General features: G+C 39.8%; 162 protein-coding genes, 1 tRNA gene and 2 riboswitches. Of the genes, 75 read left to right on the forward strand and 88 right to left on the reverse strand.

Translation table 11 applies throughout. The features are described from left to right. Positions 1-221 precede the first annotated feature (221 nt). The 3 genes from IV512_RS17215 to IV512_RS17225 form a co-directional block, all read right to left on the reverse strand. Positions 222-851: a hypothetical protein gene (locus IV512_RS17215; protein WP_209405620.1), complete on the reverse strand. Its 630-nt coding sequence runs from the start codon at positions 849-851 to the stop codon at positions 222-224. 339 nt (positions 852-1190) lie between these two features. Continuing rightward, complete coding sequence (locus IV512_RS17220) at positions 1191-1361, reverse strand: hypothetical protein (protein ID WP_209405622.1); 171 nt, start codon at positions 1359-1361, stop codon at positions 1191-1193. Between the two features lie 113 nt (positions 1362-1474). Next, positions 1475-2188 (reverse strand): energy transducer TonB, encoded by a 714-nt coding sequence (locus IV512_RS17225; protein ID WP_209405624.1) that lies wholly within the window; start codon positions 2186-2188, stop codon positions 1475-1477. 294 nt (positions 2189-2482) lie between these two features. On the opposite strand from IV512_RS17225, the gene IV512_RS17230 reads away from it, so the two are divergent. After that, a complete protein-coding gene (locus IV512_RS17230; protein ID WP_209405626.1) occupies positions 2483-3487 on the forward strand; it encodes an App1 family protein in 1005 nt (334 codons plus the stop codon). A gap of 35 nt (positions 3488-3522) precedes the next feature. On the opposite strand, the gene IV512_RS17235 is transcribed toward IV512_RS17230, so the two are convergent. Beyond that, a complete protein-coding gene (locus tag IV512_RS17235; protein WP_209405628.1) occupies positions 3523-4137 on the reverse strand; it encodes a deoxynucleoside kinase in 615 nt (204 codons plus the stop codon). A gap of 331 nt (positions 4138-4468) precedes the next feature. Here IV512_RS17235 and metK point away from each other — a divergent pair, with 331 nt between their 5' ends. From metK to IV512_RS17335, 20 genes are all read left to right on the forward strand, one after another. After that, positions 4469-5725, forward strand: coding sequence for a methionine adenosyltransferase (metK, locus tag IV512_RS17240; RefSeq protein ID WP_209405630.1), 1257 nt, complete (start codon positions 4469-4471; stop codon positions 5723-5725). 76 nt (positions 5726-5801) lie between these two features. After that, positions 5802-5925, forward strand: a riboswitch (SAM riboswitch). Positions 5926-6047: 122 nt separating this feature from the next. Further along, positions 6048-7322, forward strand: coding sequence for an O-acetylhomoserine aminocarboxypropyltransferase/cysteine synthase family protein (locus IV512_RS17245; protein ID WP_209405632.1), 1275 nt, complete (start codon positions 6048-6050; stop codon positions 7320-7322). Between the two features lie 70 nt (positions 7323-7392). Then, positions 7393-10779, forward strand: coding sequence for a bifunctional aspartate kinase/homoserine dehydrogenase I (thrA, locus tag IV512_RS17250; protein WP_209405634.1), 3387 nt, complete (start codon positions 7393-7395; stop codon positions 10777-10779). A 92-nt stretch (positions 10780-10871) separates the two neighbouring features. After that, positions 10872-12035 (forward strand): PLP-dependent aspartate aminotransferase family protein, encoded by a 1164-nt coding sequence (locus IV512_RS17255; protein WP_209405636.1) that lies wholly within the window; start codon positions 10872-10874, stop codon positions 12033-12035. A 102-nt stretch (positions 12036-12137) separates the two neighbouring features. Then, positions 12138-12548: an Rrf2 family transcriptional regulator gene (locus tag IV512_RS17260; protein ID WP_209405638.1), complete on the forward strand. Its 411-nt coding sequence runs from the start codon at positions 12138-12140 to the stop codon at positions 12546-12548. Between the two features lie 201 nt (positions 12549-12749). Beyond that, complete coding sequence (locus IV512_RS17265) at positions 12750-13013, forward strand: DUF2061 domain-containing protein (protein ID WP_209405640.1); 264 nt, start codon at positions 12750-12752, stop codon at positions 13011-13013. Between the two features lie 12 nt (positions 13014-13025). Continuing rightward, a complete protein-coding gene (locus tag IV512_RS17270; protein WP_209405642.1) occupies positions 13026-13649 on the forward strand; it encodes a phosphoadenosine phosphosulfate reductase family protein in 624 nt (207 codons plus the stop codon). Between the two features lie 55 nt (positions 13650-13704). Continuing rightward, positions 13705-14604 carry a sulfate adenylyltransferase subunit CysD gene (gene cysD, locus IV512_RS17275; protein WP_209405644.1) on the forward strand — a complete coding sequence of 300 codons (900 nt, stop codon included), beginning with the start codon at positions 13705-13707 and terminating at the stop codon, positions 14602-14604. Between the two features lie 39 nt (positions 14605-14643). Then, on the forward strand, positions 14644-15891 hold the full coding sequence (locus tag IV512_RS17280) for a sulfate adenylyltransferase subunit 1 (RefSeq protein ID WP_209405646.1): 1248 nt from the start codon (positions 14644-14646) through the stop codon (positions 15889-15891). A 138-nt stretch (positions 15892-16029) separates the two neighbouring features. Continuing rightward, positions 16030-18120 (forward strand): HEPN domain-containing protein, encoded by a 2091-nt coding sequence (locus IV512_RS17285; protein WP_209405648.1) that lies wholly within the window; start codon positions 16030-16032, stop codon positions 18118-18120. 3 nt (positions 18121-18123) lie between these two features. Further along, a complete protein-coding gene (cobA, locus tag IV512_RS17290; protein ID WP_209405649.1) occupies positions 18124-18936 on the forward strand; it encodes a uroporphyrinogen-III C-methyltransferase in 813 nt (270 codons plus the stop codon). A 5-nt stretch (positions 18937-18941) separates the two neighbouring features. Next, positions 18942-20003, forward strand: a complete 1062-nt coding sequence (locus IV512_RS17295; RefSeq protein WP_209405651.1) for an NAD(P)/FAD-dependent oxidoreductase — start codon at positions 18942-18944, stop codon at positions 20001-20003. Between the two features lie 157 nt (positions 20004-20160). After that, positions 20161-20271: riboswitch (SAM riboswitch) on the forward strand. Positions 20272-20407: 136 nt separating this feature from the next. Continuing rightward, positions 20408-21409: a homocysteine S-methyltransferase family protein gene (locus IV512_RS17300; RefSeq protein ID WP_209405653.1), complete on the forward strand. Its 1002-nt coding sequence runs from the start codon at positions 20408-20410 to the stop codon at positions 21407-21409. A 105-nt stretch (positions 21410-21514) separates the two neighbouring features. Then, on the forward strand, positions 21515-24205 hold the full coding sequence (gene metH / locus IV512_RS17305; protein ID WP_209405655.1) for a methionine synthase: 2691 nt from the start codon (positions 21515-21517) through the stop codon (positions 24203-24205). A gap of 10 nt (positions 24206-24215) precedes the next feature. Next, the gene (locus tag IV512_RS17310; RefSeq protein WP_209405657.1) at positions 24216-24458 is read left to right on the forward strand and encodes a hypothetical protein; all 243 of its coding nucleotides are present in this window, start codon (positions 24216-24218) and stop codon (positions 24456-24458) included. 133 nt (positions 24459-24591) lie between these two features. Further along, positions 24592-25545 (forward strand): methylenetetrahydrofolate reductase [NAD(P)H], encoded by a 954-nt coding sequence (gene metF, locus IV512_RS17315; RefSeq protein WP_209405659.1) that lies wholly within the window; start codon positions 24592-24594, stop codon positions 25543-25545. Between the two features lie 95 nt (positions 25546-25640). Further along, a complete protein-coding gene (locus IV512_RS17320; RefSeq protein WP_209405661.1) occupies positions 25641-26735 on the forward strand; it encodes an acyloxyacyl hydrolase in 1095 nt (364 codons plus the stop codon). Between the two features lie 17 nt (positions 26736-26752). Continuing rightward, positions 26753-27562, forward strand: a complete 810-nt coding sequence (locus IV512_RS17325) for a head GIN domain-containing protein (protein ID WP_245224920.1) — start codon at positions 26753-26755, stop codon at positions 27560-27562. Positions 27563-27601: 39 nt separating this feature from the next. Further along, positions 27602-28711, forward strand: a complete 1110-nt coding sequence (locus IV512_RS17330; RefSeq protein ID WP_209405663.1) for a serine hydrolase — start codon at positions 27602-27604, stop codon at positions 28709-28711. Between the two features lie 107 nt (positions 28712-28818). After that, positions 28819-29283 (forward strand): hypothetical protein, encoded by a 465-nt coding sequence (locus IV512_RS17335; RefSeq protein ID WP_209405665.1) that lies wholly within the window; start codon positions 28819-28821, stop codon positions 29281-29283. A 4-nt stretch (positions 29284-29287) separates the two neighbouring features. Here the strand turns inward: IV512_RS17335 and gldA are convergent, their stop codons facing one another. Further along, positions 29288-30199 carry a gliding motility-associated ABC transporter ATP-binding subunit GldA gene (gene gldA / locus IV512_RS17340; RefSeq protein ID WP_209405667.1) on the reverse strand — a complete coding sequence of 304 codons (912 nt, stop codon included), beginning with the start codon at positions 30197-30199 and terminating at the stop codon, positions 29288-29290. 348 nt (positions 30200-30547) lie between these two features. On the opposite strand from gldA, the gene IV512_RS17345 reads away from it, so the two are divergent. The 16 genes from IV512_RS17345 (at position 30548) to IV512_RS17420 (ending at position 47956) form a co-directional block, all read left to right on the forward strand. Then, positions 30548-31375: a prephenate dehydratase gene (locus IV512_RS17345; protein WP_209405669.1), complete on the forward strand. Its 828-nt coding sequence runs from the start codon at positions 30548-30550 to the stop codon at positions 31373-31375. Further along, on the forward strand, positions 31372-32520 hold the full coding sequence (locus IV512_RS17350) for a pyridoxal phosphate-dependent aminotransferase (RefSeq protein WP_209405671.1): 1149 nt from the start codon (positions 31372-31374) through the stop codon (positions 32518-32520). The genes IV512_RS17345 and IV512_RS17350 overlap by 4 nt, the downstream gene beginning before the upstream one ends. An 18-nt stretch (positions 32521-32538) precedes the next feature. Continuing rightward, complete coding sequence (locus IV512_RS17355; protein ID WP_209405672.1) at positions 32539-33399, forward strand: prephenate dehydrogenase; 861 nt, start codon at positions 32539-32541, stop codon at positions 33397-33399. Positions 33400-33493: 94 nt separating this feature from the next. Next, complete coding sequence (locus IV512_RS17360; RefSeq protein WP_209405674.1) at positions 33494-34576, forward strand: bifunctional 3-deoxy-7-phosphoheptulonate synthase/chorismate mutase type II; 1083 nt, start codon at positions 33494-33496, stop codon at positions 34574-34576. A 262-nt stretch (positions 34577-34838) separates the two neighbouring features. Continuing rightward, positions 34839-35792, forward strand: a complete 954-nt coding sequence (gene rsgA / locus IV512_RS17365; RefSeq protein ID WP_209405676.1) for a ribosome small subunit-dependent GTPase A — start codon at positions 34839-34841, stop codon at positions 35790-35792. A gap of 13 nt (positions 35793-35805) precedes the next feature. After that, positions 35806-36258 carry a D-aminoacyl-tRNA deacylase gene (gene dtd, locus IV512_RS17370; RefSeq protein ID WP_209405679.1) on the forward strand — a complete coding sequence of 151 codons (453 nt, stop codon included), beginning with the start codon at positions 35806-35808 and terminating at the stop codon, positions 36256-36258. A gap of 81 nt (positions 36259-36339) precedes the next feature. Continuing rightward, positions 36340-38250 (forward strand): DUF3857 domain-containing protein, encoded by a 1911-nt coding sequence (locus IV512_RS17375; protein ID WP_209405681.1) that lies wholly within the window; start codon positions 36340-36342, stop codon positions 38248-38250. Next, positions 38247-40232, forward strand: a complete 1986-nt coding sequence (locus IV512_RS17380; protein WP_209405683.1) for a DUF3857 domain-containing protein — start codon at positions 38247-38249, stop codon at positions 40230-40232. Before IV512_RS17375 ends, IV512_RS17380 begins: the two co-directional genes overlap by 4 nt. Further along, positions 40198-40524: a nucleotide pyrophosphohydrolase gene (locus IV512_RS17385; RefSeq protein WP_209405685.1), complete on the forward strand. Its 327-nt coding sequence runs from the start codon at positions 40198-40200 to the stop codon at positions 40522-40524. The genes IV512_RS17380 and IV512_RS17385 overlap by 35 nt, the downstream gene beginning before the upstream one ends. Before the next feature lie 116 nt (positions 40525-40640). Next, complete coding sequence (gene aroA, locus IV512_RS17390) at positions 40641-41873, forward strand: 3-phosphoshikimate 1-carboxyvinyltransferase (protein WP_209405687.1); 1233 nt, start codon at positions 40641-40643, stop codon at positions 41871-41873. 226 nt (positions 41874-42099) lie between these two features. Next, positions 42100-43149, forward strand: a complete 1050-nt coding sequence (gene queA, locus IV512_RS17395; protein WP_209405689.1) for a tRNA preQ1(34) S-adenosylmethionine ribosyltransferase-isomerase QueA — start codon at positions 42100-42102, stop codon at positions 43147-43149. Between the two features lie 110 nt (positions 43150-43259). Continuing rightward, positions 43260-44300 carry a 23S rRNA (adenine(2503)-C(2))-methyltransferase RlmN gene (gene rlmN, locus IV512_RS17400; protein WP_209405691.1) on the forward strand — a complete coding sequence of 347 codons (1041 nt, stop codon included), beginning with the start codon at positions 43260-43262 and terminating at the stop codon, positions 44298-44300. 137 nt (positions 44301-44437) lie between these two features. Next, the gene (locus tag IV512_RS17405; RefSeq protein ID WP_209405693.1) at positions 44438-45415 is read left to right on the forward strand and encodes a polyprenyl synthetase family protein; all 978 of its coding nucleotides are present in this window, start codon (positions 44438-44440) and stop codon (positions 45413-45415) included. Positions 45416-45503: 88 nt separating this feature from the next. Further along, the gene (locus IV512_RS17410; protein WP_209405695.1) at positions 45504-46064 is read left to right on the forward strand and encodes an RNA polymerase sigma factor; all 561 of its coding nucleotides are present in this window, start codon (positions 45504-45506) and stop codon (positions 46062-46064) included. Further along, complete coding sequence (locus tag IV512_RS17415) at positions 46051-46800, forward strand: hypothetical protein (RefSeq protein ID WP_209405697.1); 750 nt, start codon at positions 46051-46053, stop codon at positions 46798-46800. The genes IV512_RS17410 and IV512_RS17415 overlap by 14 nt, the downstream gene beginning before the upstream one ends. 82 nt (positions 46801-46882) lie before the next feature. Further along, on the forward strand, positions 46883-47956 hold the full coding sequence (locus tag IV512_RS17420) for a hypothetical protein (protein WP_209405699.1): 1074 nt from the start codon (positions 46883-46885) through the stop codon (positions 47954-47956). Here IV512_RS17420 and IV512_RS17425 read toward each other — a convergent pair. Both IV512_RS17425 and IV512_RS17430 read right to left on the reverse strand, forming a co-directional pair. Beyond that, a complete protein-coding gene (locus IV512_RS17425; protein ID WP_209405701.1) occupies positions 47936-48187 on the reverse strand; it encodes a zinc-ribbon domain-containing protein in 252 nt (83 codons plus the stop codon). The genes IV512_RS17420 and IV512_RS17425 overlap by 21 nt on opposite strands. 112 nt (positions 48188-48299) lie before the next feature. Continuing rightward, positions 48300-48683, reverse strand: coding sequence for a DUF983 domain-containing protein (locus IV512_RS17430; RefSeq protein WP_209405703.1), 384 nt, complete (start codon positions 48681-48683; stop codon positions 48300-48302). 134 nt (positions 48684-48817) lie between these two features. Here IV512_RS17430 and IV512_RS17435 point away from each other — a divergent pair, with 134 nt between their 5' ends. Beyond that, positions 48818-49699, forward strand: coding sequence for an AraC family transcriptional regulator (locus IV512_RS17435; protein WP_209405705.1), 882 nt, complete (start codon positions 48818-48820; stop codon positions 49697-49699). 67 nt (positions 49700-49766) lie between these two features. Here IV512_RS17435 and IV512_RS17440 read toward each other — a convergent pair whose 3' ends face one another. Both IV512_RS17440 and IV512_RS17445 read right to left on the reverse strand, forming a co-directional pair. Next, positions 49767-50375: an SIMPL domain-containing protein gene (locus tag IV512_RS17440; RefSeq protein WP_209405707.1), complete on the reverse strand. Its 609-nt coding sequence runs from the start codon at positions 50373-50375 to the stop codon at positions 49767-49769. 77 nt (positions 50376-50452) lie between these two features. Continuing rightward, positions 50453-50872, reverse strand: coding sequence for a hypothetical protein (locus IV512_RS17445; RefSeq protein WP_209405709.1), 420 nt, complete (start codon positions 50870-50872; stop codon positions 50453-50455). Positions 50873-51100: 228 nt separating this feature from the next. Here IV512_RS17445 and IV512_RS17450 point away from each other — a divergent pair, with 228 nt between their 5' ends. Both IV512_RS17450 and dnaG read left to right on the forward strand, forming a co-directional pair. After that, positions 51101-52372 carry a sorbosone dehydrogenase family protein gene (locus tag IV512_RS17450; protein WP_209405710.1) on the forward strand — a complete coding sequence of 424 codons (1272 nt, stop codon included), beginning with the start codon at positions 51101-51103 and terminating at the stop codon, positions 52370-52372. Between the two features lie 68 nt (positions 52373-52440). Continuing rightward, positions 52441-54420, forward strand: a complete 1980-nt coding sequence (gene dnaG, locus IV512_RS17455) for a DNA primase (protein ID WP_209405712.1) — start codon at positions 52441-52443, stop codon at positions 54418-54420. 51 nt (positions 54421-54471) lie between these two features. Here the strand turns inward: dnaG and IV512_RS17460 are convergent, their stop codons facing one another. Together IV512_RS17460 and nadE are read right to left on the reverse strand one after the other, a co-directional pair. After that, positions 54472-55101 (reverse strand): response regulator transcription factor, encoded by a 630-nt coding sequence (locus tag IV512_RS17460; RefSeq protein WP_100872343.1) that lies wholly within the window; start codon positions 55099-55101, stop codon positions 54472-54474. Between the two features lie 172 nt (positions 55102-55273). After that, on the reverse strand, positions 55274-56062 hold the full coding sequence (nadE, locus tag IV512_RS17465; protein WP_209405714.1) for an NAD(+) synthase: 789 nt from the start codon (positions 56060-56062) through the stop codon (positions 55274-55276). A 69-nt stretch (positions 56063-56131) separates the two neighbouring features. Here nadE and gldB point away from each other — a divergent pair, with 69 nt between their 5' ends. Next, entirely contained in the window at positions 56132-57115 is a 984-nt protein-coding gene (gene gldB, locus IV512_RS17470) for a gliding motility lipoprotein GldB (RefSeq protein ID WP_209405716.1), read from the forward strand. 1 nt (position 57116) lies between these two features. Beyond that, positions 57117-57452 carry a gliding motility protein GldC gene (gldC, locus tag IV512_RS17475; RefSeq protein WP_209405718.1) on the forward strand — a complete coding sequence of 112 codons (336 nt, stop codon included), beginning with the start codon at positions 57117-57119 and terminating at the stop codon, positions 57450-57452. A 4-nt stretch (positions 57453-57456) separates the two neighbouring features. Here the strand turns inward: gldC and IV512_RS17480 are convergent, their stop codons facing one another. The 31 genes from IV512_RS17480 to IV512_RS17630 form a co-directional block, all read right to left on the reverse strand. Beyond that, entirely contained in the window at positions 57457-57687 is a 231-nt protein-coding gene (locus IV512_RS17480; protein WP_209405720.1) for a dihydrofolate reductase family protein, read from the reverse strand. Positions 57688-57735: 48 nt separating this feature from the next. Beyond that, positions 57736-57990, reverse strand: coding sequence for a dihydrofolate reductase family protein (locus IV512_RS17485; RefSeq protein ID WP_209405722.1), 255 nt, complete (start codon positions 57988-57990; stop codon positions 57736-57738). An 8-nt stretch (positions 57991-57998) separates the two neighbouring features. Continuing rightward, a complete protein-coding gene (locus tag IV512_RS17490) occupies positions 57999-58502 on the reverse strand; it encodes a GNAT family N-acetyltransferase (protein ID WP_371743315.1) in 504 nt (167 codons plus the stop codon). 55 nt (positions 58503-58557) lie between these two features. Further along, complete coding sequence (locus IV512_RS17495) at positions 58558-59607, reverse strand: alpha/beta hydrolase family protein (protein WP_209405726.1); 1050 nt, start codon at positions 59605-59607, stop codon at positions 58558-58560. A gap of 89 nt (positions 59608-59696) precedes the next feature. Beyond that, positions 59697-60494 carry a hypothetical protein gene (locus IV512_RS17500; RefSeq protein ID WP_209405728.1) on the reverse strand — a complete coding sequence of 266 codons (798 nt, stop codon included), beginning with the start codon at positions 60492-60494 and terminating at the stop codon, positions 59697-59699. 51 nt (positions 60495-60545) lie between these two features. Next, positions 60546-62963, reverse strand: a complete 2418-nt coding sequence (locus IV512_RS17505) for an outer membrane beta-barrel family protein (RefSeq protein ID WP_209405730.1) — start codon at positions 62961-62963, stop codon at positions 60546-60548. 337 nt (positions 62964-63300) lie between these two features. Continuing rightward, complete coding sequence (locus IV512_RS17510) at positions 63301-63732, reverse strand: GNAT family N-acetyltransferase (protein ID WP_209405732.1); 432 nt, start codon at positions 63730-63732, stop codon at positions 63301-63303. Positions 63733-63741: 9 nt separating this feature from the next. Then, entirely contained in the window at positions 63742-64938 is a 1197-nt protein-coding gene (locus IV512_RS17515; protein ID WP_209405734.1) for an acyl-CoA dehydrogenase family protein, read from the reverse strand. Between the two features lie 9 nt (positions 64939-64947). Then, on the reverse strand, positions 64948-65916 hold the full coding sequence (locus IV512_RS17520; protein WP_209405736.1) for an alpha/beta fold hydrolase: 969 nt from the start codon (positions 65914-65916) through the stop codon (positions 64948-64950). A gap of 447 nt (positions 65917-66363) precedes the next feature. After that, complete coding sequence (locus tag IV512_RS17525; RefSeq protein ID WP_209405738.1) at positions 66364-66876, reverse strand: hypothetical protein; 513 nt, start codon at positions 66874-66876, stop codon at positions 66364-66366. 264 nt (positions 66877-67140) lie between these two features. Then, positions 67141-68226, reverse strand: a complete 1086-nt coding sequence (locus IV512_RS17530; RefSeq protein ID WP_209405740.1) for a nickel-binding protein — start codon at positions 68224-68226, stop codon at positions 67141-67143. Positions 68227-68251: 25 nt separating this feature from the next. Beyond that, the gene (locus tag IV512_RS17535) at positions 68252-68584 is read right to left on the reverse strand and encodes a hypothetical protein (protein WP_209405742.1); all 333 of its coding nucleotides are present in this window, start codon (positions 68582-68584) and stop codon (positions 68252-68254) included. Between the two features lie 255 nt (positions 68585-68839). After that, positions 68840-69553 (reverse strand): pirin family protein, encoded by a 714-nt coding sequence (locus IV512_RS17540; protein ID WP_209405744.1) that lies wholly within the window; start codon positions 69551-69553, stop codon positions 68840-68842. Between the two features lie 28 nt (positions 69554-69581). Then, a complete protein-coding gene (locus IV512_RS17545; protein ID WP_209405746.1) occupies positions 69582-69860 on the reverse strand; it encodes a GNAT family N-acetyltransferase in 279 nt (92 codons plus the stop codon). A 33-nt stretch (positions 69861-69893) separates the two neighbouring features. Beyond that, positions 69894-70769, reverse strand: a complete 876-nt coding sequence (locus IV512_RS17550; protein WP_209405748.1) for a pirin family protein — start codon at positions 70767-70769, stop codon at positions 69894-69896. Between the two features lie 76 nt (positions 70770-70845). After that, positions 70846-71439 carry a Crp/Fnr family transcriptional regulator gene (locus IV512_RS17555; protein WP_209405750.1) on the reverse strand — a complete coding sequence of 198 codons (594 nt, stop codon included), beginning with the start codon at positions 71437-71439 and terminating at the stop codon, positions 70846-70848. Positions 71440-71448: 9 nt separating this feature from the next. Next, entirely contained in the window at positions 71449-72417 is a 969-nt protein-coding gene (locus IV512_RS17560; protein WP_209405752.1) for a sugar phosphate isomerase/epimerase, read from the reverse strand. 121 nt (positions 72418-72538) lie between these two features. Beyond that, entirely contained in the window at positions 72539-72865 is a 327-nt protein-coding gene (locus IV512_RS17565) for a multidrug efflux SMR transporter (protein ID WP_209405754.1), read from the reverse strand. A 154-nt stretch (positions 72866-73019) separates the two neighbouring features. Further along, positions 73020-74780 carry an arylsulfatase gene (locus IV512_RS17570; RefSeq protein ID WP_209405756.1) on the reverse strand — a complete coding sequence of 587 codons (1761 nt, stop codon included), beginning with the start codon at positions 74778-74780 and terminating at the stop codon, positions 73020-73022. A 123-nt stretch (positions 74781-74903) separates the two neighbouring features. Continuing rightward, positions 74904-75335, reverse strand: coding sequence for a hypothetical protein (locus tag IV512_RS17575; protein ID WP_209405758.1), 432 nt, complete (start codon positions 75333-75335; stop codon positions 74904-74906). Positions 75336-75543: 208 nt separating this feature from the next. Further along, positions 75544-76185, reverse strand: coding sequence for a DsbA family oxidoreductase (locus IV512_RS17580; protein WP_209405760.1), 642 nt, complete (start codon positions 76183-76185; stop codon positions 75544-75546). Between the two features lie 138 nt (positions 76186-76323). Further along, the gene (locus IV512_RS17585; protein WP_209405762.1) at positions 76324-76824 is read right to left on the reverse strand and encodes a hypothetical protein; all 501 of its coding nucleotides are present in this window, start codon (positions 76822-76824) and stop codon (positions 76324-76326) included. A gap of 342 nt (positions 76825-77166) precedes the next feature. Further along, a complete protein-coding gene (locus IV512_RS17590; RefSeq protein WP_209405764.1) occupies positions 77167-77667 on the reverse strand; it encodes a hypothetical protein in 501 nt (166 codons plus the stop codon). 442 nt (positions 77668-78109) lie between these two features. Further along, positions 78110-79336: a putative Ig domain-containing protein gene (locus tag IV512_RS17595; protein WP_209405766.1), complete on the reverse strand. Its 1227-nt coding sequence runs from the start codon at positions 79334-79336 to the stop codon at positions 78110-78112. Positions 79337-79506: 170 nt separating this feature from the next. After that, positions 79507-80106 (reverse strand): hypothetical protein, encoded by a 600-nt coding sequence (locus tag IV512_RS17600; protein ID WP_209405768.1) that lies wholly within the window; start codon positions 80104-80106, stop codon positions 79507-79509. Between the two features lie 247 nt (positions 80107-80353). After that, positions 80354-81040: a GNAT family N-acetyltransferase gene (locus IV512_RS17605; RefSeq protein ID WP_209405770.1), complete on the reverse strand. Its 687-nt coding sequence runs from the start codon at positions 81038-81040 to the stop codon at positions 80354-80356. Positions 81041-81332: 292 nt separating this feature from the next. Beyond that, positions 81333-82331 carry an alpha/beta fold hydrolase gene (locus tag IV512_RS17610; protein ID WP_209405772.1) on the reverse strand — a complete coding sequence of 333 codons (999 nt, stop codon included), beginning with the start codon at positions 82329-82331 and terminating at the stop codon, positions 81333-81335. 185 nt (positions 82332-82516) lie between these two features. Then, a complete protein-coding gene (locus IV512_RS17615) occupies positions 82517-83095 on the reverse strand; it encodes an NAD(P)H-dependent oxidoreductase (RefSeq protein WP_209405774.1) in 579 nt (192 codons plus the stop codon). 102 nt (positions 83096-83197) lie between these two features. Further along, a complete protein-coding gene (locus IV512_RS17620) occupies positions 83198-83779 on the reverse strand; it encodes a Crp/Fnr family transcriptional regulator (RefSeq protein ID WP_209405776.1) in 582 nt (193 codons plus the stop codon). Positions 83780-83841: 62 nt separating this feature from the next. Further along, positions 83842-84408: a DUF305 domain-containing protein gene (locus tag IV512_RS17625; protein ID WP_209405778.1), complete on the reverse strand. Its 567-nt coding sequence runs from the start codon at positions 84406-84408 to the stop codon at positions 83842-83844. A 298-nt stretch (positions 84409-84706) separates the two neighbouring features. Continuing rightward, positions 84707-84868, reverse strand: a complete 162-nt coding sequence (locus IV512_RS17630; protein WP_209405780.1) for a hypothetical protein — start codon at positions 84866-84868, stop codon at positions 84707-84709. Positions 84869-85114: 246 nt separating this feature from the next. Between IV512_RS17630 and IV512_RS17635 the strand changes: the two genes are divergently transcribed. Continuing rightward, positions 85115-85312 carry a hypothetical protein gene (locus tag IV512_RS17635; protein ID WP_209405782.1) on the forward strand — a complete coding sequence of 66 codons (198 nt, stop codon included), beginning with the start codon at positions 85115-85117 and terminating at the stop codon, positions 85310-85312. A 211-nt stretch (positions 85313-85523) separates the two neighbouring features. On the opposite strand, the gene IV512_RS20100 is transcribed toward IV512_RS17635, so the two are convergent. From IV512_RS20100 to bla, 13 genes are all read right to left on the reverse strand, one after another. Next, on the reverse strand, positions 85524-85910 hold the full coding sequence (locus tag IV512_RS20100) for a mobile mystery protein B (protein ID WP_371743316.1): 387 nt from the start codon (positions 85908-85910) through the stop codon (positions 85524-85526). Continuing rightward, a complete protein-coding gene (locus tag IV512_RS20105; protein ID WP_371743317.1) occupies positions 85820-86119 on the reverse strand; it encodes a hypothetical protein in 300 nt (99 codons plus the stop codon). The genes IV512_RS20100 and IV512_RS20105 overlap by 91 nt, the downstream gene beginning before the upstream one ends. Beyond that, entirely contained in the window at positions 86110-86571 is a 462-nt protein-coding gene (locus IV512_RS17645; protein ID WP_209405785.1) for a mobile mystery protein A, read from the reverse strand. Before IV512_RS17645 ends, IV512_RS20105 begins: the two co-directional genes overlap by 10 nt. A 425-nt stretch (positions 86572-86996) precedes the next feature. After that, a complete protein-coding gene (locus tag IV512_RS17650; RefSeq protein ID WP_209405787.1) occupies positions 86997-87503 on the reverse strand; it encodes a hypothetical protein in 507 nt (168 codons plus the stop codon). A gap of 307 nt (positions 87504-87810) precedes the next feature. After that, complete coding sequence (locus IV512_RS17655; RefSeq protein WP_209405789.1) at positions 87811-88362, reverse strand: hypothetical protein; 552 nt, start codon at positions 88360-88362, stop codon at positions 87811-87813. A gap of 17 nt (positions 88363-88379) precedes the next feature. Then, positions 88380-88550 carry a hypothetical protein gene (locus IV512_RS17660; RefSeq protein WP_209405791.1) on the reverse strand — a complete coding sequence of 57 codons (171 nt, stop codon included), beginning with the start codon at positions 88548-88550 and terminating at the stop codon, positions 88380-88382. Between the two features lie 317 nt (positions 88551-88867). Further along, on the reverse strand, positions 88868-89659 hold the full coding sequence (locus IV512_RS17665) for a hypothetical protein (RefSeq protein ID WP_209405793.1): 792 nt from the start codon (positions 89657-89659) through the stop codon (positions 88868-88870). Positions 89660-90058: 399 nt separating this feature from the next. After that, the gene (locus IV512_RS17670; RefSeq protein WP_209405795.1) at positions 90059-90886 is read right to left on the reverse strand and encodes a hypothetical protein; all 828 of its coding nucleotides are present in this window, start codon (positions 90884-90886) and stop codon (positions 90059-90061) included. A gap of 157 nt (positions 90887-91043) precedes the next feature. Continuing rightward, a complete protein-coding gene (locus tag IV512_RS17675; protein ID WP_209405796.1) occupies positions 91044-92021 on the reverse strand; it encodes a hypothetical protein in 978 nt (325 codons plus the stop codon). A gap of 97 nt (positions 92022-92118) precedes the next feature. Then, the gene (locus IV512_RS17680) at positions 92119-94035 is read right to left on the reverse strand and encodes an ATP-dependent endonuclease (RefSeq protein WP_209405798.1); all 1917 of its coding nucleotides are present in this window, start codon (positions 94033-94035) and stop codon (positions 92119-92121) included. A 157-nt stretch (positions 94036-94192) separates the two neighbouring features. After that, entirely contained in the window at positions 94193-94582 is a 390-nt protein-coding gene (locus tag IV512_RS17685) for a hypothetical protein (protein WP_209405800.1), read from the reverse strand. A 248-nt stretch (positions 94583-94830) separates the two neighbouring features. Beyond that, entirely contained in the window at positions 94831-96450 is a 1620-nt protein-coding gene (locus IV512_RS17690) for an alkaline phosphatase D family protein (RefSeq protein ID WP_245224922.1), read from the reverse strand. Positions 96451-96611: 161 nt separating this feature from the next. Beyond that, complete coding sequence (bla, locus tag IV512_RS17695; RefSeq protein ID WP_209405804.1) at positions 96612-97349, reverse strand: subclass B1 metallo-beta-lactamase; 738 nt, start codon at positions 97347-97349, stop codon at positions 96612-96614. Positions 97350-97397: 48 nt separating this feature from the next. On the opposite strand from bla, the gene IV512_RS17700 reads away from it, so the two are divergent. Next, a complete protein-coding gene (locus IV512_RS17700) occupies positions 97398-97778 on the forward strand; it encodes a GTPase (RefSeq protein ID WP_209405806.1) in 381 nt (126 codons plus the stop codon). Here IV512_RS17700 and yihA read toward each other — a convergent pair. Together yihA and IV512_RS17710 are read right to left on the reverse strand one after the other, a co-directional pair. Continuing rightward, positions 97775-98392: a ribosome biogenesis GTP-binding protein YihA/YsxC gene (gene yihA / locus IV512_RS17705; RefSeq protein WP_209405808.1), complete on the reverse strand. Its 618-nt coding sequence runs from the start codon at positions 98390-98392 to the stop codon at positions 97775-97777. The two genes, IV512_RS17700 and yihA, sit on opposite strands and share 4 nt — an antisense overlap. Before the next feature lie 81 nt (positions 98393-98473). Next, the gene (locus IV512_RS17710) at positions 98474-99238 is read right to left on the reverse strand and encodes an alpha/beta fold hydrolase (protein WP_209405810.1); all 765 of its coding nucleotides are present in this window, start codon (positions 99236-99238) and stop codon (positions 98474-98476) included. A gap of 243 nt (positions 99239-99481) precedes the next feature. Here IV512_RS17710 and mraZ point away from each other — a divergent pair, with 243 nt between their 5' ends. The 15 genes from mraZ to IV512_RS17785 all read left to right on the forward strand — a co-directional run bounded on the left by mraZ (position 99482) and on the right by IV512_RS17785 (position 115596). After that, entirely contained in the window at positions 99482-99955 is a 474-nt protein-coding gene (gene mraZ, locus IV512_RS17715) for a division/cell wall cluster transcriptional repressor MraZ (protein WP_209405812.1), read from the forward strand. After that, on the forward strand, positions 99924-100844 hold the full coding sequence (rsmH, locus tag IV512_RS17720; protein ID WP_371743318.1) for a 16S rRNA (cytosine(1402)-N(4))-methyltransferase RsmH: 921 nt from the start codon (positions 99924-99926) through the stop codon (positions 100842-100844). The genes mraZ and rsmH overlap by 32 nt, the downstream gene beginning before the upstream one ends. A 12-nt stretch (positions 100845-100856) precedes the next feature. Further along, entirely contained in the window at positions 100857-101183 is a 327-nt protein-coding gene (locus tag IV512_RS17725; RefSeq protein WP_100871184.1) for an FtsL-like putative cell division protein, read from the forward strand. Next, complete coding sequence (locus IV512_RS17730) at positions 101183-103189, forward strand: penicillin-binding protein (RefSeq protein WP_209405814.1); 2007 nt, start codon at positions 101183-101185, stop codon at positions 103187-103189. The genes IV512_RS17725 and IV512_RS17730 overlap by 1 nt, the downstream gene beginning before the upstream one ends. Then, positions 103186-104649 carry a UDP-N-acetylmuramoyl-L-alanyl-D-glutamate--2,6-diaminopimelate ligase gene (locus IV512_RS17735; protein ID WP_209405816.1) on the forward strand — a complete coding sequence of 488 codons (1464 nt, stop codon included), beginning with the start codon at positions 103186-103188 and terminating at the stop codon, positions 104647-104649. Before IV512_RS17730 ends, IV512_RS17735 begins: the two co-directional genes overlap by 4 nt. A gap of 63 nt (positions 104650-104712) precedes the next feature. Further along, the gene (gene mraY / locus IV512_RS17740) at positions 104713-105933 is read left to right on the forward strand and encodes a phospho-N-acetylmuramoyl-pentapeptide-transferase (protein WP_209405818.1); all 1221 of its coding nucleotides are present in this window, start codon (positions 104713-104715) and stop codon (positions 105931-105933) included. Between the two features lies 1 nt (position 105934). Next, entirely contained in the window at positions 105935-107269 is a 1335-nt protein-coding gene (murD, locus tag IV512_RS17745) for a UDP-N-acetylmuramoyl-L-alanine--D-glutamate ligase (RefSeq protein WP_209405820.1), read from the forward strand. A gap of 29 nt (positions 107270-107298) precedes the next feature. Then, positions 107299-108495, forward strand: coding sequence for an FtsW/RodA/SpoVE family cell cycle protein (locus IV512_RS17750; RefSeq protein WP_209405822.1), 1197 nt, complete (start codon positions 107299-107301; stop codon positions 108493-108495). Next, on the forward strand, positions 108482-109579 hold the full coding sequence (murG, locus tag IV512_RS17755; protein ID WP_209405824.1) for an undecaprenyldiphospho-muramoylpentapeptide beta-N-acetylglucosaminyltransferase: 1098 nt from the start codon (positions 108482-108484) through the stop codon (positions 109577-109579). Before IV512_RS17750 ends, murG begins: the two co-directional genes overlap by 14 nt. After that, positions 109576-110928 carry a UDP-N-acetylmuramate--L-alanine ligase gene (murC, locus tag IV512_RS17760; RefSeq protein WP_209405826.1) on the forward strand — a complete coding sequence of 451 codons (1353 nt, stop codon included), beginning with the start codon at positions 109576-109578 and terminating at the stop codon, positions 110926-110928. The genes murG and murC overlap by 4 nt, the downstream gene beginning before the upstream one ends. Continuing rightward, the gene (locus IV512_RS17765; protein WP_209405828.1) at positions 110918-111637 is read left to right on the forward strand and encodes a cell division protein FtsQ/DivIB; all 720 of its coding nucleotides are present in this window, start codon (positions 110918-110920) and stop codon (positions 111635-111637) included. The genes murC and IV512_RS17765 overlap by 11 nt, the downstream gene beginning before the upstream one ends. A 3-nt stretch (positions 111638-111640) precedes the next feature. Continuing rightward, on the forward strand, positions 111641-112981 hold the full coding sequence (ftsA, locus tag IV512_RS17770; protein ID WP_209405830.1) for a cell division protein FtsA: 1341 nt from the start codon (positions 111641-111643) through the stop codon (positions 112979-112981). 41 nt (positions 112982-113022) lie between these two features. Continuing rightward, positions 113023-114972, forward strand: coding sequence for a cell division protein FtsZ (ftsZ, locus tag IV512_RS17775; protein WP_209405833.1), 1950 nt, complete (start codon positions 113023-113025; stop codon positions 114970-114972). A gap of 95 nt (positions 114973-115067) precedes the next feature. Next, a complete protein-coding gene (locus IV512_RS17780; protein ID WP_209405835.1) occupies positions 115068-115514 on the forward strand; it encodes a GatB/YqeY domain-containing protein in 447 nt (148 codons plus the stop codon). 8 nt (positions 115515-115522) lie between these two features. Further along, a tRNA-Arg gene (locus IV512_RS17785) sits at positions 115523-115596 on the forward strand. A gap of 523 nt (positions 115597-116119) precedes the next feature. Here the strand turns inward: IV512_RS17785 and IV512_RS17790 are convergent. The 3 genes from IV512_RS17790 to IV512_RS17800 are packed head-to-tail and all read right to left on the reverse strand — an operon-like array spanning position 116120 to position 118732. Continuing rightward, on the reverse strand, positions 116120-117007 hold the full coding sequence (locus tag IV512_RS17790; protein ID WP_209405837.1) for a dienelactone hydrolase family protein: 888 nt from the start codon (positions 117005-117007) through the stop codon (positions 116120-116122). A 12-nt stretch (positions 117008-117019) separates the two neighbouring features. Continuing rightward, positions 117020-117721, reverse strand: coding sequence for a LytTR family DNA-binding domain-containing protein (locus tag IV512_RS17795; RefSeq protein WP_209405839.1), 702 nt, complete (start codon positions 117719-117721; stop codon positions 117020-117022). 3 nt (positions 117722-117724) lie between these two features. After that, positions 117725-118732, reverse strand: coding sequence for a sensor histidine kinase (locus IV512_RS17800; RefSeq protein ID WP_209405840.1), 1008 nt, complete (start codon positions 118730-118732; stop codon positions 117725-117727). 199 nt (positions 118733-118931) lie between these two features. Between IV512_RS17800 and IV512_RS17805 the strand changes: the two genes are divergently transcribed. Then, positions 118932-121337, forward strand: coding sequence for an outer membrane beta-barrel family protein (locus IV512_RS17805; RefSeq protein WP_209405842.1), 2406 nt, complete (start codon positions 118932-118934; stop codon positions 121335-121337). Between the two features lie 71 nt (positions 121338-121408). Here the strand turns inward: IV512_RS17805 and IV512_RS17810 are convergent, their stop codons facing one another. The 13 genes from IV512_RS17810 to IV512_RS17870 form a co-directional block, all read right to left on the reverse strand. Beyond that, a complete protein-coding gene (locus tag IV512_RS17810) occupies positions 121409-122050 on the reverse strand; it encodes a response regulator transcription factor (RefSeq protein ID WP_209405844.1) in 642 nt (213 codons plus the stop codon). Between the two features lie 286 nt (positions 122051-122336). Continuing rightward, positions 122337-124223, reverse strand: a complete 1887-nt coding sequence (locus IV512_RS17815; protein WP_209405846.1) for a sensor histidine kinase — start codon at positions 124221-124223, stop codon at positions 122337-122339. A 101-nt stretch (positions 124224-124324) separates the two neighbouring features. Next, the gene (locus tag IV512_RS17820) at positions 124325-124816 is read right to left on the reverse strand and encodes a hypothetical protein (RefSeq protein ID WP_209405848.1); all 492 of its coding nucleotides are present in this window, start codon (positions 124814-124816) and stop codon (positions 124325-124327) included. A 97-nt stretch (positions 124817-124913) separates the two neighbouring features. Then, positions 124914-125900 (reverse strand): YpdA family putative bacillithiol disulfide reductase, encoded by a 987-nt coding sequence (locus tag IV512_RS17825; protein WP_209405850.1) that lies wholly within the window; start codon positions 125898-125900, stop codon positions 124914-124916. Then, positions 125879-126559: a ribulose-phosphate 3-epimerase gene (gene rpe, locus IV512_RS17830; RefSeq protein ID WP_209405852.1), complete on the reverse strand. Its 681-nt coding sequence runs from the start codon at positions 126557-126559 to the stop codon at positions 125879-125881. The genes IV512_RS17825 and rpe overlap by 22 nt, the downstream gene beginning before the upstream one ends. A 95-nt stretch (positions 126560-126654) precedes the next feature. After that, complete coding sequence (locus tag IV512_RS17835; protein ID WP_100871210.1) at positions 126655-127107, reverse strand: tRNA (cytidine(34)-2'-O)-methyltransferase; 453 nt, start codon at positions 127105-127107, stop codon at positions 126655-126657. A 6-nt stretch (positions 127108-127113) separates the two neighbouring features. Next, the gene (locus IV512_RS17840) at positions 127114-127347 is read right to left on the reverse strand and encodes a VF530 family DNA-binding protein (RefSeq protein WP_209405854.1); all 234 of its coding nucleotides are present in this window, start codon (positions 127345-127347) and stop codon (positions 127114-127116) included. 232 nt (positions 127348-127579) lie between these two features. Next, positions 127580-128443 (reverse strand): RNA polymerase sigma factor RpoD/SigA, encoded by an 864-nt coding sequence (locus IV512_RS17845; RefSeq protein ID WP_100871212.1) that lies wholly within the window; start codon positions 128441-128443, stop codon positions 127580-127582. A 167-nt stretch (positions 128444-128610) separates the two neighbouring features. Continuing rightward, on the reverse strand, positions 128611-130839 hold the full coding sequence (locus IV512_RS17850) for a polyribonucleotide nucleotidyltransferase (protein WP_209405856.1): 2229 nt from the start codon (positions 130837-130839) through the stop codon (positions 128611-128613). Between the two features lie 187 nt (positions 130840-131026). Beyond that, positions 131027-131296: a 30S ribosomal protein S15 gene (gene rpsO / locus IV512_RS17855; RefSeq protein WP_100871214.1), complete on the reverse strand. Its 270-nt coding sequence runs from the start codon at positions 131294-131296 to the stop codon at positions 131027-131029. Between the two features lie 269 nt (positions 131297-131565). Beyond that, entirely contained in the window at positions 131566-132426 is an 861-nt protein-coding gene (accD, locus tag IV512_RS17860) for an acetyl-CoA carboxylase, carboxyltransferase subunit beta (RefSeq protein ID WP_100872350.1), read from the reverse strand. Between the two features lie 36 nt (positions 132427-132462). After that, complete coding sequence (gene fbaA / locus IV512_RS17865) at positions 132463-133530, reverse strand: class II fructose-bisphosphate aldolase (protein WP_100871216.1); 1068 nt, start codon at positions 133528-133530, stop codon at positions 132463-132465. 139 nt (positions 133531-133669) lie between these two features. After that, a complete protein-coding gene (locus tag IV512_RS17870; RefSeq protein WP_209405858.1) occupies positions 133670-136273 on the reverse strand; it encodes a BamA/TamA family outer membrane protein in 2604 nt (867 codons plus the stop codon). Between the two features lie 23 nt (positions 136274-136296). Between IV512_RS17870 and IV512_RS17875 the strand changes: the two genes are divergently transcribed. Further along, entirely contained in the window at positions 136297-137019 is a 723-nt protein-coding gene (locus IV512_RS17875; protein WP_209405859.1) for an RNA methyltransferase, read from the forward strand. Positions 137020-137035: 16 nt separating this feature from the next. On the opposite strand, the gene IV512_RS17880 is transcribed toward IV512_RS17875, so the two are convergent. Both IV512_RS17880 and ubiE read right to left on the reverse strand, forming a co-directional pair. After that, complete coding sequence (locus IV512_RS17880; RefSeq protein WP_209405861.1) at positions 137036-137755, reverse strand: porin family protein; 720 nt, start codon at positions 137753-137755, stop codon at positions 137036-137038. Positions 137756-137838: 83 nt separating this feature from the next. Next, a complete protein-coding gene (ubiE, locus tag IV512_RS17885) occupies positions 137839-138567 on the reverse strand; it encodes a bifunctional demethylmenaquinone methyltransferase/2-methoxy-6-polyprenyl-1,4-benzoquinol methylase UbiE (RefSeq protein WP_209405863.1) in 729 nt (242 codons plus the stop codon). Between the two features lie 216 nt (positions 138568-138783). Between ubiE and trkA the strand changes: the two genes are divergently transcribed. Both trkA and IV512_RS17895 read left to right on the forward strand, forming a co-directional pair. Next, positions 138784-140133 carry a Trk system potassium transporter TrkA gene (gene trkA, locus IV512_RS17890; protein WP_209405865.1) on the forward strand — a complete coding sequence of 450 codons (1350 nt, stop codon included), beginning with the start codon at positions 138784-138786 and terminating at the stop codon, positions 140131-140133. Then, a complete protein-coding gene (locus tag IV512_RS17895) occupies positions 140133-141623 on the forward strand; it encodes a TrkH family potassium uptake protein (RefSeq protein ID WP_209405867.1) in 1491 nt (496 codons plus the stop codon). The genes trkA and IV512_RS17895 overlap by 1 nt, the downstream gene beginning before the upstream one ends. A gap of 81 nt (positions 141624-141704) precedes the next feature. Here IV512_RS17895 and IV512_RS17900 read toward each other — a convergent pair whose 3' ends face one another. Beyond that, positions 141705-142913 (reverse strand): pyridoxal phosphate-dependent aminotransferase, encoded by a 1209-nt coding sequence (locus tag IV512_RS17900; RefSeq protein ID WP_209405869.1) that lies wholly within the window; start codon positions 142911-142913, stop codon positions 141705-141707. Between the two features lie 79 nt (positions 142914-142992). Further along, positions 142993-144093 (reverse strand): acyl-CoA desaturase, encoded by a 1101-nt coding sequence (locus tag IV512_RS17905; protein WP_209405871.1) that lies wholly within the window; start codon positions 144091-144093, stop codon positions 142993-142995. A gap of 107 nt (positions 144094-144200) precedes the next feature. Between IV512_RS17905 and rsmG the strand changes: the two genes are divergently transcribed. Beyond that, entirely contained in the window at positions 144201-144836 is a 636-nt protein-coding gene (gene rsmG, locus IV512_RS17910; protein WP_209405873.1) for a 16S rRNA (guanine(527)-N(7))-methyltransferase RsmG, read from the forward strand. A gap of 355 nt (positions 144837-145191) precedes the next feature. Here rsmG and IV512_RS17915 read toward each other — a convergent pair whose 3' ends face one another. The 5 genes from IV512_RS17915 to IV512_RS17935 form a co-directional block, all read right to left on the reverse strand. Next, positions 145192-145704 (reverse strand): DinB family protein, encoded by a 513-nt coding sequence (locus IV512_RS17915; protein ID WP_209405875.1) that lies wholly within the window; start codon positions 145702-145704, stop codon positions 145192-145194. Positions 145705-145895: 191 nt separating this feature from the next. Next, positions 145896-147524: an L-glutamate gamma-semialdehyde dehydrogenase gene (gene pruA / locus IV512_RS17920; protein WP_209405877.1), complete on the reverse strand. Its 1629-nt coding sequence runs from the start codon at positions 147522-147524 to the stop codon at positions 145896-145898. Positions 147525-147718: 194 nt separating this feature from the next. Then, entirely contained in the window at positions 147719-148105 is a 387-nt protein-coding gene (gene apaG / locus IV512_RS17925; RefSeq protein ID WP_100871228.1) for a Co2+/Mg2+ efflux protein ApaG, read from the reverse strand. Positions 148106-148115: 10 nt separating this feature from the next. Beyond that, a complete protein-coding gene (locus IV512_RS17930) occupies positions 148116-149240 on the reverse strand; it encodes a DUF3667 domain-containing protein (RefSeq protein WP_209405879.1) in 1125 nt (374 codons plus the stop codon). 29 nt (positions 149241-149269) lie between these two features. Further along, positions 149270-150514 (reverse strand): DUF5103 domain-containing protein, encoded by a 1245-nt coding sequence (locus IV512_RS17935; protein WP_209405880.1) that lies wholly within the window; start codon positions 150512-150514, stop codon positions 149270-149272. 154 nt (positions 150515-150668) lie between these two features. Between IV512_RS17935 and IV512_RS17940 the strand changes: the two genes are divergently transcribed. The 8 genes from IV512_RS17940 (at position 150669) to IV512_RS17975 (ending at position 158237) form a co-directional block, all read left to right on the forward strand. Then, positions 150669-152021, forward strand: a complete 1353-nt coding sequence (locus IV512_RS17940) for a Na(+)-translocating NADH-quinone reductase subunit A (protein ID WP_209405882.1) — start codon at positions 150669-150671, stop codon at positions 152019-152021. Between the two features lie 3 nt (positions 152022-152024). Next, positions 152025-153299: an NADH:ubiquinone reductase (Na(+)-transporting) subunit B gene (locus tag IV512_RS17945; protein ID WP_209405884.1), complete on the forward strand. Its 1275-nt coding sequence runs from the start codon at positions 152025-152027 to the stop codon at positions 153297-153299. A 2-nt stretch (positions 153300-153301) separates the two neighbouring features. Then, the gene (locus IV512_RS17950; RefSeq protein WP_209405886.1) at positions 153302-154051 is read left to right on the forward strand and encodes a Na(+)-translocating NADH-quinone reductase subunit C; all 750 of its coding nucleotides are present in this window, start codon (positions 153302-153304) and stop codon (positions 154049-154051) included. A 1-nt stretch (position 154052) separates the two neighbouring features. After that, positions 154053-154700, forward strand: a complete 648-nt coding sequence (locus IV512_RS17955; protein WP_100871234.1) for an NADH:ubiquinone reductase (Na(+)-transporting) subunit D — start codon at positions 154053-154055, stop codon at positions 154698-154700. 23 nt (positions 154701-154723) lie between these two features. Then, positions 154724-155476: an NADH:ubiquinone reductase (Na(+)-transporting) subunit E gene (gene nqrE / locus IV512_RS17960; RefSeq protein ID WP_209405887.1), complete on the forward strand. Its 753-nt coding sequence runs from the start codon at positions 154724-154726 to the stop codon at positions 155474-155476. A gap of 2 nt (positions 155477-155478) precedes the next feature. Continuing rightward, positions 155479-156786, forward strand: coding sequence for an NADH:ubiquinone reductase (Na(+)-transporting) subunit F (gene nqrF, locus IV512_RS17965; protein ID WP_209405889.1), 1308 nt, complete (start codon positions 155479-155481; stop codon positions 156784-156786). 76 nt (positions 156787-156862) lie between these two features. Beyond that, positions 156863-157231 carry a Na(+)-translocating NADH-quinone reductase subunit F gene (locus IV512_RS17970; protein WP_209405891.1) on the forward strand — a complete coding sequence of 123 codons (369 nt, stop codon included), beginning with the start codon at positions 156863-156865 and terminating at the stop codon, positions 157229-157231. After that, complete coding sequence (locus IV512_RS17975; protein WP_371743321.1) at positions 157221-158237, forward strand: FAD:protein FMN transferase; 1017 nt, start codon at positions 157221-157223, stop codon at positions 158235-158237. The genes IV512_RS17970 and IV512_RS17975 overlap by 11 nt, the downstream gene beginning before the upstream one ends. Here IV512_RS17975 and IV512_RS17980 read toward each other — a convergent pair. Genes IV512_RS17980 through gpmI form a run of 3 tightly spaced genes read right to left on the reverse strand, consistent with a single transcriptional unit; the run spans position 158234 to position 161412 of the window. Next, entirely contained in the window at positions 158234-159004 is a 771-nt protein-coding gene (locus IV512_RS17980; RefSeq protein WP_209405893.1) for a class I SAM-dependent methyltransferase, read from the reverse strand. The two genes, IV512_RS17975 and IV512_RS17980, sit on opposite strands and share 4 nt — an antisense overlap. A 39-nt stretch (positions 159005-159043) precedes the next feature. Beyond that, positions 159044-159862, reverse strand: a complete 819-nt coding sequence (map, locus tag IV512_RS17985) for a type I methionyl aminopeptidase (protein WP_209405895.1) — start codon at positions 159860-159862, stop codon at positions 159044-159046. Positions 159863-159894: 32 nt separating this feature from the next. Continuing rightward, positions 159895-161412 (reverse strand): 2,3-bisphosphoglycerate-independent phosphoglycerate mutase, encoded by a 1518-nt coding sequence (gene gpmI, locus IV512_RS17990; RefSeq protein ID WP_209405897.1) that lies wholly within the window; start codon positions 161410-161412, stop codon positions 159895-159897. A 285-nt stretch (positions 161413-161697) separates the two neighbouring features. Here gpmI and IV512_RS17995 point away from each other — a divergent pair, with 285 nt between their 5' ends. After that, a complete protein-coding gene (locus IV512_RS17995; RefSeq protein ID WP_209405899.1) occupies positions 161698-162090 on the forward strand; it encodes an ankyrin repeat domain-containing protein in 393 nt (130 codons plus the stop codon). Positions 162091-162195: 105 nt separating this feature from the next. Here IV512_RS17995 and IV512_RS20110 read toward each other — a convergent pair whose 3' ends face one another. The 3 genes from IV512_RS20110 to IV512_RS18005 all read right to left on the reverse strand — a co-directional run bounded on the left by IV512_RS20110 (position 162196) and on the right by IV512_RS18005 (position 164132). Beyond that, complete coding sequence (locus tag IV512_RS20110) at positions 162196-162363, reverse strand: DUF6747 family protein (protein ID WP_371743323.1); 168 nt, start codon at positions 162361-162363, stop codon at positions 162196-162198. Between the two features lie 228 nt (positions 162364-162591). Further along, positions 162592-163359, reverse strand: coding sequence for a M48 family metalloprotease (locus IV512_RS18000; RefSeq protein WP_209405900.1), 768 nt, complete (start codon positions 163357-163359; stop codon positions 162592-162594). A 38-nt stretch (positions 163360-163397) separates the two neighbouring features. Continuing rightward, positions 163398-164132 (reverse strand): M15 family metallopeptidase, encoded by a 735-nt coding sequence (locus tag IV512_RS18005; protein ID WP_209405902.1) that lies wholly within the window; start codon positions 164130-164132, stop codon positions 163398-163400. A gap of 567 nt (positions 164133-164699) precedes the next feature. Here IV512_RS18005 and IV512_RS18010 point away from each other — a divergent pair. Both IV512_RS18010 and IV512_RS18015 read left to right on the forward strand, forming a co-directional pair. Next, positions 164700-165422 (forward strand): hypothetical protein, encoded by a 723-nt coding sequence (locus IV512_RS18010; protein ID WP_209405904.1) that lies wholly within the window; start codon positions 164700-164702, stop codon positions 165420-165422. A gap of 61 nt (positions 165423-165483) precedes the next feature. Continuing rightward, on the forward strand, positions 165484-170351 hold a 4868-nt coding region (locus IV512_RS18015; RefSeq protein ID WP_209405906.1), incomplete at its 3' end, for an Ig-like domain-containing protein.

The raw sequence follows: 170351 nt of genomic DNA on the forward strand, positions 1-170351 counted from the left end.
AAGCATAAAGCCCTTGCTGCGCGGGATAACAAATTGATCGCTCAACCTGTTTCCTGAAATTTCAAGGAAAAAACTTGTTTTTTGACACAGTACCTATGATTTCGTTGTGGACTTTTCCAACGGGAAATGTCCGTCTGAAATCTAGCTAATTAAAAGTGAAAATTAATGTTTAACGGTAGAAATACCACAATGAATTATAGCCCGTGTTGTGGTGTCGTTTTTTATAATATTTCATTCAATTTATCATTCACTTTGTTCCAATCATTGTCGTCGATTTTATGATAAGAGGCTCTTGACGGGTGATTAATACCTAAAACTGTTATATCATTATGTATTCCTTGAACTAATAGTGATTTACCTGATTCTTTTTTTAGTAAAACCGTTTCTTTACTTGATAATTTTCTGAAAGTCCCTAGTGATTCCGCAAAAATTAACTTTGGTTGAAGTTTGAATATAATCTCATCTAAAATATTAAAACAATAAGCTTCCATATTCTTCGAGTCAACCAATTTGTTAAATTCATCCAAGTTTTTCGTTTTAAAGAATATTCTATTCGTTTTTACGGAATTCTTTAAAAGTGCATTTAACCTTTCTCCTTTAAATATTTTGTTTCGCATAATCCTAGCTAAGTGATAGTCATATTTAAAATATTCGTGTTCAGCAGGCAGTTCCTTTTGTCTAATTGATTCAGTTCCGCCAGGATTATCTCCTATTATCAGAATAGTGGGTTTGAATTTTATTGGAGAATAAAAAATCGTGTAACCAGACAGAATTGGCTCAGGTACAGAACTCCAATCTTGATTTAGCTTTCTTAAGATATTAATGCTCCAATCGTAAAGTGTATTATCCATAAAATTGAACGATGTATCATTTATTCAGGGGTTCAAAATGCACCACAACACGTAAATATATACAACTCTGTATTATTTAAGTGTCTATTATTTAGTCTATTATGTTTTCTATACTTGGGTAATTTATATATCATTCTAACTTTTGATATACAAATTGCCTAAGTTATTTTTTACTCCATGCTACTTTTTGAACACAACGTGTCGTAAAAGAGCTGTTGGTCATTTAAATATACCAAAAAATCTAAGCCACAACTTCAGCGATAAATACCTCTAGTATCGATAGCAACAAAAATAGCTGCCGATGGGCAGCTATTTAAAAAATATAATATCAAGAAGTAACTACCGTACTAATACCAATGACATCTGCCCAATAGATAGTTTTTTGCCCCAGATTTTTCTTCTTTTCTCACCAAACTCTCTTTTATAACGACCATGAGAAAGTTTCCATACAAAAATGTAATAGCTCCAAAAAAAGGCTATAGCCAGTAGTACCATTGAAGTTTTCTCCATGCTTAGCTGTTTTGTTCGTCTATTCTTATCGAATTAGAGTACGGCAATACGGTTTTTCGACATCGTACATCCTCTAGTAAATATGAGAAATCTAGTCTCCTCTAACCTCTTGCTTATTGCAACCTAAAATTGATATGTATACTAAAGGGCACCCGAACGGCAGTGTTACGCTGTTTGCCGGGTGTCATTCGAGGCAGCTTTTCGATAATACGGCGTGCCTCTGCTTCGAGCGATTGGTCTGGGCCACGTAATTGAACACTACCGATACTTCCGTCTTTCTGTATCACGAACATTACACTGACCCTACCTTCGATTCCCATTTCTTGGGCGACCTCGGGGTACCTGAAATTTTTGTTGATGTGCTTGTTCATCATTTTTTGAAAACATGCCCGCTTGCCTTCTTCGGTCTCTTCACCTTCACAACCGGGAAATACTGGAACATTTTCAATTAAGATGAAAGGTATTTCTTCGGGCTCGTCCAATTCTTCGGTTTCTATATCATTAACTTCCAATATTTCTTCTTCTTGGTCTGTTTCAGTAGAGATGATTTCACTTTCGATACGCTCATCTTCATCTTCCATAATTTCGATTACCGGTGGGGCTTGTACAGGTGGCGGTGGAGGGGGTGTTTTTACTTGCATGGTTATCGGTACATCTTCAATGAGCTCATCTTCCACATTCATAGAAATTATATAGCCATGATCGTCGTCATAGGTTTTCCACTCAAAGGCCATAAGGGTGAGTGCCAGTACGAAAAGCAATCCTAATAAAAAATAAATTCCTCGATTTCTATTGAGGTCTAGTCTTGGGTTTTTCTTGGGTTTCATATCTAAAAATTTAAGGGTTATCGACTGTGCCAAATCTAGGGTTACGAACGCGCATTAAAAATGAAGAATGAGTAAACACGCCTTTTCGATGAGGGAAACGGTCTTCAATGCTTGCGCGTAGAGATAGAGATACCTTCTTTAGAGGAAAAAGCTTAAAAAGGAAAATGAAGGGGTATGCCTTTAGCGGTCTTGAACGGCGTAAGCATTGCTTGTAATACAGCACCTGCGTATGGCTAAAATTGCGATATTTGCGAGGTTATATATTTTGAGTATAAAGACACGATTTTTAAATCTATGGGTTGGTTCGGCAAGAAAGATAAATTACAGATTATAGCATTTCAAGGTTATGGTACCGATGTTCATTTCTATGCCAGGGGGCGCGCCCTTGAAGACGAAGAGATCGACCTGGCGCAAAAAGGGGTTTTCAATTTAATATGGAATACCTATAAAAGATTCGAGACCGATGAAGTGCGAAATACTCCGGTCTCGATTACCTTTTCAGACGGTAGAACGATCCAGGGTGAAACCGATAGCTCGGGCTACTATAAAATAAAGGCCGATCTCGAAGATCTATGTCGACTGACCAACAGTGAAGGGTGGCTGAAATTTGAAATATCTTTTAACGATACCAATCTCAAGCGGGGTATTCTGCATGATAACAGGTTTCCTGGAGAAATGCTCATACCTTCTTCTAAAGCAAAATTCGGGGTCATCAGTGATATCGATGATACCATTTTACATACGGGGGTCGTTTCTTCGTTAAAATGGAAAGTGATTTTCAATACCGTTTTCAAAACGGTAGATAAGCGAACCCCCTTGGCAGGGGCGGCCGAATTTTATAAGCTGCTTCACCAAGGCAAATCGCAAGATGAAGCAAACCCCATATTTTACGTGAGCCATAGCCCCTGGAACATGTACCGGTATCTTGAAATGTTCTTACAGAAGAACAACTTTCCAAAAGGGCCTATTCTGCTGAGGAGCTTTCCCTTCTTCGGCAAGAAAAAGGCACCTGACGAAAAACCGCAAAAGCAGAAAGAGATATTCAATATCTTAAAAACCTACCCCAAGCTGAAATTTATATTGATCGGTGATAGTGGTGAGCACGATGCCGATATCTATAAAGAAATCGCAGAACTTTACCCTGACAATATTTTGGCGATTTACCTCAGAAGCGTAGCGCACAAAAAAAGAATGGAACGGGTAAAGGGGGTGTATAAAGATTACAGTACAACCCCCGTGCTTTTTGTCGAAAGCAGCGAACAGGCTATAGAGCACGCCAGAGAAAATGACTTTATCTAATTTGCTTTCTTATAAAATAATATGAAAAAAAAGTGTTAGAACAGCCCGTTGATCTGCGCGTCTATTCGATTGATGATCGAGCCTAAATCTTCGGGTTTATCTACGAAATCAAGGTCATCGACATTAATTACGAGCAAGTTGCCTTTTTGGTAACCATGGATCCAAGCTTCGTAGCGTTCATTGAGCCTGCTTAAATAATCTATTGAAATACTGTTCTCATAATCACGGCCGCGTTTATGTATTTGATTGACCAGATTAGGTATCGAACTGCGTAAATAAATCAAGAGGTCGGGCGGTTGTACCAAACTCTCCATCAGCTCAAAAAGACTTTCATAATTGCTGAAATCTCTATTGGTCATAAGCCCCATGGCATGAAGGTTAGGGGCGAAAATATAGGCATCTTCGTAGATGGTTCTATCTTGGATCGTATTCTTGCCGCTCTCTCTAATTTGAAGTATTTGACGGTAACGATGGTTTAAAAAGTAGATTTGAAGGTTAAAGCTCCAACGCTCCATCTGATTGTAAAAATCATCTAGATAAGGGTTGTCTACTACATCTTCAAAATTGGCTTCCCACTTGTAATGTTTTGCCAATAACCTAGTTAACGTAGTTTTTCCGGCACCGATGTTCCCGGCAACTGCAATGTGCATAGGGTGTATAAAATTTAATGGTTGTGATTTCTGTGTACTAGATACGAAAGTACAAGATACAAAGGATTCCGTTCGTGTAAAAAATATTATACATAAATACTTATGATAATTTTAATACTTCCTTTTGTTCGAAAATTTTTATTTCTACCTTAAATCTTTACTTTTGTGCCTTAATAATTAAGAGGAAGGATTTGACTGATTGCAACCTCTAGTGCTGTCAACATATAGGTGACATTAACACTAAAAAAATGCTAAAGCAGTTGATGTTGGATTTCTTCCACGTTATACTTCTTTAGGGCTATTTGTCAAATCCTCATAAATAAAGAAGTACATGTCATACCTTTTTACATCAGAATCAGTTAGCGAGGGGCACCCCGATAAAGTAGCGGACCAAATTAGCGATGCCCTGCTGGATCATTTTCTGGCTTTCGACCCAGAAAGTAAAGTAGCTTGTGAAACATTAGTGACCACGGGTCAGGTAGTACTTGCCGGTGAGGTAAAGAGCGATACCTATCTCGATGTTCAGCATATTGCCAGAGAAGTAATCAACAAAATAGGGTATACCAAAGGCGAATACCAGTTTAGTGGAGATTCTTGTGGGGTCATTTCTCTGATTCATGAACAATCGCAAGAAATCAACCAAGGTGTCGACCGGGGCAAGAAAGAAGAGCAAGGTGCGGGGGATCAAGGCATGATGTTCGGTTATGCCACAAACGAGACTGAAAACTACATGCCCCTGGCATTGGATATTTCACATAAAATGCTACAGACTTTGGCCGATATACGTAGACAAGCTTCGGAGATAACCTATCTAAGACCAGATGCCAAAGCTCAGGTAACTATTGAATATTCTGATGATAATGTACCCGTTCGTATAGATACCATAGTAGTTTCTACACAGCATGATGCCTTTGATGCCGATGATGCCCGAATGTTGGCCAAGATCAAAAAAGATATAATCGAAATCTTGATACCTCAAGTGAAGGCGCAATTGCCCGAGAAGATCCAGGCATTGTTCGATGATGATATAAAGTACCACATTAACCCGACCGGAAAATTCGTAATAGGCGGTCCTCACGGCGATACCGGCTTGACCGGAAGAAAAATTATTGTAGATACTTACGGAGGAAAAGGAGCCCACGGTGGTGGTGCCTTCAGTGGTAAAGACCCGAGTAAGGTTGATCGTAGTGCGGCCTACGCTGCCCGTCACATAGCCAAGAATTTGGTGGCAGCAGGGGTTGCCGATGAGGTTTTGGTGCAGGTTAGTTATGCGATAGGGGTGGTCGAACCCACATCGATATTTATTGAAACTTACGGCACCGCCAAAGTAGATTTGACCGATGGCGAAATAGCGGCACAGGTGCGCCAGTTGTTCGATATGCGACCTTTTGCAATTGAAGATCGCCTAAAACTTCGTAACCCGATTTATTTAGAATCAGCGGCTTACGGGCATATGGGTAAAACCCCGCAAGTGGTAAAAAAAGTTTTCGAATCGCCCTACAACGGAAGAATCGAAAAAGAAGTGGAACTCTTTACTTGGGAGAAATTAGATCGAGTAGATGAGGTGAAAAAAGCGTTCAAATTATAAATTTTTATGAAATTTAGGGGAATTTAATTTTTCCGTATATATATTTGTTTTTCCAAAAGTTCAAACACATATTGAATTGTTATCAAGAAAGGTGGAGGGAATAGACCCTTTGAAGCCTTGGCAACCCTTTACCCGTTCCATTTTAGTAGGGTAGAGAAGGTGCTACGTTCTATCCCAATGATTATTGGGGCAGATAACGCAACAGATTACTTCCCGTAATTTTCGCTTTCTTATAACTTTTTGATAGAACCATACTGCTTAGTCGACAGTCTGGCGTTTGTATTTTTTAATGTATTTATAAACACTTAAAAAATCAGTTACCATGAGTGATCACAAATTTTCAACCAATGCATTGCATGCTGGCCATGAACCTTCTGAAACAGCAGGCACAAGGGCCGTGCCTATTTATCAAACTTCGTCGTACGTATTTAACGATACCGACCACGCTGCCAATCTTTTTTCTTTGGCCGAGCTTGGCTTTATCTATACACGATTGAACAACCCTACCAACGAAATTCTTCAAAAGAGATTAGCGGCGTTAGAGGGCGGTATTGGTGCTGTGGTTTTCTCTTCGGGTGCTGCTGCCATTTCAACAGGTTTAATGACCTTGTTGAAAGCGGGGGATCATATTGTGGCTTCTAGCAGTCTTTATGGCGGTACTTTCAACTTATTGAATGTGACCCTGCCTCGTTTGGGCATTACGACTACGTTTGTAGATGCTACCGATCCGGAAAATTTCGGGAAGGCGGTTCAAGACAATACCAGGGCATTTTTTGTTGAATCTTTGGGCAATCCGAAATTAGATGTTCTTGACCTTAAAGCGATAGGGGAGCAAGCGAAAACGGCCGAAGTACCTTTTATCGTTGATAATACCGTGGCAACTCCGGCTTTGTTGAACCCTATCGAATATGGGGCTAATATTGTCATTCATTCCCTGACTAAATATATCGGGGGGCAAGGTACCTCTCTTGGCGGGGCGATTATCGATGCCGGAACTTTTAACTGGGCCAATGGCAAGTTTCCTGAATTTACCGAACCTTCTGCGGGTTACCACGGTTTGGTCTACCACGAAGCATTGGGTGCAGCTTCTTATACTTTTAAATTGATTTTAGAAGGATTGCGTGACTTCGGTGGGGCTTTGAGTCCGTTCAACGCTTTTCAAATCATTCAAGGTTTGGAGACACTGAATGTTCGTATTCAGCAACACAGTGCCAACGCCTTGGAGCTGGCTACCTGGTTAGAAGGTAGAGACGAGGTGGCTTGGGTAAATTACCCAGGGTTAAAGAGTAGCAAGTATAATGATTTGGCGAAACAATATCTACCTAAGGGGCAAAGTGGTCTCGTAACTTTTGGAGTGAAAGGTGGGTTCGAAGCCGCGAAAAAGCTAACCGATGCGACCAAGGTATTCTCATTGTTGGCCAATATCGGTGATACCAAGTCATTGATCATTCACCCGGCGAGTACTACTCACCAACAGTTGAACGAAGAACAGCAAGCAGGTGCGGGCGTAACCCAAGATTTAATTCGCCTTTCGGTAGGTTTGGAAGATATCGCAGACCTGAAAGCCGATTTAGAGAACGCCTTTGCTTCATTATAATTTAGTAGAACAAAAGTAAATGCAAATAAGGTCCGGTCGATATCTAAGGCCGGACCTAATTATAAAACCTATGCTTCATCACCTTAAGTTAAAGAATTATACTACCCTGAGCAACGTATCTCAAGATATTGAGCTTTCTTATCAATTGTTCGGGCAAGAACTGCATAGTGCGCCTATTGTCTTGGTCAACCATGCCCTTACGGGCAATTCGAATGTGACGGGTGACGGCGGTTGGTGGTCTGCGATTATTGGCGAGGGAAAATGTATCGATACGAAGAAGTATACCATTTTGTCTTTCAATATTCCCGGTAACGGTCATGACAAATTTGTTATCGAAAACTATAAAGATTTTGTGGCGGGTGATATGGCCCGAATTTTTCTCTGGGGATTGGAACAGCTGCAAGTTCAAAAGCTGTTCGCCATAATCGGAGGTTCTTTAGGTGGCGGGATCGCTTGGGAAATGACAGCCCTGGATCCTAATATTACCGAGCATCTTATTCCCGTGGCTTCGGATTGGAAGTCGACCGACTGGTTAATTGCCAACTGTCAGATTCAAGAGCAGTTCTTGGTCAATTCGAAACAACCGGTTCATGATGCGCGTATGCATGCGATGTTGTGCTACCGAACCCCTGAATCGTTCAAGGAACGTTTTAAGCGAAGCACCAATGAAGAGCTGCAAGTTTTTAATGTAGAAAGTTGGTTGATGCACCATGGGGAAAAATTACAGGAACGGTTTCAGTTATCGGCCTACAAACTGATGAACCAGCTCTTGAAGACGATTGATATTATGCGCGACGGGGATCAGAATTTCATTGATCTTCAGAACAGCAATACCAATATTCACATAGTTGGGGTCGATTCTGATTTGTTCTTTACGGCCAAAGAAAATAAAGATACGTTCAAGCAATTGGCACAGGCACAGAGTAATGTTACCTATGGCGAAGTACATTCGTTACATGGTCACGATGCCTTTTTGATCGAGTTCGATCAAATGGAGCAATTGCTGCGCCCTATTTTTAGTGAAAATGGAAAATCTAAACGTCTGAAGGTTCTCAAGTTTGGCGGTAAATCTCTGGCCAATGGTGAAGGTCTGGGTAGGGTGTTAGATATTGTAACCGATAAGGTCAATGCCGGTGAAAACATAGCCGTTATTCTTTCGGCACGGGGCAAGGCTACCGATCAATTGGAAGAATTACTTGACAAGGCCGCTTCGGGAAAAAATTATTACAAAGATTTTGAAGCTTTTGAGAAGTCTCAGAGACATACCTTTAAGAATGTTAACCTTTCCGCAGAGTTTAAAGAACTGGCCAAATTGTTGGAGGGGGTTTCCTTATTGGGTGATTATAGTCCGAAAATAAAAGATCAGGCACTGTCTTTTGGCGAACTTATTTCGGCCAAATTGGTAAGCAAGCTTCTTATTGGTAGAGGTGTTTCCGCCGAGTTCTTAGATTCTAGAACCTTGCTCAAGACCGATTCGAACTTTGGCGATGCCTCGGTTGATGAAGCACAATCCAAAGAAAATGTAATTAAGCGTTTCGCAAACTTAGATATGAGTATAGTGCCCGTTATTACTGGGTTTATAGCTTCTGATGAGAATGGTGAAACCACGACACTAGGTAGAAATGGCAGCAATTACTCGGCTGCGTTGTTCGCGAATTTCCTGAATGCCGATGAGCTTCAAAACTATACGCATGTAGACGGTATTTATACGGCCAATCCTGATTTGGTTCCCGATGCAAAACGTATTGAAAGTCTGTCTTACGGCGAAGCGAACGAGTTGGCGAATTTTGGTGCAACCATTCTCCATGCAAAGACCATAATTCCGTTAATCGAAAAGAATATTCCCCTGCGTATTTTGAATACGTTCAATCACGATAACGAGGGCACCTTGATCAGTGCCAAGACGGCCAAAGGAGGTATCAAGTCGCTGTCGGTAATAGAAAATGTTTCCCTAATAAATTTAGAGGGTAGGGGCTTATTGGGTAAAGTAGGTATAGACGCCAGAATTTTTAGAACCTTAGAACAAAATAATATTAGTGTAAGCATCATTTCTCAAGGTTCTTCTGAACGTGGTATTGGTTTGGTGGTAGATTCTGAAAAAGCTTTCAAAGCGAAAAAGGCCTTAGATGCTGAATTTGCAGGTGATTATGAGTCTAGGGATATCAACATGATCACTGTTCAAGATGAGGTTTCGGTTATATCTGTTGTGGGCCAAGATCTGAGTACCTTTCACCGACCTTTTAATGCGCTTATAAAGAATCAGATAGTTCCTTTGCTGTTCAATAACACGGTGTCTGGTAAGAATGTGAGTTTGGTCGTGAGAAAAACGGACTTGCACAAGGCGTTGAATGTAATGCACGGGCAAATTTTCGGCATCAGTAAAAAAGTCAATTTGGCGATTTTCGGACATGGAAATGTGGGTGGTACTTTAATCGGACAAATACTACGTTCTAAAAAGACCATAGAAAAACGTAAGGGTATTGATTTGAATGTATTCGCTGTGGCCAATTCAAAAAAGCTTCTTTTAGAAAAGAAAGGAGTGCCCAAGAATTGGAAAACGGCTATTGAAGATCGTGGAGTGGCCTATACCTATAATGATGTTGTGACCTACGCCAAAGAGCATCACTTAGAAAATCTTATTGCCATCGATAATACGGCGAACGAAGATTTTGTGGCCAAATATTTTGATTTTGTGGAGAATGGCTTCGATCTGGTCTCGTCAAACAAAATAGCCAATACCTTGGGCTTCGATTTCTATCAATTACTTCGTGAAGAATTGGCCAAACATCAAAAGCAATATTTATACGAAACCAATGTAGGTGCCGGTCTGCCCTTAATCGATACTATTAAATTGTTGCATTTGTCTGGGGAAAACATAACCCAAATAAAGGGCGTTTTTTCTGGGTCGTTGAGTTATATTTTTAACACTTTTTCAGAGGTAGATAAACCATTTTCTGCCATTTTGAAAGATGCGATGAAGAAAGGTTTTACAGAACCTGACGCCCGTGAAGATCTTTCGGGCAATGATGTGGGGAGAAAACTATTGATTCTGGCGAGAGAGCTCGATTTGAGTAATGAGTTTTCAGACATTAGTATAGACAACTTAATACCTGAGGAATTAAGAACAGGTACGGTCGATGATTTCTTGGGTAGTCTCGATATTTTAGATGCCAAGTTCAGCGAAGTCAAAAAGAATCAGAAACCTAACCATGTGTTGCGTTATGTGGGTGATCTGCATGGCGATTTGCAAAAAGAGAAAGGTATTCTTGAAGTAAAGTTAGTATCGGTGCCCAAAGAAAGTGCTTTGGGTCAAGTAAAAGGTTCTGACTCGATAATTGAAATTTATACGGAATCTTACGGTAAAAATCCGTTAGTGATTCAGGGTGCCGGGGCCGGTGCCGCGGTTACCGCGCGAGGGGTATTCGGTGATATTTTAAGGATTGCCGAAAAAGGATAATTTAGAATAGAGAGAAGAGATATCGGTCTACATACAGTAGATTATTTTGAAAAAGAAATGACCATTACGGTCATTAATAAGGAAAGAAAACAATGAGCAAGAAATTTGAAACGAACGCTATTAGAACACAATTAAATCGGTCTGAAAATCTAGAGCATTCCGTACCCATGTACGTAACCTCTAGTTTTGTTTTTGAAGATGCCGAAGACATGCGTGCGTCGTTCGCCGAAGAGAAAGAGCGAAATGTATATTCCCGCTATTCCAATCCCAATTCATCTGAATTCATAGAGAAGGTTTGTCAGATGGAGGGTGCCGAGAACGGTTTTGCCTTTGCATCGGGTATGGCAGCCGTATTTTCGACTTTGGCCGCTTTGTTAGATAGTGGTGACCATATCATCTCGTCGAGAAGTATTTTCGGTTCTACGCACTCGTTGTTCAATAATTTTTTTCCGAAATGGAATATCGACCACTCTTATTTTAAGAGTAACGAGCTTGAATCTATAGAAGAATTGATTACTCCTAAAACTAAAATTTTATATGCGGAAACCCCGACCAACCCTGGTGTAGATGTATTGGATTTGGAAGTTTTGGGAAAGATTGCCAAGAAACATAATTTAATTCTAGTAATTGATAATTGTTTTGCTTCGCCCTATTTACAACAACCGATAAAATTCGGAGCCGACCTGGTCATTCACTCGGGCACCAAGTTGATGGACGGTCAAGGTCGGGTATTGGCAGGTATTACCGTGGGTAATAAAGAACTTATAGATAAGGTGTATCGTTTTTCCCGTATTACGGGCCCTGCACTATCACCTTTCAATGCTTGGGTGCTTTCAAAAAGTTTAGAAACTTTAGCTGTTCGTGTCGACCGGCACTGTGATAACGCGCTCAAACTGGCAGAGTTTCTAGAAGCACACGACAAAGTAAATTGGGTCAGGTATCCCTTTCTTAAATCACATCCGAAATATGAAGTTGCCAAGAAACAAATGAAAGCCGGTGGCTGTGTTGTTGCATTTGAAGTCAAGGGCGGATTGGAAGCTGGCCAGAAATTCTTTAACTCCATCAAATTACTGTCTTTATCGGCTAATTTAGGTGATTCGAGAAGTATTGTAACTCATCCGGCATCTACTACCCACAGTAAGTTGTCGACCGAAGAACGTGCCGATACCGGTATTACCGATGGTACCGTTAGAGTTTCCGTAGGCTTGGAACATATCGACGATATTATTGAGGATATTAAACAAGCGTTAGGTTAGAAGTGTTTAGGGAATGATTTTAGGGATTGGGGGTATTGCGAATCACAATTTTCGGTGTCGTAATCAAAATCTCTCTTTTTTAAAATTATGTATCTTCGCTTTATGCTGTCTAAAAAGACCAAATATGGCCTAAAGGCCTTAACATATTTAGCTTCACAAAAGGAGAAGTTACCGGTTCAAATTTCTGAAATTGCAAAATGCGAGAACATTTCCCAGAAGTTTTTAGAGAGCATATTATTGTCGCTTCGAAAGAGTGGTTTTTTAGGTTCTAAAAAAGGAAAGGGTGGGGGCTACTACTTAATAAAAGAGCCTCAAGAAATTCTGATGACCGACGTCATGCGTATTTTAGAGGGGCCTATTGCCATGGTACCTTGTGTGAGTTTGAATTTCTACGAAAAGTGTGCTGATTGTCCTGATGAAGCCACTTGCTCTGTAAACAAATTGATGCTCAAAGTAAGGGATGCCAACTTAGAGGTGTATCGTAACAATACCCTTGCCGACCTGATTATTTGATAGCTTCATTTTTTTAAATAGGTCTTTTAATATCTTCACCAGTGTTGAAATATCACCAATAAAACCTGTTATTTGTTAATAATCTACTAAATCTATAGGGTAATCGTAATTTTTTTTGATTTCTGCCGTCCAACACAATAAAAATAGCCTACATTTGTTTACTCTATTAAATCAATAGGGTAATAGATTTTAGAAAAAACCATGATAGTTGATCAATTGATATTAGATAAGAACGCTTCCAAAAAGAAATTTTCGGAAGACAAAAAATCGGAAAAACCTATTCGTAGCGTCGCAAAAGCGGTGAGCTGGAGGGTAATCGGCACACTAGATACATTGTTGATTTCTTATTTGTTAACCGGTGAAGTGGCTATAGCGGCATCTATCGCTTCGATAGATTTTGTAACCAAAATGTTTCTATACTTCGTTCACGAACGGGTATGGAACAAAATAACTTGGGGTAGGTAAAAGAATTTGAATATGGATTTTTCAGAAGAATCAGTACAAGAGTTAAACAAAAAATTTGAAGGGGCTCAGCCTTCGGAAATCATTTCATGGGCCATTGATAACGCCAAAAATGCGGTGGTTACTACCAATTTTAGACCTTACGAAGTGGCTATACTACATGCCGTGACCGAAGTGAAAAATGATATTCCCGTGGTTTGGTGCGATACCGGTTATAATACACCGAATACGTATAAACATGCCGAAGAGCTCATCGAAAGATTGAGTTTGAATGTAGATTTGTATGTACCGCTTCAGACCAGTTCGCATAGAGATGCGGTTATGGGTATTCCTCAAATTGATGATCCCAAGCATGCCGAATTTACCGAACAGGTGAAATTAGAACCGTTTAGAAGAGCTATGTCTACGCACAAACCAGATGTGTGGTTTACCAACCTTAGAAAAGGGCAGACCGCGTTGCGCGATTCGCTTGATGTGTTGAGTTTGAGTAAAGACGGAGTCTTAAAGGTGAGTCCGTTCTATAATTACAGCGATGCAGAATTAGATGCTTATTTAAACGAGCACAATTTACCCAACGAACATAAATATTTTGATCCGACCAAGGTGCTTGACAACCGTGAATGCGGATTGCACACCTAAATAAAGAAAACAAAAATTAGGCAGATGCCAAAGCATGCTGCAGAACTTGAATGTTATGAGAGATACATCGCATATTAACGCCTTAGAGAACGAAGCCATCTATATTTTCAGAGAGGTGGCGGCCCAATTCGAGCGTCCGGTATTACTGTTTTCCGGAGGAAAAGATTCTATAACCTTGGTGCGTTTGGCACAAAAAGCGTTTTGGCCCGCAAAAATTCCCTTTCCGTTGATGCATATCGACACTGGGCATAACTTCCCCGAAACTATTGAGTTTAGAGATAGATTGGTAGAAGAGTTAGGGCTTGAGCTTATCGTGAGAAACGTTCAAGACTCTATAGACCAAGGTAAGGTTAAAGAAGAGACGGGTAGGTACAGCAGTAGAAACTCTTTGCAGACAACTACATTGTTAGATGCTATCGAAGAGTTTAAGTTCGATGCTTGTATCGGTGGTGCAAGACGTGATGAAGAAAAAGCCCGTGCAAAGGAGCGTATTTTTTCGGTACGTGACGATTTTGGCCAATGGGACGAGCGTAACCAGCGCCCTGAGCTTTTCGACATGTTGAACGGTCAGATCGAGTTGGGGCAGAACGTACGTGTTTTTCCAATCTCAAACTGGACCGAACTCGATGTTTGGTCTTATATCAAAGAAGAACAAATAGAGATACCTTCTATTTATTTTGCACATAAGCGTAAAGTATTCTTGCGCGACGGCCTTATCTGGTCGCATTCTGAATATGTGTACCAAGAGGATGATGAAGAAGTATTGGAGCGTATGGTAAGATTTAGAACCGTGGGCGATATGAGTTGTACGGCCGCAGTGTTTTCCAATGCTACCGATATTGAATCGGTAGTGGAAGAAATTAGGGATTCAAGCATTTCGGAAAGAGGTGCCCGAATCGATGATAAACGATCGGAAGCCGCTATGGAGAAGAGAAAACAACAAGGATACTTTTAAGAACGGTCTACGTAAGACGAACAACGAATTTACAGCAAAATGGAAGTACTAAAAATAGCAACCGCAGGTAGTGTAGACGACGGAAAAAGTACCTTGATCGGTAGAATTCTTTATGATACAAAATCTTTGACCAGCGATAAGTTAGAAGCGATTGAAAAGACCAGTAAGAGCAAAGGGTACGATTATCTGGATTTCTCATTGGCAACCGATGGTTTGGTGGCCGAGCGAGAGCAGGGCATTACTATCGATGTGGCACATATTTATTTTTCGACCAATAAAAAGAGTTATATCATAGCCGATACTCCCGGTCACGTAGAATATACCCGTAACATGGTTACAGGGGCCTCTACTTCACAAGCGGCGATTATATTGATCGATGCTAGAAAAGGAGTAATCGAGCAAACCAATAGGCACTTTTTTATCAATAACCTATTGCGGATCAAAGATGTGGTCGTAGCGATCAATAAAATGGATTTGGTCGATTATTCAGAAGAGACCTATAATAGTATCAAGGCTGACTTTGAAGAGTTGATGGCCAAGCGAGATTATCAAGACCAAAAGATTACGTTCATTCCCGTGAGTGCCCTAAAAGGCGATAATGTGGTGAACAAGTCTGATAAGATGTCTTGGTATACGGGCCCTGCTTTATTGGAGCATTTTGAAGCTTTGGATCGTAAGGATATCTACAATGTGGGTACTCCAAGGTTTCCTGTTCAATATGTAATTCGCCCTAAGACCGATGAGCATCACGATTTTCGTGGTTTCGCCGGAAAAGTTTATGGTGGCGAGTTGAGTGTAGGTGATGAGGTAATTGCACTTCCTTCACAAACACGCTCGAAAATCAAGGACATCTATTTTCACGATAAGAAATATCAAACTGCGGCAAGACGTTCGTCGGTGACGATTACCTTAGAAGATGAGATTAATTTGAGTAGAGGTGACATGTTGGTCAAGGCCGGTGATTTGCCGACTATTGAAAAACAGTTTACGGCTACCGTTTCCTGGATGGATTCAGATCAGTTGACCGCCGGTAAAAAATATGTGGTTCAACATGGTGTGAACAAGGTATTGGCGAAGGTGGATAATATTCATCATAAAATCAATCCTGATTATTCTGGTATAGATACCGAGGTCAATGGTCTGGGTATGAATGATATTGCCCAGGTTACCTTTAAGTTGAACAAGCCTATTTTTTACGATAAGTTTAAAGACCATCGTACGAACGGTTCGTTCATCTTGGTCGATACCCAAACGAACAATACGGTGGGCGCAGGGTTTATTAGTTAAAATGGCTTCCCGTTTGGCAGGGGTGCCTATAGGTAAGTAAAGACGTATTTAAAACAGTTTTTTGCTGCCGAAAAAACCTAAAAAAAATATAATAATTTTTGGACGGATTTCGTCCGGAGTTTATAAATAAGAAATAGCATGCAAAGTTTTAGAACCGAAATAGAGAATCCTGTTGTTGAGAAGGATATCCTTGAGTTGGAAAAGAAGATCAGACTTTTTCACGAAGGGAAGGTAGATGAGGAGAAATTCCGTAGCCTACGTTTGGCTAGGGGGGTTTACGGTCAGCGTCAGCAAGGCGTGCAGATGATTCGTATAAAACTACCCTATGGGAAGGTGACTTCACAACAGTTGAAGCGAATTTGCGATGTTTCCGATGAGTACTCTACCGGTCGATTGCATATAACCACCCGTCAAGATATACAAATTCACTACGTTGATTTGAATAGAACGCCAGAGCTTTGGGCGCAACTTGAAAAAGACGATGTGACCTTGCGTGAAGCTTGTGGTAATACGGTAAGAAATGTAACTGCGAGTGAAACTGCTGGTATCGATGTAGATGAACCGTTTGATGTGTCGCCTTATGCTCATGGGTTGTTTCAATATTTTTTAAGAAACCCGATCAGTCAAGAAATGGGACGAAAATTTAAGGTCTCTTTCTCAGCGAGTGATGCCGATACCGGTTTATCGTACATGCATGACCTTGGTTTTATCGCAAAAATTGAAAACGGAGTTAAAGGTTTTAAAGTGATGCTTGGTGGTGGCTTGGGTTCTCAACCCCGTCACGCCGATGTTCTTTTTGAATTTTTGGAAAGCGATAAGATTATTCCTCTTATGGATGGGGTAATTCGTGTTTTCGATAGATACGGAGAACGTAAAAGTAGAGCCAAGGCCCGTATGAAGTTCTTGATAAAGGATATTGGACTTGATGGATTTAAAGATTTATTGGCCGAGGAACAAAAGGCGGTTCCATATCAAACTTATGCTATAGACGCAGAAGCTTACCCGAAAACAAACGTAGCTTCAGTAGAAGTTCCCAATGTGGAAATTGAAGATAAAACTGCTTTTGAAGCTTGGAAATCAACTAACATTATTCCACAGAAACAAGAGGGTTTTGTGGCCATAGGCATTAAGGTGCTTTTAGGAGATTGGTATACCGATAAGGCTAGATTATTGGCTGATTTGGTGAGCGGTTACGCCGCTGGTGAAATCCGATTGTCATTACGTCAGAATATTTTGATTCCGCATGTGAAGGAAGAATTGGTTCCTTTCTTTTACCAAGAACTTTCCAAGTTAGGTTTTGCCGAAGCGGGTTATAATAGAGCCTTAGATATCACCGCATGCCCGGGTACTGATACTTGTAATTTAGGTATCGCTAGTAGTACCGGAATTGCGGAAGAATTAGAGCGGGTCATTAAAGCAGAATATCCGCAGTACATCTCCAATGAAGATGTAGTCATAAAGATCAGTGGGTGTATGAACGCATGTGGTCAGCATAATATGGCACACATTGGTTTTCAAGGGATGAGCGTGAGAACAAAAGACAAATTGGTGGCACCGGCCCTTCAGGTATTGTTAGGTGGTGGAAATGATGGCAACGGCAACGGTCGCTTTGCCGATAAGGTGGTTAAAATACCAAGTAAGCGAGGACCTCAGGCCCTACGCTTGATATTAGATGATTATGATGCCAACGGTAAGGGTCAGTCATATGCCGATTACTATCAAGAAAAAGGGCAGATGTACTTTTACGACTTTCTAAAGCCACTTTCCGATGTGAGTGATTTAACTGCGGAAGACTTTATCGATTGGGGTAATACAGAGCGTTATGAAAAGGCTATTGGTGTCGGTGAATGTGCAGGGGTAGTTATAGATTTGATCGCCACTTTGCTTTTTGAAAGTGAAGAGAAGATTCAGAATGCCCAAGAGGCCCTAGAAGCTCAAAAATGGTCGGCCAGTATTTATTACTCCTATACCTCAATGGTAAATTCGGCAAAGGCCTTATTGACTGCCGAAAAGGCTAAGGTAAATACCCATGCCGGAATCATTAAAGATTTTGACGAAAAATTCGTGGCCTCTGGGCGTATCGAATTAGGGGGTGGTTTTCAAGATTTGGCCCTTCAATTGAATAAAAACGAGCCTACCGAAGCTTTTGCAAATAGTTATTTGAAAGATTCGCAACGGTTTTTAAAAGCTGTCGAAGCTTACAGAAAGCAAGAATTGGCAGAAGCCTAATTGATGGATAAGAGCAACAAGACATATAACAATTTTAGGTTCGAGTCGGCAAAATGCTCCCATTCTGGCCAGCTTACAGTTGTAGGCGCAGGTCCGGGTGATGTTGAATTGATTACCCTAAAGGCGATCAAGGCGCTTGAGTCTGCCGATGTAGTTTTGTACGATGCCTTGGTAGCTTCTGAACTATTGGAGTATGCCCCTACTGCCGAACAAATTTTCGTAGGTAAACGTAAAGGTTGTTATTCGTACCAGCAAGAGCAGATCAATGAGCTCATTGTAAATCGAGCGTTGTCTGGCAAGCATGTGATAAGATTAAAAGGAGGTGATCCTTTTGTGTTTGGCCGCGGTGCCGAAGAAATGGAGTATGCTGCCGAACATGGGTTGAAGACAGCTATGGTGCCCGGTATTTCATCATGTCTATCGGTTCCGGCATCGCAGAATATTCCGGTGACCAAAAGAGGTGCCGCAGAGAGTTTTTGGGTCATTACGGGCACGACCAAAGAACATAAGCTATCGGGCGATGTGGCATTGGCCGCTAAAAGTAACGCTACGGTCGTTATTTTGATGGGCATGTCAAAATTAGGTCAGATAGTAGAGTTGTTCAAGAAAGAAGGTAAGTCTGAAACTCCAATAGCCATTGTTCAAAATGGTACTAGAAAAGATGAAAAAGTAGGAGTGGCCACCATGGCCACCATCGAGGCCGAAGTAGCCGAAAAAGAATTGACAAACCCTGCTATTATTATAATCGGGGAAGTAGTACGACATCGAGCCCGGTTAAATGAAATTGTCAGAAATCAAGAATTAGAGTTAAGTTAAGCGATATGATAAAAACAGATGTATTAATAATTGGTGCAGGCCCAACAGGTCTTTTTACGGTATTTGAAGCGGGATTACTGAAACTAAAATGCCACTTAATAGATGCGTTGGCCCAGCCAGGCGGACAATGTTCTGAAATATATCCGAAGAAACCGATTTATGATATTCCGGCATTTCCGGAAATTCTTGCTGGTACCTTGGTTGATAACCTAATGGAGCAAATCAAGCCTTTCGAGCCCGGTTTTACGATGGGTGAACGTGCCGAAACGTTAGATAAGCAAGAAGACGGTTCATTTATCGTAACGACCAATAAGGGTACTGAGCATCATGCGGCGGTTGTTGTCATTGCTGGAGGTTTAGGCTCTTTCGAACCTAGAAAACCACCTATTTCAAATATTGTTGATTTTGAAGACAAGGGTGTGGCTTATATGATCAAGGACCCGGAAGTTTATAGAGATAAAAAAGTTTTGATAGCCGGTGGTGGTGATTCCGCTTTGGACTGGGCTATTTTCTTGGCCGATGTGGCTTCTGAAGTTTCTTTGGTTCACCGTAGAAAAGAATTTCGTGGGGCTTTAGATTCTGTTGAAAAAGCCAGAGAGCTGGCAAAATTGGGCAAAATCAAGCTTTTTACCGAAGCGGAGGTGAAAACCTTATACGGTGATGACCACCTAGAGGCTGTTGTGGTTAAACATAACGATGCCGAGAAAGGCGAAACTTATGTTGAAGTCGATCAGTTTATACCTCTTTTCGGCCTTTCGCCAAAATTAGGCCCGATCGGTGATTGGGGGCTTGAAATAGAGCGTAATGCCATTAAGGTTAATAATGCCAAAGACTATCAAACGAATATACCTGGTGTATTTGCCATTGGTGATGTGAATACCTACGAAGGTAAATTGAAATTGATTTTATCCGGTTTCCACGAAGCTGCGGTAATGTGCCAATATGCCTACCAGATTATAAACCCTGACAAACGTTTTGTGATGAAGTATACTACTGTTGGTGGGGTGACCGGTTTTGATGGTTCTAAAAAAGAAGCGAAGAAAGAAGTGGTACAGAGTATTTCGTAAGAAATAATCTTTACTTGATTAAGTTTTAATATTAGTGTAACGACCTTCCGATAGCTATTGCTTCGGAAGGTTTTGTACATTTTAAAAAAAGTCGGGGTTTGCTTGTTTTTGGCTAAGCCTTGACGTTACTTTGCAGCCGTTCATTTATACACTGAAATCGTTATCAAGAAAGGTGGAGGGACTAGACCCTTTGAAGCCTTGGCAACCCTTTTCTTATAAAGAAGGTGCTACATTCTATCCTTGTAAATAATGCATGGACAGATAACAAAATGCGACAGCTCTTGTCCGTTGGTTTTTTTCTTGCTTGATATTGATTTAACTATGAATTCATCCGTTTGCAACAGTAGTTCTTATAGATGTAATTGAGGTAGTGTTTTTGAGTGAACCTGAGAATTTGAACATTGATGACAAGAATACAAGATATATTAGAGGAACGAATATTGGTTTTGGATGGTGCCATGGGTACTATGCTACAGCGCTATAAGTTTACTGAAGAAGATTTTAGGGGAGAGCGTTTCAAAGATTGGCAACATCCACTTCAAGGCAATAACGACTTGCTGTCGCTTACTCAACCAGAAGCTATAGCAGAGGTACACCGTAAATATTTTGCCGCGGGGGCCGATATTGTTGAGACAAATACGTTCTCGGGCACTACAATAGCCATGGCCGATTACCATATGGAAGACTTGGTGTACGAACTCAATTATGAGTCGGCCAGAATCGCCAAAATGGTGGCAGATGAATTTACCGAGAAAGAACCGAACAAACCGAGATTCGTTGCCGGTAGTATTGGGCCTACGAATAAAACGGCAAGTATGTCTCCTGATGTTAATGACCCAGGTTTTCGGGCCGTTTCTTTTGATGAGTTGAGAATAGCTTATAAACAACAGGTAGAAGCCCTACTTGATGGGGGTTCCGATATTTTATTGGTGGAAACAATTTTTGATACTTTAAATGCCAAGGCCGCACTTTTTGCCATAGAAGAAGTTAAGGAAGAGCGTAAAATAGACCCACCGATTATGGTGAGCGGTACGATTACCGATGCTTCCGGTAGAACATTATCCGGTCAAACGGCAGAAGCTTTTCTGATATCCATATCGCATATTCCGATTTTATCGGTTGGTTTTAATTGTGCTTTAGGGGCCAATCAATTGGTACCTCACTTAGAGGTCTTGTCTTCAAAAACGAATCATGCGGTATCGGCGCACCCCAATGCAGGTTTGCCCAATGCCTTTGGTGAATATGATGAGACTCCAGAACAAATGGCGGAACAGATAAAGGAATATGTAGAAAAGGGCTTGGTGAATATTGTTGGTGGCTGTTGTGGCACTACTCCAGAACACATTACGGCCATTGCCAATCTGATCAGTAAATATGACCCCCGATCTATGATGGTCGAAAATTGAGGGTTGTTTGTTGGGTAAGATGTTCGAGAAGTATACTATGGATGATAAGGCAAATAGAAAAATTAAAAATGTGTTGAATGATTTCGTCAACATTTATAAAAAATTATGAGTAACGAAAAACGTTTTCTGCGTTTAAGTGGCTTAGAGCCTTTAGTGGTCACCCCTGATACGAACTTTATCAACGTGGGGGAACGTACCAATGTGGCGGGTTCAAGAAAGTTTTTGCGCCTAATAAAAGAAGAAAAGTTCGAAGAAGCTTTAGATGTAGCGAGAGAGCAGGTAGAAGGGGGTGCCCAGATTATTGATATTAATATGGATGATGGCCTCATCGATGGTAAAGAGGCTATGGTTAAGTTTTTGAACCTTGTTATTGCCGAACCTGATATCGCCCGTGTTCCGATAATGATCGACAGTTCAAAGTGGGAGATTATCGAAGCAGGTCTGCAAGTAGTTCAGGGCAAATCGGTGGTGAACTCTATCAGCTTGAAAGAGGGTAAGGAAGAATTTCTGCACCATGCCAAATTAATCAAACGTTACGGGGCTGCCGTTATCGTAATGGCCTTCGATGAGGTGGGTCAGGCAGATACATATGACCGACGTATTGAAATTTGTAAGCGTTCGTACGATATTTTGGTCAACGAGGTGAATTTTGCGCCCGAAGACATTATTTTCGACCTTAATATTTTCCCCGTGGCCACAGGTATGGATGAGCACAAGCTCAATGCCATAGATTTTATCGAAGCCACACGTTGGGTACGTGAAAACCTGCCCCATGCCAATGTGAGTGGTGGGGTTAGTAACGTGTCGTTCTCATTTCGGGGCAATAACCCTGTGCGGGAAGCCATGCACTCTGTTTTTCTTTATCACGCCATAAAGGCGGGTATGAATATGGGTATTGTAAACCCGAGCATGCTCGAGGTCTATGACGATATTCCGAAAGATTTATTGGAAATGGTCGAAGATGTCATCTTGAACAGAAGAGATGACGCAACCGAACGCCTTCTTGATTTTGCTGACTCCGTGGTGGGTAAGGCAAAAGAGAGTAAGGTCGATTTATCATGGAGGGAAGAACCGTTACAAGACAGAATTACACGAGCACTGGTGAAAGGTATCGATCAATACATTCTAGAAGATGTCGAGGAAGCTCGACAAGCGTCTGATAAACCCATCGAGGTAATCGAAGGTCATTTGATGATTGGCATGAACGTGGTGGGCGACCTTTTCGGTAGCGGAAAAATGTTCTTGCCCCAAGTGGTGAAATCAGCACGGGTCATGAAAAAAGCAGTGGCCTATCTTCTACCGTACATCGAAGAAGAGAAATTGAAAAACCCGCAGGTGGGCGACGACAAGGGAAATGGCAAAATACTCATGGCGACCGTAAAGGGTGATGTGCACGATATCGGCAAGAATATCGTGAGTGTAGTCTTGGCCTGCAACAACTATGAAATCGTAGACCTCGGTGTGATGGTGCCACCGGAGAAAATTATTGAAACTGCCATTAAAGAAAATGTGGATATTATCGGCTTGAGTGGACTCATTACTCCTTCATTGGATGAGATGGTGCACTTGGCCAAAGAAATGGAGCGTAAGAGCTTTAAAGTGCCTTTGTTGATTGGTGGGGCGACTACAAGCAAGGCGCATACCGCGGTTAAAATCGACCCCCAATATAGCAATGCCGTAGTTCATGTAAACGATGCCTCAAGAGCAGTGACCGTGGTGGGCGATCTTTTGCAAAAAGAAACTTCCGGAACCTATAAGAATACCATCAAGGAAGATTACAATGTATTCAGGGAAAAATTCTTGAACCGTTCACAGCATAAAGAATACAAGTCGCTTGAAACAGCAAGAAAAAACAAGTTTCAGATTGACTGGGAGCAATCAGAGATTGTGAAACCCAAGAAATTGGGCATTCAGGTTATAGAGGATATTGATATGGAAGCATTGCTTCCGTTCATTGATTGGACACCGTTTTTCAGAAGTTGGGAACTTCATGGCCGTTATCCTGATATTCTAAAGGATAAAGTGGTTGGTGAGCAGGCCACCGAGCTTTTCGCCGATGCACAAAATATGCTGAAAGAGGTTTTGGCCAATAAAAAGCTATCGGGAAAAGGAATTTTCGGTCTCTTCCCGGCAAATACCTTATCGAACGATGATGATATTGAAGTTGAGGTAGAAGGAGAACAATTCATCTTTAGAACCCTTCGGCAACAATTGCAACGAAGGCAAGGGGTGCCAGATTATGCCTTGGCCGATTTTATCGCCCCGAAAAGCTCGGGTAGAGAAGATTATATGGGTTGCTTCTGTGTTACCACAGGTTTCGGAACCGAAGAAATTGCTGAAAAATACCGAAAAGACCTCGATGATTATAACTCGATTATGATCAAGGCACTTTCCGACCGATTGGCAGAAGCTTTCGCAGAGTATTTGCACGAAAAGGTAAGAACAGAGTATTGGGGCTATGCTTCGGATGAAAATTTGGATAATGAAGCCTTGATAGAAGAAAAATACAAAGGTATCCGTCCTGCTCCTGGCTATCCTGCGTGCCCTGATCATTTAGAAAAATTGACCATTTGGGATGCTTTAAAGGTGGAAGAACGAATTGGAGTGAAATTGACGGATAGTTTGGCCATGTTGCCTGCTTCTTCGGTTTCGGGCTACTATTTCGGTAATGCTGAATCACGTTATTTTGGGTTGGGTAAAATAAAAGAGGATCAAGTTCGAGATTTTGCCAAACGAAAAAATATTGATTACGAATATGCCGCCAAATGGCTTGCCCCGAATATTGCGGACAATTAAAGGTTGTGAAATGAAAAAATTTATAGAGGTTCATTTGGGCAGTCACAGTATCAGCCATGGCTACGATGAAAATAATGTAGAGGTTGAAGAAAGTGTATCGGTAAAGGGGTTTTCAAAGAAATTGGTTGCTGTAGATAGAATAAAATCGTTGAGCGATAAACACCTGCTTACCGATTATTTAGATGGGCGATGGATTTATTGGGAGTACCAAGAAGAGTATAACGAGCTGAGAAAATTGCTTTTGGAAGATTAGATAAGACTAGCGCTAGGGATAGAGGCGGTATCTTTTGAGTTTTGAAACTCAAAAATAAAGACGAAAGCCCGGCCGCATGGCAGCGCCCAAAATAAGTAGATAAAAGAAAGAGTTTAGCAGATATTCAAATTCAATGAAGATAACCGACCATATTAATAATGCAAAAGGGAAAACCTTATTTTCCTTTGAAATTATACCGCCTGTTAAGGGGAAGAACATTCAAGAGCTTTATAATAACATTGATCCGTTGATGGAGTTTAAACCTCCGTTTATTGATGTGACCACTTCACGTGAAGAATATGTTTATATCGATAGAGATGGGCTGTTAGATAAAAAATTGACCAGAATGAGACCGGGTACGGTCGGTATTTGTGCATCGATCAAACATAAATATGAAGTCGATACGGTACCGCATGTGCTTTGTGGTGGTTTTACTAAAGAAGAAACAGAGTACCTTTTGGTCGATTGCCATTACTTAGGTATCGATAATATTATGGCTTTGCGTGGAGATGCCATGCGTGAGGAGCAATATTTTAAACCGACCAAAGGCGGGCATAACTATGCGGTCGATTTGGTTAAGCAAGTACACGAGTTGAACTGCGGCAACTATTTGCACGATATGGTCGAAACCGACAATTGCGCCAATTTCTGTATTGGTGTCGCCGGCTACCCTGAAAAACATTTAGAAGCGCCTTCTTTGAAATCAGATTTAAAGCGATTGAAGGAAAAGGTAGATGCGGGTGCCGATTATGTGGTAACCCAAATGTTCTTCGATAATCAGAAATATTTTGAGTTCGTAGAGGCTGCCAAAGCGATGGATATCAATGTACCGATTATACCGGGCATAAAACCTATTGCCGTAAAAAGGCATCTACAGCTGTTGCCACAAGTTTTCAAAATTGATTTGCCTCAAGACCTTATCGATGCCGTTGATGCTTGTAGTACAAACAAAGAAGTACGGCAAGTGGGGGTGGAGTGGTGCATTCAACAATCTAAAGAATTGAAAGATGCCGGCGTACCTGTACTGCATTATTATTCTATGGGTAAATCTGATAACATCAAGGCTATCGCCGATAAATTATTCTAATCACTACGGTGAAGATTTAGGCGGCCCAATCGGGCCGCTTCTTTTTTGAGAAAGGGTGCTTTCTATTTCGATGTAGCTGTTTAACTTTGCCTCCCATGAATCTTAGGGTATTTCTGCTTATATTTTTTTCGATTGCTTCTATTTTTTCGCAAGAGAATGAACGGCTACATAGCTATAGCTTTGATGCGAGTCCGTTTTATGGTTCGATTATCTTGCACAATCCTGATATTTCACATTTGATATCTGAGCATCCGACTGGGGTTATACTGGGTTACAACAGAAAAACGTTCGGTTTAGAAGAATGGCAGCAGTGGTATAACTACCCTGATTTAGGGGCGTCGTTCATTTATCAAAACTCACATAACGAGACGCTCGGTGATGCCTATGGGTTGTACGCTCATTTCAACTTCTACTTCTTTAAGCGCAACCTTCAGTTTCGTATAGGTCAGGGTGTTTCGTATGCTACCGACCCCTATGACAGAGCTACTAATTTTAGAAACAATGCCTACGGTTCTCGTTTATTGAGTTCTACCTTTATGATGTTCAATTATCAGAAAGAAAATATCTATAAGAATCTGGGACTGAAATTGGGGTTGTCGGTAATTCATTATTCCAATGCCAATATAAAAGCTCCGAATACCTCGACCAATACTTTGGCATTCAACGCTGGTTTGGTATACACGCTAGACGGTGACGTAACAGAATACATAAGAAGGGAAAAGGAAAGAATTACCGAGCCGGTAAAATACAATCTTGTTTTTCGAACAGGGGTAAATGAAAGTGATAATATTGGGCACGGACAATATCCGTTTTATATATTTTCCGGATATGCGGATAAACGTGTAGGTCGAAAAAGTGCCCTACAACTGGGGGCCGATGTGTTTTTTAGTAATTTTTTAAAGGAGTTGATCGAGTTTCAATCCATTTCATTTCCCGAAAACAATATCGACGCCAATACCGATTACAGACGAGTGGGGCTTTTTGTTGGCCATGAACTTTTTATCAATAAACTTTCAATTGGCACCCAGTTGGGGTATTATGTGTATTACCCCTTCGATTTTGAAGGGAAGGTGTACAACCGTTTTAGCTTGAAACGTTATTTTGGAGATACCTTTTTCGGAGTGGTCAGTCTAAAATCACATGGTGCTGCCGCGGAAGCGGTTGAATTCGGAATAGGAGTGCGCTTATGAAAAATCAATTGATAAAATTGAACAAGAAAATAATCACATCAAGACGAAGTTTTGAAATGGTAATGGCACAGAGTCTCAAAAAGGTATGCGCACTTTTTGCGCTGTTCATAATATTAGTGGGGTGCAATAATGAATCGGCTCCCGACTGTCTTCAGAACTCCGGTGATTTGGTTCGTGAAGAAGTTCTTGTGGCAGATTTCGATAAGATTACTGTTTTTGAGAACGTATCATTGGTGCTAAAGCAGGGTGATGAGCAGAAAGTTGAAGTAGAAACCGGTGAGTTCTTATATGATGAGGTAAGTACTGAGGTTAAAGAGGGGCGCTTGCTTCTAAGAGATACGAATGACTGTAATTATTTTAGAGATTATGGACTAACAACTATATATGTTACATCCCCGAATATTACTGAAATTAGAAGCAGCACGGGTTGGGGTATTGAGAGTGATGGTGTTTTGGCATATGCTAATTTGTCCTTGATTTCAGAGAGTTTTATTAATCCCCAATCGGAAACTACCGATGGCGAATATAATTTACAACTGAATTCTCAGAGTTTGAGTGTGGTGGTTAATGGTATCGCTTATTTTCAATTGAGCGGAACAGTCGAAAATCTAAGTTTAAATATTGCGGCGGGAGATTCACGTATAGAAGCCGATAAGTTGACGGCTCAAAATGTAAGTGTCAACCACCGCGGATCAAATGATATGTTGGTAAATCCACAGGCATCGATTCGAGGTGCCATTCGCAGTACGGGAAACGTAATCAGTAAGAACAGGCCCAATATTATCGAGGTTCAAGAAATCTACAAAGGTCGATTGCGGTTCGAATAAGACCTAATACCTTTAGGGGCAGCTCTCGAATGCAGAAATATGAACCCTATTCAGAAATACCTTAGAAGTTTTTTTGCAAAAAAAAGGATAGTTGGTGATACCCCGCTTCAAGGTTTGGCGGCAGCGGATGCTTTATTGTCCGATTTAGTGAACGAGAAAAAGGTTCCGGGGCTTGCCTTAACCGTCATGAAAAAGGGAGAAGTTTTTTTTCAGAGAGGGTATGGTCATGCAAATTTGGAAAGTCGCATACCTGCCGATCCAAAGAATACTATTTTTAGAATAGCCAGCGTGTCCAAGCCTATTGCTGCCACCGCTTTGGCGACCATGGTACATGACGGAACTATACATCTTGATGCTTCCTTCTATGAGTATGTGCCGTACTACCCTAAAAAGAAATGGGACTTTACCATTCGTCAATTGGCCAGCCATACCGCTGGTATTCGAGGCTATCGCGGAATAGAATATGGGTTGAACCAAGCCTATTCTATTAAAGATAGCATTGCAATATTTCAAGATGACGACTTACTGTTTGAACCCGGAACGGGGTATCAATACAACAGTTTTGATTGGGTAATGATTTCGTTGACCATGCAAGAAGCAAGTGGTATGCCTTTTGAAAAGTATGTCGAGACTAAAGTCTTAGGGCCGTTAGCCATGAACCATACCTTTGCCCCAAACGTCAAAAATAGAATTGATACGCAATTGGAAGAAGCCCGAAGAGAATCACCGGATTTACATCTGGCACAATGCTATTCAAAGAATAGGTCTGGTTTTAGAGATGCTATTTCTGTAAACAATCATTACAAACTTGCAGGTGGAGGGTACCTCTCTACCACTGAAGATATCGCGAAATTGGGCCAAGCGTATCTCGATAATAAAGTTCTCCCCCCCGAAATTAAAAACCAATTTTTAACGGCTCAAGAAGTAAATGGGCAATCTACATACTACGGCTTAGGGTGGCAGGTAAGCAGTGATATACATGGGCGACCTTATTACGGGCACGTGGGTAATGGGGTAGGGGGGTATTCCAATTTTTATGTATACCCTGAGCACGAAATGGTTTTCTCTATTCTTATCAATTGCACTGACCCTAAAGTGCAAGATGACTTAGATAAAATAGTGAACGCCCTCTTCACGCCAAGTACATGATTATCAATATTTCTAAATGTGTGTTTCTTCGGAATAAAAAGTAATCGAGAAGATAAACTCATTACTTTGTTTAAAGATTATTAATTAATTTTAAACAAAAAACAGTTATGAAAAAGAATATTCTATTTGCACTATTTGCTATTGTCGTATTTGCTCAAACTACAATGGCCCAAGAGATAACGGTTTTTCAGGGTATGTGGGGGCCGGAATTTTACCAAGATCAAGAAAAATTGACTTGGAAAGAGATCGATAAAATCATGACCGAAAGCCAAGTGGCCCAAACGAACTGGCAAAAATCTAAGAAAAACCTGTTGGGAGGCATGTTGGTCGGCACGCTCAATTTCGGCTCGGGAGTTTGGTTTATCGTCAACGAAACGGACAACAAACCTGTAACTGGGCCTGTAATCGCCTTTGCCGCGACGGGATTAGTGGGTTCTATATTTTATCATGCCGCACTTAAAAATAAAAAGAAGGCTATTCTGAACTATAACGAAAGATTAGATAATACAACTTCATTTCGTTTGGTGCCGACCAGTAATGAAAACGGAATAGGGTTGGCATTAAAGTTCTAGAAGTTTATAACGTCTCGGTAGGCCTAGCAGTAAGTTCTGAAAATAAGCTTTCCAGATTTTTGTTCTTTCTGCTCAATTGCAAGGTCTTCAGCTTATTGTCGTGGGCAAAGTCGAAAACCGCAGGGCGCATGTCCGTGGCAGTGCTAAAGGTGATTTCATAGACAAACCCTCCAGAGTTTTTTACATTTTTTACGTGGGGTAAACGCTGTAGAAAAGCTTCTTCTACTCGGTAATCAAACTCTACTTCGATAATCTGTTCATCGTCCTCTCGAAGTTCTGCCAATTTTTTATCGGCTACCAGATTCCCTTGGTTAATGATTAGCACTCGATCGCAAACGGCTTCCACCTCTTTCATAATATGGGTAGATAGTAGTATGGTTTTTTCTTTCCCAATTTCCTTAATAAGCTTACGTATTTCAATTAGTTGATTGGGGTCAAGGCCCGTTGTAGGTTCATCAAGAATCAATACTTCAGGGTCGTGCAATAATGCTGCCGCTAGCCCCACCCGTTGACGATATCCTTTAGAAAGTTGTCCAATCTTTTTATGTGCTTCAGGTGATAGCCCCGTTTGTTCTATGACTTCTGCAATTCGGTTTTTATCCGTTTTATAGACATCCGCATTGAATGCGAGATATTCTTTAACGTACATTTCTAAATAAAGCGGATTGTGTTCCGGTAAATATCCAATACTTCTTTGAACATCTTTTCTGTGAGTTGAAACATCATAAGAGTTCACTTGGGCTTCTCCCTCATCAGCTTGATGATAGGTGGTCAAGATTTTCATCATGGTCGATTTACCTGCCCCATTCGGCCCCAAAAAACCAACTATTTCTCCTTTTTCAAGTGTGAAAGAGATACGGTCAAGCGCTTTTTGTGTACCAAAAGTTTTTGAAATGTTCTTGACAACGATGGACATGATATGCGTTTTTAAGTAGGATGAATAATCGGAATTCAAGCAAAAATGAGGGTTCTACCTGAAATCTCAATTCAAAAATAGCTAATATCTCCTGTAATTTTAGGCTGTATTGGCTTTCTAATTAAAAAAATAAGTTCTGACAATTTGATTTTTAAATATAATTGTTACTTTAGCCGAAGTTTAAGTGTACAATGTCAAATCAATATTTCTTTAACGGTTTTTATTTCTACTTCTTTTTTAAAAGAGGTGTGGGACTGTTATAGAATATTGAAACCAAGATATTATGTAGAAGTCCCGTGAAAAACGGGACTTTTTTTATTTAAAACTAATTGATTTTTTAACCGACAGATGAATTTAAAGATAGCCATACAGGGAATCAAAGGCTCTAACCACCATCAGGTAGCCAAAGAGTATTTTCATGATGATAGCCAATTGGTAGAATGTATGTCTTTTGATTTTTTGGTAGATAGACTATTGGATAAAACCGCTGATGTCGGAGTGATGGCCATAGAGAATTCGATTGCGGGGTCAATCATTCCGAATTATGCTCTTGTATATCACCAAAACCTACACATTATCGGAGAACATTACCTGAATATCAACCACAATTTGATGGTGCTGAAAGGGCAAGGTATCGACGATATTGAAGAGGTGCGATCACACCCGATGGCTTTGTTGCAGTGCAAAGAGTTTTTTAGAGATTACCCTAAGGTCAAGTTGGTAGAAGATGTTGATACGGCAGAGACTGCCAGGTGTATTCAAGATGGAAAATTGAAGCATGTGGCGGCAATCGCCCCCCAAGTTGCGGCCGACCTATATGATTTGGACATCGTAGCGCCAGAGATACAAACCATCAAGAATAATGCAACTCGTTTTATTATTGTAAAGACAAAAAATAAGGAGTTACCAAAGGAGGAAATCAACAAGGCTTCGGTACGTTTCGTTACAGGGCATAAGCGCGGTAGTTTAGCGGCTGTGCTTAATGTTATGAGTGACTGTCGATTGAGTTTGACCAAGATTCAGTCATTGCCCATAATCGAGACTCCTTGGAAGTATTCCTTTTTTGTTGATGTCACTTTTGAAGATTACGAATACTTTGAGAAATCGAAGTCGCTGTTGAACATCATGGCGGAAGACTTTAAAGTTTTAGGAGAATATAAAAATGCCAGAATATGATACATACGGCAAATCGTTTACATACAGTTGAAGAATATTACTTCTCTAAAAAATTGAGAGAAGTACGTGGCCTAATGGCCGAGGGTCGCCCGATTATCAATATGGGTATCGGTAGCCCTGATTTGGCACCCTCCAAAGAAATTATAGAAAGCATTCAGAATGCCGTGCTCGAAGGCGGGGCACATCAATATCAAAGCTATCAGGGTTTGCCCGAACTTCGTGAGGCCATCGCCAATTTTTACAATACTAAGTTTGAGGTAATCGCTGATCCGGCGACTGAGATATTGCCATTAATGGGATCAAAAGAGGGTATCATGCATATAAGTTTGGCTTTCTTGAACGAAGGCGATGCCGTGTTGATCCCTAATCCCGGTTATCCGACCTATACCTCTGTGGCAAAATTGGTGGGGGCAGAAGTAAAGTATTATAACCTAACTGCCGAAGGGGGTTGGTTTCCTGATTTGGAGGCACTTAGCGAGCGTGACCTGTCAAACGTAAAAATCATGTGGGTAAGTTATCCACATATGCCGACAGGGGCAACGGCAACGACGGCACAGTTCGAAGAATTGGTAGCTTTTGCCAAAGAGAAAGACATCCTTTTGGTAAACGATAACCCATACAGCTTCGTATTGAATGATTCTCCGGGCAGTATTTTATCGGTCGCTGGAGCGAAAGATGTGGCATTGGAACTTAATTCTCTGAGCAAAACCTTTAATATGGCCGGTTGGCGTGTGGGGATGGTCTTAGGTAGTGAAGACCACATCAACGCCGTACTCAAGGTGAAGAGTAATATGGATTCTGGTATGTTCTACGGAATTCAAAAAGGTGCAATTACCGCCTTAAAGAGCGACCAGAGTTGGTTCGATTCGTTAAAGGAGGTTTATAGTTCACGAAGAAATCTGGTTTTTGAGCTGGCCGATAAGTTGAACTGTTCTTATGAGTCGCAAGCAGTTGGAATGTTCGTTTGGGCTAAGCTGCCCGCAGGAAGCAAATCTGCAGAAGAATTTATCGATGAAGTGTTATACGATAAGAACATTTTTATCACCCCTGGAACCATTTTCGGAAGCAATGGTGAAGGGTATATACGCTTCTCCCTATGCGTGACCGAAGATAAGATTAGAGAAGCGATAAGTCGATTTAATTAAAGTTGAAGAGAAGATAACATGAACGTTTTCATTATAGGTATCGGGTTGATAGGAGGTTCTTTTGCGAAAGATATTAAGCGTTTGCGCCCCGATACCAATATTTATGGTGTTGATACGAGCGAAAGCCATTTAGATGAGGCGCTGCAATTGGGCATTATCGATAAAAAGACTGAGTATTCAGAACTGGCCGTGGCCGATATGGTGATAGTTACCATTCCGGTCGATGTGATGGTCGATGAGCTTCCTAAAATTCTAGATGCCGTAAACGACGATTGTGTGGTTTTTGATGGAGGTTCAACGAAGAGTCTTATTTGTAGCGTAGTAGAGAACCATCCGAAGCGAAGAAACTTTTTGGCAGCTCACCCCATTGCGGGAACGGAGTTTTCAGGCCCATCTGCAGCTATAGAAAATTTGTATGCTGGCAAGACCAATATTATTTGTGAGGTAGAGAAGACCGCTTTTAAATTGCAAGAGCGTGCTTTAGAGCTTTTTCAAGAAATGGGAATGCGTATTCGGTATATGAATCCGCAGGCTCATGACAAGCACATTGCCTATGTGTCGCATTTGTCACACATCAGCTCGTTTATGTTGGGAAAGACGGTTATAGAGAAAGAGAAAAATGAACGTGATATTTTTGACATGGCGGGCAGTGGTTTTGAGAGTACGGTCAGGCTGGCCAAGAGTTCACCGGCCATGTGGACGCCTATTTTCAAGCATAATAAAGAGAATGTGGTGGAGACCTTGGAGGAATATATACAGAACCTTCAAGAATTTATGCAGCTGCTGAAAAGTGATGATTATGAGGGAATCTATAAGGAAATGAACGATACGAATAAAATAAAGGAAATTTTAAACGGAATACCATTAAACAATAAGTAAAACTAGAGAACAAGTACAAAGTCAAAAAGGAAGAGTAGAAGCCCCACGCGTTTTTTAACGACCTTGCTGTCTTTATTGCAGAAAAATCAAAACAATGGAAAACAAGAAAGAAATGAGAAAATGGTTGGATGATTTAGGCTTAGATCATCCACTGGTAATAGCTGGCCCTTGTAGTGCTGAGACCGAAGAACAAGTATTGGGTATTGCCCACTCTCTAAAAGATACCGATGTAAACTATTACCGTGCCGGTATTTGGAAACCCCGTACACGCCCAGGTAATTTTGAAGGTGTGGGGGCCCTTGGTCTTAAGTGGTTACAGCGAGTTAAAGAAGAAACCGGTATGAAAACAGCTACCGAGGTAGCGAACCGTGCCCATGTTGAGTTGGCTTTAGAGCATGATATCGATTTATTGTGGATCGGTGCCCGTTCAACGGTTAGTCCGTTTATCGTTCAAGAAATTGCCGATGCCCTAGAAGGTACCGATAAAGTGGTTTTGATCAAAAACCCGGTAAACCCTGACCTTTCATTGTGGTTGGGTGCCGTTGAGCGTTTATATACTGCAGATATTAAGAATTTGGGTGTAATTCACAGAGGTTTCTCTACCTATGCTAAAACGAAGTATCGTAATATACCTGAGTGGCAAGTAGCTATCGATTTGCAGACCAGATTTCCTGATTTGCCTATCATCAATGACCCATCGCATATTACAGGTAAGCGAGATATGATTTTTGATGTTTCCCAAACGGCTCTAGATTTAAATTTTGATGGTTTAATGATAGAGACCCATCACGACCCTGATAATGCATGGAGTGATGCTGCACAGCAGGTAACACCTGATAGTTTAGTTCAGATCATGACAGATTTGAGAATAAGAAAAGAAACCGACAGTGAAGCGGAGTACAACTCTAAGCTTGATAATTTGCGTGCTCAAATCGATATTCTTGATGGTCAATTGATTGAGACCATGGGCAATCGAATGAAGATTTCAGACAGTATCGGTGAATTGAAAAAGCAAAAGAATGTTGCTGTACTTCAATCGAACCGTTGGAATCAAATTTTAGGAGCTATGATTCTAGAAGGAGAATCTCAAGGTTTGAGTGAAGAGTTTGTTTTGAAAATGTTCAAGGCCATTCACCAAGAATCTATAAATCACCAAGAAAAAATTATTAACGGATAATTGATTCGAGAATAATTAGGTATTGAGCAATCTGTTTCTACACCGTAAAGGTCAGAAACAGATTGCTTTTTTTTTGCCGATCTTTTCTGGAATCATATACGGTAATGAATATGATTTTACCGCTGGCTGAGGTGTTTCATGATTTAATTATGTGCTTATTATGAAGATGTTAGCGATGAATAAGGCAGTATAAGCACAGACAGTAGTCTTTAAATCGCTTTATATAAAAGTATTGCTTTTCTTTGCATTGTAAATCAAATGAATGATAGGAACCGTATATAAATCTACAGGCAGCTGGTACACCGTTAAGAATGATAGCGGTACTTTTTTCGAGTGTCGTATTAAGGGTAAGTTCCGTATTCAGGGTATTAAAAGTACCAATCCGATCGCGGTGGGCGATATCGTAGAATTTGATGTTGAAAAGTTAGGTGACGATACGGTAGGTATCATTCACGAAATAAAAGACCGTAAGAACTATATCATCCGTAAATCGGTCAACCTCTCCAAGCAAACACATATTATTGCGGCTAACCTAGACCAGGTTTTTCTTTTGATTACGCTGAACAACCCTACAACATACACCATATTCATAGACCGATTTTTAGCTACTGCCGAGGCCTATGAGGTGCCGGTTGTTCTTCTGTTCAATAAAATAGATGCCTATGATGATGAAGAACTGGGCGAAATAAAATTTCTAGCGGCACTTTATCGTGAAGTAGGCTACACTTGTATCGGTATTTCGGCAAAAACGGGGAAAAATGTAGACAAGGTAAAAGAACTGATGACCGAAACGACGAGTATGTTCGCAGGGCATTCGGGAGCCGGTAAGTCTACTTTAGTCAATGCCCTTGAGCCAAATTTAAAGTTGAAGACCGCAGAAATATCCGAACAGCATTTGCAAGGCCAGCACACTACTACTTTTGCTGAAATGTATGATATGGATTTCTCAGGAAGAATTATCGATACCCCTGGTATAAAGGGCTTTGGTATCGTTGACATGGAAAAGGAAGAAATAGGAGACTATTTTCCAGAGTTTTTTGCGCTTAAGGGTGATTGTAAGTTCAACAATTGCTTGCATATCGATGAACCTAAATGTGCCGTAAAGGAAGCGCTGGAGAATGAAGAAGTCGCGTGGAGCAGGTATAAAAGTTATGTGCAGATGGTGTCGGGCGAAGATGAAAATTACAGGGTAGATATACACGATACCAAAAAGTAATTAACGATTATATATGCGTGCAGTAATACAAAGAGTCGCTTGGGCCAGTGTTTCGGTCGATGGCCAAAAGATAGCTGAAATTAAAAACGGTCTTCTAATTTTACTGGGTATCGAAAATGCCGATAGCCAAGAAGATGTTGAATGGTTATCTCGTAAAATGGTAAACCTAAGAATCTTCAATGATTCTGAAGGAGTCATGAACGAATCGTTACTTGATATTAACGGAGATGCCATTGTTGTAAGTCAATTTACATTGCATGCAGCTACCAAAAAAGGAAATCGCCCATCTTATATTAAGGCGGCCAAACCTGATGTAGCTATACCACTTTACGAATCTTTTGTTCGACAAATAGAACTTGATTTGGGTAAAAAGGTGGGCACGGGAGTTTTTGGAGCCGACATGAAAGTCGAATTATTGAATGATGGGCCAGTAACTATAACGTTTGATACGAAGAACAAAGAATAGTACTATTTTGTCGAGTATTTCTTGATTTATGTAAGAAAAATAGGTGATTTGTTGGGTGATTAATTACCAACCGACTCACTAATGCGCTACTTCTTCTTACTTCCTTTTTATTTCTTAAGTCTTCTAGGCTTTTCTCAAGACTCTGATTATCAGTTTGATTTGTTGGATTCTGAACTTGTCGAAAATGCGAATGCAATATTTAGGCAAGATGAGATGATCATAAGTATACTTTCAAAAAAAGACTTGGTATTAAGACGCAAGAAAGTCATTACTGTGTTGAACGAATTGGGTGACCAATACGCAATGGCTTATGTGGGTTACGATAATAGTCGTAAAATTAAGAGTATTAGTGCTACGGTATACGACTCATTTGGTAACAGAATAGAAAAGATTAAAGAGAAAGATTTTCAAGACTTTAGTGCTGTTGATGGTAACACCCTTTATTCAGATTCTAGAGTAAAATATTACCGGTATACTCCAATTCAATATCCCTATACCCTTGAGCTCAATTACGAGGTGTCTACCAAGAACACTGGTGAAATTCCTGCCACTTGGCTTTTTTTAAAAGATTTTATGGTGAGTACCGAGCAAAGCAATTTGGTTATCAACTTTGCCAGCCCCGATTTAGAACCTGTTTTAAAAGAGAAAAATTTAGAGGGAATTGAGGTATTGAAAAATAAAACTACCCAAAGTATTCAATACAGTGTGGGGAAGGTAAGGGCGTTCAAAGAAGAAAGCCTGTGCCCTTCTTTTGAAAAGTTGGCACCGCACATTAAAATAAGACCGGTCAACTTTCACTATGAAGGTTATGACGCTTCTATTAATAATTGGTCCGATTTGGGAATTTGGATGTCTGAAAACCTACTCAGAGGCAGAGACGAACTTCCGGCAGCAACAATATCTAAAGTAAAAGCCTTGACCAGTGGAATTGATGATAATCTGGATAAGGCAAAAATTGTGTATAAATACGTTCAGGAGAACACAAGATATATCAGTGTTCAAGTGGGTATTGGGGGTATACAGCCCATAAGTGCCATTGACGTAGATAGGGTAAAATATGGTGATTGCAAGGGGCTTTCCAATTATACCAAAGCCCTGTTGAAGGCCGTAGGGGTAGAGGCCTACTATGTGCATGTAGAAGCGGGTAGAGATCAGGTGAACTTTGATCAAGACTTTCCTGATTTAGCTCAGGGCAATCATGCAATACTTGCCATACCATACAATAATCAATACTATTGGATAGATTGTACTTCTCAGGTACATCCTTTTGGTTTTATCGGCGATTTTACCGATAACAGAAAAGTATTTGTAATTAAGCCCGATGGAGGGGAAATAGTTACTACTTCCTCTTATCTCAATGAACAGAACTTTCAACTCACCGAAGGTTTGTATACCCTTTTCGAAGATGGCAGTATTCAAGGAGAGCTAGAAATAAGCACAAAGGGTATTCAGTATGATGATAGATTTACTTTGGCTGATCAATCCGAAGAAAAAATTGAAAAGCATTATAAGAAACATTGGAATAATATCAACAACTTGAATGTAGGCTCTTACCAGTTTGAAAATAATCGAAACGAGGTGCGTTTTACAGAGCAACTATCTCTAAGTGCAGCGAATTATGCCTCTAAAAGCGGAGATAGATTACTCTTTGCTGCCAATGTTTTCAATAAGCAACAATATATTCCGGCGCGTTATAGAAACCGTAAGCTTCCCTTTGAAATTCAGCGAGGTTTTTTAGATGAAGATAAGTTTACGATAAGCATTCCCATTGGTTTTGGTATAGAAGCAATACCTGAGGCGATAAACATTGATAATAAATATGGCTCATACAACTTGTTGATTGAAGAGATAGACGGCAAAATAATTCTTAAAAGAAAATTGTTGGTCAAATCTGGAACCTACGCCAATACCGATTATTCGGGGTTCCGAGATTTTATGAAGAACGTTTCAAAATACGACAACTCTAAAATTGTGATAAAACCTATTCTATGAAAACTTCGAAAGAACTGATGTGCATGGTCGGTCTATTTCTATTGACGACCGTTCAAGCCCAAGAAATTGAATTCGGTAAAATAAGCAAAGAAGAATTGCTTGAAAAAGAATATGCACTTGACCCTGAGGCTGAAGCCTTAGTACTATACCGAGGTCAAAATACCTATTTGCAATCAGCAAGCGGTATTACCAGAATGATTACCGAAGTTCATGAACGTATTAAAATTTACTCGAAGAAGGGCTTTTCACATACTACCGAAAGTATCAATTTATACAATAGAGGGTCAGATAGAGAAGAGGTAAGAAAACTGAAGGCCTTTACCTATACACTAGAAAATGATAAAATAGTTGCCTCGGAACTTGACAAGGATCAAATTTTTGAAAATGAATATAGTTATAACTATGATCAAGTGAAGTTTACGATGCCGAATGTCAAAGAAGGTTCTGTAGTTGAATTTAAATATAGTATTAGCTCTCCGTTTATTTGGAATATAGATGAGTTCCGTTTTCAGCGAGATATACCTATAAAACACCTGAAGGCCGAATTAAGAACCCCTGAAGGTTTTAACTTCAAGCAAACGCAAAAAGGGTTCTTTCGACTAAATGCCAAAATCAGTAAAAAGCGTGACCATAGATTAGGTAGAGATGTAGTTATAACGAGCTTTGACTTAAGTAACATTCCGGCGCTTAAGGCCGAGAGCCATGTTGACAATATCGACAACTATAGAGCTGGTGCCATGTTTGAGCTGGTCTCTATCGATATACCTGGCGTACCCTATAAAAGTTATGCGCAAAGTTGGGCCGATGTAGCTAAAACGATAGGTAGCTCAAGCGATTATAAAAATGAGCTCGACAAGACCCGCTCTTTTAAGAATGAACTGGAAAGCATGTTAGTGGGTAAAACCGATTACCTAGAAATTACAAACTTGCTTTTTAAATATGTGAAAGACAATACCGAATGGAACGGGCTTGATGGTAGTTCGTTTCAGAACGGTCTGAAAAAAACCCTCAAAGAGAAGAAGGGAAATGCTGCTGATATAAATCTGCTGTTGGTGGCTATGTTAAGATATGCAGGGGTCAAAGCAAACCCTGTCATACTGAGTACGAAAGAGAATGCCATTCCCATGTTTCCGACCCTCGATAGGTTGAATTATGTAATTGCCCATGCTTCCATTGATGGCAGGGATTTTTATATGGATGCCACCGAAGAATTCAGTGATATAAATCTATTACCGATCCGTGATTACAATTGGGGCGGTCTATTGGTCGATAACCACAATAAGGTTTGGAAGCATATTTCACATATTGCGCCGAAAAAAGCGGAAAATATTTATTCGGTCAATTGCCAAATAAATGAAGATGGTTTCGCTGAAGGTAGTTACAAATCGAGATTGACCAACCACAGCGCCTACCAATTTCGTGAGAAGTTTAAAGGTTATGACCTTGATGAGTTCTTGAACGAACTCGAGAGTATATATTCAGGTATTGAGATTTCGGAATATGATGCAAAAAATACGGACACTTTTGATGGACACCTGACTGAAACATTTGCTTACGAAACTGAAAATGGGGCTGATATTATTGGTGATAAACTATATGTAAATCCCCTTTCCTTTTTAAGAATAGAAGAAAATCCGTTTAAAACGGATAAGCGTGAATATCCTATAGATTATGGTTTCCCGTTCAGGGATCGATATATGATTACTATTACAATTCCGGAAGGTTACGCAGTTGAATCACTTCCCGCGAATCTGCACATGAATCTGCCTAACGATTTAGGTACTTACAAGTACGTTATAAAAAATGTTGGTAATAAAATTCAATTATCCGTTACCTTTGAAATAAATAGTGCGGTAATATCAGCACTGAATTATTTAGAGTTAAAGGAGTATTATAATCAGATGATAATAAAAGGTTCGGAACAAGTTGTTCTGACCAAATCGACGGATGAGTATAAAGAAAGCGCAGCAGGAAGTAGATAATTGGATCAACAATCACGGGGTTCGATATTTCAACGAACTTACTAACATGGCCCAACTGACAGAAGAGGTCGGTGAGGTTGCACGTATTATTGCCCGTAGGTACGGTGAACAGAGTGAAAAGGAGTCTGATAAGCAAAAAGACTTGGGCGAGGAATTGGCAGACGTGCTATTCGTTACTCTTTGTTTGGCCAATCAGACCGGGGTCGATTTACAAGATGCTTTTGATAAAAAATTGGAGTTGAAGACTCGCCGCGATCATGACCGTCATCATAACAATGAAAAGCTCAAATAGTAGTATATTTGCCGCTTAATTCAGGCCGTTGTTTTTAGATAGTCGAGAAGCGTTCTTATTTTTAATCGTCGCTTTTTCAGAAAATTTAAAATGAGGCCATAAACCTCTGATTACTCTTGAAGTTACATTTATCAGCCCCTGCCAATTTATTATTGCAATCGAAAATTCAGATTACCGGATCTAAAAGTGAAACCAATCGGTCATTACTGTTACAGGCCCTATACCCGAATGTGAAAATAGAAAACATCAGCAATTCAGATGATGCTGAGGTAATGCAAAAGGGTCTTAATATTTCTAATGGTGTGGTCGATATTCACCATGCCGGTACCGCCATGCGTTTCTTAACGGGGTATTTCGCTTCTCAAGAGCATAAAGAGGTTGTTCTCACGGGTTCTCAGAGAATGACCGAGAGACCGGTAAAAGTATTGGTAGAAGCTTTACGCAGTTTAGGGGCAGATATCACTTATGAAAAAAATGAGGGCTACCCGCCGATCAAGATAAATGGTAAAAAACTTTCTGAAAGTAAAGTAAGTCTGCCGGCAAATATTAGCAGTCAGTATATTTCGTCATTATTGCTTATGGCGCCGAGCCTAGAAAACGGACTCGAATTGGAGTTGGTCGGTAAAATTACTTCAGTGCCATATATAAAAATGACATTGGCATTGTTGTCGCAGCTAGGCATAGAAAATTCTTTCTCTGGCAATACGATTATCGTCGCTCCCAAGAAATCGGTCGATGATGCTACCTTGGTTGTAGAGTCTGACTGGAGTTCAGCTTCCTATTTTTATAGTATAGCCGCCTTATCTGATATTGGGTCGACCATTAAATTATCTTCGTATAAACAAAACAGTTTACAGGGCGATAGTGTATTGGCTAAAATTTACGAAAAGTTGGGCGTAGAAACTGTTTTTGAAGAGAATTCTATCCTCTTGAAAAAAACAGGGCAGCCTGAAATGAAAAGTCTTAATGTTGACCTGGCCGATGCACCTGATATTGCCCAAACTATTTCAGTTACTTGTTTTGGATTAGGTATAGGCTGTCATTTAACCGGTTTGCATACCCTTAAAATTAAGGAAACCGACCGCTTAGAGGCACTATATGTCGAACTTTCTAAACTTGGGGCTCCTATTTCGGTAACCGATAAAGACTTGACCTTGCAGCCTTCCGGCAATATAAAAAGTGGAATAGCTATAGATACTTATAACGATCACCGTATGGCCATGGCTTTTGCACCTTTGGCCCTTAAGACAGAGCTTCTTATTAATGATGCCGAGGTTGTTTCAAAGTCCTACCCCGATTACTGGAACGATTTAAAACTTCTACAGTTTAAAATTCAAGAGATTCGTTAATCTTTCACCTATTTTAACACTTTATTTTAGAGTAACTCAGCATATAATCGAGCTGCTAAATATCTCCAAGTAATATAATCATCGATTTACTTGACAACGCCTATCTGCACATCGTATATTTGCAGCCGCAAAACTTTTAACTTAGGCGTATTACGTAAATCTGTCTCCTATATTTTGGAGCTGTTTTTTGATAAACGCTTTTAGATAGAAAAACTAATAACCCAATATGAAATTATCACACTTCAATTTTGAGCTTCCTGACAATTTGTTGGCCGAGTACCCTGCAGAGAACAGAGACGAGTCAAAACTTATGGTCATTCACCGAGAAACGGGAAAAATTGAGCATAAAATGTTCAAAGACTTGATCAATTATTTTGATGAAGGCGATGTTATGGTATTGAACAATACCAAGGTTTTTCCGGCACGTTTGTATGGAAACAAGGAAAAAACAGGCGCTCGTATCGAGGTGTTTTTGTTAAGGGAATTGAACGAAGAACAACGTCTTTGGGATGTGTTGGTCGACCCTGCACGTAAAATCAGAATCGGTAATAAATTGTATTTCGGTGATGATGAGACCTTGGTAGCAGAGGTTATCGATAATACTACTTCACGAGGTAGAACACTTCGTTTTTTATATGACGGTTCTTACCTTGATTTTAGAAGAAAACTAAGAGATTTGGGTCAAACTCCGCTTCCGAAGTATATCAAAAGAGATGTAGAGCCAGAAGATGAAGAGCGGTACCAAACCATTTATGCCAAGTACGAAGGTGCCGTTGCTGCGCCGACTGCAGGCCTTCACTTTTCGAAGCACTTGTTGAAACGTTTAGAGATTAAAGGTGTAGACTTTGCCGAGGTAACCCTACACGTAGGTTTAGGTACTTTCAACCCGGTAGAGGTCGAAGATTTGTCTAAACATAAAATGGACAGCGAAGAGCTGGTTATCGATGAGAAGGCCATCGAGACCGTAAATCAGGCCAAAAAAGAAAAGCGAAGGGTTTGTGCTGTTGGTACAACAGTAATGAGAGGTCTTGAGAGTGCCGTATCTTCGGAGCATACACTCAATACTTTTGATGGTTGGACGAACAAGTTCATTTTCCCTCCATACGATTTTAGTATTGCGAATTGTATGATTACTAATTTCCATTTGCCGAAATCTACCTTGTTAATGATGGTTTCTGCTTTTATGGGGCATGATTTAATGAAAAAATCGTACAAAGAAGCAATTTTAGAGCAGTATAAGTTCTATTCGTACGGTGATGCGATGTTGATCATCTAATATATTATTCCGCTATTTCGAAAAAATCGGAATTGAAGCGGTAACTACTAAAAATCCCTTCTTTATCATTAATTGAAAATAGAGAAGGGATTTTTTTTACTTTTCAAACTGTGGAGGCAAAGAAGAAAGACATACGGGCACTGACCAAAGAGCAGCTGAGAGATTTCTTTGTTTCTCAGGGAGATAAGGCCTTCCGAGGCAACCAAGTATACGAGTGGCTTTGGCAGAAATCTGCGCATTCGTTCGAGGGTATGACCAACCTTTCGAAAGCTACGCGAGATATGTTGGAGGCCAATTTCGTGATCAATCACATTAAGGTGGATCAGATGCAACGAAGTAACGATGGTACCATAAAAAATGCCGTTCGTTTGCATGACAATTTGGTAGTAGAGTCGGTTTTGATACCCACAAGTTCGAGAACCACGGCATGTGTTTCAAGCCAAGTGGGTTGCAGCCTAGATTGTCGTTTTTGTGCTACAGCTAGGTTAAAACGTATGCGCAACTTGAATCCTGATGAGATATATGATCAGGTTGTGGCTATAGATAATGAAAGTAGGTTATATTTCGACCGGCCGCTAAGCAACATAGTTTTTATGGGGATGGGTGAACCCTTGATGAATTATAACAATGTGCTCAAGGCTATCGATAAGATTACCTCTACAGAAGGCCTGGCCATGTCTCCTAAGCGTATTACCGTGTCTACTTCGGGTGTACCCAAGATGATCAAGAAAATGGCAGACGATGGGGTCAGGTTTAAATTGGCGGTATCGCTTCATTCGGCCATAGATGAAATACGTACTCGAATAATGCCTTTCAATGCGACCTTTACCTTGGCCGATTTGCGGGAAGCTTTGGAGTATTGGTATGCTAAGACCAGAAGTAGAATTACCTACGAATATGTAGTTTGGAGGGGCATTAACGACACCCAAAAAGATGTGGATGCCTTGGTCGATTTTTGCAGGTTTGCACCTTCAAAAGTAAACCTCATCGAATACAACCCTATTGATGATGGCGAGTTTCAACAAGCATCGAATTCGGCCATCGATATGTATGTGAATACGTTGGAAAGAAACGGTATTACGGTAACTGTTAGACGTTCACGGGGTAAAGATATTGATGCCGCTTGTGGGCAATTGGCTAACAAACAGTAATTTAAGTTTACTTGTGTTTTTAAGACCAGTTTGTATGGTCAATTTGATTTTCCATTCTGCGGATATAGCGGTATACTGAAGCAATTTTTCCTAAATTTACCCTTTCACTTTTAAATCGTGAGAATAAACCGAACTGCTTGAAAATTGTAGCGCAAATAAAAGAACCGGTAAGTCAAGAAATGGAACTTTTTGAAACAAAGTTTCGAGAGGCCATGTCTTCAAAAGTGGCGCTATTAAATAGAATTACCTATTACATCGTAAACAGAAAGGGCAAGCAAATGAGGCCCATGTTCGTTTTTTTAACGGCGAAATTGCTTAGTGATGGGGAGGTGAATGACAGAACCTATCGAGGTGCTGCAGTAATCGAATTGATTCACACGGCTACCTTAGTGCATGATGATGTGGTTGATGAAAGTGGTAAACGTAGGGGGTTCTTTTCAATCAATGCACTGTGGAAAAATAAGATTGCAGTTTTAGTTGGCGATTATCTTTTATCTAAAGGCCTATTGTTGTCAATCGACAATGAAGATTTTGACCTTCTTAAAATTATTTCCGTAGCAGTGCGAGAAATGAGTGAAGGGGAGCTTTTACAAATCGAAAAGGCAAGACGCCTTGATATTACCGAAGAAGTGTACTATGATATTATTCGCCAAAAAACGGCTACGCTTATTGCAGCTTGCTGTAGTCTAGGTGCTTGTTCGGTAAAACCGGAATCTTCAGATGTAGAGAATTTTCGCGAATTTGGTGAACTCTGCGGTATGGCTTTCCAGATTAAAGATGATCTTTTCGATTATGGGGAAGCAAAAATCGGCAAACCAACAGGTATTGATATTAAAGAACAAAAAATGACCCTGCCGCTCATTTATACCTTGAACAATTGCTCAAAGGCAGAAAAGCGATGGCTTATCAATTCCGTTAAGAATCATAATAAAGATAAAAAGCGTGTCAAAGAAGTGATAGCTTTTGTGAAAGATTGTGGCGGTCTCGAATATGCAGTTGAAAAAATGCTAGAGTTTAAAGAGAGGGCGCTTGCTCTTTTAATGGCCTATCCTGAGTCTGAATATCGAAGTTCTCTTGAGCTAATGGTCAATTATGTAGTCGACCGAAAAAAGTAAAATCGTCTTTTCACGTATAATTTTATTGCCTAGGCAACCTTTTTCAATTGAGCTGCGTCTATCTTTATAGAGACCATCACCTGAACCATTGAAAATTATTTCTTTATACAATAACGAGAAACAGCTGATACGCAAATCGATTTCTGGAAAGCGTGAAGCTCAACAACGGCTTTATGATAAATATTCGCCGGTGATGCTAAGTGTATGCAGACGTTATGTGAAAGATATACATTTTGCCGAAGATGTTATGGTTTCCGGTTTTGTCAAGGTATTTAAGAGTTTGAAAAGTTTTAGGGGAGAAGGCAGTTTTGAGGGGTGGATACGCAAAATTATGGTGAGGGAATGCATTTCACATCTACGCAAAAATCAATTTGTAGTTTTTGATGATTGCGCTTTTGAAAAATTAGATTTTAAGACCCAAAATGAAAATCAATTTGATGCCGAGTATATACAGCATTTAATCGATGCGCTGCCCGACGGTTACCGTACAGTGTTCGTGCTCTATGCGGTAGAAGGCTACAAACACCACGAAATAGCACAAGAACTTGGTATATCACAAAGTACCTCTAAATCACAACTGTTCAAGGCCCGTAAATGGCTTCAAGAAAAATTAAAAGAACAAAATAGTATAGGTCATGCAACCAGATAAATTTGATGAGTATATAAAGAATAGGCTGGATCAGCGAAAGTTGCAACCGTCTACCGATGCTTGGGAACGAATTCAAAAACAACTTGAAATCAGTCCGAAGCCTGTTCGAAAGCCCTATTTTAAATATACCGTGGCTGCCAGTTTAATTGGTTTTCTACTGGTCTCGATTAGCTATTTTAAAGACAGACAAGGGGCGAAAGAGCCAGTAAAGGTGGTTGATACGGAGAAAATGGAAACTCAACTTGATAATTCAGTAACGACCCAAGAAAGTGAAATCGTGGTCAAAAATCTTGAAATGGATGAGGTGGCGAAGAGCCGTAACCATGAACAAGAGCAAATTGTGAGTGTGAACTCTGAATATACTTCTCCACCAAATGCTGGGCATGTGATGGTCGAAGATCATGTGAAAGACGATTCAAAAGAGATTTTACTCGCCATAGACACCTCTGAAGTGCTCATAGATACTAAAATCGAAGAGGTCATAGCCCAGGTTGAACTTCTAGAAAAAGGCGACACTACTGTTTCAGATGCTGAAATAGATTCTTTGTTGCAAGAAGCGCAACGTGAAATTGTTCTACAAACCACAATTCACCATAGTGACGGTAAAGTAGATGCAATGGCTCTGTTGGCAGGTGTCGAAGATGAATTGAATCAATCGTTTAGAGATCAGATTTTCGAGACCCTTAAAGATCGTTTTCTCAGGGTGAAAACAGCAGTGGCCACAAGAAATCAATAAATTAATATCATAAAGTTTTCGACCTCGTTCACTATGGGGCAGGGCGGAGTTTGTTCATCAATCACTAATCAAATCAAAAATCATGAAAATTATTTTTACTTACTTACTGTTACTTATGCTCACTTTTTTGTGCCAACAGCTAGTTGCCCAAGAAGACGAGGCCCTAGCTTTTAAGATCCAACAACTTGAAGGTAAGAAAGAGGTGATAACCGTGAATGAGCGAGAGGCCCTTAAAAAAGAAGTAGAGTCGATCAATAATCGATTGAATAATGAGGAGTTAAGTCTTGAGGAAGCGGATTCTCTGAAAAAGAAGGTCGCAGAGAAGAGAGCAAAAAACATTGAAAATAAGTTGGCTATAATCGACAATTCTATAGAACTATTAAAGAGAAACGGAACTACAGATTTGAATTTAGAAGTTAGTAATGTTGAAATAGCGATTGGTGGTAAAGACGAAGGTGGAGATGTGCTATTTGGGGTTAAGTATAATTCCGGAAATCAGAAAAAAATAGTTTATGATAAGCGAACGTATAGCGATCCTGTAGTTGCTATTGGTCTGAACAATGCTGTAATTGACGGGCAGTCGTTAGATGATTCGCCATACAAAATAGGAGGTAGTCGTTTTTTTGAATTGGGATGGATGTGGAGAACAAGAGTATTCAAAAACTCAAACGCCCTACGTTTTCACTATGGAGCATCAATTCAATTTAACGGATTAAAACCCATAGATAACCAGTACTTTGTTATGGAAGATGGGCAAGTTCAATTGCAAGTTTTCGATACCGACCTTAAAAAGTCGAAGTTGAGAATGGATAATCTTGTTTTACCCATAAATTTTGAATTTGGCCCCTCAAAATTTTCAAGTTCAGATGAGAAAATCCGTTATGACATTCACAATCAATTCCGAATCGGTTTCGGGGGGTATGCCGGGGTGAATTTAAGTACCCGTCAGAAAATCAAGTACGATGTAGATGGTGAGACCGTCAAAGAAAAATTAAAGCGCAGCTATAATACCAGTAATTTTATCTACGGACTTAGCGCTTATATCGGTTTTGATTCGGTTCAGTTGTACGCCAAGTACGATTTAAATCCGATTTTTAAAGATGCTGCCGTTGACCAAAGGAATGTTTCGTTAGGTCTACGATTCGATTTGGATTAAACCTTTCTCCATTTCCTCGGTAAACTCATTTTCAAAATAGGTCCTTTTGCAATGAGAACACTCAGCTATTTTTTTAGATGATACTTTAAAAATGCGAATCCAAAATATATGGAACCAATTGCTGGTTCGTGAAATAATCAATGTGCCTGTCTGTTCACAATAAGGGCATGAAACATGAGGCAGCTGTTTAGTTTCAGTTTTGCCCGGTCTGGTTCCAAAAAATAGAATCATATAAAAGCATAATTATTGATGTAGGATAAAATTAATCAAATAACCAGTGATGATCAAAGCACTTGTGAAAAAGTGCTTTTCCTTTATTCCAATGGTAAGTTTATAGTCACCCCTAGTGCAGATGCCCCTTGTTATAAGGCATAAAAATATTGATCCAAATATTTCTAGAGATGCGAAGAATAATGGGTAGAGCAAAGAGCATGACTACCACTATAACACAGTAGGTGCTTATCAAATCTAGGCCAAAAACAAGATAACATAGAATAAATGCTGCAGTGGCAAAAGTTAAACCTACCGGGTAACTGACATACATGGCGCCATAAAAGAAGGAAGGCTCGATTTTGTATTTGGTGTTGCAGACACCACATCGTTCTTTCATTTTAAGTGTGCTTTTAAGTTTGTAGGGGTTTTTCTTTAAAAACATGCTTTCATTTTGGCATGCGGGGCAGGTGCCTGTAAAGATGCTATAGAGTTTGGTGCCTTTTAAAAATGCCATCTTATGTTTTTTACTGTCTGGCTACGCCAATAATTTTTATCGATATTATATTGCAAAATTAAGACATATAATTTCCAGATAAGGGCTAAAAATTCGCTTATAATGGTAACTTTGAGACATTTTATAAAGTTGCTATGATTCCTGTTCTCCATATTGAGCAATTTGAAAAAGCCGTAAACCTTACGGAAGTATATGTCAATGACTTGGCGGTTCATTTGCGAAGAAATAAAGAATTGGTATATACCGCCCACAAGCATGATTTTTATCTGTGTGTCTTTTTTAGAAAAGGCACGGGAGTACATGAAATTGATTTTAATAGTTTTCCAATTTATCCTGGAAGCGTATTTTTTCTTAAACCCGGACAAACTCACTTATGGAAGTTTAGCGAACAGCCAGAGGGCTTGATATTTTTTCATACCAAAGAATTTTTTGAACTGGGCTTTACGCACATTAAAATAGAGCAATTCCCATTTTTTAGTTGGAATGGGAATCCGCCACACTTGCATCTACAAAAGGAGGAAATGGTTTATGTGGAAAGCTCATTCAAGAATATTTATGAAGAGTATTTGGAGAATAGAAGTTTAAAGGAGCAAAAAATGAGGAGTCTCATACATTTATTGTATGTAGATTTAAGTAGGTTGTACACCAGTAGGGCTGACTATCAATTAATAGAATCCAATACATATTTGGCCACTTTACAAAAGTTGAACGAAACCATACAGGAAAATTTTAAACAACAGAAGTCGGTTTCCTTCTACGCCGATCAACTTCACATTACCCCTAAACATTTAAACCGAATTACGGCCGCTACCCTGGGAAAAACACCATCGAACTTAATAAATGAGCGACTTTTATTGGAGGCGAAACGACAATTGGTACATAGCAATGCCACCCTGTCTGCCATTGCCACTGACTTAGGTTTTGATGATAATTCTTATTTCTCCAAAGTATTCGTTCGTAGGGTAGGGGTTACACCATCAGCCTTTCGTAAAGCCTACAAAAACCTCTTGAAGTAGTTGGTAAATGAAAAATCCCGATTTGATTTTTCAAACCGGGATAGACAACAAGTTAATGCGTTTTATTTTATTGCAACTCGAAAGTTACTGAAATGTAGTAATCTCTATTGGTTTTAATATTACCATAGTATAGTGACTCTTGAATTTTAGAATGATTGGTATCACTGATTACCATGGCCTTACCCACTTTTCTACCCACCTTGGTTGCAATGGCATTTGCTTTTTTCTTTGCATTTTCAAAGGCCTTTTCGGCATAAGTGGCAGCTTGTTCCTGATCGAGTTCAAACTCCAAGCTCGATTCTGACCTCGATACCCCAATGCTTTTGACACTCAAAAACTTTTTCATTTCTTCCATAGATTTTGTCCTGAATTCAACAATGGTTCCTTCTTTTTCGTAACCCAAAAGATTATAGGCAAATATGTCTTCTTTTAAAGTACTCGAAGAAATTCCGGCCTTTTCCAACTTATCGTAGTACCCGCTTTTTACTTCCGATAAACTAATGGTTTGCGCGTCATAATACACATTATTAAGACTTACCACCATTTTACTAATATATTCGGGACCCATGTTGTACTCGAAGGTACCATTTACAGTAATGCTGTGGGTATCTGTTTGTGCCTGTATAGTGCCCAATGAAATGATTGTTAATGCAATTGATAGAAAAAGCTTTTTCATAAATGTAGTTTTTGAAAGACCCTTCGGCCTATATTAATTTACTAATAGGTTAACGGTAGCGGATGTATAATCTTATATTAAAGAAATAGAAAGGATGCAGTAATCATCCAAATGCCAATAAAGATGCCCACTAGACCTAATTTACCTTGTTTTGGGGCAATTTTTTCACGTAGTTCGGCAGCCTTGGCTTGGGCGTGTGCGTTATTGGATAATATCATTTTGTTGATCAAACTTGAACCCAATAAAAAGCCAAGGCTGACTGAAACTAGGTTGCCTGTTAACAAGGTTGCCCACCAAATCGGCGCTGAGCTTAACCAATTAAGGTTCAAAATGGCGGTAATAATTCCCCAAAGCCCCCAGAAACAAAAAACGATACCTATCCATCCTTGATAAGGTTCTATTTTTTCAAGAAGCTCCTGGGCATTTGGTTTTTTTGATAGTAATAAAGAAGGTACTGCGATAATACTTAAAAGTATAAGTGAAATTCCCCAAATCATAATTTTAAAATTTGTGACCCTAAAGGTCGGTTGTGGTTAATATTATTTTGTTTTCTTACGTACAAAGATGGTGTGATAAGGTCTGCTACATTACCCTAATACTAGTGAAAATAACATCCCTGAAAACAGGGTAGATAACATCAAGCCGTCTTGTTAAATTAATCTTAAACGGCTGTCTTCACTTGAGGTGTATGGGTTTAAACCTTACCTTGTTTTAAAACAAGAACAATGAAAAAAATAGGGTTATTTATATTAAGCTTTACGGTCTTTATGGCCTGTAAAGAAGAAAAAAAGGTCTCGGAAGAGACAAAGGAAAATCTGGCTGAAAGTGGTCCGGTTACTGTAGAAACGGCAATTGGTCCCTTAGAGTTGGCAGCTCCGTTTTCGTCTGAGTCTGTAACCAAACAGAGTAAGGTAATTGGTTGGGAAGGTGACAAAAAACCAATTGCTCCTCAAGGTTTTACAGTTACTAAATTTGCCGATGAGCTCAAGCATCCTAGGTGGACGTATATTGCACCTAACGATGACATATTCGTGGCCGAGTCTGATACAAAGAACAGCGCAGACCAGATTACATTGCTGCGTGATACGAACAGCGACGGAGAGGTCGATGAACGTCACATTTTTGCTGATGGCCTTAACCAAAACTTTGGGATGTTGGTTTTAAACGGATATTTTTATGTGGCCAATACTGATGGTCTCTACCGTTATCCTTATAAGGAAGGACAAATTAAGCTCGAGGGCGAAGGAGAGAAAATTGTTGAACTTTCTGCTAGCGGATACAATAATCATTGGACACGAAATATTATCACCAATAAAGAGGGTACGAAAATTTACATTTCTGTAGGGTCTGCCAGTAATGTAGGTGACCAAGGTATGGAAAAAGAGGAGCGTAGAGCTAACATCTTAGAAGTGAATCCTGATGGTAGCGGTGAGATTGTCTATGCTGACGGATTGCGTAATCCTGTAGGTATGGACTGGAATCCGATTACAGGAGAACTTTGGACAGCCGTGAACGAACGTGATAAAATAGGAAACGATTTGGTGCCTGATTATATAACCAGCGTGCAAAAAGGGGGCTGGTACGGTTGGCCTTATAGTTATTATGGCGACATTAAAGACCCGAGATGGAAAGATGATCCACACCAAGAGATGGTAGATAAAGCAATTGTACCTGATGTGCCGGTAGGTAATCACACCGCATCTTTAGGCTTGGTGTTCTATGGTGCAGACCAGTTTCCCGCGAAATATAAGAACGGGGCGTTTGTAGGGCAACATGGTTCATGGAACCGTGCAGTTTTTTCTGGGTATAAGGTTTTGTTTGTTCCTTTTGAAAATGGAAAACCACAACCTCCACAAGATTTCTTAACCGGCTTTATCGCCGATGAAGAGGCTGGTGAAGTTTATGGCCGCCCTGTATGTGTTGCTGTAGCTACAGATGGTTCATTATTGGTAAACGATGATGATAGCGGAGTTATATGGAAGGTTAGCGCCGAATAAGCCAAAATCAATCTTAGAATGTAAATAGTGCCTATCTTTAGGCACTATTTTCTTTTTTACCAATTACATTGATATCAAAATCTAGCATAGACCAAGTTTTCGAAACCGCCCGTTTGGAGGAGGTAATCGGTGATTTCGTACAATTAAAAAAATCGGGTTCGAATTTTAAAGGTCTGAGTCCCTTTACCGATGAACGCACACCAAGTTTTATGGTCTCGCCGGTCAAGCAGATTTGGAAAGATTTTAGTAGCGGAAAAGGAGGCAATGTAGTTGCGTTCTTGATGGAACATGAACATTTCACCTACCCTGAGGCCATTAGATATTTGGCTAAAAAGTACAATATCGAGATAGAGGAAACTGAACGTACCGATGAGCAGAAGCAAGAAGCTGATGAGCGCGAGAGCATGTACTTGGTTTCCGAATTCGCCCAAAAGCACTTTGCTGAAATGCTTTGGGAAACGGAACTGGGCAAAGCGATAGGCCTTACGTATTTTAAAGAACGGGGCTTCACACCCGATACTATTAAAAAATTCGGCCTAGGGTATTGTTTGGATCAGTGGGATGGTTTTACAAAGGCCGCTCTGGATCAGGGGTACCGACTGAACTATTTAGAAAAAACAGGCCTGACCATAGTCAAAGAAAATTCTCAAAACCCTGGTGACCCTCGAAAATTCGATAGGTTTAAAGGCCGGGTAATGTTTCCGATACACTCTATGAGTGGTAGGGTGCTTGGTTTCGGGGGTAGAATATTGACCAACGACAAAAAGGCTGCAAAATATCAAAATTCACCTGAGAGTGATATTTATCATAAGAGCAAAGTACTTTATGGTATTTATTACGCAAAACAGGCCATTGCCAAAGAAGATAATTGCTTTTTAGTTGAAGGGTATACCGATGTCATTCAATTGCATCAAAGAGGTATTGAAAATGTAGTTTCTTCTAGTGGTACGGCATTAACTTCTGAACAGATTCGATTAATCAATCGTTTGACCAAGAACATCACCGTACTTTTCGATGGTGATGCAGCAGGATTAAGAGCTTCTCTTAGGGGTATCGATTTGATTTTGGAGCAGGGCATGAACGTTAAAGTCTGCACCTTTCCTGAAGGAGAAGACCCAGATAGTTTCGCAAAGAGCAATGAGCTTGAAGAGGTAAATCGCTACTTGGCAGACCATGCCAAGGACTTTATTCAGTTCAAGGCGAACCTTTTGGCCAAAGAAGCAGCGAACGACCCAATTAAAAGGGCGGAAACCGTTCGTGATATCGTCAATAGTATTGCGAAGATCCCTGACGGTATCAAACAAGAAATTTATATTCAGGAGTGCGCGGGAATCATGAATGTTTCTGAATCGGTACTGTTCAGTACCTTGGCGCAGATTGGGAAAAAAAACCAGAACGAGGCATCGAAAAAACCAGCCCGGGAAGAAAAGGCATTCGATGTCGTAAAGAATGATGCTACAGTTGAAAAGGTCGATGTTCAATACGAGCTTGAGCGAAAAATTATAGAGATTCTCTTATTGTACGGTAACAATACCGAAAATTTTGAAGATTTGGTACTTAAAGAAAGTGAAGAGGGTGATTTGATTTTAGAGCCTGAGTCGATAAAGTCCAAAGTATATGAGAAAATTTTTCTTGACTTGCAAGATGACGAAATAGAACTTGCGAACGAGCATTTTAGGTCTATTTACTACAAATTGATCGAGGCCTTGAACCAGACTGAAGATTTTAAGCTAAGTTCATTTTTATCTGGTCTTGATCAAACCATGGTAGCTGAGGTTTCTTCTATTATGATGGAGGAAGAAAAATATACTTTGCACAATTGGGAGCGTAAAGATATTTACCCGAAAGGCAAAAAAATAGGCGTAGCACAACTGGCAAGTGAGACAATTTTGACCTTACGGTGTTTCTTGATTAAAAAACGAATGTTGGCTTTACAGAGTAACACAAAAGAAAGTGTCGAAGATAATCGAGAGACTTTAGAAGAGATTATGAACTATCTTCATCTAAACAAACTTTTGAATAAAAAACTGAATAGGGTATTATCTTAAAACAAAAAACCCGAACAAGTGTTCGGGTTTTTTAGTATGCTAGTTTTTTGCTTAGTAAAGCTCTAAAGCTTTAGCTTGTTGCAAAAGGTCGACCATATTGTCAACGTTTAATTTTTTCATTAAACGTGCTTTGTAGGTGCTCACCGTTTTTTCATTAAGGTTCAAACCAATGGCAACATCTTTGTTACGCTTACCGCTTGCCAAAAGTTTCAAAACCTCTACCTCACGGGTAGATAGTTTTCTGAAGAATCTTCTTGGTTTTTGAGTGCCTTCATCGAAAGCCAATCTTTGGGCAAGTTCATTGGTAATGAACATGTTTCCTTCACTTACTTTTCTTACCGCCGAAATAATGTAGTCAATGTCAGAAGCTTTTGAAAGGTAACCGAAAGCTCCAGCTCTAATGGTGCTTAAGGCATAAACATCTTCTGATTGCCCACTGTACATGAGTACTTTTACATCTGGATTTTCTTTCTTCAATTTTCTTAGAGTGGCAATTCCGTTAATTTCAGGAATATCCATTTCTAACATAATTACATCGGGAGTAACTTTTTCAAGTTTTTCGAAAAGTTCCGAAGTTGTTGAAGCCGTGTCTACTACTTCAAACCCTGATGCCTCTTCCAGAACATTGGTAACACCCATTCTAACAATGGGGTGATTGTCCGCAATTAATACTTTAATCATTTTGATAGTTTTTATTCTAGATAATAAACTTTCGGTTCGGGCGTGAATAAATACTGACACGCAATGTAAGGTTTAATAATCTAATTACTTGGGCAAATGTCATATTTTTTTCACAAAAACGGCCGTTTTCCTGAATATATTCGTTTAGTTTACACCTATTTAGGTCAAATTGCTATTTTAACTTATCAGGTATTTCACATACAGGTATAGGAAGCATTTTATGCCTATTGGCCGTATTAAAACGTATAAAGATACGAAATACTTCTTTTTCTCGGCCAGAAAAATCGCTTTCACTTTTTCCTTTGTCCTTCATGGCCATGGCCCACTCCAATTCAGGGTAAGATGCACCTATTTGGTCTTCATCCGTTCTATCATCTCCCCATAATCCATCGGTAGGTGCTGCTTTTATTATTTCTTCATTTACGCCTAAGTGCTTGGCGATTTCATAGACTTCGGTTTTTAGCAAATCAGCTATTGGGCTCAGATCAACACCTCCATCACCATATTTGGTGTAAAAACCTACACCGAAATCTTCGACTTTATTTCCGGTTCCTGCAACAAGGTAGCCTTGTAAGGCGGCAAAGTAGTAAAGGGTGGTCATACGTAGGCGTGCCCTGGTGTTCGCTAAAGACATAAAACGCTCCTCTTCATTTTCAACGGTAGGCAATGATGCAACTAGGCTATCGAATACAGGAGTTAGGTTTACAGACTGCCGTTTCACATTTTCGAAATTGGCAATTAGCCAGTCGATATGTCTTGATGCGCGGCCAACCTGATTCTCGGCCTGATGTATAGGCATTTCTAAACACAACAGGTCTAAGCCGGTTCTTGCACATAAAGTAGAGGTGACCGCGGAATCTATCCCCCCTGATATTCCGATTACAAATCCTTTAATATTGGCATTGGTCGCATAATCTTTTAACCAATCGATGATATGGTCGGTTACCTTTTCTGTCTGCATAAGATGTTCTTTAGTGAAGATCGATTAACTTTACCCGTTAAAATTAATGTGTACCGACTAAATATTAAAATGTATCAGAGAATACTTTCATTACCAAGGTCTATTTTTGCGATATTACTGATTATCACGTTGGTTTATGGTTGTAATGAGACCGATAAGGTAGAAGAGGAAATTCAAAAGATAGATGTCGATTTGAGGGTTTTGCGGTTTGACCGTGAATTTGCCGAGGCATCTCCTTTAGATATTCCCGTACTTAAAGAATCATACCCCTATCTATTTCCTGCACAGTACACCGATAGTGTGTGGGTGGCAAAATTGCAAGATACGTTGCAGGTCGAACTTTTAGAAGAGGTTCATGGTGTATTTGCCAACTTCGATGATGTACAAAATAATCTTGAAGATTTGTTCAGGCATGTGAAATACTATTTTCCAGAGTATCAAGTACCGGAAGTCGTCACCTTGACTTCTGATGTTCAATATGAAAATCGCATTATTTTGACCGATAGTTTGCTATTGCTCGGTCTAGATAATTACCTGGGAGCTGAACATAAGTTTTATAGAGATATTCAGCAGTACATCAAAGCAGGGTTCGATAAAAAATACTTGGTCAGTGATGTGGCGAGTGCTTTTGTTAAACAAGTGGTGCCAAGAGCAGAGAACCGGTCTTTTTTAGCTCGTATTATTTATTATGGAAAAGAGCTTTATGTAAAGGATAAGCTTATGCCCAATTCGGCAGACCATCTGAAAATTAATTATTCGGAAGATGAACTTGAATGGGCCAAAGCCAATGAAGAACCTATATGGCGTAACTTTATTGAACAAGAATATTTGTACAGTACCGATATGAAGCTATCGCGTCGGTTTTTGGAACCCGCGCCATTTTCGAAATTCGGTCTTGAACTCGATAACGAATCACCTGGTCGCTTGGGCCGATTTATAGGTTGGGAAGTGGTTAAAGCCTTTATGAATAAAAATGATATATCGCTTCAACAAATGCTGAATTTGCCCTCGGAAGAAATTTTTAAGAAATCGAATTATAAACCTGCAAAATAAAATGTCAAAACTACATACATCGGAAATTACCCTAAAGGTAGGACTAGATGAAAATCGTGTACCGGAAACTCTAAATTGGTCTGCACAAGATGGGGGAGTCGACAATGAAGAGGCCAAGGCGATGTTGCTTTCGGTTTGGGATAGCAAGAACCAAGAATCGCTTAAAATTGATTTATGGACCAAAGATATGCCCGTTGATGAAATGAAGACTTTCTTTCACCAGACCTTGGTTTCTTTGTCAGATACATTTATGAAGGCAACACAAGATGAAAAGATGACAGCCACCATGAAAGACTTCTGTGACTATTTCGCCGAGAAATTGGAGTTGAAAGGGTAGCCCTTTAATATAGAACTTCGTATGTTATGGTGGTCAAACCATCATTATAGGTCTTACTTTCGGTCCGGTTCAATCGATATGCTTTTTGTGAAGTACCAAAAAGGCGAATACCATTACCTAAAATCAGGGGATTCAACTTTATTTTCAACTTATCGATAAGTTCATTTTCCAAAAGCCAACCGGTAAATTGACCGCCACCGCATAAGTAGATATCGGTTTCCGAAGTTTTCTTCAATTCTTTAATGATATTGAGATTCAAGTCACAAAGGGTCAACTGGTCGCTTTAATTTTCGAATTTCAATGTTTTGGAAAAGATAAAATGCTGCATGTGCGAATAAGCAGGTTGACCAGGCTCAAGACCATATGTATAACCGAATTCATAAGTTCGACGACCCATGATCACTGTTTTGAAATCTTTCAAATCTTCTAAATATTGAGATACCCCATCACCAGTAGCCTTGAAACCACTAGTGTCATCATTGGGTCCCGCAATAAAGCCGTCGATTGAAATTGCTACGTAGTGAACTATTTGAGCCATAAGTTCAATTATTCTTTTAGCTTGGCATATCTATGCTCATCCCAAAATGCATCGTTCTTGAAAATTGCTTTGCGCGAAACACCCTCTTTTTCAAAACCGTTCTTCTCCAAAACTCGCATCGAGCCTATATTGTATTCAAAAACACCTGCGTAAATTCGAATCAGTTTCAATTCGTCAAAAGCATACGAGACAATTAATTCAAGCGCCTTTGTCGCAATGTCTTTACCCCAAGAAGGCTCACCGATCCAATAACCGATTTCAGCCGATTTTCGATAGACGTCTTTTTGGAAAATCAAACCAATTAGCCCACAGAATTTACCATTACAATCTATGGCGAAAACCTTTTCCGTATCATTTTTGGCTTGGCGTTGAATGAATTCTTCCGCATTTTTTTCGGTATAGGGGTGGCCAAAACCGTCCCGAACATTGTCCCAAATTTTTTTATTGTTGGCGAGTAGGGCCATCTGGATTTTGTCGGAGGGTTCAAGCGCACGTAATTTTACCTCTATCACAGGCATTGTTTTTTAAATAATCTATAGGTTATTATATTACTTTCTTATCCGATAATTACTCAAACTTCAAATAGGTATCAAAAAAAGGCAACATATCATTCAAGGCCCGCCCATCATCGGTCCACAGTTTGTTGCCATGGTCGCCTATGTATTCTTCGGCATAATGGTTAACACCCAAATTTTCCAACTTTTGACTAAATATTCTGCAAGTTATTGGCACGTGGGGGTGTTCTTCGTTTCTACCCCAATCTAATTTTAATGCCTTTAGACTTTTTAGTTGGTCCACATAATTATCTACCATTCCAATGATTGATTTTTTTTGCCATATTTCCAGTACATCTTCGTTGATAATTAAGCTATCTCCTTCATAAGTGAAAGGTAAATCTGCGTAAAAGGGTGGTTTGTCCGGGTTCGGGGTATAGGCGCGTCCCACGGCTACCACTACATTCGGACGAAATTCGCCATAACCTGTAACCAATTCTTCCCTTGTTTGAATTTCATGAATACGTTTATAGGCGGCTCCCTTAATCCCAAATTCTTTTAATATGCCCAAAGTTCCAGGGGAAAGGGCATAAACGCTTGAAAAAACCTTCGGGAAAAGCATCCCCATCCTTATCGCTCCTTGGCCACCCATTGAATGGCCTGCAATACCCCTGCTTTCACTGTTGGGTATCGTTCGAAATTTTTTATCAATAAATGCCACAAGATCCTTTCCCGTAAAATCGGCCCATTTGCCAGTGAGTGTTGAATTGGTGTACCAGCTACCTCGATATAAAGTATATTGATCGGGCATAACTATAATTACAGGCTCTATTTTTCTGGTCGCAATAGCCTTATCTAATAATTCATCAAATTTATCTACTGCAATTGCCAGACTATCATTCCATGTAAACCCATGTAGATAATAGATTACTGGGTATCTTTTTTCGCTTTTGTCATATCCCGGAGGAAGATAAACCGTCACTCTTCGGGTTGGGTTTTCCCCACCGGGGTTTTCCAAGTTGGCGGAATACAGATGATCGACAATAACCTTTCCTTTTGTTTCCTGCCCTTGTCCTAAATTGATGATTGCAGAAAAGAGTACCGTTAGTAGTAATTTTTTCATTTTAGTAGAATTAATTAATAATTGTATGACGAGGGAAGTTATATTTCTGATTTACAGCATATTACTTTAAAGTATTAATTTCATTCGGTTCAAAAAGTATAGGTCATTCCAACGTTCCACGAAAATCCGGGATTGGGCGAAATAGAGGTGACCATAGGTTGGTTCATTTGTGTGGATAAAAACAATGGAAACTTTTTATGCCCAATACCCGCGACACCGGAAACAAAAAGGCTATCCGTATCACCATCCAAATTCAAATAGAAAACTTGCGGGAAAAAGCTGCAATACAATTTTTCTGATAGACGTAGTTTGGTAATGTTCCCGACCAATGATATAAAGTGCATCTGTTTCAACGAACCTTTATCAAAGCCGCGGCCTACGAAAACGGCCGATCCTAGACTGAATTTTTCTGAAAGCTTATATGTTGGTACAAACTCAAAGACCACATAGCGCTCCGCCTTCGCGATGGTCTTTGTTAGACCATTCTCAATGACTTCCGTATAACGATGCGAAATGCTCCAATTTGCCGACACCACTACACCAAAGTTCTTTTTGGCTAAGATTCGATACCGAAAACAACTATTCATAAACCATGGGTTGCCCTCAGTAGAATAGGCAACCTCGGGATCGAAACTAAACCTGTTCTTCCGCAGTGAAAAGAAACCCATGATTGCGGGTTTCCCTAATGAAAAGGCTGGTACCCGTGAAATACCGTTGGAGTTGAGACCGATGGTACCCGAAAATTTGAATCTGTTAGATGAGATTTCTCCTGTCTCTTGTGCCGTCAAGACTAAATAGCAGAAAAATAAATAAAAGCATAGAGACAATTTTCGTCTAGATTCCCCTGCTATATTTAAATGTCCAGTTACACTTTTCGATTTTTTCATTTGGTTCCGATTTCATTTTTTGCCACCTATTTCCATGCAAAAAGAATGATTTCACATGCGATCACGCTCTTCCTGCGAACCTGTCTTCCGATTTCTTTTTTCCTTTACTTTTTGATTCCCGAACGGGAAGGAATAGGTCAACTGAAAGACCCTTTCCGAAAAATTATTTTTACCATAAGTATTTATCCCCAATTCGGGTTGGTCATATTCCCATTCATCTATACCGCCTGTGGCCGTGATGTCTTGTACGCTGAACGTTATTGAGCTTTCGTTCTTGAATTTTTTGCTCACCCCAAAGTTGATATAGTGGTGTATGTACTGCACTTGGTCTCCGTCTATGTGCGGACTCATATACCTGCCGTCGATGTTGGCGGTCCATGAGTTGCTCAATTTAAAAATATTGGTAAGTTGTGCCGTAATGGTGAAAATGCCTTTTTCAAATGGCAAGGGCCTGTTCGATGAATCTTTGACTTTTTTGTAGGCACCATCTAAATTCCAGTTCATTTTCCAGATTTCACTAATTTTTATCGGGAAGCTTATATTCAACAAGTACCCATCCATTCGGTCAAAATTAATGGGCATACTGGTCTGCAAGCCTCTTTCCTTATCAACGGTGTTGTAAAATGCGATGGTTCCATTGGCCCTATTGATTTCAAAAGCAATCAGAAGAGAATTATGATTGTACGCCAATCTTGCCGCATTGGTAAACGATGGTCTAATGCGTGTGTTTGAACTGACAAACAGTGAAGGGTCTATTAAAAAATAGAAACCGGCTAAATGAAAAAAGGACGGGCGTTCGATTCGTCGGTTCATAGATAAAGTAAGCGACTTGGTAGAATCAATAGCGTAACTTGTTCTGACGACCGGAAAGAGATTGTTATAAGTAACGCTAAAGTCGCTCTCTCCCGAGGTATCATCGAGTTCATAATTATAATGCTCTAGTCGAAGGCCTAAATTACTTTCCCATTTTCCGTTCCATTTTTGGTAAAAGGAAGCATAGGCAGCCAAGACCTTTTCGGCAATATCATCGTTCGTAGAGAATGCTTCGTCATCCCCTGAAATATCTGCTATTCTATTCTGGATCAGTGATTCGGTATTGGAGTTGTTAAAGGTGCCCTTAACACCCGTCTCCAGCTTGTTGCCCGCTTGGTTTTTCCATTCAAAATCTGCCCTGACCGTGCTAATTTTAAATTGTGATTCACGATTGGCAGTAGTTTTTTCAATAGCTTCTTCAGAATTAAGATTATTTAAATCTGAAGTGTTTTGTACACCTAGTATCACCCTGTCTACATCAATATTTAGGGAACTATTAGCACCAATTTTTCGAAAATAATTAAGATTGATGAAGGTGTTGCGATTCGGATTATTTATGTCAAGTAGAAATTGTGATTCGGTATACGGTACCGCATTAACAGTGCCTTTAGATATACTGGAAAAATTATGGCCTCTCAAATTGTTTCTCGAATATCCAAAAAGCCCCCCGACAATATTATTTTTATCAATTTCAAAATCGGCACCTACTGTAATACCTAACGAATTATTGGCGGGGTTTTCAAATCTCAACTTGTTCTCGTAGTAATAATTATCTCCTTGATATTCATAATTTCTATAATGGTTTACCGTCGCCTTGGGCATTCTGTTATGAAATCCGGTTACATTACCATAAATATTTATGCGATTGTTACGATAATTCAGGTCGGTACTGCCGTTAAACTTTTCGCGTTGCCCCATACCGACGGTGAGGCTTGCGTTTCCGTTAAGACCATAGGTGTTATTTTCTTTCATAACAATATGAATAATTCCGGAGGCATTATCGGAATCGTATTTTGCCCCGGGCTGATGTATGAGCTCAATACGGTCAATGTTTTCGGCCCGCATTCCCTTTAACTGCTGTATCAAATTAGCTTTGGGTATACGAGAGACCCTATCGTTTATCATAATCAATACTTCGCCCTTATTGTTTACGCTTATACTGTTCGAATTCTCCTGCACAATTACTCCCGGTGCCTTTTGCAGTACTTGTAGCGCATTGTTGCCGCTAAAAGTGGGCTGCGACCCTACATTGAGTATCAATCTGTCGCTTTTTTGTTGGTACAGCGCTTTTTGGCCTACCACTTGAACGCCCTGTAATTGCTGATCCATAGTTGTCAACTGGATGGTTCCCATAGAGAGTTCTTTGGAATCGTTGATAGATACTGATTTGAAATACGGTTCGAAACCCAATAATGAAATGTTAAGCACATAGTTTCCTATCGCAATTTCTTCCATCTTAAAACGGCCTTTCGTATCAGTGGTTACTCCCTTAATCATTACGGAGTCGTGATGCTGCAATAAAAGCACATGGGCAAATGCCATTACTTCGTCTTGAGCATCAATTACTTGCCCAGTTATAATTGCCTGCTGTGAAGAAAGTGGAAGCCATAGGAGCAATGTAATCCCCTTCAGATATTTGATTAAATACCGATGCATACTATTATCTTTAAAGGGGGCTAGAAATAGAAGTAGTACTACCTTCCAATTTCGGCCATCATATCCCCAATGTGGACAATGGCAACTGTAACTGGTTAACCCATTAATGTCGGTGGAAGTACTTTCCTTTAGGTAATTGATTGAAACATACGGTCGTCCCCTTAATCAACCTGAGCACGCATTAACGTGTTTGAGTTTTACATCCTAGTCTAAATGTTTTTTTATTCATTTTCACTCTAGTTGGTCTTAACGTATTTCATTCTATGTCTATTTAATCGAGAGGTTCACCTATAGAACAATGGTTACTTAGAAACTGGGTAGTAAACCATCAACACTTCTAATGCAAGTATTTCTTATAATAAGCAGCTTTTGAAAAATAAGCTAGATTTTCATAAAAACCTCTAGCTTTAGAGGTAGCCAATGAAATCAAGACACAATCATTTGTCTTAGAAATTCTTTCAAATTCTAACATCAACTTTTTTCCAACACCAGTTCCCCTATTATTTGTGTTAACAACTATTTCGTCGACATAAGCTGTTTTTCCGTTAGCGTAAATGGTTAGATGCAAATAACCGGATAGGTAACCTACAATCGCATTTTCAAACTCTGCAATTAAAATCTGGTGGTTTTTGTCAAGAACTAATTTTTGAAAATTCTTTTCCAATAATTCTTTTTTAATGGTGACCGATCGACTTAACTGAGTCGCTAGCGCATAAACCATTTCTACATCATTTGTTCGAGCCTTTCTTATTTTGATTTTCTGCTGCATAAAATTCGATTACCTAGGCTGAAAATCGGGATCAAGACCTAGCATGGCCTTGGCCAGAAATTCACGGGATAAGTAGCCGTTCGCTGGATGGATTTTACCTAAACGAGCATCGCGGAACAAACGTTCAAAACCTGCTTTTCGAAGCAGACCGTAGCCTCCCATAATATCCATAGCCTTATCAACAACCCGCCAAGAGCCTTCAACGGAACGGCATTTGGCCGCAACGATTTTTATGCCCCAAGCCGGACCATAGTCTTTGCCCTCACTCCATTCACGGGCGATGGTATCTAAATGCGGACCGATACCCTCAATTTCCATGACCATTTCACCAACATCGTGCTGAATTACACCATTATAGGCCATTGAGGGTCGATCAAAGGAAATTGACTTTTTCTTCGGTAACTTTTCTAAAACCAGATCTAATACACGCTGTGCCAAGCCATAATAAACATTTGCAAAGCCCATTAAGGCCCATACAAAAACGCCGAGTACAAAACCGTCCATACCTTTAAATCCGGTAGGGAGGCTTCTGACAATTAGTTCATTGGGCACAAAAACTTCATTTAAAATGGTATCGTCAGATCGGGTGGCACGCATACCAAGCACATCGTCCCATGATTTTTTGATTTCATAATTATCCGTATCTCTTGGCATAAAGGCATGTATAACCAGCGGATTCTCAGGGTCACTATTGTCTTGGCCATGAAAACCCAAATAATCCCATACGGGAGACAGACTGCCGAACATTTTATGGCCGGTAAATTTATATCCGCCATCGACCTTTTCAGCCTTACAAGTGGAATACGTTGCCGGTGAATCGTTACCGGATTCGCCATGGCCTGCGGCAAACACCTTTCCTTTTCCCGCTTCTTCCAAAAGCCACTGCATCGAAGTGTCGCCACCCCGCCATAGGTCTGCAACCAGCCCTGTCCAATAAATATGCATGTTCAGTGCTAGTGCCGTGGGCGCAGCATGGTAAGCTAGTTTACGCGTGAGTTGCTCTACTTCGTCAAGCAACATACCATAGCCTCCAAATTCTTCCGGAACGGCAATTAGCAGATATCCTGCTTCTTTAAGCTCATCAAAATCTTCCTGAAAAAACATATTGTTGGCATCGTAATGTGCCGCTCGTTTCCCACAGTTTTCGAATATAATTTCTAATTTTTTTAAGAGTTCCTCTTTATTAATTTCTTGTGTGTGTACCATAAGTTTTTTTTAATTTTTAGCTAAAAAGTTGAATACTATTGTATTAAATTCTTCAGGGTTTTCTACTTGCAACCCATGAGATGCTTTTGGCAATATTTTAAGCTCATTATTTGGTAAGAGGGTGACTAATGTGTCGATGATTTTACCAAAAAATCGTGGTGAATGTTCGCCTTTAATCAACAATGTGGGAGCATTCAGTTGTTTGACTTCATTCGTAGATATTGGCGTCCAATTATTCTTAGAAATAAACCCTCCTTCCGATTCAGTAGTATTTTGCAACCACTGATTTCTAATTTCCTGTGGCACCTTACTATAAAAATCTTTACTACCCATTACTCCTGCTACAAAAGTGGCAACTGCCGAATCTTTTTGTTGTTGGGCAAAAAATTTTGTGGCAGGCAGAATAACCGTATTATTAATATCTGAAATCAACGAATCGCCTTCTTTCGACCCTGCCATTAAAGGTGCAACGGCAGGCTCGCCCAACACCATACTTAAAACTAATTCTGGATGGTCAATGGCTGTTTTCAGAACGGTATATCCTCCCCAAGAGTGGCCAACAAGATGTGCCGATCCTAAGTCTAATTTTTTTAATAGCTGAGCAAGATCTTTCGCATGTTGTCCTGCAGAATAATCGAGTGTATCCGATAACGGTTGGGCATTTGGCCATGCGTAACGACGACTATATGCAATAACTCGATACTTGCTCGCGAACGTATCAATTTGATTTTGCCAAGCTCTATAATCTCCAATACTGCCATGAACGAACACCACTGGTTCTCCTTTTCCAATATCTACATAATGTAAGGTATCACCATTGATGGCTATCGGCTTAAGTTCGTAGGTATTGGATTGGTTTTGAATTGCTACTTCTACAGCTTTCTTCTCAACAACAGTTTCTTTTGTTTTGTGATTACGGCATGCACCGGTAAACAACAAAACAGTTAAAAAGGTAAATAGGGTTACAATGTTTTTCACATCTCTTAATTTTTGGTTTTAGTCATTTCCGCTTGAAAGATTTTAATACTTAAAAGCACAATGCAACAGTAAACTGTACTAAGGGAGGGGGAAGTTTCGAACCATTTCGGTTTACTAATAACCCAAATAGTTCATTTCCATAAAATTACATAACTAACCCCTTTAACAATGTAAGTTTTGTACCTAATGATGAAACATATGTCTCATCTGGGTTAGCCGGTGTCTAATACAATTAGAGTCGAACAGGTCCTTCCCTGTTAAAAATACCAATTGCCATTATAAGCACGAACCAACCAAAACTTTTTTGAGTTTTTCACTGTCTATGAATGTAAACTAGGTATAGACCCAAAATATTCCATTTGTGTACGAGGGGGTTCAATGCTTATAACTTATCCTTTTTACCATTGATAGATCGAGAAGCGATCAACAGCCCCCTACATACTAGATTTACAATAAATTACCTTCGGTGTCGATACTTAAGGTCTTTTTAAATTGCTCTTTTTGTACTTGTATTTTGTACATTTTCTTTGTTCCCCTTTTATGGTGGTAAGAAACTAGATAGGTATTGTTCAACATTGTGCAACCCGGATATTCTATATAAACCCTATTTCTTACGGCCGTTGGTAACATTAGGTTTTTATAACTTTCACTGGTAAACAGAATTTTACCATTAAGGCCATAGGTAACCATAAGATTATCGTTGTCTTGCGAAAATTTGATTTTGTTCACCTCTCCGGTATCGCCATAGAAAAGTGATTTCTTAATATTGTATCTCGATGCCTTCTTTTCCAAAGTAAATACGCGCGAAGAAATGGTACCGCCCCTAACATTATCTAAATACTGTTGATTTACAGTAGCAGTATCGTTAATTTTTTCTTCTTTTGGTAGTTCTTGTGGGTTTTGTGCTAACCCCAGGCTGGCAAGACCCATACACAGTGTGCCGATTAAAGACTTACTCATGATATATAGTTTTAAATTAATATACTGTTTGATTGGGGGGGCGATCCATTATCTTGGATGCTTGATTTACATCGGATTTGGAACGATGGCAAGGGGAAGTATAACAAGTAAGATTATCAATAACCCTACTTCGATTCACTATTGTAAAACTACATTGAAATATAGGCGGAAAGTGTAAGTCTTATTTCAAATGTTCGCACTTTTGAACCTCTTCTGTAATTTCTGGTTCTAAAAGTGAAACGAATGGCTCATCGTGTAAGTTACCTATAAAATAGAGGTATTTGAAAGCTTTAAAAACTGTGTTGGCAAGATGTCATACCTTTTTCTAAAGACACGGGTAAAATAAGTAGGGCTATTAAAACCAAGGTCATAAGCTATTTCTGCGATGGTTTTGCCATTCTTTTTTAGGGCTTCTAAAGATCTGCGTAGGCGCATTTCACGAATTAAAGTATTGGGCGACATACCCGTAAGTGATTTTATTTTTCTATACGTTTGGGCCTTGCTTAAACCTAAGAGTTGGCCAAGGTCATCACTTTTAAAACTGGAATTGTTGAATTCACTATTCAGAATTTTGAACAATTTTTCACAGAAAGAAAAATCTGTGGCGTTCACGATTTTTACGTGCGCATGGTTTACTTTGGGTGTGTTCGATTCTTTTTGAGAAAGCGCTTGCGTAATGGCATCTAAGTAGACCACTTTGCTCAACCCGATCCAACAAAGAGTGTGAACCTTTTTCTTGGTTTGTTCGAATAAGTCGACCCCTTCCTCATCAACCGGGCTACCACTTACCAACGCCAACCGGTATTCAAAATTATCTTTAACGGTGTGCAATAAGTTGGCAATGGCCATCGCGGCAATAATTGCATCTGAGGCGAGAAGAAATGATGCCATTGTTTCATCATCGTTCGGCTGACGTACTATTTTACCTCGAAATTTTTCTATCAGTCGTTTTGTCTCATTGATATAATGCCGATATTTTCCAGAAAAGTCAGAAGTGTTGATCAACATAATAGTTCTGAAACCTGTATCGAGATTTCCATCTGTTGTATAGGCCAAATCATTCTTTTGTGTGCTACCGCGAGACATGAATATGTTGTACTCATCATCGGAGACCTCGATGATATTACAGGCCGTCATGCCGTGGGATTCTTCATGTGTTTTGTGGCAGGCTTCCTTATTAGGGCCTTCCATTAGGCAAAACACCATTTTATCTTCTTCGTTTACCCAATATTTACGTTGTATTACCCCAAAACTTTCCTGTATGGCCAAATCCTGCATATGAGCCTTTATCACGTCTTCGACCGTAAAGTCATCGGAATCGACCTTGTGTATGTCCATATATAGCGGCATAATATTGGTTTTTGAATTTATGTGTTCAAGTTAAAATATCTCGACGGTAACAGGCCAGACCCCGCTTGAAAGCACTTGATAAAATATTTTTTAAAGCTTGCCTCGAAGGTGGTCTGGAAACATAGTGATAATTGCTGCTCAACAACTCCACTAACCTTGTCAAAATATACCTGCGAAAAAGGGCTTTGGGCGATTTGCCTGCAATCCTAGCGTGCTTATTAAAGCTTTGTGCAAAATAGGTCGCAATTGCTGAAATTACGACACCCGAACTTTGAATGCCAAAATCTTTTTGGTGTGCCATGATATCATGGTTTGCCTCGATTCCCGGAACATTATGTGAATACATATAGATTACCATGTGGGAAATTTTAAATAAAATTTTTGATTCAACGGGGAGGGGAATGGTATAAATATACGGATTGTCAAGCTGATAAATCGAATTTTTGATTCAATTTATGTCAGAATTGATTCATATTCAGAAAGATAGGTTGTAGTTGCATATTTTTTATGCGAAGAATAAATCTATGAATGAAAAATGGCGCCCTGAGTTAGGCGCCATTTTTCAAATCATAATTTCGATCCTTATATTACGGATATAGCGAACATATGTCGATTAATTGGCCATAGGCACCTCCATCAGTAATACTTTACTATTTTCCAAAAAGGTAAACTCGATTTTATCGGTTTCCCAAACCCCAAGACCATCGCGTCTGGCCAGCCTTGTGCCGCCAACTGCGATCTCACCTTCTAATACAAAAATGTAAAGACCGTTAGAACCGTTTTTCAAAGAGTAGGTCGTTGATTGCCCCTTGTCAAAATGCCCTAGATGAAACCAAGCATCTTGATGGATCCACACACCGGTATCGTCGGCATTCGGTGATAGTATCTGGAAAAACTGGTTGGTGAGGTCAGATTCTTTAAGGCTTATTTGGCCATATCGAGGTGTGACATTTACTTCATTGGGCAGCACCCATATCTGAAGAAATTTGACCTTCTGGTCGCTATTTTTATTCTTCTCACTATGTTGAATGCCAGAACCGGCACTCATTACTTGAATATCACCTTGTTTGATAACGGTGGTGTTTCCCATGCTATCTTTATGCTCTAGGTCGCCCTCTAAAGGAATGGAAATAATTTCCATATTGCTATGTCCATGGGTGCCGAAACCCATTCCTTCGGCAACTTCGTCGTCGTTTAAAACTCTGAGTACGCCAAAATTCATTCGTTCAGGATCGTGGTAATTGGCAAAACTAAACGTGTGATAACTGTTTAACCAGCCATGGTTGGCATGGCCTCGGGTATCTGCTTTATGTAATATCGTTTTCATAGTATTCTAGTTTTATATATTCACTTTATTATAGTACATCTCTTAGTTCTGAATTTTTCTTGAACACACTGGCAGCGAAAGGACACAACGGCAGAATCTTCTTTTCATGTTCACGGGCGTATGCAATAGCCTTCATTAGCAATTTTTTACCTGCACCTTTACCTCTCAACTGGTCCGCGACTTCAGTGTGGTCGATGATAAATTTATTCGGTCCGGCCCAGGTATAGGTCATTTCCGCAGAACGTTTGCCATCTTGCTCGATAAAGAAGCTGCCTTTGTTACCATTGTCTTGTTGCTGAACTTTCATATTTGCGAGTTTAAATTCACTTCTTAAGTTATTCTATTCTTCTAAATACCCAAATTTGCCCAAGTTGAAATCTTCGACGGCCTGAACCAACTCCTCCTTAGTGTTCATTACGAAGGGACCTTGAGCTGCGATAGGTTCTTCTATGGGCTTTCCACTTAACACCAAGACTACGGCATCCGAGTTAGCATGAATTTTAAAATTCTCGCCTTCATTTTCAAAAAGTACTAAATGGTCGGTAGAGACTTCTTCGTTGTCAACTACAATTGAGCCTTCAATAACTAAAAGAGCGGTATTAAATTCAGACGGGAAATTAAATTTTGCCACCCCACCTTTATTTAATCTAGCATTCAACATATGAATAGGGGTAAAGGTTGAAATAGAACCGTTAATACCCTTATACTCTCCCGCGATGACCTCAATTTGGCCTAATTGGTCTTCTATTTTGTAAGATTTAATGTCACTGTGTTTCAGTGCTTGATATTTCGGTGGAGACATTTTGTCTTTAGCCGGAAGATTTACCCATAATTGTACCATTTGAAAATCACCTCCATTTTTAGAAAACTTCTCGCTATGATATTCTTTATGCAGCACACCAGAGGCAGCGGTCATCCATTGTACATCACCTTCACCTATAACGCCGCCACCGCCAGCACTATCATGGTGGGCTACCTCGCCCTTATAGGCAATGGTTACAGTTTCAAAACCACGATGTGGATGAACCCCTACGCCCTTTGGCGTTTCCGATGGTGGAAAATGGAATTTTGTATTGTAATCCAGCAGAATGAACGGACTCATACGTTCCATTGTCAACCTAAAACTACTGGGAATAAATCTTTGTACACGAAACCCGTCACCTACAAATTGTGGTGATCTTGGTGGAACTACCAATTCTATTTGTTTAGTGCTCATCATCTAAGGTCTTTAATTTGTATCAAATTTAGCCTGTCTATAGCACCTTTGCATTGATATATGTTAAGAAAGACTTTTACCCTGGTCTGAAGTTGTTTTTGGCCAAATCACGCCTTACCCGACTAAGGCTTTCGGGAGCAATGCCCAAGTAAGACGCCACCATCCATTGGGGAACACGTAATAAAATATCTGGATATAGTTTTATGAAGTTCAGGTATCTTGTTTCGGCCGATGCGCCTAATAGCAGACTGACTCTTTTGTTCAAATGCCTAATATGGTTGTGCAATAGCCGGTCGTTCAATTTTCTGAACGATGGCCCTAGTCGTGATATTCGGTCTATAAAATTTTGGTCTAAAAGTACCACTGTAGTGCTTTCGATGGCATCGATATAGTAGTTCGATGGTTCATTGAAATACACACTGCCACGGTCGCTTACCAACCAATTTTCAGGAGCAAACTGTAAAATGTCTATTTTACCTTTTTCATTAAGGGCGTACATTCTTAAAAGTCCTTTTTCCACAAATATAGTGAGGTCACAAACTTCACCTGATTTTAATAGGAACTCTTCTTTAACGACTTTTTTGGTTTTAATGCCATTACATAATTCTTCAATGGCATCGTTGGGCAGACCCCATTGGGTGTTTAGGTATGATTTAAAATTTTCAAGCATGTTTGCTCATTAAATATGATCGGCCAGTGCGTCGGAAACTATTGAGTAGGTGGTCTCATAACTGGCTTTTAATAATGCCTTGGCATTCATGGTGTTCCAGTAGGTTTTGTTGAAAAGTTCTACGGAAAATCCGCCACGAAAACCTGCTTCATAGAGTTTGGGAATGATTTTGTCAAAGGGGCATACCCCTTCACCGGCCAAAACCCTATCAGCGTCGGTCAATTGATCATAAGCTGGCGTAGAAGGGTAGTCGTTCATATGCATAACCGGAAGTTTGGCACCGTTCAGAAGGTCTATTGACCCCCAATCGTTTCCTCCTCGGTAAACATGATAAAAATCTAACAATACCGTCGCTTTTGGGTGGCCGGTCGCCATAGCGATTTTGGCACAATCGGAAACTTTGTGCAAGGCGCCCATACCCCAAAGTTCTAAAATGGGGGTGACCCCTGTTTCGTCGCCCAATTCTAAAATCGCTTTGTAGCGATCGGCATAGGCGTCATATTGATCAGGATTAATTTTATCAATGCCTTGAACCGGGGCGGCAAGATATTCGCCACCCAATTCTTTGGTGATTTTCATTTCTTTACGAAGTTGCGCCAATGCCACTGTTCTTTCATCAGCATCGTCGCTACACCATTTTGAAAATCCGATAATATTTTCAAGAACTAGACCTCGGTCTTGTAACTTTTTTTTCAATTGATCGGTGCTTCCGCCTTTATCGAGATAAGCCCTGATGTCGCTCATCCATAATTCAATACCGTCAAATTTGGCATCGGCCACATAGTCGATTTGCACATCGACAGGTAATTTGTAATGCAATAAGGTAGAGCAGTTCAAGCTTATACGTACGGGAAGCTTTTGAACGGTATTTTTTTTGTTTTTTTGAGTTGTACTGTTGGCATAAGCATGGCCGCTCATTGCTGCCAAGGAACCCAAAAGAGTAGTGGAAATAGCTTTTCTTCTTGAAATTTTGGTCATCGAAATCGGTTTAAAATCTAAAGTTAGGGTTTTTGCTTGTGTTGCACCTTTTCTAACCTTCCAAATAAAATTAGTCGCACTAGCCCATTTTTACCAGAGTATCCAACAATAACAAATTTATTTAATGCGAAACGACCTTTAGTCCGACAATTGAGATGATCAGTGTTGAAATGAAAAATAACCTCCAAAATGTTGTTGGTTCTTTGAAAACCAGAATACCGACTAAAACGGTGCCTACGGCACCGATGCCCGTCCAAACACCATAGGCGGTGCCAATGGGTAATGCTTGCGTTGCTTTTATCAATAGCGCCATGCTCATGCAAAGGGCTAGTAGAAAACCCGTATACCACAGGTACATTTCATTGCCCGAAGTTTCTTTTGCTTTGCCCAAGCAAAAGGCAAAACCTACTTCGAATAGGCCAGCGATGATGAGTAAGATCCAATTCATAATCTAGCAATCACTTTTATGAAGGTATATTTTCTCTTGTGATATTTCAATTTCTAAAACTGCCAATCGATATAGAAACATAACTTTAATACCTATATTATTTATTAAACTGGAATCTAAGGTTTAAGTGTTGAACTAAACCAATCAATTAACTTCAATCTAATTTTTTCATCTCTACCCAAAATGGCATGATACTCTTAGAACCTTCTTGATAAAAAGAAATCAGGTCACAACTCATTTTCGGGATAAAAACATTCTTCATCACTATAGTGTCGGTCGCTTCTTTTTCATTCTTCATCTGATTAACGATGCTGTTGGTTTCCAGATACATTCGTCCGTTGGCTTTTACGGGTTTTATAAACTTGAATTTGATATCATAATAACCCTGTTGAACATTTACTTTCCAAAAGCCATGAATTTCTTCCTGTGCCCAAATTCCGCGTTCGCCACTGGCATCGTTCCTATTTAATATGATGGGGTTTTCAAAGGGGCTTCCGACCTCGATCAGCGGTTGGTTGACAAGATTTTCAGACCTAATCAGTTCGTTGTAAGTATCATCTAAAATCTTTTTAAGGTTCTTTGCAATGTCTTTGTTTTCGAGTAAGATATTTTTCTCTTCATAGGGGTCTTCTTCAAGCTTGAAAAGCTCGAAACTTTCTAATGAAGCATCATAATCGGTCTTAGCTACCAATTTATAGTTCTCTTTTAGCAACGACATATTATTGTATAGCTCCGGGTATTTTCGAGACCAATAAAAGAACAATGGTCTGTTGTTCCATTCTACATCTCTGCCTTTCAACAGTGGTATTAAGCTATTGCCATCAATTTTCTTGTCTTTAGGCAAAGGCACCTGACAGGCTTCGGCCAAGGTGGGTAGAATATCGATATGTGCGGTAGTGGTTTCAATGTCACGATTCTTTTTGAATAAAGCAGGATAACGCAAATAGAAGGGCACCCGAACCCCTCCTTCATATACGTTACCTTTTCGACCCCGCATTCCGGCCACATATCTCGTTTGTTGTGGGCCATTGTCGGTCATAAATATGAGCAAAGTATTATCGGCTATCTTTAGATCTTCTAATTTTTTTAGCAGTCTGTCTACATTATCGTCGATATTGCTGACCATTGCATACACTTTTCGAGCGTCTTCTTTGTCTTTTTCCGACATTTCAGGAAAAGGTCTTCCATCATTTTTAAAGCCTGTTGATGGGTCGATGTCTTTGTAGAGATTATAATACTTCTCAGGTACTTGCAATGGGGTATGCGGTGCATTAAAAGAGAGGTAGCAAAAAAAGGGTGATTCTTGATTTTTCTGAATAAAACTTAGAGCTTCGGTCGTAAAGATATCAGAGCAATACCCCTCGTAGGACTGCTGTTCATTATTATGCCACAGTACCGGGTCAAAATAGCTTCTGTCCCCCTTGAAATATGTAGTAATATCACCCACCTGCCCCATACCGCCCGAAAGGTGTATAACCGATTCATCAAAACCTTGGTCGCTAGGTCTGCTGGGGTAATTATCACCCAAGTGCCACTTACCGAAGATACCCGTTTTGTAGTTTGCCTGTTTCAACATTTCGGCAATGGTAACCTCGTTCGAAGCCATAGTCGCTCCGCCATTATAGGTGTCTCGTATACCTGTACGTAGTGAGTAACGTCCGGTCATCAAGCTTGACCGAGTAGGGGCACAGACCGGTGAAACATAAAAATTATTGAAACGGTTGCTTTCTTTGGCCAGTTTATCGATAGCCGGAGTTTTAACATGCGGATTTCCGGTAACACCCAAATCACCATAACCTTGGTCGTCAGTAATAATTATGATTACGTTTGGATGCTTTTTGGTTTGGGAGAAGACCATTTGGACCATGAAGATGGCTAAAATGGTGGTAAAAATGTAATGGTTCTTTGTTCTCATAGTTTGGTCAACTTAATTGTTCGTTGGTGAAGACTCTAGGGGTTTTTTAATTTTTACCTCAGACGGAAATCGTATTGAAGCGAGAAGCTCTTAAAGTATATCAGGTTTTGTATACTTTATTTTTTAATTGAATTCTTCGGTAAAAGAATCGTCCCATTTAAAGGCGTTTACTATCCACCCGTTATCATTTTTATAAAAAGTGAACTTCAGTCTGATGGCGCTTTTGGTATAGCGAACCAAATAGGTTTCACGAAGTGCGATATCACTAATGGTCTCATTCTTAATTTTTACATAACCAATCGATTTACCAAAACGTTGTTCTAAAAGATTTAGGTATTTGATGGTTTTTTCTTCGATGGCCTCGATTTCATTTAAGGGCATGGGCCAATAGGGAGTCAAGGTGCCAAAAGCTTTTGAAACTTGATTCTCTTGAAATAGGGAAGCTATCGTCATCGAGAGCTCTTGTGTCTCTGTAACATCGCTTAGATATTGTTCTTGTGCAGAAAGCCGCATAATACTGAATAGTAGAACGATCAAAAAGGCCAGATTTTTCATGGGCAATAGTTACGAAGCAAAGAAATTAAAATGAATATAGTGAAAATCATAAGATCTCATATGATTTTCACTATATCAGTTTCTGAATATGTTGGAATCTACTAAGCCCTTCCGCTAGCCCCATAGTATACCTTTAATACTATTGCGGATTGGTTAAAACATTTTTTTGTTTCATCCTCCGTCATTAATTTAACGGCAATTCTTATTGTTATTGAACTAATTCAGAAAGTACTTCTTTAAAAGTTTCTACAGGCTGTGCTCCTGTAATGGCACTTTTTCTATCGAAGACGATAGTAGGCACAGACTTCACGCCCAAATTTTGCCAGTAAGCTTCTTTACTTTTTATTTCATATTTAGCATCGTCATCATCAAGTTTTGCTAAGGCCTCTTCTGCATTTAAACCGACGTCTATTAAGGCCTCTTTAAGCACTTCTCTTTTCGAAACATCTTTTCTTTCGCTAAAAAAGGCAGTAGTCAATCTCATTTTTAGGTCCGTTTGCTTACCAAATGTTTTGGCATATTCGAGCAGTATATGCGCTTCTAAAGTGTTTGACATTCTCATTTCATCATAGTAATCGAACGTAAAACCTAATTCTTCACCGGCTTCGGCCATGCGCTGTTGCGATTCTTTTTGCTGCTCTAGGGTTGAACCATATTTTTCGGCAATGTGCTCTTGCACATTTTGGCCTTCTGCCGGCATATTGGGGTTAAGCTCAAAAGGTTGCCACTCAATTTCAACCTGGTCTTGTATGCCTAGTTCTGAAATAGCTTTATCCAGTCGTTTATAACCAATGGTACACCAAGGGCATACCACATCAGAAACGATATCTATCTTTAATTTGTCTTTCATTATCTTATAATTTATGAACCTACTAAGTCGTAAAAACTTGCCAAACCATACAAATGAGGTGTTCGTAATCTATCAAAGGAGATGTTCAGGTAATTAACCGGTCATCATTTTAAAGGAAAGTGTACAGAAGAATTTTACCTAATAGATTTTTAAATCGGTCATTTTAGAGTATAGTTCTTCTTTTCCGTTTTTAAGAATTCTCAAAAATATACCGGTCTCCTTTTTATATTCACCGATCAGATTATTTTCAATAATATAGGTGAAGGGTCCGTGGGTGAATATATAATTATATCTGTAAGAGCCCTTTTCTTCTATTTTACCATCTAATAAGATAAGGTCAGGCTGTTCTGAAGAAAGTTTAGGTTGGTTCCACGACATATATTTTAAATTTTTATCGTTCGATTGAATAACCATAATGGTGAAGTTTTCATTTTCACAAATAACGAGTTGGGAGCCCATTTCTGGGTCAAGATGAATCACGTTGTCATGCTCGATTAACAGTTCGTTCTCAACTTCAAGTTGCTTCTGTTTTTCTATCAATTTCACTTCTTTTAAAGGTAAATCTTGTTCACTCTTATTGTCTTTGCAAGAGGAAAGCAAAACGAATATGCAAATTAAGAGAGGGATTAATTTTAGCATTTTAAAATATTAAGTTAGTATATAGCATCAAGCTTTAAAAAGTTCTAAAATTAAGTTCAAATTTAGTACTTAAATATGTAAAGGCCGTTGAGCGCCATTACTATTGCATCTGTACACAAATACGTAGAATTATCTAAACCTCAGTTTGATATGAATTTGTGTTTTGAAACGGTTAAAGGTATAGTTAAATAAACTCTCATCTATTGATGATAATCCACTTTGGTATGCTTTAGTATGGCAAACTATACAGATATATGTAACAGTCTAAAAGATGATTAAGCTACTAGAATTATGGTTTTTCGGCTATCGCCCTTACACACTTATGCATGAGACTTAAACTTCCTAAAGTTTTAAATCAATCATTTTGGTATAAAGCTCTTCTTCGCCATTTTTAAGAATTCGTAAAAATACACCTGTAGCATCTTTACTTTCACCAATGAGATTGTTTTCGATGATGTAAGTGAAGTGTCCGTTGCTGAAAATAAAGTGATATCCTCCGCCAGAGCCTTGTTGTTCGATCTCACCATCGAGCAAGATCAGGTCTGGTCGTTCTGTAGAAGATTTAGGTCTGTTCCAGGCCATATATCTTACATCGCTACTTTTCAAGCGATCGACCCTAATAATAAATTTTTCATTTTCGCAATGAATGAGGTTGAGTTGCACTTCTGGATTAAGTTGTACCGCGGCATCGTGCTCGATTAAAAGTTCGTTCTCAACTTCAAGTTCCTTTTCTCGTTCTATCAGCTCGGCTTCCTTTAATAGTATTTCTTGTTCGTTTTTTTTGTTTTTGCAGGATGCAAGTATGGCTAACATACAGATTATGGGGAAGTATAATTTTAGCATCTTAACGATTAAGTGAGTGTATAGGACTAATCTTTTAAAACTTCTTAAGTTGAGTTCAAATCTAGTTCATAAATACGTAATGGTCGTTGAATGCCATTACTATTTCATATGTGCACAAATTAGTAGAATTATCTAAACTTCAGTTCGATATTGAATTTGTGTTTTGAAAAGGTTATAGGTATAGTTGAATAAAAACTCTTCTGTTGATGATAATCCACTTCGGTATGCTCTAATATAAGGCAAATCAGAAATGGCCATTATCAAATTTAGAGCTTAACCCAAATGCCGTTTTTTAATAGTGCAAACCGATGATAAGCTTTCTATGAATTTTAGCTATTCTGAAATATGTCGAACCAATGTTATAATTTTAATCCCAGAATTCCAGGGTAGAATTTTCTGAAAAATATGTAAATAAGGGGTAAACGGAGTCGTGCTATAGAAACTAATCTGTCACCGTCAATTTAATTTGATTTTCTGTAGTGTTCAAAAACTTATCGACTGCAGTGAAAGTCAGTTCAAAATTACCGGTTTCTGTAGGTAGCCCCGAAATCAAGTTATTTTTACTATCAAATTCTAACCAATCATATTCTATTGGGTTTAGTGATAACGTCAATTGTTGATCATCGATATCTTTAAAATAATCTGCCGGCAGTAAAATCTCAAATTTCTCACCAACTTTAATCGTAGTATTTGAGACAGGGTTGAATACAAAAGGTTTAAAAACTTTTGAAGTATTTGCCCAGAATATATCAGATTCTTTTAGTTCGTTGTTATCGATTTGCAAGCGTGTAAAAAATAAAAACTTATTATCGATACTCACAAAGGGTCTTCTGTCCCAATCGTTTGAATTTATAGCCGAATCGAGTACTCTTGGTACGGTCCATTTTTTATTAATATCGCGGTAGGTTACATATAGGTCTGTAGCGGTTTCATCATTTGTATATCTACAAAAAATCAGGTAATCTTCATTCGGGGAGATGAATACACTTTCTTTGTCATTGGGGGAAAGAAGTTCAGAAATGACTTCAACTTTTTGGTATTTTTCATCCACTAAATTTGAGTAAAATAGGTCGGCGGTGAAGCAATTTTCTATGCCTTCACAATTTCTGTTAGAAGAAAAATAAATTGTTCCGTTGTAGGTCATGCTCGCATTTGCCTCCCTACTTATTGAGCTCAAGGGGTTCTTGATCAATTGGGGGGAAACCCAACCATTGGCAGATTTTTCGAGTTTGCCAATATCGGTCAGATAATTTACTTCAGCCTTACTTTGCGCGTAGAGTAACGATTTTCCATCTGGGGAGAAATACGGAAGAAAAACACTTTTGCCTTTTAAAGGCTCAAAAATCATAGGTTCTGTCCAGTCCTCATCCATCATTTTAGAGTAGAAAATTTGTCCGCTGTCATCATTGTTCAGTATGCCAAATGCCATTTCTTGACCGTCAGGGCTAAAAGATATTCCATGCTCAAGTCTACCTTTTACCGACACGATATCAGGGGCAAAGACCACCGGAATAGAGTCTGGGATAGTTTGATTTAAATAGTTCGTGGGCTTACTTAAGGGTTTGCAGCTGAACAGCCCCAAGTTGATGAGAATTGATAGAAATAGTATTAAAGGATTTTTCAATTTTGTAGACTTGTTCTGAGAGGATTTAAAGATGCACATATCCATCCGTACTATTTTATAAATTTTATTCGCTGGTCAATTCGGCAAAACTAAGACAAAGGTTAATGGTAAGGGAAGAATTTTTTACTGTTGTCGTTTCGTTAGCAATACCAAATGGAAATTGAAAAGGGGAGGGGTTGGTTGTTTCGTTTCCGTTTGCACTGATATTCATATTTTTATTCTATGAAGTGTATGGGTTCGGTTAGTTCGGTAAAGCTGGTTCCCGAGGCTAGAGTCATTTCCACTTTAAATACTGAATTCTCCGGAATATTCTCGTGTACTACCAAGTTCAGCAAAAGTTCGTCGTATACTATACCTCCGCTATCTAATGTCTCATTTATGGTTCTTGATGCCATATCGTCACCAACAAATGTGAAATTGTCAGTAACTATTGCTTCCTCTTGATTTTCGGTATCGATGGCCGTAATCTCAATCGAATCGATGGGGTCATTAGTAATTACCTCATTTGGCACACAACTACAGGCGTAGGCGGAGTTAAACCCTAAACTTGAAAAATTTGTGCTCTTATATTTCGCTGTAATCGGTTCATGCTCGAACTCTGAAAAAATAACTAGTCCGAAAGAATTTATGTGAACGGACTCCTCAATTTCAGCTATCTCGAACCCGGAGGTATCAAAAACTCTTAATTCAATACCGTCGTATATTTTCTCCAATTTTTGAGTTCCAGAACAATTACAATCATCATCTTCACAAGAGATAATTATCAACTGAATGAGATAGATACAAAGAAGAGATTTGAAGACCCTTTTTATCATGATAGCTGTTTTTTGCACTACGTCGAGTTACTATAAGTATCTAGCCTTTGAGCGAGGGGTAGTCAAAGTATTGACTTAAGTTGATAGAAATTTAGTTAAATATTTACACTGTAGCAATTTAGCTCGGGCAATTTAGTTGGTATCGGTATCTATCTTCGCTACTCAAAGTATGGTGGTAATTGAAAGTATACGCTCGAATTAAAAACAAACGTCATGCTGAGGTGCTGACAGCGGGTTGTGATAGCCTCTATTTTTTATGATACAACCACCAGTTCATTTCTCTTGTTACTTCATACCCCAATTTTTCATAAAGGGGTATGGCCAGGTTGCCTTTATTGGTATGCAGCACGGGCGTTTTATTTTCTTCTAGAATTTCTTTGGTGGTATGGGCAATCAATTGTTTGGCCAGGCCCTTTCTGGTATGGTCAGGATGGGTAACCACCGCACTGACTTCAATAAAGTGATTGGTTTGCATGCGTTGGCCAGTAACGGAAACTAATTTTCCATTCTTGAAAATACCAAAGTATTGGCCCATGTCAAAAGTTCTTTTTTGATAGTAACCGGGCATCACCAACCAAACTAAATCATAGATTTCATCAACAAAAGTTTCGTCTAGCAAGACGATATCTTCTGTGATTGCAACATCCGATAGTTCATTTAAAACCATTTGACAACCCTCTATTTTTTTCTCTAAAATAATTTTAGTCTCATCTATAGTCGGGTTTTGATTCTCTGAAACGTAGAAGAAGGTATCCGTTAATTTTAAATAGGCATTCGAGGCCTCCAATGTTTTTGTTTCATCGAAAAAAGAACCGAAGGTGCATATTTCAGGGTTATAAAATTGTACACCATCAAACTCGACCGCAAATTTTTTGTGGGTTTCCTTTAATGAATGCCAAACGGGATTTTTTAGTTGTTGCTCTAAATCTGTCATTAAAAAAATAATAAACTACAAGGCAGAAGATTTCGGTAGTTTTTACCTTTTAGCCTTAGCTTTGCGGTCTACCACAAAATTACTGTTTTCTTATCACGGTTTCCGAATAAATTAACCAGATAGGGCTGTATTTATCACCATGACAGTAGTGCCGAAGTTGGCCATTCATTTAGTTCAAACTGTACTTTTCGCGATAGGCTGTTGGGCTGATGCCTTCTTTCTTTTTGAACAACCGCGAAAAATACGGTGGATACTCAAAGTCTAGTTCGTAAATCACTTTGATGCAGACTTCCTACTCCTTCATAAATTGTACTAGCGGTTGTATAAAAGCATCGAATTTCTCAATGTGGGGCAGGTGGCCCACATTTTCAATTTCCACCAGTTCAGCATTCGGGATTGTTTCTTGGGTTCTTTTTCCTAATTCGTCATACAGCCCCATGGTTTTTCGTACCTCTTCTGAAACTAAGGGTTTTCCTAAAGCGGTGCGGTCACGGGTACCTATGATCAGTAAAGTTTTCATCTTTAGGTTCTTGAATTCATAGACCACGGGTTGGGTAAAAATCATATCATAGGTGAGCGCTGCGTTCCAAGCCACGGTCTCGTAACCAGAATTGAGTGTCCAACCTGCCAATAGGTTCACCCATTGGTCATATTCGGGTTTCCATTTGTTATCATAATAGCTGGAAAGCTGATATTTTTTAATGCTTTCGTAGTCTTTTTTCAATTCGTTTTTATACCACCATTCTACGGGTTTATAGGGTGCTTTAAGCTTCCAGTCTTCTAGACCTATGGGGTTTTCCAAAATTAATTTTTCAGTGGTTTCAGGGTACATCAATGCAAAACGGGTAGCCAACATTCCGCCCATACTATGGCCGAGAATAGCGGTTTTTTCAACTTGTAGGGAATCGAGTAGCGTTTTGGTGTTCTGGGCCAACTGCTGAAAGGTATAATGAAAGTGTTGCGGTTTAGAAGATTTACCGAACCCGATCTGATCGGGCACGATTACCCTAAAACCTTCTTGGGTCAATGCTTCGATAGTCGTTTTCCAATAGGCGCCGTTAAAATTCTTGCCGTGAAAGAGAACAATATTCTTACCGTTGTAGTTATCGGGTTCTACATCCATATAGGCCATTTGTAAATGTTGCTCCTGTGGCTCTAGTTGTAAGGTTGAAACGGTATATGGATATTCGTAATTAGCCAACTGCAGGTCTAACCATTGTAGTTCCTCTTTTTGGGCCGTTCCGAACTGCATGATTAAAAGGGTGATAAGAAAGGTAATTGTATGTTTCATAAGATATCTTTAGCTTTTGTTTCGCTACTGCCTCTAAAAATAGCAGACCGCATCAATAAGTTAACCACGCTCACAGAAAATACCAAATACGGGCTGTAATTTATGAAAAGATTAGCCTTTCAGGCCTCGATGGCAATTCACTAAAATGAGAGAATTAGGGGGAGTGGGATAGAAGATAGACTTTCTTAGCTGTTCCGTTCTCCCAAGAGTGCCACTTTTTGCAACCATTTTTCACGAAACGATTCTTTGGAAAGACGAACAGGACCAATAGCGGTAATCTTTACCGATTTCACCCCGATAAATTGTAGGGTCTGCTTTTTCATAGCCTTGTGTGATGGGCTTCCGTTAAAAAGGCGGTAGTACCAAGCAGGTTGGTCCATAGTTGTGATCAAGCGGGCTGTTTTTCCGGTAAAAAATTTGTTCCACCAAAGCGAGCCTTCCCGCTTTTGAAAGGCGAAGCCCGGTAATAGTACTCGGTCTAAAAAGCCCTTCATCAAGGCCGGAATAGAGCCCCACCAAACGGGATAAATCCAAACGAGGTGGTCTGCCCATTTTAATTTTTCTTGGGCCTTTAATAAATCGGGTTCCAGTTCGGTACGCTTCCGATAGCCGTATTGAAGATTGAGATTAAATTGAAGGTCTCTTAAATTGATGTAGACAACTTCGGCGCTAGACTTTTGGGCACCTTTAAGGTAGGCATCCGCAAGAGCGGAATTAAAACTCTCGGCATCGGGGTGACCGTTGATAATCAGTATTTTTTTCATGTAAAAGTATGTTGGTTTTATGTCGAGGTGCATGTGCTGCACCACTACACTGTCTGTTTTTACAAAGTACCGACCAAAATCGTTGACTCCATTTGATATAGATCAAATTCGATGCTTGGGGTTGCGAATTCGGCTCAAGGTTTCTAAGGTAATGCCCAAATACGAAGCGATATGGGTTAGCGCAATGCGATTGGTGATATTAGGATACAGGGTAAGTAAATGCCGGTACCGGTCTTCGGCCCTATTGAATTGTATGGCGTTGAGTCGTTCGCAAAGGCCCAAAAGGGTTTCGGTGACCACCTCTCTGATAAAACGCTCGAATTCGTGGTGTGCCTGGGTCAATCGATTCATTTGATTTTTCGTGAATTCGAGTACGGTAGCATCTTCTAAAAATTCTACGTAGTGCGGACTCGGCTTCTCACTAAAAAAGCTGACAATGGGCGCCATAAACTGATACTCAAAGGTGAACCAGTCTGAGATATCTTTGCCGTCTTTCAAATAATAGGCACGGCCGCAACCTTCTATGATCAAAAATGCCTTTTTTGAAAACTGCCCCTCACGTACTACCACATCCCCCTTTTTGTAAAAGGCCAGTTTTGCATGTTGTAAAAAAGCCTCTTTACAATCGGAAGAAAGGGGTACATAACTTTTCTCAAGTTGCTCGAAGACGAGGTCGGTGTTCATAAAAATGTTCTTAAGGCCAAATTGCCTGTACAAGATACCATAATCTTACCGTTGCAGGCTCTTTATTCAAGTTCGATATTTTTAGTTTCTTTATCCAGTCGCCCTTCAAATTTCGGAACCGCTCTACTTTCCTTTTCTGCTTCTGTTTCTACGATTCCGTTTTCTTTAATATCCTTGATGAGCCATTCCATTTCCATAATTTCTTTGCGCTGAGCTTTGATAATGTCGTCTGCCAGTTTGCGGACTCTTATATCTTTAATTTTTGCCCTTTCGCTGGTTAGAATTGCAATCGAATGATGGGGTATCATTCCTTCCATATAATCGGTATCGGTCACGGTTACCTGACTTCTTACCAACCCAATTGCACCGATAATCATTAAAGCCCCCAACCCCAATATAGCCATGTTGGCCTTGTTGTCTTTGTACATGTTCAGCATAAAGAGCAGCATAATGATTATCATAGCACCTCCCATGATCAGGGTCATAAAAAATCGAGTTTCACTGAACCAAAAGTGGTCAATTATTTGAAAGGAATGGGTGTACATTAACAGAAACATGGCAATCATCGAAGTCGCAATCATTGCAAAGAATTTCCCATATTTCTTTTTATCGCTTTTTCCGTTTTCCATTTTTGTTCAAATTTTTAATTATACAATTGCCGACATTCAGCTTGATGCTCATACCCCGCTAGGTACGCCACTTGCAATAGCAGTAGGCGAGTGGTAGTGTTGTCGGCTTCAGGGAAAATTAATTAAAACAGCATGGTTCTATTACACCAACAGATTCTAAAATGATCTCGTTTGCAATAGATTCAACCAGTAAACTGGGGATGCCGTTACCTCGTGGGAAGACGAGAGCTTAGTTCATCGATAAAAAAGCAGCTTTAAACAAATCGTATATAGCTTGTGATGGGGTTCTGGCAATGTGTTATTCATTCAAATCTAAATAGTAAACTTTTGCCGACTCTTCAATTTCTTCATCTACATTTCCATCATATTTGAACCTATGAGTTCTCCATTGATTATAGGGCTTGTAGAATTGAAATGTAAAACGAATTGGTTGTCGGTCAAATTTTACCAAATAGCTCATGAGAACGAAACTGTCCGATAGTTTTTTTCCACGATTAATTCATATCCATAATATTCCCCAACAAAATCCTCATCTAAGGAGACTAATTGTTGTTTCAACTTTGTAACTGCGTCTGTTGCTCGTTTCATGCATTTATTATTCGAGTAAAGACTGTCTAAGGCTTGTGAAGCTCCATTATTTTGATTTTTTTTAAAAAACTTAGAGACAATCTCCTTAGGTGTATTTTGCCCTAAAGCGATGGATGAAATGGAAAACAAAATTATAGTCAAGTATGCCGTGAAGAATTTAGTATGTGTCATATTTTATTTTACCAAAGGGCTATATGAAGTCATGCGATTGCATTTCGGTTGTCGTACCGTAAGTTACGTAAAAAAGAAAAATACAAAGGAGCATACCAGATTGCATATAGCCCTTGTGCCTCTTGCCCAAAGCAGCGAAAAATAACGATGAATGCGCTATACGAAAGCGGTAAGTCTTCATTTTTTGGGGAAGGCCCTATGACGAAACTTATGTTTCCGTATTGCCTGGATAAATAGAAGATGAATCGAATGAAAAAAGCTCAAAGAAACCGATTATAGAATCTATGGGCCTAGAAAAGTATGGTCTCAGATCAAAGAAAAATTTGTTTGTTTTTCACCTCAGTTCTTTGTTGGCCTTAGTTTTTTGCAAACTCAATTAGTGGTTTAACATTTCCATTGTCAGCTTCTTTCAATGTATTAATATACTCTTTTCTTATTTCGTTAGCTTTTACCATATTTGACTGATGCCACGAAAATATTTCATTTCCAAATATTGATTCCATAATTATGTCCGCCATCATTCTTGAATGTCTTCCATTCCCATTTGGGAAACAATGAATAGATACTATTCGATGCTTGAATCTAATTGCTATTTCTTCTGGTGAAAAGGTTTTGTTTTCTATCCAATATTTGGTGTCGTCCAATAAATTTTTTAATTCAAGCCCAATTTTTGTAAATGGAATTCCGATATTTTTTTCAGTTCTTCTAAATTCACCAGCCCATTTCCATACATCACCATACATTTTTTATGTAAGTCTTTAGCAAACTTTTCTGTCAAAATATTTTCAGGTTTCAAATTTGTGTGAATAGTCCATTCGACAGCTTTTTCAATGTTCAGTTGCTGAAATTCATCCAACTCTCCTTGAGTCGTAATTGATTTTATTTTAAGACCATCCTTTTCTTCTTCATCTAAAGGTGTATGTCCATTTTTGTAAACGAATTCTAATCCCATAATGACTTTCTCATTTCTCGTTTTATTTCATTAGCAAGTTCCTTTATGGTTTTGGCTATCTTGTCATCTCCTATTCCTTGGTCCTCTAATTTCATATTTTGATTGGTCCGTAATACTATTTTTTGGGCCAGTTTATCTGCTTTTTTCTGTATTAAATCGTCTATGGTCTCATTTTTTGGGACCAGTGCATATACCAATTTTAAATCTAGAGCCATGGCAACATCTTTTAAAGAATTGAGTGTTATCGTGCCATTAGCCTCACTTTCCTCAATTCTATTTACGCCTTGTCTTGTAATATTTAGTTTAGCACCAAGTTGGGCCAGGGTCATATTAAGTGCAGTTCGAATAGTATTTATCCATCCACGTTCCGGGACCAGGACCTTTCTGCTTTCAGAGAATGGTTGTAGCTTTTGGTCCAATTGTTCGATTAAAAGTTTTCGCTTATTTCTCATTTTTTGTAATTATTTAAGTTTACAAAACATAAATAATGTAAACTTTTATGTTTACAAATATATCAAAAAGTCAATATATAAGTTTACAAAAAATAAAAAAAGTAAACTTAAATGTTTACTTATGGTTATTCTTTAAATTAAAGCCAACGCCGCGCTATATGAAGTCCGGCGGTTTTTTATGGAAATTTAGCAAAATCACCATAAATATGCCGTGGCATGTTTCGTAACGAGTCCACGGGAGCGGACGTGCCGTCAGTGATTTTGCGGTATTGGGAATAAAATCTGTCGACCAGATTGCATATAGCGTCCTGATATGTCGAGTAGTTGAGCCGTGGCGGCGGTTCTTGCAAATAGTCCACTTATCCTACGGCCTTTGAGTAAGCACTAAACCGCAATTTTTCTAATACGGTGATATGGGCTGGTTTTTAATTACTTTTTACTAAATGATTGTTCCATTCAGTAGGGATTTCATTCAAGGCATAAACTTTTAGTTCCTCTTTTTGATTACTTGCGGTTGATAGCACCAATGTTTCATTTAGGAATTCAGTATCTAATTTATACATTGCTCCAGTCGCAGGGTCAATTATTAACACTCCTATAAGTCCACCCAAAAGTATGTTTCCAAAATACCAACCATCAAGTCTAAATTCTACAGGAACAGTTTTTGAATCATAACCATTCTTTGTGAAAGTTACTTGATATCTTGCTTTTCCAAAAAATCCACTTCCTGATTTAAGTTTTAGATTTGCTGGTGTTTGTCCAGAAAAGATTTCAATTCCTTTCTTGTCTTTAATAACAATTTTGGCTTCACACGGGGTACTATTGATTGATATTGGATATCTACTTTTGCTTACAATCGAAGCGCAACTTGAAAAAAGAAATGTTGAAGCCATGAAAATAGCTATCAATATGAGGTAAGAATTTTTATTCATTTATTAGTTATTTAAAATTGCCTAATCATAAGGCTTTTCGGTTTCGCCTCGTTTTTATAGTGGTTTCTGAACTCCACTTTTTTGTTCCGTGTCTTAAATTCGAAAGGGTTTTGTCAATTTGCCCATAACGCAGGTCTATGTGAAGTCGTGCGTTTTGATATTTGATTGTCGTACCGAAAGATACGTAAAAGGGAAAAATACAAGTGAGAAAATCACATGGTATACCCATCAAAAAAAAGGCTTATAACAATCCGTTTTGTTGCCGGTCAGGGGCTTGTGCAACGGTAACTATTGTTGTTTGTGGTTTTTATATATTATCCGGTTTAGTAAAAAATTCAATTACTTTTTTATCATTAGACATTAGGTTTTCAATATGTTCGTCCATTTCTTGCGAAGACATAATCGTTGAATTTAGTTGCAATGAACGCAGAGTTCCATCCTTTTGAGGTGCAATTAATATTATTCTTCCAATTCTTAAATCGAACAATCGCATATTGACGATTGCATAGTCATTTCTATCCGCAGTCAAAAATGAAATAAATTGTATTTCGTTAGACTTTGTTTTAACAAATCCTTGTCCGATGTAATGTGGATGATTTCTTGATGTAATACTTACATTTGTATGTGAATATCTTTTTAAATCAATGCTATCAGTCAAAACCGCAATTGTGAAGAAAACTTCGTTTGGTTTGTCATCTATAAATTCTTGGTTAATCGCATTTTTATTTATGTACAAAGAATGATAGATTATTTTCTTGTCTTTTAAGTCAAACCCTTTCCAATTACCTGAATTTCCCAAGCCGTTGAAAGTGGTGTCAATTAGATCATAATCAGGAACTGGAAAAACTCCGTTTATCATTGGTTTTCCGCTAATTTCTAAATTTTCTGTATCGGCTTTCCAATTTTTTGAACTCCATTTTGTTGAATCATTTCTGTTTTTGTTATGGATTTTTTCTTTTCAAGGTTCCATTCAAATCTACTTTCCTTTTCTTGGGCTTTACAACCAAATGCAAGAATTAAGAAAATATATGTGATTGCTCTATTCATAAGATTTTGTTCAAATTACACACAACGCCGCGCTATGTGAAGTCCGGCGGATTTTATGAAATATAGCAAAATCACCATAAATATGCCATGTCATGTTTCGTAACGAGTCCGCGCGAGCGGACGTGCCGTTAGTGATTTTTCGGTATTGGGAATAAAATCCGCTCGATTCCTATTCGGCCCATCTGTAAAGCTTCAAAAATTGACTTTTCAACACTGGACCTGAAAGAAAAAAGCCCCTTAAAGAGGCTTATAACAATCCCTTTTTGTTGCCGATCAGGGGCTTGTGCAACGGTTACCGGTGTTGGCAACTGGTTTTTTTAATTCCAATTTCGAAGTGTAAAATCTATTTCATTTAATTTTTTCAGTTCAATTAATTCCCTAAACACAAAACCTGTACCTATTTGGTATTTACTATCTTTAATTAAATAGTCAAAATTTAATTTTGCTTTTGCAGTCGCCTCGACATAAAAATTCAAGCCTGTCATACTTAAATGGTAAAATCCATATTTATCTAAAATCTCAAGTCCGTAGTCATTAAACGGAAGTTCGTGTGATAATTCCAAATCTTCTGTGATTCTTACGCCATCACTACTCTTTAAATAATATAAAGGTAATTCTCCACTATCGTGTCTTACAAATTCTCTTATTCTATCGAATTTATTGTCAAGTCCATTTTCTGTATTTCGATGGTATTCTTGAAGAAAAATATTGTAAATACCTCTTTTAAATTTTCGAGTTAATTGATTTGCATATGTTGCATTTCGTCTGTAATCAATATTCAACTTTAAGGTTTTGCTAGTGTGATAATAGTTGAAAAATTGAGATTTGAATTTTTTCCAAGAATTAGAATCTTTTTTATTGGTAAGTAGAAATTTATGAACATTGAAAAACTCCTTTAAAACCTTGTCAACTGAATATGTCACTTTATCCAATTTATTATCACTACCGAAAAAATTATTGCAGGAATCACAAATATCAAATCCAATGTTGTGAGAATTTAGTTTTTTTGGGATTGTGTGTGGTTTAGTGTAAAAACCCACTTCTGGTTTCGATTTTAAGCACCAAATACATTTCCCTTTTCTAATATATTCTTTCTTGTTCGTGGTCATTTTAACTTGTTGCCAACACCGCGCTATGTGAAGTCCGGCGGATTTTATGGAAATATAGCAAAATCACCATAAATATGCCATGGTAATCCGGCTTCCGCTTAATGCCGTGGCATGTTTCGTAACGAGTCCGCGGGAGCGGACGTGCCTCTAGTGATTTTGCGATATTGGGAATAAAATCTGTCGACCAGATTGCATATAGCTGTTGTGCCCCTTGCCCTAGGCAGCGAAAAACCACAAAGAATGCGCTGTACGAAAGCAGTAGGTCTTCAGTTGAAGAGGTGTGATTTATACCTTTTCGGGTATAATTTATTTGATTTTTTTTAGTGTTATACCTAATGAAATATAATTAACGGAAACAATATGTAATATATAAAACCTGCAATTGGCAATGTACATTTATTAGTTGACCTCAGAATCTGGTGGCATCCAACTAATTGCATAGGTTAGGCCAGGAGTTGGATCTTTAACTCTTAAAGTAGCCTTTTTATCAAACTCATATTCAAATCCGTTTTGAATTATTTCTGTTTCTTTTATATGTATTGTATGTGTACCACTTACAAAACAAACTGGGTAAGGTTTTCCAGATAGTTCTTTTAACTCATATGGAAATATTATGGCTAATTCTAATTCATCCATTGGGACTAAAACTTTTGAAGCACAATATTCATTTTCCCAATCAGTGTTCTTGTAGCGTTGTTGAGCTTCCTTTTTAGTACTGGTGTAACCTTTTTCAACTTCTTGAGTACATTTAAATCCAATTTTACAATCCGAAGTAGAACAATGACCTAATATTGTGAAATTACCTTTGTATTCAGAGTAATCTTTTCCATTGGAACGAAATTTTAAATCACGCATTACAACTGGGTAATCTGAATCATTTAATTCTATGACTACAGGTTTAGAAATTCGAACACCATTTCCTTCTGCTGTAAAAGTGTAAGGTATTTTTAGATTTGAAAACTCTTGAAAGGGTTCAAGCCCATCCCATAACGATTGAATCACTGCATTACCATTTCCATCTAAATGAAATTCTTTTACTTGTCTTTTTATTCTGTATGAATAGTTAGGTGTATGCCGGCTTAAAGTTTTTATGGCTTTGGCTAATTCTTCTTTGGACTCCTTTAACTCTTTAATTTTTTTATTATTTCGAATATTGAAAACAAAAGACAAAATTGCAACGAATGCTATTATTGAAGAAATAATAATTTGTAATGTACCTTGTTCCATTGAATGATGTTTAATCTCTAAGGCCGTAACAATTTGCATAAAATAGACAATGGTCATTAGCTTCAATTTATTTTTAAATCTATGGGCCTAGAAAAGTATGGTCTCAGATCAAAGAAAAATTTGTTTGTTTTTTAACTCAGTTCTTTGTTATGCACCGTTATTCTTTACGATATGATTTTAAAAAATCTTTAAATGCAGAGACAGTTTCTAAATCAAAATCTTTTTCAATTTTTGCTTTTTCAATATTTAATAATGTTTCTTGATTTTGTAATTTAAAATTCCGCTCAGTTTTTGATAAATTTAGAATTATTTGCTCTACTAATTTTTCATTTTTAGTAATGTAAGCAATTTTTAAAGAGGATGAAAGAGCGGAAAGGTTTGTAAGTTCATTTTGAAAATACTTAGCATCTTCTAAGTTGTTTTTATAAAGTCTTAAAAAGAAGAAAGCGAATAACTGAATGAAAACTACAAAAGTAATTCTGGGTAAAAAGTGAAGAACAAAACTGCTGATGTCAGCATATGTATTATCAGATAGAATCGAAAGAGCTAAAATTGTTATAGATGCAATTGTACCAATAATACCAATCACTAAATTTACTATTGAATTTCGTTGAATTCGGTCAATATATTGCTCGGTATTTTCTGTTAAAGGCGATAGTTCAGTAATCAACGCATTTGAGATAAATTCTGCCTCTATTCCTTTCTTGAATCTTTTATCAAGTTTTGATATTAGAGAATCTTCCAAATTATCTACTACTTTGCTGTAAATAGTTTTTTCAACATCTAAAATTTTTGGGTTTTTTAGTAAAGCTTCATTAATAGAGGATGTTAAATTATTTTGCTTCTCAATTTCACGTTTGTATCTGTATAGAGTTTCAATACTGTTTTTTTCTTTGTCAGAATTTAAAAATTTTACGAGTAAAGGAAGAGCAGCTGTTAATAAAGCGGTAATTAAAACTAGAATCTTTATTGAATCTGTTTTATCAGAAATTAATTCATCTTCAAAAAAGTTTTTACTTAAAACAAAAAAAACCGTTAGACCACCTAAAATAGTAATCAAGAATGCAAAAAACATTCGGTTGTCGTCAAAAATTAATCTGAACAATATTTTCGTGAAACTTTTTTTATTCTTCATTCAGTTTTGTTTTAATTGTGCATTATCGGTTTGTATATGGTGCGTTGTCGTCCCGCAGGGCGGCTATGCACTATATACCTAGTTGTACTTTCGTGTTTTATTTTTTCACAAATTCTATAATTCTAGCAGTTAAGTCGATTAGCAACTGAGATTTGATTCCTTCATTCCATGCTAATTCTAAACTCTTTGCAATCGCTAGAGGATTCTTTTTTAATCCACCTGCATTTCCATAAAATGCAGCTGCTTCGTCTTCATATTTTTTTAAATCCTGTCCGAGTTCATTAATAATTTCATTTGTCAAGTTGGTTTGCCATGCGGTCAAGTTATCTTTAATTACCGTACTTGCAAGCCACTCGTCAACATCTGCATAGTTTTTTAATGAGAGAATTGCTTTGTTATCTTTTTTATGTTTTGGAACCTCATGTTCCGTTGTTTTATCAGTATCACTATCGTAGACAACGAAAGTTGGTATGTCAAGAAGTTTTGCCATTGCTAACGGCTTGATTAACTTGTTTTTCCCTTCTACGGGAACAATGTGACAACCATGGCGCCTGAACTCGGTCATACCATCTGTTAAGAGCAAGTAAGAGCTTATGTATGCAATATCTTCATGACCTTCAACTAAAATCAATTTTTTACAGAAGAACATTTCATTCACAACTGGATTTAGCGAAGGGTAAAGTTTGGCAACCATTCCACTTTCAGTCACAAGCTTTTCTCCAACAGAATGTAATTCTGTGGCCAAAGATTCATAGGTCAGTCTTTTAATTTTTGTTTCACTCGGTTCTCCTTCTTCACGAGCAAGTCTAATCTTATCAAAGCTATCGCCTGGAATAAATAGAGGACTATGTGTACAGATAATAATTTGAGAATTTGATTCAGATAACTCAATTAAAGTTTCGGCCAAATACCTTGCCTGTGGTGGGTGCTGAAATAGCTCCGGTTCTTCAATCCCCATTAATAAAGTAGGAACGTTTTCAGGGTCAAACATTGATAGTTCCTGAAGCAAAGCGAGCATATACGAGCGTTGCAAGCCATGTCCAAACCTTGACAATTCACCTTCAAATCCCCTTTCACCAACTTTAAGTCCTGCTAAGGGTTCTTCAATCTTGATTGATTTGTCAGGGTCTTGTTTCCACTGAATTGAAGCGGTAATATTTGGGTGTGCCCAATTTGATAATCTATTCTGTAGAGAACCCGAAATATCATCAAGAGTTTTTTGCTCTGCGTCTAAGAGCTTCTGATATTCAGCTCGCACATTGTTTCTTAAATCCCTAATGTTCTCGTCAAAAGATACTTGAGAACGGACAGTTCTAGCTAGTAATTGTCCTAAAGCTGATTTGGTAGATTCTTCACTTTCTTCAGTTGCGTCTTTTATCGCTGGGACAAAAATCCATTGAATGTGAGATTCTAATTTATTAACTCCGCGTGAAACCCCATAGAATTGGTCTTCACTTGGTATTAAGACACATTTTTCAGGGTTTTTGCTCTCGTAATCATGTAATGCGGATATCATATCTGCCTTTGAATTGGCACTAGAAATGTCCTTATACTTTTCCCTGAATGATTTGAATATTTCCTTTAATTCCGCTGCTTTTGCTCCGCTTTTATCAGCTTCAAAAAACTTTCGAAACCCCTCCATTCCTAATCTGTTTCCAAACTGCTTTACATCTGCCTTTTCAGTAATAGCATCATAAACAGCAATAGCCGTTATTATCAATTTATCTTGTCGAACATAATCTGCCAACTCTTCTTTCGCTTGGTCTGATAAGGCAGAAAAAGTAACCGTAATTCTTATCGGCTGACTTATATTGGCATGGTGAAAGTCATTCGATGAAAGTTTCAGCAAATCGGTTTGACTGTCTTTGCTCTGTCTAAAGAATAAATTAAGTGCATGAAAAACTGTCGACTTACCAACTCCATTTGGACCTACAAATGAGGTGTAATCATCAAATTCAATTGTTTCGTTTTTAAAGGCACGGAAGTTTTCTATTTTTAATGATTCAATTTTCATTGGTAGGTTATTTTAAATGCACCACAACGTTTATGTATAAGAATAGTTGCGGGTTTGTATGCGAGGATTTTCCGAAGGAAAATCAGAAGTTACAAACATGCAACGACCTTTGATTTAGCACTACACCGCAATTATTTTTATACGGTGTTGCCAATAGTTATTCTTCTTCGGTTTCGTGAAAATCACTAAAATTCACTTCTTCGTCATAGTCCAAATTCGGATATTTATCGTCAAATCGGTTGTGAAGAACTATATGTAATCGTTTAAAAAGAATGTCAATAATTTCTTTTTCGTCCTCAACTTCGCACGACATACTCACAATGTGTTCTTTTTCCTCTGTACTTCTTTCTTTGTCAACACAAAGAAGTGAAACACTAAAACCGTCAGTTCCATAAAGTGATATTCCGATAGGTTCAAATCTTTCAAAATTCAAGTCAAAAAACCTTGCTAAACTTTTAATATCATCTCCTTTAGGACCACCAAATGCGTCAGATATATCCGCAGAAACGGTTCCTTTAAAGTCGTTATATTGAGTACTTGCTTTCATATAATTTAATTTTCAATTTTTGTTTCCGTTCTGTTGCTCTTAATTATTGGCTTCACATAAATATATATTACTCCATACTATTTAAGTGACTTATATTTAGTGTTTTATTGCCAAAGAGCATGGGTCTTGTCAAACCCATCTTTTCCAATCGCAAAATACCGCAAGCGATTCACCTTTCTTTACAGAAAAGCGTAATCAGCCATATCTTAAATCTGGGGGGGAGTAAAGCCTTAAAAATACTATTTTTTCTATTCTAACGCTACCGTAATCGGCCAGCCCTCAAATTGTTGGGCGTTGGCTTGAGTTACATCGGCATCACGGGCCCAACATTCAAAAGTGGCAGTTTCATCCTGCTTGTTCAATCGGGTAAGTCCGTAACCGCCCCCGGCCGATTGGCTTTCAGGGTTGACGTAGGCCATCATACTTATCTTGTTGCCAAAACCGTCGAGATAATCGCCTGTCCACGGTAGGCTGGTATCGGTATTGGGGTTGGGGCCGGCCTTTTCATCTTCGGGCCACCACCAGCGGCTGTAATAATCGTTCACGATGGCGGGCACCACAAAAGACCAGGGGCCATCGCCAAATTCGTTAATGCCCTGTTTAATTACGGTCGCCAAATGCTGGTCGCCGGCAATGTGTATGGCCTTGGCATCTTTGATCAACTGTAGCGCCTTGTTTCGGCCCGTTTGCGGCCAACCGTTACTATCGAGGTCGGCATGCAGCCTATTTTCCTTGTTTCCGTGAATATGGGCACCCCCACAAAAGCCGGTCTGTGATAGCACCACTTTCAGGTGGTCGGGGTTTTGCTGCCCCCAATCTTCCAAAAATTGCAACTGACGGTCGCCCAAAAGGGTGAGCCCCGGTAGATCGATACTCGCCGGGTCGTACTCGGGGTTGCGAATATGGTCGGGTCGCGGCCCTTGCTGCGGTATTTTTCCGTTCGGCCCAGATTTGAACTTGCGGTCTTCCAGAATGGCAAAATCGACACCGCCCCAGCTGAGGTTGGTATAATAGACACCAATACCCTGTTCGATAGGAGTAGGATCGTAGGGGTCGGGCAAATGGGCCGTTTGGCAGCGCTCTACCATTTTCACGTATTCGTGGTGGTAGGTGTAGCCGCCGTCATTGGAACCTTTTACGACGGACTTTTTACCATTTTCGCCCCAAAGGTTGCCCTGGCCGATATCGTGGTCATCGGGTATGCTAATGGCAGGCCGGTTTCTAAAGGTTTCCCGAAACTGCAGCCCGAATTTGAGCCATGCGGCCGTATGCTCGGTATGGTCGTACGATTGGTCGCCCGCAAAAAAGATAAGGTCGGGGTCTTGGTGGTTGATGTTGCGCACATAGTTTTCGCGCATGCCCCGGTCTTGGTTGCTGTTGCAGCTCAGGGCGGCAATGGAAACCTCATTTTTGTTCACGGGATTTTTACGAATGAGGCCCTCGTACATCGCTTTTTCGCCATGGCGGATGCGGTAGGGCACATTGGCGGTATCGTCCCAATTCTCAACTCGAAAAAGGGCCGACCAGCCCAGGTCGTTTACCTCTGCGGACTGTATTTCTTTCCATTCCCCTTCTTGTTGTACTTCGAGACGTACCTTTCTGGTCTCCTCCGGATATAGGGGGTAGAGCTGGGCACTCATTTTTAGCACGCCCCCGGAAACGGTATAGATGCCAAAGGCTACCACTTGATCACGTTCTACATTTAAATCGATTATGGGGTTCTCGGCGCGGTTCCACCAATCGTTGATGCTGAGGGTGTCTACATTATCAAAAGGAGCGGTTACGGGCGGTGTGCGCTCGGCGGTTTTCTTTTCGGCGCAACCCAAAATAAAAAGGGCGATGAGGGGTAAGAGGTAGTAATTCTTCATGTGGGTTCGGGTTTGCATTTATGTTGGTATACGTGTCAGGTCGAGCGCAGTCGAGAACTCGGTGTTTTGGTTTTCAATCTTGGTCAGGTCGAGCGCAGTCGAGACCTCATTAGTTTTTTTTAATTTTTGTCAGGTCGAGCGTAGTCGAGACCTCAATTTCATTAGGGTTCTTTAAAAAGTTGAGCGGTATAGTCGAGCAATTCCGTTCCGCCATGTGAGCCATGGCCGGGGATCACAATTTTTAGTTCAGGAAAGGCATTTTTCACGCGCAGGGCGGTGGTGCTCCATTCGCTAACATTGGCATCGCCCAAGTAGCCTTCGCTGGCATTCATTTCCTTTACCAAACAGCCACCAAAAAGCAGCTGGTCTTCGGGTACGTAGCTCACTATATTGTCTCGGGTATGGCCTTCACCTATAAATCGGTGGATGATCTTACCATTGCCCACCGGCATTTCCAAGGTTTCGGTAAAGCCGTTTTGCGGTATGTGGTTGCCTTCTTTTTCGGCCAGCTCTAGCGTCAGTTCATTGCCGTAGGAGGGAATCCCTTTTTGGTGAAAGGCTTCCAGCCCGCCCACACAGTCGTCATGAAAATGGTTGGCGACCACGGCGGTAATGGTTGTTTGCCGTGTTTCTGTAATCCAACGGATCAATTCTTCGCTTACCTCGGCATCCACGGGCGTATCGACCACTACGGCCTCGTTTCCGTTCATATACACGAGTCCGTTACAGGCCACTTTTCCAAAGGAATCCGTTTGCAAATAAGAAACATGAATAAAGCTATTTTCGGTAAGGGGTATGATCTTTAAATTCTCGGAAGTGTAAGTAACTTTGGGTTTTTGAGACTTACAACAAACCAGTAACAGGGCCAAGAAAAGAACGAAAGGCAGTTTTTGGGTCATGGGTCGGTTTACGATTACACCATAAATATAGCATATTACCTTACAATTATGGAGAACGAGAGAATTCGAAAATTGATTTTTGTGTACCACGCAGATGCCGACCTAAAAAGTAAGGTAATCGACGGGGCGCATAAAATTTTGAGTCCGTCGACCTATGCGTGTAACCTTTGCGCTATTACCTACGGGGCATTTACCGAAAATCGCACGTGGAAAAAGTTTCGCGAAACCAGCGCCATTGAAATGGAGTTTTTGCACAAAGACGAGTTCAAGAAAAACTACGCTTCGAAATTCTCGCACAAATTCAGTTATCCCGTGGTATTGGCAGCTACCGATAACACGCTTGAACTTTTTGTGGGTACGCAGGCCTTGAACGAATTGGAGAATGCAAAGGAACTGATCGCACTTATCGAACGCCAACTGCGGGCTTAGTTTTGAAGCGCCTTAAAGAATTCGATGTTGATACCTTCGATATAGGCCAGCAGTTCGTCGCGACCGAGATTTTTAGAAGATGAGGTGATAAAATAGGCAGGGGCCTCTTCCCACACCCCTTTTTCCAATTCTTTGAGATAGGTGGTCACGTTTCTTTCGATGGCCTGTGGTTTTAGTTTATCGGCCTTGGTAAAGATGATGCAGAAGGGCACGCTGTTTTCACCGAGCCACTCCATAAATTCCATATCGATTTTTTGGGGCTCGTGCCGAATGTCGACCAAGACGAAGGCACAGACCAGTTGTTCTCGCTTGGCGAAGTAATCGGTAATGTATTTCTGAAAGGTTTTTTTGCTCTTTTTAGAGACACGGGCATAGCCATAGCCCGGTAAATCGACCAAAAACCAATTTTCATTGATTTTAAAATGGTTGATCAGTTGGGTCTTTCCCGGCCGCCCGGAAGTCTTCGCCAAACTTTTACGCTCGGTCAGCATGTTTATAAGCGACGATTTGCCCACATTGGATCGGCCGATAAAGGCGTATTCGGGCAAGACTTCGTTCGGGCACTTGGCCACGTCGGTATTACTGATGATAAAATTAGCCGATTTAATATGCACGGTAAAAATTTAGGTTCTAGAACAAGCCTAAGTTAATATAAAAGTAAAAAAGAATGGCAGCGCTCAGCCCTGATCGACCAATTAGAAACCTCGTTTCTCGAACCAGGCGGCCAATATGGTATTGAACTCTTCGGGGTGTTCCATCATCGGGGCGTGACCACATTTCTCGATCCAGAACAATTCAGAATCGGGCAAGAGCTCATGAAACAGGTCGGCCACGTCGGGTGGGGTTACCTCGTCTTCCTTTCCCCAAATTATACAGGTCGGGGTTTCCATTGTCGGTAGGTCGTTCGCCATATTGTGTCGAATGGCGCTCTTGGCAATGGCCAAGGTCTTGATTATTTTATTACGGTCGTTAACGGTGGCAAAAACTTCGTCAACGATATCTTTGGTAGCAACGGCGGGGTCGTAAAAAACGGCCTCGGCCTTCTTTTTGATAAATTCATAGTCGCCCCTTCTGGGGTAGCCATCGCCCATAGCACTCTCATAAAGCCCGGAACTTCCGGTAATAACGAGTGCCTTTACCATTTCAGGGTACATTTTGGTATGTAAGAGTCCGATATGCCCACCTAGTGAATTGCCCAATAAAATCACGTTTTTTAGGCCCTTGAATTCAATGAAATCTTCAAGAAATTTAGCGAACTGCTTCACGTTGGTCTTCAACATGGGCATGTCGTAAATAGGTAGTTCGGGCACCAGAACTTTGTATCCTTTTTTGGGGAAATAATCGGTGACACCGTGAAAGTTACTAAGCCCGCCCATAAGGCCGTGCAAAATAATGATGGGGGAGCCTTCCCCTATTTCCAAGTACCTGTATTTTCCCTCTTCTATAATATTGTTTTCCATTCAGGGGTGCTTATCGTCGTGGCCAAATATAGGCATTTCATTATTACGGCAATATCATTTAATGGGCTATAAAGTAATCAATTTTATCGCTATCCCACAATACAACCTCCGATAATACTTAAGCTCGGTGTACATAACATATGCACAAAAGCCACTATTTATCAACAAAGTGGTAAATTGTGGTAAAATGTGGTAATAAAATTTGTAATTTTGAGTTATAGTACTGAAAAACTAGCCATTTAAGTGATCAATTTCATTGGAACATACGATTGTAAAGCTGATGCCAAAGGTAGGGTAATGGTTCCGGTTGCGCTAAAAAATCAGATGGCACCTGTGCTAAATAAAGGCTTTGTGATCAAAAGGTCGGTTTTTCAGCCCTGTTTGGAATTGTACCCGATGGAAGAGTGGAATTTGCTCATGCAGAAGATGAACAAGAAGAATCGGTTCAAGAAAAAGAACAACGATTTTATTCGACGTTTTTCGGCAGGGGTAAAGATGGTAGAGGTCGATGCCACCGGACGGTTGTTGATACCTAAAAATCTTGTTGAGATTGCCAAGATCGATAAAGAGGTAGTGCTGAGTTCCGCTATCAATATTATTGAGATTTGGGATAAGGACAGCTACGAGAAGGTTCTGGAAGAAACTGCGGAAGACTTTGCCGCATTGGCCGAAGAAGTCATGGGTGATGACGGAGACGATGGAGAAGATGTATCATAGCCCGGTTTTGTTGCAAGAGTCCGTTGACGGGCTGGCCATAAAAGAAGATGGTGTGTATGTCGATGTTACTTTCGGTGGCGGTGGGCATTCAAAAGAGATATTGAAACGATTGGGAAGCGAAGGAAAATTGTTCGCTTTCGATCAAGACGAAGATGCGTTTGAAAACGCCCTTGACGATGATAGGTTTACGTTGATCGGAGAGAATTTCAGGTTCATCAAACAGTTTTTAAAGTTCTATGGCATTCGGAAAGTGGACGGAATTTTAGCCGATTTCGGGGTTTCATCACATCAGTTCGATAAGGCCGAACGTGGTTTTTCTACCCGTTTCGATGCCGACCTCGATATGAGAATGAGCAAGCGCAATGTTTTGTCGGCCTATGATGTGGTCAACAAATACGATTACGACGAGTTGAGAAAAGTGCTTTTTCAGTACGGTGACCTTCGCAATGCCAATGCAATGGCAACGGTAATCATAGAGCAGCGAAGTAATGGCGCGATCAAGACCACGGCCCGTTTGAAAGAGGTGTTGCAGAAGTTCTTGCCCAAGGGCAGGGAGCATAAAATTTTGGCACAGATCTATCAGGCCATACGCATAGAGGTAAATCAAGAGATTGCCGTGATCGAGGAGTTTTTGCTGCAAACACCCGATTTGTTGGATGAAGGCGGAAGGTTGAGCCTTATCAGCTACCACTCTCTAGAAGACCGTTTGGTGAAACGCTTTATACGTGCAGGGCAATTCGAAGGGGAACCGGAAAAAGATTTCTACGGAAACATTTCGGTACCGTTCAAGAAAGTGGGCCCATTGATAGTTCCTTCACGGGAAGAGATAAAAAGAAACAATCGCGCTCGAAGTGCGAAGCTAAGAATTGCGAAACGCATACAGGATTAAATAAGAGTAGAAGTGAAAAACGGATTATTGAACATACTAAAAGGAAAGTTTCTGGTGAGCGACGATGCGCCCAAGCATTGGCTGTTCATTCTCTTTATTTCTTTCTTGGCCACGGTAATGATCGGTAGTTCGCATAGCGCAGATAAAAAAGTACACCAGATTGCCGCTTTGAACGAAGAGGTGAAAGAATTGCGCAGTGAGTTTGTTGATGTACGTTCCGATGTGCAAAAACTAAAGCTAGAATCTACGGTAATGCAGATTGTAGAGGAGAAAGGCTTGTTTCCGCCGGCGGTTCCTCCCAAACAGATAAAAGTAAAATCAGAAAATAAAGAAGAATAGTGGCCGTAACCGAAAAGAACATATTGACCCGATTGTACTTCGTGGTGGCATGTCTATTCGTGTTCGCCGGGGCCATTCTATTCAAACTGGTCGACATTCAATTGGTGCAGGGCGAAAAGTACCAAGCGCTGGCCATGAAGCGTACCGAGAAGATGTTTACCATTGCGCCGAATCGGGGTAACCTGTATTCCGATGATGGTAGTTTGTTGGCTACTTCGGTTTCTCGCTATACCATTCGATTTGACGCCGTTGCGGTAAAAGATGTCGATTTCAAAGAGAATATAGTTCCGCTTTCAAATGCCCTGTCTAAAATGTTGGGCAAATCGTCTTCACATTATCAGCAGGTATTCAGAAAGGCCAGAGTGAACAAAAACAGGTATGCCTTGATTGCCAGAAATTTGGACTATTCCGATTACATGGCGGTAAAAGAGTTTCCACTTTTTAATAAAGGTCCGTATAAGGGCGGCTTGATCATCGAGCAAAAAACCGTTCGTGAGCATCCTTTAGGTAAGATTGCGGAACGTAGCGTGGGTTATGAGCGTGTCGATGAGAACGGGTATTATACACGAGTGGGATTGGAAGGCGCTTTCGGTCAGTATTTAAGAGGGGTCGAAGGCAAAAGATTAAAGCAAAAGATAGCAAAAGGCCAATGGAAGCCTATCGGATGGGAGAACATTGTTGAGCCCAAAGACGGTTATGACGTTATTTCTACCATCGATATCAATATACAGGATATTGCCCACCATGCTTTATTGGGGCAGTTGGAAAAATATAAAGCGGACCATGGCTGTGTCATTGTTATGGAAACCGAGACCGGCGAGGTAAAGGCGATTTCCAATTTGGGTCGTACCGAAGCCGGAAAATACTACGAGCGGTTGAATTACGCCATTGGTGAGTCTCACGAACCTGGGTCGACCTTTAAGTTGATGACCATGGTGGCCGCCTTAGAGGATCAAGTGAAAGATACCAGCGATATCATCGACACCGAAAAGGGAACATGGAAAATATACAACCACACGGTTCGAGATTCGAAGCATGGCGGCTATGGTGAAATTTCTTTTGCCAAGGCTTTTGAGGTGTCTTCGAATACGGCTTTTGCCCAGGTAATCCATAATGGGTACAAGTCGAACCCTGATAAGTTCGTAAACCGTTTGATGGCGATGAACGTTCATCGTGAGCTTGACCTGCCCATCAGGGGCGAAGGTAAGCCCGTTCTTCGATCACCGGGCGATAAAGGTTGGTCGGGTCTTTCATTGGCGCAAATGGCCTATGGGTATGAAGTTTCTATGACGCCCCTGCAAACGCTGACATTTTACAATGCCATTGCCAACGATGGTGAAATGGTAAAGCCAAGATTGATCAAAGAAGTAAAGGAGTGGAACCAGACCATCGAAAAATTCGATAAAGAGGTAATCGATGCTTCTATCTGTTCAAAAGAAACGGCAGCAAAGGTTCAAGAGCTTTTGAAAAATGTAGTGGAGAAAGATTATGGTACCGGTCACGGACTTTATTCTCCTAATTTCTCAATGGCTGGGAAAACGGGTACGGCCCAAAAGAATTATGTTTCAAAAGATCCTGACAAGCTAAAATACATTTCTACGTTCGCTGGATATTTTCCTGCGGATAATCCGAAGTACTCCTGTATCGTGGTCATTCATGAGCCAGACAAGAGTGTGGGTTACTATGGTGCCGATGTTTCCGGTCCGGTATTTAAATCCATAGCACAAAAGGTATACGCCACTTCGCCATTGATCGACGAGGTCGAGATGGATAAGGTAGAGGATGAAGATTTGGAAAAGAACTATCAAGAATACTACGCCGAAGCCCAAAAAAAATACAATAAAGTGCCTAACGTAAAAGGGATGAGCGGTATGGATGCCATTTCGATTTTAGAAAACCTCGGCATTGAAGTAGAGGTGAAAGGCAACGGAAAAGTAAAAACACAGTCAGTATCACAGGGTACCGACATCAGACAAACAAAGAAAATAACGCTAGAGCTATCTTGAAACTGTTAAAGGACATACTATACGGGGCCGGCCTTAATGCCGTAAACGGCTCTACCGATATTTTGGTGAACGAAATCTGTTTCGATTCGAGAAAAGTTGCTATGGACGATGTTTTCGTTGCCATCAAGGGAACCCTGACCGATGGTCATCTTTACATTCAAAGAGCGATCGATTTGGGGGCCAAAGCCATCGTGTGTGAAGAATTCCCCCAGTTGTTGGTCGATGGTATTACCTATGTCGAGGTCGAAGATGGTAACACGGCTTTAGCGGTCATGGCTTCCAATTACTACGGTAATCCCTCTAAAAATCTAAAATTGGTCGGGGTTACGGGTACCAACGGTAAAACGACGATCAGTAGCCTGTTATATCAGTTGTTCAAAAAAGCGGGGTACAAGGTGGGGCTGCTTTCCACTATAAAAATTATGGTCGATGATACGGTTCATGCGACCACACATACCACGCCCGATGCTCTGACCATCAACAAGCATCTAAGTTTGATGAACGAGGTGGGTGTTGAATTTTGCTTTATGGAGGTCAGTTCCCATGGTATTCACCAAAAAAGAACCAAAGGTTTGGTCTTTGAAGGTGCCATCTTTACGAACCTTTCGCACGATCATTTAGACTACCACAAGACTTTTGCCGAATACCGTGACACGAAGAAGATACTCTTTGACGAGTTACCGAAGAAAGCCTTCGCCCTCACCAATATCGACGACAAAAACGGAGCCGTGATGTTGCAGAATACCAAGGCCAAAAAATATACTTACGCGTTGCAGAACTTCGCCGATTTTCGAGGTCAGGTACTGGAGGCACAGTTTACCGGGCAACTGTTAAAAATTAACGAACTGGAGCTGTGGTCAAAATTAATAGGCCACTTCAATGCCTCGAATATGTTGGCTATTTACGCCACAGCGGATTTATTGGGGCTCGAGACACTTGAGACCCTTCGACTTTTGAGCGAACTCGATAATGTAGATGGCAGGTTTCAACACCACATATCTGCGACGAAGATAACGGCGATAGTGGATTATGCCCATACGCCGGATGCACTTAAAAATGTGTTGGAGACTATCCACACGTTGAGAACTGGAAATGAACGCGTCATCACCGTTGTGGGGTGTGGTGGCGATAGAGACAGCTCTAAGCGTCCGGTTATGGGTCATATCGCATCGGAGATGAGCAATCAGGCGATTTTTACTTCAGACAATCCTAGAAGTGAATCGCCTGGTGCCATTATCAGTGATATGGAAGCCGGTGTCGAAGCACAGAATGTCAAGAAAACCCTTTCTATCGAAAATAGGGAACAGGCCATTAAAGCCGCTTGTCAAATGGCGGAGTCGGAAGACATCATCTTAATTGCGGGCAAGGGCCATGAAACCTATCAAGAAACCAATGGAAAACGGATAGATTTTGATGATTTCAAGATTGTAAAGAACCTATTAAAAGACTTGAATAAATAAATGGTGATAGCCTTGATCGGCCACCGCATCCTAGGATAACCAGAACCTAGAAACTAGAAAGCTATGTTGTACTACTTGTTCGAATTTTTGGAAAAAGAATACCAGTTGCCCGGGGCGAGCTTATTTCAGTTCATGACCTTTAGGGCGGCCATGGCCATTCTTACCTCTTTGCTCATAGCTACGGCGTATGGTAAGCGTGTTATTCTTTTTCTTCAAAAACAACAAATAGGCGAAAGTATACGTGACCTGGGTCTTGAAGGCCAACAGCAAAAGGCGGGCACGCCGACCATGGGTGGTTTGATCATCATTATGTCGACTTTGATTCCTGTGCTGCTGTTCGCCAAATTAGAGAACATATACATCTTACTGTTGATTGTCACTACCCTGTGGATGGGCTTTATCGGCTTTGCCGATGACTACATCAAGGTATTCAAAAAAGACAAGCAAGGTCTGAAAGGGCGGTTCAAGGTGTTGGGGCAAGTGGTACTTGGTTTGGGAGTTGGGGCCACGCTATACTTTCACCCTAGGGTAACCATGAAAGAAGAGAATAGCAGTCAAATCACCCAACAATTCCAGGTGCGAGATGTAGAGGGTTCCGAGATAAAATCGACGAGTACCACGGTGCCTTTCTTTAAAAATAATGAGCTTGACTATAGCGATTTTATCAGTTGGGCAGGTGAAGGTGCCAAAGATTATGCGTGGTTGGTTTTTATTCCTATTGTCATATTGATCGTAACGGCCGTTTCCAATGGAGCCAACCTTACCGATGGTATCGATGGGCTAGCGGCGGGTACTTCGGCAATTATAGCATTTACCCTGGGCGTTTTTGCATGGGTGTCGGGTAACATCATATTTTCAGATTATCTCGATATCATGTTTATACCCAATTCTGGAGAATTGGTGGTTTTTATCACCGCTTTTGTTGGGGCATTAGTGGGCTTTCTCTGGTATAATACATTTCCGGCCCAAGTTTTTATGGGCGATACGGGCAGTTTGACCATTGGGGGTATTATAGCCGTTATCGCCATCATCGTTCGAAAAGAACTGTTGATTCCACTGCTTTGCGGAATCTTCTTTGCCGAATCGCTTTCGGTTATGATACAGGTAAGTTATTTCAAGTACACGAGAAAAAAATTCGGTGAAGGCAGACGTATTTTTCTAATGTCTCCTATACACCACCACTATCAAAAGAAGGGATATCACGAAAGTAAGATAGTAACCCGTTTTTGGATCATCGGTATTCTATTGGCCATTCTTACCATCGTAACATTGAAGATACGATAAGATGAAACGGTTGGTGATTTTAGGCGGAGGCGAGAGCGGAGTAGGTACCGCCATTTTAGGAAAGAAAAAAGGATATGAGGTTTTTGTATCCGACAGCGGAAAGCTGAAAGAAAAGTATAAAGACGTTCTTGAACATTTTGATATTGATTGGGAAGCCGAGGGGCATACGGAAGCAAAGATCCTGAATGCCGATTTGGTCATGAAAAGTCCGGGAATACCCGATAGGGTTCCGTTGGTAAAGGCGCTCGTCGAAAAAGGCGTTCCGGTAATTTCTGAAATAGAGTTTGCATCACGATTTACCGATGCCAAAATTGTGGGCATCACCGGTAGTAACGGTAAGACCACGACGACCATGTTGACGAACCATCTTTTGAAAGAAGGCGGATTGCACGTGGGTATGGCGGGCAACATAGGTGATAGCTATGCGCAAATGGTAGCGGAAAATGATTTTGACCTGTATGTATTGGAAATTAGCAGTTTTCAGTTAGACGGAATCGTGAATTTCGCTCCGCACATAGCGATTTTAACGAATATTACACCGGATCATTTAGACCGCTACGAATATAAATTCGAGAATTATATCGCCTCGAAGTTTCGTATCGCCGAGAATCAGACCGAAGAAGACTATTTCATCTATGATGCCGATGACCCGGTGATCAGCGAATGGATGAAAGACCATCCGATCAAATCAAAATTGCTTCCATTTTCATTGGAAAAGGAACTGGAAGAAGGCGCTTATTTAAAAGACAATAAAATAATACTGAACATAACTAACGAAACACTCGAAATGACAACAGAAGCACTAGCCTTAGAAGGCAAACACAACGTAAAAAACACCATGGCCGCCATGACCGCAGCCAAATTGGTAAGCATTCGTAAAGAATCTATCCGTGAGAGTATCGCCAATTTTCAAGGCGCACCGCACCGATTGGAGAAAGTACTGAAAATACATCACGTACAATACATCAACGACTCAAAGGCAACCAACGTGAATTCGGTCTTTTATGCTTTAGATAGTGTTAAAACACCTGTAGTTTGGATCGCTGGCGGTCAAGATAAGGGCAATGACTATAAAGAGTTGATGCCATTGGTTCGTGAAAAGGTAAAGGCAATCGTATGCCTTGGGCTTGACAATGAGAAATTGAAGGATGCCTTTGGCAACGTGGTAGATCTCGTAGTAGAGACCTACGCGATGGAAGAGGCCGTTAAAGTAGCCTATAAAATAGCCGGTAGAGGTGATACGGTTTTGTTGTCCCCCGCCTGTGCCAGTTTCGACCTATTTAAAAATTATGAGGATAGAGGGGATCAGTTCAAGAACGCCGTAAAGAATTTATAGTCGATTAAGTAATCTGAAAATAGAGACTGTTGAAAACATTTTTTCAAAATATAAGAGGTGATAAAGCTATTTGGGCCGTGGTGGCCCTTTTGGCCTTGTTCTCTTTTTTACCTGTCTACAGTGCCAGTAGTAACTTGGTATATGTGGTGGGTAGCGGTACTACTTTCGGTCATTTGTTGAGGCACGCCATGCTTCTGGTCTTAGGTTTCGGTATTATTTATGGCGTGCACAGAATACCTACCCATTTCTTTAAGGGGTTATCATTGATTGCCCTTCCGGTGATATTGGTGTTATTGGGCTTTACATTGGCTCAAGGCACTACTATCGATGGGGCGAATGCCAGCCGATGGATCAGTATTCCGTTGGTAGGCGGGTTTCAGCCCTCTAATCTGGCGGCAGTCGTATTGATGATTTATGTGGCACGGTACCTTTCGAAGGTTCGAGATAAGAAAGTTAGTTTTAAAGAGAGTATAGTGCCGTTGTGGCTTCCGGTATTTGTGGTGATAGTTTTGATTCTGCCGGCCAACTTTTCTACGGCGGCCATCATTTTCACAATGGTCTTGTTGTTGTGTTTTTTAGGAGGATATCCTATCAAATACCTATTGGGCATAGTGGGCACCGGTGTTATTTGTTTGGCATTTTTTGTGCTTACCGCTAAGGCCGCTCCGGGTTTGTTCCCGAACCGTGTAGATACCTGGATGAGCCGCATCGAGAGCTTCTCCAATCCGGGAAATTCAGATGCCAATTATCAAATAGAAAGAGCCAAAATTGCCATTGCTACGGGTGGTATAGTAGGTAAGGGTGCAGGTAAAAGCATTCAAAAGAATTTTTTGCCCCAGAGTTCATCCGATTTTATATATGCCATCATCGTTGAAGAATACGGATTGATAGGTGGCATCGTACTCATGCTGTTCTACCTCTTTTTATTGTTTAGAATTACGGTCGTTGCCAACGCCAACCCAACCATATTCGGTAAGTTATTGGTATTGGGGGTAGGTATTCCCATCATATTTCAAGCCTTGATCAATATGGCGGTTGCCGTAGAGCTGTTTCCTGTTACCGGGCAGAACCTTCCCTTGGTAAGTAGAGGTGGTACCAGTAGCTGGATGACCTGTTTGGCCATCGGTATCATTCTCGGTGCGAGTAATAGAGAACAAGCGGTAGAATCAAAAAAATCTACCATAGATGAAACGAACCCTTTAGAGATTTTAAGTGGCCAATTATAAGTTCATACTCTCGGGAGGGGGCACGGGCGGGCATATTTATCCCGCAATCGCGATTGCGAACGAATTGAAAAGAAGATATCCTGATGCGGAGTTTTTATTTGTAGGCGCAGAGGGCCGTATGGAGATGGAGAAAGTACCTCAAGCTGGGTACCAAATTGAAGGTTTATGGATCACAGGGTTACAACGGAAACTGACCCTTAAGAATTTAATGTTTCCTTTTAAAGTAATAAGCAGTTTGTTGAAAGCAGGTAAAATAGCGAATCGATTTAAGCCAGATGTGGTGATAGGTACCGGTGGCTTTGCCAGTGGCCCGATGTTGCGTGTGGCTTCCGGTAAGGGCATGCCCTGTGTTTTGCAAGAGCAAAATTCTTTCGCGGGCATAACCAACAAACTTTTAAAAGATAGGGTCGCTAAAATTTGTGTGGCCTATGACGGTATGGAGCAGTTTTTTCCGGCCGATAAAATAGTAAAAACAGGAAACCCTGTAAGGGGAGATTTGGTTGAAATGAAAAGTGAAAAGTCCGAGGCCCTCAATTTCTTTGGATTGGATAGCCATAAATCCACTCTATTGATTTTAGGGGGTAGTCTCGGCGCAAGACGCATTAACCAATTGATTGCCCAAAAACTTGAATATTTAAAGGCATTAGGTCTACAGTTGGTTTGGCAATGTGGAAAACTGTATATCGATGAGTATAAAAAATACGAGTCCGATTCGATAAAAGTGTTAGGTTTTATGAACCGTATGGATTATGCATATACAGCGGCCGATATGATTATTTCAAGGTCGGGTGCAGGGGCGGTTTCCGAACTGAGTATAGTAGGTAAACCAGTGCTATTTATTCCTTCGCCGAACGTTGCTGAAGATCATCAGACCAAGAATGCACAGTCTTTGGTCGATGAAGATGCCGCTATCATGCTAAGAGAAGCTGAATTGGATGAGCGCTTTGAAACGACCTTTGACAAGTTGGTCGAAGACAAGACGTATCAAGCGAGTTTGTCGGCCAATATAAAGAAAATGGCGCTACCCGATGCTACCAAGCATATCGTAGACGAAATAGAAAAATTATTACCATCGATCAAATGAACTTGAAGCATATTAATAACGTCTTTTTTATTGGCATCGGAGGCATTGGTATGTCTGCTTTGGCACGTTACTTCAAGTTTTTGGGTAAAAATGTGGCAGGCTACGATAAAACCGAAACCCCTTTGACGCAAGAGTTGACGGGTTTAGGTATAGATGTTCATTATGAAGATTCGGTAGACCTTATTCCCGAAAAATATAGAGATGCTACATTAACCCTAGTGGTGTTTACTCCGGCAGTTTCTGTTGAACATTTGCAGTATCAGTACTTTTTGAACCGTGACTATCAAATCAAGAAACGCTCTGAAGTACTTGGTCTAATTACAAAAGATACATTTTGCTTCGCTGTAGCGGGTACACATGGCAAGACGACCACGACCAGTATTCTTGCCCACTTATTAAAGGAAACAAATACCCCGTTTACCGCATTTTTGGGGGGTATTTCAGAAGATTTCAATTCTAATTTTGTTTTCGAGGGAAACGAATTTTCGGTAGTTGAGGCCGATGAGTTCGATAGGTCTTTTTTAAGGTTGTTTCCTAATGTGGCCTGTGTAACCTCAATGGATGCCGATCATCTTGATATTTATGGTGATGCGAGCGAGTTGGAAAAGTCATTTAGGGAGTTTGTGGCCAAGATCAGACCAGATGGAAAATTGTTGGTTCGTAATGGATTGCCTTTAGCAGGGCAAACCTACGGTATAGATGACGGTAGCGATTACTGCATAGAGAATCTTTCGATATTGAACGGAACCTATTTATTTGACATTCGCACCCCTGAAGGAACGTTGAAAAACATAAAATTCAATAAGCCCGGCAGGCATAACCTTTTGAACGGACTTGTGGCATTTGCGATGGCCACAAATTCTGGAAGACCAGCGAAAGATTTGGCAAATGCCCTAGAAACCTTTAAAGGGGTACAACGAAGATTTTCATATAAAATCAAGCGACAAGATTTTGTTTATATCGATGATTATGCCCATCATCCTACAGAAATAAATGCGATTTATGAGGCGGTTTCAGAAATGCATCCCCATAAAAAAACATTGGTCATTTTTCAGCCGCATCTTTTTTCAAGAACAAGGGATTTTGCAGATGAATTCGCCAAAAGTCTTTCGCAATTCGACAGCATTTTACTTTTAGATATCTATCCGGCAAGAGAAAAACCTATTGAAGGGGTTACCTCTCAATGGTTGCTTGAAAAAATAGATAACCCTAATAAAAAAAGAATTGATAAAACAAATCTTATAAAAGAAATAAAACAACAAAATGTTGATGTACTCATTACGATGGGGGCAGGTGACATAGGCTTAGAGGTAGCGAAACTTACAAAAGAATTAGAGAATGGGTATTAAGTATAACTATATTAAGTTGATAGCCTTAATGCTTGTAATCATGGGGCTTTACGCATTTTCGAACCACAGAAACGAGCAAAAAGCCATTAACGGAATGGCTGTTGAATTCGTCGGTGACCAGAATTTATATATCACTCAAGGAGCGGTTAATAAATTGTTAATACAAAAATTTGGCAGCCTTGAAAATGTGCCCAAAGAAAAATTAGTTTTGAATACTATGGAGAAGGCCATCGAGGCCAACGAAATGGTAAAAAGTGCACAAGTTTATCTCACCGTAAACGGAAAATTGGCGTCGAAAATCATTCAGCGCAAACCAATCGGACGTATAGAAGGGGATTCTAAGTTTTATCTTGATGATGAAGGAAAACGCATGCCATTGTCAATGAGCCATTCAGCTCGCGTACCCATAATTACGGGTGATGTAACGGGCGAGAGCTTGGCTGATGTATATGAAATTTTGAACTATATCAACAAAGACGATTTTTTTAGAAAAAATGTGATTGGTATTCATATAGAATCGGAATCTAAGTATCAACTTCGATTTCGTACAGAACAGTTTGTTGTAGAACTGGGCGATATAGATGATTTACATAAGAAGTTCAGCAATTTCAAGGCGTTTTATGCCAAAGCGAAAAGAGATAAGGCATTGAGCGAATACGGCATGGTAAGTTTAGAGTTTAATAATCAAGTAGTGTGCACAAAAATATAAGTTATGGAAGTAGGTAAATATTCTGTAGGACTAGACATAGGAACCACCAAAATCGTGGCCATTATCGGTCGTGAGAACGAGTACGGTAAAATTGAGGTTTTAGGTATCGGTAAATCTAAAAGTCTTGGTGTACACCGTGGTGTAGTGAACAATATTACCCAAACCATACAATCGATTCAACAGGCCGTTGAGGGGGCCGAAGCTAGTTCTGGCCTTAAGATCGGTTCCGTAGTGGTTGGCATTGCGGGGCAGCACATTCGTAGTCTTCATCATAGCGATTATATCACCAGAGCAGATTCTGAAGAAGTAATCGGCGAAGAAGATCTAGACAAGCTGTGCAATCAAGTGTACAAATTGGTGATGCTTCCCGGAGAAGAGATTATTCATGTACTTCCTCAAGAATACAAAGTTGACGGGCAGGCCGAAATCAAAGAACCCATCGGAATGTACGGTGGGCGGCTAGAGGCCAATTTTCATGTAGTTGTCGGTCAAGTATCGTCCATTAAGAACGTGGGGCGTTGCATCAAAAGTGCAGGGCTTGATTTGGGCAATATAACGCTCGAGCCATTGGCATCATCAGATGCCGTGCTTAGTAAAGAAGAAAAAGAAGCAGGTGTTGCGCTTATCGATATAGGGGGTGGTACAACTGATTTGGCCATTTTTAAAGACGGTATCATACGCCATACGGCAGTAATACCTTTCGGTGGAGGTGTAATTACAGAAGATATTAAAGAGGGATGCTCGATAATCGAAAAGCAGGCAGAGCTCTTGAAGATCAAATTCGGTTCGGCCTGGCCCGGTGAGAATAAAGACAATGAGATTGTGTCTATACCTGGTCTGCGCGGCAGGGAACCCAAGGAAATCACCTTGAAAAACCTTTCGAAAATTATTCATGCCAGAGTGGTTGAAATTATTGAGCAGGTATATACCGAAATAAAGAATTACGGTCACGACGAGCAGAAGAAAAAGCTGATTGCCGGTATTGTATTGACCGGAGGTGGCAGCCAATTGAAACATTTAAAGCAGTTGGTAGAATACATCACGGGAATGGACACCCGTATTGGATACCCCAATGAACATTTGGCAGGCGATTCAGATGAGGAAATTGCTAGTCCGTTATACGCAACTGCGGTGGGCTTGTTGATGAATGCGGTGAACAACGAAAACAAAAAGAAAACTGTAGAAAATAACGAGCCTCAAATAGAAGAAGAGGGTGAACTGGTCATGGCCGGTCACGAGGAGCCAGCGCCTACTCCCCAAGCTGCAAAAACAAAAAGAGAAAAAAAATCGGTGTTTGATGTATGGTCTGAGAAATTGAAGGACTTTTTAGACAATGCCGAATAATGAAATAGAAAATAAGCATTAACCAGTAATAAAAAATAACTATGAGCAATAACACGGAATTTGACGGAATAGCTTTTGATCTCCCCAAAAATCAAAGCAACGTAATCAAAGTAATCGGCGTCGGTGGCGGTGGTAGCAATGCCATCAATCACATGTTTCAATCGGGCATTAATGGAGTAGATTTTGTAATCTGCAATACCGATTCACAGGCGCTGAACAACAGTGCCGTACCTACTAAAATTCAATTGGGTGTTTCGTTAACTGAAGGTTTGGGTGCTGGTGCCAACCCTGAAGTAGGGGAACAGGCCGCATTGGAGAGCATGGAAGAAATCAAGCAAATGCTCGCCACTACAACTAAAATGATTTTCATTACTGCTGGTATGGGTGGAGGAACAGGTACTGGTGCTGCTCCTGTCATTGCCAAACAAGCGAAAGAATTAGACGTGCTTACCGTGGGCATCGTAACTATGCCTTTCGAGTTTGAAGGTAAGATGCGTTGTGAACAAGCTCGTATCGGTATCGAAAAACTACGTGCCAATGTAGATTCGCTCATCGTAATCAATAACAACAAACTTCGTGAGGTATATGGTAATTTGGGCTTTAAAGCCGGTTTCTCTAAAGCTGATGAAGTACTTTCTACGGCCGCTAGAGGTATTGCAGAAGTAATTACCCATCACTATACACAGAATATTGACCTTCGGGATGCTAAAACTGTACTTTCCAATAGTGGTACGGCAATAATGGGTTCTGCGATGGCTACGGGTTCTGCAAGGGCGAATGAAGCCATTATGAAGGCTTTGGATTCTCCGTTATTAAATGATAATAAAATTGCAGGGGCGAAAAACGTACTGTTACTTATCGTTTCTGGTTCCCAAGAAATCACCATTGATGAGATAGGTGAAATCAATGATCATATTCAGACAGAAGCTGGTCATGGCGCAAACATCATCATGGGTGTCGGTGAAGATGAAGAATTGGGAGAAGCAATTGCCGTAACCGTAATTGCAACAGGTTTTAACGTTGATCAGCAAGATGATATCGTTAATACCGAAAGCAAGAAAATTATTCACACCTTAGAAGACGAGCAAAAAGCTCAACATGACCTTACGAGCAATCGTAATATCGTTCATCATTTGGTAGAGGAAGAAGAAGAGCGTGAGCCGATCATCAAGCATACTTTAATTGAAGAAGAGCCTGAGGAGTTGGGTATGGATTTGGTTAAAACGACCAATTATATCAAGAACTTCAATGTATTCTACGAAGAGGTGGTTGAAAAGGTAGATAAGAAAAACGATGTATTTGACGGCGATTTTGTAATAATCGAATCCGGTAACCCTATTCGTGATATTGAAGTGGTGGACCCTATTACTGTAGAATTTGACAGATTGAAGGAAGAGCAAATGGCAATGAGTTTTGATATGCCCTTAGCCCAAACTGATGAAGTTGAAGAAGAGGAAAAAGAAAATGTCATCACTTTTAGTCTTGATGATGATATCAATGATATTGAGGTTAAAAGCCCTGTCGAAGTGAGCCCTGTACTTGAGTTCAACAAACAAGGGGAAACCCGTTACAGTCTTGATGATTATATGGATCTTGAAGACAATCTGAATAATGCCAAACCTCAAAAAAAACAAGAACCTGTTGAAAAAGAGATGCAGATAGAAAGGAAGGCTGTAGAACATACGCCAAGAGCATCGCATGGTTCAGGTCAAACAGAAGTAGATCCTATGAACAGCCCGATCGAAGAGCTGTTGAGAGAAAGAGCCGATGAACGTCGAAAGAAACTTAAAGATTTCAACTATAAATTTCAAAATAGTGTAAACACTATAGAGGAGAGCGAGAAGGTGCCAGCATATAAGAGGCAAGGTATTGATTTAAACGATTCCCGCGACCACGAGGGCAGGGTTTCTAGAACAACTCTCGGTTCCGATAGTAATGATGAGATACAGTTGCGTTCGAACAATTCATTTCTACATGATAATGTAGACTAGTCAAAATAACTATACTAACTCAAACTTAAACCCGAAAAATACATATTTTTTTCGGGTTTATTTTTTATCTTCGCAGTCCGAAAAAAACTCAAGTCATGAGCTTACAGAAAAAGGTAATGGAGCAAATGAAAGTAGCGATGAAAGCGAAAGATTCTGTCGCTCTTGAATCGTTGCGTGCTATTAAATCGGCATTGCTTTTAGCTCAAACGAGTGGTACGGACAATGATTTTACCGAGGAGGATGAAGTAAAACTCGTTCAGAAACTGGTCAAGCAACGTAAAGATAGCGCGGCTATTTTTCAAGAACAGGGCCGAGCCGATTTGGCGGAACCTGAACTTGCGCAAGTTGCGGTAATCGAACAGTTTTTACCTGAGCAACTAACCGAAGAAGAGATAGAGAAGGTTGTCGTTCAAACTATTGAAGCTACTGGTGCGAATGGTATGAAAGACATGGGTAAGGTAATGGGCTTGGTTTCAAAGGAACTCGCTGGTCAAGCAGATGGTAAAACCATTTCATCAATAGTAAAGAAAAAATTAGTATAGAGTAATAAGGCCTCGTGGCGCAACTGAATAGCGCATCAGATTTCGGCTCTGAGGGTTGCAGGTTTGAATCCTGCCGGGGTCACGAATAAAACAAAAGACTGCACGTCAAATCAAGTTTACTTGAATTTGTAAGTGCGGTCTTTTGTTTTTCAAAGCGGAGCTTTGTCAGGAAAGGCGGAGCCAATCCTTTCCCATTTTCATTCAGTACATTTTTTCCATAGAATTTGTAAGTGCGGTCTTTTGTTTTTCAAAGCGGAGCTTTACCAGGAAGGGCGGAGCCAATCATTTTCATTTTCATTCAGTACATCTTTTCCATGGAATTTGTAAGTGCGGTCTTTTGTTTTTCAAAGCGGAGCTTTGTCAAGAAGAGCGGAGCCGATCCTTTCCCATTTTCATTCAGTACATTTTTTCCATAGAATTCGTAAGTGCGGTCTTTTGTTTTTCAAAGCGGAGCTTTGTCAGGAAAGGCGGAGCCAATCCTTTCCCATTTTCATTCAGTACATTCTTTCCATGGAATTTGTAAGTGCGGTCTTAAAAGCAAAACCACACATGAAAGTGTGGTTTTGGTAATGGCATAGCTTGATGTTTACTGGTGAGTCTTTGCACTAAGCGTTCAAGTGTTTTTTGAAAAATTCGATAGTTCTGCTCCATGCAAGTTCAGCCGCTTCTTTATCGTATCTCGGAGTAGAGGTATTGTGAAAACCATGATTAACATTTGGGTAAGTATAGGCCTTATATTCTATATTGTTCTCCTTTAAGGCTTTTTCATAATCTGGCCAACCTGCGTTTACTCGTTCGTCTAAACCGGCAAATTGAAGCATTAGCGGGGCATTTATCTGATCGATGTTCTCTTCAGGTTGACTGCCATAGAAGGGAACTGCAGCTGACAAGTCTGGAACTTTGACGGCCATCATATTCGAAATCCACCCTCCGAAACAAAAACCAACAACTCCGATTTTTCCTGAGCAATCTTTATGATTTTTTAGGTATTCGTAAGCGGCTATAAAATCTTCAAGCATTTCATTTCGGTCTCGCTTGCGCTGCATTTCACGACCTTCATCATCATTACCAGGATAACCACCTAACGGACTCAAAGCATCGGGAGCCAAGGTTATAAAACCGGAAAGAGCAGCCCTACGTGCGGTATCCTCAACGTAAGGGTTGAGTCCACGGTTTTCGTGAACCACCACGATACCACCTAATTTCCCTTTGACATTTTTAGGCTTCGATAACAGACCTTTGATAGTACCACCTCCTTTCGGTGATTCGTATTTGATAAAGCCCGATTCTAGTTTTGGGTCGTTCTGTGAAACGATCAAGGTATCGCTATAATTGGGCATCAAAAAGCTCATTAAAGAAGCTACGGTAATACCCCCAACAGCATATAGCGATAGTTTTTCGATAAATTCTCTTCTCGCCAGTTTATTGTGGGCATAAGCATCGTACAAATCGAAAACTTCTTGTTTGATCTGTTCTTTTTTTAGTGGTTTCATAGTAGTGTGCTTTTAGTTAAATATGCGCTTAACAAATTCTTCTTTATAGGCCCTGCCAATGGGTAAGACAGTTTCGTTTGGTAAGTAAATCTGGTTGCCTACCAGTTTTTGTATTTTGGAGGTATTCACGATATGTGAACGATGAATGCGAAAGAATTGTGCTTGGGGCAGGCTTTCTTCCCAAAAACGGAGAGGTTCGTTGGAGAGGTATTTTTTTTCTTTCGTTACGATTTCGGTATAATCGGCATCAGATACAATATGATAGATATCGTCAAAGGCCACCTTGATATGTTCGTAACCTGATTTAATATAGATTTCTTTGGGAGTAGCTGACTCATCAGAAGGCTTGAGTTCATAATTCGATTGGTTACGGGCGTTAACTTTTGATACGGCCTTTACGAAACGTTGAAAGGAAAAAGGCTTTAAAAGATAATCGATAACATTGAATTCATAGCTCTCTAAAGCATATTCTGAAAATGCGGTGGTAAGAATCACTTGCGGAGGGTTACTCATTGATTTCAAAAAATCGATTCCTGATATTTTTGGAAGATGAATGTCTAGAAACATTAAATCTACGGACTCGGTTTTTAAAAATTCCATAGCTTGAATGGCATCTGAAAACGTTCCGTGCAGCTGTAGCGAACCCATATCTTCAATGTATTTTTTGAGAATACGTTGTGCAGGCGGTTGATCTTCTATAATAATGCATTTCATTAGCTAGAACTTTTCAAGTTGCATGGTTAAAAATACAGAGAATTGTCGCTCTTGTTCATTAATATCTAGTTTGTGCATGTTTGGGTAAAGCAACTCCAGTCTTTTCTTGACGTTTTTAAGGCCAATGCCCTTTGCAACGGTATCCATACTTTCGACACTCTCAAAATTGTTTTTGCACACGAACATTAAAAGGTCATCTTCGATACTCACCTCTATATCTATCTTGATATTTTTTGATTGACCTGATTGGCTATGCTTGAAAGCATTTTCTATAAATACGACCAGAATGAGCGGAGCTATTCTATAATTCGGGTCAATATGGCCCTCTTTAAAATTTACAAGACCTCTCTCTTCGATTTGAAGTTTATATAGCTTTATAAAATTATTAAGTTGTTCTATTTCCTTTTTTAGGGGTACATATTTTTCTTTACACTCATATAGCATATATCGCAATACGCCACTCATTTCTAAAATAATTTCCGGTGTTTTTGAAGAGCCGTCCAAGGCATAGGAATATAGGTTGTTCAAATTGTTGAATAGAAAATGCGGATTAATCTGTGACTTCAAAAATTGAAGCTCGCTTTCCTGAATCGAACTTCTTAATTTTTCAACTTCCTGTTGACTTCCGATAGCATCCCAAGCAAATTTGAAACCTGCTAGAATGGCGAGAATGGGGAGGATGTCAAAAAAGGCATAATAAATTCCCGGTACGATACTCGCACGAACGGTACCCGGAAATAAAACGGTCTCCAATAACTCTTCAATCATGATTACCGTAAGAAATACGAATAGGGCCAAGCCTGAGAAAGCCCAATATTTCTTTTTGTACAGGTAACGTGGCATCAGGTAATACGTGATAAGGGCAGAAGCTACAGTGTAAATAAGAAAAAATATGATTTGATCATAGGTAATGCCCGGATCGTTTCTGTCAAATGAATAGAATAGAAAAACAATTATGTGTAGAACAACCTGAAAGAAAAGCTCTTTTCTTGAAATTAGAATTCGATTCATCTTATAAAGCTAATGTATTATATGAGCAACATAAAATTTGAGAACCTTAACAACCTATTTTATACCCTAAACGACTACAGCTTTGCTTTAAGGGGTTATATTGTCGTTTACTGTATAATTATTGTCGTTTAGGGTAAACGTTTTTTAATCTTGGTCATAAGTGAGCATCTTTGGGTAAACTCAATTTATTCAAATCAACATGTTACCAAAACCAAAACATCTATTATTCTTACTTTTTTCCGGTCTTGTATTTATCGGACTTGAATCAGTTACCGCTCAAGAAACGCCTATTACTATTAAAGGTGAAGTTGTAGAACAGGGGAGTGGCTTGCCCATTGCCTTTGCAACAGTCATGATCGGCGACAATGAAACTAAAAAACCAATAACCGGGGCAACTACAGGAGACGATGGTACCTTTAGTATAGAGACGACCGCCAATAATTTTTACGTAGAAATTGGTTTTTTAGGTTTTCAATCTAAAACTTTTGGACAACCTACTACGAGAACTGCTATCATGGATTTGGGTAAAGTGATTCTAGAAGAAGACGCCGAACAGTTAGAAGAAGTGGTAGTTGCAGGTGAAATCTCACGTACCGAGTTCAAGCTCGACAAGCGGGTGTTCAATGTGGGCAAAGATTTGAGCAGTACAGGTGCCAGTGCTTTAGAAGTTCTTAATAATGTACCCTCGGTGAACGTAAATATTGAAGGGCAGGTGAGTTTACGAGGTAGCCAAGGTGTTCAGATGTTGATCAATGGCAAACCCTCTATACTCGCTAGTGAAGAGGGCAATGCCCTGGGAACATTAACGGCCGATATGATCGAGAGGGTAGAAGTGATTACAAACCCTTCTGCGAAATATGATGCTGAGGGTACTTCTGGTATTATAAACATCGTTTTGAAGAAAGAGGAGCGAAAAGGTCTCAATGGTTCTATTTCTGTTAACACGGGTACACCTGCCGGTCATAGTGTCGGGGTAAGCCTAAATCGAAGAACCGAAAAGTTTAATCTATTTAGTCAATTGGGGGTAGGCGTACGCGATTTGCCGACCGATATAGAAAATACAAACCTGAATTTGATCGATAATACTTCAGTGGTCAGTACAGGTACTGAGTATAGAAACGAAACCTATTATAATTTGGTATTAGGTACCGATTATCATATCAACGACCTAAATGTGCTTACCCTATCGGGAAATTTTGCAATGGAAATTGAAGATCAACCCTCAACGACTGATTTTGCTTCTTTCGAAGGTGCTGACCAAATTTCTCAATGGCAACGTACAGAAGTTACAGAAGCTAAAAATCCGAAATTTCAATATGAATTACAGTACAAAAAGAATTTTGATGAAGATGATGATGAGCATACACTTCTTTTCAGTGGCCTTGGTAATTTCTTCGGTAAAGATCAATCTTCTGAATTCTTTAATAATACGATTTCTGGTGAAGATAATGATGCCACCCAGCAGACACGTACCGATTTTAAAGAGTCGGTATTTACTTTCAAATTAGATTATACCAACCCACTTACCGATAAGATTACTTTAGAGACTGGGGCACAATACGTATTGAATGATGTGAGCAATGACTATGAACTCAATAATTTAGAGAATGGGGTGTATGTAAATGATTCTACCCTGACCAATATTTTTGATTATAAACAGAATGTTTTAGGAGTTTATAGTACTGGCTCGTACGAAGGGAAAAAATGGGGAGTTAAAGGCGGTTTGCGTTTAGAACATACTAATTTAAGTACCTATTTAGCTACTACAGGTCAAGCCAATAACCAAGACTTTGTAAACCTTTTTCCGAGTGCACATGCTTCGTATAAGTTTACCGATATGATATCTATTCAGGCTGGGTATTCCAAAAGAATATATAGACCAAGGATGTGGGATTTAAATCCATTTTTTAATCCTAGAAATAATTTTTTCATAAGACAAGGTAATCCTGATTTACAGCCCGAGTTCACTGATTCTTATGAAATAACCAGTATTTATATATTGGGTAAAGCTTCACTGAATTTTGGAGTGTACCACCGCTATACGACCGAGGTAATAGAAAGAGTATCAACTTTTGAGGATAATGTCACCACTGTAAGGCCAGAAAATATTGGAACGAATAATTCTACGGGACTCGAATTCAATGCCAAATATAGCCCCGCAAAATGGCTCACTTTAAACGGAGACTTTAACTATAGCTCTTTTAGTCGAGATGGCATTTTTAATGCCCAGGAGTTTGATTTTTCCGGTGACCAGTGGACTTCTAAATTAATGACTAAGGTAAAACTACCGGCAGATTTTGATTTGGAAATGACCGGAAATTATCAGTCTAGTTACAGAACCGTTCAAAGTAAAATTGCGGATATTCTATTCTTGGACATGGGGATACGCAAGAATATTATGAAAGGCAAAGCAGTTTTAAACTTGAGTGTCAGAGATTTGTTCACTTCTCGAATTAATGAAAGTGTTTTAACTCAAATAGCTAACAATCAAGTAACTAATGAAGTCTTTAATAGGAGGCAACGAGGTCGTTTTGTAGCCTTAGGCTTCAGCTACGGTTTCGGTAAGGGTGAGGCCATGCAATATTCAGGTCAGCGACGTAGATAAAAGATTTTAAAGAAGTCATAGTAGGCCAGATGTAGTAGACCTTTTTCAGGTAGGCTACATTTGGTTTTTTTTTAATCAAGTAATCCTATTTTTATTGCGTGCTTGGTTAGGCCTGCCAAATTTTTTACGTTGAGTTTCGAAATTAGGTTTTTTCTATAGCTTTCAATTGTGTGCTTGCTTAGAAATAGTTCATCGGCAATTTCTTGGGTAGTAAATTCTTCGGCAATAAGTTTTAAAACCTCTTTTTCTCGTTCAGTTAGATGAACCTCTTCTTTTGCTTTAGCAGTGAACATAGCATCGGTGTAGGCCTTTTTAATTTCTTGGGAAAAGTATTTTTCACCATTGATAATGGTTTTTATAGCACGTAAGAGCTCTTCTTTTTCTGCGTTCTTGGGTACATATCCATCCACATTGTTTCTAATAAGATTGTCGATCATTTCTCCATCAATATGCATACTCACGACCAAAGTTTTTAAGGTCGGGAAGTTTTCTTTAATATTTTGGTTCAACTCAAGACCTCCAATTTCGGGCATGCTAAGGTCGGTAATGAGCAAGTGTAGGTTTTCGGTGCCATTAATGTTTAGATATTTAAGTACCTGTGCTCCATTTTTAAAAGTTGCGGTAACCTTGAATTCGGGTGCATCGGTTAGAATACTGATCAAACCATCGATAAACATCTTATGGTCGTCTGCAATAATGAGGTTATATGCCATGATTAAATGGAGTTTTGTTTTTTTTTTGTTGAAAAATATATAGTATGTATTATGATACCAAGAGGAATGCCCACTATGAGAAAAAATATATGAAAGCTAATTACGGGGTTGGCACAGTCGATTTGTTTTATTTTATCAAAAGCATAAAACCATGTCGGAAATACAAAGAAATGCATTGCTATAAGCACGGCCAGAACTATATATTTGATTAAATACTGACCATAGTAATCTGAAATGCAGTATGATTTCCACTGCAAAAGTGATACGATTATAAGCACTACGACTTTCATTCTAAAGGTATAGTTATTGATATGACCGTACCTCTATTCTCGGTCGAATCTATATGTAGAGCACCCTTAAGGTGTTTAACTCGGCTTTTTAAATTTTGGAAACCTAAGCCATCTTTTGTTTTTGAAGGGTCGAACCCTTTACCATTATCTTCGAAAAGTAAACTTAGTTCGTTCACTGCAGCACTTAAATTGATGGCAATTTCACTGGCCTCAGCATGCTTTAAAGTGTTTGTGACCAGTTCTTGAATTATCTTGTAGATTTCAAATTTAACATTTTCATCAATTATGTTCAGTCTTTCTTCTGGTTGGGTGTGAAGGTTTACCTTAAGTTTTCCATTTATTGAAATAGCAGAAACGTAGTCCTTCACTAAATCGGTAAATACATTCCGCATAAATTTTTTGGGTATAAGGGTATGCGCAATGTTTCGAACCAATTGATAGGTGTCATCTAATTGGGCATTTATGGCTTTCCATTGGCTAAAGTTTTCTCCAATACTTGAAACCTGTAGTTTAATACCGGCCAGATTACCGCCAATGCTGTCGTGCAACTCTTGTGCGATGCGTTTTCGTTCTTCGTCCTGCCCTTTGATAGATGCCTTTATAAGATTGAGTTCTTGCTCTTGTTTAAGTGTGGTCACTTTTTGTTCATTGATGACTTTTTGTTTTTGGGCCAATTCACTTTGAGTCTGTAATTTTTGGTAATAAAGGTAAAGTAAGCCCAGAATAGGAATAAGAATAATTAAAAAGCCAATTAAAAATGCATTTCTAATTGTTTTTTGGCGTTTGAGTTCCGCCTCCTTTAAAATTTTATCTTCCTCTAAACTTGATATCGCCTTTTCTTTTTCTAAGGTCTCGTATTGTACTTCAAGCTCGCGTATAACTTTTTGCTGCTGTCTACGAGCTATTTCGGTATTTATGCCTGATAATTGGGTCATTACGGCATAAGCATTGCTGTGGTCGCCGGTAACAGCGAATACGCGCCTTTGTATATTTAATATCTCTTTTTGATAGTGTAGATTGTCACGTTCAATTGCATTGATATAGGCCACGGAGAGAGCGGCGTTGGCTGCATCATAGTTTTCTTCTTTATAAAAGAGTTCTCCCATTCGTATGGTACCCTCAAAATAAATGTTGAGGTAGCCCTTTTGCATACCCGTTTCCCTTGCATTATTATATAACTCAAAGGCCAAGGAGTACTCATTGTTTAGCTCGGCAATCGTGCCTAATTTAAGTTTAACGGTAAGTTCTTGTCTTTCATCTTCAATCTCGATCGATTTTTTTAATGCTTCATTATATACCTCGTTAGCTTCGGAATATTGTGCTTGTAAGTAATGCGCGTCACCTAAAAAAGTGAGGGTCTTGGGAAGCAATTCGGGCCAATCTTCTTGTAAAGGTTGAGGTAGGTCTTTTAAAATAGCAAGGGTTTTTTCGGGTTCTGATTTTAGGTTATATGTGTTGGCAAGACCTATTTTGTTCCGATAACCAAACTCATCTTGTGCTGAAGCCTCTGCTTCCGTAATGCCTTGTATATGCCATTTTACGGCATTATCTATTAACCCATTGAACCTACTGCCGATGCCCAGAATAAAATATGCTTTAGAAAAATGACTTGACTTTGCTTTTATACCTTGGTCCCAATTTCGTATTTCCCTCAAATAGAGATTACCATAATGAATAATACTGTCAGAATTTGCCTGATCTATATGGTGTGCTGCTAATTGCAGTAGTACTGAGAAACGCTCGGTACCATAATTGGCTGTTTTAAGTGCTCGGTAATATGATTGTATTGATTTTTGTTGAGTGTTGGGTATAGTTGAAAATTGAATTCTCTTTTCCTGAACGTCATTTGGTTCTTGGGCCACGCCACTGCAAAGCCAGCCCATAAAAAAAATCATTAACCATAAGGGGTGTCTTGGTATGTGATAAAGGAGTTTCAAAAGGTATGTCAACAATTTTTTGGTTTATTAGGTTCCAGTCGATGAAATTACCCGGGCAAATAGATGCGTTTTAAGCTATTACCTTCCATTTCAACAACTTTTTTATCAATATATTTAATTACTTCCGGGCATCCCTCGATATAATCTTCGCAAATTACGGTTTTTGTCTTTTTATTATGACTTAGTGTTATCATCAGCTTACTGCCACAAGATGATTTGGTCTCGTAAAGAGGTTTGAGATTCCAAAAACCATCGGCTTCTATTTTTTTGAAAAAGCCTAAAGTCGATAGGGTGTCTAAAAAGGTTTCACTGTATTTATTGTACTTGTCTATGGTTTTTTCATTTGAGGTGTCCGGAGTATATTGAACTTTGTTTTTAGTGATGTCGAATCTATCGTAGTGAAAAGCACCGCGTTTAACTGTAAGTGCATATTCCGAATCTGATATAGATGAAGATTTATAGCTTTTTACGGATTTATTGTTGCAGTATATGGCTACAGCTAAGCAGATAGCCAGTAGTTTGGGGTAAATGTATTTCATTTCAATAGGTTTATTGTTCAATACAAAACTGACCAATTACCTACATGAAAAATACGCCCTAAAAAGTGAAATGTGTATCCCTGAAAACAGGGAGTGTTTAGGATATATTGCTTGTGGTAGCTTGATTTTTTAAAATCGAATCCATTATCATTTGAGCGTGTACTCTTGAATTTTCGATAAACCATTTATGGGTTTCCATGCCTCCACAAATAACTCCTGCTAAATAGAGACCAGCTATATTGGTTTCCATAGTTTCAGGATCATATTGCGGAAGTAATTTCTCGTCATCTGATAATTCGATACCCAATTGACGAAGAAATTCAAAATTCGGCATGTACCCTGTAAGAGCAAGAACAAAGTCGTTCTCAATAGTCATCTCTCCACCCGAGGTAGCGATGGAAATTTCACTATTCTTTATTTCCTTAACAGTTGAATTGTAATACGCTTTTATGCTCCCCTCTTCAATACGATTAATGATGTCGGGCCTAACCCAATATTTTACCCGTTGGCCGACCTCTGGCCCACGAATAATGAGAGAAACTTCTGCACCCTTTCTATAACACTCCAATGCTGCGTCGATTGCGGAATTGCTTGCTCCGATAATAGCTAATTTTTGACTGGCAAAAAAATGAGGATCTTTATAGTAATGTGAGACTTTGGGTAAATCTTCCCCAGGTACCCCTAAAGGATTTGGCAAATCATAAAACCCGGTAGCGACGATTACCTTGTCTGCGGTATATTTCTGTTTACTCGATAAAATGGAAAATTTATCTTCAGATTTTTCTACGCTCTGCACTTTTTCAAAAAGACGGATGTTCAGTGCGTTAGAGGTTACGATGCGTCTATAGTATTCCAGCGCTTCATTTCGTTTGGGTTTGGCTTCTTTGCTAATAAAGGGTATGCCGTCTATTTCCAGTTTTTCGGAAGAAGAGAAAAACTGCATATTTATGGGATAATTGAAAAGCGAATTTACAATCGGTCCTTTTTCCAATATAACATAGCTCAAGCCTCTTTTTTGGGCTTCTAGTCCGCATGCGATTCCTATCGGTCCACCACCTATAATTACAATTCGAAAATGCTCCACTTGTCCGTCGCTATTTTAAGTTCTTTAATCGTCGTGCTTGGGTCTTCGCTTTTAAAGATGAAACTACCGGCCACTAATACATCGGCTCCCGCCTTTATTAGGGCTTTGGCATTTTTTGCGGTGACACCGCCATCGACTTCTACAAGGGCTTTAGACTCGTTCATCTTGATCAGTTCTTTGGCGTCCCTGATTTTCTCGTAACTATTTTCAATGAAACTCTGTCCGCCAAACCCGGGGTTTACGCTCATGATCAAAACTAAATCCAAGTCACTGATGATGTTCTTAAGCAGGTTTACATTGGTATGCGGATTGAGCGCCACACCTGCCTTCATACCGGCATTTTTAATGGCCTGTACCGTTCTGTGCAAGTGAGTGCATGCTTCGTAGTGAACGGTCAAATAGGTGGCCCCCAATTCAGCGAACGTATTGATGTAACGGTCGGGGTCTACAATCATCAGATGCACATCTAAAGGCTTGGTAGCGTGCTCAGAAATCGTTTTGACCACTGGCATACCATAAGAGATATTGGGTACAAAAACACCGTCCATGATGTCTATATGATGCCAATCGGCCTGACTTTGGTTGACCATTTCAACATCTCGCTGCAAATTACCGAAATCGGCCGCGAGTAGTGATGGTGCTATTTTAGCTTTGTTCATTGTGTCTTCACTTCAATTGCTACAAAAGTAATCAAATGAGAGTTTTTCTAGCTTGAAATGAGTTACATGTTTACATGTATAGTAATAACCGCAATTCAGCTCAGTTGACGTAGGCCTTCATAAACGGCAATACTCACGGCGTTGGCCAAATTTAAACTGCGTATGTGCTCGCTGTACAAAGGTATTTGGTAGAGCATATCTTCATTCGCCTCGGTCAATTCTTTGGGCAGCCCGACAGACTCCTTTCCGAAAATGAGGAACAGGTCATCTTCATATGGAATGGACCAATGTGCCTTTTTACCGTGGCTAGAGAAGAATGCCATTTTTTTATCACCATGTATGCTAAAAAATTCGTCTTGGCCCTCATAAGTGAAGCGGGAAATATGGGGCCAATAGTCAAGGCCGGCCCGCTTTAACCTTTTATCGCTTAATTCGAAACCAAAGGGTTTGACCAGATGCAGGTTCGAGCCCGTAGCTAATGCCAACCTGCCAATATTTCCAGTGTTGTTAGGTATTTCAGGTTCTATTAAAACTATGTTCAAAGCCACAAGCGGTTATTTTTTTATCGATTTTAAATATAAACGTTCTACTTTTTCTCTGGCCCATGGTGTTCGCCTCAAAAATTTTAATGATGATTTTATGGAAGGGTTGCTTTTGAAAGAATTGATGTTCACCCGTTCCGCTAACTCGTCCCATGTATATTTTTGTGTAAGATGTTCAAGCATATCTGCCAACTTTACACCATGAAGCGGATTATTGGGTTGCTTCGAAATATTATCATCTTTCATATAGCTGTTGGTATTGCCGTATAATCATTTTAAGATTACGATCACGGGTTATTGTCAAAAAAATGGACAAGCTGGAAAACCTGTATAAATGAAAAAACTCCGGTAATCAGCCGGAGTTTATTCATCAATCAAAAAACGAACAGTCATGATAAACTGTTGTTACCGATAAAATTACAACTAATATGCCAAATTTCCAATTTAAGGATTATTTAACGCTGTAATTTGTTTATGTTTAACCGAGGTAGGTTTTCAAGATTTTACTTCTTGATGTATGCTTTAATCTACGAATCGCTTTTTCTTTAATTTGACGAACTCTTTCCCTGGTCAGATCAAAAGTTTCACCGATTTCTTCCAAGGTCATCGAATGTTGACCTGCAAGGCCAAAATAGAGACGAATAACATCAGCTTCACGAGGGGTCAATGTTTCAAGGGCCCTTTCAATTTCTGTTCTGAGCGAATCGTGCAATAATTCTTTATCTGGGTTTGGCGACTCACCGCTACGAAGTACATCATAGAGGTTAGAATCTTCACCATCGATCAATGGAGCATCCATAGAAACATGGCGGCCCGAATTTTTCAAAGACTGTTTTACGTCTTCAACGGTCATATCCAATTCTTTGGCAATCTCTTCGGCAGAAGGCATACGCTCGTGTGCCTGCTCAAGAAAAGCAAAAGTCTTGTTGATTTTGTTGATAGAACCAATTTTGTTCAATGGCAAACGAACAATTCTTGACTGCTCTGCCAAGGCCTGTAAAATGGACTGTCTAATCCACCAAACGGCATATGAGATAAATTTGAAACCTCTGGTTTCATCAAAACGTTGTGCTGCTTTGATTAGCCCAAGGTTGCCTTCATTGATTAAATCAGGTAGGGTTAAACCTTGGTTTTGATATTGTTTGGCGACAGATACCACAAATCGAAGGTTGGCCTTAGTCAGTTTTTCAAGAGCGACCTGGTCGCCTGCCTTGATTCGTTGTGCCAATTCTACTTCTTCATCTGCAGTAATCAAGTCTACCTTGCCAATTTCTTGCAAGTACTTGTCCAAAGACGCTGTTTCTCGGTTGGTGACCTGTTTTGTAATCTTTAGCTGTCTCATCTAAAATTTCCTTTCGTTATGCATAGTTGCATATACTTATACGTAAAAAAGGTTGAAATGTTACATTAGGGTAAAAAAAACTTGATTTTTTGGATAAGATGCACAAAAAAAGCCCCGATGTACAATTATCGGAGCTTTCAATATATTTAACCTAAGAGGATTAGTGACTAATCTCTTCTCGGTTTTCTATCTCTATTGTCGCGACCGCGGTTGTCTTTTCCGCGATTACGATCGTTACGATCGTTGCTTCTTGGAGGTCTTTCTTTATAGCCTTCTGGCTTTGGTAGAAGAACTTTTCTAGAAACACGGTCTTTTCTTGTTCGAGAATCGATACCCATGTATTTCACATCGAAGACATCGCCCATGTTGACTACATCGGTTACATTTTCGGTACGTTCCCATGCCAATTCAGATACGTGTAGCAATACCTCGTTGCCAGGGGCATCTTGGTACTCTACTACTGCACCGAAATCTAACATTTTGATGACCTTAACTTCATAAACGCTACCCGCTTCTGGCTTGAACATTAATGAATCAATTTTGGTCAATACGGCATCGATACCGTCTTGGTCGGTACCTAAAATTTCAACGATACCTTCTTCGGTAACGGGATCTTCGTTAATAACGATAGTGGTACCGGTTTCTTTCTGTAGTTCTTGAATAACCTTTCCACCAGGTCCGATAAGGGCTCCAATAAATTCGTTCGGAATTATTCTGGTTACCATTTTCGGAGAATGGGGCTTCACATCAGCATTTGGTGCCGATATGGTATCAGTTAATTTACCAAGAATGTGTAAACGACCGTCTCTTGCTTGTTTCAAGGCATTTACCAAGATTTCATACGAAAGGCCTTTTACCTTAATATCCATCTGGCAAGCGGTAATACCGTCTTCTGTACCTGTTACTTTAAAGTCCATATCACCTAAGTGATCTTCATCACCCAAGATATCTGAAAGCACGGCATATTTTCCGGTTTCTGCATCAGAAATTAATCCCATGGCAATACCGGAAACTGGTTTTTTCAATTGTACACCGGCATCCATTAAAGCCATCGTACCAGAACAAACTGTAGCCATAGAAGAAGAACCATTAGACTCTAATACTTCTGAAACCACACGAACGGTATATGGGCAATCATCGGGCACCATACCCTTTAGAGCTCGTTGAGCTAAATTACCATGACCGACTTCTCTTCGTGAAGTACCACGAATAGGTCTAGCTTCCCCAGTTGAAAATGGAGGAAAGTTATAGTGTAAGTAGAAACGCTCTTCACCTTCTTGAGAAGGCATATCTATTTGATTGGCATCTCTAGACGTACCAAGGGTTACCGTAGCCAAAGCTTGGGTCTCACCCCTTGTAAAGATGGCTGAACCGTGTGTAGAAGGTAAGTAATCGACCTCACACCAAATTGGTCTGATCTCATCCGTTTTACGCCCATCTAAACGTAACCCTTCATTTAAGGTTAGGTCGCGTACAGCGGCCTTCTCTGCCTTATAGAAATATTTGGAGATCAATCCGTTATACTCTTCTTGTTCTTCTTCGGAAAAAGAGGCGATAACTTCTTCTTTGATAGTACCAAAAGCTGCACTTCTTTCGTGCTTGGCAGAACCTGCTTTGGCAATATCGTATACTTTGCTATACGTCAGGTCGTGTACCTTCTTGGCCAATTCTTCATCTTCTCTCTCTGGCTCGTATTCTCTAGTTTCCTTTTTACCGAATGCTTCGGCCAAACGTAACTGGGCGGCACATTGTACCTTAATGGCTTCATGTGCGAATTTGATAGCTTCGGTCATTTCCTCTTCGGAAATTTCATCCATTTCACCTTCAACCATCATCACGGAATCAGCAGATGCGCCGATCACCATGTCAATATCACTTTCCGCAAGTTGTTCGAAAGAAGGGTTGATGATAAACTCTCCGTTAATTCTGCCCACCCTTACTTCAGAAATAGCGCATTCGAACGGAAAATCTGAAAGTTGTATAGCGGCAGATGCAGCCAAACCGGCCATAGCATCTGGCATAACATTTTCATCATGAGACATCAATTGGATCATCACCTGGGTCTCAGCATGATAATCTTTCGGGAATAACGGACGTAAAACGCGGTCCACTAAACGCATAGTCAATACTTCACCATCACTAGGTCTGGCTTCTCTTTTGAAAAACCCACCAGGGTAACGGCCGGCGGCCGCAAATTTTTCGCGATAATCTACCGTAAGTGGTAAAAAATCTACATCGCTTTGCTTGTAGTTGGAAACAACGGTACACAGTAGCATACACTTTCCTGATTGCACAACGACAGAACCGTGGGCCTGCTTTGCCAATTTTCCTGTTTCGATAGAAATTTCCCTACCGTCACCAAGGTCTATGACCTCTTTAAATACTTTTGGAATCATAAATTTGATTTAAATCCGCCAAACGGGCGAACTGTTAAACAATGGTCTTTCCGACATTTTCTCTGGTCGGAGCTGTTGTGTTGTGTTGACCAATGAAAAACCGTGTGAAGCTTTTTGAATTTGCCTCGTCAAACGAGGGCTTTTGCAATATAAAAAAGGGACTGAAAATATTCAGTCCCCGAGTCAATTATTTTCTGATATTCAATTCTTTGATAAGTTCACGATACTTAACAATATCGTTCTTTATCATATAATCAAGAAGACTTCTTCTTTTACCTACCAAACGAACCAATGAACGCTCAGTGTTGTAGTCTTTTTGATTTTTTTTCAAATGCTCGGTTAGGTGGTTGATACGGTGTGTGAACAACGCAATCTGACCTTCGGTAGAACCTGTGTTCTCTGCTTTGCCTCCATATTTCTTGAAGATGTCGGCTTTTACTTCTTTACTTAGATACATGCCAATATTGTTTTAAATGATTTTTATGTACGTGATTGATTTTCAATCAGGCCGCAAAGATAAGATTATTTCATTAGCTACCCACTTCAAAATACATTTTTATCGACAAGCTAATGATAAGGGAAGCTTCTCAATCGTATAAAGTTTGATTGAAAGGTCAATTAAGGATGTTCGAAAAGATAAAAACCAACCTTTTTAAATCAAAAGGTTGGTTTTATAAGTCATTATAATTTTACCAAAAGGTTCTTTCCTCAATAAATATAATTAAATCAAGATCTTACCGGGTTGTTCTGAATTAAGTCAATATAAAGATTGATTTTATTCTTCAAATCGCGGCGGTGAACTATAAAATCAAGAAAACCATGTTCTTTAACAAATTCAGCCGTTTGAAAGTTGTCGGGAAGCTCTTTTCCAGTAGCTTCTTTTACTACTCTAGGGCCGGCAAAACCAATTAATGCACCAGGTTCTGAGATATTAATATCACCAAGCATGGCATAAGAAGCAGTAGTGCCACCTGTGGTTGGGTCGGTACATAAAGATATATATGGAATCTTAGCTTCTGCCAACTGTGCAAGTTTGGCCGATGTTTTGGCCAACTGCATTAGCGAAAGTGCAGCCTCCATCATTCGGGCCCCACCAGATTTAGAGACCATTACGAAAGGAAGTTTTTTCTTGATGGCATAATCAATGGCACGTGCGATTTTCTCGCCCACAACACTTCCCATTGAACCTCCGATAAAACTAAAATCCATACAAGCTACAACCAAATCTTTGCCTAACGACTTACCAACCGCAGTACGCACAGCGTCTTTTAAATTGGTTTTTTTCTGAGCATCCTTAAGGCGGTCTGAATACTTTTTGGTGTCTTCAAACTTTAAAGGATCCTTTGAGGTAAGCTTAGCGTCTAGCTCTTTGAACTTGTTATTGTCAAAAACAATCTCGAAGTATTCTTTACTACCTATTCTAACGTGGTAATCATCTTCAGGGCTTACATAAAAGTTTTTTGCCAACTCTTCAGATTCTACAATTTTCCCTGTGGGAGATTTGTACCAGAGCCCTTTTGGGGTGTCTTTTTTCTCTTCGGTAGCTGTTTGTATTCCTTTTTCTTTTCTCTTAAACCAAGCCGTCATTTCTTCCATATTATCGTTAGAGGATATACTTGAAAATTATAGGGTGTCAATATTGTTTAAATCTGCGAAAGCTTGTTTCAAACGCTCAGAAAACGCTTTTTCACCTTCCCTTAACCACACGCGCGGGTCATAGGTTTTTTTGTTGGGCTCGTCAGCTCCTTCAGGGTTTCCGATTTGAGCCTGTAAATAATCTTTTTTATCTTGAACATAATCACGAACACCGGATAAGAACGCATATTGCAAATCGGTATCGATGTTCATTTTTATAACTCCGTAGCTGATGCCTTCCCTTATTTCTTCTACCGAAGAACCGGAACCACCATGAAAAACAAAATCGATATGATTGTTTTCTACCCCATATTTCTCAGAGATATGCTCTTGCGAGTTCTTTAAAATTTTCGGAGTCAATTTAACATTACCTGGTTTGTAGACCCCATGAACATTACCGAAAGCGGCAGCAATTGTAAATCTATGGCTTACTTTTGAAAGTTCTTCGTAAGCATAGGCAACTTCTTCTGGTTGTGTGTAAAGCTTTGAATCATCTACATCAGAATTGTCTACACCGTCTTCTTCACCTCCTGTAATACCCAATTCGATTTCAAGCGTCATGTTCATTTTGCTCATGCGCTCTAAATATCCCTTACAAATTTCGATATTCTCTTCGATAGGCTCTTCCGAAAGGTCGATCATGTGAGAACTGAACAAAGATTTTCCGGTTTCCGCGAAGTGTTTTTCACTTGCATCTAACATACCGTCGATCCAAGGCAACAACTTCTTCGCACAATGATCGGTATGTAAAATTACGGTAGCACCATAGGCTTCGGCCAATTGATGAACATGTTTTGCACCGGCAACCGCACCTAATACGGCCGCTTTTTGATTTTCGTTTGAGAGTCCTTTTCCTGCATTGAATTGAGCCCCTCCATTAGAAAACTGAATGATTACGGGAGCATTCAAGCTAGCAGCTGTTTCTAAAACACCGTTGATGGTATTCGATCCTATTACGTTTACCGCTGGCAGTGCAAAAGCTTTTTCCTTTGCATATTTGAAAATTTCTTGAACTTCATCTCCGGTAGCAACGCCGGGCTTGATATTGTGGGCCATAGTTTCTTTAATCTAGGTTTGTAAATTGAATGGGACAAAAGTAATAAAATAATATCTCTCGAAAGTAAGGGCTAGGCAAGAATATCGCCTAGTTTTCAAGGTCGCTATAGCATTATAGGTATTTTAGCCTGATATAATTTTAGAAGGGGTAGTTGATACCGATTTGAAGCACGGCGTTTGAAAAGTCGAAATCTGTGAACCATCTTTGGGAAATTTCATTGGCAGGGTTGTAAGTTTTGAAACCCAAATCGGCTCGAAGCACAAAGTAAGTGAAATCGTAACGTAGGCCGAACCCCGTACCCAAGGCAATATCTTCTAATGATTTAAAACCCGTAAAAGTAGCTGCCGGATCTTCAACATTGTCAAATACGTTCCAAATATTACCGGCATCGGCAAAGAGGGCGCCCTTTAAATCGCCTATGAGCGGAAATCGATATTCAAGGTTTACACCTATTTTGAGATTGGCTTCATTGAAATCATTAATAGCATCAGTGCTACCAGGCCCCAAGGAATAAGGCGACCATGCCCGAATATCATTGGCGCCACCTGCAAAGTAACTTCGTACAAAGGGGATGTTGTTAGAGTTACCGTAAGGTATAGCAATACCAAAAAATGTTCGTAATGCCAAAACATTGTCACGAGATACATTCCAATATTTCACATAATCGAATTCAGTCTTTATATATTGACTATAGGGTACCCCGAATATGAGTCTGTCTTCATTCTCATTTTCTTCAAAAGGAATAATTTCTGAAATGGCGGATAAAAGATTTCCGGCACTTTCCACTTTAAAACGAAATTGATAGAAGGTATTGTCGGTTATGGTTTCTCGATTATTCAAGTTTAGGGTATAGTTACTCGCGAATATCAGGTTGTTTTCTGTTAGCCTATCCCTTCTTTCTTCAATTCTGCTGACGGTCTGTAACTGAGCGGCCGTAGTAGTTATTTCATTATTTAATACCGCCTGGGTAAAGCCTGTGGTGCCTGATGGAATAATAAGCCTTGGATCGGTCGAAGTACCTACTGTTTCAAAAAAAGGTTCAAGCTCAGGGTAGAGGTTGGCATTGTCAAAAAGGTCTGCTACCTCATCTAATTGCTCATACGAGTTTCGATAAACGTTAAAAAAACGATCGATATTCACATTTCGCACGAATTGTAGGTTAATAAGTTCGACGTTATGTTTAATGAAATCGGAAGGAACCCAATTGTAGCTCAATACGCTATTAAAAGCTTGTTTGTCAAGACCTATATTTTTTTGAAAACTGGTACCAAGTGATATACGTGTTCTTGGAAGCGTATAACTGGGAATGATAGAATTCGTATTAAAAAACGGAAACCATATGCGAGGTATATCTAAATTAAGATCGGCACCGTATTCCTGTATATTGAAAAAGCGATTGTCTATTATGCTTGGGTCGTTCGAAGAACCAATACTGAGCCTACCTGCTAAACTAAGGTTTTCCGCGCCGCCAAAAAGGTTTCGGGCCTGTAAAGAAGGGCTCAGTGCCAAGCCTACTTGCTGAATGTTCGATCGCGTAATTTCAAAAGACGTTCCCAACGAATATTTAGGTCTCGCGGCAAGATAAATGTTGGCATCCAAAGTGTTGCTATCCCCGTTAGGTTCAGAAGTAATCGTTGGATATTTGAACACACCTAAATTGGTAATCTGTCTATAGGTTCTGGTTCGGTCAATATCCCTATAAATACTATCTTTTTTAAAAAAGACGGCATTAGCCAAGGTTTTAGGCTTGAACCTAAGTTTATCGTGATAAAATATATTATAGTCGCCGTAACTGATAAATTTTTGCTCACTATCGCTCTCGTCGTAAAGATAATCGGTATAGATATTTATTTTATCGAACCGGTATACCTTATACTCACTTGAGGTTACGGCAGTATCACCTCTTCTTTTGAAATTGTCGATGTTCAGCTCGATATTCATTTGCTGGTCATCGGCCACTTTGGTGGTGTCGGTTGCGATGTCGTATGATATGGAGCTCTCTTGAAAGTTGTAGACCCCTGAATTTCTAAAGGTACTGCTCAATCTTTCACGTTCCCTTGAAAATTGGGTCAGGTCGAACTGGTCTCCCTGTTTTACAAAAGACAGTTCATTATTAAGTTGGTAAAGAGAGTCGATTGCCTTCGAGGCTATTTCATGAGATAATGTGTCTATAAAAAAAGGTTTTCCTAATTCTACCTTATAATCCACTTTGGCACGTTTCTTTTTTGATAAGGAATCAACATCAAAAGTAGTATTGTTGTTAAAATACCCCTTGCTGCCATAATAAGCACTTAAACGCTCTAAAGTACGTCTTGCTTTGGTGGTGTCTATGACGACAGGGGCTTCCCCTATGTTCTTTAACCAATCGCTGAGGCCGGTAACCAAAAAAGACTCACCTAAACGGTCAACTTGTTTTTTTGATAACAGTCGAACCAGTCTCGGTTCTCTTTTTTCTTTGCGATAAAGCCAGGCCTGATATGAAGAATCAGGGTTTTTCTTAGCAAGGTTATAAAGGTTCAAACGAAGCGGATAACCCAGAATAGTTGTATTCGGTTCTTGAAGAATTAAACTCTCAATGGCCTCATCTTTGACCTCTTCGCCATCGGCGAAAATAGTATTTTCTGTAAGCAAGAGTTCATTTTCTCCGACCCTTTTTAGGGTGTTGCAAGAATTGATCACCACCACTAGAAATAATAGGCTTATTTTAGCGCACGTATTTGTGATGCGTAACGATGTGATCATAGCCCCCAAAAATACATCTTTTTATGATTGTTAAAAGCCAAATAAAACTTATAAGAAGTCTGCATCAAAAAAAGTACCGTAATGAAAATGGGCTTTTTTTTGTTGAAGGAAAAAAGGCTGTTCAAGAGTTGTTGAACTCTCGATTTGATGTGGTAAAGGTATACAGCACAGAATTTGGATTGCTACCAGCTTCAAACGAGATGGTTGAAATGATTACCGAGGCCGAACTTAAAAAAATTAGTGCATTAAATACCCCGAATAAGGTTTTGGGTGTTTTCAAGATTCCAAAAATTGAGCAAGTAAATTTCGATGATTGGATAGTTGCCGCGGATGATATTCGGGATCCCGGGAATTTAGGTACAATAATAAGGCTATGTGATTGGTTCGGAGTTAAACATCTTATATGTTCCAAGGAAACCGTTGACTGCTATAACCCTAAAACATTACAAGCAACAATGGGTTCCATTTCGCGGGTCAATGTGGGATATACCGATTTATATGAATTTCTTAATACATTGGAGGTGCCGATTTATGGCGCTTTCATGGAAGGGGAAGTGGTCTATAAAAACAAACTGCCAAGGTCAGGTGTTCTTGTTATGGGTAATGAGGCCAATGGCATTTCTGAAAAAATAGAGAGCCTTATAAATAAAAAAATAAGTATACCTCAATTTGGTATGCAGACTACAGAGAGTTTGAATGTGGCAACGGCTACGGCCATTTTATTGAACGAAATACGAAGAGGATAAAATGGAGTTTTCAACCTTACTCAAAAGTGAAATTGATAAAAAGACCACGAGTGCTCATTTTTTCAATATTGCCCGTCCATGGGCTATTGGGGTCAACATCTCTAATCAGTTCGTCGGTAAGGCCAAAAACTCCTCTTATAGAGGGGGTGAACTTAAAGTATTCGAGATAGAAATCGATGCCAAAACCAAGCTCGTAGTTGTACGTCCACTTTTTCATCCTAAAAGTACCACTACTATTATCATCGGGACTATCTTCGTTGCTACCTAAATTTAGTGATGCTGAGGGCCCTGCAACCAAGAAAGGTTTCCAATTACCAAAACGTCTGGTATTTATTTTTAATAATAAAGGAAAGTTGATGTACGTAGATTTTACATCTCGAATCGCATTCCTCTCGCCTTCTTCTGTGGCTTGAAAGCCAGGAAAACCTAATGTTCTTGCGTTGTAGTAGAGACCTGGCTCAAGTCGAAGGTCTAAAAATTCATGAAGCCTCATTTCACCAATAAGACCTACGTTAAACCCGGTAGATTTAAGAACTTGAATGTCCGTACTTTGATTGCCTCGGTCCTCTTTATAATCAAATTCAAAGCCGTAGCGGTTAAAACCAAGAAAGTATCCGTAGTTAAGAAACTTTTTGTCTTTATTTTCAATATTTAGAATGGGATCGGCGTTAAACTGAGCGCTAACTGCTGAGGTCATACCCAGCACAATTCCCAAAAGCAAAAAAAATCTTTTCATTCAAAAAAAATTATCCGCCCCGTCAAATGCCTTGAAACAATAGGGGAGCCGGTATTTTTAAAATGCCCATTCAGGGCAGTAGTTTACTTTTTGGCTATATATATAGATGCCACCCCAAATGTCTGGGGTTTGTTCTCTACCTCTATAAACCCGATTTTTCTCAAAATATTGTTGAACGCTTCACCATGTGGAAAAACAGATGCAGATTCACTCAAATAGGCATAGGCAGAACGGTCTTTGGAGAAGAGTTTTCCAATTACGGGCAACACATTTTTGGTATAGAAACCATAGCCTTGTTTGTACGGAGAATTAGTCGGTACAGATGTTTCCAATACCGCAAAAGTACCGCCAGTAGCCAGAACGCGATAGATTTCTGCTAAACCTTTTTCAAGGTTCTCAAAATTACGAACGCCAAAAGCTACGGTAATAGCATCAAAACTGTTGTCTGAAAAGGGTAGGTTTTCACTATCGCCCACAACCATTTCAATAGTCTTGTTCAAATTTTTCTGCTCAATTTTTTTCTTGCCAACTTCAAGCATACCTGGTGAAATGTCCAATCCAACTATAGATTCGGCTCCGGTCTTTACTAAGTTTATGGCCAAATCGCCTGTACCTGTAGCAATATCTAGGATGGTTTTGGGTCGAGAGGCCTTGATGATATCGACAACGCGATTCCTCCATTTTATATCTATGCCAAATGAAATGACTCTATTCAGACCGTCATAGCTGCCTGAAATAGTATCGAACATTTTCGTAACCTGGGCTTTTTTACCAAGTTCTGAATCTTTATACGGTATTACCTTTTTGGCCATGGGGCAATTTTTTGTGCAAAGATACAATATCGGCCCAAGTATGCGTTGTAAGGTGAATTAGATTGCTTTTCAAGGGCGAAAGAGTAATTAAAAGCCAATTTAAAAGTGACGATCGATTAAATGTGTAATTTTGCTCCGCAAATTATAACCTGAGCAATATACTATTAAATTGTATTAGTGTATATAAACTGCAGGCCCACACAAAGTTGCTAGCGAATGAAAATTATTATTGCAGGTGCCGGTGAAGTAGGTTTTCATCTGGCAAAACTGCTGTCTTACGAATCTCAAGACATCACACTTATAGATACTAACAAAGAAAGTTTGGCCTACGCCGATACCCATTTGGATATTCGCGTATTGCGAGGCGATGCTACTTCTATTGCGGTATTGAAAGATGCAAATGTTCAAGATTCGAGTTTGATGATCGGTGTCACCGCTTCTGAAACTACGAATTTGACTCTATGTATGTTGGCCAAGCAATTGGGGTGTAAGCAAACTATTGCCAGAATTTCTAATACAGAATTTGTCGAAGATCGTGAAACCCTTCGTTTTTCAGAATTGGGTATAGATGAGCTTATTTCTCCGGAAGAGTTGGCGGCGACGGAAATAAAGTTGCTGTTGAATAAGTCGGCTTTCAACGATACCTATGAATTCGAAATGGGCAAGTTGATTATGGTCGGTGTTTCGTTACCACCTTCGGCCCCATTTGTGGGCAAGATGGTCAAAGAGGCTGCAAAAATATTTCCTGAACTGCATTTTATGCCGATTGCGTTGCAGCGTACCGGAACTCAATATACGGTAATACCTCGTGGTGATACGGTTTTTAAAGATGGTGACCAAGTTTACTTTATTACGACCACAGAAGGAGTAGAGGAACTTTATAAATTAACAGGGAAGAAAAAAGAGGAGATCAAAAATGTCATGATTCTTGGAGGGAGCAAGGTAGGCTTTAAAGCCGCCCGCGATCTTTGTATGAATCGCTTCAACGTTAAGTTGATCGAGAAAGATAAGGAGAAGGCCTTTGATTTGGCCGATGACCTACCCAATGCCTTGGTAATTAATGGGGACGGTAGAAACGTAGAGCTCTTAGAAGAAGAAAGCCTTGAATCTATGGATGCGTTTATTGCCGTTACCGGCAACTCCGAAACCAATATTATGTCTTGTTTGGTAGCCAAGTCGAAACGCATCAAGAAAACTATAGCCTTGGTTGAGAATATGGATTATTTTCAACTTTCACATTCTATAGGAATTGATACTTTGATCAATAAAAAACTTTTGGCGGCCAATAATATTTTCCGGCACATTCGAAAGGGAGAAGTAGTGGCCTTGATGAGGTTGAACAATTTGAACGCCGAAATCCTTGAATTCGTGGTAAAGCCTACATCCCGGGTAACCGGTAATCTCATTAGGGAGCTCGATTTTCCGCGTTCAGCTACTATTGGTGGTGTTGTGCGAGATGATGAAGGTATTATTGCCTTGGGTGGTTTTGAAATTAAGGCGGGCGACCGAGTAGTGGTCTGTTGTCTTCCGGAAGCTATTCCGAAAATTGAACGATTGTTTCTTTAATGCGTCTGAACTCAAAAATAATATTCCATATCATGGGGCTGCTATTGCTTTGCAATGGTGGCTTTATGCTTTTGGCGGCATTAGTGAGCGGCATTTATTCCGATGGGGCTACACTTGGCATTGCTCTGGCCGCAATAACCTCAATGTTCGGGGGTACTTTTGCAATGTTCTATACTAGAGACCATAAAAAAGAGGTAAAGCGCAAAGAAGGTTATATCATCGTTACCTTTGGTTGGATCGTGATGTCGGTATCGGGTATGCTTCCGTATCTGTTTTCTAATGCTATACCTTCGGTTACCAATGCTTTTTTTGAAACTATTTCCGGTTATACAACAACGGGGGCGTCGATATTGGATGATATCGAGTCGCTACCGGAAGGATTGTTGTTTTGGCGTAGTTTGACGCATTGGATCGGTGGAATGGGCATTATTGTATTGGCAATCGCCATATTACCGCTTTTAGGTATAGGGGGCATGCAGTTGTTTGCGGCAGAAGCACCAGGGCCTAGCGCCGATAAACTGCATCCGCGTATAACCGATACGGCCAAGCGACTTTGGTATATTTATTTGGGCTATACTTTGGCCGAGACCGTGCTTTTGAAACTGGCGGGTATGTCGTTTTTCGATGCCATCAACCATTCTTTGGCAACCCTTTCAACAGGGGGTTTTTCTACTAAAAACCTCAGTTTGGCCTACTGGAACGATCAGCCATTGATTCAGTATATTATAATTTTATTTATGTTCTTGGCGGGTACGAATTTTGTCATGAGCTATTTCGCATTTAAGGGAAAAATACAGCGAATCATAAAAGATGAGGAGCTGAAGTTTTATACGGGCTTTATTCTTTCGTTTACAATTATTGCCGCTTTGGTAATATTTTTTAAAGCCGATGTCGTTATAAATGATTATCACCCTAAAGTTTTGGGTGATGCCGAGAGTGCTTTTCGACATGCGCTATTTCAAGTTGTTGCTGTGGTAACCACAACAGGTTTTGTCACGGCAGACTTTACTAGTTGGACACCTTTCTTGACCGTATTCTTTTTCGGACTGATGTTTCTGGGGGGTTCTGCGGGTTCAACCGCTGGTGGTATCAAGGTAATGCGACATATCTTGATTATCAAGAACGGATTATTAGAGTTCAAGCGCACATTGCATACCAGTGCTGTAATACCCGTACGCTATAATGGCAAAACAGTGAAGGAACATATCGTTTATAACATCATAGCTTTTTTTGTGCTCTATATGTTGCTATTTATTATCGGAGCGTTAGGCCTTGGGGCGATGGGTATGGATTTTGTTACCGCAATAGGTGGTGCCGCTTCTTCTTTGGGTAATGTTGGCCCCGCGTTCGGCACATTGAATCCGGTAAGTAATTTTAATGGCTTGCCAGATATAGGTAAATGGTGGTGCGGTTTTTTAATGCTCGCCGGTAGGTTAGAATTGTTTACGGTGCTGATTCTGTTCTCGCCGTACTTCTGGAAAAAAATATAACTTTACTTAGATAACTTTGCTATAAGAAAAAGGCTCTTCAGTTTATACAGAAGAGCCTTTTTTTACATGTTATTCCTTTTTTTAGCTCAGAGCCTTTTTAATTCTTGAAATGGCTTCTTTAATATCTTCTTCGGATGCCGCATAAGAAATTCTAATGGAGTTGCCGTTACCGAAAGCATCTCCGGTTACGGTAGCAACATTGGCATGTTCTAACAAGTACATCGCAAAATCGGAAGCATTTTCGATGGTAACCCCATTAAGCGTTTTTCCGAAATAGGCCGTAACATCTGGGTATACATAGAACGCACCCTCTGGTTCGTTACAACGAAAACCTTCTATCTCGTTTAATAGACCTAAGATAAGTTGACGTCTTTCCTTGAACTTATCTACCATAAACTGAACTCGGTCGGGAGATTCGGTTAGAGCGGTGATTACAGCGCGCTGGGCGATGCAGTTCGCTCCACTGGTAACTTGGCCTTGTAATTTATTACATGCCCGTGCAATGGCTTTTGGTGCGCCGATATAGCCAATTCTCCAACCGGTCATGGCGAAAGCTTTGGCAACGCCGTTTACGGTTACCGTTCTATCATACATATCATCAAATGCGGCCATAGAAGCGTGTTCTGTTACCCCGTAGTTGATATGTTCATAAATTTCATCGCTTACCACGATTATCTGCGGATGCTTTTTCAATACATCGGCAAGGGCACGAAGTTCAGCCTCACTATAAATTGAGCCACTCGGGTTGCATGGTGAGCTGTACCAGAGCATACGGGTCTTTGGGGTGATGGCGGTTTCCAGTTGTTCGGGGGTCATTTTAAAATCGTTCTCGATTGAAGTGGCGACTTCAACAGGCACCCCATCGGCAAGTTTTACGATATCACTATAACTTACCCAATATGGGCAGGGTAGAATCACTTCGTCTCCTGCATTTAAAACTACCTGTGCTATATTGTATAGGGCTTGTTTCGCTCCAGTTGAAACTACGATTTGGGTAGGATCATAATTGATGCCATTGTCACGTTTGAACTTTGTGATGATAGCATCTTTCAAATCTACATAACCATCTACAGGTGTATAAGAATTGTAATCTTGATTGATGGCCTCAACGGCAGCATCTTTTATATATTCAGGTGTGTTGAAATCCGGTTCTCCAAGGCTCAATCCGATAATATCTTTACCGGCTGCGCGTAACTCACGTGCCTTGGCCGCCATTTCAAGAGTGGCGGAAGGGGTTAAACTATTGATTCGGTCAGATAGACCGTTAGATGTAGCTAAAGTTGAAGTCATCTCGATTTTTAAATTAAAGTCGTGAAAAGGTTTTGATAAACGTGTCGATCACATGAATAAAACAATATGTATTAATCTATCACATCTGTAAAGAAGGCTGTTGCCCTAATTCTTTCAGGTGTTTGAAGTGCGAAATTATAGCTTTTCTGGTAGTTCTGTATTCGTGATAAGGCAAATTAAATTCCATTGCCGTTTCTTTCACAATTTTAGAAATTTTTGTGTAATGAACATGACTGATATTAGGAAAAATATGGTGCTCGACCTGATGGTTGAGTCCGCCAGTAAACCAGTTGACAATTCGGTTTTTAGTACCAAAATTAACAGTGGTGAACAATTGATGAATGGCCCAAGTATTTTTCATGGTTCCACTTTCATCGGGTAACGGTGTTTGGGCATCATGAACAATATGTGCCAATTGAAATACAACGCTCAAGATTACACCGGCCACATAGTGCATAATAAAAAAGCCTAAAAGTATCTTCCACCAGGCTATGTCGACGAATATCATGGGAAGTACTATCCATATGGTAATATAAAGCAATTTGGTAACGACCAAAGTACTCCAGTTAACAACAGGGTTAGGAAATTTACCGTATGACAATTTTCTTTTTGTATAACGGTACATTTGCATAAAATCTGTAGTTATTGCCCAATTAAAGGTCAACAATCCGTAGAGCAAAACGGAATAAAAATGCTGAAATTTGTGGTGTTTATGCCATTTTGCATGCTTTGAAAAGCGTAGAATTCTGCCTGCTTCCATATCTTCGTCATGCTCATGAATGTTGGTGTAGGTATGGTGCAATACATTATGCTGTACTTGCCAGTTGTATACATTACCTGCTAATATGTAGATACTGCTGCCCATTAGCTTGTTCACCCATTTTTTATTGGAATAAGAACCATGATTGCCATCATGCATAACATTCATGCCAACACCGGCCATGCCAACGCCCATTACTATAGTAAGTAATAGATTGGCCCAAGTCGGTAAACCGAGTGTTAAGATTAAGAAATAGGGGGTGAGAAATAGGGCAAACATGATGATGGTCTTCAAGTGCAAGCGCCAATTGCCCGTTTTTTTTATTTGGTTCTCTTTAAAATAATCGTTGACCCTTTTGTTCAGGGTTTTGAAAAAATGTGCCGGATCTTTTCTAGAGAAGCGTACGGTTTTTGTATTCATTTATAGGGTTCTTTTCTTGGGGATAATTTAAAATACGCCCATTTAATCTGATGTTGTTATATTATCGTGAGTGAATATAGTAATTTTGTAACCATACAAATATACGCATGACCGCTGAAATAGTTTTTAAATATTTTCCCAATTTATCTGATAACCAACGTCAACAGTACCTGATTTTAGAAGAACTTTATAAAGATTGGAATCAAAAGATAAATGTGGTTTCTAGAAAAGATATCGAAGAATTGTATCTGCGTCATGTTTTGCATTCACTAGGTATCGCCAAAATTCAAACTTTTAGAGAGGGCAGTTCGATTCTAGATGTGGGTACCGGCGGTGGTTTCCCGGGTATACCTTTATCTATCTTATTTCCAGAAGTTCAGTTTACTTTAGTCGACTCTATCGGTAAAAAAATCAAGGTGGTAGAGGAGGTAGTCGAGGGTCTGCAATTGAAAAATATACGGTCGATAAATGCTCGAGTTGAAGAAATTGATGGGCAGTTCGATTTTATAGTGAGCAGGGCCGTGGCCGCGATGCCTACCTTCACGCACTGGGTCAAGGGTAAAATCAAAAAAGAATCCGTTCATGATCGTAAAAACGGTATACTATATTTAAAAGGTGGTGATCTTACCGAAGAGCTTAAAGATTATAAGACCGTTCAAATTTTTGACTTGCCCGATTACTTTGATGAGGAATTCTTTCAAACCAAAAAGGTGGTTTACTTACCTCTCAAATTTAAAGGTTAACCTATAAGCTTAGTAGGTTGTAATAAGTTTTTCTATACTTTCTAGCATAAATCTTCAAGTAGCCCCAAAAATGTATTTGGAAGCAATTGACCAGCATTCTAGTCTTGGTGATAATTGTAGTCCTTCTCATAATCCAACTCATTTAATTAAATACAAAGTTCAGTATATTACGTTTGATTTACAATTAATTAACGTTAAATTTACATTGATATTGCGTTGAATTTCAATGTTTTGTATTAAAATAGGCCTGAATGCCCCTATTTTAAGGGTGTTTCCAATGTTTTTTTTTAAACTATCAATAAAAAAACCTTGCTGATTTCAACAAGGTTCTTAACATGACTCTCTTAAAAGCGTCTTATTTGCTCCAAGGAGGGGTAACTCCATTCGAACGTGCATAGGCGATTAATTGACCTTTATGCTCCCCATTATGTTCCATGATGACCAATAGTCCGCTAAGTTTGTTCATTTTCATGAATCCGAAGTCAACTTCTTCATCCAAACCATCACTTTCGACTTTTGTAATTTTGTCTAGAACGAATTCGTTTGATTTTTTTAAGGCCTCTATAATATTGTTTTTTCCGGTTATCTTGCCCAAGTTCATCATATCAACATCTTCCGGTGGTGCGAACCCCAGTTTTGATGCCAAGAAATAGTTGGCACCTGCAACGTGCATCAATGCTTCCCCTACGGAGTTAACGCCTTCCATAGGTCTCCAATTGTATTGTTCTTCAGAGAACGCTTCGGCCAATGAGACGACCTGGGCCTGATTGCCTTCTAATACCCCTTTAATGGTATTCTGGGTAAGGTTGTCTTGGGCGAAGGTTATTGTGCTAGTCAAAAACAGCAATGCAAAGATTGATTTTTTCATTTTTAATAAGTTTTAGTTGTTATTAATGAAGTAGTTGTTATGTGATTAACTGATTTGTTTACAAGGTATTAAAAAGGTGCTAATTCCTCTTGAGAATTTGCATAAATAACAAATTCACGTGAAAAAAAAGGGATGATTCTCGGTCATTCGAAAATCATCCCTCTTAAAATAATAGTGCAAGTGTAACCGGTTTAGCCTAGAAAAGGATACCGATAATCTTCAGGGGTTACAAAAGTTTCTTTAATTAATCTTGGAGATACCCATCGCAACAAGTTCTGCATTGAGCCTGCTTTGTCATTTGTGCCTGAAGCTCTAGCACCGCCGAAAGGTTGTTGACCCACTACTGCCCCGGTAGGTTTGTCGTTGATGTAGAAATTACCTGCGCAATTTTGCAATGCTTTGGTAGCTTCGTCGATTGCATAACGGTCACCTGAAATAACAGCACCTGTCAGTGCGTACTCAGATGTTTCGTCAACCAATTTAAGGGTTTCAGACCAGTCTTTATCTTCATAGGCATACACGGTCACCACAGGGCCGAAAAGCTCGGTTTCCATAGTAGTATACTTGGGATCTGTTGTCAAGATAACTGTTGGCTCAATAAAATAACCCTTAGATTTGTCGTATTCGCCACCTACAATTATCTCGGCATTCTCGTCTTCTTTGGCTTGGTCGATATACTTCGCCAATTTGTCAAAAGAGCCTTCATGAATAACAGCGGTAATAAAGTTGCTCATATCCTCAGGGCTCCCGGGCTTGTTGAACGACTGAACATCTTTCTTTACGAGGTCTAAAATTTCTTTTGATGTTGATTTTGGAAGATATACCCGTGATGCAGCACTACATTTTTGTCCCTGAAATTCAAACGCCCCACGCGATATGGCTGTTGCTACTTGTTGCGGCTTGGCCGTTGGGTGAGCTATTATAAAGTCTTTTCCACCAGTCTCTCCAACAATTCTTGGGTAAGTCTTATAAGTGTGAATATTGTTTCCGATTTGTTTCCAAAGTTCTTTGAATACATGGGTCGAACCGGTAAAATGTATACCTGAAAAATCAGGGCTTTTCAAAACAGTATCCGTAATCATGACCGGATCACCGAATACAACATTGATAACTCCATCAGGGAGCCCGGCCTCTTTAAATATATCAACGATTACCTTAGCGGAAAATATTTGACTATCGCTGGGTTTCCAAACTACCACATTGCCCATTAAAGCGGCGCTTGCGGGCAAGTTTCCAGCAATTGCCGTGAAATTGAAAGGAGTGATCGCATAAACAAAACCTTCGAGTGGCCGATATTCGACCCTGTTCCAAATACCTTCTGCCGAGTCAGGCTGCTCCTCATAAATTTGAGCCATGTATTCTACGTTAAAACGGAGAAAGTCAATCAATTCACAGGCCGAGTCTATTTCTGCTTGATGAATATTTTTGGACTGCGCCATCATAGTGGCGGCATTTATTTTAGCCCTGTAAGGGCCGGCAATCAATTCGGCTGCTTTTAAGAAAATAGCGGCACGTTGCTCCCAAATTAAATTCGCCCAGGCCTCTCTAGAATCTAGACAATTGTCAATGGCTTCTTGAATATTTTCTTTGTTGGCTAGATGATAGTGGCCCACGACGTGTTTGTGGTCGTGCGGAGGCGACATTGGCTTGGTGTTGCCAGTCTTAACTTCTTTGCTGCCTATATATAAAGGTACTTCAACCGTATTCTCGTAGTAATTGCGATAGGCCTTCAGCACTTCTTCGCGCTCAGGTGTACCCGGAGCATATGTTTTTATAGGTTCATTTATAGCTGTTGGTACTTGGAAAAATCCTTTGCCCATAATAAATAGTGTGTTTTGAGTTTTAGAATGTTCACAAAGGTAGGATGAGTAAATTGAAATAAAAAAGGAATGAAGCGGTTATCCTCTGATGAGTCAAAGGTTTAACTTCTCTTTATAAAATAACGGACACATTTTATTTACCTGTATTGGATGCTGGTATCCGCCGGATAGAAAAAAATCAATAAAAATATGAATCAATTCAGCGCAAAAGGTGCGTGAAATTTAAATGTTGGCACATAGACCCTGAACTTCTCGGTCGAACTGAAATTCACCATATTGTAATGACCTCGCATAGCCCCAATGGGAGAAGCCAAAAGACAACCGGAAGTGTAGGTATGGGATTCGCCAGGTTTGATTACCGGTTTTTTTCCGATTACACCATCGCCATCAAGAATTTCTAATTCGTTAAGTGCATCGTGAATTTTCCAGTGCCTAGAAGTAAGTTGCACCGAATCTTTGCTTTGGTTTTCGATGGTAATGGTATAGCCAAAGGCGAAATGCATCTTATAATTTTTAAAGAAGGTGCCTTCGAAGCTAGTATTTACCGAAATTTTAATTCCCTTGGTAACCTGTGTAATCATGTATGTAGGTCTAATAGGTGATTATGTTTCCAGCTATCAAGATTAGGGTTGAAAACATAGCCAATATAAAAAAAATCGTGTTTAAAAAAAGATATTTAACAATAGTTTTGAAAATGTTCTGTCCGTAAAATTTTCTCATGGCCTGAAAGAGGTATATGGAAAAGATGGTCAGAAATATCCAGTTGCTACTTACGTTAAAAATCGAGTCAATCAAATAGCTAATAATGAGCAAGATAAACAACAATGAAGTGATGTGAAAGCTAAAGATTAAATGATCGGTATAATTGTATTTTTTTCTGATGTAGACCAACCAAATAAAAAGAGTGAAGATGGGCAAGAAGAAAAAAATGGCAAAAGGCAGCCTTGAAACTATAGTTTTGAGAAAGTCGCTCGGCCTATTTTTTATTTTTGACCAACTACGCCCGACGTTAAAAGTAAATCTGTTCTCTTGGTTGTCTGTAAATCTATATTTGACTTTGGCTTGATCATAGTTTCGAACCGAATCACGCTCGACCATGGTGGCAAAAAAGTCTTGCTTTTGTAAAACCCTATTTAGTAATGGCCTATTGTTTAACGAATGAAAGTAATTGATAGGGTCTGAATTGAGTGCTGAAGTTTTCTTCTTTATGAACTCGCTTATGGTCGAATTGAGACCCATGGAATCTACAATTCTCATCAATTCTCGTTTCTCGCTTTCATTTTCGTATTGAAGAGTGTCTAATGTCTTTTTCAAATCGAAATTCGGTAGTTTAACTTTGCCATCAAAAGTGTCTGCCTGTTCGAAATTTCCTGTAATACCTAAAATTAAAAAGTATATAATGGCCAAGCTTAATAGAAATCGAAAGGGGTTGGTATATGATACCCGCTTGCCATTTATATAGTCTCTTGTGATTTTACCAGGTCGCAGAAGAAGTGCTGATAGGGTCTTCAACAGTTTCGAGTCGTAAGAGATGAAGCTGGCAAAGAATTCGTCTAGAAAATCTTTAATCGATAATTTTTTGGTGCTGTTGGCTTGAGAGCAATTTGGGCAGAACTTGTCTGATAACTGCAATGGGTGACCGCAGTTGAGACATTCGGTGCCTCGGTATTCAATTTTAAATCTTCCTTTATTGGTTACGGTCGGTACGTTCTTCATTTACCGCAATTTATGTGGGTAAATATATATTAATTGCTAATACTTCTCGAATTGGCATTGCCTATACCTATAATACTATCATATTGTTCCCCGAAGTTGCGATAGTATACTAGAATTAAATAATTATTCTCTGTAAAGTGAAAATTACCGCTAATAAGGTTGAGGTCGATTGTGGCGTCTTCTCTTTTGACGACGTACTTGTAGTTGTAGAACCCTTGTTTCATTTTAATGGTACCTTCCATCATTCCGTTTTCTTCGTTGTAGGTGAGTCGATTTTCGTCGTTCAGGGCGTAGTTGTTGAATTTACCGAAAACATACACCTCGTCAAGGTTCAACATGGGGTCGTAGGGTAAAGAAAAATGTACCATTGAATATTCGGCTTCCCTAGAATTATCGTCTCCTTGCTGTGTGCGTACAACAAAATCACCATTAATATCAGGAAAATAGGTGTATGGGTCCATCGACCTGTAGCCGTCGGAGAATAAATAGTGGTGATAGAGGTCTTCTATTTCGATTCTTCCTATCTGCGAGCTTGGAGCTCTTAGGTCGCTGGTGTCAAAGTTTAAAAATTCATTTCCACCAAAAAAACTGGTTTCTTGATCGTATTTGTAGACCAGTTCACTTCCTAGGGTGTATTGAGGGGCAATATCGTAAATGGCCGTCTCCCATTGATAATTTTGTATAATGGCCACCTTCACTTCCTTTTTTGGGTTTACCAATTGAAAGTTTCCGGAGTTAATATTGAACTGAACTACCTGTTTTTCGTTTAAAAAGTTAAAGTCACGAGACCTTTTTACGGTAGCGCCAACGGTAACCAAATCTTTAAAGACTACGAACTTTCTTGAAAACTGTAGTTCGTAATTGTCATCATAAATTTCTAAAATGTAATTGCCGCTAACTTTCAAACGAACATTGTCGTTGGGTATGCTCAATTTGTAGTTAGAATAAGATTGTAGGGTGGAGTAGCTGTTCTCATAATCGACAATACGTTGGTTGTCGACCCCTGTGAGGTACTGCGACTTTAAAAGCTGAGAGATTGACCAATCGTAATCGCAATGTACGATTTTGTAATAGTAGTCTCTTTCGTTGGCCGTAATATCGTCAAATTCTAATTTGATGGTTTCGCCAAGTTCGATTACCGGAAACTGATCTTCGGTAGGTCCACCGAAAATAACCGTTTTAATATGCTCTGGCGGATTGATTTCTTGCTGTATTTGAGCAACTGACAATGAGGTGAAAAGAAGAAAAAAGACCTGTGTAAGCTTTCGTAGCATGTATCTGCTATTTTTTTCGGTAAAGGTAATCAAAAAGCGTACCCAGAAAATTTAGATCGACATACACTCCAAATTTCTAGGTATTTATTATGAAAACATTGCTTTTAATACTATTTTTGCGCCATATTTTAGTTAACCTAAGGTCTACAATAATATGTCTAAAGACATTCGGATTAAAAAGGGCTTGAACATTAATCTTGTTGGTGCTGCAGAGCAAACTACTACCAAAGCTGTTTTAAGCAATGTTTATGCCATAAATCTTAACGATTTTCACGGAATAACTCCAAAAATGTTGGTTAAGCAGGGTGCCGAGGTAAAAGCCGGTGAACCTCTTTTCTACAATAAAAATAGAGAAGACATGATGTTTGTCTCTCCGGTAAGCGGTGAGCTTGTCGAAATTAACAGAGGGGCGAGAAGGCGAATACTTTCTCTTAAAATCTTAGCCGATAAAGAGCAGGCGGTTGCCTCTCATTCACCCTTAAAGGTGGATCCGGCGACTAAAGATGAGGTTAAAGCTTTTCTTTTGAAGAGTGGGGCATGGCCCTTTATTAAGCAACGGCCTTACGACATTATAGCTAACCCCGATGATACGCCCAAAGCAATTTTTATATCCGGTTACACGACCGCACCTTTGGCCGCTGAATCAGATTATGTTCTTCAGGGGAAAGAAGAGGAGCTTCAAGCGGCAATCAATGCCCTGGGTAAGTTGACCCCTGGTAAAGTGCATGTATCTGTAGGTAGTGCGTCTAGTTCTACCTTGTCAGTGTTGAGCGGTATTGAGCTTCATAAAGTTTCAGGGCCGCACCCAGCTGGTTTGGTCGGTACGCAAATAAATAGAATAGACCCTATCAATAAAGGGGAAACCGTTTGGACGGTCTCACCACAAGATTTGGTCATTATCGGTGAGCTTTTGCTTACAGGTAAGTTCAACCCAGAGCGTATTGTTGCTTTGTCGGGCTCTTGTGTTAAAGCCCCGAAGTACTATAAGACTAAAATTGGCGCTGAGATTTCTACTTTTTTATATAGTAGTGGGGTGACCGATGATAAATTCAGGGTTGTCAATGGTGATGTTCTTACCGGTTCAAAAAGTAAACCTGATGGTCATTTGGGTTTTTACAACAATACGGTTAGTGTTATACCGGAAGGCGATGATTATGATCTTTTTGGTTGGAACAAGCCTATTTTCAACAAGATTTCGGCTACAAGGGCACTGACGTTCTCTTGGATGCAGCCTAATAAAAAATACGACCTGAACACAAATACCAATGGGGAGCATAGGGCCTTTGTGGTAACGGGAATGTATGAAAAGGTTTTCCCTATGGATATCTATCCTTTGCAATTGCTCAAGGCCTGTATGGTTCAAGATCTCGATGAGATGGAACAATTAGGTCTTTATGAAGTTGCCCCTGAAGATTTTGCATTGACCGAGTTTGTTTGTGTTTCCAAACAACCGCATCAGCAAATAATTAGAGAAGGCTTAGATTTATTGTATAAAGAAATAGGATAAAAGATGAGTGATAAAAAACTAACTTTAAAGAAAAGGCTGCACATTCTAAAGCACCATTTTCGAGGTAAGAAAATGGCACCTGCTTTTAATGCGTTTCATACCTTTTTGTTTACGCCAGATGAGACCACCCATAATGGTAGTCATGTAAGAGCTGCCGATGATTTGAAGCGAACTATGAATACGGTGATCATGGCTTTGGTTCCCGTGCTTCTTTTTTCGATGTTCAACGCCGGTTATCAACATTATTCAGCTATTAATGGTTTTCCAGAAAATTTCTCGGTAATAGAACATTTTCTTACATGGGATAATTTTTGGATCGGTATAATTAAGGTGTTGCCACTCGTGGTCGTTTCCTATGGTGTCGGTCTTCTTGTTGAATTTATTTTCGCCGTAATCAAAGGGCATGAAGTAGAAGAGGGGTATTTGGTTACCGGTATGTTGGTGCCATTGATCGTTCCTATTGATACTCCACTTTGGATGTTGGCCGTAGCCGTGGTTTTTGGTGTGGTCATCGGTAAAGAAGTTTTTGGGGGTACCGGAATGAACATCTTGAACCCAGCGTTGACGATTAGGGCATTCTTGTTCTTTGCTTACCCAACTTGGATGAGTGGCGATAAGGTTTGGGTTTATGAAGCGGTAGAGCGTGCAGGCGGGCCTGACGCAATTTCAGGGGAAACCATTTTAGGATATTTGGCACAAAATAAAGCGGCAGAAATGTCGTATTCGGTATCTGATATGTTTTGGGGCTTTATTCCTGGTTCAGTTGGTGAAACCCCGACTTTTCTAATTCTTCTTGGCGGACTATTTTTGATTTTTAGTAAGATAGCGAGTTGGAGAATTATGTTAAGTGCCGTTATCGGTTCATTGGTGATGGGCCTAATATTTAACGGAGTGGTCGACCAGGGATGGATCGGTGAAACAAGTAAGTTCTACGGATTGATGAGCTTTGATTTTTGGCAGCATCTTTTAGTAGGTGGCCTGGCTTTCGGTATCGTTTATATGGCTACGGATCCTGTTACGGGGGCACAGACCGATAAGGGTAAATGGTATTATGGTTTCTTCATCGGCTTCATTTCAGTATTGATCAGAGTGTTCAACCCAGCTTATCCAGAAGGGGTGTTCTTGGCAATCTTACTGATGAACGTATTTGCTCCTACCATTGATCATTATGTCATTCAAGGCAATGTGAAGCGTAGAATGAAAAGACTTAAAAATGCTACTATTTTACCCAAAGATTCTGAGGGTGAAGAAAAAGAACTTCAAGTAGAAACCGCATAATTATGGCAATTAATACAGATAAAAACGTATATACGGTTGTTTTCGCAGCCATTATGGTCGTTGTCGTTGGATCTCTTCTTGCTTTTATGGCCTCAGGTCTAAAAGATAGAATTCAGGAAAACGAACGTTTCGAAAAACAACAGAACATTCTTTACGCTATGGGCGTGAATGAAAACCAAGATGAGGGTAGTGTGGCGTTTATACCTACCGATAAGGTTGAAGAGCAGTTTTCAAAGTACATTAAAGAGCAAATCGTTATCAAAGGCGATGAAGTGGTTCAGAACGACGAGGCCTATCTTATCGATATGAAAAGACAATTGGCCCTTTATAGTAAGGGGGGAACTCCTGAACTTCCACTTTTTATTGGTGAAAAAGACGGTAAGAAGTCTTACATCATACCTATGTACGGTAAAGGTCTTTGGGACGCCATCTGGGGTTTTATTTCTTTGGATGAGAGTATGACGGTGCAAGGCGTATATTTTGACCACAAGGGCGAGACACCTGGTTTGGGTGCTAATATTAAGCAACGTTATTTCATGGATGATTTTAAGGGGGAAACAATTTTATCGGGTACGCGGTACGCTGGTATTAATGTGGCCAAAGGAAATAATGATCCATTGAACGAAACAAAAGATGATAATGAGGTTGATGCTTTGGCTGGGGCTACGATTACCGGAAACGGGGTTTCGGCCATGATCAAAGAGAGTGTAAACCTTTATAAAGATTATTTACAAACCATTAGCGCAAAATAATATGGCACTATTGACGAAAAAAGATACGAACCTGATTACCGATCCGTTAGCGGACAATAACCCAATTACCATTCAGGTATTGGGTATCTGCTCGGCATTGGCGATTACTGCAGAACTAAAGGCTTCCATCGTGATGGCCGTGGCCGTGATTTTTGTATTGGGTGTGGGTAACGTAGTAATATCATTAATGCGAAACATCATTCCTTCTAAAATTAGAATTATTGTGCAATTGATCGTGGTCGCTACTTTGGTTATTGTGGTGGATCAAGTACTTAAAGCTTTTGCATACGAACTTAGTAAAACGCTATCGGTATTTGTAGGTTTGATTATAACCAACTGTATTATCATGGGGCGTTTTGAAGCCTTCGCCTTGGGTAATGGCCCATGGCGCTCATTTTTAGATGGTATAGGTAACGCCTTAGGTTACGGCGTTATTTTGGTAATTGTTGGTTTCTTTAGAGAACTTTTGGGTTCCGGAACTTTGTTAGGTTACAAAGTATTGGGCGACCCGATTGCTAAAACGGGGCTTTACGCTACTGGTTATGAAAATAATGGGTTTATGATTATACCCCCCGCGGCTTTGATTGTGGTAGGTATCATCATTTGGGTTCAGCGTTCGCGTAATACAGCGTTGATCGAGGATCATTAATATAAAGGATTAAAAGAAGAATTATGTTAGAGCATATAGAATTGTTTTTTAAATCCATCTTTATAGACAACATGGTATTTGCCGTGTTCTTGGGGATGTGTTCTTACCTAGCGGTTTCAAAGAAAGTAGCTACGGCTGTTGGTTTGGGTGCTGCTGTTATATTTGTATTGGCGGTGACAGTGCCGTTGAATTGGTTGCTTGATCAGTACTTGCTTCGTGACGGGGCTTTGGCTTGGTTGGGGTCTGAATATGCCGATTATAACCTTAGCTTCCTTTCGTTTATATTATTTATCGCAACCATTGCGACTATGGTACAATTGGTTGAAATCGTGGTAGAGAAATTTTCACCGTCGCTTTATAATTCCTTAGGTATATTCTTGCCATTGATTGCGGTAAATTGTGCCATCTTAGGGGGGTCATTATTTATGCAATCTAGAGATATTCAAACTTTAGGTTTGGCATTTAATTATGGGGTAAGTTCTGGTATCGGGTGGTTCTTGGCTATTTTAGCGATCGCTGCCATTCGTGAAAAAATCAGATATTCAAATGTACCGCCACCATTAAGAGGTCTTGGTATAACATTTATCATTACAGGTTTAATGGGTATCGGCTTTCAAAGCTTTGGAGGTATGCTTACCGGAGGTGATGATGGTGCGGCAGCTGAAGAAGAGCAACGTATGGATTATGATAAGGTGTCTGAAATCGAAAAGAAAGATTCTGAGAAAGAGGATATCGACGAAAAAGAAATTTCTTATAACGACGCAATAAACAATTAGATATGCTATTAGCAACTAGTACTGGCGGAACTATACTTATTACGGTAGTCGCATTCTTAATACTTTTAATGATATTGGTAGCACTATTGTTGTTCACCAAAGAAAAATTATCACCTTCCGGTCCGGTGACAATTACCATTAACGGAGAGAAGAAAATTGAAGTGGGATCGGGTAGTTCTTTGCTTTCTACATTAGGTAATCAAAAAGTTTTTTTACCATCGGCTTGCGGTGGCGGTGGTACCTGTATTCAGTGTGAATGTCACGTATTGTCAGGTGGGGGCGAAGCGCTTCCAACGGAAACACCTCATTTCTCAAAGAGAGAATTGAACGCTGGTGCACGTTTGGCCTGCCAAGTTAAGGTGAAGCAAGATATGGAGGTTACTATACCCGAAGAGGTGTTCGGTATCAAAAAATGGCCGGCAAAAGTGGTTCGTAACTATAACGTAGCTTCGTTTATTAAGGAATTTGTTGTTGAGATTCCTGAAGATATGGGGTATAAAGCCGGGGGGTATATTCAAATCGAAATTCCTAAATGTGAGATTAAGTATTCCGATATAGATATAACCGCTCACCCAGACGAACACGAAACTCCTGATAAATTTCAGGCGGAGTGGGACAAGTTCAACCTTTGGCCATTGGTTATGAAAAATCCTGAGACTGTAGAAAGAGCTTATTCTATGGCTTCATACCCAGCGGAAGGAAGAGAGATTATGTTGAATGTTCGTATTGCGACTCCACCATGGGATCGCTCTAAGAACGGTTGGATGGATGTTAACCCAGGTGTTGCTTCGTCTTACATATTTAATTTGAAACCGGGTGATGATGTTGTAATTTCAGGGCCTTACGGTGAATTCTTTATTAACGAATCTGATTCGGAGATGCTTTATGTCGGTGGTGGGGCAGGTATGGCACCAATGCGCTCGCATTTATATCACTTGTTCAAAACCTTAAAGACTAACAGAAAAGTAACGTATTGGTACGGTGGTCGTTCTAAAAGAGAGCTTTTCTATTTAGAGCACTTTAGGGAATTGGAAAGAAATTTCCCTAACTTCAAATTCTATTTAGCCCTTTCAGAACCTATGGAAGAAGATAATTGGAAGGTTAAGGAAAATATTGATGCGCCTGGAGATGGTTTCGTAGGCTTTATTCACAATTGTGTGATAGATAACTATTTGAGCCTTCACGAATCTCCTGAAGATATCGAACTCTACTTCTGTGGGCCTCCGTTGATGAACAAGGCGGTACAGAAAATGGGTGAAGATTTTGGTATTCCCGATGAGCACATTCGTTTTGATGACTTTGGAGGTTAAACATAAAGCCTTTAAGATATTTTTGAAAATTATAAACCGATGTTCTTGCATCGGTTTTTTTGATTGACTCCGAAAGATGAAACAAGAACTTTCAGAACAAGAGTTGCATAATTTGGCCATGAACATTGTGGGTAGAGAACTCGAAGCCGACGGCTTTGAGTTTATGGGTGTAAACAGTAAGCCCAAGAAAAATCCGCAGTTCGTTTGTCTTAAAGACAAGCAGCTACATTTTATTGTCGTGAGACATATTGCCTACCCAGACAATCCGAGAGTCTATGATAAGGCGTTCATGGCTAAAATGAAAGACCACGCCGATAAGCAAGAAGCACGTGTTTATTATGCCGGGGTTGGACTCTCAAATGCAAAAGACCGACAGCTTCCCGTTTATTTGAATGAAGAGTATATTGTTGATTATAACGGATTGATAGAGATTGATGATGAATAGAATATTACTACTAAGTTTATTGGTGAGCCTTTTTTCCTGCGGAGAAAAAAAATCGAAGATTGTTCGTAACGTCAATAGCGGTGCGGCGTTGGGTACCTCATATCATTTAATCTATCTTACTGAAAACGAACCACTCGATTTGCAAAAAGAGATAGATTCAGTATTTAACGTAATTAATAGATCGCTTTCTACGTATATACCTGATTCTGATATCTCAAGAATTAATCAGGGTGACAGTACAGTGGTGGTCGATGAGATGTTCAGGCAGGTTTATGAGTTATCAAGAGAGGCATATTTAGCTACAGATGGGTATTTTGACCCAACCGTGGGGCTTTTGGTAAATGCATGGGGTTTTGGCCCTGAGAAACGGATTGAAATGGATAGTGCCCAAGTTCAGAGTTTGATGTCAAAGGTCGGATTCGATAATATAACCCTCACCGGTGAAAATCGGATCATAAAATCTAAACCTAACATGTATCTTGATTTTAATGCAATCGCCAAAGGGTATTCGATAGATAGATTGGCGGTTTTGATGGATAGTAAAGGCATTGAAAATTACCTGCTTGAAGTTGGGGGTGAATTGGTGGCGAAAGGTGTTAACCAGGTCAAGCAAAAAGAGTGGGTAGTGGGTATCGATGATCCCCAGGTGGAAAATGGTCGCCAACTTAAGCTTACGATTCGACTAAAGGATCGAGCATTGGCATCTTCAGGTAATTACAGACATTTTCGCGTCGATGAGGCAACTGGTAAAAAGTATGTTCATACCATAGACCCGATTACCGGCTTCACTAAGAATGCCAATACTTTAGCGACTACTATCATTGCTGAAAATTGTGCTTTGGCAGATGCCTATGCTACCGCTTTTATGGCAATGGATCTAGATGATGCATTAAAACTTTTGGCAGAATTTCCAGAGTTGGAGGCCTATATTATTTATGTTGACGAGAATGGCGAAACGCAAGAATTTATGAGTCCGGGGTTTGAAAAGATTGTCTCGAGTAATTAAATAGGCTTTCGTACCACAGGTATTATTTCACCAACGGCCAAACGATACCTATCTATTTCTGAATCGGAGAGAATGTCTGTGTAATCAACTTCTTCCACATTAAAACCTATACTTCTCAACTTATCGAAATAGTCTCTACCGTATACCCTAACATGGTCGTACTGACCAAATATTTTGGCCCTTTCTTTCTTATCGGTAATCGAGTTATCCTCGAAAGTTTTCTCACGTTTTAAGTCTTGTGGAATTTGAAATACACCCCATCCGCCATTTTTTAAAACTCTAAATAGTTCTTCCATTGCCTTGGTATCATCAGGTATATGCTCAAGTACATGGTTGCAGAGAATAACATCGAACGAATTCTCTTTAAAAGGGAGATTGCAAATATCGGCTTTTACATCCGCTAGCGGTGAATTAAGATCCGTTGTGGTGTAATCAAGATTCTTTAGTTTCCTAAATCGTTTGTAGTAGGGTTGTTCAGGTGCGAAATGCAAAACTTTCAAATTTCCATTGAAGAAGTTGGTCTCGCTTTGAAGATACAGCCATAGCAATCGGTGACGCTCTAGCGATAGGGTAGAAGGCGACAATACATTTTCTCTAGGGTTTTCATATCCGTAGGGGAGAAAGCTTCTAAAACTCTTTCTGTCAATGGGGTCGGTATATTTGCTGCCCTTCATCCATAGAGCGAATATCGGTCTTACCAAATAGCTTAAGCTTATGAGCCAAGGTCGCGGAATAAGGTTGAGGAAAAACTTAAAAATTTTAGACACTAAAGGTGACGGTTTGCGCCAATGAAATGGCCTTGTTGATTAAAGAACCAGTTTCACTTGACGAAATTCATCTTCTTCATTGCTTTCGATACCTAGCGCTTCATAAATATATTGGTAGGTAGAAAGTAATTCTGGTTTGCCATCTACAATTGCCACATTGTGTTCGAAATGGGCGCTTGGTTTTCCGTCTGCGGTAAGTATGGTCCACCCATCTTTCAATTGCTTTATACGTTTGGTACCCATGTTGATCATGGGCTCTATGGCTACCACCATGCCCTCAGCAAACTTCTTGCCTCTTCCACGCTTACCGTAATTGGGCATTTCCGGGCCTTCATGAAGCTTTTTACCTAGGCCATGACCTACGAGTTCTCTGACTACACCATACCCATGGCTTTCAGTGTAATTCTGTATGGCATAGGCCACATCACCAACTCTATTTCCAACTTTAAATTCTTTAATGCCCAAGTATAAAGACTCTTTGGTCACTTTAAGTAATTTTCGTGTTTCCGGTTCGACCTCGCCAACTTCGAATGTGTAGGCGTGATCTCCGTAATACCCATTTTTAATGGCTCCACAATCCACAGATATAATATCACCTTCTTTCAAGGGTTCTTTGTTAGGTATGCCATGAACTACTTGGGCATTAGGGCTCATGTTCAAAGTGTTGGGAAAACCATACATGCCTAAAAACCCAGGTTCGGCACCCTGGGAACGAATAAACTCTTCTGCTAGTTTATCAAGATAAAGGGCGTCTACCCCTGGCTTTAATTCAGCGGCGATCATGCCCAAAGTCTTAGAGACAACTAATGCGCTTTCGCGCATTAGTTCTATTTCTTCCGGTGTCTTTATTTTTACCATAAACGCAAAGGTACGTAATTGCTATAATTTCTCTATACCAAGGCTTCCCTTGTCATCAATTTGGGTTGTGCAACCCCAATAAGTTTCAATATCGTCGGTGCGATATCGCCCAAAACACCATCTCTTATTTCTTTCAAGTCGTTATCGACCAATATAAGGGGCACAGGATTGGTGGTATGGGCGGTATTTGGGCTTCCATCTGGGTTGATCATAGTGTCACAGTTACCGTGATCCGCGATTACGATTGTGGTATAGCCATTTTCTAAACCTGCAGAGACAACAGCATCTGCACAACTATCGACCACTTCGCAAGCCTTAATGGCGGCATTCATATCGCCGGTATGCCCGACCATATCTGGGTTGGCAAAATTTAAACAGACAAAATCAACTTCTCCCTTTTTAAGTTCAGGAATAATAGCATCCCTAATTTCATAGGCACTCATTTCTGGCTTTAAATCGTATGTCGCTACCTTTGGTGATGGACATAGCAGACGTTCTTCCCCATCAAACGGTGCCTCTCGACCACCATTGAAGAAAAAAGTAACATGGGGGTATTTCTCCGTCTCGGCTATTCTGATTTGTTTTTTTCCGGCTTTCTCTAAAACTTCACCTAAAGTCTCTTTAATATTTTCTTTGTCATAAACCACATGAACACCTTTATACGAGTCGTCATAATTTGTCAAAGTAACGTAGTATAGTGGCAATTTGTGCATCTCATAATCATGCATACATTCTTGGCTCAAAACCTGGGTGAGCTCTCGACCTCGGTCGGTTCGAAAATTGAAAAAGATGACAACATCGTCTTTCTGAATTTTCGCGACCGGATTTCCTACTGCATCGTTCATAACGATGGGGGCTATAAACTCATCTGTCGTACCTTCGTCGTAACTCTTTTGAAGGGTTTCAGAAATATTGGTCGATTTTTCTCCCACATTATTGACCATTACATCGTAGGCTTGTTTAACGCGTTCCCATCGCTTGTCGCGATCCATGGCATAGTAGCGACCGATAACGGTAGCCAATTGGGTGTTCTTGCCTTGGGCATAAGAAGTTACATCTTCTAAAAATCCTTTGCCACTCTTCGGGTCGACATCTCTACCATCGGTAAAAGCATGAATGAACATTTTATCAAGACCATAATTATTGCCCGCATCAATGAGTCCTTTTAAATGGTTGATGTGGCTATGTACGCCCCCATTACTCACAAGGCCTAAAAAATGAACGGCTTTATTGTTCTCTTTGGCATACTGAAACGCTTCCGTTAGAACCTTTTCATCTTTGAGTGTATTTTCTTGAACGGCTAAATTTATTTTCGCCAAATCTTGATATACAATTCTACCGGCACCCAGATTCATGTGACCTACTTCACTGTTTCCCATTTGACCTTCAGGAAGACCAACGTTCATACCATCGGTCAAAAGGTTGGCGTTAGGGTATTTTCTATACAGGGAATCTACAAAAGGAGTTTTTGCATTTGCGATGGCAGAAACTTTTGGGTCAGGCGATTTACCCCATCCGTCAAGTATCATCAAAATTACTTTTTTGTTCATTTCTTTAGCTTTTAGAGAAGTTCAAAAATACTTTGATTTAGGGGTATTTGCCAATATTGATAAGGCTTTTTTGATATTATTTTAAATCAGAAAAATATGCGGAAATTTTTGTTGACCGTATGTGATTTGACAGTTTGGCAATTTGTAGAAAACCAGTAAAATTCTTAAAACAAAGTTAAGACGACAGCTCTAGTTGTTAAAAATGACCATTTTTTGAAACATAATGTAAAGGATGTCGTCTATAATATAGAATCAAAAATCATTCATCAATCAAAATCATTCATCATGAAAAAAACGATTATTTATGTAGCGGCAGCGTGCTTGTTGTCGTCAAGTAGCCTTATGGCCCATGAAATCAATGTGGACCCTGTGGTACCAAAAGTCACTAATGTCAAAAATTTAGATGTCAGCTCTTTTTGTAAGGCGATTATGCAGGGTGACTTAGAAACAGTTCAAAAACTTATCGACCTAGGTGAAGATGTAAATCGAAAATCATTGGGCATGACTCCCGCGATATTTGCGGCCAGATACAATAAAGCGGAAATTCTACAGCTCTTGATCGACAATGGGGCTGATTTAAAAATTAGAAGTGACAAAGGTTTTACGGTTAAAAAATACGCTGAACTGTCTAATGCTATAGATGCATTGCAAGTCTTGGAGGCTGCGAGCGGAAGTTAAATAACAGTCTGATATAAAAATAAACCCGGAATCTTTTCAGTTCCGGGTTTTTCATTTTCATTTCAAAAGTGTGTCTTCATAAAAGAGCAACGATAAGAGTTTGTTCTAGAACTCGTATCCGTTAATTATTCTATGCGTAAATGCATAAATAGCCATAAAAATCATAATGGCGCTAAAAACTGAGTAAGCTTTTAAAAGCAAAACCGCAATTTGTGGTTTGCAATTATCGAAAGCTTCGACGTAAAGATTCTTAAAATGTGTAAGTGTTCCCATATAGTTTCATTTTCATGACGGTACTCGCATTCCGTCTATTAGTAAATCAAAGCTATAAGGGTTAAATCAAGGGTGCCTAGGTAGCAAATTTGGGATGCCGTAAAGATAAGTGAATAATACCCTAGACTATAGGTGTTGCTATGCGGTTCATCGAAATTTGAGGTATTTCAAGGGATTTTTATAATATGGGATATAAAAAACTTGTGAAAGCTTCAAAAGCTAATAGATTTACTGCTGATTTCGGTATTTCGCGATTGATTCTTGTATCCTCTCAATTCTATTTTCAGGGTCGGGGTGCGTGCTTTGAAACTCCGGTGCACGATTCGGTCCGGCAGCAGCTTTTAAAATTTCCATTACCTTGATCATCTCTTCGGGCCGGTAACCTGTTTGTATCATAAAAAGAACCCCAAGATCATCGCTTTCGAGTTCATCGTCGCGACCATTGCTTAACAGGGTGTTTTGACCGATTCCTCCAACAAGACCACCAAGGTCGCCACCTACCGAGGCCCCTGTTGAAAGGGTTTGCCAAAACTCGCCTTCGGCAATTCGTTCGGCGGAATGTCTGCCGATAACATGTCCGATTTCATGACCTAAAACCCCGGCTAACTGAGCTTCGTTCAATTGTTTGAACAGTGCATAGGTGATAAAAATTGGTCCGCCGGGCAATGCAAATGCGTTAATGGTCTGATCGTCTGCCAGTAAATGGAAGTCGTATTGATAAGGGGTTTCTCGGGCAATACTGTTTTGAACAAGTTTTTGCCCCACCTTATCTACATAGGCCTGTAGTCGCTCATCGGGGTAGAGGCCGCCGTATTGCTGGGCTATTTCTGGGGTGCTTTGAAGACCGATGGCAATCTCTTGCTCGGCCGTCATATTAATGGTCTGTACGCGACCGGTATAGGGGTTTTCTTCTTTGCTGCTACAGCGTTTGATAAAGGCGAAGGCCACAATGGCCAACCCGATGAAGATTCTTATCTTCCAACTACTTCTTCCCATGGTTATAGTGTTCTAACAAAAACCAATATACAAAAGAGTTACAGAAGTTCAGTGTTGATGTCTAAGATATTGTCTTCGATATAATTGGTTAAAAAGCCTTCCGTAAAATGCTCGCACCCGTAAAAATCTTCATTTTTCAAGAGCTGCATTATATTCTTTTTTCTAAACTCGGTGAGCATAGGTTTTGAAATAGGGGCATAACTATAATGCCATGGTTCATATTTAAAACCTCTTCGACCGGCAACATCGGTATACACTAAATAAAAATCGTAGGTATTAGCGTTTTCATCCATCCATTTTTTTAGGTTACCGAATGGTTGGTCTTCTCCGAATTTATTAGGGTCAAGAACATCGCCTTTAACTTTTTGGTAGCCATCGATAATATCGATATCGGTACCCCAGTGGTGTCTGCTCGTGCCGGGTATAGTTGAGTATTCGATTATCTTATCTATGGCCTCTATAGGTTCCATACGGTCATCATCGGTGTAGCGAAGATATTTGCGCTCCCAAATACTGCGTTGGCGCTCGTAGTTTCTATAGCTTGAAACTATTTTAAGGTCGATACCGTCACTGTATGCCGCTTTTTTCATCGAAACAAAGGCATCGTGGGCTTCTTTGCGCAGATTAACATCCTTACCATAAAGTTTGATATCGGTCTTGCCCATCAACTCTAAAATAGAAAACTCAAAATCTTTTGTATTGGCCCAAAGGGGTATGCTGCTAAGTGCCATGCTGCCTAAAGCGGCTTGCCGTATAAAAACTCTTCGTTGCATATTACAATCTCTTTGCGGTTTAGTATGGTATAAAGTTAATCAAGTTTCTGAGTGATTTTACTATGTACTAACGTTCAGCAAAAATATTTCTTGTTCAGACACAGTAAACTTTCAAGGGTGCAAGTTGATTGAAACCTACAAAAGGTATTTCTATCAGGCCTGCCATATCTAGCAGAGCCACTTCTGCTTATCATAAAAAACGAATATACCTGTTGATGCTTTTATTTAAATAAGTAAGAAAGTTCATCAATAATATTTTTATTTTAAATATTAATTCTTACAAAATCTTACTTCTTGTTTCTGATTTATTATGTAGTACTATTTGTTGGAATTTTGATGACGAAAACGTTTGAAATTTTACTTTATAACTAATTGATAATTAACTTTTAATCGATAAACAACAGTTTATGATGGTTATACGACATAATTGAGCTAGGTCACAACAATTAGTTAATACTACTAAGTGTTAAAGATATATTTGTCTTAATTAAAATGTAGGTAATTCTTACAATTCAATAATTTAATTCAAAAAATATCTATTTGCTTAACTGTAATAAACACAACCCGATGAAAAACACATTAACTCTACCTGTCGAACCCAAAAGAATTTACGCCATAGTTCTTTTTCTAATGTTGTCTAGCTTGGCAATTACCGTGGCCTCTGCCCAATCTGTAGGTATAAATACATTAACACCCGACCCGGCTGCTGCGCTAGAAATTCAATCTACTACGGGTGGTCTGCTTATACCTAGAATGAATACTACACAGGTTAATGCCCTGGTTAACCCACCCGATGGTTTGATAGTCTACAATACAGACACCAATAATTCTTTAATGTTCGTTCAGGGCGCACCGTACGAGCTATTCAATCGTACGACAACCTCTGCGGCTACTATTTTATCAGGCTTGACCCCTTCGGCATGGGTGGGAATAAATAATATTACACCTACAGAACTGGGTCTTGAAGCCTACAGGTTTCAATTAGATTTATCAGAGGTAAGGGAAATGAGGGTAGTTGCCAATGTTTTTGGTCTTACACTGTCTCTAGGTAATAGTTTAGATATCGCCCTGCAATATTCAAGTGATAACGGTGCAACCTGGAATTATTTAAATGGGTCCGGTTTTGGCCCTGGCGTATCTATATCAGTAAACGGGTTGATTACGACACCTTGGGTAGAAATAGAGGAAGAGGCCCAACAAGATGTACAACTGCGAATTGTCGGTATGTCTGCAAACAACCCATTGACACTTCAAGTTGGCTTTGGACTTCTTATGGCAGAGATGCGATAAATATAATGATTGTCATCGTCTCTCCATTTATTATCTAACCATCCTTTTTTTTCAATACATTATGAAAACTGTTCATTTTTTAAGTTTTTTTCTGTTTTTCAATATTACCATGCTGATGGCCCAAGATGGGCTTAATTTGGTTGGTGCTACTGTCTCGGTATCTAGTGGAGCTTCCATTAGGGTCGAGAACGGAAGTTTTCAGGTGTCGAACGAAGGGCAAGTTAAAAACAATGCACTGATAAGTGTAGATGGTAACTGGCTCAATAATAATACAACGGGGCAGGTTTTTACAACAGATTCCGATGGAACTGTAAATCTGAACAATTCAGGATCGGTAACCATTGGAGGAACTACAACAACACTATTCTACAATTTAATTTTAGAGGTAGACCAGACTACATTAGAAGTGAACACAATTGTGGGAGGGCACATTTCAGGTGCTAACGTCGGTGTTCTTGATCTCGGTGACTCAAGGTTGAATTTAAATTCGAATACATTACAGATTACCAACCCTCTAATTGCAGCTCTAATCACTAACGAGGGTTATATAATTAGTGAAGATGTTTTAAACGAAAGTAAAGTGATGTGGCAAACATCACCTTTATCTTCTACACAAGAAAAATATACCATTCCATTTGCGACTACTGCTGGTGAACTAATCCCTTTAAGTATAGAAAGAGCATCTGGAGATTTAGGAGTTATTACGGTATCCACATATTCTGTGGGTTCAGATATGCTTCCCTTACCTACCCAACCAGAGGCGGTTGTAACGATGTTAGATGAAGGTGGAGGAGATTTAAATAGCACTTCTGTTAATAGGTTTTGGCAATTAGATAAGTCTGGAACAGGAGAAGCTAACCTTACATTAACTTATACCGAAGACGAAGTACCATTAAATGGAGAAGCAAATTTATCTGCTTACAGATATGATACAAACGTTGATAGATGGCAGAAAAAAGGGGCTGCAGTTCTAGATGCAAGTGCTAATACCTTAAAGGTAGAAAGGGTAAGTGAATTTTCACCATGGACGCTTTCAGAAGGAGAATCACCTACCTTGGATTTAAATGAATATACCGCAGGTGTAGACTACGAGTTAGCCTTTAAACCTACAACGGGTACCATTGTTTCTATTTCAAATAATCCTACTGCAGCTTCTGATGACGGAACGATATCTAGTGCAACTATTGAGTTTTTAGATTATGTGGATAGTACGGAACTAATGTATATTACCAATGGAGGTGATATTTATTATTTTACCACTGCAACTGCATCAAATGATTACACCTTTGCAGGGTCAACAATAAGGGTAACCCAAAATTTAAACAATTTTACAATTACAGAGGCATTTGGCGGAACGATTCCTATCCAAGATTTTTTAGATTTTTTAGCAACGGTAACTTATGGCAATCTTACCAATACACCTACAGATGGTCCTAGAAGAGCCATCTTTACAATAACAGATACAAGTTCAAGAACAGCCACGGCCACTTCTAAGATAAATGTTTATACTACAGCACCGGCAGCGGTGGATGATGCTAATACCATTGTAGCAAATAACACAGGTACGGTAACCGGAAATGTTTTAACGGGTGGTACACCAGATTCAGGAACAGGACTTACGGTTTCAGAAGTCGATGTTTATCCAGCACAAGTAGGCGTTCCTTATGAAACACTTTATGGTACGTTTATCATTAATATGGATGGTTCCTATAGCTATGATGTAGATGAAACTAACTCTGCGGTAACCGGATTGAAAAATGGGGAGAGTATTCAAGATATTGTCTCTTACACCCTTAAAGATGAAAATGACATCACTGATTATGGTATTCTTACTATTACCATTGATGGGGTAGATGAAGCACCGGTAGCATTAGATAATACAGATGAAATTAACGTCGTTTCAGAAGTAAATGTCTCAGGAAATATTATTTCAGATATAGGAGTAGACGGTGCGGATTTTATTGATAGGGGATTATCTACTTTAGTTTGGGAAAATGAGTTTAGTGCTCCGGGTGGAGTATTTGCAAATGTTTCTGCACCAGTAGATGGTCAAAGTAGAATAATTTCGGGGGTAACTTTAGATTTTACATCTACAGACCCATCAAATATTGGAGTAGCAAATGATAATCAAACAGTTTACCAAACAGCTACGAATGGTGGGCATACAGGATATTTAAGGTTCGCTATAAACGCATCGACTAACCCATCAGCCGATACAGAATTAATAATAGATTTTAACGAACCCGTTTTCAATCTAGGGTTTTTAATTACAGATATTGATTTTCCTCAAGGTTCGGCATGGCAAGATCAAATTAAAATAAAAGGGTACTTAGATGGTTCCGAGTCTAATTTTAATTATACAACTACAGGAGGAGTTGTAAATGCAGGTAATGATACCTATTATGGTATCGGTAATGCTATTCCAAGCGATGCAACTGGTAATATTAATGTATTTTTTGAGGAACCAATAAATCAATTGGTTTTGAGTTACAATTACGGTCCAGATGCGACAGATACTGACCAATCAGGCCAAATAGCAGGTGTTTCAGATATTTATTGGCAAGGTGAGAACCCCGATATCGTTATATCTGAAATAGATGGTAGTGCAGCAAATGTAAATGCTGTTTATACGGGCATTTATGGTTCTATTGTAGTACAATCAGATGGTTCTTATACATATACACCAGATACGAATAACCCATTAGTTGCGAATTTATTAGTTGGTGATACATTAACGGAAACTTTTGAGTACAGATTATCAGATGGATCTAATTCAGATACTGCAAACCTTATAATAACCCTTAGGGGAACTCAATTTGATTCTGATGAAGATGGTGTCATTGATAGTGTAGATCTAGACGATGATAATGATGGTATTTTAGATACAGCGGAAAATGCAGGAGGTTTTGACCCAAATGCAGACGATGACAGCGATGGAATAGAAAATTATAAAGATTCTGATTTTGGAATAGATGCCAATGGTGATGGTGTCATAGATAGCTTCGATAATGACTCTGATGGTGTTTCTGATCATTTAGATACAGATTCAGATAACGATGGTTGTCTAGATGCAGTCGAAGCAGGTCATATTGATGATGATAATGATGGGGAGGTTGATGGTTCCGGTTATGATAGCGACGGTCTGGTTACAGGTGCTGATACGGCATATACGGGCACAACTACAGGGGTGACGACGGCTGTGCAAACCGCAGTGGATACAGCTCCAGCAAATCAAGAAGAAAGAGTGGGAGATGATGCCACGTTTACGGTAGTTGCATCTGCTTTATCTGCGTCTTCATATACTTCGGGTACACCAAATTATGATACTAATGCAAATTTAGGTTTAACCTATCAGTGGCAAGTAAGTACTAATTCTGGTTCTACATTCTCTGATTTAATAGGTGAAACCAATAGCACATTGACCGTTTCGGATGTAACCTTGATAATGGATGGTAATATTTACAAAGTTCTAGTTAGTCATACTAACAATGCCTGTCCAATAGAAGCACAAGCAACACTAAATGTCATAAATAATATTGATGCCATTAACGATTTTACAAGTATTACAGCAGTAGAAGGTTTCTTTGGCTCGAACAATGTACTTAATGTATTCGACAATGATCAATTTAATGGTGCTGTTCTAAATCCAGCGAGCGTAACTGTCACGCCTGTTACTAACGGACCTTTGACCGTTAATCCAGATGGTTCTTTAGACGTAGCCAATAATACGGGTACAGGTACATATACTATAGACTACCAAATATGTGAAGCTGCCGATCCAACCAACTGTGATATTGCTACGGCAACGGTAAGTGTTGGGGCAAACAATCTACCAACGGCACAAGATGATGCGTTTTCCGTAAATCAAAATACTTCGGATAACGATTTGACCGTGTTGGCCGATAATGGCAATGGGGCCGATGATTTTGGAGGTGATGGTGGTAACAATGGTACAATTAGTCTTCCTTTGGCAACGAGTGCTAATGGGGGTACCGTTACGGTCAATGACAATGGTACGCCAAACGACCCTACCGATGATTCAATTCTATACAGTCCCGCGAATGGATATGTAGGAACCGATACTTTTGATTACACGATTACCGATGCTAACAATGATTCGTCTACTGCTACTGTGAACGTAACCGTGGTTCCAACTCCGACTATCGCCATTAATGTAGTTGCTGTTGATGATATTATAAATGCAACGGAAGACGATAGTCCGGTGACGATTTCTGGTACTACTACCAATGTAGAAGATGGGCAAATAGCTACGGTAATCTTGAACGGAACTATCTATTCTCCTTCGGTAACTTCAGGGGCGTGGACATTTAATATCACGGCCACGGAAGCACAAGCCTTGAATCTTACTGAAACCATTACTGCAGATGTAGAAAATAGTTTAGGTGCTTCAGCTGTTCAAGCTGCTAGAGATATTCAACATATCACCACATTACCGGTACCGGTCCTAGAGATAGACGACATCACGGCCGACAACATATTGAACGCCGCGGAAGCGGGAGCGGACGTTACCGTAACGGGAACGGTAAGCGGTGACTTCAATGCCGGCGATACGGTGACCCTAACGGTCGACGGCACGGATTATACCGGAACGGTGGACGCCCTTGGCGCATACAGTATCGACGTACCGGGCAGCAAACTGGCCGCCGATGCCGATAACACGGTAAACGGTAGCGTGACCACTACGGACGCAGCTGGTAATTCTGCAAGTGCTACGGATACACAAGTGTATTCAGTAGATACCACATTGCCAATTCCAACATTAACTATCGACGACATCACGGCCGACAACATATTGAACGCCGCGGAAGAGGGAGCGGACGTTTCCGTAACGGGAACGGTAAGCGGTGACTTCAACGACGGGGATACGGTGACCCTAACGGTGGACGGAACGGACTATACCGGAACGGT

Origin of the sequence: Pseudozobellia sp. WGM2, from assembly GCF_017810075.1 — a bacterium.
Classification (GTDB): Bacteria; Bacteroidota; Bacteroidia; order Flavobacteriales; family Flavobacteriaceae; genus JADNYK01.

Coding starts and splice junctions, on each gene's coding strand:
- IV512_RS17215 (WP_209405620.1), bottom strand. CDS start 851: ATGGATAATACACTTTACGATTGGAGCATTAATATCTTAAGAAAGCTA.
- IV512_RS17220 (WP_209405622.1), bottom strand. CDS start 1,361: ATGGAGAAAACTTCAATGGTACTACTGGCTATAGCCTTTTTTTGGAGC.
- IV512_RS17225 (WP_209405624.1), bottom strand. CDS start 2,188: ATGAAACCCAAGAAAAACCCAAGACTAGACCTCAATAGAAATCGAGGA.
- IV512_RS17230 (WP_209405626.1), top strand. CDS start 2,483: ATGGGTTGGTTCGGCAAGAAAGATAAATTACAGATTATAGCATTTCAA.
- IV512_RS17235 (WP_209405628.1), bottom strand. CDS start 4,137: ATGCACATTGCAGTTGCCGGGAACATCGGTGCCGGAAAAACTACGTTA.
- metK (WP_209405630.1), top strand. CDS start 4,469: ATGTCATACCTTTTTACATCAGAATCAGTTAGCGAGGGGCACCCCGAT.
- IV512_RS17245 (WP_209405632.1), top strand. CDS start 6,048: ATGAGTGATCACAAATTTTCAACCAATGCATTGCATGCTGGCCATGAA.
- thrA (WP_209405634.1), top strand. CDS start 7,393: ATGCTTCATCACCTTAAGTTAAAGAATTATACTACCCTGAGCAACGTA.
- IV512_RS17255 (WP_209405636.1), top strand. CDS start 10,872: ATGAGCAAGAAATTTGAAACGAACGCTATTAGAACACAATTAAATCGG.
- IV512_RS17260 (WP_209405638.1), top strand. CDS start 12,138: ATGCTGTCTAAAAAGACCAAATATGGCCTAAAGGCCTTAACATATTTA.
- IV512_RS17265 (WP_209405640.1), top strand. CDS start 12,750: ATGATAGTTGATCAATTGATATTAGATAAGAACGCTTCCAAAAAGAAA.
- IV512_RS17270 (WP_209405642.1), top strand. CDS start 13,026: ATGGATTTTTCAGAAGAATCAGTACAAGAGTTAAACAAAAAATTTGAA.
- cysD (WP_209405644.1), top strand. CDS start 13,705: ATGAGAGATACATCGCATATTAACGCCTTAGAGAACGAAGCCATCTAT.
- IV512_RS17280 (WP_209405646.1), top strand. CDS start 14,644: ATGGAAGTACTAAAAATAGCAACCGCAGGTAGTGTAGACGACGGAAAA.
- IV512_RS17285 (WP_209405648.1), top strand. CDS start 16,030: ATGCAAAGTTTTAGAACCGAAATAGAGAATCCTGTTGTTGAGAAGGAT.
- cobA (WP_209405649.1), top strand. CDS start 18,124: ATGGATAAGAGCAACAAGACATATAACAATTTTAGGTTCGAGTCGGCA.
- IV512_RS17295 (WP_209405651.1), top strand. CDS start 18,942: ATGATAAAAACAGATGTATTAATAATTGGTGCAGGCCCAACAGGTCTT.
- IV512_RS17300 (WP_209405653.1), top strand. CDS start 20,408: ATGACAAGAATACAAGATATATTAGAGGAACGAATATTGGTTTTGGAT.
- metH (WP_209405655.1), top strand. CDS start 21,515: ATGAGTAACGAAAAACGTTTTCTGCGTTTAAGTGGCTTAGAGCCTTTA.
- IV512_RS17310 (WP_209405657.1), top strand. CDS start 24,216: ATGAAAAAATTTATAGAGGTTCATTTGGGCAGTCACAGTATCAGCCAT.
- metF (WP_209405659.1), top strand. CDS start 24,592: ATGAAGATAACCGACCATATTAATAATGCAAAAGGGAAAACCTTATTT.
- IV512_RS17320 (WP_209405661.1), top strand. CDS start 25,641: ATGAATCTTAGGGTATTTCTGCTTATATTTTTTTCGATTGCTTCTATT.
- IV512_RS17330 (WP_209405663.1), top strand. CDS start 27,602: ATGAACCCTATTCAGAAATACCTTAGAAGTTTTTTTGCAAAAAAAAGG.
- IV512_RS17335 (WP_209405665.1), top strand. CDS start 28,819: ATGAAAAAGAATATTCTATTTGCACTATTTGCTATTGTCGTATTTGCT.
- gldA (WP_209405667.1), bottom strand. CDS start 30,199: ATGTCCATCGTTGTCAAGAACATTTCAAAAACTTTTGGTACACAAAAA.
- IV512_RS17345 (WP_209405669.1), top strand. CDS start 30,548: ATGAATTTAAAGATAGCCATACAGGGAATCAAAGGCTCTAACCACCAT.
- IV512_RS17350 (WP_209405671.1), top strand. CDS start 31,372: ATGATACATACGGCAAATCGTTTACATACAGTTGAAGAATATTACTTC.
- IV512_RS17355 (WP_209405672.1), top strand. CDS start 32,539: ATGAACGTTTTCATTATAGGTATCGGGTTGATAGGAGGTTCTTTTGCG.
- IV512_RS17360 (WP_209405674.1), top strand. CDS start 33,494: ATGGAAAACAAGAAAGAAATGAGAAAATGGTTGGATGATTTAGGCTTA.
- rsgA (WP_209405676.1), top strand. CDS start 34,839: ATGATAGGAACCGTATATAAATCTACAGGCAGCTGGTACACCGTTAAG.
- dtd (WP_209405679.1), top strand. CDS start 35,806: ATGCGTGCAGTAATACAAAGAGTCGCTTGGGCCAGTGTTTCGGTCGAT.
- IV512_RS17375 (WP_209405681.1), top strand. CDS start 36,340: ATGCGCTACTTCTTCTTACTTCCTTTTTATTTCTTAAGTCTTCTAGGC.
- IV512_RS17380 (WP_209405683.1), top strand. CDS start 38,247: ATGAAAACTTCGAAAGAACTGATGTGCATGGTCGGTCTATTTCTATTG.
- IV512_RS17385 (WP_209405685.1), top strand. CDS start 40,198: ATGAGTATAAAGAAAGCGCAGCAGGAAGTAGATAATTGGATCAACAAT.
- queA (WP_209405689.1), top strand. CDS start 42,100: ATGAAATTATCACACTTCAATTTTGAGCTTCCTGACAATTTGTTGGCC.
- IV512_RS17415 (WP_209405697.1), top strand. CDS start 46,051: ATGCAACCAGATAAATTTGATGAGTATATAAAGAATAGGCTGGATCAG.
- IV512_RS17420 (WP_209405699.1), top strand. CDS start 46,883: ATGAAAATTATTTTTACTTACTTACTGTTACTTATGCTCACTTTTTTG.
- IV512_RS17425 (WP_209405701.1), bottom strand. CDS start 48,187: ATGATTCTATTTTTTGGAACCAGACCGGGCAAAACTGAAACTAAACAG.
- IV512_RS17430 (WP_209405703.1), bottom strand. CDS start 48,683: ATGGCATTTTTAAAAGGCACCAAACTCTATAGCATCTTTACAGGCACC.
- IV512_RS17435 (WP_209405705.1), top strand. CDS start 48,818: ATGATTCCTGTTCTCCATATTGAGCAATTTGAAAAAGCCGTAAACCTT.
- IV512_RS17440 (WP_209405707.1), bottom strand. CDS start 50,375: ATGAAAAAGCTTTTTCTATCAATTGCATTAACAATCATTTCATTGGGC.
- IV512_RS17445 (WP_209405709.1), bottom strand. CDS start 50,872: ATGATTTGGGGAATTTCACTTATACTTTTAAGTATTATCGCAGTACCT.
- IV512_RS17450 (WP_209405710.1), top strand. CDS start 51,101: ATGAAAAAAATAGGGTTATTTATATTAAGCTTTACGGTCTTTATGGCC.
- IV512_RS17460 (WP_100872343.1), bottom strand. CDS start 55,101: ATGATTAAAGTATTAATTGCGGACAATCACCCCATTGTTAGAATGGGT.
- nadE (WP_209405714.1), bottom strand. CDS start 56,062: ATGCAGACAGAAAAGGTAACCGACCATATCATCGATTGGTTAAAAGAT.
- gldB (WP_209405716.1), top strand. CDS start 56,132: ATGTATCAGAGAATACTTTCATTACCAAGGTCTATTTTTGCGATATTA.
- gldC (WP_209405718.1), top strand. CDS start 57,117: ATGTCAAAACTACATACATCGGAAATTACCCTAAAGGTAGGACTAGAT.
- IV512_RS17485 (WP_209405722.1), bottom strand. CDS start 57,990: ATGGCTCAAATAGTTCACTACGTAGCAATTTCAATCGACGGCTTTATT.
- IV512_RS17495 (WP_209405726.1), bottom strand. CDS start 59,607: ATGAAAAAATTACTACTAACGGTACTCTTTTCTGCAATCATCAATTTA.
- IV512_RS17500 (WP_209405728.1), bottom strand. CDS start 60,494: ATGAAAAAATCGAAAAGTGTAACTGGACATTTAAATATAGCAGGGGAA.
- IV512_RS17505 (WP_209405730.1), bottom strand. CDS start 62,963: ATGCATCGGTATTTAATCAAATATCTGAAGGGGATTACATTGCTCCTA.
- IV512_RS17510 (WP_209405732.1), bottom strand. CDS start 63,732: ATGCAGCAGAAAATCAAAATAAGAAAGGCTCGAACAAATGATGTAGAA.
- IV512_RS17515 (WP_209405734.1), bottom strand. CDS start 64,938: ATGGTACACACACAAGAAATTAATAAAGAGGAACTCTTAAAAAAATTA.
- IV512_RS17525 (WP_209405738.1), bottom strand. CDS start 66,876: ATGAGTAAGTCTTTAATCGGCACACTGTGTATGGGTCTTGCCAGCCTG.
- IV512_RS17530 (WP_209405740.1), bottom strand. CDS start 68,226: ATGCCGCTATATATGGACATACACAAGGTCGATTCCGATGACTTTACG.
- IV512_RS17535 (WP_209405742.1), bottom strand. CDS start 68,584: ATGGTAATCTATATGTATTCACATAATGTTCCGGGAATCGAGGCAAAC.
- IV512_RS17540 (WP_209405744.1), bottom strand. CDS start 69,553: ATGAAAACGATATTACATAAAGCAGATACCCGAGGCCATGCCAACCAT.
- IV512_RS17545 (WP_209405746.1), bottom strand. CDS start 69,860: ATGAAAGTTCAGCAACAAGACAATGGTAACAAAGGCAGCTTCTTTATC.
- IV512_RS17550 (WP_209405748.1), bottom strand. CDS start 70,769: ATGAGCACTAAACAAATAGAATTGGTAGTTCCACCAAGATCACCACAA.
- IV512_RS17555 (WP_209405750.1), bottom strand. CDS start 71,439: ATGCTTGAAAATTTTAAATCATACCTAAACACCCAATGGGGTCTGCCC.
- IV512_RS17560 (WP_209405752.1), bottom strand. CDS start 72,417: ATGACCAAAATTTCAAGAAGAAAAGCTATTTCCACTACTCTTTTGGGT.
- IV512_RS17565 (WP_209405754.1), bottom strand. CDS start 72,865: ATGAATTGGATCTTACTCATCATCGCTGGCCTATTCGAAGTAGGTTTT.
- IV512_RS17570 (WP_209405756.1), bottom strand. CDS start 74,780: ATGAGAACAAAGAACCATTACATTTTTACCACCATTTTAGCCATCTTC.
- IV512_RS17575 (WP_209405758.1), bottom strand. CDS start 75,335: ATGAAAAATCTGGCCTTTTTGATCGTTCTACTATTCAGTATTATGCGG.
- IV512_RS17580 (WP_209405760.1), bottom strand. CDS start 76,185: ATGAAAGACAAATTAAAGATAGATATCGTTTCTGATGTGGTATGCCCT.
- IV512_RS17585 (WP_209405762.1), bottom strand. CDS start 76,824: ATGCTAAAATTAATCCCTCTCTTAATTTGCATATTCGTTTTGCTTTCC.
- IV512_RS17590 (WP_209405764.1), bottom strand. CDS start 77,667: ATGCTAAAATTATACTTCCCCATAATCTGTATGTTAGCCATACTTGCA.
- IV512_RS17595 (WP_209405766.1), bottom strand. CDS start 79,336: ATGGATATGTGCATCTTTAAATCCTCTCAGAACAAGTCTACAAAATTG.
- IV512_RS17600 (WP_209405768.1), bottom strand. CDS start 80,106: ATGATAAAAAGGGTCTTCAAATCTCTTCTTTGTATCTATCTCATTCAG.
- IV512_RS17605 (WP_209405770.1), bottom strand. CDS start 81,040: ATGACAGATTTAGAGCAACAACTAAAAAATCCCGTTTGGCATTCATTA.
- IV512_RS17610 (WP_209405772.1), bottom strand. CDS start 82,331: ATGAAACATACAATTACCTTTCTTATCACCCTTTTAATCATGCAGTTC.
- IV512_RS17615 (WP_209405774.1), bottom strand. CDS start 83,095: ATGAAAAAAATACTGATTATCAACGGTCACCCCGATGCCGAGAGTTTT.
- IV512_RS17620 (WP_209405776.1), bottom strand. CDS start 83,779: ATGAACACCGACCTCGTCTTCGAGCAACTTGAGAAAAGTTATGTACCC.
- IV512_RS17625 (WP_209405778.1), bottom strand. CDS start 84,408: ATGGAAAACGGAAAAAGCGATAAAAAGAAATATGGGAAATTCTTTGCA.
- IV512_RS17630 (WP_209405780.1), bottom strand. CDS start 84,868: ATGAGCTATTTGGTAAAATTTGACCGACAACCAATTCGTTTTACATTT.
- IV512_RS17635 (WP_209405782.1), top strand. CDS start 85,115: ATGGAAAACAAAATTATAGTCAAGTATGCCGTGAAGAATTTAGTATGT.
- IV512_RS20100 (WP_371743316.1), bottom strand. CDS start 85,910: ATGTATGGTGATGTATGGAAATGGGCTGGTGAATTTAGAAGAACTGAA.
- IV512_RS20105 (WP_371743317.1), bottom strand. CDS start 86,119: ATGGGATTAGAATTCGTTTACAAAAATGGACATACACCTTTAGATGAA.
- IV512_RS17645 (WP_209405785.1), bottom strand. CDS start 86,571: ATGAGAAATAAGCGAAAACTTTTAATCGAACAATTGGACCAAAAGCTA.
- IV512_RS17650 (WP_209405787.1), bottom strand. CDS start 87,503: ATGAATAAAAATTCTTACCTCATATTGATAGCTATTTTCATGGCTTCA.
- IV512_RS17655 (WP_209405789.1), bottom strand. CDS start 88,362: ATGATAAACGGAGTTTTTCCAGTTCCTGATTATGATCTAATTGACACC.
- IV512_RS17660 (WP_209405791.1), bottom strand. CDS start 88,550: ATGAATAGAGCAATCACATATATTTTCTTAATTCTTGCATTTGGTTGT.
- IV512_RS17665 (WP_209405793.1), bottom strand. CDS start 89,659: ATGACCACGAACAAGAAAGAATATATTAGAAAAGGGAAATGTATTTGG.
- IV512_RS17670 (WP_209405795.1), bottom strand. CDS start 90,886: ATGGAACAAGGTACATTACAAATTATTATTTCTTCAATAATAGCATTC.
- IV512_RS17675 (WP_209405796.1), bottom strand. CDS start 92,021: ATGAAGAATAAAAAAAGTTTCACGAAAATATTGTTCAGATTAATTTTT.
- IV512_RS17680 (WP_209405798.1), bottom strand. CDS start 94,035: ATGAAAATTGAATCATTAAAAATAGAAAACTTCCGTGCCTTTAAAAAC.
- IV512_RS17685 (WP_209405800.1), bottom strand. CDS start 94,582: ATGAAAGCAAGTACTCAATATAACGACTTTAAAGGAACCGTTTCTGCG.
- IV512_RS17690 (WP_245224922.1), bottom strand. CDS start 96,450: ATGAAGAATTACTACCTCTTACCCCTCATCGCCCTTTTTATTTTGGGT.
- bla (WP_209405804.1), bottom strand. CDS start 97,349: ATGACCCAAAAACTGCCTTTCGTTCTTTTCTTGGCCCTGTTACTGGTT.
- IV512_RS17700 (WP_209405806.1), top strand. CDS start 97,398: ATGGAGAACGAGAGAATTCGAAAATTGATTTTTGTGTACCACGCAGAT.
- IV512_RS17710 (WP_209405810.1), bottom strand. CDS start 99,238: ATGGAAAACAATATTATAGAAGAGGGAAAATACAGGTACTTGGAAATA.
- rsmH (WP_371743318.1), top strand. CDS start 99,924: ATGACGGAGACGATGGAGAAGATGTATCATAGCCCGGTTTTGTTGCAA.
- mraY (WP_209405818.1), top strand. CDS start 104,713: ATGTTGTACTACTTGTTCGAATTTTTGGAAAAAGAATACCAGTTGCCC.
- murD (WP_209405820.1), top strand. CDS start 105,935: ATGAAACGGTTGGTGATTTTAGGCGGAGGCGAGAGCGGAGTAGGTACC.
- murC (WP_209405826.1), top strand. CDS start 109,576: ATGAACTTGAAGCATATTAATAACGTCTTTTTTATTGGCATCGGAGGC.
- IV512_RS17765 (WP_209405828.1), top strand. CDS start 110,918: ATGGGTATTAAGTATAACTATATTAAGTTGATAGCCTTAATGCTTGTA.
- ftsA (WP_209405830.1), top strand. CDS start 111,641: ATGGAAGTAGGTAAATATTCTGTAGGACTAGACATAGGAACCACCAAA.
- ftsZ (WP_209405833.1), top strand. CDS start 113,023: ATGAGCAATAACACGGAATTTGACGGAATAGCTTTTGATCTCCCCAAA.
- IV512_RS17780 (WP_209405835.1), top strand. CDS start 115,068: ATGAGCTTACAGAAAAAGGTAATGGAGCAAATGAAAGTAGCGATGAAA.
- IV512_RS17790 (WP_209405837.1), bottom strand. CDS start 117,007: ATGAAACCACTAAAAAAAGAACAGATCAAACAAGAAGTTTTCGATTTG.
- IV512_RS17795 (WP_209405839.1), bottom strand. CDS start 117,721: ATGAAATGCATTATTATAGAAGATCAACCGCCTGCACAACGTATTCTC.
- IV512_RS17800 (WP_209405840.1), bottom strand. CDS start 118,732: ATGAATCGAATTCTAATTTCAAGAAAAGAGCTTTTCTTTCAGGTTGTT.
- IV512_RS17805 (WP_209405842.1), top strand. CDS start 118,932: ATGTTACCAAAACCAAAACATCTATTATTCTTACTTTTTTCCGGTCTT.
- IV512_RS17810 (WP_209405844.1), bottom strand. CDS start 122,050: ATGGCATATAACCTCATTATTGCAGACGACCATAAGATGTTTATCGAT.
- IV512_RS17815 (WP_209405846.1), bottom strand. CDS start 124,223: ATGGGCTGGCTTTGCAGTGGCGTGGCCCAAGAACCAAATGACGTTCAG.
- IV512_RS17820 (WP_209405848.1), bottom strand. CDS start 124,816: ATGAAATACATTTACCCCAAACTACTGGCTATCTGCTTAGCTGTAGCC.
- rpe (WP_209405852.1), bottom strand. CDS start 126,559: ATGAACAAAGCTAAAATAGCACCATCACTACTCGCGGCCGATTTCGGT.
- IV512_RS17840 (WP_209405854.1), bottom strand. CDS start 127,347: ATGAAAGATGATAATATTTCGAAGCAACCCAATAATCCGCTTCATGGT.
- IV512_RS17845 (WP_100871212.1), bottom strand. CDS start 128,443: ATGAGACAGCTAAAGATTACAAAACAGGTCACCAACCGAGAAACAGCG.
- IV512_RS17850 (WP_209405856.1), bottom strand. CDS start 130,839: ATGATTCCAAAAGTATTTAAAGAGGTCATAGACCTTGGTGACGGTAGG.
- rpsO (WP_100871214.1), bottom strand. CDS start 131,296: ATGTATCTAAGTAAAGAAGTAAAAGCCGACATCTTCAAGAAATATGGA.
- accD (WP_100872350.1), bottom strand. CDS start 132,426: ATGACGGCTTGGTTTAAGAGAAAAGAAAAAGGAATACAAACAGCTACC.
- fbaA (WP_100871216.1), bottom strand. CDS start 133,530: ATGGCCCACAATATCAAGCCCGGCGTTGCTACCGGAGATGAAGTTCAA.
- IV512_RS17870 (WP_209405858.1), bottom strand. CDS start 136,273: ATGATCACATCGTTACGCATCACAAATACGTGCGCTAAAATAAGCCTA.
- IV512_RS17875 (WP_209405859.1), top strand. CDS start 136,297: ATGATTGTTAAAAGCCAAATAAAACTTATAAGAAGTCTGCATCAAAAA.
- IV512_RS17880 (WP_209405861.1), bottom strand. CDS start 137,755: ATGAAAAGATTTTTTTTGCTTTTGGGAATTGTGCTGGGTATGACCTCA.
- ubiE (WP_209405863.1), bottom strand. CDS start 138,567: ATGGCCAAAAAGGTAATACCGTATAAAGATTCAGAACTTGGTAAAAAA.
- trkA (WP_209405865.1), top strand. CDS start 138,784: ATGAAAATTATTATTGCAGGTGCCGGTGAAGTAGGTTTTCATCTGGCA.
- IV512_RS17895 (WP_209405867.1), top strand. CDS start 140,133: ATGCGTCTGAACTCAAAAATAATATTCCATATCATGGGGCTGCTATTG.
- IV512_RS17900 (WP_209405869.1), bottom strand. CDS start 142,913: ATGACTTCAACTTTAGCTACATCTAACGGTCTATCTGACCGAATCAAT.
- IV512_RS17905 (WP_209405871.1), bottom strand. CDS start 144,093: ATGAATACAAAAACCGTACGCTTCTCTAGAAAAGATCCGGCACATTTT.
- rsmG (WP_209405873.1), top strand. CDS start 144,201: ATGACCGCTGAAATAGTTTTTAAATATTTTCCCAATTTATCTGATAAC.
- IV512_RS17915 (WP_209405875.1), bottom strand. CDS start 145,704: ATGAAAAAATCAATCTTTGCATTGCTGTTTTTGACTAGCACAATAACC.
- pruA (WP_209405877.1), bottom strand. CDS start 147,524: ATGGGCAAAGGATTTTTCCAAGTACCAACAGCTATAAATGAACCTATA.
- apaG (WP_100871228.1), bottom strand. CDS start 148,105: ATGATTACACAGGTTACCAAGGGAATTAAAATTTCGGTAAATACTAGC.
- IV512_RS17930 (WP_209405879.1), bottom strand. CDS start 149,240: ATGAAGAACGTACCGACCGTAACCAATAAAGGAAGATTTAAAATTGAA.
- IV512_RS17935 (WP_209405880.1), bottom strand. CDS start 150,514: ATGCTACGAAAGCTTACACAGGTCTTTTTTCTTCTTTTCACCTCATTG.
- IV512_RS17940 (WP_209405882.1), top strand. CDS start 150,669: ATGTCTAAAGACATTCGGATTAAAAAGGGCTTGAACATTAATCTTGTT.
- IV512_RS17945 (WP_209405884.1), top strand. CDS start 152,025: ATGAGTGATAAAAAACTAACTTTAAAGAAAAGGCTGCACATTCTAAAG.
- IV512_RS17950 (WP_209405886.1), top strand. CDS start 153,302: ATGGCAATTAATACAGATAAAAACGTATATACGGTTGTTTTCGCAGCC.
- IV512_RS17955 (WP_100871234.1), top strand. CDS start 154,053: ATGGCACTATTGACGAAAAAAGATACGAACCTGATTACCGATCCGTTA.
- nqrE (WP_209405887.1), top strand. CDS start 154,724: ATGTTAGAGCATATAGAATTGTTTTTTAAATCCATCTTTATAGACAAC.
- nqrF (WP_209405889.1), top strand. CDS start 155,479: ATGCTATTAGCAACTAGTACTGGCGGAACTATACTTATTACGGTAGTC.
- IV512_RS17970 (WP_209405891.1), top strand. CDS start 156,863: ATGAAACAAGAACTTTCAGAACAAGAGTTGCATAATTTGGCCATGAAC.
- IV512_RS17975 (WP_371743321.1), top strand. CDS start 157,221: ATGATGAATAGAATATTACTACTAAGTTTATTGGTGAGCCTTTTTTCC.
- map (WP_209405895.1), bottom strand. CDS start 159,862: ATGGTAAAAATAAAGACACCGGAAGAAATAGAACTAATGCGCGAAAGC.
- gpmI (WP_209405897.1), bottom strand. CDS start 161,412: ATGAACAAAAAAGTAATTTTGATGATACTTGACGGATGGGGTAAATCG.
- IV512_RS17995 (WP_209405899.1), top strand. CDS start 161,698: ATGAAAAAAACGATTATTTATGTAGCGGCAGCGTGCTTGTTGTCGTCA.
- IV512_RS20110 (WP_371743323.1), bottom strand. CDS start 162,363: ATGGGAACACTTACACATTTTAAGAATCTTTACGTCGAAGCTTTCGAT.
- IV512_RS18000 (WP_209405900.1), bottom strand. CDS start 163,359: ATGGGAAGAAGTAGTTGGAAGATAAGAATCTTCATCGGGTTGGCCATT.
- IV512_RS18005 (WP_209405902.1), bottom strand. CDS start 164,132: ATGCAACGAAGAGTTTTTATACGGCAAGCCGCTTTAGGCAGCATGGCA.
- IV512_RS18010 (WP_209405904.1), top strand. CDS start 164,700: ATGAAAAACACATTAACTCTACCTGTCGAACCCAAAAGAATTTACGCC.